The organism is Pseudomonas sp. C2.3V (genome assembly GCF_058536325.1).
The window spans coordinates 114,528-345,213 of the sequence record NZ_JBZUBN010000002.1 but is presented as its reverse complement, the minus strand read 5'-3'; the positions used below and the strand labels follow the sequence as shown (position 1 = coordinate 345,213).

At 54.2% G+C, this 230,686-nt stretch carries 197 protein-coding genes and 8 pseudogenes (2 of these 205 only partly in view); 99 read left to right on the top strand and 106 right to left on the bottom strand.

The genetic code is table 11. The features are described 5' to 3' along the window. The 7 genes and pseudogenes from AC4LF3_RS21385 to AC4LF3_RS21355 all read right to left on the bottom strand — a co-directional run. Window positions 1–357, bottom strand: a pseudogene (locus AC4LF3_RS21385) (RHS repeat domain-containing protein) (its annotated part extends 91 nt beyond the left edge of the window); the annotation flags it as partial. A 204-nt stretch (window positions 358–561) separates the two neighbouring features. After that, window positions 562–1,068, bottom strand: coding sequence for an SMI1/KNR4 family protein (locus AC4LF3_RS21380; RefSeq protein WP_491836685.1), 507 nt, complete (start codon window positions 1,066–1,068; stop codon window positions 562–564). Next, complete coding sequence (locus AC4LF3_RS21375) at window positions 1,065–1,223, bottom strand: HNH endonuclease (RefSeq protein ID WP_491836851.1); 159 nt, start codon at window positions 1,221–1,223, stop codon at window positions 1,065–1,067. Before AC4LF3_RS21375 ends, AC4LF3_RS21380 begins: the two co-directional genes overlap by 4 nt. 231 nt (window positions 1,224–1,454) lie before the next feature. Then, a pseudogene (locus AC4LF3_RS21370) lies at window positions 1,455–1,679 on the bottom strand (RHS repeat-associated core domain-containing protein); the annotation flags it as partial. 473 nt (window positions 1,680–2,152) lie between these two features. Beyond that, window positions 2,153–3,310: an RHS repeat domain-containing protein gene (locus AC4LF3_RS21365; protein ID WP_491836850.1), complete on the bottom strand. Its 1,158-nt coding sequence runs from the start codon at window positions 3,308–3,310 to the stop codon at window positions 2,153–2,155. A 186-nt stretch (window positions 3,311–3,496) separates the two neighbouring features. Beyond that, complete coding sequence (locus AC4LF3_RS21360; protein ID WP_491836684.1) at window positions 3,497–3,973, bottom strand: hypothetical protein; 477 nt, start codon at window positions 3,971–3,973, stop codon at window positions 3,497–3,499. A 14-nt stretch (window positions 3,974–3,987) separates the two neighbouring features. After that, on the bottom strand, window positions 3,988–4,494 hold the full coding sequence (locus AC4LF3_RS21355) for a hypothetical protein (protein ID WP_491836683.1): 507 nt from the start codon (window positions 4,492–4,494) through the stop codon (window positions 3,988–3,990). A gap of 265 nt (window positions 4,495–4,759) precedes the next feature. Here AC4LF3_RS21355 and AC4LF3_RS21350 point away from each other — a divergent pair, with 265 nt between their 5' ends. Beyond that, window positions 4,760–5,842: an IS630 family transposase gene (locus tag AC4LF3_RS21350; protein WP_447110440.1), complete on the top strand. Its 1,083-nt coding sequence runs from the start codon at window positions 4,760–4,762 to the stop codon at window positions 5,840–5,842. Window positions 5,843–5,867: 25 nt separating this feature from the next. Here AC4LF3_RS21350 and AC4LF3_RS21345 read toward each other — a convergent pair. The 5 genes and pseudogenes from AC4LF3_RS21345 to AC4LF3_RS21325 all read right to left on the bottom strand — a co-directional run. Continuing rightward, window positions 5,868–6,385 (bottom strand): annotated as a pseudogene (locus AC4LF3_RS21345) (IS5 family transposase); the annotation flags it as partial. A 57-nt stretch (window positions 6,386–6,442) separates the two neighbouring features. Beyond that, a complete protein-coding gene (locus tag AC4LF3_RS21340; protein WP_491836682.1) occupies window positions 6,443–6,850 on the bottom strand; it encodes an immunity 22 family protein in 408 nt (135 codons plus the stop codon). Then, on the bottom strand, window positions 6,844–11,055 hold the full coding sequence (locus AC4LF3_RS21335) for an RHS repeat-associated core domain-containing protein (RefSeq protein WP_491836681.1): 4,212 nt from the start codon (window positions 11,053–11,055) through the stop codon (window positions 6,844–6,846). The genes AC4LF3_RS21340 and AC4LF3_RS21335 overlap by 7 nt, the downstream gene beginning before the upstream one ends. A 62-nt stretch (window positions 11,056–11,117) precedes the next feature. After that, a complete protein-coding gene (locus AC4LF3_RS21330; RefSeq protein ID WP_019366212.1) occupies window positions 11,118–11,558 on the bottom strand; it encodes a DcrB-related protein in 441 nt (146 codons plus the stop codon). A 20-nt stretch (window positions 11,559–11,578) separates the two neighbouring features. Further along, window positions 11,579–13,525, bottom strand: a complete 1,947-nt coding sequence (locus tag AC4LF3_RS21325; RefSeq protein WP_491836680.1) for a type VI secretion system Vgr family protein — start codon at window positions 13,523–13,525, stop codon at window positions 11,579–11,581. Window positions 13,526–13,923: 398 nt separating this feature from the next. Between AC4LF3_RS21325 and AC4LF3_RS21320 the strand changes: the two genes are divergently transcribed. Then, window positions 13,924–15,012 (top strand): NAD(P)-dependent alcohol dehydrogenase, encoded by a 1,089-nt coding sequence (locus AC4LF3_RS21320; protein WP_491836679.1) that lies wholly within the window; start codon window positions 13,924–13,926, stop codon window positions 15,010–15,012. A 107-nt stretch (window positions 15,013–15,119) separates the two neighbouring features. On the opposite strand, the gene mapR is transcribed toward AC4LF3_RS21320, so the two are convergent. Together mapR and AC4LF3_RS21310 are read right to left on the bottom strand one after the other, a co-directional pair. Beyond that, window positions 15,120–16,529, bottom strand: coding sequence for a GntR family transcriptional regulator MpaR (gene mapR / locus AC4LF3_RS21315; protein WP_491836678.1), 1,410 nt, complete (start codon window positions 16,527–16,529; stop codon window positions 15,120–15,122). Between the two features lie 121 nt (window positions 16,530–16,650). Then, the gene (locus tag AC4LF3_RS21310) at window positions 16,651–16,773 is read right to left on the bottom strand and encodes a hypothetical protein (protein ID WP_491836677.1); all 123 of its coding nucleotides are present in this window, start codon (window positions 16,771–16,773) and stop codon (window positions 16,651–16,653) included. A gap of 759 nt (window positions 16,774–17,532) precedes the next feature. On the opposite strand from AC4LF3_RS21310, the gene AC4LF3_RS21305 reads away from it, so the two are divergent. The 3 genes from AC4LF3_RS21305 to AC4LF3_RS21295 all read left to right on the top strand — a co-directional run bounded on the left by AC4LF3_RS21305 (window position 17,533) and on the right by AC4LF3_RS21295 (window position 22,110). After that, window positions 17,533–19,827 (top strand): glycoside hydrolase family 5 protein, encoded by a 2,295-nt coding sequence (locus AC4LF3_RS21305; protein WP_491836676.1) that lies wholly within the window; start codon window positions 17,533–17,535, stop codon window positions 19,825–19,827. A gap of 269 nt (window positions 19,828–20,096) precedes the next feature. After that, window positions 20,097–20,954 carry an RNA ligase family protein gene (locus tag AC4LF3_RS21300; protein WP_491836675.1) on the top strand — a complete coding sequence of 286 codons (858 nt, stop codon included), beginning with the start codon at window positions 20,097–20,099 and terminating at the stop codon, window positions 20,952–20,954. Between the two features lie 16 nt (window positions 20,955–20,970). Continuing rightward, complete coding sequence (locus AC4LF3_RS21295; protein WP_491836674.1) at window positions 20,971–22,110, top strand: AAA family ATPase; 1,140 nt, start codon at window positions 20,971–20,973, stop codon at window positions 22,108–22,110. Window positions 22,111–22,113: 3 nt separating this feature from the next. Here AC4LF3_RS21295 and AC4LF3_RS21290 read toward each other — a convergent pair whose 3' ends face one another. After that, window positions 22,114–22,899 (bottom strand): hypothetical protein, encoded by a 786-nt coding sequence (locus AC4LF3_RS21290; protein ID WP_491836673.1) that lies wholly within the window; start codon window positions 22,897–22,899, stop codon window positions 22,114–22,116. 527 nt (window positions 22,900–23,426) lie between these two features. Further along, the gene (locus tag AC4LF3_RS21285; protein ID WP_491836672.1) at window positions 23,427–24,200 is read right to left on the bottom strand and encodes a helix-turn-helix transcriptional regulator; all 774 of its coding nucleotides are present in this window, start codon (window positions 24,198–24,200) and stop codon (window positions 23,427–23,429) included. Window positions 24,201–24,307: 107 nt separating this feature from the next. Here AC4LF3_RS21285 and AC4LF3_RS21280 point away from each other — a divergent pair, with 107 nt between their 5' ends. After that, a complete protein-coding gene (locus tag AC4LF3_RS21280; RefSeq protein WP_491836671.1) occupies window positions 24,308–25,120 on the top strand; it encodes a carbon-nitrogen hydrolase family protein in 813 nt (270 codons plus the stop codon). Between the two features lie 102 nt (window positions 25,121–25,222). Further along, window positions 25,223–26,546 (top strand): annotated as a pseudogene (locus AC4LF3_RS21275) (APC family permease). A 90-nt stretch (window positions 26,547–26,636) separates the two neighbouring features. Here AC4LF3_RS21275 and AC4LF3_RS21270 read toward each other — a convergent pair. From AC4LF3_RS21270 to AC4LF3_RS21240, 7 genes are all read right to left on the bottom strand, one after another. Beyond that, on the bottom strand, window positions 26,637–27,056 hold the full coding sequence (locus tag AC4LF3_RS21270; RefSeq protein ID WP_407363712.1) for an SRPBCC family protein: 420 nt from the start codon (window positions 27,054–27,056) through the stop codon (window positions 26,637–26,639). Window positions 27,057–27,158: 102 nt separating this feature from the next. Next, window positions 27,159–27,962 (bottom strand): 2,5-didehydrogluconate reductase DkgB, encoded by an 804-nt coding sequence (gene dkgB, locus AC4LF3_RS21265; RefSeq protein ID WP_491836670.1) that lies wholly within the window; start codon window positions 27,960–27,962, stop codon window positions 27,159–27,161. 209 nt (window positions 27,963–28,171) lie between these two features. Continuing rightward, the gene (locus AC4LF3_RS21260; RefSeq protein WP_491836669.1) at window positions 28,172–29,584 is read right to left on the bottom strand and encodes an MFS transporter; all 1,413 of its coding nucleotides are present in this window, start codon (window positions 29,582–29,584) and stop codon (window positions 28,172–28,174) included. A gap of 373 nt (window positions 29,585–29,957) precedes the next feature. Continuing rightward, window positions 29,958–30,284, bottom strand: a complete 327-nt coding sequence (locus tag AC4LF3_RS21255) for a DUF2790 domain-containing protein (RefSeq protein WP_491836668.1) — start codon at window positions 30,282–30,284, stop codon at window positions 29,958–29,960. A 208-nt stretch (window positions 30,285–30,492) separates the two neighbouring features. Beyond that, window positions 30,493–31,293: a sulfite exporter TauE/SafE family protein gene (locus tag AC4LF3_RS21250; RefSeq protein WP_491836667.1), complete on the bottom strand. Its 801-nt coding sequence runs from the start codon at window positions 31,291–31,293 to the stop codon at window positions 30,493–30,495. Window positions 31,294–31,306: 13 nt separating this feature from the next. After that, complete coding sequence (locus AC4LF3_RS21245; RefSeq protein WP_491836666.1) at window positions 31,307–32,872, bottom strand: bifunctional protein tyrosine phosphatase family protein/NAD(P)/FAD-dependent oxidoreductase; 1,566 nt, start codon at window positions 32,870–32,872, stop codon at window positions 31,307–31,309. A gap of 78 nt (window positions 32,873–32,950) precedes the next feature. Continuing rightward, on the bottom strand, window positions 32,951–33,286 hold the full coding sequence (locus AC4LF3_RS21240) for an ArsR/SmtB family transcription factor (protein ID WP_010799015.1): 336 nt from the start codon (window positions 33,284–33,286) through the stop codon (window positions 32,951–32,953). 96 nt (window positions 33,287–33,382) lie between these two features. Between AC4LF3_RS21240 and AC4LF3_RS21235 the strand changes: the two genes are divergently transcribed. After that, window positions 33,383–34,246, top strand: coding sequence for an MBL fold metallo-hydrolase (locus tag AC4LF3_RS21235; RefSeq protein ID WP_491836665.1), 864 nt, complete (start codon window positions 33,383–33,385; stop codon window positions 34,244–34,246). Between the two features lie 8 nt (window positions 34,247–34,254). Here the strand turns inward: AC4LF3_RS21235 and AC4LF3_RS21230 are convergent, their stop codons facing one another. Together AC4LF3_RS21230 and AC4LF3_RS21225 are read right to left on the bottom strand one after the other, a co-directional pair. Further along, window positions 34,255–34,563, bottom strand: coding sequence for a hypothetical protein (locus tag AC4LF3_RS21230; protein WP_475258236.1), 309 nt, complete (start codon window positions 34,561–34,563; stop codon window positions 34,255–34,257). Between the two features lie 142 nt (window positions 34,564–34,705). Further along, window positions 34,706–35,023 carry a hypothetical protein gene (locus AC4LF3_RS21225; protein WP_491836664.1) on the bottom strand — a complete coding sequence of 106 codons (318 nt, stop codon included), beginning with the start codon at window positions 35,021–35,023 and terminating at the stop codon, window positions 34,706–34,708. Between the two features lie 370 nt (window positions 35,024–35,393). On the opposite strand from AC4LF3_RS21225, the gene feaR reads away from it, so the two are divergent. Then, complete coding sequence (gene feaR, locus AC4LF3_RS21220; protein WP_491836663.1) at window positions 35,394–36,335, top strand: transcriptional regulator FeaR; 942 nt, start codon at window positions 35,394–35,396, stop codon at window positions 36,333–36,335. Between the two features lie 26 nt (window positions 36,336–36,361). Here the strand turns inward: feaR and AC4LF3_RS21215 are convergent, their stop codons facing one another. Continuing rightward, window positions 36,362–37,864 (bottom strand): aldehyde dehydrogenase family protein, encoded by a 1,503-nt coding sequence (locus AC4LF3_RS21215; RefSeq protein ID WP_491836662.1) that lies wholly within the window; start codon window positions 37,862–37,864, stop codon window positions 36,362–36,364. A gap of 357 nt (window positions 37,865–38,221) precedes the next feature. Between AC4LF3_RS21215 and hpaR the strand changes: the two genes are divergently transcribed. After that, complete coding sequence (hpaR, locus tag AC4LF3_RS21210; RefSeq protein WP_010799021.1) at window positions 38,222–38,698, top strand: homoprotocatechuate degradation operon regulator HpaR; 477 nt, start codon at window positions 38,222–38,224, stop codon at window positions 38,696–38,698. A 63-nt stretch (window positions 38,699–38,761) separates the two neighbouring features. Here hpaR and hpaI read toward each other — a convergent pair whose 3' ends face one another. The 8 genes from hpaI to AC4LF3_RS21170 all read right to left on the bottom strand — a co-directional run bounded on the left by hpaI (window position 38,762) and on the right by AC4LF3_RS21170 (window position 46,144). After that, complete coding sequence (gene hpaI / locus AC4LF3_RS21205) at window positions 38,762–39,565, bottom strand: 4-hydroxy-2-oxoheptanedioate aldolase (protein ID WP_312271683.1); 804 nt, start codon at window positions 39,563–39,565, stop codon at window positions 38,762–38,764. A gap of 63 nt (window positions 39,566–39,628) precedes the next feature. Further along, window positions 39,629–40,432, bottom strand: a complete 804-nt coding sequence (hpaH, locus tag AC4LF3_RS21200; protein ID WP_407363726.1) for a 2-oxo-hept-4-ene-1,7-dioate hydratase — start codon at window positions 40,430–40,432, stop codon at window positions 39,629–39,631. Window positions 40,433–40,434: 2 nt separating this feature from the next. Then, window positions 40,435–41,742 (bottom strand): MFS transporter, encoded by a 1,308-nt coding sequence (locus AC4LF3_RS21195; protein WP_491836661.1) that lies wholly within the window; start codon window positions 41,740–41,742, stop codon window positions 40,435–40,437. A gap of 47 nt (window positions 41,743–41,789) precedes the next feature. Further along, the gene (locus AC4LF3_RS21190) at window positions 41,790–42,182 is read right to left on the bottom strand and encodes a 5-carboxymethyl-2-hydroxymuconate Delta-isomerase (RefSeq protein ID WP_150346135.1); all 393 of its coding nucleotides are present in this window, start codon (window positions 42,180–42,182) and stop codon (window positions 41,790–41,792) included. 67 nt (window positions 42,183–42,249) lie between these two features. After that, complete coding sequence (gene hpaD / locus AC4LF3_RS21185; RefSeq protein ID WP_491836660.1) at window positions 42,250–43,107, bottom strand: 3,4-dihydroxyphenylacetate 2,3-dioxygenase; 858 nt, start codon at window positions 43,105–43,107, stop codon at window positions 42,250–42,252. A gap of 134 nt (window positions 43,108–43,241) precedes the next feature. Then, window positions 43,242–44,702 carry a 5-carboxymethyl-2-hydroxymuconate semialdehyde dehydrogenase gene (hpaE, locus tag AC4LF3_RS21180; protein WP_491836659.1) on the bottom strand — a complete coding sequence of 487 codons (1,461 nt, stop codon included), beginning with the start codon at window positions 44,700–44,702 and terminating at the stop codon, window positions 43,242–43,244. A gap of 1 nt (window position 44,703) precedes the next feature. After that, a complete protein-coding gene (locus tag AC4LF3_RS21175) occupies window positions 44,704–45,477 on the bottom strand; it encodes a fumarylacetoacetate hydrolase family protein (RefSeq protein WP_491836658.1) in 774 nt (257 codons plus the stop codon). A 10-nt stretch (window positions 45,478–45,487) separates the two neighbouring features. Next, complete coding sequence (locus AC4LF3_RS21170) at window positions 45,488–46,144, bottom strand: fumarylacetoacetate hydrolase family protein (RefSeq protein WP_197871687.1); 657 nt, start codon at window positions 46,142–46,144, stop codon at window positions 45,488–45,490. A gap of 151 nt (window positions 46,145–46,295) precedes the next feature. Between AC4LF3_RS21170 and hpaA the strand changes: the two genes are divergently transcribed. Further along, window positions 46,296–47,228: a 4-hydroxyphenylacetate catabolism regulatory protein HpaA gene (gene hpaA / locus AC4LF3_RS21165; protein WP_122043769.1), complete on the top strand. Its 933-nt coding sequence runs from the start codon at window positions 46,296–46,298 to the stop codon at window positions 47,226–47,228. Between the two features lie 47 nt (window positions 47,229–47,275). Here hpaA and hpaC read toward each other — a convergent pair whose 3' ends face one another. Beyond that, on the bottom strand, window positions 47,276–47,788 hold the full coding sequence (hpaC, locus tag AC4LF3_RS21160) for a 4-hydroxyphenylacetate 3-monooxygenase, reductase component (protein ID WP_010799031.1): 513 nt from the start codon (window positions 47,786–47,788) through the stop codon (window positions 47,276–47,278). 54 nt (window positions 47,789–47,842) lie between these two features. Then, window positions 47,843–49,405, bottom strand: a complete 1,563-nt coding sequence (gene hpaB / locus AC4LF3_RS21155) for a 4-hydroxyphenylacetate 3-monooxygenase, oxygenase component (protein ID WP_010799032.1) — start codon at window positions 49,403–49,405, stop codon at window positions 47,843–47,845. Window positions 49,406–49,581: 176 nt separating this feature from the next. On the opposite strand from hpaB, the gene AC4LF3_RS21150 reads away from it, so the two are divergent. Continuing rightward, complete coding sequence (locus AC4LF3_RS21150; RefSeq protein WP_434155467.1) at window positions 49,582–50,265, top strand: SDR family oxidoreductase; 684 nt, start codon at window positions 49,582–49,584, stop codon at window positions 50,263–50,265. 61 nt (window positions 50,266–50,326) lie between these two features. Here the strand turns inward: AC4LF3_RS21150 and AC4LF3_RS21145 are convergent, their stop codons facing one another. The 11 genes from AC4LF3_RS21145 to AC4LF3_RS21095 all read right to left on the bottom strand — a co-directional run bounded on the left by AC4LF3_RS21145 (window position 50,327) and on the right by AC4LF3_RS21095 (window position 61,008). Continuing rightward, window positions 50,327–51,769, bottom strand: a complete 1,443-nt coding sequence (locus AC4LF3_RS21145) for an amidase (RefSeq protein ID WP_491836657.1) — start codon at window positions 51,767–51,769, stop codon at window positions 50,327–50,329. Between the two features lie 24 nt (window positions 51,770–51,793). Next, window positions 51,794–53,014: an MFS transporter gene (locus AC4LF3_RS21140; RefSeq protein ID WP_491836656.1), complete on the bottom strand. Its 1,221-nt coding sequence runs from the start codon at window positions 53,012–53,014 to the stop codon at window positions 51,794–51,796. Between the two features lie 9 nt (window positions 53,015–53,023). Further along, window positions 53,024–53,953 (bottom strand): SphA family protein, encoded by a 930-nt coding sequence (locus AC4LF3_RS21135; RefSeq protein WP_019366249.1) that lies wholly within the window; start codon window positions 53,951–53,953, stop codon window positions 53,024–53,026. A gap of 51 nt (window positions 53,954–54,004) precedes the next feature. Next, complete coding sequence (locus tag AC4LF3_RS21130) at window positions 54,005–55,009, bottom strand: helix-turn-helix domain-containing protein (RefSeq protein ID WP_491836655.1); 1,005 nt, start codon at window positions 55,007–55,009, stop codon at window positions 54,005–54,007. Between the two features lie 112 nt (window positions 55,010–55,121). Then, window positions 55,122–55,922: an SDR family oxidoreductase gene (locus AC4LF3_RS21125; RefSeq protein WP_491836653.1), complete on the bottom strand. Its 801-nt coding sequence runs from the start codon at window positions 55,920–55,922 to the stop codon at window positions 55,122–55,124. Window positions 55,923–56,009: 87 nt separating this feature from the next. Further along, on the bottom strand, window positions 56,010–56,795 hold the full coding sequence (locus AC4LF3_RS21120; RefSeq protein WP_491836651.1) for an SDR family NAD(P)-dependent oxidoreductase: 786 nt from the start codon (window positions 56,793–56,795) through the stop codon (window positions 56,010–56,012). Then, complete coding sequence (locus AC4LF3_RS21115; RefSeq protein WP_491836649.1) at window positions 56,788–57,627, bottom strand: MoaF C-terminal domain-containing protein; 840 nt, start codon at window positions 57,625–57,627, stop codon at window positions 56,788–56,790. Before AC4LF3_RS21115 ends, AC4LF3_RS21120 begins: the two co-directional genes overlap by 8 nt. 91 nt (window positions 57,628–57,718) lie before the next feature. Further along, window positions 57,719–58,384 carry a helix-turn-helix transcriptional regulator gene (locus AC4LF3_RS21110; RefSeq protein WP_491836647.1) on the bottom strand — a complete coding sequence of 222 codons (666 nt, stop codon included), beginning with the start codon at window positions 58,382–58,384 and terminating at the stop codon, window positions 57,719–57,721. A gap of 25 nt (window positions 58,385–58,409) precedes the next feature. Then, window positions 58,410–58,775, bottom strand: coding sequence for a cupin domain-containing protein (locus AC4LF3_RS21105; protein ID WP_074826021.1), 366 nt, complete (start codon window positions 58,773–58,775; stop codon window positions 58,410–58,412). A gap of 29 nt (window positions 58,776–58,804) precedes the next feature. Further along, a complete protein-coding gene (locus AC4LF3_RS21100) occupies window positions 58,805–60,103 on the bottom strand; it encodes an NAD(P)/FAD-dependent oxidoreductase (protein ID WP_019366256.1) in 1,299 nt (432 codons plus the stop codon). A gap of 656 nt (window positions 60,104–60,759) precedes the next feature. After that, on the bottom strand, window positions 60,760–61,008 hold the full coding sequence (locus tag AC4LF3_RS21095) for a hypothetical protein (RefSeq protein WP_010799045.1): 249 nt from the start codon (window positions 61,006–61,008) through the stop codon (window positions 60,760–60,762). Window positions 61,009–61,281: 273 nt separating this feature from the next. On the opposite strand from AC4LF3_RS21095, the gene AC4LF3_RS21090 reads away from it, so the two are divergent. Then, complete coding sequence (locus AC4LF3_RS21090) at window positions 61,282–61,695, top strand: hypothetical protein (RefSeq protein ID WP_407363756.1); 414 nt, start codon at window positions 61,282–61,284, stop codon at window positions 61,693–61,695. A 17-nt stretch (window positions 61,696–61,712) separates the two neighbouring features. On the opposite strand, the gene AC4LF3_RS21085 is transcribed toward AC4LF3_RS21090, so the two are convergent. Beyond that, on the bottom strand, window positions 61,713–61,862 hold the full coding sequence (locus tag AC4LF3_RS21085) for a hypothetical protein (protein ID WP_010799047.1): 150 nt from the start codon (window positions 61,860–61,862) through the stop codon (window positions 61,713–61,715). A 291-nt stretch (window positions 61,863–62,153) separates the two neighbouring features. Here AC4LF3_RS21085 and AC4LF3_RS21080 point away from each other — a divergent pair, with 291 nt between their 5' ends. From AC4LF3_RS21080 to AC4LF3_RS21045, 8 genes are all read left to right on the top strand, one after another. Continuing rightward, window positions 62,154–62,345 carry a hypothetical protein gene (locus tag AC4LF3_RS21080; protein ID WP_010799048.1) on the top strand — a complete coding sequence of 64 codons (192 nt, stop codon included), beginning with the start codon at window positions 62,154–62,156 and terminating at the stop codon, window positions 62,343–62,345. Window positions 62,346–63,565: 1,220 nt separating this feature from the next. Continuing rightward, window positions 63,566–66,364 (top strand): monovalent cation/H+ antiporter subunit A, encoded by a 2,799-nt coding sequence (locus AC4LF3_RS21075; protein WP_491836644.1) that lies wholly within the window; start codon window positions 63,566–63,568, stop codon window positions 66,362–66,364. Then, window positions 66,364–66,687 carry a Na+/H+ antiporter subunit C gene (locus AC4LF3_RS21070; RefSeq protein WP_122043745.1) on the top strand — a complete coding sequence of 108 codons (324 nt, stop codon included), beginning with the start codon at window positions 66,364–66,366 and terminating at the stop codon, window positions 66,685–66,687. Before AC4LF3_RS21075 ends, AC4LF3_RS21070 begins: the two co-directional genes overlap by 1 nt. Next, window positions 66,684–68,186 (top strand): monovalent cation/H+ antiporter subunit D, encoded by a 1,503-nt coding sequence (locus tag AC4LF3_RS21065; protein WP_491836642.1) that lies wholly within the window; start codon window positions 66,684–66,686, stop codon window positions 68,184–68,186. Before AC4LF3_RS21070 ends, AC4LF3_RS21065 begins: the two co-directional genes overlap by 4 nt. After that, window positions 68,183–68,671 (top strand): Na+/H+ antiporter subunit E, encoded by a 489-nt coding sequence (locus AC4LF3_RS21060; RefSeq protein ID WP_122043742.1) that lies wholly within the window; start codon window positions 68,183–68,185, stop codon window positions 68,669–68,671. Before AC4LF3_RS21065 ends, AC4LF3_RS21060 begins: the two co-directional genes overlap by 4 nt. Then, entirely contained in the window at window positions 68,665–68,934 is a 270-nt protein-coding gene (locus AC4LF3_RS21055) for a K+/H+ antiporter subunit F (RefSeq protein ID WP_010799055.1), read from the top strand. The genes AC4LF3_RS21060 and AC4LF3_RS21055 overlap by 7 nt, the downstream gene beginning before the upstream one ends. Window positions 68,935–68,942: 8 nt before the next feature. Beyond that, on the top strand, window positions 68,943–69,275 hold the full coding sequence (locus AC4LF3_RS21050; RefSeq protein ID WP_010799056.1) for a Na+/H+ antiporter subunit G: 333 nt from the start codon (window positions 68,943–68,945) through the stop codon (window positions 69,273–69,275). A 302-nt stretch (window positions 69,276–69,577) separates the two neighbouring features. Continuing rightward, complete coding sequence (locus AC4LF3_RS21045; RefSeq protein WP_219652163.1) at window positions 69,578–70,060, top strand: DUF421 domain-containing protein; 483 nt, start codon at window positions 69,578–69,580, stop codon at window positions 70,058–70,060. A gap of 25 nt (window positions 70,061–70,085) precedes the next feature. Here AC4LF3_RS21045 and AC4LF3_RS21040 read toward each other — a convergent pair whose 3' ends face one another. After that, window positions 70,086–71,348: a DUF2254 domain-containing protein gene (locus AC4LF3_RS21040; RefSeq protein ID WP_491836639.1), complete on the bottom strand. Its 1,263-nt coding sequence runs from the start codon at window positions 71,346–71,348 to the stop codon at window positions 70,086–70,088. 277 nt (window positions 71,349–71,625) lie between these two features. Between AC4LF3_RS21040 and AC4LF3_RS21035 the strand changes: the two genes are divergently transcribed. Then, entirely contained in the window at window positions 71,626–72,390 is a 765-nt protein-coding gene (locus tag AC4LF3_RS21035; protein WP_491836637.1) for an OBAP family protein, read from the top strand. 50 nt (window positions 72,391–72,440) lie between these two features. Here AC4LF3_RS21035 and cfa read toward each other — a convergent pair whose 3' ends face one another. Further along, window positions 72,441–73,604 carry a cyclopropane fatty acyl phospholipid synthase gene (gene cfa / locus AC4LF3_RS21030; RefSeq protein ID WP_491836635.1) on the bottom strand — a complete coding sequence of 388 codons (1,164 nt, stop codon included), beginning with the start codon at window positions 73,602–73,604 and terminating at the stop codon, window positions 72,441–72,443. A gap of 392 nt (window positions 73,605–73,996) precedes the next feature. On the opposite strand from cfa, the gene AC4LF3_RS21025 reads away from it, so the two are divergent. Then, window positions 73,997–74,713 (top strand): amidotransferase, encoded by a 717-nt coding sequence (locus AC4LF3_RS21025; protein WP_074825991.1) that lies wholly within the window; start codon window positions 73,997–73,999, stop codon window positions 74,711–74,713. A 58-nt stretch (window positions 74,714–74,771) separates the two neighbouring features. Here AC4LF3_RS21025 and AC4LF3_RS21020 read toward each other — a convergent pair whose 3' ends face one another. The 8 genes from AC4LF3_RS21020 to AC4LF3_RS20985 form a co-directional block, all read right to left on the bottom strand. Further along, entirely contained in the window at window positions 74,772–75,977 is a 1,206-nt protein-coding gene (locus AC4LF3_RS21020; protein ID WP_407363776.1) for an MFS transporter, read from the bottom strand. Window positions 75,978–76,443: 466 nt separating this feature from the next. After that, complete coding sequence (locus AC4LF3_RS21015) at window positions 76,444–77,355, bottom strand: LysR family transcriptional regulator (protein WP_074825988.1); 912 nt, start codon at window positions 77,353–77,355, stop codon at window positions 76,444–76,446. Between the two features lie 81 nt (window positions 77,356–77,436). Beyond that, on the bottom strand, window positions 77,437–78,240 hold the full coding sequence (gene dkgB / locus AC4LF3_RS21010) for a 2,5-didehydrogluconate reductase DkgB (protein WP_491836632.1): 804 nt from the start codon (window positions 78,238–78,240) through the stop codon (window positions 77,437–77,439). After that, on the bottom strand, window positions 78,237–79,100 hold the full coding sequence (locus AC4LF3_RS21005) for a DedA family protein (RefSeq protein ID WP_312271660.1): 864 nt from the start codon (window positions 79,098–79,100) through the stop codon (window positions 78,237–78,239). Before AC4LF3_RS21005 ends, dkgB (AC4LF3_RS21010) begins: the two co-directional genes overlap by 4 nt. Window positions 79,101–79,168: 68 nt before the next feature. Next, window positions 79,169–79,588, bottom strand: coding sequence for a DoxX family protein (locus AC4LF3_RS21000; protein WP_491836630.1), 420 nt, complete (start codon window positions 79,586–79,588; stop codon window positions 79,169–79,171). A gap of 806 nt (window positions 79,589–80,394) precedes the next feature. Then, window positions 80,395–80,787, bottom strand: a complete 393-nt coding sequence (locus tag AC4LF3_RS20995) for a hypothetical protein (protein WP_219652181.1) — start codon at window positions 80,785–80,787, stop codon at window positions 80,395–80,397. Between the two features lie 15 nt (window positions 80,788–80,802). After that, window positions 80,803–82,107 carry an ATP-binding protein gene (locus AC4LF3_RS20990; protein WP_491836628.1) on the bottom strand — a complete coding sequence of 435 codons (1,305 nt, stop codon included), beginning with the start codon at window positions 82,105–82,107 and terminating at the stop codon, window positions 80,803–80,805. 12 nt (window positions 82,108–82,119) lie between these two features. Continuing rightward, a complete protein-coding gene (locus tag AC4LF3_RS20985; RefSeq protein ID WP_122043728.1) occupies window positions 82,120–82,821 on the bottom strand; it encodes a response regulator in 702 nt (233 codons plus the stop codon). Between the two features lie 142 nt (window positions 82,822–82,963). Here AC4LF3_RS20985 and AC4LF3_RS20980 point away from each other — a divergent pair, with 142 nt between their 5' ends. The 7 genes from AC4LF3_RS20980 to AC4LF3_RS20950 all read left to right on the top strand — a co-directional run bounded on the left by AC4LF3_RS20980 (window position 82,964) and on the right by AC4LF3_RS20950 (window position 96,914). Then, window positions 82,964–84,145: an efflux RND transporter periplasmic adaptor subunit gene (locus AC4LF3_RS20980; RefSeq protein WP_491836627.1), complete on the top strand. Its 1,182-nt coding sequence runs from the start codon at window positions 82,964–82,966 to the stop codon at window positions 84,143–84,145. Further along, the gene (locus tag AC4LF3_RS20975; RefSeq protein WP_491836625.1) at window positions 84,145–87,267 is read left to right on the top strand and encodes a multidrug efflux RND transporter permease subunit; all 3,123 of its coding nucleotides are present in this window, start codon (window positions 84,145–84,147) and stop codon (window positions 87,265–87,267) included. Before AC4LF3_RS20980 ends, AC4LF3_RS20975 begins: the two co-directional genes overlap by 1 nt. Further along, on the top strand, window positions 87,260–88,687 hold the full coding sequence (locus tag AC4LF3_RS20970) for an efflux transporter outer membrane subunit (protein WP_491836624.1): 1,428 nt from the start codon (window positions 87,260–87,262) through the stop codon (window positions 88,685–88,687). Before AC4LF3_RS20975 ends, AC4LF3_RS20970 begins: the two co-directional genes overlap by 8 nt. A 265-nt stretch (window positions 88,688–88,952) precedes the next feature. Further along, the gene (locus AC4LF3_RS20965; protein WP_491836622.1) at window positions 88,953–90,323 is read left to right on the top strand and encodes an ATP-binding protein; all 1,371 of its coding nucleotides are present in this window, start codon (window positions 88,953–88,955) and stop codon (window positions 90,321–90,323) included. 56 nt (window positions 90,324–90,379) lie between these two features. Next, window positions 90,380–91,033 carry a response regulator transcription factor gene (locus tag AC4LF3_RS20960; RefSeq protein WP_312271645.1) on the top strand — a complete coding sequence of 218 codons (654 nt, stop codon included), beginning with the start codon at window positions 90,380–90,382 and terminating at the stop codon, window positions 91,031–91,033. A gap of 52 nt (window positions 91,034–91,085) precedes the next feature. After that, window positions 91,086–91,454, top strand: coding sequence for a response regulator transcription factor (locus AC4LF3_RS20955; protein WP_491836849.1), 369 nt, complete (start codon window positions 91,086–91,088; stop codon window positions 91,452–91,454). A gap of 12 nt (window positions 91,455–91,466) precedes the next feature. After that, entirely contained in the window at window positions 91,467–96,914 is a 5,448-nt protein-coding gene (locus AC4LF3_RS20950; protein ID WP_491836620.1) for a trifunctional serine/threonine-protein kinase/ATP-binding protein/sensor histidine kinase, read from the top strand. A 36-nt stretch (window positions 96,915–96,950) separates the two neighbouring features. On the opposite strand, the gene AC4LF3_RS20945 is transcribed toward AC4LF3_RS20950, so the two are convergent. Further along, window positions 96,951–97,673, bottom strand: a complete 723-nt coding sequence (locus AC4LF3_RS20945; RefSeq protein WP_491836618.1) for a pirin family protein — start codon at window positions 97,671–97,673, stop codon at window positions 96,951–96,953. Between the two features lie 280 nt (window positions 97,674–97,953). Between AC4LF3_RS20945 and fusA the strand changes: the two genes are divergently transcribed. Together fusA and AC4LF3_RS20935 are read left to right on the top strand one after the other, a co-directional pair. Then, a complete protein-coding gene (fusA, locus tag AC4LF3_RS20940) occupies window positions 97,954–100,053 on the top strand; it encodes an elongation factor G (protein WP_010799072.1) in 2,100 nt (699 codons plus the stop codon). Window positions 100,054–100,279: 226 nt separating this feature from the next. Beyond that, window positions 100,280–100,855, top strand: coding sequence for a helix-turn-helix domain-containing protein (locus tag AC4LF3_RS20935; RefSeq protein WP_491836616.1), 576 nt, complete (start codon window positions 100,280–100,282; stop codon window positions 100,853–100,855). 24 nt (window positions 100,856–100,879) lie between these two features. Here the strand turns inward: AC4LF3_RS20935 and AC4LF3_RS20930 are convergent, their stop codons facing one another. Then, window positions 100,880–101,788, bottom strand: a complete 909-nt coding sequence (locus tag AC4LF3_RS20930) for a LysR family transcriptional regulator (protein WP_407363822.1) — start codon at window positions 101,786–101,788, stop codon at window positions 100,880–100,882. Between the two features lie 254 nt (window positions 101,789–102,042). Between AC4LF3_RS20930 and AC4LF3_RS20925 the strand changes: the two genes are divergently transcribed. Further along, window positions 102,043–102,282 carry a TIGR02647 family protein gene (locus AC4LF3_RS20925; RefSeq protein ID WP_019366276.1) on the top strand — a complete coding sequence of 80 codons (240 nt, stop codon included), beginning with the start codon at window positions 102,043–102,045 and terminating at the stop codon, window positions 102,280–102,282. 127 nt (window positions 102,283–102,409) lie between these two features. Here the strand turns inward: AC4LF3_RS20925 and AC4LF3_RS20920 are convergent, their stop codons facing one another. The 4 genes from AC4LF3_RS20920 to AC4LF3_RS20905 all read right to left on the bottom strand — a co-directional run bounded on the left by AC4LF3_RS20920 (window position 102,410) and on the right by AC4LF3_RS20905 (window position 106,943). Then, window positions 102,410–103,186, bottom strand: coding sequence for a WbqC family protein (locus tag AC4LF3_RS20920; RefSeq protein ID WP_491836613.1), 777 nt, complete (start codon window positions 103,184–103,186; stop codon window positions 102,410–102,412). Window positions 103,187–103,297: 111 nt separating this feature from the next. After that, the gene (locus AC4LF3_RS20915; protein WP_010799077.1) at window positions 103,298–104,230 is read right to left on the bottom strand and encodes a glycosyltransferase; all 933 of its coding nucleotides are present in this window, start codon (window positions 104,228–104,230) and stop codon (window positions 103,298–103,300) included. A gap of 2 nt (window positions 104,231–104,232) precedes the next feature. After that, entirely contained in the window at window positions 104,233–105,756 is a 1,524-nt protein-coding gene (locus AC4LF3_RS20910) for a lipopolysaccharide biosynthesis protein (RefSeq protein ID WP_491836611.1), read from the bottom strand. Continuing rightward, the gene (locus AC4LF3_RS20905) at window positions 105,753–106,943 is read right to left on the bottom strand and encodes a DegT/DnrJ/EryC1/StrS family aminotransferase (RefSeq protein WP_122043716.1); all 1,191 of its coding nucleotides are present in this window, start codon (window positions 106,941–106,943) and stop codon (window positions 105,753–105,755) included. The genes AC4LF3_RS20910 and AC4LF3_RS20905 overlap by 4 nt, the downstream gene beginning before the upstream one ends. Window positions 106,944–107,548: 605 nt before the next feature. Here AC4LF3_RS20905 and AC4LF3_RS20900 point away from each other — a divergent pair. Next, window positions 107,549–108,379 carry a formyltransferase family protein gene (locus AC4LF3_RS20900; RefSeq protein ID WP_491836608.1) on the top strand — a complete coding sequence of 277 codons (831 nt, stop codon included), beginning with the start codon at window positions 107,549–107,551 and terminating at the stop codon, window positions 108,377–108,379. A gap of 92 nt (window positions 108,380–108,471) precedes the next feature. Here the strand turns inward: AC4LF3_RS20900 and AC4LF3_RS20895 are convergent, their stop codons facing one another. Next, window positions 108,472–109,389: a LysR substrate-binding domain-containing protein gene (locus AC4LF3_RS20895; RefSeq protein WP_026003744.1), complete on the bottom strand. Its 918-nt coding sequence runs from the start codon at window positions 109,387–109,389 to the stop codon at window positions 108,472–108,474. A 167-nt stretch (window positions 109,390–109,556) separates the two neighbouring features. Here AC4LF3_RS20895 and AC4LF3_RS20890 point away from each other — a divergent pair, with 167 nt between their 5' ends. The 8 genes and pseudogenes from AC4LF3_RS20890 to AC4LF3_RS20855 all read left to right on the top strand — a co-directional run bounded on the left by AC4LF3_RS20890 (window position 109,557) and on the right by AC4LF3_RS20855 (window position 116,709). Beyond that, a complete protein-coding gene (locus AC4LF3_RS20890; protein WP_010799082.1) occupies window positions 109,557–110,306 on the top strand; it encodes an SDR family NAD(P)-dependent oxidoreductase in 750 nt (249 codons plus the stop codon). Between the two features lie 108 nt (window positions 110,307–110,414). Next, complete coding sequence (locus AC4LF3_RS20885; protein ID WP_491836606.1) at window positions 110,415–111,713, top strand: MFS transporter; 1,299 nt, start codon at window positions 110,415–110,417, stop codon at window positions 111,711–111,713. Between the two features lie 21 nt (window positions 111,714–111,734). Then, on the top strand, window positions 111,735–112,580 hold the full coding sequence (locus tag AC4LF3_RS20880) for a transketolase (RefSeq protein WP_491836604.1): 846 nt from the start codon (window positions 111,735–111,737) through the stop codon (window positions 112,578–112,580). After that, the gene (locus AC4LF3_RS20875; protein ID WP_491836602.1) at window positions 112,580–113,599 is read left to right on the top strand and encodes a transketolase family protein; all 1,020 of its coding nucleotides are present in this window, start codon (window positions 112,580–112,582) and stop codon (window positions 113,597–113,599) included. Before AC4LF3_RS20880 ends, AC4LF3_RS20875 begins: the two co-directional genes overlap by 1 nt. A gap of 79 nt (window positions 113,600–113,678) precedes the next feature. Further along, on the top strand, window positions 113,679–114,626 hold the full coding sequence (locus AC4LF3_RS20870; RefSeq protein ID WP_404628524.1) for an alpha/beta hydrolase: 948 nt from the start codon (window positions 113,679–113,681) through the stop codon (window positions 114,624–114,626). A gap of 254 nt (window positions 114,627–114,880) precedes the next feature. Beyond that, window positions 114,881–115,177: pseudogene (locus tag AC4LF3_RS20865) on the top strand (methyl-accepting chemotaxis protein); the annotation flags it as partial. 27 nt (window positions 115,178–115,204) lie between these two features. Then, on the top strand, window positions 115,205–115,543 hold the full coding sequence (locus AC4LF3_RS20860) for a methyl-accepting chemotaxis protein (RefSeq protein ID WP_286788440.1): 339 nt from the start codon (window positions 115,205–115,207) through the stop codon (window positions 115,541–115,543). A 101-nt stretch (window positions 115,544–115,644) separates the two neighbouring features. Further along, window positions 115,645–116,709 (top strand): serine hydrolase domain-containing protein, encoded by a 1,065-nt coding sequence (locus AC4LF3_RS20855; protein WP_491836600.1) that lies wholly within the window; start codon window positions 115,645–115,647, stop codon window positions 116,707–116,709. 68 nt (window positions 116,710–116,777) lie between these two features. Here AC4LF3_RS20855 and AC4LF3_RS20850 read toward each other — a convergent pair whose 3' ends face one another. The 3 genes from AC4LF3_RS20850 to AC4LF3_RS20840 form a co-directional block, all read right to left on the bottom strand. Continuing rightward, on the bottom strand, window positions 116,778–118,151 hold the full coding sequence (locus AC4LF3_RS20850; RefSeq protein ID WP_074825918.1) for a GntP family permease: 1,374 nt from the start codon (window positions 118,149–118,151) through the stop codon (window positions 116,778–116,780). A 197-nt stretch (window positions 118,152–118,348) separates the two neighbouring features. Continuing rightward, window positions 118,349–118,882: a gluconokinase gene (locus tag AC4LF3_RS20845; RefSeq protein ID WP_434136352.1), complete on the bottom strand. Its 534-nt coding sequence runs from the start codon at window positions 118,880–118,882 to the stop codon at window positions 118,349–118,351. Window positions 118,883–119,128: 246 nt separating this feature from the next. Next, complete coding sequence (locus AC4LF3_RS20840; RefSeq protein ID WP_491836598.1) at window positions 119,129–119,863, bottom strand: SDR family NAD(P)-dependent oxidoreductase; 735 nt, start codon at window positions 119,861–119,863, stop codon at window positions 119,129–119,131. Between the two features lie 175 nt (window positions 119,864–120,038). Between AC4LF3_RS20840 and AC4LF3_RS20835 the strand changes: the two genes are divergently transcribed. Further along, on the top strand, window positions 120,039–123,314 hold the full coding sequence (locus tag AC4LF3_RS20835) for a bifunctional diguanylate cyclase/phosphodiesterase (protein ID WP_491836596.1): 3,276 nt from the start codon (window positions 120,039–120,041) through the stop codon (window positions 123,312–123,314). Between the two features lie 185 nt (window positions 123,315–123,499). Here the strand turns inward: AC4LF3_RS20835 and AC4LF3_RS20830 are convergent, their stop codons facing one another. The 3 genes from AC4LF3_RS20830 to AC4LF3_RS20820 all read right to left on the bottom strand — a co-directional run bounded on the left by AC4LF3_RS20830 (window position 123,500) and on the right by AC4LF3_RS20820 (window position 128,394). Beyond that, window positions 123,500–124,579: a nucleoside hydrolase gene (locus AC4LF3_RS20830; protein ID WP_491836594.1), complete on the bottom strand. Its 1,080-nt coding sequence runs from the start codon at window positions 124,577–124,579 to the stop codon at window positions 123,500–123,502. Between the two features lie 210 nt (window positions 124,580–124,789). Further along, window positions 124,790–127,192, bottom strand: coding sequence for a glucose/quinate/shikimate family membrane-bound PQQ-dependent dehydrogenase (locus tag AC4LF3_RS20825; RefSeq protein ID WP_219652198.1), 2,403 nt, complete (start codon window positions 127,190–127,192; stop codon window positions 124,790–124,792). A gap of 56 nt (window positions 127,193–127,248) precedes the next feature. Next, a complete protein-coding gene (locus tag AC4LF3_RS20820; RefSeq protein ID WP_491836592.1) occupies window positions 127,249–128,394 on the bottom strand; it encodes an aldose epimerase family protein in 1,146 nt (381 codons plus the stop codon). A gap of 688 nt (window positions 128,395–129,082) precedes the next feature. Between AC4LF3_RS20820 and budC the strand changes: the two genes are divergently transcribed. From budC to AC4LF3_RS20800, 4 genes are all read left to right on the top strand, one after another. Then, complete coding sequence (budC, locus tag AC4LF3_RS20815) at window positions 129,083–129,847, top strand: meso-2,3-butanediol dehydrogenase (protein WP_434155408.1); 765 nt, start codon at window positions 129,083–129,085, stop codon at window positions 129,845–129,847. A 131-nt stretch (window positions 129,848–129,978) separates the two neighbouring features. Further along, window positions 129,979–130,398: a hypothetical protein gene (locus AC4LF3_RS20810; protein WP_434136346.1), complete on the top strand. Its 420-nt coding sequence runs from the start codon at window positions 129,979–129,981 to the stop codon at window positions 130,396–130,398. Window positions 130,399–130,480: 82 nt separating this feature from the next. After that, complete coding sequence (locus tag AC4LF3_RS20805; protein WP_491836590.1) at window positions 130,481–131,866, top strand: PepSY-associated TM helix domain-containing protein; 1,386 nt, start codon at window positions 130,481–130,483, stop codon at window positions 131,864–131,866. A gap of 376 nt (window positions 131,867–132,242) precedes the next feature. Further along, a complete protein-coding gene (locus AC4LF3_RS20800; protein ID WP_491836588.1) occupies window positions 132,243–133,034 on the top strand; it encodes a hypothetical protein in 792 nt (263 codons plus the stop codon). Window positions 133,035–133,122: 88 nt separating this feature from the next. On the opposite strand, the gene AC4LF3_RS20795 is transcribed toward AC4LF3_RS20800, so the two are convergent. Continuing rightward, window positions 133,123–133,359, bottom strand: coding sequence for a hypothetical protein (locus tag AC4LF3_RS20795; RefSeq protein WP_010799101.1), 237 nt, complete (start codon window positions 133,357–133,359; stop codon window positions 133,123–133,125). A gap of 1,403 nt (window positions 133,360–134,762) precedes the next feature. Here AC4LF3_RS20795 and AC4LF3_RS20790 point away from each other — a divergent pair. The 3 genes from AC4LF3_RS20790 (at window position 134,763) to AC4LF3_RS20780 (ending at window position 138,752) form a co-directional block, all read left to right on the top strand. Beyond that, entirely contained in the window at window positions 134,763–135,986 is a 1,224-nt protein-coding gene (locus tag AC4LF3_RS20790; protein WP_407363858.1) for an MFS transporter, read from the top strand. A gap of 409 nt (window positions 135,987–136,395) precedes the next feature. Next, the gene (locus AC4LF3_RS20785; RefSeq protein WP_150346085.1) at window positions 136,396–138,105 is read left to right on the top strand and encodes a cation:proton antiporter domain-containing protein; all 1,710 of its coding nucleotides are present in this window, start codon (window positions 136,396–136,398) and stop codon (window positions 138,103–138,105) included. Between the two features lie 383 nt (window positions 138,106–138,488). Continuing rightward, window positions 138,489–138,752 carry a PapB/FocB family fimbrial expression transcriptional regulator gene (locus AC4LF3_RS20780; protein WP_010799106.1) on the top strand — a complete coding sequence of 88 codons (264 nt, stop codon included), beginning with the start codon at window positions 138,489–138,491 and terminating at the stop codon, window positions 138,750–138,752. A 157-nt stretch (window positions 138,753–138,909) separates the two neighbouring features. Here AC4LF3_RS20780 and AC4LF3_RS20775 read toward each other — a convergent pair whose 3' ends face one another. After that, window positions 138,910–139,359, bottom strand: coding sequence for a PA2169 family four-helix-bundle protein (locus AC4LF3_RS20775; protein WP_491836585.1), 450 nt, complete (start codon window positions 139,357–139,359; stop codon window positions 138,910–138,912). A 358-nt stretch (window positions 139,360–139,717) separates the two neighbouring features. Continuing rightward, window positions 139,718–140,704, bottom strand: coding sequence for an SDR family oxidoreductase (locus AC4LF3_RS20770; protein WP_491836583.1), 987 nt, complete (start codon window positions 140,702–140,704; stop codon window positions 139,718–139,720). Between the two features lie 789 nt (window positions 140,705–141,493). Between AC4LF3_RS20770 and AC4LF3_RS20765 the strand changes: the two genes are divergently transcribed. Further along, entirely contained in the window at window positions 141,494–141,634 is a 141-nt protein-coding gene (locus AC4LF3_RS20765) for a hypothetical protein (RefSeq protein WP_010799109.1), read from the top strand. Window positions 141,635–142,093: 459 nt separating this feature from the next. Then, window positions 142,094–142,363, top strand: a complete 270-nt coding sequence (locus tag AC4LF3_RS20760) for a hypothetical protein (RefSeq protein WP_491836580.1) — start codon at window positions 142,094–142,096, stop codon at window positions 142,361–142,363. Between the two features lie 535 nt (window positions 142,364–142,898). Here AC4LF3_RS20760 and AC4LF3_RS20755 read toward each other — a convergent pair. After that, the gene (locus AC4LF3_RS20755) at window positions 142,899–143,942 is read right to left on the bottom strand and encodes an IS110 family RNA-guided transposase (protein WP_491836578.1); all 1,044 of its coding nucleotides are present in this window, start codon (window positions 143,940–143,942) and stop codon (window positions 142,899–142,901) included. Window positions 143,943–144,496: 554 nt separating this feature from the next. Between AC4LF3_RS20755 and vapB the strand changes: the two genes are divergently transcribed. The 3 genes from vapB (at window position 144,497) to AC4LF3_RS20740 (ending at window position 146,330) form a co-directional block, all read left to right on the top strand. Next, on the top strand, window positions 144,497–144,727 hold the full coding sequence (vapB, locus tag AC4LF3_RS20750; RefSeq protein WP_074825764.1) for a type II toxin-antitoxin system VapB family antitoxin: 231 nt from the start codon (window positions 144,497–144,499) through the stop codon (window positions 144,725–144,727). Next, a complete protein-coding gene (vapC, locus tag AC4LF3_RS20745; RefSeq protein WP_074825762.1) occupies window positions 144,727–145,137 on the top strand; it encodes a type II toxin-antitoxin system tRNA(fMet)-specific endonuclease VapC in 411 nt (136 codons plus the stop codon). Before vapB ends, vapC begins: the two co-directional genes overlap by 1 nt. Window positions 145,138–145,295: 158 nt before the next feature. After that, window positions 145,296–146,330, top strand: coding sequence for a GlxA family transcriptional regulator (locus AC4LF3_RS20740; protein WP_074825760.1), 1,035 nt, complete (start codon window positions 145,296–145,298; stop codon window positions 146,328–146,330). A gap of 218 nt (window positions 146,331–146,548) precedes the next feature. Here AC4LF3_RS20740 and AC4LF3_RS20735 read toward each other — a convergent pair whose 3' ends face one another. Together AC4LF3_RS20735 and AC4LF3_RS20730 are read right to left on the bottom strand one after the other, a co-directional pair. Beyond that, a complete protein-coding gene (locus tag AC4LF3_RS20735) occupies window positions 146,549–148,006 on the bottom strand; it encodes a J domain-containing protein (RefSeq protein WP_404628622.1) in 1,458 nt (485 codons plus the stop codon). A 243-nt stretch (window positions 148,007–148,249) separates the two neighbouring features. After that, window positions 148,250–148,864, bottom strand: coding sequence for a TetR/AcrR family transcriptional regulator (locus tag AC4LF3_RS20730; protein WP_404628623.1), 615 nt, complete (start codon window positions 148,862–148,864; stop codon window positions 148,250–148,252). 111 nt (window positions 148,865–148,975) lie between these two features. Here AC4LF3_RS20730 and AC4LF3_RS20725 point away from each other — a divergent pair, with 111 nt between their 5' ends. After that, a complete protein-coding gene (locus AC4LF3_RS20725; protein ID WP_491836576.1) occupies window positions 148,976–149,980 on the top strand; it encodes an NAD(P)-dependent oxidoreductase in 1,005 nt (334 codons plus the stop codon). 635 nt (window positions 149,981–150,615) lie between these two features. On the opposite strand, the gene AC4LF3_RS20720 is transcribed toward AC4LF3_RS20725, so the two are convergent. Beyond that, complete coding sequence (locus AC4LF3_RS20720; protein WP_404628625.1) at window positions 150,616–150,972, bottom strand: DUF1090 domain-containing protein; 357 nt, start codon at window positions 150,970–150,972, stop codon at window positions 150,616–150,618. A gap of 610 nt (window positions 150,973–151,582) precedes the next feature. Beyond that, window positions 151,583–152,479, bottom strand: coding sequence for a LysR substrate-binding domain-containing protein (locus tag AC4LF3_RS20715; protein WP_491836574.1), 897 nt, complete (start codon window positions 152,477–152,479; stop codon window positions 151,583–151,585). 140 nt (window positions 152,480–152,619) lie between these two features. Here AC4LF3_RS20715 and AC4LF3_RS20710 point away from each other — a divergent pair, with 140 nt between their 5' ends. From AC4LF3_RS20710 to AC4LF3_RS20700, 3 genes are all read left to right on the top strand, one after another. Beyond that, a complete protein-coding gene (locus AC4LF3_RS20710; RefSeq protein WP_404628627.1) occupies window positions 152,620–153,024 on the top strand; it encodes a RidA family protein in 405 nt (134 codons plus the stop codon). 373 nt (window positions 153,025–153,397) lie between these two features. Continuing rightward, the gene (locus AC4LF3_RS20705; RefSeq protein WP_491836573.1) at window positions 153,398–153,598 is read left to right on the top strand and encodes a hypothetical protein; all 201 of its coding nucleotides are present in this window, start codon (window positions 153,398–153,400) and stop codon (window positions 153,596–153,598) included. Between the two features lie 952 nt (window positions 153,599–154,550). Beyond that, a complete protein-coding gene (locus tag AC4LF3_RS20700; RefSeq protein ID WP_491836571.1) occupies window positions 154,551–155,870 on the top strand; it encodes a nucleotide disphospho-sugar-binding domain-containing protein in 1,320 nt (439 codons plus the stop codon). A 491-nt stretch (window positions 155,871–156,361) separates the two neighbouring features. Here AC4LF3_RS20700 and AC4LF3_RS20695 read toward each other — a convergent pair whose 3' ends face one another. Together AC4LF3_RS20695 and AC4LF3_RS20690 are read right to left on the bottom strand one after the other, a co-directional pair. Then, complete coding sequence (locus AC4LF3_RS20695; protein ID WP_491836569.1) at window positions 156,362–157,903, bottom strand: sensor domain-containing diguanylate cyclase; 1,542 nt, start codon at window positions 157,901–157,903, stop codon at window positions 156,362–156,364. A gap of 142 nt (window positions 157,904–158,045) precedes the next feature. After that, window positions 158,046–159,671, bottom strand: coding sequence for a methyl-accepting chemotaxis protein (locus AC4LF3_RS20690; protein WP_312271863.1), 1,626 nt, complete (start codon window positions 159,669–159,671; stop codon window positions 158,046–158,048). Between the two features lie 217 nt (window positions 159,672–159,888). Between AC4LF3_RS20690 and AC4LF3_RS20685 the strand changes: the two genes are divergently transcribed. Beyond that, on the top strand, window positions 159,889–162,474 hold the full coding sequence (locus tag AC4LF3_RS20685) for a bifunctional diguanylate cyclase/phosphodiesterase (RefSeq protein ID WP_491836567.1): 2,586 nt from the start codon (window positions 159,889–159,891) through the stop codon (window positions 162,472–162,474). On the opposite strand, the gene AC4LF3_RS20680 is transcribed toward AC4LF3_RS20685, so the two are convergent. Then, a complete protein-coding gene (locus tag AC4LF3_RS20680; protein ID WP_491836565.1) occupies window positions 162,465–163,298 on the bottom strand; it encodes a hypothetical protein in 834 nt (277 codons plus the stop codon). The two genes, AC4LF3_RS20685 and AC4LF3_RS20680, sit on opposite strands and share 10 nt — an antisense overlap. A gap of 202 nt (window positions 163,299–163,500) precedes the next feature. On the opposite strand from AC4LF3_RS20680, the gene AC4LF3_RS20675 reads away from it, so the two are divergent. Further along, window positions 163,501–163,926 carry a hypothetical protein gene (locus AC4LF3_RS20675; RefSeq protein WP_010798481.1) on the top strand — a complete coding sequence of 142 codons (426 nt, stop codon included), beginning with the start codon at window positions 163,501–163,503 and terminating at the stop codon, window positions 163,924–163,926. 263 nt (window positions 163,927–164,189) lie between these two features. Then, the gene (locus tag AC4LF3_RS20670) at window positions 164,190–164,798 is read left to right on the top strand and encodes an ERF family protein (protein WP_010798482.1); all 609 of its coding nucleotides are present in this window, start codon (window positions 164,190–164,192) and stop codon (window positions 164,796–164,798) included. A gap of 128 nt (window positions 164,799–164,926) precedes the next feature. Here AC4LF3_RS20670 and AC4LF3_RS20665 read toward each other — a convergent pair whose 3' ends face one another. The 3 genes from AC4LF3_RS20665 to AC4LF3_RS20655 all read right to left on the bottom strand — a co-directional run bounded on the left by AC4LF3_RS20665 (window position 164,927) and on the right by AC4LF3_RS20655 (window position 168,392). Continuing rightward, the gene (locus AC4LF3_RS20665; protein WP_491836563.1) at window positions 164,927–166,870 is read right to left on the bottom strand and encodes an AAA family ATPase; all 1,944 of its coding nucleotides are present in this window, start codon (window positions 166,868–166,870) and stop codon (window positions 164,927–164,929) included. Then, window positions 166,867–167,946, bottom strand: coding sequence for a metallophosphoesterase (locus AC4LF3_RS20660; protein WP_491836562.1), 1,080 nt, complete (start codon window positions 167,944–167,946; stop codon window positions 166,867–166,869). The genes AC4LF3_RS20665 and AC4LF3_RS20660 overlap by 4 nt, the downstream gene beginning before the upstream one ends. A 170-nt stretch (window positions 167,947–168,116) precedes the next feature. Next, window positions 168,117–168,392 (bottom strand): hypothetical protein, encoded by a 276-nt coding sequence (locus AC4LF3_RS20655; RefSeq protein ID WP_010798485.1) that lies wholly within the window; start codon window positions 168,390–168,392, stop codon window positions 168,117–168,119. A 439-nt stretch (window positions 168,393–168,831) separates the two neighbouring features. Between AC4LF3_RS20655 and AC4LF3_RS20650 the strand changes: the two genes are divergently transcribed. Both AC4LF3_RS20650 and AC4LF3_RS20645 read left to right on the top strand, forming a co-directional pair. Continuing rightward, window positions 168,832–169,056, top strand: a complete 225-nt coding sequence (locus AC4LF3_RS20650) for a hypothetical protein (RefSeq protein ID WP_010798486.1) — start codon at window positions 168,832–168,834, stop codon at window positions 169,054–169,056. Window positions 169,057–169,246: 190 nt separating this feature from the next. After that, complete coding sequence (locus AC4LF3_RS20645; protein ID WP_491836560.1) at window positions 169,247–171,415, top strand: phosphocholine-specific phospholipase C; 2,169 nt, start codon at window positions 169,247–169,249, stop codon at window positions 171,413–171,415. A 56-nt stretch (window positions 171,416–171,471) separates the two neighbouring features. Here the strand turns inward: AC4LF3_RS20645 and AC4LF3_RS20640 are convergent, their stop codons facing one another. Beyond that, complete coding sequence (locus tag AC4LF3_RS20640) at window positions 171,472–171,930, bottom strand: DUF3597 domain-containing protein (RefSeq protein WP_019367102.1); 459 nt, start codon at window positions 171,928–171,930, stop codon at window positions 171,472–171,474. An 801-nt stretch (window positions 171,931–172,731) separates the two neighbouring features. Here AC4LF3_RS20640 and AC4LF3_RS20635 point away from each other — a divergent pair. From AC4LF3_RS20635 to AC4LF3_RS20620, 4 genes and pseudogenes are all read left to right on the top strand, one after another. Continuing rightward, window positions 172,732–172,977: an ATP-binding protein gene (locus AC4LF3_RS20635; RefSeq protein WP_491836558.1), complete on the top strand. Its 246-nt coding sequence runs from the start codon at window positions 172,732–172,734 to the stop codon at window positions 172,975–172,977. Between the two features lie 131 nt (window positions 172,978–173,108). After that, window positions 173,109–174,278 carry a hypothetical protein gene (locus tag AC4LF3_RS20630; RefSeq protein ID WP_491836556.1) on the top strand — a complete coding sequence of 390 codons (1,170 nt, stop codon included), beginning with the start codon at window positions 173,109–173,111 and terminating at the stop codon, window positions 174,276–174,278. Window positions 174,279–174,372: 94 nt separating this feature from the next. Further along, window positions 174,373–174,996, top strand: coding sequence for a class I SAM-dependent methyltransferase (locus AC4LF3_RS20625; RefSeq protein WP_491836554.1), 624 nt, complete (start codon window positions 174,373–174,375; stop codon window positions 174,994–174,996). A 15-nt stretch (window positions 174,997–175,011) separates the two neighbouring features. Continuing rightward, window positions 175,012–175,191 (top strand): annotated as a pseudogene (locus AC4LF3_RS20620) (methyl-accepting chemotaxis protein); the annotation flags it as partial. A gap of 51 nt (window positions 175,192–175,242) precedes the next feature. On the opposite strand, the gene tyrS reads toward AC4LF3_RS20620, so the two are convergent. Beyond that, window positions 175,243–176,487 (bottom strand): tyrosine--tRNA ligase, encoded by a 1,245-nt coding sequence (gene tyrS / locus AC4LF3_RS20615; protein WP_491836552.1) that lies wholly within the window; start codon window positions 176,485–176,487, stop codon window positions 175,243–175,245. Window positions 176,488–176,795: 308 nt separating this feature from the next. Here tyrS and AC4LF3_RS20610 point away from each other — a divergent pair, with 308 nt between their 5' ends. Further along, on the top strand, window positions 176,796–178,004 hold the full coding sequence (locus AC4LF3_RS20610; protein WP_491836550.1) for an aminotransferase-like domain-containing protein: 1,209 nt from the start codon (window positions 176,796–176,798) through the stop codon (window positions 178,002–178,004). On the opposite strand, the gene AC4LF3_RS20605 is transcribed toward AC4LF3_RS20610, so the two are convergent. Together AC4LF3_RS20605 and AC4LF3_RS20600 are read right to left on the bottom strand one after the other, a co-directional pair. Further along, window positions 178,001–179,227: a CaiB/BaiF CoA transferase family protein gene (locus AC4LF3_RS20605; protein ID WP_491836548.1), complete on the bottom strand. Its 1,227-nt coding sequence runs from the start codon at window positions 179,225–179,227 to the stop codon at window positions 178,001–178,003. The two genes, AC4LF3_RS20610 and AC4LF3_RS20605, sit on opposite strands and share 4 nt — an antisense overlap. Before the next feature lie 22 nt (window positions 179,228–179,249). Next, window positions 179,250–180,431 (bottom strand): acyl-CoA dehydrogenase, encoded by a 1,182-nt coding sequence (locus AC4LF3_RS20600; protein ID WP_074825723.1) that lies wholly within the window; start codon window positions 180,429–180,431, stop codon window positions 179,250–179,252. Between the two features lie 155 nt (window positions 180,432–180,586). Between AC4LF3_RS20600 and AC4LF3_RS20595 the strand changes: the two genes are divergently transcribed. Beyond that, window positions 180,587–181,528 carry a LysR family transcriptional regulator gene (locus tag AC4LF3_RS20595; protein WP_491836546.1) on the top strand — a complete coding sequence of 314 codons (942 nt, stop codon included), beginning with the start codon at window positions 180,587–180,589 and terminating at the stop codon, window positions 181,526–181,528. Here the strand turns inward: AC4LF3_RS20595 and AC4LF3_RS20590 are convergent. Then, the gene (locus tag AC4LF3_RS20590; protein WP_404628642.1) at window positions 181,490–183,097 is read right to left on the bottom strand and encodes an inorganic phosphate transporter; all 1,608 of its coding nucleotides are present in this window, start codon (window positions 183,095–183,097) and stop codon (window positions 181,490–181,492) included. The two genes, AC4LF3_RS20595 and AC4LF3_RS20590, sit on opposite strands and share 39 nt — an antisense overlap. Window positions 183,098–183,401: 304 nt before the next feature. Beyond that, window positions 183,402–184,682 carry an OprD family porin gene (locus tag AC4LF3_RS20585; RefSeq protein ID WP_491836544.1) on the bottom strand — a complete coding sequence of 427 codons (1,281 nt, stop codon included), beginning with the start codon at window positions 184,680–184,682 and terminating at the stop codon, window positions 183,402–183,404. A gap of 540 nt (window positions 184,683–185,222) precedes the next feature. Between AC4LF3_RS20585 and AC4LF3_RS20580 the strand changes: the two genes are divergently transcribed. Together AC4LF3_RS20580 and ggt are read left to right on the top strand one after the other, a co-directional pair. Further along, complete coding sequence (locus AC4LF3_RS20580) at window positions 185,223–187,865, top strand: MGH1-like glycoside hydrolase domain-containing protein (protein WP_491836542.1); 2,643 nt, start codon at window positions 185,223–185,225, stop codon at window positions 187,863–187,865. A 153-nt stretch (window positions 187,866–188,018) separates the two neighbouring features. Continuing rightward, entirely contained in the window at window positions 188,019–189,797 is a 1,779-nt protein-coding gene (gene ggt / locus AC4LF3_RS20575; protein ID WP_491836540.1) for a gamma-glutamyltransferase, read from the top strand. A gap of 15 nt (window positions 189,798–189,812) precedes the next feature. Here ggt and AC4LF3_RS20570 read toward each other — a convergent pair whose 3' ends face one another. Then, window positions 189,813–190,811: a LysR family transcriptional regulator gene (locus tag AC4LF3_RS20570; RefSeq protein WP_208825502.1), complete on the bottom strand. Its 999-nt coding sequence runs from the start codon at window positions 190,809–190,811 to the stop codon at window positions 189,813–189,815. 93 nt (window positions 190,812–190,904) lie between these two features. Here AC4LF3_RS20570 and AC4LF3_RS20565 point away from each other — a divergent pair, with 93 nt between their 5' ends. The 5 genes from AC4LF3_RS20565 to AC4LF3_RS20545 all read left to right on the top strand — a co-directional run bounded on the left by AC4LF3_RS20565 (window position 190,905) and on the right by AC4LF3_RS20545 (window position 194,395). Beyond that, the gene (locus tag AC4LF3_RS20565) at window positions 190,905–191,540 is read left to right on the top strand and encodes an alanyl-tRNA editing protein (RefSeq protein WP_491836538.1); all 636 of its coding nucleotides are present in this window, start codon (window positions 190,905–190,907) and stop codon (window positions 191,538–191,540) included. An 87-nt stretch (window positions 191,541–191,627) separates the two neighbouring features. Beyond that, on the top strand, window positions 191,628–192,398 hold the full coding sequence (locus AC4LF3_RS20560) for a 2OG-Fe(II)-dependent halogenase WelO5 family protein (RefSeq protein WP_491836536.1): 771 nt from the start codon (window positions 191,628–191,630) through the stop codon (window positions 192,396–192,398). A gap of 2 nt (window positions 192,399–192,400) precedes the next feature. After that, window positions 192,401–193,042, top strand: coding sequence for a LysE family translocator (locus tag AC4LF3_RS20555; protein WP_125889331.1), 642 nt, complete (start codon window positions 192,401–192,403; stop codon window positions 193,040–193,042). A gap of 109 nt (window positions 193,043–193,151) precedes the next feature. Next, window positions 193,152–193,472, top strand: a complete 321-nt coding sequence (locus AC4LF3_RS20550; RefSeq protein ID WP_010798506.1) for an Arc family DNA-binding protein — start codon at window positions 193,152–193,154, stop codon at window positions 193,470–193,472. A 434-nt stretch (window positions 193,473–193,906) separates the two neighbouring features. After that, window positions 193,907–194,395 (top strand): CopD family protein, encoded by a 489-nt coding sequence (locus AC4LF3_RS20545; RefSeq protein ID WP_491836534.1) that lies wholly within the window; start codon window positions 193,907–193,909, stop codon window positions 194,393–194,395. Between the two features lie 8 nt (window positions 194,396–194,403). Here the strand turns inward: AC4LF3_RS20545 and AC4LF3_RS20540 are convergent, their stop codons facing one another. Then, window positions 194,404–194,859 carry a DUF2231 domain-containing protein gene (locus AC4LF3_RS20540; RefSeq protein WP_074825705.1) on the bottom strand — a complete coding sequence of 152 codons (456 nt, stop codon included), beginning with the start codon at window positions 194,857–194,859 and terminating at the stop codon, window positions 194,404–194,406. Between the two features lie 90 nt (window positions 194,860–194,949). Between AC4LF3_RS20540 and coxB the strand changes: the two genes are divergently transcribed. From coxB to AC4LF3_RS20465, 15 genes and pseudogenes are all read left to right on the top strand, one after another. Continuing rightward, window positions 194,950–195,888 carry a cytochrome c oxidase subunit II gene (gene coxB, locus AC4LF3_RS20535; protein ID WP_491836532.1) on the top strand — a complete coding sequence of 313 codons (939 nt, stop codon included), beginning with the start codon at window positions 194,950–194,952 and terminating at the stop codon, window positions 195,886–195,888. Window positions 195,889–195,893: 5 nt separating this feature from the next. Continuing rightward, window positions 195,894–198,419: a cytochrome c oxidase subunit I gene (ctaD, locus tag AC4LF3_RS20530; RefSeq protein ID WP_491836848.1), complete on the top strand. Its 2,526-nt coding sequence runs from the start codon at window positions 195,894–195,896 to the stop codon at window positions 198,417–198,419. Then, window positions 198,419–198,766: a hypothetical protein gene (locus tag AC4LF3_RS20525; RefSeq protein WP_074825703.1), complete on the top strand. Its 348-nt coding sequence runs from the start codon at window positions 198,419–198,421 to the stop codon at window positions 198,764–198,766. Before ctaD ends, AC4LF3_RS20525 begins: the two co-directional genes overlap by 1 nt. Further along, window positions 198,757–199,560, top strand: a complete 804-nt coding sequence (locus AC4LF3_RS20520; protein ID WP_150345927.1) for a cytochrome c oxidase assembly protein — start codon at window positions 198,757–198,759, stop codon at window positions 199,558–199,560. Before AC4LF3_RS20525 ends, AC4LF3_RS20520 begins: the two co-directional genes overlap by 10 nt. Window positions 199,561–199,640: 80 nt before the next feature. Then, window positions 199,641–199,826, top strand: a pseudogene (locus AC4LF3_RS20515) (GntT/GntP/DsdX family permease); the annotation flags it as partial. Window positions 199,827–199,844: 18 nt separating this feature from the next. Continuing rightward, window positions 199,845–200,624 (top strand): 2-oxo-tetronate isomerase, encoded by a 780-nt coding sequence (otnI, locus tag AC4LF3_RS20510; protein WP_491836529.1) that lies wholly within the window; start codon window positions 199,845–199,847, stop codon window positions 200,622–200,624. Window positions 200,625–200,888: 264 nt separating this feature from the next. Continuing rightward, window positions 200,889–201,317 carry a YsnF/AvaK domain-containing protein gene (locus AC4LF3_RS20505; protein WP_491836528.1) on the top strand — a complete coding sequence of 143 codons (429 nt, stop codon included), beginning with the start codon at window positions 200,889–200,891 and terminating at the stop codon, window positions 201,315–201,317. A gap of 63 nt (window positions 201,318–201,380) precedes the next feature. Beyond that, window positions 201,381–202,358, top strand: a complete 978-nt coding sequence (locus tag AC4LF3_RS20500) for a YsnF/AvaK domain-containing protein (protein ID WP_286788528.1) — start codon at window positions 201,381–201,383, stop codon at window positions 202,356–202,358. A 557-nt stretch (window positions 202,359–202,915) separates the two neighbouring features. Continuing rightward, window positions 202,916–204,454 carry an MBOAT family O-acyltransferase gene (locus tag AC4LF3_RS20495; RefSeq protein ID WP_197871858.1) on the top strand — a complete coding sequence of 513 codons (1,539 nt, stop codon included), beginning with the start codon at window positions 202,916–202,918 and terminating at the stop codon, window positions 204,452–204,454. Window positions 204,455–204,478: 24 nt separating this feature from the next. Next, window positions 204,479–206,404, top strand: coding sequence for an HAD-IIIC family phosphatase (locus AC4LF3_RS20490; RefSeq protein WP_491836847.1), 1,926 nt, complete (start codon window positions 204,479–204,481; stop codon window positions 206,402–206,404). Next, window positions 206,401–206,658 (top strand): acyl carrier protein, encoded by a 258-nt coding sequence (locus AC4LF3_RS20485; protein ID WP_019363858.1) that lies wholly within the window; start codon window positions 206,401–206,403, stop codon window positions 206,656–206,658. Before AC4LF3_RS20490 ends, AC4LF3_RS20485 begins: the two co-directional genes overlap by 4 nt. Beyond that, entirely contained in the window at window positions 206,655–207,668 is a 1,014-nt protein-coding gene (locus AC4LF3_RS20480) for a hypothetical protein (protein WP_122044137.1), read from the top strand. The genes AC4LF3_RS20485 and AC4LF3_RS20480 overlap by 4 nt, the downstream gene beginning before the upstream one ends. Window positions 207,669–207,784: 116 nt before the next feature. Then, a complete protein-coding gene (locus tag AC4LF3_RS20475; protein ID WP_491836525.1) occupies window positions 207,785–208,747 on the top strand; it encodes a ribonuclease Z in 963 nt (320 codons plus the stop codon). A gap of 618 nt (window positions 208,748–209,365) precedes the next feature. Continuing rightward, window positions 209,366–209,818, top strand: coding sequence for a chemotaxis protein CheB (locus AC4LF3_RS20470; RefSeq protein WP_491836524.1), 453 nt, complete (start codon window positions 209,366–209,368; stop codon window positions 209,816–209,818). A gap of 200 nt (window positions 209,819–210,018) precedes the next feature. Beyond that, a complete protein-coding gene (locus AC4LF3_RS20465; protein ID WP_019363862.1) occupies window positions 210,019–210,303 on the top strand; it encodes a hypothetical protein in 285 nt (94 codons plus the stop codon). A 43-nt stretch (window positions 210,304–210,346) separates the two neighbouring features. Here AC4LF3_RS20465 and AC4LF3_RS20460 read toward each other — a convergent pair whose 3' ends face one another. Next, window positions 210,347–210,952 carry a LysE family translocator gene (locus AC4LF3_RS20460; protein WP_019363863.1) on the bottom strand — a complete coding sequence of 202 codons (606 nt, stop codon included), beginning with the start codon at window positions 210,950–210,952 and terminating at the stop codon, window positions 210,347–210,349. 39 nt (window positions 210,953–210,991) lie between these two features. After that, entirely contained in the window at window positions 210,992–211,846 is an 855-nt protein-coding gene (locus AC4LF3_RS20455; RefSeq protein WP_010798525.1) for an AraC family transcriptional regulator, read from the bottom strand. A 481-nt stretch (window positions 211,847–212,327) separates the two neighbouring features. On the opposite strand from AC4LF3_RS20455, the gene AC4LF3_RS20450 reads away from it, so the two are divergent. Then, complete coding sequence (locus tag AC4LF3_RS20450; RefSeq protein ID WP_181123504.1) at window positions 212,328–212,834, top strand: MgtC/SapB family protein; 507 nt, start codon at window positions 212,328–212,330, stop codon at window positions 212,832–212,834. Window positions 212,835–213,080: 246 nt separating this feature from the next. After that, window positions 213,081–213,752, top strand: coding sequence for a DUF2238 domain-containing protein (locus AC4LF3_RS20445; RefSeq protein ID WP_491836521.1), 672 nt, complete (start codon window positions 213,081–213,083; stop codon window positions 213,750–213,752). Between the two features lie 149 nt (window positions 213,753–213,901). On the opposite strand, the gene AC4LF3_RS20440 is transcribed toward AC4LF3_RS20445, so the two are convergent. Both AC4LF3_RS20440 and AC4LF3_RS20435 read right to left on the bottom strand, forming a co-directional pair. Continuing rightward, window positions 213,902–214,687: an alpha/beta hydrolase family protein gene (locus AC4LF3_RS20440; RefSeq protein WP_286788536.1), complete on the bottom strand. Its 786-nt coding sequence runs from the start codon at window positions 214,685–214,687 to the stop codon at window positions 213,902–213,904. Next, complete coding sequence (locus tag AC4LF3_RS20435) at window positions 214,674–215,801, bottom strand: DUF3182 family protein (protein WP_286788537.1); 1,128 nt, start codon at window positions 215,799–215,801, stop codon at window positions 214,674–214,676. The genes AC4LF3_RS20440 and AC4LF3_RS20435 overlap by 14 nt, the downstream gene beginning before the upstream one ends. A 387-nt stretch (window positions 215,802–216,188) precedes the next feature. Here AC4LF3_RS20435 and AC4LF3_RS20430 point away from each other — a divergent pair, with 387 nt between their 5' ends. Then, window positions 216,189–216,563: an NUDIX hydrolase gene (locus AC4LF3_RS20430; RefSeq protein WP_286788538.1), complete on the top strand. Its 375-nt coding sequence runs from the start codon at window positions 216,189–216,191 to the stop codon at window positions 216,561–216,563. Window positions 216,564–217,326: 763 nt separating this feature from the next. Here the strand turns inward: AC4LF3_RS20430 and AC4LF3_RS20425 are convergent. The 6 genes from AC4LF3_RS20425 to AC4LF3_RS20400 form a co-directional block, all read right to left on the bottom strand. After that, window positions 217,327–217,752, bottom strand: coding sequence for a cytochrome d ubiquinol oxidase subunit II (locus AC4LF3_RS20425; RefSeq protein WP_491836846.1), 426 nt, complete (start codon window positions 217,750–217,752; stop codon window positions 217,327–217,329). Window positions 217,753–217,809: 57 nt separating this feature from the next. Beyond that, window positions 217,810–219,015, bottom strand: coding sequence for a zinc-dependent alcohol dehydrogenase (locus AC4LF3_RS20420; RefSeq protein WP_491836518.1), 1,206 nt, complete (start codon window positions 219,013–219,015; stop codon window positions 217,810–217,812). A 318-nt stretch (window positions 219,016–219,333) separates the two neighbouring features. Beyond that, window positions 219,334–219,939 (bottom strand): exopolysaccharide biosynthesis protein, encoded by a 606-nt coding sequence (locus tag AC4LF3_RS20415; RefSeq protein ID WP_074830042.1) that lies wholly within the window; start codon window positions 219,937–219,939, stop codon window positions 219,334–219,336. A gap of 280 nt (window positions 219,940–220,219) precedes the next feature. Then, window positions 220,220–220,360 carry a hypothetical protein gene (locus tag AC4LF3_RS20410; RefSeq protein WP_313552442.1) on the bottom strand — a complete coding sequence of 47 codons (141 nt, stop codon included), beginning with the start codon at window positions 220,358–220,360 and terminating at the stop codon, window positions 220,220–220,222. A 325-nt stretch (window positions 220,361–220,685) separates the two neighbouring features. Beyond that, on the bottom strand, window positions 220,686–221,471 hold the full coding sequence (locus AC4LF3_RS20405; protein WP_491836515.1) for a dioxygenase family protein: 786 nt from the start codon (window positions 221,469–221,471) through the stop codon (window positions 220,686–220,688). Between the two features lie 36 nt (window positions 221,472–221,507). After that, on the bottom strand, window positions 221,508–221,909 hold the full coding sequence (locus AC4LF3_RS20400) for a DoxX family protein (protein WP_019363867.1): 402 nt from the start codon (window positions 221,907–221,909) through the stop codon (window positions 221,508–221,510). A 113-nt stretch (window positions 221,910–222,022) separates the two neighbouring features. Here AC4LF3_RS20400 and AC4LF3_RS20395 point away from each other — a divergent pair, with 113 nt between their 5' ends. Then, window positions 222,023–222,925, top strand: a complete 903-nt coding sequence (locus tag AC4LF3_RS20395; RefSeq protein WP_150346422.1) for a LysR family transcriptional regulator — start codon at window positions 222,023–222,025, stop codon at window positions 222,923–222,925. Here the strand turns inward: AC4LF3_RS20395 and AC4LF3_RS20390 are convergent. The 3 genes and pseudogenes from AC4LF3_RS20390 to AC4LF3_RS20380 all read right to left on the bottom strand — a co-directional run bounded on the left by AC4LF3_RS20390 (window position 222,915) and on the right by AC4LF3_RS20380 (window position 225,927). Then, on the bottom strand, window positions 222,915–223,889 hold the full coding sequence (locus AC4LF3_RS20390) for a bestrophin family protein (protein ID WP_491836512.1): 975 nt from the start codon (window positions 223,887–223,889) through the stop codon (window positions 222,915–222,917). The genes AC4LF3_RS20395 and AC4LF3_RS20390 overlap by 11 nt on opposite strands. A 221-nt stretch (window positions 223,890–224,110) precedes the next feature. Then, a pseudogene (locus AC4LF3_RS20385) lies at window positions 224,111–225,135 on the bottom strand (PDDEXK nuclease domain-containing protein). A 54-nt stretch (window positions 225,136–225,189) separates the two neighbouring features. Further along, entirely contained in the window at window positions 225,190–225,927 is a 738-nt protein-coding gene (locus AC4LF3_RS20380; protein WP_491836510.1) for a GntR family transcriptional regulator, read from the bottom strand. Between the two features lie 170 nt (window positions 225,928–226,097). On the opposite strand from AC4LF3_RS20380, the gene AC4LF3_RS20375 reads away from it, so the two are divergent. From AC4LF3_RS20375 to AC4LF3_RS20365, 3 genes are all read left to right on the top strand, one after another. After that, window positions 226,098–226,922 carry an amidohydrolase family protein gene (locus tag AC4LF3_RS20375; RefSeq protein WP_491836508.1) on the top strand — a complete coding sequence of 275 codons (825 nt, stop codon included), beginning with the start codon at window positions 226,098–226,100 and terminating at the stop codon, window positions 226,920–226,922. A 32-nt stretch (window positions 226,923–226,954) separates the two neighbouring features. Continuing rightward, a complete protein-coding gene (locus tag AC4LF3_RS20370) occupies window positions 226,955–228,256 on the top strand; it encodes an SLC13 family permease (protein ID WP_491836506.1) in 1,302 nt (433 codons plus the stop codon). Between the two features lie 198 nt (window positions 228,257–228,454). After that, window positions 228,455–230,686 carry the 5' portion of an intermembrane phospholipid transport YdbH family protein gene (locus AC4LF3_RS20365; RefSeq protein ID WP_491836504.1) on the top strand. It continues 375 nt past the right edge of the window, so only the first 2,232 of its 2,607 coding nucleotides appear in the window; its start codon is at window positions 228,455–228,457; its stop codon lies off the right edge, out of view.

Here is a 230,686-nt window from a genome sequence, read left to right as displayed (position 1 = left end):
TACTGCCCCTGAAACCTCAGGTTCTGCTCGATCTCTCTCGGCGTTAGGGCCTCCAATGCTCCCCAGGCCCTGTAGTAGGCGCGCCATACCATTCGTCCGCTATCGTCCGTGACCTCAAGCGGCGTACCGATCTGGCCAGTATGAAAATAGTAGCGCTTAGGCTTTTGATCAGGCTGGCTCGGATCAGTATCTAACCGAGCGAGTGGGGCGTAGCTGCCTTGCTCGTAGATATACAGGCTGTACAGATCCGCTTTTTTGCTCCTGCAGCATGCGCAGGCCTTGCCAGAGGAAGCGGGTCGTTTCGGTTTTGTCCTCTGTTAAGACGTACTTAGTAACGCGGTGGCCCAAGCAGTCGTAAATGAAGCGCTAATAGCTGTGCCGCCCGCTGACTGCTCTATTTCTTTCGGCGCGAGGAAGTCCGCTCAGGAGAGAGTTTGTACTATTAATGACCAGTTAATATTAATTTTATTATACGGATATAATAAAGCATGAGGGAAAAATCTCTAATCGATTTTTTCAAATAAAATACCTTTTGTAGCATATAATTCATTTTGTTGGTCTTTAACTATTTTTTGTTTTATTAATGTAGGGGGCTAAAATCGTGAGGAACTCATTGAAGCTAGTCGCTATTTGGTAAAGATCACCGCTTTCTCCTACTTCTTTTATGTCGGCTTCAGTACTGTTTTCTGCATGTAAATGCGTCCTATCCCAGTAATATACTCCTGCAATATCTTTCTTAATCAATAACACGTAAGGGTTTCCGCCCCCGTCTTCGCCAATGGCAATTTTGTCTGATTCAATAAAGTCCAATTCATCAATAAATTCATGATTGAAAGATTCGATATCGTATACTTCTGATCGGTCATTAGTAGGAAATAAGCTACCAAACGCTATATATCCACAGTCAATTTTTTTAAAAGGAATATCAAAATAATCAGGGTCAGTGACGCTAAGTCCATTGGTCGTTTTTAAAAAATCCTTATAATCGGAAGGCAATGAGATCTTAAGGTCTTTCTCTAAGGCACTGATTTCAATATCTGTCACGCCTTTTCTGTAATTTATACTCATTTTTGACCTGCGCACCCTTTAAGAGTTTTAGAGACGCCACCTCGATGGGTGAATCTATTGTGTACGCTTTTAGGAACTTCCTGCATGGTGGTACCATTTTCATGATGATGCCATGTGTTCAAGGCATAGTTAGCTTTTCCCTGTGGTGCTGCCATATCAGCTCTACCAAAATCTCCTGAAAGCCCCTTACCGTGATTGCCTTTTAAACCCTCTATATTAACACTCTGAATCTCATAAGGTTTGAAATCTGGATATCCGTTTGAATAGCGCACTGTATTATCCTCCCAGTCGCTAAACACCCAGGTTCTTGTTTCTATTTCTGTATGTGCAGTTCCCCCCTTTTTTTCTATCCACTTTTCGAGTGAGGGTGAGTTTGCTGGCTTACCGCTCCAACCCCATGGATCAGACCATAGAATTGGGTTGATGCCATATTGGTATAGGCTTTTTCCTCCAAGCAAGCCTATCGGATCCTGAGTTGTAAATCTGCCTACAACCGGATCGTAATAGCGAAACGTATTGTAGTGCAGACCCGTTTCGGCATCGTAGTACTGTCCCTGAAACTGCAGGTTCTGCTCGAACTCTCTTGGTGCCAGAGCTTCCAGTGCACCAAACTTTTATGCTAAATGAGCTATAAATACATCTATTTTATCTGTAAAGAATAGCTAGTTTTTATATTGACTGTCTTTACTCATGTGAAAAGCTCATATGCCAGTTCCTGCAGTTCTATACCTAACAATTAATATGGTATTTCCCTATAACTTCGAAAACATGATCATAAGTGCTAAGCACTACATGCTCGACTCCATCCTTATAGGCGCCTTCTATTGAGTCAAAGCTTGATTGTGAGTGCTTTTCAAATGGAGATTCATCTAGTTTGTATATAGATAACTTTTCAATAGCGGTAAACAAAAACTCAATGTCAATATCTTGAATGTCTGTAGCCTTTGGTTTGCAAGAAGATAGAGATAACGATGCTTTAACTATAAGTTTAAATGGATAGAGTTTTAGTTCGGTACTTGATAGAATCAAGGAGTCTCGACCATAGATTATACCATATTTGGTTTCTACTGGCTTCATCTTCATATTAGCTACAACCTCTTAGTCTTATTGATTTACCACCATCCAGAGTTGAAAATCTTCGGTCAAGATTAATTTTAGACAATTCTTCTGGAGTTGCCCATCTAGATGGAATCTTAGATATTCCTGCTGCCTTTGCTGCATAGAGACGTCTATTATCTAGACTAAATACTGAGTCTTTATGAGCCCCTTGGGATAACAGCCTATTTTGGACATCCGCCGGTAGGTCCTGCATTCGAACTTTTCGAATTGACTCTACTTCATTTATATACGCCGGATCATTTACAAGCCTATGTGTTAGGCCATTAACATTTCTCCCATCTTCAAAAACAACATTGATACTATCCTGTGAAAATAGAATTGTCTTAGGACTTACAGGAGATAATCCTAAGGGATCGACCCATACAAGCGGGTTATAGGCGTATTGATAGAAATTATCCCCACCCAACAACCCGATCGGATCCTGCGTCGTAAACCGTCCCACAACCGGATCGTAATAACGAAACGTATTGTAATGCAGGCCCGTTTCAGCGTCGTAGTACTGCCCCTGAAACCGCAAGTTCTGCTCAATCTCTCTCGGGACCAGGGCTTCCAGCGCACCCCATGTCTTGTAGTAAGCGCGCCATACCATACCGCCGGTATCGTCCGTGACCTCAAGCGGAGTGCCGATCTGGTCGGTATGGAAGTAATAGCGCTTAGGCTTTTGATCAGGCTGGCTCGGATCAGTATCTAACCGAGCGAGCGGGGCGTAGCTGCCGGTTTCGTAGATATACAGGCTGTGCAGATCCGCTTTTTGCTCCTGCAGCATGCGCAGGCCTTGCCAGAGGAAGTGGGTCGTTTCGGTTTTGTCCTCTGTTAGAACATGCTTGGCGATACGGCGGCCCAGGCAGTCATATTCGTAACCGGCTTGGCTGAGCGAGTCATGGCCGCGATAGGTTTCGGCTTTAACCAGGCGGTTTTTGCAGTCGTAGGTAAAACGCTGATAACCATTTGAACTGTGCCGCTCACTCACGTTACCCCAGGCGTCGTGGGTGAGGCGCAGGTTTTTCCAGGCCTTGAGACGGTTGTCTGGGCTCAAGGCCTGGAGGCTGGTCAGGTTGCCGGCAGGGTCGTAGCCAAAGTCCTCATTACCGAGCTGGGAGTGCTGCGGTTCGCGGCTGCGCAGTTGGCCAATGGCATCGTACTCGTAATCCGTAGCGCCACGGTGTTTATCGATCTGCCGCAGGAGTTCGCCCGCCTTGCTGTATTCATAGCGACAATGAATCAGCGTGGCGGGGTGTTTAGGATGGCCGATCGGGCAGAATAAAAGCTTGAATATTTAATCGCTATGCTCATCTGGAGGCACAAACTCCTAATTAAATTCTTCAAGATTTACGTTCAATAATGGCGAAACTTCTAGTAAATTGTTGTTCCGATATACATTAAACATCGCTAAAACTGGGCCAGCGCTGCCACCTATCGGATTAAACCTACGGACATGCAGATCAAGATTGAGGGTCTCACCTGTACCTGCAACTTCCACTGTGGGCCACCTCTTGTCAACAGCACTAGGCCAGTTCATCAGTTCGTGTCCTGGTACAATGCTCATCTGCATAATGTCATTTGCAAGTCGATATGAGCCTGATGCTACACGGCAATCGCGTAGGGGAAGCGCTTCTATTTCGTTTTGGCTCGCTACACTATAAACGTAATAGGTCCAAGGCGATATACCCCAGGTAAGACACAATACACCTGCATCAAATAGAGTATTAGCTAACTCCGTTTCGCTAAATAAGTCGACTAGATTATGCGGCCCGTCACCGACCTCTTTCTTAATAATTTTATCCATAAGATGTAAATCGGCTAGAAAAAACCTAAGTTACCGTAGGACTCATAGAAGGGACATATTATTCTCTTTTTATTTTTATTATTTAAGAACTCATTGCTCGATAGCAAAATTTGAACACTTAATACTTGAGAGTATTGGATAGACTCAATTTTATCGGCTGGCAAATCGCCTATACAAAGCAGAGGAGTATCCAGTTTTATAATAACTTGGAAGAAATAATTTCCTTTTGGAAGCTCTATCTCATCAAAAGCTATCTGATGATTGTTGCTTTTAAAATATGGCTTGGCGCAGGTTGTGATATTAATTTTACCAGTGTAAACTGAAATTGTTTCCGCTGCCGAAGAAACCGGCTTGATTAGATAAGGAGCAGCATCAACGAGGCCTACCCCAATCATGACTTTGCGCTGGTTACGGCTGTAAAGTCCAAAGTCATAGTCTTGTAGAGATAATGCCTCGCCACCGAAGAAAAGCATCGCCTGGCTGGCATCAATTGAATTGTTTAGCGTGATGTACGAGATCATCTTTTTCTCTATGAGCAGCCGCTGAAACTGAACCCTTTTAGTCTTTTTAATCTTTTTGACGTTGATTTTATTTAAAGCTGCTAAGAAAAACTCATTAAGAGAGCCATGCAGCAGGCCAAGGATAAGAAATCTCAGCGAGTATTAAACTCGATCAGCTAACTCAAAATGGGTTTTGTTAGTGGCTCTTAGTGTGGTGAATCACAACTACCAAGCATAAGTATGGTCTGAAGAATGAGTACTCAAAACTGACTCAAGGAGGCATGCGATGAGAACAGGCCGTCCTGCTGTACAGATCACCCTGACCAGGCAAGAACATGCCGAGCTCAGCCGTCGAAGGGCTCAGCGTAAAGGTCCTGCGGATTCAAAACTACGCGCTGAAATCATCCTTTCTTGCGCTAGCGGTGAACCCGGCTCATCGATTGCCAGGCGCCTGGGTATTACAGCTCAGACCGTATCGCGGTGGCGTCTTCGCTTCTCACAATGGGGACTTGAGGGGCTTAATGATGAGCCCAGATCTGGGCGACCCCGCAGTATCAGTGACGAGAAGGTTCAGGAGGTTGTTGATCGGGTCCGGCAAACCAAGCCTGAGGATGCCAGCCACTGGAGTTCGCGCCGCATGAGCAAGGCTACCGATATTTCCATGGCCAGTGTGCAACGTATCTGGCGAGCCTTTGGCCTTAAGCCTCACCTTGAGCAGACGTTCAAACTCTCAACCGATCCGGCCTTCGTCGATAAAGTTCATGACATCGTTGGGCTATACCTGAACCCACCGGATAAGGCTCTGGTGCTGTGTATTGATGAGAAAAGCCAGATCCAGGCCCTGGATCGAACCCAGCCAGGTCTGCCTTTGGCACCAGGCCATCCGGTCACTCGAACACATGACTATCAGCGCTTTGGCACAACGTCATTGTTTGCTGCGCTGGATGTTGCCACAGGCGAAGTGATTGGGCGTCTCAAGCGTCGTCATCGTAGCGCTGAGTTTGTGGAGTTTTTGAAGGCTATTGATGAAGAAATCTGTACGGACCTACCGGTTCACTTGATCATGGACAACTATGCGGTACATAAGACCGATCAGGTAAAGGCCTGGCTAGCCGCACACCCTCGTTATCAGGTGCATTTCACCCCAACCTCGGCTTCCTGGCTAAACCTGGTAGAACGTTTCTTCTCGACCCTTAGCCAGAGATGGATCAAGCGGCAATCACATACCAGCGTAAGCGATCTTGAGCAGTCTATTAACCATTACCTGGCTACTTACAACCAGAACCCGAGGCCCTTCCGCTGGAGTAGAAGCGCTGGTGAAATCCTGGCTTCAGTAGGTAGAGCAGCACGAGCTTTTCGTAGAAACTAATTAAACGTACTTGTGATTCATCACATTAGGGTTTGTCTGAAAAGTCGGCACGCATGCATCGCTCGATACAGGCCAGCGTCACCATAGCCTTGAAGCTGCTAGCCAGCTTGTCAAAGCAAGTACAGAGCCGACGCTTCTCCTTTAACCAACCGAACAGCTGCTCGATCACGTTACGTTGTTGATACTTGGGCTTATCAAACAGGCGAGGCAGACCGACCTGGCCGGGGCTTGCGGTGCATTGTGCGCTGGGCAATCACCGGCTGCATACCGAAGCGGTCGCAATAGCGACGCAACCCTTTACTATCTTAGCCCTTGCCCGCGATCACCGCCCGGCAACGCTTGCGTAGTCTGCCCTGAGAACCTGGAAGACGCACCTGATCCAGTAACGGGATAAAGTTGCGCGAATCGGCCTGCTGACTAGGCGAGAAGGTAAAGCCTAGCGGATAACCATTGGCATCACAGAGCAGATGAATCTTGGCACCTAACCCACCTCCGGCTGCGTCCCAGGCAATGATCTACAGGTTCGTCCGGGCCCCTTTTTTTCTGCCTCCGCTTGCAACAACAGCATTAGGCTAACAAACGCGACTTTTCAGACAAACCCTAGTCTTCAAAATATTTGCCAATATATTTTAGGCCGTTATAGCTATCTTTATAAGGTGTAGGTAAAATTAAATCTTCGTCCTGATACCAAATTAGAGCATTAGCCTCAGTTATACCTAGTTTCAAGCATTTATCTATAATGGCTGGATATTCTTTTGGGTCTACAGCGGCCTCAATCAAAAGATCAGGGACGGGAATATTTCCTTCTTGACGAGGAATGATTCCTATGAAGTCTTCGTCGTACCATACTTCACCAATATCTCTACAAAAGCCACATATTTTATAGCTAGGATTATCAAAATCGCCTTCGGTTGAATGATCTATCTCGAAATATTGCAAATATTCATTTTCAGGAAGGAAATTGCTACCGATCCACAAATGAATTCTCTTTTTTAACATAACTAACATGCTCCTAATCTCATGTGCGTGCGATGGTGATGAGCTATTATTAATTTTGCCTGTTTTTTGCTACTAGCAGTTTTAAGGTCCTCAATTAGCTTGTTATGAAAATGGCGACCAGCCCGGCTTCCATGATGCCCACCATCTGGAACTGGCCGACCTTGCGAGTCTGTAACATTGATAAAGGTGATACGACTCGTATCTACGGTGTATTTCTTAATTTCTTCGGCAGTAAAACCTAACTCTTTTGCTTTCCAGGCAAGAGATACAGGGAACATTTCGTGCTTTCCAGCACCACCACGTAATGCTTCTGAAACATAATTTTTGTTACTTACAATATCATCTACTGTCGCATTATTGAACCACTCATTGAATTTACCAAACTCCCAAGGTGCCCAGCCTAATGGGTCAATCCAAGTTATTGAATTGGTTGTGTAATTATATAAATTATTACTACCTAGAAGGCCTATCGGGTCATGCGTCGTAAACCGTCCTATCAGCGGATCGTAATAACGAAACGTGTTGTAGTGCAGGCCCGTTTCGGCATCGTAGTACTGCCCCTGAAACCTTAGGTTCTGCTCAATCTCTCTCGGGACCAGCGCTTCCAACGCACCCCATGTCTTGTAGTAAGCGCGCCATACCATACCGCCGGTATCGTCCGTAACCTCAAGTGGCGTACCAATCTGGTCGGTATGGAAGTAGTAGCGCTTAGGCTCATCTGCTTGGTTTGGCTTTGTATCTACACGAGCGAGCGGGGCGTAGCTGCCGGTTTCGTAGATATACAGGCTGTACAAATCCGCTTTTTGCTCCTGCAGCATGCGCAGGCCTTGCCAGAGGAAGTGGGTCGTTTCGGTTTTGTCCTCTGTTAGAACATGCTTGGCGATACGGCGGCCCAGGCAGTCATATTCGTAGCTGGCTTGACTCAGTGATTTATGGCCTCGATAGGTTTCGGCTCTAACCAGGCGGTTTTCGCAGTCGTAGGTAAAACGCTGATAACCATTAGGACTGTGCCGCTCGCTTACGTTACCCCAGGCATCGTAGGTGAGGCGCAGGTCTTTCCAGGCCTTGAGACGGTTGTCTGGACTCAAGGCTTGGGAGGCGCTCAGGTTGCCGGCAGGGTCGTAGCCAAAGTCCTCATTACCGAGCTGGGGGTGGTGCGGTTCGCGGCTGCGCAGTTGGCCAATAGCATCGTATTTGTAGTCCGTAGCGCCACGGTGCTTATCGATCTGCCGCAATAGTTCGCCGGCCTTGCTGTACTCATAGCGGCGATGGATGAGCGTGGCGGGATGTTCAGGATGGCCGAGCAGGCTGTTCTTTTGCGCGTTGAGTTGCGAGAGCTGTTCATGCGGCAACTCAATGGCCGCTTGCCAGCGCTTACGGCCAAAGCTGTCGTATCCAAAGCGGCTGGTTAGGCTGCCTTGGGTACGCAAGGTCTCCCTGTGTAGGGCGTCACGCTCGAAATCGCTGATCAGCAAGCCGTCGAGGTTTAGTTGGTGCAGATGGCCGCTGCCATAATAAAGGTGATTGAGTGTGCGGCCATCCGGCAGGCTGAGCTGAGTAAGGTTGCCTAGCGCATCGTAGGTGTAACCTAGTGCGCCCAAGGCTGACTGCTCTTCTACCAAGCGGCCAGCCTTGTCGTAGCTGAAGCTAAGAAGGTCCGGCCGTATGCCCAGCGTTTTACCGTGCTCGCTGGGCTGCCGTTCAATGGCTACGACCCGATCCATTTCGTCATAGGTGTAATCCAGGCGAGCATCCTGGGTCATTTTGCTAAGTAAACGACCTATGGCGTCGCGCTCAAATTCGCTTGAGCGTGTCTGGCCTAGTCCCGCCTGGTCAGCGGTATGCTCATCCATGCGGACCAGTGCGCCGGATACGTTGTAGTGGAAACGGCGGCGCAGGCCGTCTATACGAACTTCTTCAATCAGGCGGTCAGCTGAGTCATAGGCGAAGCGATAGGCCGCCCCGTTCTCGTTTACCAGGGCAGCCAGACGCAGCGCCTGATCATAGTGGTAACGAACCCGCTGGCCTTTGGCGTCCTTGCGCTCTACCGGCAAGCCCCGAATGTTTCGGCTTAGGTAAGTTGTATGGCCGTCAGCATCCGCATGGCTGAGTAGATGGCCTAGTGCGTTATAGCTGTAGTGATCTGTCGTGGCATCTGGATGCTCCACCCGCAGGATTTCGCCATCGGGTTTACGGTGCAGGCGGGTGGTCTGCCCTAGGGCATTGGTGATGGCACACAGGTGCTGGTGTTCGTCATAAGTATAGTGGGTGCGGTTGCCTGAACAGTCCTGGGACTGAAGCACCTGCCCTAGCTCGTTCCACCACATGTGGGTCTGGTTGCCCAAAGGGTCACGTATGGTATGGATTCGGCCGTCTTCATCGCTTATGTAATGGGTTTGGTTACCAAGCGTGTCGGTTTCTTTTAGAAGTATGCCGTTACGGTCGTACTGCCATTCATGAGTGCTGCCATCTGCGTGCTCAAGGCGAACGAGTTGTTCGGTATAGCGATTGTACTCATAGCGGGTTGTACGGCCGAGGAGGTCGGTTTCAGCAACCAATCGGCTGAACTCGTCGTATTCAAACTGCATGCTGCTGCCGTTTGGCAGGGTAATGCCCGTTGTGTTGCCTGCATCGTCTATATCAAAGGCATACAATTCGCCACCGAAGTACTGGCAGGCCACGACTCGTTTGGCTTCGTTATAGCGGACCTTGGCACTACGACCTAGACCATCTGATACATAAGTAACCTGTTGCTTCAGGTCATAGTTGAACTGATAGTGCTCACCATCGTTTGTCCAATGTTCGATGACGCGGTAAGTGCTGTCTGGAAACTCTGCATAGCGGTAGTGGCAGTGCAGCCCTAGTGCACTTTCGTGCAGGCTCATACGCCCTTGATCATAGGCGAAGCGCCGAATGATATCGCCGTTCCGGTTGGTTACAGATACCAACTGGCCCAAGGTGTCGTAGCCATAACGAACCAGGGTTTCGACGGGGCGCTTGTTTACGATACGCTCAATGCGGACCAGACGATCACGTGCCTCGTTATAGCCCAAGTGCAGGTGTAATTCACCTGAGGCATAGAGATCGGTCAGCAGGCTATCTCGGTAGAGCAGGGCGATGTAATGACCTAATGCATCTTCAATACGCTGTAAGCGGGCCGGCTCAGCATTCCTATGAAGTTCACCGAAATATAGGTAAACATCGTCCAGTGTTTTTAATAAGTAGTGGCCGCCTTCCGTACAGACCAAGGTGATTTTTTCATCAGGGTAGTAGATGCTCTCGCCGGGCTTCAAAGCATCGAGCCTGACGTCTCGCCCCTGACTGTCTTTTAGTAGGACAGCATCACCTTCGAGTTGCAGTGTTTGTTCCCAAGGCAACACCCAACCGCGACCCAGTAGACCTATTTGCTCAATGTCGCTCGCATAGAAGCGCGACCATTTAATAGGTAAAAGGCCGGGTAAGGTGAAATCTGTTTCAGACTCATCGAGTAGAACCTTACGCCCATTAATAGCGTCTACCGGGTTACCAAATAAGCCGCTTGCAGCATGAAAAAGAGAGTTGGCACCAGCGCTCAAGGCCATGTTAAGCGCATAGCCTCCAGCAAAGACAGCAGCAAACTTCATGAGGCAGGGCTTAAGTGCCCTTACGTTTTTAAGCGATGCAAAGCTTAGGCCTCCGCGACCCAGTCCAGCCAGGAACATCCCAACGCCAACGCCGATTCTGAGCGCTGTGGATACTTCCTCCTCAACTTCCAGGTAGGCGCGACTTTCTGCCCCGATAAACACGTTGTGTGAGCCACTTTCAATAGTGGCCCCACACGTCGTACGGTCCCCCTTGCGCGCAGCGCCCAAGCCATTGAGCAAGACTTTTTCAGAGCCCTCCGCTACAAGCGGCTCATCGCTATGCTTGTCGCAAATGACTTCACTTTGTTCGGCATACGCGGCATTGCGCCCATTGATGAATACATTGGGAGACCCACTAAGGATGCTGCCTGTTACTGTCTGGTCTTTCTGCTTTATCTCTTCGCCCCACTCGGGCAGAAGCGTACCTATTGTGCTCAAGGCCAAACCTAATACAATGCCGCCCAAGCCAAATGTGCATGCTGCAAAGGCGCCGCCTATTACAAAAGCGGTACCAATGGCTGCGCCTATCAGAAAGCCTGTCAACGCCTCGGTATGGACAATGCTGTCGTGCAGCCTGGCTGCTTCGTACATCAACTATTCCCTGTCTGTTTAGCAACGGAACGCTTGCCTGCGTTAATGCATCAACGATGCGATTAGGAAAGATCGTCTGACGCTAATTCAAACGTCGAAAGGATCGAGCTCCAGGTATTATTGTGATAGGCGTCAAACGGGGACTGGGTGGTGGCAGAAATCACAAGAATTCGCTCGTCTTTCATCAAAAAAGCTGCCTGCCGCTGATAGATAAGGCGACCATCGCTCTGATGATGTGAGTCGATTTGTATACCGTTCACGGGTTGGGTCTCTGACAGTACGGCCTCTTGCCTATGCACAAGCTTGAACTTGCGTAGCCGTGCCGACAGCATTCCTATTTGCCGGTCAATGTATTCAGACAGCGTCTCGCCGGGGTGGAGGGCATCTCGGGAGATGCTAAACGTGAAGGAGCTTGGTACTCCTCCCAAAGCAAATATATTGACTGTCCGGTCTGCGAAGCCATCGGGCAAAAGGAAGCGGCCTTCCTGAATCTGATATTTCATGTATTGAATCCTTTCTACCTTTAAGAGGGCTGGCCAGAGGTGTTGAACACGGCGTCAACATTGGCATCTATGGTTTTCTTGACGCCTTCGCCAAAAGGCTCGGTTGCTGATTTGCCGTCTGGCATGTTGATGTCGAGCTTTCCGCCTGTAGTGTTGATTTGCCCGTTGCCGCTGGCAGTAATATTGAACTCAACGCAGGACAGGTTGACCTGACCGTCTGCACGAAGCTCAATGACGCTTTCGCCACAAACAAGGCGAATACCTTCACCTGCCTCAATGAGATACGTTGAGCTGACGCTATCCACCTTCGAGCCGCCTACCAGCAGCTGGTCATCCACCTTGACGATACGCATGCGGTTCTGACCAATGACTACCGTTTCGTCCTGACCAATGGTTTTGGTTCGGTCAACCCCTACGGAGTGGGTTTCACAATTGCCCACTTCAATGTCCATGTCGCGCTGACCATGTACGTAGATCTGCTCCGCACCGGCTTTATCTTCGATTCGCAGTTCATTGAAGCCATTGCCGCCAGGCGTGCTTCTGGTCTTGAAGACTGTCCGGGTCTTGTTGGCGGGCAGGTTGTACGGCACCAGGTTTGCAGCGTGGTGCAGGCAGCCTGTAATGAGCGGCTGGTCCGGATCACCTTCTAGAAAGGTTACCAGCACTTCCATGCCGATTCGGGGAATCGTGACGGCCCCATAGCCTTCATGGGCCCAGTTGCTGGCAACACGCAGCCAGCAACTGCTGTGCTCGTTCATCTGGTCCAATCGATCCCAATGGAATTCCACGCGGACGCGACCGTATTGATCGCAGTAGATTTCTTCTCCAGCCGGGCCGGTGACAATTGCGGTCTGGCTACCCAGGATTTTTGACTTAGGGTGCTTCAGGGCTGGTCTGAAGATCGTGTCCCAGGGCACTGCCGTAAAGAAGTTGCGATAGCCCTGCTGGAAGCCATCCTTGTCATCTACATGCGAGGATATGGATTCTTCTAATACTTGGGGTTGTTTGCCTTCGTGTGTCAGCTCAGTGAGTAGCCACAAGTCATTCCACTCACTGCGTGGGTGCTCGGTCAAGGGCATGAAGTGGCCGGAAACAAGTGTTGGCAGGTCACTTTTACCGCGAGCGATCTGGTAATCCGAGCGATGACGTTCCAGGGTGCGCTGACTTAGCTGCTTGCCACGGGCGCGGTCCATGAAGGCGCCAGGGTAGTCATAATCTTCCAGCTCTAGCACAGCCTCGCCGGTGTGAGACGCTTCCATGGTGAGCTTGGGCTTTTCAAAGTTGTAGTCCCGGCGGCTAACCTTGGTTGTTCGTGTTTCAACCTGGACTGCAAACTTTCGTATGACCTGATGATCTGCAACCAGTCCGGTATCTTGCTGGAAAAGAGCAGGGCTCAGTTTGGGGAAGCAGGTCTGATCATCACCAAAGACCATGATGTGTTCGGCCTGGGTATGCTCAAAGTGATAATGAATGCCTTCCTCTTCACAAAGCCGATTGATGAAGTGAAGATCGGTCTCATCATACTGAACACAGTATTCACGTTCTGGGTAAGCCGAGCCCAATTGGAAACGAAAGGCATTGGATAGGATGCCATGCTCTTTCAGAACGGTAGCGATGATGTCCGGCACGTTAAGGTGCTGGAAGATACGCTGGTTATGCCGATGGCAAAGATAGTGGACACGCGGCACGAGCGTGACACGGTAGCGCGTCATACGCTTGCCGGACTCGCCTTGTTCGGCACTGTGAATCAAGCCATTGAAGCCTGTACCCGTCTGGTCCAGTGTCAGGAAGGCAGGCTGGTTGAGTAAGGATTCAAGATCGAAGTCGGGTCTTTCGCTGATCAATTCAATATCGAAACGGAAGGCGGTATTCAATGCTTCCCGCCCTGCAAATTCCAGCACCTGAAAATCATGAGAGACGCCGGGAATCTCAAGTATGAACTGGGTTTCGTTGGCTGGGGAGAACATCCTGGTTCCTCTGCTTCCTGCTCGGTATACAAGTCATGTCCAGGCGGGCGGCGTGTCGCTTTTCTGGAGATGCGTAAATTAATCCCATGCGCGGGATTGGCGGTTAGAGATATGGCCGCAGGCTAAACGAAAGCCAGTGGCAGAATCTTGCGCAGTAGCCAGAGATGAGGTGGGTGTTACTCAAAAACACGAACCAGTTCTTACAGGTTTTTAGGCAGGCTTAAGTCGCTTTGGCATTTGGTGGGTCAAGCGGCCTAAGTCAGTGAGGCTCCCTGTGAGAGGTCTGATGGTTATGCTTGTTAAGTTTATGCGTAAATGCCATGTTGAATGGAGGTTTTGCGCCACTTTTATTCTTTGAGCGAGCCGTCTCTGCTCAGACATTTGCCAGGAGCCCCACAATGAAAATAATGGCCGCGGTTACGCACTCCAAAGGACAGCCTTTTAGTCTTGAGGAGGTTACGCTATCAGGCCCTGCCACTAACGAAGTGCTGATTCGGATCGTTGCGACAGGGGTTTGCCACACCGACGCCGTCGCGCGTGATCTTGGGCTGTCGCCTTATCCTGTAGTCCTTGGTCATGAGGGCGCGGGCATTGTCGAGCAGGTAGGCCGTAATGTTCGTGATCTGGAGATAGGCGATCATGTGGTCCTGTCGTTTGCGCACTGCGGTAAATGCGAAAATTGCCTGACCGGGCATCCTACGGTGTGCAGGGTCTTTAACGATCTCAATTTTGGCGGCCGCATGGAGGACCATACCTGTCGGCTTCGCCAGGGAGATACCGAGCTCTCTTCCTTTTTTGGTCAATCATCCTTTGGCACCTACGTGGTTGCCAGTGCACATAATGTCGTCAAGGTCGATAAGGACGTGGACTTGGCGTTATTAGGGCCGCTGGGCTGTGGTATCCAGACGGGTAGTGGAACAGTCCTCAACCGCCTTCGCCCAGGGTTTGGCGATAGCCTTGCTGTATATGGCTGCGGTGCTGTGGGTTTGAGCGCGATCATGGCGGCAAAGATTGCAGGGTGTGCTCAGATTTTTGCAGTTGATGTGCATGAGAGCCGACTTCAGCTGGCCAAGGAGCTGGGCGCTACGCATGTGTTCAACGGTAGTCAGGTTGATGTGGTCAGGGAAATCAAGGCTGTCTCTTTGGGCGGTACGCACCACGCGGTTGAAACTACAGGGGTTCCGCCGGTTGTTCGCCAATGCCTGCAGGCGCTGCGGCCATTAGGGCAGGCGGCGATTGTAGGCGTAACCCCCGAGATGACCATTGATGTTCATAACGAGATCATGGCGGAAGGAAAGACCATGATGGGTGTGATTGAAGGTGATGCCGTGCCACGCCTCTTTATTCCCAAGCTGATCGAGTACTACAAGGCGGGGCGCTTTCCGTTCGACAAGCTTGTCAGGTTTTATGATTTCAAGGACATCAATCAGGCATTTGAAGATTCCAAGCAGGGAATCACCGTTAAAGCCGTCCTGAAATGGAATTAATGCCCGGCCAGTTACATTGCTAACGCCTGGCCTGATTGGCCTGTTGCAGTTGAACTTTCAGTTGCAGCAGGCAGAGGCTAAGAGTGGGATAAAGGACGCTGGGTTGTTCAGAACGTATCGATCATGCGGCCTAGCGTTTCCATTGCCTTCTCACTCTCAGCCGTCCAGGGATGGCCATAATTCAGCCTTGCACAGTTTCCAAAGCGTTGGCTGGCCGAGAAGATAGGGCCGGGAGCAAGGCTGATACCCTGAGCGATGGCCATACGGAGCAACTGAAGCGTATCAACCCGCTCTGGAAATTCAAACCATAGAAAATAACCGCCGGTTGGGCGGGTTACACGGGTTTCGCTCGGAAAGTGCCGTGCGGCTGAGGTCAGCATGGCGCTCTGCTGGGTTTCCAATGCATGGCGCAGTTTTCGTAGGTGTCGGTCATAGCCACCATGTTGTAGATAGTCTGCAATGGCCGCTACAGCAGGAACCGAAGGAGAAATGGTCGTCATGAGCTTGAGGCGATCAATGGCCTCGGTGAAGCGTCCGCCAGCAACCCAGCCCACTCGATAACCCGGTGCCAGACATTTCGAAAACGAACCGCAATGCATGACCAGCCCATCATCATCAAAGCTTTTCACGGCTCGTAACGGTTGGTTGGAGAAATTCAACTCGGCATAGACATCGTCTTCAATCAATGGAACCTGATGCTGCTTCAAGAGTGTGTACAGCGCCTGCTTCTTCTCGAAACTCATGCTCGCGCCCAAAGGATTTTGCAGGCTGCTCATGAGCCAGCAAACTTTGATAGGAAGATGAGAGAGACTGTGCTCCAGCACATCAAGATCAACACCTTCCCGGGGATGAACGGGGATCTCGACGGCCTTCAATTTTAAACGCTCCAATACCTGAAGCGTCGCATAGAAAGCAGGTGCCTCTATTGCAACCAAGTCGCCGGGGCTCGTTGTACTTTGCAGGCATAGGTTCAAGGCTTCCATCGCTCCGTTGGTAATAACCAACTCCTCAAGCGGGAGACGAGTACCGTTGACCCTATAACGAAGGGCTATTTGACGGCGCAACTCATTGCTGCCTGCCGTCATGTCTGCAATAGCGGCCTGGGTTGAAAGGTGTCTTAATGCGTGGGTCATGCTGCGGGCAAGGCGAGGAAGCGGAAACAATTGTGGACAGGGAAAGGCAGACCCAAATGGAGTGGTCGCAGGGTCCTTGATAGAGTTCAGGATGGAGAAGACCAGTTCGCTGACATCCACCTCAGTGGTTTCAGCCTTGTGACCAGTAATTTCAGGCTCATGCAGCGGGCGCTTGGCATGCTCACGTACGTAATAGCCTGAGCGGGCGCGGGCAATGATCAGCCCTTTATCTTCCAGCAGATAATAAGCCTGAAATACAGTCGAAGGGCTGACCGTGTAGGTACGACTGGCATGACGTACCGATGGGACTTTTTCACCCGCCTTAAGTACACCGGTTCGAATCAGGTTCGCAATTTCGTCAGCAAGTCGCTCGTAACGTTTCATGCTTTTCGCTGCAGCGCTGGTGGTTGATGCCTATACCGTATTGGTGTCTATACGAGCGCTTACGACTTAAAACAGAAGATTGAAAGCGGTTGCGTCGAGACACTGATGGCCTTTCTATGCATTAGCGGTTGTTCTTCTGAACGTCCTTTCTATCTTTGTTTAGCTGTACGCCAGCGTAAAACCCCCATCCCAGTAGAACGAAGGCCAGAAAGCCAAACAGTGACATGAAGAATACGTCGCTCATGATTGAAACCTCTTGCGATAGCAGGGAAGGGTAAGCATTGAGACAGGCATCGTAGCGAATGGATGTGTTTGCTAGAGCAGCTCTCTACCGGCATTACCCATGTGGCTACAGTAGGGCTCTAGGCGTGCGCAAAACAGATTCAGACTCTTAATAAAAAACCGTATCAGATGTTGAGTCACCCTTTTTTGGCATTGTTGCACGCCGCTAGCTGAGTAGTCTCAATACGCGTTGACTCTGGTAGACCGCCTTCAGCTTGGGCTGATTTGTCTTCAAGGCACGACCCTTGTGACAAAAAATGTCACTGCTGGTCCCAAACCGTTACGCTTGGCCAACAGCATTTTGTCAACTCTTTCTCATGCTTGGTAAGCGTGTAAATTTTATGAATTTTTAAAACTGCTTTCTCTACCCCTAAATTTTGTGAACGTTGTCGAAAGTAATTCGTGTTTCTTTGGAAAAACCTAAAACAACTGTTTCACAAATAGCTGTTTAATACAGAGAAAAGTTTTTATAAGTTATTGATTTTAAATATATTTTATATGTATTGACGAAAAACAATAGTGTCATATTGATATTGATTTCACTGCTTTTTGAGTGGCACGCTTTTCTCAATCCCCCGGTAGTACAGCCACGCTCGGCCACCAAGCAAGGTAGTTAGTTCTGCCTGAAGACCAAAACGATAACAGTCTTGATACGAGCCTTTTAGGTTCGGCCGTTAAGTGCGCACTTCAGAAATGACACTTTAGGTTTATTGGGGAATTCATGAAAAGCTCAAGCAGGCGTTCCCGTAGTCTGGCTTTCAAAGTAATGAGGCAATGCGCGCTACCATTGGCGGCGTTACTGGTTTCGTCTTCGGCTGTGGCATCGGTCGACCTGGTGGGGCTGAACTTGTCTGGGGCTGGCTTCGCATCACACGTGCTGCCCGGCATCAACGGAACCAATTATATATTTCCGACAGAATCGTACTTCAAGCAGTGGAGTGAGAAGGGCATAAAACTGGTGCGCTTCCCAATTATCTGGGAGCGGCTGCAGCCTACGCTTGGCGGTGCGCTGGACGCTAAGTATGTGCAATTGATCGATAGCACGTTCAGCTATGCAGAAAAGCATAACGTAAAGATCATTCTGGACCTTCATAACTATGCTCGATATCGCGGCCAGATCATTGGAACAAGCGGTGTGCCTTATGCGCGATATCAGGAGATCATGACAAAGATCGCGCAGCGTTGGAGCAGCCAGAAGTCGCTTTATGCCTACGACATCATGAATGAGCCTAATGGTGCGCTGAACTATTGGAACACGGCAGCTCAATACGGCATCAATGGTGTACGTGCGGTTGATACCGTTCGCCCCATTATTGTCGAAGGCAACGGGTGGGCCGAGGCTACGCGCTGGGAGCAGTGGAATAATACGTTGCTCGATCTCAAGGATCCTTCAAATAACCTTATCTTTTCTGCGCACACCTACTTTGATAACAATGCGGGCGGCAATTACGAGTCCGTTGACGTCAGCAAGCTTGACCCCATGTATGGCGTTGAGCGAGTCAAGCCCTTTATCGAATGGCTAAAGAAGCACGGCAAGAAAGGCTACATCGGTGAGTTTGGCATCCCGGACAATGACTCTCGCTGGAATACCATCATGGATAACATGCTGGCATATCTGGCGCAGAATTGTATTCCGGCCACCTATTGGGCGGCAGGTCCGGGCTGGGGTAACTATTTCATGTCTGTGGAGCCTATAAATGGTGTTGAGCGTCCTCAATGGCCAACTCTCAAAAAGTACGTCAATAACACCAGATGTACTGCGTTTGGACCTATAAACGATACTGACGCAACAGCACCAAGCCAACCCGCTAAACCGGCTCAGCCGGCAGTACCTACGCAGCCTGCTACTCCATCAAAGCCTGCCACTCCTGCGCCGAGTAAGCCTGTTACGACAACACCTGCTACACCGAGTCAACCCGTGACTGCGCCTGCTACACCAGCCGTGCCTGCCATGCCAGCAAAACCAGCGACTCCTGCACCTGCACCTGCACAGCCCGCTACGCCTAGCCAACCGGCAAAACCTGTCGTGCAACCGGTAACGCCTGTCACCCGCAGCGGGATAGATCTGGTCGGCTTGAATTTGTCAGGCGCAGCGTTTGCTCCACACGTCGTACCCGGCAAAAACGGTGTTGACTACCTGTATCCCACAGAGGCGGATTTCAAGCAGTGGAATCAGAAAGGGATCCGTCTGATCCGCTTTCCTATTCTATGGGAGCGCATACAGCCTAAGCTCAGCACAATGCTTGATCCCAACCAGGTTGGCTTGATCCAGACCACTATGAACCTGGCCCAGAAATACAACATCAAGGTTATCCTGGATGTGCATAACAATGGGCGCTACAACGGCAATATCATTGGGGCGGGGCAGGTTACCTACACCCATTTCTGGGACCTGATGTACCGAATTGCTTACCGCTGGGCCAGCCATCCTGCCCTGTATGGGTATGACATCATGGCCAAGCCACATGACATGGATAGTTACTGGCTCAAGGCTGCCCAGTCTGGAATCGATGGCGTACGAACGGTGGATCATACTCACCCGGTGATTGTGGAAGGTAATGCCTGGTCCAATGCATCGCTATGGCCCTATTACAATGACAGTCTGCTCAGCCTCAAGGACTCGGCCAATAACATCATCTTTGCAGCGCACGTCTATCTGGACAAGGACGGCAGCGGTACTTATAGCCCGGAAGATACCAGCCAGCTCAACGCGATGCTGGGCGTCAATCGTGCAAAGCCTTTCGTGGATTGGCTGAAAAAGAACGGGAAGAAGGGCTATATCGCTGAATTTGGCGTGCCAGGTGACGATGCTCGCTGGCTGCCACTGATGGATAATCTGCTCTCATACCTCCAGCAGAACTGTATTCCTGCCACGTACTGGGCGGCTGGTCCGGGCTGGGGTAGCTACAAGCTTTCAGTAGAACCCTTGAATGGCCAGGATCGTCCTCAGTGGGCCACGCTGCAAAAGTATGTACAGCGTTCTAACAGCTGTACGGCAGTAGGCCCCGCTAAGTAACGCCATGACGGAAAAGCCGCCTTCGGGCGGCTTTTTATGAGGTTTGATGTACGTCGCGAATGATCGATTCCGGTTTGACAGCACGGGCGGGAGTAAGGCTTAATTCGCGCCCTTCGTTTAACCCTCCTTTCTAAAGTGGTGAAGCCAGTGCCCTGCATCAACCTTTACATCTGATCCGACAACGGTCCCGGTAAGCGGTTGGTCTGCGCGTAGCTGTCATCTATCGTTCCTGAGCGTTGTCGGTTTTCCCTGTTTGATTGGAGAAGACCATGACTCTCGACTCGCGCGTCTATGCGCAATTACATGAATTATTTAAATACCCGCGAACGCCTCACCTGGAGTCGTCGCGCCTGCAACCTGGTGACTGCGACCATGACCAGGTAAAGCTGAGCACGCTGAAAGAACAATTCATCGTGGTGGAGGAAAAGCTTGATGGCGCTAATGCAGCAATCAGCTTTTCCGCTAATGCTGAACTCCTGCTTCAGTCACGTGGGCACTACCTTATCGGGGGCTCACGGGAGAAGCAGTTCAACCTGTTCAAGCAATGGGCACGCGTCCATGAACTGTTTCTGCTTGAGAGACTTGAAGATCGCTACGTGATGTTTGGCGAGGTCATGAGCAAGAAGCATTCGGTTTTCTACGATCAGTTGCCGGGTGTCTTTTTCGAGTTCGACATCTGGGATCGTCGTAGGCAGATCTTTCTGTCAACCGCTGAGCGCCGCGTGTTGTTAGCCGGCGGGCCTGTCCTGTCTGTACCTGTGTTGTATGAGGGTCCTGCGCCTGTAAGGCTCAAAGACCTGCTGGCACTGGTTGGCAAGTCCTGGGCCCGAACCGATCGGTGGAGAGAGCGGTTCGAAGATACAGTGCGGCGTGAAGAGCTAGACCTGAGTAAGGCATGGTCTCAATGCGATACCTCTGATCTGATGGAAGGGCTTTACCTGAAAGTCGAGACAGCCTGCGAAACAGTCGCACGGATGAAGTGGGTCAGGCCAGACTTCGTGCAGACCATTCTGGACGCCAATGAGCATCACTTGCGTCAGCCCTACATTCCCAATGAGCTTGCGCCCGATGTTGATCTCTATGCACCAGTACCTATCGTGACGTGGGAATGTTTGAACAAACAATAACAAGGAGAAATGGAATATGGATTTTCAAACACTTGAGCGCCTGGTTGCTGCACCAGGCCAGCAGCCCGACTTCAAGGGGTGCGTAGAAGCAATACCGGCACTGACTCGGTTGGCAGGTACGCCGCAGGAGCCTGCCTATCATGGCGAAGGCGATGTCTGGACCCATACCTGTATGGTGGTTGAAGCCATGGTAGGTGGAAGTGCCTATGAACGCGCAAGTGCTGAAGAGCGTTTCGTACTGTTCTACTCGGCACTTTTGCACGACATTGCCAAGCCGGACACTACTGTTATAGATGAGGTCACTGGGCGTATCGGCCAACCGGGACACTCTCGTCGTGGTTCAATTGATGCCCGCATATTGCTCTGGAAGGCAGGCGTGCCATTCTCGTTGCGAGAAACCATTTGCCGAATCATCAGTGTGCATCAGGTGCCGTTCTGGGCGTTGAGCGGTGATCGCTCAGGACATTCTCCAGAGTTTCTGGCGCATCGCCTGTCCTGGGAGCTACCACTCTGGATGTTGATCGCTATGGCCATCGCGGATATGGAAGGGCGTATCTACCCGAACAAGCAGCACGTACTGGATGATATCGTGTTGTTTCAACAGTTGGCGGAGGAAGAAAGCTGCCTGTATTCAGCCAAGGCTTTTCCTGATGATTACACGCGGATGAGCTATTTTCGCGGTGCCCGTATTCATCCGGCGTTCAGTCATTATCGGGAGCAGGAGGGCTCCGATGTGGTAGTCATGGCGGGTCTGCCTGCCAGTGGCAAGAACACATGGGTCGCAGAAAACCTGCCAGGGCTGCCGGTCGTTTCTTACGATGATGCACGGGACGCACTGGGGCTTGCTCATGGCAAGAACGAAGGGGCCGTCGCTCATTATGCGGTGGATACCGCTAAGTCGTTGTTACGGAGCAGGGAGGCCTTTGTCTGGAACGCAACGCATCTGTCCGGCCAAATGCGCAAGAAGACCCTGGATTTGCTCTACCAATACAACGCCTCAATACGAATCGTTTATCTTGAGCAGCCGGAGCGGGTCATTCTTCAGCGTAACGCCAGGCGAAACACGTCATTGCGAAATCAGGATATCCAGCGGATGCTCTACCGGTGGGAAGTACCGCTGCCGAGCGAGGCGGACTGTGTCGAGTATCTGGCCTAACGCTCACACCTCGCTCTTGTCGTAGAGTGGCTTCTTTTTCCATTCGCTGCCCTCTTCAGGCTCAGGTGCCTTTTCTTCAACAGGAGGCGCCTTGAGTTGCTGTTCGGCCTGGGTCTGTTTCTCGATGGCATTCTCAGCGGTCTCCATACCGCTCTCAAAAGCTTCGCGCTGGGCTTGAAACGCCATTTGATCAGATTGGTTGCGGATATATTGAAGGCCACGTTCATAAGCGCGCTTTGCCAGGCGGGGCTGGTCTGACTCAAGCGCTTGGGTGGCCATGTTATCGAACATTTCGATATTGCTGAGCGCAAGCCAATATCTGACTGACTTGAACCAGCCGGAAGCATCCGCCTTGGTAAGCAGGCCATCCTGTACGGCGCGGTGAACCTGACTATTAAGGGTTTCCAGCTGAAAGCTCACCTCTTTGAAGGCCGCCTCGCTTGACAGAGGGCATGGTTGATTCTCGATCGAAATGTCCAGACCGAGTTTTTCCTGCTCCTGCAGGAGGGACTCGCGCTCCGTCAGGGCTTCGGTAGGTTTTTCCAGGCGGCCGATGCGCTGAATAAGGTTGAGTTCTAGTCTGACTAGAAGCTGTTTGAGTTCAGGTGTCATGAACTGGGCTGGAAAGGTTTCCGACAAGGTGCCGATACGGTAAATCCGGTCATTCAGGTCTGCTCGCAGACGAGCCTTATCCAGTTGATAACGGTCTGCAACCTGGTCCACATAGGCCATGAATAAAAATAAAAGGATGCAGCTGACAAACATCAGCGCCAGTGCTGAGGTGGACATGTGTCGTTATACCTTCTGTTCGAGCAGGCCTTTCCAAGACCTGAATGCCTCTAATGAGAATGTGCGCCCGGAAACTTCAACCCGAGTGCAGTGCCTTCCTGGCGTCTCATGGTTTGCCAGTTGGAGGCTTTCATTAGAAGGCTATCGGTATAGCGTTGGTTTTCTTGAGGAAAATAACTAGAAAAAAGAGTGAGCTGTCTGAGGCATGCCAGAGCCCTTTGGCACACCGTTGATTGAAGCAGACCGGAGCAGGGCGAAACGAGCCGGTCACGTGCTCGGCTGAGTACAATCAATCCTCCTGCTTACGTTTATTTACCCCTAATACCCTCTGCAAAAACTCTATTCAGGCTGATACGACTTCGGCGGTTAAAAGCGCCGAGGGCACATATCAATGGCAATTCTGCCTGGGAGTAACCTTGGGTGGAGAATACGTACAGGTCTCCAGAATTACGACGTCTGTCGTAATTCCTGTCGGTTGTTGATGAGGCTCAGCATTACCAGCACGGTAGCTACCCAGCCGGTATATATCAGTTGATTTGAAAGAACACCGCGAACAGCTCGGATTGGGATTTGATGTTGAGCTTGGTATAGATGTGTTTTCGATGGACCTTGACGGTCTCGACAGAGATGTCCAGCTTCCGCGCAATTTCCTTGCCTGAGCAGCCACTCAGTACCAGACGTGCAACGTCCATCTCACGGGTGGTCAACGGCATTTCGCTGCGTTGGCTGGTTGTCTCCAGCCGGTGTTGCCAAGCGGGAACGGCGGGCGCAGTGGAACCTTGCTCGAAGCGTAGGCGCTGACGCATGAGACCCATTATCCAGGGTTGAATCAGACCGAGCAGGGCTATCTGGTCAGGTTTGAAACGCTGGCGCGAGCCAAGGGACAGGCAAAGCGTCTGATCAGCATCGATCTGGCAGTTGATCTGGATTTCGTCAGCGACCACGTTCAACCGAAAGTACAGACGATAATAATCGGTTTGCTCAAAACATTCTGGTGCGACGTCGTCAAGCCGAACCAGGCCATTGTGGGCTTGCTCACGAGAGGCGATGTAGAACGGGTCCAGAAGATACAGGCCGTTGATGTAGTCCTGAAACAGCGGATCAGGCCCACCATCACTGGTCGGACTTTCTGCCAGTACAATGGGCCTGCCGGCACTGAAAAGCAGCGCTACCCAGCTGTCGAAGGGCAGATAGCGCGCCAGTAATCGTACCAGCCTGATCCAGAAGTTGGGCGCATCGAGCGCATCAATCAGTTGACCAACCGACTGATGCCAGGCGATATCCTTTAGTTCCATACCCATGCCTACCTCAAAAGGGTTAACCCACCGGCGTGATTATCATGCCAAACCGCGGGCACCATACTGCCAAACCAATGTGTTCGATACGGCTGATGTATCAAGGAGCATTCATGAAGATTGAACTGGCCCAGGTGGCTGGCCGTGATGACGATAAGGCTTACAACCTGCAAACGGCATTGGCGGCTATCGAAGCCTGTGCACCGGATACACAGCTTATTGTGTTTCCAGAAACGCACCTCAGCGGTTTTCCAACCCATGAAAACGTGGCAGATGTCGCCGAGCCCATTGATGGCCCGACGATCAGTCGGGTTCGTCAGGCTGCGCATGCCAGACAGGTCTCGGTCGCCATCGGCTTTGCTGAAGCGGATGGCGAGCGTTATTACAACACCACGCTTCTGATTACCCCGGATGAAATTGCGCTGCGTTACCGGAAGACGCACTTGTGGTCGTCGGATCAGGGAGTGCTATCGCCTGGTGACCGCTTTGCGACCTGTCTGTGGAACGGTGTTTGGGTCGGTCTGCTGATCTGCTATGACATCGAGTTTCCCGAAACCGCCCGCGCGCTGGCGCAACTGGGTGCACAGCTCATTATCGTAACCAACGGCAACATGGACCCTTATGGGCCTGTACACCGAGCCGCGATCATGGCTCGCGCAATCGAAAACCAGGCGTTTGCCGTGATGGTGAACCGCGTGGGTGAAGGCGATGGTGACCTCACTTTTGCAGGAGGCAGTGCGGTAGTCGATCCCTTTGGAAACATGCTGGTCGAGGCCGGTCGGGAAGAGGCGCACTTGAGCGCATCGCTGGACCTGAGCCAGCTTCAGGCGGTGCGCAAGGATTATCGGTATCTCGATGACCGTCGCCTGAGTTTGCCGGGGGAGCTGATCGAGCAACCGGGAGGGATTCGCGAACTTATTATTTAGGCCAATAAACGTATAACAACAATTATCTTTTTGCTGATTCAGCACTGCCACAACACCCGACCGCGTAAGCGCGGTATCAACAATCACTATACGGAGTTGTTCATGGCCCATCTGCAACGCACCCTTTCGTTAGGGGCGGTGATGCTGTTCGGCATCGCTTACATGACGCCCATCATTGTGCTCGGCACGTTTGGAATTCTTGCCCAGAATACAGGTGGGCATGTGCCTTCCGCCTACCTGGTAGCGCTGGTTGCCATGTTGTTTACCGCCATCAGTTATGGTCGCATGGCGGCGGCGTTTCCGGTTTCAGGTTCCGCGTATACCTATGTACGCAAGGCTATAAGCCCCAAGCTGGGCTTTATCGCCGGCTGGGCGGTTCTTCTGGACTACCTGTTTCTGCCTATGGCGATCTGGCTGATTGGAGCTGCCTACCTGAGTTCCGCATTTCCCGCTATCCCTCAAGCGGTTTGGGTATTGGGCTTTCATCGCACTTACTACGGTGATCAACGTAGTGGGGCTCAAGCTCGCCAGTACGATTAATACAGCCTTGATGCTGGTTCAATTCCTGGTACTGGCTGCCTTTGTAGTACTGTGCGTCCATTATGTACAGGGCTCTGGCGAGCCGTTGTTCACGCTGGCACCGTTTACGGACGGTCATTTGCAGTGGCCGCTGGTCATGAGCGGCGCGGCAATAGCCTGCTATTCGTTTCTTGGATTCGATGCCGTAAGTACCCTGACGGAGGAAACCCGGAATGCGGAGCGTACGATACCCAAGGCAATCCTGCTGGTTACTCTAGTCGGTGGACTGGTGTTTATCCTGGCATCTTACTGGGTCCAGCGGGTACACCCAGGCATGGCGTTCGCCAATGTCGACTCTGCAGCTTATGAGATTGCCCGTAACATTGGCGGCGATATCTTTGTTTCGCTGTTTCTGATGGGGCTGATTGTAGGGCAGTTCACGTCTGGTATGGCTGCGCAGGCCAGCGTCTCACGGCTACTGTTTGCCATGGGGCGGGACGGTGTGCTTCCCCAGTCGTTTTTCGGGCAGCTTTCAAGGCGCTTCGGTACGCCGGTCAACAATCTGTTCCTGTGTGGCGTTGTTGCGTTACTGGCATTGAAGCTGGATGTAGCGACATCGACCTCGTTCATCAACTTCGGCGCATTTCTTGCGTTCAGCCTGGTGAACCTTGCGGTAATCTTTCACTTTTATCTCGGTGCGACTCAGCGCGGTATACGTGAAATCCTGTTGTTTCTCATCTGCCCGTTGCTGGGGCTCAGCGCAGATCTCTACCTCATGATCAGCCTGGACTCGATGGCCATTCTCTTAGGGTTGAGCTGGCTCACACTCGGAGTTATCTACCTGGGCAAACTCACGCACGGGTTTCGTACTCAGCCGCCGGAAATGCAGTTCAGCGAAGCGGAGTAGCGGGCCGTTCAGGTTTATCACGGCAGGCCTCGAAGGGCCGCCGTGAGGTTGCAAAAGCAGGCGTATCGTTGCTTTTATGTTTTCAAGCGGCTACCGAGCCTCGACTGCCTGCTTGAGCGCCGTCAGCCCATCTTGGTAGAACTGCGTGAATAGACTTTCAGCCTCCGCCTGACTGATATGGGTCGCTGTAAAGGTACAGAACCATTCAACCTTGGCGCTTTTTCCCGATACATTCGTGAGTACACGCAGCGTAGAGTCGTAATCCTTGATCGGAGCAGGTCCTTCAATGATGGTGTAACGGTAGCTTTTTTCAGCCTCGTTAAAGCTTAACAGCCGCTCAATGATGACGTTACCTTCGATATCCTTCAGATGCCGGACCCGACCCCCTTCACTCAGCTGACTTTCGACTACAAACGGCAGCCAGTCAGGCAGGGAGCCGAAGCCTCCCATAAGTTGCCATATCTGCTCAGCATCCACATTGATCTCGATCGAAGCATAGGCGTTGGTCACAGCGATTCTCCTAGCATGAAAGAAACAGGGCAGGCCAGCATTCGGCCTGAAGACAATAGAACGGCATTCGAAGAGTACCGTACGTTACGGTCATGCAGGTGATTAATCCCAAGCGGGTGCGAGCCCTTCAGGGCTGACCTCACGAGCGTTTCGCTCAAGTAAGGCGATTTTTGCCATGTCCTCCTGATCCAGACGCAGCTCTTGGGCTAACAGATTGCTGGCCAGATTCTCTAACTTGGTCGAGGAAGGGATGACTGCATATCCCAGCTGTAACGCCCAAGAGAGCGTAACCTGCGCTGGCGTTGCCTGATGCTTATGGGCAATGGCATTAATGACAGGGTCCTTGAGTACCTTCCCGTAGGCCAGAGTCATATAGGAGGTCACTGGAATATTCTGCTCCTGCAAATATTGAACAAGCTTACGGTTCTGCAGGTAAGGGCTAAGCTCAATCTGGTTGGTGGCAATGGCATCTGTACCAACAATGTCGATGGCTTGTCGGGTCAGTTCGATGTTGAAGTTGGAGATACCGATCTGGCGTGTCAGGCCCTGGTGCTGCGCCTGGGCCAATGCTTCCATAAATTCGGGTAGCCCCACACCATTACCCGGTGCGGGCCAGTGGATCAACGTCAGATCCACGAAGTCGGTCCGGAGTTTTTTCAGGCTTTCCTGCAGGCTGGGAGTCAGTTTGTCTTTGGCGTAGTGGTCTACCCAGATTTTCGTCGTGATAAAGAGTTGTTCGCGTGCGATACCGCTTTCGGCAATCGCTTGCCCAATGTCTGCTTCGTTGTTGTAGATCTGTGCGGTATCGATTGCACGATAGCCCAAGTCAAGAGCGTGGCGTACCGAGTTGATGACGGTCTGTCCTGTGAGGCGGAAGGTGCCAAGGCCAAAGGAAGGAATACTCATAACGGGCTCTCCGAAAGGATTGGAGGGACACGGCTGCGTCCCAAGCAAAGGGTTCGGAGCTCAGTGTGATCGGTTGATATCATCTGAATAAGCCCTTAATCCTCAGAATACTTTTGATTTTTACTCAAGGATTAAGGGGAGAAGGCCTTTCTGAAGTCAGGCGGGGCAGGACGTTGGTCGTCTGCCCCAGCGGAACTTGAGGTGATCGATTACAGAGGCGCCTCACCTTTGAGCGTCGGCGGTTGATCACTGGAGCGCTGGATGGGCCCGTGTGAGGAACCATGGTCATGTTGCCTAATGGGCGTCGCGTTATGTGAGGGGGTTTTAACGTTGAGAATCAGCAAGGCGGCCAGGATAGCCGGAATAGCAGCCAGCACAATGATGGTTTGGGCTGGCAAATGCAGGCCGAGCAGCAGACTACCCAGGAGAGGCCCGAGAATCGAGCCAAAGCGGCCAATGCCCAGCGCCCAACCTGCGCCAGTTGCACGTACCTGCGCGGGGTAGAAATTGCTTGCGAAGGCATTCAAGGTCAGTTGACCGCCTATGGTGCAAAAGCCTGCGGCAAATACGAATACCAACAGCAGGGCCTGATACTGATGGGTCAGCCCAAGCAACACGGTAAATGCGGCTGCGCCCGCCAGGATACAGCTCAGCAAGCGAACCTTGCTGGCCACCCGGTCCATGAAGTATGCCAGGAGCATGGCACCCAATGTACCGGCAAACAAAAACATCGACGTGGCAAGGTTTGCCGAGTTTCGCTGCATACCGCTTTCCTGAAGGAGAGAGGGCAACCAGCTGATCATGAAATACAGCAGGATCAGGCTGACAAAAAACGTCGCCCAGAGAAACAAGGTAGGTCTCGCGTATCCGTTGCGAAAGAGATCCACCACGGCTATGGCAGAGGCAGGCTCCTGTTGACTGTCAACGGTTGGTGCTGGCGGCTGCCAGCCGGCAACCATGCGGGACGTGACAGCGGTCAGCCGGGCGTAGGGCGGGGCATCCCTTAGCAGACGTGGCAGAGACTCAGGTAGCAGCATGAGCAGGAAAGGTAAGAGCAGCAGCGGGGCTACACTTCCTATGACGAATACGGCATGCCAGCCGAAACGATCCATGAACGCCACTGCTACGAAGCCGCCCGCTGCGCCGCCAAACGAGAACCCACAGGCGGCCAATGTGACCATTAGGGTACGCAACCTGGGTGGTGAGTAGTCCGACATCAGTGCCATTGCGCTGGGCATAGCGCCGCCCATCCCCAGGCCACAAAAAAAGCGCAGTATCGCCAGTCCCTGCAACGAGTCGATATAGACGGTGACGAAGGTAAGGCAGGCATACAGCAGAACGCAGCTCATGAGCACTCGCCGGATACCTACGCGGTCCGCAAGTGGTGTAACGAGCAGAGAGCCAACGGTTAGGCCGATCAGGTTTGCACTGAAGACCGGTCCAAAGGCCGATTTCTCCAGTCCCCATTCCTGGGCGATAGATGGCACCACGTAGCCCAGTAGCTGAGCGTCATAACCGTCACTGATGAGCAAGAGCGCCAGCAACGCCAGTATCTGCCATTGATAGCGTGATACGGGATGTGAATCGAGAGCATCGCGAAAGCTGGTTATTTGGTTCTGCATTGCCAATACCTTTTGTTTTTATTTGTGCAGGCAAAATGGGCGCGTAAATCAACTAGCGGTCAGAGAAAGGCAGTTCTGGAGATCAATCAAAATATCAGTCGAAATCGTAAATCGATTACGCGCTGTGTAATCTTTGGTGTGGTGGAGAGGTCTGTCAAGTTGATCGTGCTGCGGTGTGTACTCGCAAGGGGCGCAGCGCTATGCCATGCGGATGAGCATCGGATGTCCGATGGCCGGATCGAGAGGTCAGAGCCGCCTGAAAATCTGCTCTGGAGGTGTGATAGGGACGTTGCGCTTAGTCGGGAGCGGGGAGTGCTGCTGGTGCAGGCCAAGTCTCAAAGCCCCGCGTGGCCGGGGCTTTGTACTAGTCGTATCAACCATTCGTATTTTGCCGTTCAACGCTTTCCAGGTACTGCAATTTATGCACGTTGCCTTGATGATCCTGGTACACCATGGTGGCAGGTTCGGCATTGTTGAGGTCGTTCGTGTCGGCCTTTTCGATCGAAATGACTTTGGCGACATCAATCTTCATGCCGTAGTGATACTGTTCCACCGGAAGGTTGTCTTGTGCCGAACGGGAATCTGCAGCAAACGCGCCGGTAGCGAAGGCTGAGGCAAGCAGGGCAGTAGCAATGGCGTATTTCATAATAATGACCTCTTCGATGGGGTGGTTGGTTTCGATGAGGTCATTGAATCGCACGCACCTACTATGCGTGAAATCGATCCTACTGGTGCCAACTATTGCTATTAATGATGGGTGAAGCGTGGAAGTGTGCTGGCTAAGATAGTCGTCTGCTGTACTCAGCGCTCCCGTGGTCTTACGGTAGTAAGGTCTGTCTGAAATCCCAGATCAGCTTGATCGATTGAATCCTCTGTTGCGGCTACAGGACCAGATTAATCGGAGCTGATTAGAAAACAGTCATGAGCAGGTAAGCGCAGACACCCAGGCAAAGCACCGCAAACGACCGCTGCAGGAGGTAAGCCGGTAAATGCTTGCACAGCAGGCGCCCGGCAAGCATGCCTACAAGCGTGGCACCTATGAAAAACTCCGCTTGCAAGCCAAGCGTGACGCCGCGATAAAGCGCACCGGCTGCGGTACCCAGGGAAATCAGCGCCACCATCATCAGCGAAGTGGCCACGATGCCTTGCATGCGGATATCGCTGCATTGGCGCAAGGCCGGGACGATCAGAAAGCCGCCCCCCACACCGAGCATACCGGTCAACAGGCCCGACAGGCTTCCGATGATCGAAAGCGTAGCCAGGCATCGGCCATTCCAATGCAGGCGTCCGGTCGTTGGATCCAGCATGCAATTTTTTTGAAGCGGGCCGTGAGTCGTACAGGCTTGATCTACCGTAGCCCGACTCTGAAGCAGCATGCGGATGGCAACAAACAACATGATCAGACAGAAGCAAAGCATGAGGGTACGATTGGGCAAGTGATGCGCCAGCTGACTTCCAAGTGGCGAAAAGCAAAGTCCCAACGCGGCCATGAGTAGCGCTGCCCGATATCGCACCAGACCTTTTCGCAGCCCGTCCACCGCACCCAGGGTCGCCGCGATGCCGATTGCAAGCAGCGCAACGGGAGCAGCCTGAGAGAGGGCCCAGCCCAGACCAAGCGTCAATGCCGGGATCGCCAGGATACCTCCACCTGCGCCTGTCAGGCCTAACACAAGGCCAATACCGATTCCGAGAAGAGAGGCCAGCAGCACGAAGCGGGTTCCCTTAATTCTGGGCGCAGCGGGTAAGCCACTCACGGCCCTTGAGCATGCCGTTCCAGTAGAAGCGGGGCAGTACGCTGGCCTTCAGCAACCAGGCGGATTTACGCGGCACCTTGGGATCAAAGGGAAAGGTCGGCAAAAGCTTTCCACCATAACCAAACTCGGCCAGGATCACCTTGCCTTTTTCGACGGTAAGTGGGCAGGAGCCGTAACCATCATATCGGCTTGGCAGCGGGAGCCCCTTGCGCAAGGCCAGCAGATTTTCTGCTACGACTACGATCTGCTTGCGTGCCGCTGCCGCCGTCTTGGCGTTGCTGGTACCGCACACATCACCCAAGGCAAATATGTCTGGATGACGAGGATGCTGAAGGGTGGCCGGATCGACCTCAAGCCAGCCCGCCGCATCGGCCAGCGTACTACGCCGAACTACATCAGGTGCCTGTTGCGGTGGCACCACATGCAGGAGGTCGAACGCTTTGGCTTGACGGCTCACGCTACCGTCAGCGGCGGTAACTTCGAACCAGGCGGTTTTGCCAGGGCCGTCGACAGCAACCAGATTGGACTGAAAAGCCAGTGATGCCTGATATTTCTCTACATACGCCATCAGAGGTGGGACAAAGGCCGGTACGCCAAACAGCGCTGCGCCTGCCAGGTTGAATTCGACCTGGATGTTCTTCAGCACCCCTTGTCGCAGCCAGTGATCGCAGGACAGGTACATGGCTTTTTGGGGCGCACCGGCACATTTGATCGGCATCCCCGGTTGAGTGAATAGCGCCTTCCCATGCCTCAGGTTTCGGACCAGCTCCCAAGTGTAAGGGGCCAGGTCATACCGGTAATTGGACGTCACACCCTGTTGGCCCAGCGTGTCTTCCAGCCCAGTGATGCGCTCCCACGCCAGTTGCAGACCGGGACAGATGATCAGTTGCTGATAACCCAGTTGCTTACCGTTGCTGAGCAGCACGCTCTGGCGCTCCGGGGCGAACGCGCTGACCGATGCCTGAATCCAAGTGACACCGTGCGGCATGACGCTGGCCATCGGGCGAACCGTGTCCGCTGCGTCGTAGGCTCCACCCCCTACAAGCGTCCAGGCGGGTTGATAGTAATGATGATCGCTGGGCTCGACCACGGCGAGTTTCAACTCAGGGGCGCGGCGCAGCAGGCTGGCAGCGACGCCGATGCCAGCTGACCCACCGCCCATGATGACGACGTCGTATTGGCTACTTGCCGCTTCGTTCTCGCACGCCATTCGGTACAGCTGAGTAGAGCGGTTACCTGTGCGACAGAACGCCAGAATCGGATGGGGGAGCGTGCTGAGTAACGCCTGTAACTGCTGGGCCTGTCCCTCATGAAGGGTGCTGGGTATGACAGGGAGATAGACAAAGCTCAAGCCCAATGCTTCGGCATGGCGCCGAAGTTGTTCGCTAAGAGGCTGTTCTGGTCCACCTTCATGATCCGGTCGATTGCAGATGATGCTGCGGTAGCCTTGCTGAGCGATGCCAGGCAAGTCATCGAGCTTTAGCTGTCCGCACGTAGCGAACGTTTCATCGAGTCGGTTGATGGGGTGGTCCATGGGCAACTCCAGACAGCGTAGGAAACAACAAAACGTCTATGGCGCTAGCGCAGACAGGTTGAACGTAGAGATGACTCTTTACTGCACGCTTTTCAGGGCCTGACCGCAGTACAGGCTGGACAGTGTCTGCATGACGGAGACGACCTCGAAACTGGCAAGGGCATAATAGATGTACTTGCCTTCGCGACGCGTATTGACCAGTCCTTCTTCCCGAAGGACGCTCAGCTGTTGAGAAAGCGTCGGTTGGCGGATACCCGTCAGGTCTTCCAGCTCGCCCACATTGCGCTCACCCTGAGTCAGCTGACAGAGCAGCAGGAGGCGGTCTTCGTTGGCCAGCGCTTTCAGCAGCGTGCAGGCTTTTGAAGCAGAGGCCCTGAGCAGAGCGACTTCGGTGGTAGAAAGCTGAGTTGCCATTGGTCCCTTCCTCGTCATGCGTCCAATCAGTCTATTTTCATACAATATATAATTCAATATATTGTAAAAAGGTAGATCGATGGAGAGGTAATAGACATGACTCCTTTAGTACAGGCATTTTTCGATGCCGACACGGCTACCATCAGCTATGTGGTATTCGAGGCGGATGGTTCGGAATGCGCCATCATCGATTCTGTATTGAATTACGATGCCAAGGCCGGGCGAACCAGCACACATGGGGCTGACCGGATCATTGCATTTATTCAGGAGCATAGTCTCAAGGTGCAATGGTTGCTTGAGACCCATGCCCACGCCGATCATCTTTCTGCATCGGCTTACCTGAAACGTATGCTGGGAGGCAAGATTGCCATTGGCGCTCCCATCCGCCAGGTTCAGGGCGTTTTCCGTGATGTTTTCAACCTGGAGCCTGAGTTCCGGTTGGACGGCTCACAATTCGATTATCTTTTCGAACCGGACGAGCTGTTTCACATTGGCCGTTTAGGGGCGCGTGCGCTGCATGTTCCAGGGCATACACCCGCGGATATGGCCTATCAGGTAGCGGAGCATTCGGTATTCGTAGGCGACACATTATTCATGCCTGACGTAGGAACCGCACGGTGCGATTTTCCCGGTGGCAGTGCCCGTCAACTGTACCGTTCCATCAAGCGGATACTGGCGCTACCGGCCGAGACGACATTGTACCTGTGCCACGACTATCCACCCGCTGGACGAGAGGTATGCTGGAAGACGACGGTGGCTGAGCAAAGGTCCAGCAATATCCATGTGCACGACGGTATTGCCGAAGAGGCCTTTGTCGAGATGCGCAGCCGTCGGGACGCAACGCTATCGATGCCGACGCTTATTCTGCCGTCGATCCAGATCAATATCCGGGCGGGTGAAATGCCACCTGCAGATGAGTCCGGGGCGACCTTCCTGAAAATTCCGATCAATCGCCTTTAGGCAGGGCGTCAGTCTTCTTCCCAGAACGTCGGGCAGTTTAGTTTCAATGCGCGGGCTTTGGCAGCGTGCATGGCCGCTTCGAGTTCCTCCGGGGTGGCCTTCTGCTCGGTCTTGGCGTATGTCCAGGTTGCCAGGGCGACGTAGCAACTGGAGTAGAGCTCGGCAATGGAGCGGCATTCCGACTGGCGGCTGACCTGGTCAAGCGGGAGGGGACGCGCCTGCAAGGTGGTTTCAACGGGTGTCAGCGAGCGGCTCTGGCATCCACTTAGTAGCAGGACTGCCATGAGCATAAAACCAGTGAAGAGGCGATGGGTCATGTGTTCTGTTCGTAACGGATAGGACGGCAAGTGTAACGACCCAGGCAGGCTTGGCCTATCGGCGGCAGTAGTTATCCAGGATCGGCCACCTGATACAGGCGCCAGGGCAAGGTCATGCCTTACGCTGGCACCCTGCAACGTATTAGAACGCGGCTTTCTTTTGTGGCCCCTTGAAATGCCGACCGCGAGGCAGGCGGCTGCCATCGGCCAGCTTGTTTTGCCACTCGGCAAACGCAACGCTACGGGTACGGTAGGTTACGGACTGCTCAACAGGCTGTGCCTTGGCAGCCGGTACGGGAGCAGCAATCTCCTGAACCTGAGTGTCGGTTACTGTTGCCGCTGCATAAGCCGCCGAGCGCAGGCATGTCTTGCAGGTAACCTGATCAGGCTGGGTAGAGACATTAGGACTGCTGCGGCCGCAAGCAACTTGATCAGTGCCGGTGGAGTAGTGCATTACCATGGTATTACTTCCTTTCAGTACAAGCTAAAACAGTCGCCGCTTTGCAATGCGACGAGGTATTGCAGCGGATTGAGGACGGCCTCGGGGCAGCGTGTGCTCATTGGCGTGAGTAGTACCTCGCCTTCGAAATCACCCCTCGACTTTCAAAATCCAAACAAAAAAAGGCGTAGTTTAACGGGTTATCGCCATTTAGTCTTTTTTGGCGGGCGCAAACTGCCGCAGTGGCAGGGAACATGGCATAGTGAAATGAGAGGTCGGTCATCAGCTCATATGGAATCAGGGCTTGAACCTCTGTAGTTTCGTAGTAAATTGATAACATGTTAACTATCTACAAGAACAACAGGCTGAATGACAGCCGAGGTGAAATGCCATGCAAGTCCAACGTCTCGATGCGTTTTCGATCTGGCTAGAAACGATTCGCGCTTTTTGTGGCCGCCGGTTTACCGCGCAGCCCTCGTTGACCGGTTCGCTGTTTATCGGCGAGCTTACCCAGCGGCGTATAGCCGGACTTGAAATGGCCATGGTCAAGACCAACGCGGCCTGTCTGGCTCGCAAACGAGGGCATGATCAAGATGGTGATCGATACTGCTTTCTGGTCATGCAGCGATCCGGGCGAGCACAGATCACGCAGCATGGGCATACCATCGATCTGGTGCCCGGTGAGATGGCGCTGGTTGATTCTGCAGGCACCTGCGAAATCACTCCGCTTGGTTTGATGGAGCATTGCTCGATTCATCTTCCCCGCGAGGCGGTGTCCAGGCATCTGGCCGATCAACAGCATATTTTTGGCAAGCTTAATTCAGGCAGTGCCAGCGGCCGGTTGCTTCGGCTGATCTGTACCCAGCTGGCCGAGGGTATGCCGGCACAGGAATGGCAGGATGATGAAGGGGAGGCGCTCCAGGATTCGCTGATCAGCCTGTTGAAACCCGCCTTGACAGCCAGTGCGCCCACAATGGCCGTTGAGCTCCAGGCCAAGGGCGGCGTACTGCGAAGCGGAGTAGAACAGCTGATCCACGACCAGCTGGCCGATGCGTCCTTGAGCCCTGCCAAACTGGCGGCGCAGCTAGGCATTTCCATCCGCCAGCTGTATCGGCTATTCGAAGAAGAGGGCGATAGCGTCTGCCGTTATATCCAGCGTGCCCGACTTGCACGTAGCGCTGCCGATCTGCTCGATCAGCGTCTGGTCAACGAGTCGATCACAGACATTGCTTTCAAATGGGGTTTTACCGACTCGGCTCACTTCAGCCGGACGTTCAAGAAGCACTTCGAAAGGTCCCCGCGGGACTACCGTAGCCAGTCGATGACGGCCTGAGCATGCTCAGGCCGCGTTCATCAGGCTCAGTAGGCAATACACACGGATTTGAGTTCGGTAAAGGCTTCGACAGCGCCGCGGCCGAACTCCCGCCCAATACCGGATTGCTTGTAGCCCCCAAAAGGCAGGTTCGGGTCGACCGGTACGTGGCTGTTGACCCAGACCGTGCCCGCCTCGATGCGGGGAATGAGGTCCATGGCACGGGTCAGATCATTGGTCCAGAGACTGGCCGTGAGGCCGTATTGGCTGTCGTTGACCATATGGATGGCTTCATCCAGTGCGTCGTAAGCGATAACGGACAATACCGGTCCGAAGATCTCCTCGCGCGCCGCCGCCATGTGGTGCTCAACGTTGGCCAGCACAGTAGGCTGGACGTAATAGCCGGGCAGGTCGGGTGCATTGCCTCCCGTCGTGACAGTAGCCCCTTGCTGGCGTGCCAGCTCTAGATGCTGAAGAACACTGCCTTGGTGCCGGCGTGAAACGACCGGGTTGATTTGTGTGGTTGGGTCCAGTCCCGGCCCGATCTTCATGCCGTTTACCGCGGCGCTAAGCGCTTCGACATAGTCTGCTTTTAGCGCATGCGGCACGTAGATGCGCGAAGCGGCGGCGCACACCTGACCCTGATTGAGCAGGCCGCCCATGAGCGCGCCTGCAACTGCTTTTTCAAGGTCGGCGTCTTGTAGCAGCACCATAGGGTTCTTGCCACCGAGCTCCAGGGAGAATCGTGTCATGTTTTGCAGGGCGGCAGTCCCGATCTGCTTGCCGATGGCCGTAGATCCGGTAAAGGACACCTTGCTGACGTTGGGGTGCGCCACCAGTGCGGCACCCGCTACCGAGCCGCGGCCGATCAGTACGTTGAACACACCGGGCGGAACGCCGGCCTCTATGGCCAGCTCGGCTACCCGCAGCACGGTAAGAGGTGTTTCTTCCGAGGGCTTGATGATGATGGAGCAGCCACAGGCCAGGGCCGGCATGATTTTCCACAGGGCGATCATGAGCGGGAAATTCCAGGGGACGATGCCTGCCACTACGCCAACTGCCTCACGGCGCGTATAGGCATTGTAACGGGCGCCGGTTGGAACAGGTATCGAGACGTCGAGCGTCTGCCCTTCGAGCTTGGTGGCCCACCCGGCCATGTAACGCATGTATTCAACTGCGCCGCCGACTTCAATCGCGCGGGCAATATGGATCGATTTACCTTGTTCCAGCGTTTCCAGTTGCGCCAGTTCCTCGCCATGGGCTTCGACGAGATCAGCAAAGCGCAGGAGGATGCGCTCACGATCAGCCGGTCGAGCCCTGCTCCAGGTGCCCGCGACAAACGCAGCGCGGGCGGACTCGACGATACGGTCTACTTCCTCCCGCTCGGCCAGCCTTACCTGTGAAATGGCCTGGGCCGAAGCGGGATCGTTTACCGCAATGACATCGCCGCGAGAAGCGGTGCTGGGCTGGCCATCCACGAAGCTGGAATGCGTAAGCGACAGAAAACGGGTAACAGTCTCGAGGGGCGTAATGAGTTCGGCATTAGACATAAGGGATTCCTGGCTATTCTCAAGGCTCTAAGGCAAGCGGTGAGGCTTCATGTCCAGAGCTTAGGAGTCGTCAATCAAGAGAGCTTGCATGTCGCTGCCGCAGGGTTTGATCTTCTCTGCCACCCGCAAGGCATCACCCGGTGTGATGAGGCAAGGCGGCTTGCGCTGCCGTGAACGCACCAATCGATTTGAATGGGGTGAGGGACGAAGATGAATTCAGAATGGTTCATTAATATGTTAATTATATGCGATGGTCCCGCTCCGTTGGTAAATGGCGGTATATCTGCCAATCTATTCATTGGGCTGGCGTCCGGCCCGTGCAACGATATCTTTCTTGGCTCCTGGTGACTAATTGTCATGCTGAAACCGCGTCCTTCTCTTACGCTTACCTTATTGCAGGCCCGCGAAGCGGCCATGGGGTTTTTCCGTCCGTTGTTGAATGAGCACGGCCTTACCGAACAGCAATGGCGCATCATTCGGATACTCTGGCAGCGGGGTGAAATGGAGAGCCATCAGCTGGCAAAGCAGGCCTGCATTCTCAAGCCCAGCATGACCGGTGTATTGTCTCGCATGGAGCGTGACGGGTACGTGCAGCGCTGGAAAACACCCAAGGATCAGCGGCGTGTTTACGTGAGCCTGACGGATCGTGGCCGGGCGTGCTTCGAATCCATGGCCACGGGTATGGAGACCAACTACCAGCGCATCCAGGAGCAATTTGGTGAGGAAAAGCTCAAGACGCTAATCGCCTTGCTGGAAGAACTCAAACAGGTGCGGCCTGGCTCGGAGGATGACGACGAAGAGCGCCTTGTCTATCCCGATCGGGATGACAGCTGATCAGCTGGGCAGGTAAAGCGGCCCAAGGGCCGCTGGTTCAGTTCAGGCTCGGTGCCTCATACCTTAATAGACCCCGCCACCATGTGTGGGCTTTGGAGTGTTGTGCTTGAAATGGCCTAGCAGCGTTTGAAGGCCTTTCATCAGCACCGTTGTGTCGACCCCCACCGCTACAAAGACTGCGCCCAGCTCGATATAACGCTGGGCGAGCGTCTGATCGGCTGAAAGAATACCTGCCGCCTTGCCGGCTTTAGCAATACGAACAATCGCCTCTTCAATTACGGCTTGAACGTCTGGGTGGCCTGGATTGCCACGATGCCCCAGTGCGGCAGACAGGTCAGCAGGACCGATGAACACTCCGTCCACTCCATTGACCTCCAGAATGGCATCTAGATTATCCAGGCCGGTTCGGTTCTCGATCTGGACTAGAAGACACATCTGTTCATCAGCGTGATCCAGGTAGCCGGGGATCGTGTTCCACCGTGACGCCCTTGCCAGGGCGCTGCCTACCCCGCGGATGCCTTCGGGTGGATAGCGCATGGCCTTTACTAATTCCCGGGCCTGATCAGCGGATTCGACCATCGGCACAAGCAGTGTCTGGGCGCCAATATCCAGAAGCTGTTTGATAAGCACAGGATCGCCAATGGGCGGCCGTATAATCGGGTGGGTGGCATACGGCGCAACGGCCTGTAGTTGAGCGAGCAGGCTGCGGACATCATTGGGCGCATGCTCGCCATCAAGCAGCAGCCAGTCGAAACCGGCGTTGGCGGCTAATTCAGCGCTGTAGGCATTGGCGAGGCCAATCCAGAGGCCAATCAGCGGGTCACCGCCTTTGAGGCGCTGTTTGAAGGTGTTGATAGGAAGCTGCATGGTAAATCCTCACGGCGGGAGGTTGGCCTGGGCATGAGCGCGCTGCCGCAGGCCAAACCGGTCTTAGACGAAGCGGCAGGCGATGCTGCCGAGCTGGTCGTAATCCACATGAAAAGTATCGCCCGGGCTTGCGTGCACGGGTCGTGTAAATGAGCCGCCCAGGATGATCTGGCCCGCCTCCAGCGTGACGTCATAGGCGGCCAGTTTATTGGCCAGCCAGGCAACGCCCTTGGCCGGGTGATTAAGCACCGCTGCGGAGACACCCGATTCCTCGATCACCCCGTTGCGGTAAAGAATGGCCGGTACGCGCCGCAGATCGATAGCGTGAGGGCGAATCGGCTTGCCGCCCATGACGACGCCGGCATTGGCGGCATTGTCGGAGATGGTGTCGAAGACCTTGCGTGTAGCCTTGGTATGGGGGTCGATCTGTTGGATACGCGCATCGATGATCTCAAGCGCCGGAATGACATACTCGGTGGCATCGAGCACATCGAAAATCGAGCAGTTCGGACCCTTCAGTGGCTTGCCCAGGACGAAGGCCAGCTCGACTTCCACGCGTGGCACGATAAATCGATTAAAGGGAATGTCGGTTCCTTCTTCGAAAAACATGTCGTCGAGCAGAGCGCCATAGTCCGGCTCTGTGATATTGGATGACACCTGCATGGCGCGGGAGGTGAGGCCTATCTTGTGGCCAACCACTTTGCGACCATCCGCGATCTTTTTTTCGACCCAGGCGCGCTGGATGGCATAGGCATCTTCAATAGTGATCCCTGGCTGCTCCAGGGACAGTTGACCGATCTGTTCCCGGGAGCGCTCGGCCTGGTCAAGACGTTCAGCGGCCGCGCGGATAAAGGCGTTGTCGAGCATGGCTAGTTTCCTTGTGGATTGACAGTGGCGGCAGGGGTGCGCAGTACCAAAAAGGCACCGACAGCAATGAGCGCCGCTAGAACATAGAGCGCCAGGCTGGCGCTTTGCGTGGTATCGCGCATCCAGCCAATGAAGTAGGGAGCGAGGAATGACGCCACGCTACCAAAGGAGCTGATCATGGCAATGCCGGCCGCCTGTGTGCCTGACGATAGAAACGCCGGGGGCAACTGCCAGAACATGGGCAGCGCGGAGCTTGCGCCCATGCCTGCAATGACCAGGCCCAGCATGACAAGGGTTGTGTTTTGAGGTGCCAGCCCGGCGATGGCGATACCGGCCGCACCCATGAGGAGGGGGACGCAAAGGTGCCAGCGGCGTTCGCGGTGGCGATCGGAAGAGCGGCCTGCAGCGATCATGAAGAAGCAGCCTGCCAGATAAGGGATGGCACTGAGCATGCCGACGTTGCTGTCTTGACCGATGCCAGCGCCGTGAATGAGAGCTGGCATCCAGAAGGCAAGGGTATTGACGGCCAACATGACGGCAAAATAAATCGCCACGAGCAACCACACCTGTCCGTTGCGAACAATGCCTGAAAAGGAGGTAATCGTTTTGCGCTGCTCCTCTCCCGCCAGGGCATCACGGAGTTGACGCTTTTGGGTAGGCTCAAGCCAGCTGACGCTCTCGAATCTGTCCGGCAGGGCCTTGAGGACGACCAACCCAAGCAACACCACTGGCAGACCTTCCAACATGAACATCCACTGCCACCCCCGCAGACCGCCGCTGTCCTTGAACAGCTCCAGAATCCAGCCGGACAAGGGGCCGCCGATGACCCCCGCCATAGGGACGGCAATGGCAAACAGTGCAGTGACCGACGCCCGCCGATGGGCCGGAAACCAGCGGTTGAGATAAACCAGGATGCCAGGGAAAAAGCCCGCTTCCGCCACGCCCAACAGAAAGCGCAGGGTATAAAAGCCGGTGGCGGACTCGATGAACATCATGCCGGTGGACAGGACGCCCCAGACCACCATTAGCGTGGCAATCCAGCGGCGCGGCCCCACACGGTCCAGCATCAGGTTGCTGGGTACGCCAAACAGCGCATAGGCAATAAAGAACAGGCCTGCGCCAAATCCATAAACGGTATCGCTGAAGTGCAGGTCGCTGCTCATTTGCAGCTTGGCGAAGCCGATATTGATGCGATCGAGATGAGCGAAGATATAGCAGACCAGCAGCAGTGGCATCAGTCGCCAGGTGATGTGCCGGTAAGTTGCATCATTTTTTTCCGAAACCGAAAGCGTATCGATTGCCTGTGCCATGGTGGGTGCCTTTTATTGTTGTTGTCAGGACGCAAACAGAACGCTGCCTAACCGGCCTGCTCGCTCAGGAAGGCATGGATATTGTTGTGCTTGTAGTTGAGTTCGGCCGAGAGTTCGGTCATCTCGAACGACAGTGCTAGCAGGCGTCTGCTCTGAAGCTCGGCGAAGTGATGCTTGATCACCTCGAACAATGCATCAGCTACTTGACTCCTTGTCTCCAGGTCGCGGCCAGCACCTACCTTCAGCGTCATATGAACGAACGCATAGTCATGTTTTCCATCAGCCATGCGGAACGTATCCATGCGGATCGCGCGGCTACGAATACCGCCTAGGGGGAAAACACCACTGTTGCCGAGACAGGCGTGGACTTTTTCAAACAAACCCGGCAGGTCTGCGTCATGTTCAAGATTGGCTGAATATTCGGCAATGAAGTGGGGCATGGTTTTTACTCCAGCGGACGTGCATCCTCCAGGAGCCTGTACGGACCCTGGAGGCTGCTAACACCAGTCAAACAGGAAAGATGGCGTTGATCTGACCGGTGCCCGAGCTTCCGAACGGCTCGGTCACGATTTCGACGGGCTTGCTGTATTCAGGGCCGCCCAGCAGGCCCAGCAACATGGCCGTATCGTGCATCTTGCCTTCGCCATAGCAGTGCTCGGCGTAGTCTGGAAGCATGGCGCAGAACTCTTTGAAGCGACCTTGCCGCCACAACTCCACCACATGCAAGTCGACCTGCTTGTCGAATTCGCGGGTCCACTTATGGATATTCGCCTCGGCGACCCGATCGTCCGAGAACCGGTGGGAGAGTGATCCGGATGCCAGTACCAGTACCTTGCGGTCGCTTTTTTCAATGGCGCGACGAACCGCAGCACCAAAGGCAAAGCTGTCTTCCAGCCGATGCCAGGCGCACCAGGCGGCAATGGAAATGACCTTGAGCTTTTGGCTGTCCGGTACGCCAATGTGCATGTAGCGCATGGGAACGAGTGTTCCGTATTCAAGCTCCAGGCTAGGGATGTTATGGGCCATGGTGCGGATCCCTGCGGCATTGGCTTCCCCACCGATCAGCGCTCCCAGCTCGGGATCGCCCGGATATTGATACGCCATGTCCTTGATGAAGTGCGGCAGCTCGTTACTGGTGTAGATCCCTTCGAACTGCTGCCCGCAATTGATGTGGTAACCACTGTTGACCATCCAGTGAACATCGAACACGACGGCCGTGTCGGCGCTCAGGTCGCGGGCGCGCTGACCGATGAGCTTGTGACCGGCGATGGCTGCCTCGCGGCAACCCTGGTGCTTTCCGGGCAGTTCAGACAGATACATGGATGGAACATGTGTAATCTTGGCTGCAAGGACGACTTCGCCCATGACAGTTCTCCTTGTTAGCCCCGAACAAAAGATCAGGGCGCTGTGTTGTAACTGCTTGGCCGTGATAAGCCCGAAAACCCGGGTGCTTGCCTGCCGATACCGCTAGCAGGCGCTGGCCCTGGGGACGGGAGTGGTTACACACCCCAGCGCGGGATGTGGTGACTGCCCATGGAGATGCACACGTTCTTCACCTCCGTGAACACCTCGAAGCTGTACTCGCCCCCTTCACGGCCGGTACCAGAGCCTTTCACGCCGCCGAATGGCTGGCGCAGGTCCCGTACGTTCTGGCTGTTAATGAACACCATGCCGGCCTCGATGCCACGGGCCAGACGGTGCGCCTTGCCGATGTCCTGGGTCCAGATATAGGACGCAAGGCCGTATTCGGTATCATTGGCCAGGCGCAGGGCTTCGGCCTCATCCTTGAATTTGATGAGGCAGACGACAGGACCGAAAATCTCTTCCTGAGCGATACGCATCCTGTTGTCGACGTTGGCAAATACGGTGGGCTGGATGAACTGCCCCTTTGTCAGATGGGCGGGCAGGTTCGCTGGACGCTCCAGACCACCTGCCATGAGCGTGGCGCCTTCTTCCAGACCAATCTTGATGTAGCCTGTGACCTTGTTGTAATGAGCCTGGGTAATCATCGAGCCGACCTGGGTCTTTGGATCTTGCGGATCACCCACGATCAGGCGCTTGGCGCGTGCAGCGAACTCCTCGACAAACTGGTCGTAAAACGTTTCCTGGATGAAGATACGGCTGCCCGCCGTGCAACGCTCACCGTTGAGCGAGAAGATGGTGAAGAGAGCGGCGTCCAGCGCGCGGCCTAGATCGGCATCATCAAAGATGAGCACAGGCGATTTGCCGCCCAACTCCATGGAGTACTTCTTGAGCCCTGCCGTTTCCATGATTTTTCGGCCGGTAGCGGTGCCGCCAGTGAATGAGATGGCCCGCACGTCCGGGTGACGAACCAGGGCGTCTCCAGCTGTGGCGCCATAGCCCTGCACGACGTTCAATACGCCTGGCGGAATGCCTGCTTCCAAGGCCAGACGGCCTAGTTCGTTGGCCGTAAGGGGCGACAGCTCGGACATTTTCAATACGGCGGTATTGCCCAGTGCCAGACACGGCGCCGTTTTCCATGTCGCTGTCATGAGCGGTACGTTCCAGGGTGAAACCAGGCCGCAGACCCCTACCGGCTGGTGCAGGGTATAGTTCAGCATCTGGTCATCGACCGGATAGGTATGCCCATCCATCCGTGTGCAGACTTCAGCAAAGAAGTCGAAGTTATGGGAGGCTCGGGGTATGAGTACGTTCTTGGTCTGATGAATTGGAAGCCCCGTATCCAGGGTTTCCAGCTCGGCCAGATTGGGCACGTTCTTGTCGATCAGCTCGCCTAGCCTGCGCATCAGCTTGGCCCGTTCCTTGGCCGGGGTGTTGGCCCACTTGGGGAAAGCTTCCTTGGCAGCCGCCACGGCTTGGGCGACTTCCTCGGCGCCGCCGCTGGCCACTTCGCCCAGTGCCTCGCCGGTCGCCGGGTTGTAATTGGTGAACGTTTCCTTGCTCTCGACCTCACGGCCGTTGATCCAGTGCTTGATCATTTCAGACCTCTTTGGCAGCTGCGGCGAAGAAAGCTTCTTCGCTGACGATGGTATTGACGAGGCGACCGACGCCTTCCACTTCCACGACGACTTCATCTCCAGGCACTACATCGGCAAGGCCTTCCGGCGTGCCGGTGGCGATCATGTCGCCGGGCTGCAGGGTCATGAAACTGGAAAAGTATTCGATCAGGTAGGGGATATCGAAGATCATGTCCGCCGTGGTGCCTTCCTGCTTCAGCTCACCATTGATCCAGGTGCGCAGGCGCAGGTTGGATGGGTCTGGCACATCGGCGGTGTCGACGATCCAGGGACCGATCGGTGTAGTGCAGTCGCGGTTTTTCACCCGCAGGTTGGGGCGGTAGTAGTTCTCGAGGTAGTCGCGGATCGCATAGTCATTGCACACGGTATAGCCAGCCAGATAGTCCAACGCGTCCGCGCGCTTTACATGACGTGCCGGTTTGCCAATGACAGCCACCAGCTCACACTCGTAGTGCATGTACTTGACGTTGTCAGGCCGCCAGGTGATCTGCCTGTGTCCGGTATAGGTGTTGGGCGATTTGATAAAGGCCAGTGGCTCGGTGGGTGCTTTGAAAGCCAGCTCTGCCGCGTGGTCCGCATAATTGAGGCCCAGGGCAAACATGCTGCCTGTGGCGGGCGGCAGCCATTCCACCTGGTCTTCCAATAGCCGTTCGCCACTGGGCAGACTTACTGCATGGTCATCGTCGACAGTAACGGTATGGATCTCACCCTGATAGCGAATACGTGCATGTTTCATGGGGTGCTCCTTATTCCGCAACTACGGTATTGATGAGGCGGCCGATGCGGTCGATCTCGACCTCTACGCGATCACCCGGCGTGACATCGACGCGGCCCTCAGGCGTACCGGTGATCAGCACGTCGCCTTCGTTCAACGTCATGAACTCGCTCAGCTCGGCGATCAGCTGAGGGAGGGTGCGTACCCAGTTAGCCGTCGTGTTTTCCTGGCGCAGCGTGCCGTTTACATAGAGCTTGAGGGTGAGCAGATTCGGGTCGCTCACGGCCTCTGCCGGCACCAGCTCAGGACCTATGGAACAGAATCCGTCCCGGCATTTGGCCTTCACCGCAGGCCGGTAGTAGCTCTCTTCCGGCAGGCTGAATTCGTTGACGACGGTATACCCCGCCACGTAGCCCATGGCCTGGTCTTCAGTTACCCGGCTGGCCCGTTTGCCAATCACTACTCCCAGGGCTGGGCCTGCCTGCAGACGCTCCCCCTGGGGCATGATGACGGGCTGCTGGTGCCCGTTACGGGTGTTGGGCGTCTTGATGAACAGGACCGGTTTCAGTGGGGGCTGTTGGTAAGGCGGTTCGTGAAACTCTTCAAGTCGGCTGCGCAAAAGGCCTTGGAAATTCAGGGCAACGCCGAACAGTGTTCCATTGGCAGATTCGCTAAGTGATCGCGACATGGCGCTCTCCCTTGTTATTGGTGTGGAAACAGGGCATACCTGTTTGGGAGTAAATAGTTAATGTGTTAACTTTATATTTAATATGTTAACTAAGGTCAAGTGTTACCTGAGTTCGCGTATGCTTGGTTCAACAACAAAAAGAATGATGTTCATGAAAAGTCCTGCGTCCGTGTCTATCCAGCCGATCCCCAACATCAACATCGGTCAGGTCTACGACCAGCGTTATGCCGATGCCGAGGTGCATTACGATGCGCTAGGCAGACTGGCGGAGTTCTTCGGGCGCAACATGCGTGCCCACCGGCATGACCGGTTCTTTCAGGTGCATTACGTGAAGACCGGCAAGGTTCGGGTGTACCTGGATGACCGGCAGTACCAGGAGCAAGGCCCCATGTTCTTCATCACCCCGCCTCCGGTCCCCCATGCCTTTGTGACGGAGGAGGGCAGCGACGGGCATGTCCTGACGGTTCGCCAACAGCTGGTATGGTCGCTATTGCAGGAGGTGCCTGATCTCTGGACCGCATCGGGATTCCTGCCGATCTGTGTAGGCCTGGCCAGCCTGGAGGCTGAGTTTCGCGAGGAGGCCGAGCGGCTGGCCTCGTTGTTTGAGTTGCTAAGGCTGGAGGCGGGTACACCTCGTCCTGGCCAGGCCTGTGGCCTGATAGCCCTGACTCGCCTGATCTTTATCAGCATGCTTCGTCTCTCTCCAAAATCAATCGCGGCACAGCCTGCGCGGCAGGATGACCTGCAGTTGTTTCGGCGCTTCAATGAACTCATCGAAGCGCACTACACCGAGCATTGGCCGTTGTCCCGATACGCTGATCAGTTGGGCCTAACGGAATCGCGGCTGAACGACATCTGCCGACGTACCGCAGACATTCCCTCGAAACGGCTCGTCCATGACCGCCTTATGCAAGAGGCCAAGCGGCTGTTGGTGTTTACAGGGAGCTCAGCCAACGAAATATGCTTTCGCCTGGGCTTCAAGGATCCGGCCTACTTCAGTCGCTTCTTTACGCGCCAGGCAGGCATTACGCCCAGCGACTATCGGCTCAGCCGTCGCGCCAGCACTCTGGCAACCGAGTCGTAATCCCTAAAAAAGCCGCGCCACATATGACGCGGCAAGGGGGCGACCGGTCAGGCAGCGCTGTGCTCGCGTTGCAGTCGATGAAAATTACGGCTGAAATACACCAGGCTGTCGCATCGCTCGCGGGTACAGATTTCATCGAGCTCTACGAGAAGCACCGAGTGGGTGCCGACTTCCTGGGTATCGGTAATCCTTCCCTGCAGGCTGGCCAGGGCATCGTCAAGAATCGGAACGCCCTCGCGGCCCTCCTTCCAGGCGTGACGCTTGAAGCGCTCATCCATGTCGATACCGGTCATCCCGGCAAAATGACGGGCCACTTCTTCATGTTCGCCCGCCAGGACATTCACGCACAGCCGCCCGTTCTGCTTGAAGACACCATTCATGGCACTGTTGCGGTTGATGCACACCATAACGGTGGGCGGCGTGTCCGTGACCGAGCAGACGGCAGTGGCCGTAATGCCACAGCGTCCACCAGGACCATTGGTGGTCAGGACATTCACGGCGGCGGACAGCGACGCCATGGCATTGCGAAAGGCTTGTTGGGTTGGGCTGAGTTGGGTCATGACCTTTACCTCCACGGGGCGCCGGATCAGCGATCCGGCGACAGCATTGCAGGATTACTGGCGAATACGGTCCAGCATGTTGATATCGTCCGGGTTGGTCAGGTGCGGAACGGTCCAACCGTTTAGGTCGTAGTCCGACAGGCACTTCTCTACCATATCAGTCATGCTCTTCATCGCACCGGTTCCTTGTGCATGGCGCAGCGCCTGCATGCGGATCTCGTCCTGGCTCCCGGCATAGTTGATTTCGTACAGCTCATGGCGTCCGCCAAATTCCGTGCCGATGGCATCCCAAAGCAGCTTCAGGATCTTGATACGTTCCTCATGGCCCATACCGCCGGACCCGCGACAATAGGTACTCAGGTATTTGTTCAGCGTCGGGTCCTTGAGATCGCGCGATCCGGTCGGCAGGTAGATCAAGCCGCTGGCCACGACCTGCTCAATGATCTTCTTGATCTCCGGATAGGCTTGTGGCGCCAGCACACGATAGGCTTGCAAGGCTTGAGCGCTGGGTAGCCAGGCGCCGTTTTTCCACTCGGAAGCATTACCGTACATGGCGTCAGTAAGTGACCAGAAAAGGTTACGCCATGCAACCACTTCGCCCATTTGTGCCTGCACGCCACGGAACTCCAGCGAGCCGGTGCATTGCAGTGCCTTGAACAGTGCACCGGTGATGAAGTCCAGTTTGACGGCCAGACGGGTACAGCCTTGCATGGGGAACAGTCGACCAAAGCCGCCTTGTGGAAACCATTGCTTGCAGCGATCGAAATCTCGATAGATCAGAATGTTCTCCCATGGGATGAACACCCGATCCATGATGAGGATGGCGTCGTTCTCGTCGAAGCGGCTCGACAGCGGATAGTCAAATGGAGAACCCGTCATCCCGGCCACCAACTCATAGGAGGGACGGCAGATCAGCTTCATGCCCTTGGTATTCATCGGGGCGATAAACATCAAGGCGAAATCTGTGTTGTCTCCGAGCAGCTGCGCAGAGCCTTGCCCCACGAAGTTATAGTGTGTCAGGGCCGAGTTGGTCGCCACGACTTTCGCGCCGCTGACGATGATGCCACCGTCAACTTCTTCATCCACGGAGATGAATACGTCCTTTACCTGATCGACCGGCTTGTCGCGATCGATGGGCGGATTGACGATAGCATGGTTGAGGTAGAGGCACGCTTCCTGGATACGCTTGTACCAGGTGCGGGCATTCTGCTCGAATTTGCCATAGAACTCGGCGTTCGCGCCCAGTGCGCTGCCAAAGGCGGCCTTATAGTCCGGTGTGCGGCCCATCCAGCCATAGGTCAGACGCGACCACTCGGCGATGGCATCACGCTGTTCGCGCAGTTCATCCGCGTTACGGGCGAAGCGAAAGAACTTGTGTGTATAGCCGCCGTTGCCCGTGTCGGTTTCCCAGCAGAGCGTTTCTCTGGTTTCGGGATCATGGAGGGCGTCGTACAGCTTGGCCATGGAGGCCGCGGCGTTACGGAAGGCCGGATGGGTAGTGACATCCTTGACGCGATCGCCATAGATGTAGATTTCACGATCATCACGCAGGCTGGCCAAGTATTCTTCGCCCGTCAGTGGACGGTTTTTCTCGGCACGATAATCTTCGGGCATCATGAGGGCATGTCTCCGTATCATTGTTCTTATGCAGGTAATGCGTAACGCTTGGAAGAGATCATGAGCCTGCCGCCGCGGCGGAAGAATGGCTTTTCCAGACAACCGCTTGTACTTTTCATGGAGCGATTTCATCTGCCACTTCGGGCTGATGAATCTCGCCAGGGGAGCTGAACGAAATGAATGTATTGATCGTGGGTGCGTCACGGGGTATCGGATTGGCGCTGGTTACGCAGTACCTGGAACGCGGTGCGCAAGTCTTTGCGCTGGTTCGTCGGTCTGATAACGAAGCCTTGCAACAATTGAGCGCGACTTACGGCGATCGGCTGGTGCTGCTGTCCGGCGATATGACGGACCCGGCACTGATTCCTTCTCTCAAGAAGCAATTGCAGAACACAACGCTGGATCGTCTGATCGTCAACGCAGGGATTTATGGGCCTGATCACCAGGATGTCATGGCAATCAATACCGAAGAGATTGCAGAGTTGTTCTCGACTAATACGGTTGCGCCGCTGCGTATTGTCGAAGGGTTAAGCCATTGCATCGCAGACGGCGGTGTGGTGGCGTGTATGAGCTCCCAGATGGGAAGTGTCACGCTTGATCGTGCCGCAGATATGCCGTTGTATGGAGCCAGCAAGGCGGCCCTAAACAGCCTGCTCAGGAGCTGGGCATCCTCGCATATCCCGTTGTCGTTCAGTGTGTTGGCGTTACACCCGGGGTGGGTTCAGACCGACATGGGCGGCCACTCGGCACCACTGACCACAACCGAAAGCGCCAAGGGTCTGATTGCCGTCATCGAGCAGCAGGCAGGTCGCTGCCAGTGTGATTTTGTCAGTTACCAGGGCGAGTCGCTGCCCTGGTAGGTTGAGGCACGTTAGTACGGAAATAAGGCACACAGTCTGCTCCGTCCTGTGCCTCGTACCTTTATGCACAGACCAGCGGCTTGCGGTTCGCCCAAGGTTGGGCGCGTTCGAGTTGTGCCGCCAGCGCAAGCAGGGTGTGCTCCTCACCAAAGCGTGCCGCAAAATGCGAGCCGAGTGGCAGCCCATTCTCTGTCCAGTAGAGCGGAACGGACATGGCCGGTTGGCCGGACGCATTGAACAGCGCCGTGAAGGGTGAATAGCTATGGAAGGCTTCGATTACTTCGGCCAGGCTGAGGCTGGGGTCAAAGGCGTCCAGGTCACCGATCAGGGGTGGCTCTCGAGTCAGGGTTGGCGTCAGGATCAGATCATGGTCAATCAGGAAGTAGGCCAGCTGCCTTCCCAGCGCATGGATGCTTTCTACCGCGGCGGCATAACGTGCGGCCGGAATATTACCCCGCTCGCGTAGAATGATGCGCGTACGGGGGTCCAACTCTTCGTCTCCTACGGACTGCCCTCTCAGCTGGCCGACCATATCCAGAAAGTTTCGAGTGCTTGGGCCAATGATATTGAAGAGATGGTCCAGAAGTCCCGGCAGATTGACGGGTAGCGTGGCAAGCTCCACATGATGGCCGAGCTGCTCGCACAGCCGTGCAGTATGACGTACCGCCGTCAACGCTTCCGGACTTGTTGGCCACGGCCCCAGTTGCTCGATCACCGCGATACGAAGCGGTGCGAGATCAGCCGAGACGGCCTGGACGAACGGCATCGCTTGAGCCGGCGCTGCGTAGGGCGCACCCAGGTCCGCCCCAGCGGTGGCGTCCAGCAGAAGGGCGCTGTCGCGTACGGATAACGTAATGGCATGGGGCGTCCCCATTCCGGCCCACCCTTCGCCTACCAGCGGACCGGAAGGCAACCGACCTCGGGTGGGTTTCAGACCGAAGACCCCGCAACAGGATGCCGGGACACGCAGTGAGCCGCCCCCATCGTTACCATGAGCAAACGGGATGGCACGGGCAGCGACCAGGGCGGCAGCACCACCGCTGGACCCGCCGGCACTGCGTTCCGTATTCCAGGGATTTCGGGTGGCGCCGAAACGGGTCGACTCGGTGGTGTAGGAGGTTCCGAATTCCGGTGACGTGGTGGTGCCTGCAAACACACAGCCCGCGCGACGCAGACGGGCAACCACTTCACAATCAAGATCAGCGCGTGCCTCACCCATGACGCGCGAGCCCTGTGTCATGCGGGCGCCCTGGACAGGGGAGAAGAGGTCCTTGATGAGGGTCGGAACACCGGCCAGTACGCCTTGTCGGGCTTCCGGTCGTTGTGCCATCTGCCGGGCCACGTCATAGCACCGCTCGCTGATGGCGTTGAGTTGCGGGTTCACCCGGTCGAGCCGCTGGATCGCCGCGTCGAGCAATTCGATTGGCGTCACTTCACCTTGCCGTACGAGCAGGCTCAGGGCTGTGGCATCCAGGGTGTCCAGCAGGTAGTCGATGTCATTCATAAGCGGAGCTCCTTGTAACTGAATTCAGGGATGGGTGGAGCGGGCCGGGTTGTTGATTCCACGGCGCAGGAAGCTGAGCAGCGCCCACACCAGGGCGGTGATGACGCTGGCGACGGCAAGCAGGCCAATGGCATGGTGCAGATCACCGGTTTGGCCAAGCAGAGCAATGACGATCAGTGGGCTTGAGAACTGGCCCAGGTACAGGCAGGCGGTGAAGATACCGAGTCCCCGGCCGCGGGCGGTCGCGCTCAAGGCATTCATCACCGGTGCCGTGGAATTGGGAACCAGCATGCCGGCGCCCAGACCGTGAATCGTCACGGCGAGCAGAACCTGGTAATAGGTGTGGGCGGTAATGAGTAGCCACAGTCCGCTGGCCATGAGCAGTAGCAGCAGCACATTGCACCCCGCGAGCCCTACACGTCGACGAACGAAGGGCCAGAGCAGCGAGCCTCCCAGTGAAGTGAGAAGCCCCAGCCCTGCGCACAGCCCGATCAGCGTACTGGACGTAACCCCCAGCCCGACCAGCAGGGTGGGGCTTTGGACTGGGACGATGAAACTCAGCACCATGCCAAAGAACACCAATAGATAGTTGATGATTAGCGGCGGAAGGGAGGACTGCCCAGGCTCGGTTGAATGCATTGCCCGGGCATGATGAACCTCGGGCTCCCAGAGCAGCTTGAGCATGGCCGGGACAAGCAGGAGGGGAAGCAGGTACAGCAGAAACGGTGTTCGCCAGGAGTGTTCCCCCAGTGCGCCACCGATGGCAAAGAAGATCGAGCCTACCAGACCAATCGTGATGACTTGCCCGTTTACGTAGCGCATGCGTTGTTCGCCATGCCAGTAATCGGCGATGAGCGTGACGCAGCAAGTCATGACTGCCGCCTCGGCACAGCCAAAGAGCAGTCGCAGACCAACAATTCCTTTCAGGCTGTCCAAAAATGCAGGTGCGGCGCCGCAAAGTGCATAGACCAGTGTCGCCAGAATCAGCAGACGTTTGCGTCCGAGCCGGTCGGCCAGCCAACCAGCCAGCGGTGCGCAAAGCGCAATGGCCAGCGCCGGCCCCGTAATGGCCAAAGGGATGAGAACACCCGTCTGGGGCTCTACCGGCCCGAATTCTGCGGCAATCTTGGGTAGAACCGGCGCGACCATCACGGAGCCCATGATTGTCAGGCTGCTACCAAGCATGAGGACAGCGCCCTGCGCGCGACCAGCGGTATGCCGGCCTTCTAGATAGGACTGGGACATGGTAATTCCTCAGAAACTGTGGGAAAAACGTACGGCGACGGCATAACCCTCGGTACGGTTACGGGCGTCGAATTCCTTGTAAGCATGCACCCAGACAGGTGGCAGCCCCGGCTGGAAAAAGCTCACTGCAGGTCCGATGGCCAGTACCCGGGCGCGGTTGCCGTAGGTAAGGTTGGGTGCGTCATCGTCGCTGAGCTGGCGGTAGTAGTAACCGCCAATACCGGCTGTCCAAGGCCCGAAATGCTGGCCCACTGCGAACTCGTGGCGGTACTCAGTTCCGCTTTTGTAATCCGTAGAATGGTTACGGGTGTTCACGTCCAGCTCGAAGCTGGATGACACCTCGAACCCTGAATCACTGATATAGGTGGCGTTGACGATAGGTGAAAACGTCCAGTGGTTGAGGCCGGGGCTGACCAGACGGTTCTTGTCGTAATCGCCGGTGGGTGCCTGAATCTGGAACTGCGCGTTGATACCAAGGTTACGTGAGGGCGTCCATTGTAGAATCAGTGGCAACACCTGCAGGTCCGCCTGCCGGAATACGTGAGTGCTGTCCGAAAAGACGGTGGTGCCGCCCACCTTGACCTTGAGATCAGCGTCCATGTCGAAAAAAGGCGCGATCACACCAAACCCGTATTTTGCACCCAGCAGTTCGGTATCGGTCATGCGGATATAAGCCAGGCCGAGTGAGAGGACGCCAAGGGAAAAATCAGTCCCGTTGTCTCGGCCGTGGCGGTCTTTGACAGTATTGGCCCAGTAGTAGTTGGTACGCAGGCCAACGGTGCCTGTTGGTGACGGTGGCGGTGTGAACCCGGCGCCAAAATCATAGACACCAAAGGCTGTTGTAGGGGCTCCGCCCTCAGTCGCCTGGGCGGGATGAGTCAGGAATAAAGTGGCTAACAATACGGAGCTAATTGTTGTGATCTTGTATGCTTCGTACATCGAAACCTCCCTTTGTTTTTTCTTAGGGTGGGGGAGGTCAAGCGAGGGTTGTTATCCGGATTTGGCAAAACTGGTCATATAGTCTTCACGAACACGGCGTAAAGTGGCGGATGGTTTTTCGCCAAACAATTTGGCGTAGTCGTTGGCAAAGCGGCTCAAGTGCCAAAAACCCCATTGGGCTGCTACGTCCTGCACCGAAACCGTGCCGTCACTGTGACAAAGCGCACGGTGCGCCGCATTCAGGCGCAGCGTACGCAGATAAGTGGTCGGGTTGACGCCCAACGCCTCCTGAAAACAGTACTGTAGTTTGCGTCGGCTGGCGCCGATGCGGTTACAGAGTTCCAAAATCGAAGGCGGCGTTTCCTGACACGAAAGCGCATACTCGCGGGCTCGGTCTACCATCCGCTTGCGGGCTGTGGGAGTCAGTGCCGGAACCTCTTCGCCAGCATCGAGCAGATCCAGAAGGTGCAACAGAACGGTTTCCCGGATACCGTTTCGGATAGCCTCGTGCCTCAAGAGGCCTTGACTCTGGCTTTGCGTATTTGCGATGTCGTCAAGCAACCTGACGAACTCGCTGTGACGCTGATGGGGGCGGAGACGGTAACACTTCGGCAAGTCGTCAAGTGTGAACGGGCTCTGTTGCTGCTCTAGTATGGGAAGCAGCTCGGCCTCTGCGATGGTGATGCATAGCAGGTCGAGATTGGCAGGCGTCTGCAACTCTGGCAGGTGAGCGCCGCGGGCGACCAACAGGCTGGCTTCTCTCAACGAGTGTCCGGCGCAATGAAGCTCGCACGCTTCGTTGAGGGGCAGGCTGAATGCAATCGCACCTGGCCATGTCGAGCCGTTCTTGCGCAATGCCTGATTGCACCGATCGCGGGTCAGATGCATCCAGTCCAGCTGGATATCGATCAGTTCGCCCTCGAAGCGTCCAGACGAGACCTGGTCATAATGCAATGCCCAGCCTGTCATGGCGTGGGAGTGCTCCGATACGTCCTGAGTATGGGTGTGGTGCATTCGAGCCTTTACCGGTAACGCAGCCTTGATGTCTTGGTGCATTTTGGAAACCTTTCTGCTCGTTAAAGGCCTTTCCTGCGTACTGAGGCAAGTTCTGTTCCTCAACGTACCGTTCAGACCTATCTGTGCCAAAAATGGCTATTTGGTAGTGCGTTCACGCCAGGGCCATCTTGGATTCAGGCAGCGTCATGCCACCGTCAACGACTAGGGTCTGCCCTGTAATGAACGAGGCGGCTTCCGAGGCCAGAAACAGCATGGCACTGGCAATGTCGGACGGCTGACCAAGACGCCCGAGCGGGATACTGGCCCTGATCTGTCGGGTGACGTCGCTGTCGCCCAAGTTGTCCATGGCAGGTGTCTGGATCATCCCCGGCTCGACGCCATTCATCCGAACGTTATGAGGTGCCAGTTCCAGGGCGGCATTACGAATGAATCCGTTCACGCCAGCCTTGGCCGCCGCGTAATGACAGAGTCCGGGATAAGCCACTCGAGGGCCTGTCACAGAAGACGTAACCAGTACACATCCCTTGCCCTGTAGCCGGAACAGTGGCAATGCTTGCTGCGTCAGCCAGAACAGGGATGACAGATTGACGGCCAGGGTACGTTCCAGCACTTCAGGTGTAATATCGGCGAACGGAGTTAGTGGAAAGTAGCCGGCGTTATGTACCAGGACATCCAGCCGGCCGCAGGTCTGTTTGACGGTTTCCATGAGTGTCCTGATCTGATCGCGCTCGGCCAGGTCTACCGGATGGGCGGTCACGTGTCTTCCCTCCTTTTGCAATCCCCGCGCGACCGCTGCTGCGTTCTCCGCATTGAGGTCGGCAATGACGACCTGTGCGCCAGCTCCGGCAAAGTGCTCGACAATTCCTCGCCCGATGCCTTGGCCGCCCCCGGTGACTAGAACGACCTTGCCGGTAAGGTCGTGTATCGATCCTGCTGATGTCTGATCCTGCATCATCCTGCTCCTGCGGTTATGTCGAATGAAAGTAGGCCCGCCACTGGGCCTGTGTTTACGTTGGCTGTTGCGCTGGCGTGGCTGGCCTTACAGGTGCTCGTAGGCAAGCGTGGGCACATCGACGATGCTGGAGCCGCCGTCCGCCACGATTGAAGCGCCTGTAATAATCGAGGCTTCAGAAGAAAGCAGAAACCGGCACACTTCAGCGATTTCCGCTGATGTGGCGGGGCGGCGAAGAGGGACATCGCGGGTTACCCGGCTATACGCCGCCTCAAGACTTTCGCCGTAATGCTGCATCAGCGGCTGCATCTCTTCGTCGGCCATCGGCGTTTTCACCCAACCTGGGCAGACCGCATTGACGCGGACGCCGGCAGGGCCATAATCCTTGGCGAGTGAGCGGGTCAAGCCGATCAAGGCATGTTTGGCGGTGGTATAGCTGCAAACTCCCCCTCCTGCGGCCAGCGAGGCGATAGAGCCCAGCAGCACGACAGCGCCCCGTCGCTCGATCAGTGAGGGCAGGCACGCCCTGACGCTGTAGAAAGCGGTGTCCAGATGGCTTTGCATTGCTTGCTGCCATCGGGTATCGCTGGTCTCGAGTGCAGTGCCCTGGCCCAGACCGCCCGCTGACGCCACAAGGCCATCGATTCTGCCGAAGCGCTCGATGATCCGAGGGATGAACGTCTCCCAATCCGCACTGCTGGCCGCATTACCCGTCAGTACCAGCCCACCTGTACGAGCGGCTACCTCCTCCAGCGGTTCCCGACGGCGACCAATGAGTACAAGCTGGGCGCCTTCATCGGCAAGGCGATAGGCGCATGCCTCACCGATACCGCTACCGGCCCCGGTGATTACGTAGGTTTTCACCTCATTCATGGCCTGGGTACTCGGTTGTGTTGAGGATTCTGCTGAATGAGCCAACCGGGAAGTTCGACCACTGCCCTAGATCATCACCCGTATGGCCGCAAATCTTTCCGTCGCTGCGGTGTTGCTTCAGGTCGATCAGCACCAGCCCGAGCGTAGGAATGATCTTTTCCCGCCATACGAACAGATAGAGCTCGTTCTCCAGCTTGAAATAATGGCAGCGGTCCGTATCGGCCAGCCCACGTTCAACGCCACTCAGGCAATGCCAGCTGTAGAGGTTTTCGTTGAGATAGATGTGTTCATAAACCTCATGAGGACTGTAGGCGTAGCAGTTGCGGATGCCGACCAGTTCGTGGGTCGGCTGATGTGGGTGATTCGCTTCCGACGGTGATGTACCCGAATAAAGGCCCTGTATCGTCCCATGAGTGAACTGCGCCGAGACTGGCGTCAGATCCTGGCCCGACAAGGCACAGCTGAACAGATCGCTGCGCTGATCATCCTGCGTTGGGAGCTGCCCGTAGACCCGCGTGAAAACGCCTTGCTTCACGTCCAGCACGAGGCTGATCGAGGCAGTGGAGGTGTCGGTCTGCTGAAGGAAGTCGATCAGGTAGATCCCTTCCCGGATGGAAGTGACACGAGAGGCCGCCTCGTGAGATGTCGAATGGTCTGCAGAGGACCAGCCAACCGCATTTTGGCTGAAGCGGTAGGTAATGGATTCGCCGGACGGGCCGTCGAGCACTAGCGTCCTGCCGTTGAGGTCGTTCGAGACAGGCAACGTGTAGTTGTCGAGGTTGAAGCCATCGGCCAGTGCGCCTACGGTGATCCAGTCCTGTTGTTGGGTCATGTCATACACTCCGTTTGATAGGTGAGGCCATCATCCACCAGCGGCCTGGCGCCCGGTATCAACCAGATGGTTGAGGTCGGCAGGAGAACGCTCACAGAAACAGGTGCCGGATCAATTCAGTGCGGTTCGTGACGTTGAACTTGCGATACAGGTTATTCAGGTGCGTTTTAACGGTCGGCAGTCCCATATCCAGATGCCGCGCAAGCGCCTTGTTGCTCAGGCCGTCTTTGAGTGCCAACGCAATGTCCTGCTCTCGAGGCGTAAGGCCGGTCAGGCGGGCTGTCTCGCCAGGTTCATGGATGAAGGCCAACGGCAGCGTAAACTCCAGCAGACTTTGCAGGCCTGTCAGCCGCTCTATCTCTTCGGCTGTAAATGCGCCTAGTGCCCGTGTGCGCAGAAGCGAGATACCAAATGCCGGCCGTCCGGCCTGATAGGTCAGGATTTCGATGACATCGCAAATGGAGTAGGTATCGAGAAAGGTGGCGTATCGGCGCGAGCGATGTGCTTCTTGCCGAGTCGCTGCCACGCTGAGGGGAACGACTGCCAATCCCAGTTCGTGACAGCAGATGGGCCGCAGCGGATCAAATTCGCGATAGACGTCCAGGTAGCACTGATGTACCTGAGGCGTCATAGTCAGCAGCTCGTAGTGGTGAGCCTCAAGCTGCTGATTTACCTGATAGAGCACGGCAGAGGAAGCCGGTACGATTCGCGTTACCGCCTGTAGGCATCGCTGTTTGCCTTCAGTGGCCGGCATCATGACGAAGGTCTGCCAAAGCTCTGATTTATGCAGCCGCGAGGTAGTGTTTGACAAACCCATCACTGACGACTTCCCACAAGACAGGTGTGCCCTTGGTGACAGACCAGCTGTCTCCGGTCTTGTAATGGGTACTTTTGCCCGTGGATTCGTCAGTCAGGATGACCTCACCATAGACAACCGTTGCCTGCTCATTGAACGGGTACACCATTCGGAACTTGCTTTTAGTAGTACCAAAATAAGCAGAGCTGACCGGATCGGTCGGCGCACCAAAGGTCATCTTGCCAAAGCACTTGCCGTCGCCTTCTAGGATTTCCGAACCCAGATCCGCCACGGTGCCCCAGGCTTCAAGATCGGTCAGTGCGGTGCCTTGTTTAACAGTGAATAACGACATGAAATGGTCCTTTTCGTTAAGGGGAAATATCAGCGGCGGCCTGTCATGTAGCCGGCGCTCTGATGCATGATCTTGCCCAGGCTGCAGATAACCGGGCGGAAATGGTCCTTGCCTATGATGTTGCTATGGCGAACCGAGCTGATCAGGTCGTAGCGGGCAGAGCCCTCGCTCATGCCCTCAGCCAGAACCTTGCAGATAATGTGGCTTGGCGTTACGCCGAAGCCTGAATAGCCCTGTACGTAGAACGCATTGGGCCGGCCGGACAAGGTGCCGATCTGGGGGAATAGATTGGCACCGCATGCCATCGGGCCACCCCAGGCCAGATCGATCTTCACGTCCTTGAGGTACGGGAAGATCTTGAGCATCAGATTGCGGTTCCAGGCCTTCAGGTCTTTGGGGATATAGTCGAGATAAGGCGTAGCAGCGCCAAATAGCAACCGGTTCTCGGCCGTAACGCGGTAATAGTCAATGACCGGGCGGATATCGCTGTAGGCCCCACGGATTGGGCTGATGCGTTCGATCAATTCATCCGAGAGCGGCTCGGTCATGATCTGGAACGCATAGGTGTTGATCGTTTTGGTATGGAGCTCCGGCTCCAGCTTGTTGAGGAAGCTGTCGCATGCCCAAAGCAGCTTGCTTGCCCTGACAGAGCCCTGCCCGGTGCGCACAGTGATCCGCTCACCATACTCAACGGCAAGGGCAGGGCTGTGCTCGAAGATCTTGACGCCATAGCTGGCTAGCGCCTTGGCCTCGCCCAATAGCAGGTTAAGTGAATGAACATGACCGCCGCCCATGTGCAACAGGGCGCTGGTATAGGCTTCCGATCCAATGATGCGGCGGACTTCCGAGCCTGTCAGCAAGGCAATCTCGTGGCCGGAGTTCAGTGATTTGAACTCTTTCTCCCAGGTGCGTAGTGTCTTTTCCTGGCGTGCGTTAAAGCCCATATAGCCGTAGCCATGATGGAAGTCCGCATCGATATTGTATTTCTGAATCCGGCCCTTGATGATGTCAGCGCCTTTGTCACTGATCTCGAAAATAGTCTTGAGGCCGTCTTCACCTACTTGGTTCTTGATCTTGTCCAGGTCATGACCAATACCCGCCATGATCTGTCCGCCATTACGGCCCGTGCCGCCAAAGCCCAGGTAACGACCTTCGAGCACCACGATATTGGTGATGCCTTTCTCGGCTAGCTCAAGAGCGGTATTGATTCCTGAAAAGCCGCCTCCGATCACAACGACGTCGGCTTCGATGTCCGCATCGAGCGTTGGGAAGCTCAGATTGTATTTCTTGGTAGCGGTGTAATAGGTAGGCGTTTCTATTGTAATCATGGGACTGCCTGGACGAACGAAAATAAAAGTGACCGTTTGAGCCACGCTAGCAAGCTCATGCCTCTATTAATGCAGCGTTCGGGTGGCAAGAATTGTTCCTGGCTGCCATGGGACTTGATCCTCGCTGCCGACCCGCGTTGACAGCATCCAAATCGTCCGCAACGACGTGATGTTGTGCAGCGGGCTCATCTACTAATGTGTAGCGTGACGTACCGTTTTGCGTCTTACTGCCGAGCCGCCATACCAAGCAGGTATCACTTATGTGGAGGTTACGGGTTTGATCGGGCAAAAGGGGGAGGGGTAGCATTTGCAGGTACATTATGCGTACGAGGCTGGAGCGCAGCAGACGGATCGTCCTGATGAATCGATACGCATCGGTGAGGCTTACGGCCCGCTCCCTCAAAAGGCGCTGGGAGTACCGCTCAGACGCTAGGCACCCCCTAGTTAGCTGCAAGCCGTTTAAGAAACGTCGTCGTTAGAGGCCTCCTGCACAAACACATCTCCAAGCCTTATTGTAATTTGTTTGATAATACCAGCCCATAAAAGAGCTTTCCTTTTCAGCCACCTATTGGGTAATAAACAGGGCAAGACAGGCGCCCAAAAGCGTGGTACGCGTCGCGTATCAGAGAATTGGCCTGCGTTCGGGCAAAATAGCGTTAAAAGAGCTGGTAGCTAACCGTCCAGTCGCATGTCGGGGTCTCCACGGCAACGACCATCAACCGATCACGGCCTTGGCCGTCTGGTTTGCTTGCAGAAAACAGGGTCGACAGGCGATTTCCATACACCGAGCCTTTATCGAGGCGCCAGGAGCGACCATAGCTTTCAACGCTTTGCAGGCACTCCAGTATCAGCCGGCCGGCCGGCTCCTTTAAAAGCTCGTACGTATTGCTAATAAAGTGACTCATACCTTGTTTGCTCCCTTTCAGTTCACTTCACCACCCGAACCCAAACTGCTCCCTGATACAACAGGCAGACCTTATCGCTAGACATGATCGCATCGTGAAAATTTCGTGAAAAAAATGTAAATAGATTATTGGCTGGCTGCAAAGCACGGCGTACAGTCTGGATACGGAAATGCCAGAGTTCGTTGATATGGATCAGCCTTTTCCACGCGGCTACCCAGGTGCGCTTGATCAAAGTGCTGCAATGACATGCCTATCCCTTATATGAGCCCACCCATGAGTATCCAGCCTGCGCCATTGAAGCCCGAGAATCCGGACCAGCCGACCCTTTACAGTCGCACCGCTCAGTCGGACATCGAAGTCTTCAGGTTTGAGCAAGACGCAATTATGGTTGTGCGCAGTTCCGGCTCAGAAGCGTCTGAATCCACAGGTGAGGTTGATACTGCCGCGCTGCAGGCTCTGCTGGTTTCGCAGGAGATAAATGTCTCGCGAGCTTTTCTGCTTTGTCAGAAACACCCAGGCAGCTGGGCCTGTTATGACTATCGATGCGGTGAACTCTCAGCGGTCCGATTGCTGGAACAGGATGGTCTCAGCGTATTGGCTTACATTTGTGATGAGTTGGAACTCAACGAGTATCCACGGGAGCTGGTGGATCAGATGTGCCGGAGCGAGGCGGGCAAGGTATCGTGACAACTACAGGCGATACCTCAGTTAAGTTCGAGTATGCCCTCACGAACAATCAATAGCGCCAATCCTATCAACGCTAATCCTTCAAGCTGAAGCATAGGGTCCAGCGGGTCGAATGCCAGGCAGCCTGCACCGCTCAGGCAGAGTAATGTACCCAGAGCAAACAGCATTGCGGTTATCCTCCGTGATCATTATCAGGATCTGCTTTTACATTACGTAGTCATTTTACCCTAAGCCGTACGCCCTTTCAGTGGGTCGTCAAGTGATTCCCAAGTAAGGACGAAACGGCGCTGCAAGGATTGACAGGCATTAAATTAAAAATGGTTACCTGAATGTGTGGGTAGCGTGCTCTGGCTGGGACTGGGTGACAGGCCAGCCACTGCTTTCAACGCTCGTGTACTGTATGGGGTCTGATGAAAACTTTATAGTCACGGTGTTCAGAGATTTTTAAGGAGCCAGTCATGACGTTTGCGCGGCTTTGTCGTAGCGCGGTTGTCGTTGCGTTGATTCTCTATGGGGTTCAAGGTGTACGAGAAGGTTTCAATCCCCTTCACTGGTCCTCTCGAGACGTATTCGTCCTGCTAAGTGCATGGGCAATTTATCTGGTCATCCTGGTGGGTGAATCATGGCGTCGGGGACGGCATCAGCGATAAGCCTGTTCAACAAAAGAGAAGTCCGTCACAGGTGTGTGCGCTTAACTGCAATCAGGTCGACAAGCGGTCTGTGACTTGGTGAACTTGTGGAGGCAATTTGACACTTATATGCCAGCATTGCGTGCCATCTCGCAATGCTCCTTAATGGTCAAATAGCAAAACGCAGGTGATGTGATGCTGGCGCGAGTAGTTGCTCTTTTGGTGTGCATGGCCACAGGATTGATAGTAGCAGACTGGCTGGGACTGATAAGCAGGGTTTCGGCGCTTACACTGTCTGGCACCCTCAGCGTTGTAACGATGCTTTTTGCGTTAACAATCTCCGCACTCTACATCTATACCCGCCTGGATTGATTTCGTTCCATCAGGTTGCCTAGCGCTGGATAACCGGCAACGTGCTCAGAACTATTCATTGACTGAACGATACTGCAAATAGCACAAAGGGAGCCTAAGCTCCCTCTCAACCATGCTGCACGATGCCTTTTGTTTTTCTTGTATGGCCCTAAGCAACCTCTGGATGCTTCGGATGCATTATGTTGTCTTTAAGTGAACGGATTACTTTAGACACTTCACAAGTTCTAAAATGATCAGTTCGCTTCGCCACTTTCAATCTTGTTTTTGTTGTTTTGAAGTGATCTGTTTTATTTGTTGTTCTTGTTATACCAGGAATAAAGCAGGTGCCGTGCCAACTTTAAAAAATCGTTATTAATCAGTGGCTTGAAGGTTTGGCCTGTTTTGGTGTTCCGATGCTGTTCCTGATTTCGTTACGCATTGACCCAGCACTGTCACCATGGCGTAACAGGATTGTTACGAAGGGCTTATGAGGCAGTTACCGGCAGGCTCAAACACATTGGGTCTTCAACAGCTCAAGCCCGAACGCCTTCTTCTCTTAGCCACTGATTGATCATTGCATGCGTTTTCGGCGCAGGCGTGATTAAGCATAGAGGGCTTCCGCTGGAGCCTGGACGATGTTGATGCAGGCACACAACTCCATCGTAACGAACGATCCCCCGGGAGCGGATAAGGGTATCAATCGCCTGATGGCTATTGTTAACGTCTTGTCATCAATCATGTGCCTGTCTGAATGCCATTATGCAGCGCACTAACGCGACGGTCGCTTGTCCCACCCCCTAATGAGCTCGTTGGAGTCGAGCCTGTATCTGGAATAGGGGAGTCGGAAGGCATTCCATGATTGTTTACATTGTGATGAGTAGGCGCGCCGTATGATGCTGGTGCTGATTGTCGTACTGCCGCTGCTTGGCAGCCTGTTACCTGTAGTGTTTGATCGGGGCGGTCGACGCCTGGCTGCCATTGCGGCCTCGATACCCGCGGCGATTGCCTTCTTCATCCTGTTGAATTTGCGCTCCAGGTTGGCAGAGGGAGCCGCCATCACTGTTTCGTACACATGGCTGGAAAACCTGGGCTTCAACCTGAGCCTTCGTCTGGACGGGCTGAGTTTTCTTTTTGCCTTGCTGATTCTGGGGATCGGCCTTCTGGTCATTCTCTATGCGCGATACTACCTATCGTCTGAGGAGGCCATTGGACGATTCTACAGCTATCTGCTGGTATTCATGGCAGCCATGCTGGGGGTCGTTCTTTCCGAAAACGTGCTGCTGATGCTCGTCTTCTGGGAAATCACCAGTCTTTCCTCGTTTCTGCTAATCGGTTTCTGGTCCCATCGCTCCGACTCGCGACGCGGGGCGCGAATGGCCCTGACGATTACTTCAGGCGGGGGGCTTGCCCTGTTGGCAGGCATACTGTTGCTGGGGCACATTGCAGGCAGCTTCGAGCTGAGCCAGATCCTGGTTTCCGGCTCACGTATCGTCGAACATCCTCTCTATCCGCTGATGCTGGTGCTGATTCTGCTAGGTGCCTTTACCAAGTCTGCCCAGTTTCCGTTCCACTTCTGGCTTCCTCACGCGATGGCAGCGCCCACGCCTGTTTCAGCCTATCTGCACTCAGCCACCATGGTTAAGGCTGGCATTTATCTCATGGCACGCCTGTATCCGGCTATTTCGGGTACAGATGAGTGGTTCTATATCGTCAGCCTTACCGGGTTGGTTACCCTGGTGCTTGGGTCAGCCATGGCCTTCTTTCAGCAAGACCTTAAAGGGCTGTTGGCCTATTCCACCATCAGCCATCTGGGCCTTATCACCTTGCTGTTCGGGCTGGATACCGACATGAGTTCGGTAGCTGCCATCTTCCACACCATCAACCATGCGACGTTCAAGGCCTCACTGTTCATGGCAGCCGGGATCATCGACCATGAGACCGGTACGCGTGATCTGCGTCGGCTGGGAGGGCTCTACCGGTACATGCCGCATACGGCACTGCTTGCAATCGTCGCGTCGTTGTCGATGGCAGGAGTGCCGTTACTCAATGGTTTCCTGAGCAAGGAAATGTTTTTGAGTGAGACCCTGGAGCAAGGGTTGCTGGGCCCGTTCAACTGGGTCATTCCCGTCGTCTCCACTATTGCCAATCTGCTCACCATGGCATATTCCGTACGCTTCATTCATCAGGCGTTTCTAGACAAGACGCCTGATCCCTCGGCAATGCCTCACTTTCCACCCCATGAGCCGCCGTTCTGGATGCGCGCGCCGGTCAATATCCTCGTCTTGCTGTGTGTTCTGGTAGGTCTGATGCCTGAGCAGACCGTAGGCGATCTACTTGCGCTGGCGGCACGGGTTTCATTAGGCGGACCGTTACCCGAATACAGTCTGACCCTCTGGCATGGGTTCAATCTGCCTCTTGTCATGAGCCTTATTGCGCTGGGCGGTGGCGTACTGCTGTACTTTGGAATGCGGCGTCCGCTGTTTCGCCTGTATAACCAACTTCCTGATGCCGAAGCGCGGGATGTGTTCGAGGGCGCAATCCAGTGTCTGGTCCGGCTGACCGTTCTGTTTACCGAACGTGTAGAGAACGGCTCGCTACAACGATACATGACGCTTATGCTGATAGGCGTACTGCTCGTAACCGGGAGTGCCTTGTGGGATCTCGAGGTAGTGACGGGGCCGGTGGCGATGACTCCACTCGACCCGGTTACCTCGGCAGGGCTGGTGATTCTTATGGCCGCCTCGATTTCAGTCGTCTTGTTCCACCGTCGGCGGTTGCAAGCCATTGTCTTTAGCAGTGTAGCCGGATTGATGGTGTCTCTGCTGTTTGCCCGGTTCTCGGCGCCTGATCTGGCATTGACTCAGTTGTCGGTTGAAGTTGTCACCACGGTCCTGCTGGTACTGGCACTGTTCTTCCTGCCCTGGCATACACCGCGTGAGTCCTCCGCACTGCGAAGAGGACGGGACGGCCTACTGGCGGTGGGATGCGGTGGGTTGGTTTCTTTGCTGGCCTATGCGGTACTGACGCGACCCTACGAGAGCATTGCGCAGTTCTTCCTGGACCGGAGCGTACCGGAAGGCGGCGGCAGCAACGTCGTCAATGTGATTCTGGTGGACTTTCGGGGGTTCGATACGCTGGGCGAAATCAGCGTACTGGCGATTACCGGCATCGCCGTCTACGCCATGCTAGACGGGCTAAACCCCAAACTTCCCGAGCGGGGGCTGGGTGGGTACCCCTGGATACGTGATCGGCACCCTCTGATGCTCAAGGTTATGGCCAAGCTCCTACTACCGCTGGCCCTGCTGGTTTCCGTCTTTATATTTCTGCGTGGCCATCAGCTGCCCGGTGGCGGCTTTATAGCTGGCCTGATCACAACGGCAGCATTGATCCTGCAGTACATTGCCAGTGGGCTTCGTTGGACGACTGCACGCTTGCCTCTCGATTATCGCCGCCTGGCAGGCAGCGGCATTCTGCTGGCCGGGGCGACAGGGCTGGTCGCATGGTTGTTTGGCAAGCCCTTCCTGACCTCTGGGTTCACGCACCTGCATATTCCAGTGATCGGTGACGTCGAACTGGCCAGCGCGACGCTGTTTGATCTGGGCGTATACCTAACCGTTGTAGGCTCCTCGTTGCTGACACTGGCGCATTTGGCCTCAAGCGGCCGACCGCAAGAGGAGGGCGTGTCCTGATGGAACTGTTTTTTGCCATCACCTTGGGTGTGCTGACAGCGAGCGGTGTTTACCTGATGCTACGTGGACGTACGTTCCCGGTCGTACTGGGAATGACCCTGATCACTTATTCCGTGAATCTTTTTCTTTTTGCCATGGGGCGCTTGTCGACCGGTGCTGCTCCCATCATTGGTCAAAGCCAGACCTATGCTGACCCCTTGCCCCAGGCGCTGGTGCTGACTGCCATCGTCATCAGCTTTGCGATGACAGCATTCGTGCTGGTGCTGTCCATCCGTGCGGTTTGCGAACTTGGAAACGATCACGTGGACGGAGAGGAACAATGAGCCATGTGATCATCCTGCCGATTCTACTGCCGCTTTTCAGCGGGGCGGCCCTGTTACTGTTCAATAGCATGACATCGCGAAACAAACGGTACTTTTCAGCGTTGGCTACCTTTCTGCTGATCCCGCTGTCAGCGTGGATGGTCACTGTTGCTGCCCGCGATGAAATCGTAACCTACACCCTCGGTAACTGGTCGGCTCCCTTTGGCATTCTGCTGGTGCTGGATCGGCTGAGTGCGATTATGGTGCTGATTACATCGGTTCTGGCGAGTGGTGCCATACTCTATGCCTGCCAGGGCGACGATGCTCGCGGCCCTAATTTTCATGCGTTATTCCAGTTTCAGGTAGCTGGCCTGAATGGTGCCTTTCTTACCGGCGACCTGTTCAATCTGTATGTCTTCTTCGAAATCCTGCTGATCGCCTCCTACGCGCTGCTGTTGCACGGCGGTGGCAAGGAGCGCACAAGTGCGGGCCTGCACTACATACTGCTTAATCTCCTGGGCTCGTCGTTGTTTCTGGTGGCCGTAGGCGTGCTGTATGGGCTGCTAGGCACCCTGAATATGGCACATCTGTCTGAACGCATCGCACAGGTAGGGCCGGACGATGCCCCCCTGATTGCAGCCGCTGGGCTCCTGCTACTGTTAGTCTTTGCACTCAAGGCGGCCCTGCTGCCTCTTTACTTCTGGCTACCACGTGCCTACGCAGGGGCAACGGCTCCGGTCGCTGCATTGTTCGCCGTTATGACAAAGGTCGGTGTATATTCGATTTTGCGTATCTATGCGCTGCTGTTCGGCCCTGACGCCGGAGCATTATCCCATCTGGCGCAACCCTTGCTGTGGCCTCTGGCCTTGCTGACCCTTGCCCTGGGGTCCATTGGTGCCCTGGCGGCGCGCCAACTTCAGGAACTGGTGGCTTATTTGGTGCTGGTATCGGTGGGGCTGCTGTTGGCTGGTATGTCGCTTGGACGTGTGGAATCGATCTCGGCTTGTCTGTTCTACTTGATTCATACTACATGGATTACCGGAGGGCTCTTCCTGCTCAGTGATATGGTCGCCAGGCAGCGAGGGGAAACCGGGGCCCGACTGGAGAAAGGGCCTACCCTGCGACAGCCCATGCTTCTGGGCAGCCTGTTTTTCATTGGGGCGGTGTCCATAGCGGGCCTGCCGCCGTTTTCAGGATTTTTTGGAAAACTGCTGATCCTGAAGTCTGCACCACTTTCGGAGGCGCGCTGGCTCTGGCCGGTATTGCTGATCTCCAGTCTCGGCCTCGTCATTGCATTAAGCCGGGCGGGCAGTACGGTGTTCTGGCGAGGCGGTGAGGACATCGCCGGGCAGGAGAGGGCAAATGGCTGGCGCCTGTTAGCCGCGATAACGCTGATGTCCGCCAGTGTCCTGCTGGTAGTCGTCGCAAAACCGCTGACGCTTTACCTTGACCAGGCTGCGCAACAAATCATGTCTCCAGCGGCTTACGCCAGTGCTGTATTACAGGAGGGTAGCCGATGAGCCGATTGTTTCCGCATCCATGGTTAAGCGCAGTTCTGGTAGTGCTCTGGTTGCTATTGGTCAACAGTATCAGTCTGGGAAGCTGGATTATGGGTCTTTTCCTGGGCTGGGCTATTCCACGGTTATGTACTCGAATGTGGTTCGAGAACGCGCGGCCCCAACACGGCTGGCTGACGATTAAGTTGCTTCTTAGAGTTACCAGGGACGCACTCGTCGCTAACATTCAGGTAGCTGTACTGGTCTTGGGGCCGACACGGCGGCTCAATCCCATCTTTGTCGAGGTGCCTGTGGATATTCGGGATGACCTTGGCCTTACCCTGCTCATGAGTATCATCTCGCTGACGCCTGGAACCGTATCGGCTGAACTCAATGAAGATCATTCTCTCATTCTGGTTCATGCACTCAACGAAGAAGATCCCGAGCAGCTGATTCGAAGTATCAAAACGCGTTACGAGCAGCCGCTGATGGAGATATTTCCATGCTGACCATTGTGATTCCCATTTGCCTGGCTCTATGTACGATTGCCGTGCTGCTGGCGTTTATCCGGCTGGTACGGGGGCCACATCAGTCCGATCGTATCCTGGCGCTGGACACCCTCAACATCAACGCGATCGCATTGATTGTACTGTTTGGCCTGTGGCTGGACTCAAACCTGTTTTTCGAAGCGGCGCTGATCATTGCGTTGATGGGGTTTATCAGCACGGTCGTACTGGCCAAATTCATTACCCGTGGTGACATCATCGAGTAAGGAGACATATGAACCCATGGCTTGAAGGTATTGTTTGTGTATTACTCCTGGTGGGTAGCGTATTTACGTTGATTGGCTCGATTGGGCTGTTACGGCTGCCTGATTTCTTTACCCGGCTGCATGGCCCAACCAAGGCCACGACGTTGGGCGTAGGCAGTACCGTCATTGCATCCATGCTGTATTTCACGACCCAGCACGATGGCCTGAGCCTGCATGAATTGCTGATTCCCCTGTTTTTGTTCATTACCGCGCCCGTCAGCGCTCAAATCCTGTGCAAAAGCGCAATGCAACAGCGATTGAAACGCACCGAAAAGACCAAAGGCGAACCCTGGCAGCCTTGAGCCTATGTAAGGTGCGGCGTCTGCAGACCGATTGAACGTGCGCCTGTCTTCCGTTGAATTCTACCGATAGCCTTGCAAGGCGTGGGAAGCGCAGCAGAGCGGGTCATGACTCCGCAGCTGGCCGCCGCGCTCATGCTTTGCCCGTCGCGCTATAGACCTGCCGTTGTCACGAAGAGCCAGAACGTCGCAGGGCTGGACCGTATATCGTCGATGGTTTAGTGAACGACTCCGGCCCGTTGCCCCTCACATCTGTAGGTTTTGAATACCTCATACACCGGCCAATGCACCAGACAGGGGGCGTTATGTTTTTCGATAGTTGGAGTGGGTTGATCCGGGTCATCGTAGTCGGAACGGCGGCCTATGTCTGTTTGATTGCGCTTTTGCGTATCTCGGGCAAACGGACATTGGCCCAGCTCAATGCCTTTGATTTTGTCGTGACGGTAGCATTGGGCTCAACCCTGGCTACCGTGCTGTTGTCGTCCAGCGTGGCGCTGGCAGAAGGGTTGACTGCGTTCGCGCTGCTTATTGGTCTGCAGTATGTGGTTACCTGGAGCAGCGTTCGCTGGCCAGCTGTGCGTAAGCTGGCCCGATCGTCGCCGTCCCTGTTGGTTTACCAAGGGAAATGGATGCATGACAACCTACGGAGCAACCGTGTCACGGAAGATGAAGTCATGCAGGCCCTGCGGACTCAGGGAAAAAGTGCATTGAATGAAGTCGGTGCGGTGGTGCTTGAAACAGACGGCAGTTTTTCCATCCTCCAAAATGCACCTGAGCAGGCGCTTTGAGAAAGGCGATAGCAGCGGCACTCAATCAGTACTCCCGCTCCAGTTCGGCCCGTAGCTGCTCAAGTCGCCGCCGGTCTTCGTCCATTGCCAACGCCTGGCTGGCACGCGTGTAGGCCAGCTCGCTTTGCCTGACAGCAGCGACGCGCATTGCATCATTATCCAGGTGGCTAAGGGAAAAGAGTGCTTTTTGCAGGCGTATGTTTACCTCGATCATGGCTGCGCCATCCCGTGCGATTGGGGTAAACAGATCGTCGAACAGGTCATTCACGTCAAGGGGCCTTATGTAAATGCGGCTTAAGACCTGTTCGACTGGAGGTGAACATTCAGGCCGATTTGCCACACAGGCGAGTACTCTCACCGCGCGTCCAATGACATCAATGGCTGTACCCTGATCATTGAAACCTGGGGACAGCGCTCGTGAGGCGATCTCGGCCATTACCGAAAGGCCGAAGCGAGGATCATGTTCAAAAGTACGTTGCTCACCCATGACAAAGGCATTCCGGAACTCGTCGTCACATTGCTCATTGAGTCCGTCTACCCATGCTAAAGGGCAACCAGGATCAACGAAACTGCCAGGCAAGACATTCACGTATACGCGACTTCGCTCATGTTTGGTCAGCTCCGCCAGAGCCGGCATGTCCAGATGCTGTATATACCCAATCCGGTTTGCGTATACAGGGCGGCCTAGGGTTTTATAGAAGGCGTTCTCCGGTAATGGATTGCCGCCCAAGTAGGGTTGCTCCAGGCGGTGCTGTAGCGCCTTATGGGTGACACGTTCAACTTGGGCTGTGGTTTCGCCTACCCGACCCAGGCTGCTTAAGCGATCAATCCAGCGTAGCAGGGCATAGATAATCAGGACGATGACCGAAAGCGTTACCGCAAACAGAATAACGCGCCCCTTGGCGCCATAGAGCCCAGTACTTAGCGCAACGATTCCGACAAGACTGAAAATAAACGACCCAATAAAGGTCGAAAGAGCATTTTGTGTAGTAGGGTCCTCTACCAGTAAAGAGGTTGCCCGTGGGGTAACGTTATTGGTGGCTGAACTGTAGGCTGATACTGTGGTGCTTAGAGAAAAGGTAGTAACGGCCAGCATACTTGACGCAATGATGCCCAAAATATTGTCAACGGCATCGGCGCCGATCTTGGTAGGAAGCTCATCTGGAATGTACGGGGCAAACACTAAGGCCAGTAGAGCGGTCACAACGCCCAATACCGAAAAAAGCGTTGCCCTAAACCAGGGGCGCTTGCTCTTCCTAAGTAAAAACCATTTCCATCGTTCGACCATTGCTCCGCTCCATCAACTACCCAAGTTTCTATAGCGACCCGGCGCTCATGGGTGGGTTCGGTTGATGTCCTCTTTTCCTGTGACTGGAGGAGCGGTGTCATGCCGTGACCAAACGAAAAGTTGATCTGCTCTATTACTTGCGGCGTCCCTTGTTGCATGACCCAGTCGCTCGTTTAATGCATAGGTTGCGCAACCTATCTTCAGCTCTTGCCTCGTTGCGCTCCTGGAGATCTCTATTACGCTGAAAATGATTTCGCGTAATCATTACAGGTGTTTCATGAGCGTCAATGCAAGAGCGATTCCCCTTTCCCTGGTGTGCCTATTGGCCGCCTGCTCCAGCGGCGGTAATACGGACTCCTATGTCACCGCGCCCGGTGCGCCCAAGCAGGCGATGACCAAGACCCTGGAAACCGGTGCCGACGTGTTGCAGAGCAAGCCGCCTATCGAAGCCCTCAATGCCTACCTGGACGGTTTCCACTTCTACAACGGACACCCACATGGGCAGATGGAGGCTCATCACTACTGCTCGGTCCTTAACGAACAGGTCATCCAGTGTGTCATTTATGACGGCAATACCAGGGATGCCAAGATCATGGGCGTGGAGTACATCATCGATGAGGCGCTCTTCAAGCAGCTGCCTGCCGCGGAGAAAGCCTTGTGGCACAGCCATGTCCACGAGGTGAAATCGGGGCAGCTGGTAGCACCCGGGATCCCCGAACCGGCGGAGCATAAGCTGATGGAAAAGCTTGTTCATACGTATGGAAAAACCTGGCATACCTGGCACACCGACCAGGACAAGACGCTACCGCTGGGTGTCCCTCAGTTGATGATGGGATTTACTGCCGACGGCCAAGCCAATCCACAGATGGTCGAGGCGCGTGATCGTCGTATGGGCATTGACAGCAAGGCGAAAAAAGCTGCCCGGGCCGATATCGTCGCTCCGGCCATCGATCCCGGTGCCGATGCCTGGCAAAAGGGAAGGATCATCCAAATCAAGGATCCCACTGGGTCTCAAAATCATGGCGCGCATTCGCAGCCCTGAAGGTAAACCGACCCAGGCATGGTTTTGTGCCTGGGTCGATTGCACAAGGCTTAGCTCAGGCGGTTATAGCCGCCCGGTACGCCCCGCTTGGATAACACCCACTGCCACAATTGGATATTCCGGGCGCGAAAGGCGGCAGCGCAAGACTGCAGATAATACGTCCACATGCGATAGAAGCGTGTGCCGAGTTTTTTCTCAAAGCTTGGCCAGGCAGCATCGAAGTGCTTGAACCAGGCCATTAGCGTCTTGTCGTAATCCGCTCCGAAGTTATGCAGATCTTCAGCCACAAATAATTCATCAAGGGCATCGCCTATTTGACCAATCGAGGGGAGGTCTCCGTTAGGGAAAATATATTTGTCGATCCAGGGATCTGGAGCGGAATGCCGCTGATTCTTGCCAATGGTATGAAGCAGAAAGAGCCCGTCATCCTTCAGGCAGCGATGAGCGACCTCCATAAACGCCCTGTGATTCTTGCGCCCGACGTGCTCGAACATACCAATGCTGACAATATGGTCGAAGGTATCGTCCAGGTCACGATAATCCTGCAACCTGAATTCGAGAGGCAGGCCCGCATATTTGCGTTTGGCAAATTCGGCCTGTTCTCTTGAGATCGTTACCCCCACACACATGACACCATAGTGCTCCGCTGCGTAGCCCATGAAACTGCCCCAGCCGCAGCCGATATCCAACACCTTCATGCCGGGACGCAGGCTGAGCTTTCGGCAGATGAGGTCAAGTTTGGCTTCCTGCGCAGAAGCAAGGTCCGTCGCATTTTTCCAGTAACCGCAGGTGTACGTCATCCGCGGATCCAGCATGGCGGCATAAAAGTCATTACCGAGATCGTAATGTGTTTGCCCAACCTGCCAGGCACGGCTTTGGGTCTGAAGGTTGAACAGTTGACTTCTCAGGTAATGAAACACCAGCCGCGACGGCTGTATGCGCGAGGACAAGTCTGCCTTCAGGATGCGGTAGATGAATTCATCCACCCGATCGACATCCCAGTCGCCATTAACGTACGTCTCGCCCAGGCCCAGGTTGCCTCGAGCAAATGCCTGCTCTGGAACGCCCTTGTTATGTAGCCGGATGTCCCAAGGGTTGGAACCGTTGACCTTGATTCCAGCAAGATCGAGCAATTCTTCGAAGTAGTCGAACGTTCGGGTATGGTCGGGACAGTAAAGCTCTTCATCCTGATGCTTGTGCGAAACTATAGCCATGCGCCTTTATCTCCTTGATCCTGTCAAAGTTGCTCATGACTTCCGTGAACGTACTGCTCCTTTTGATTGAATAAAATGTACAGCGGATGTGGTAGGCCAAAAGAGTGCTTTGAGTGAAATAGTGTTTTTCTATTTATATGAAACGTGGAGTGCACCTGGCCTCGAAAGTGCTCTCGCTGAATACACATTTTGTAAAATTTACTGATGGCATTTTGTTTAATAAGTTCGCGACGAGGCGCAGGAAAACGCTTCCATGAACATTAAGTTCGCAGGGAGGAGGAGCGAAAAAATAGCTCCAGGTAGAACCACGCTCCTGAGCTGACGTACCATATTTCTCCTGCCCGCGCTTTTGCGCAGCGGCTTCATACCCCTTGCTATTGCCTCGGAGTCCCATGTCTGTTCGGATCTGTGTTCTCGAAACCGATATTCTTGTCCCTGAACTGGCCGAGCTGTACGACGGCTATGGCGCCATGTTTGTTCGTCTGTTCGAGCAGGTGCCGGAGCAGGTTGAATGTACGGTCTATAACGTCGTTGAAGGCCACTACCCACCGGAAGGCGCCCGTTTTGATGCGTATCTGGTTACCGGCAGCAAGGCGGACTCCTTTGGCGAAGAGCCCTGGATTCAACGCCTCAAAACCTATGTGCAACAACGTTATGAGCACGGTGACAAGCTCCTGGGTATCTGCTTTGGTCATCAGCTCCTGGCCCTGGCGCTAGGAGGGGTGGCCGAACGCGCCAAGGGAGGGTGGGGAATTGGGGTACAGCGTTTCGAGGTCGCGCAGGGCTTTTCCTGGCAGCAGCCTCCGCTGGAGAATGTCACGCTGATCGTCTCGCATCAGGACCAGGTCACGGCGCTGCCTCCCGCTGCGCAGTGCCTGGCCAGTAGCGCCTACTGCCCGAATGCGGCGTTCGTCATGGGCGATCAGGTGTTGTGTTTTCAGGGGCATCCGGAATTTGTGGCCGAGTATGCGAACCGGCTATTGGTAAGGCGCCAGTCAGTCTTTTCCACCGAACAATACGAGACGGCTGTAGCCTCGTTGGAACAGCCTCATCAGGGCGCCCTGATCGCGCAGTGGATGGTGAATTTTGTGGCAGCCCCTCGTAGCTAATAAGCCGACGCGATAAAAAAAGGCGGTCTGAAAAGACCGCCTCGGTGTCAAAGCTTAATCATGTGTTGGCGCCTCGTAAGCGACCAATGCCGAAGAACAACAGGGCCAGCAGCGGCAGGCTACTGCCCACCAGAACGATAGCTGGCCAGCCGCCTCGTTCATAAACAGTGCTGGCTATCGCCGACCCTGTGGCACCTCCAATAAAGATGCTGGTCATGTACAGGCCGTTCAAACGGGCGCGGCTCTTGGCATCGAGCATATAGACGGCACGCTGACCCAGAACCATGTTCATCTGCACGGCAAAGTCGAGCAGGATGCCGGTTATTGCCAAGCTGACGACCCCATAAGGTGAATGAACCAGCGCTGGTAGAAAACTCAGGGCGGCAAGCAGCATGGCAACTGCCGAGGCACGATGGGTATGGCCTGCATCGGCAAGGCGGCCTGCAATCGGTGCAGACACTGCGCCGACAGCACCTACCAGAGCAAAGACGGCAATCTGGGTTTGCGACAGACCGTAATGGCGGATCAACTCAAGGGGCGCGGCCGTCCAGAAGAGGCTGAAGGCGGCAAACATTAACCCCTGATACAGCGAGCGCTGGCGTAGTACGGGTTCACGGGTGAAGAGGTGAACCAGTGACAACAGGAGCTGGCCATAGTGTGCCTGGTGGGACGGTTGACGTGCGGGAACCACTTTCAAGACCACGCCGGCAATCGCCAACATGATCAACGCGCTGATAAAAAACACGGTACGCCAGCCGAAGTGATCGGCTATCAGGCTAGAGGCCGGACGTGCCAGCAGGATACCCAGCAGCAGTCCGCTCATGATGGTGCCCACAATGCGCCCACGTGACTGTTCGGGAGCAAGATGGGCTGCCAGCGGAATCAGTATCTGTACGGCTACCGAGCTGACACCAATTAGCAGCGAGACCACTAGAAAGACGCTGGGCTGGGTCGTAAGGCCCGCCGCCATCAGCATGACAGCCGAGGCGAGAACCGTGATAACCATCAGACGACGATTTTCCAGGAGATCGGCCAGCGGAACCAGCAGAAGCAGCCCCAGGGCATATCCGATTTGGGTCAGCGAGACGATCAGGCTGGCATCGTGCTCGCTAAGCCCGACGGCGGGAGCGATCAGTTCGATGATGGGCTGTGAGTAATAGAGATTGGCAACAATGGCGCCACAGCAAAAGGCAAAAAGTAATACCAGCCCTTTTGAGAGAGTCGTAGGGAAATGCTCATGTTCGATCATCGATGCAGTACTCATTAGGATCTCCTGGCAAGGCAACGGTTATTCAATTCGGTTCAAGGTCTTTTCAAGAAAAGCGACGGGCAGAATGAAGCAGGACCCGCTTATTCGATGCGAGCGGGATATACGATCAAGTTTCTCGGGGGTCAGCCTGTAGGGCTGATGATCTATAAGGTTGCGTTTCAGGTAGTTCCGATGAGCTGTTAAGTCGGAAGTGATAACGCTCTTTTCTTATCTTCGCGTCTGGTGCGGATGTGCGGTTGTTGCAAATGGACTCCACGCAAGGCACTACCCGATTGCCTGTATCCGCACGACTACTACCGGTCCCAAACCTGGAACAGAAAGCAGCCTGGGTGATGTTCTGGTCATTTGAATGCATGACGGGTGCCTCGTTCATCATCTTCAATGAGGCATACGTTAAAGAGTAGGGCAGAGTAAGAGAATCGGACTGCAGAGCAACGCAGCGTTGCGCCAGGGGCAATGGCTAGCTGATACGCAGGCTGGAAAGACGTTCCTCGCAGAATTCGATAAAGGCACTGACCCGCCTTGAGCCGCGCCGATTGGGCAGATACAGCGCCGAAATGGCGGCACTGGCCTGATTCGGATTGACGTCATGATCCGGGAACAGTCGAGTCAGTCGGCCGCTCTCGATATCGGCCTGTACCAGCCAGTCGGCCAGTAGGGTAATGCCACCATCTGCCAGCGCGACCTCATGCAGGACTTCGGCATTATTACTGCGTAGGCGTCCTTTGATAGCTACCCGACGGGTTTCGCCTTGTTTGACGAATGTCCATGTCTGTGGGGTTTTGCTAAAGCTGAAGCGCAGACAGTCATGACGAGTCAGGTCTTCTGGCTGATCGGGACACCCGCGCCGTGAGAGATATACAGGACTGGCAACTACGTAACGCTGAAAGTAACCGAGCGAACGGCATATCAGCTCATCATGGGCGCCAGGTGAACCAAGCCGTATGGCCACATCGACCCGGTCGGCAAAGAGGTCTACAAGCGTGTCCGTCAGCTCCAGTTCCAAATCTACCTTGGGATAGCGTGCCAGAAAGGTAGCCAGGAAAGGGGCAAGATAAGCTCGGCCAAACGCCGTAGGGGCGGTGACCCTGAGCGGCCCGGCAGGCTCAGTACCCTGGTCGTGAACCTGGGCATCGGCTAACTCCAGATCTTCCAGAAGCTGTCTGGCCTTGATGTAATAGAGTGAGCCTGCCTCAGTTACGGTGACTTGACGCGTGGACCGGTTCAGCAATGTCGTTCCCAACTCCTGCTCGAGTGCATCCATTAGGCGTGTAACGGAGGAGGTAGCAACGTTCAGCGATCGCGCTGCGGCCGAAAAGCCTTTCGTATCGACAGTCTCTACGAACCAGCGCAGCGCCAGGAACTTGTCCATTGCAGGTTTCCATAAACGTAACTGAGAGACGGGCATCATAAAGCACCCGCCTTGGAACAGAAGGGGCTCGATAGGCTGATATCAATCCCAGGCCGGTGCAAGGCCTGGCGGGTTGGTCTGACGCAGTCCTCTGTCAAGGCCGGACAAGGCAGCCATATCCTTGGCCGCCAGGATGATGCCGTGAGCGGCAAAATTTTCTACCAGATGCTCCTTGCGCGTCGCGGTAACCACGGCGGAATGACCTTGCTGCAGTGTCCAGGCCAGGGCGACTTGTGCCGGAGTGATGGCCATGCGGTGTGCAATCTCCAGAACAACCGGGTCTGTTAACACCTTGCCTTTTGCTAGCGGAGAATAGGCTGTAACGGCAATTCCGTGTCGCTGCATCAGATCAACAGGCCCACGATTAGCCTGATAGGGGTTCAACTCGATCTGATTGGTAGCAATAGACTCAGCGCCAATCGCCGCTATGGCCTGCCGCATCAGGGCGCGCGTGAAGTTGGCTACCCCAATGGATCGGACTAGCCCTGCGTCCTTCGCCTCGCGAAGAGCCGTCATATACTCGGCGAGAGGAACCAGGCCCTTCGGCGAAGGCCAATGGATCAGCGCCAGGTCTATATAGTCGGTTTTCAAGCGGCTCAGGCTTTCGCGCAAGCCCGGGATCAAGCGATCACGGCTTAAGTTGTCGACCCAGAGCTTGAGCGTTAGAAACAGCTGTTCCCGTATGACGTCGCTTTGGGTAATGGCGCTGGCGATAGCCACCTCATGCCCGTCGACCTGCGCAATATCGATGGCGCGATAACCTACGTCCAATGCCATCCTCACGCATCGCGTGACAGCCGTTGGCGCTAGGTGAGACGTCGCTAGACTCACTGCGGGCAGCGTCATGAGGCCTCCGGCAGGGCGCCGCGGGTAGCAGACCCTTCATTCCAGGCGTCAGCATGAGTGGTGCACGACATCCGCTGAGCCACAGGTAGCTGTGCGCTACGACACGCAGGTGAATAAGGAGACCGATTGAACCGTTGTAAAGACGGCAAGGCTGTAACGCTGGATGGGTGGGCTAAAGACGCCTCGACTGGGTGTTCTGCAAAAAGCTGATTAGCCGGCTGCGAACGATGACTGATTGTTTGCTGATTGAAATGTCTTGTCTGACGCCGGATGGTATGGCGTTTTAGACGATGCGCCGCCAGCAGGGTTGCAGCAAGCAGCAGCCCAGCAGCAGCCAGACCGGTAAACAGGTATTCCTGAACCATGTCCAGCGCCAGAAACACCGAAGTCTGAAAGGTATGCCCCAACAGGAGTGCGGAACCGGCCCACAGTATTGAACCTAGGGTGTCGTACACGAGAAATTGAGCCAGCGACATTCTTTGCGCGCCTGCCATCAATGTGGCGACTGCTCCCATGCCGGGTACGAATTTGGACACCAGCAACCACCGTGCACCCCGTTCGGTGAAGCGAGCCGAGCAGGTACCGGCGTTCTTGCGGTGAGAGAAGGGTAGTTTTGCTAACCATGTGAGAATGCGCTCGCCATGATGGCGCCCTGCCCAGTACCAGGCGAGATCTGCCAGAACACAAGCCAGCGAAGCGAGAAACAGAAACTCGACCAGCCTCATGGGAGCGTCGGCAGAGGCGCCAGAAGCGACCAGAAGTGGATAGGAAGGTAACGGCGCGCCCAACTGCTCGGCGAAGACATTCACGAACAGCAACACGGCATTTCCAGTCAGCAAGGCGTTCATCACGGACGACATGGCAGCGAGTCTCTTTGATCGTGCAGGGCAAGGTAGTACGCCCGCTGGGGGCGTACCGTAGGTTCAGATCAGACGAGGGCGAGGCGGCGCTTGGAGCGAACACCGTCCAGGCTGAGGGCGCCGCCGCCGAATGCAACGATCTGCAACAGGCCACCGGCGATTGCGATGTTCTTGAGGAAGTGGATCAGCTGGTTCTGGTCGGCAAGATTGTTGTGAAAGACCACAGCCGTCAGGATGGTGAAGCCCGCCATGATGGCTGCCACCCAGCGTGTTCTGTACCCCACCAGCAACAGGCTGGCCAAACCTATCTCAACGCCGATTGCACCCAGGTAGGCCAGGAGTGGAAAGGGCATGCCGGAGGCCCCGATGTAGCCCATGGTTGCCGCAGGCGCTGCCAACTTGCCGATACCGCTGAACAGAAACAGAGCACCTAGCAGCAGACGTCCAACAGTGGCGGTAAAGGCTTGAGAGGAGTTTAGGGTAGTCATGTTCAGTTCTTCCATTAAGGGTTCAAGGGCTTCGCCGAGGTGCCGAAGCGGGTATGGAAGAAAGCTTAATGTCGCCCGTTTAAATGAGTAACTAGGTGAAAAACGAAAGATAGTCACATTTTGGTGGACAATAAACCCGAAAGCTGCTTCTTAAATAGAGCTGCCTGACCTCGGTCAATGAAGTAATACAGTGATAGGCGCACTTGAAAGCAGAGGAACGGCCTAAAAAAGCGCAATCAATAGCACATACGTTCCAAACACAGCACAACCGTTCAAGCTCCCGCGGCGCACTTCGACAAAAGTTGTCGTACATTTATTGCAGCTGGAGAGCTACCATGCCAACCGCCATTGCTGCCCCCGGAAACGGCCTGATTGATCCCTTAAACCGTACGTTATTCATGCACATTCCACATCTATGCCACCTTATTTTGAGGTTCGCATATTGGGTGGCTTTATTGGGAGTAACCTGCTGATTACCTTTGCATCGGCGCCTTTCATCATGCCAAGCGTGACGCGTTGGTTCGTGAGTTAGCCTTACATTCGGTAAATGAGCAGGAGTAGCACCATGACCTCTGTCGTTATCGCCACGCTTGGCTCGGTTTCTTACCGTAGGACCCAGGTAACGGTATCCATCGCTGGTTAAGGATCTGGCCTACCCGAGCCGCATATCCGGTTCAGACCTTCCACGGATTTTTACTGTTGTCACTGGGCATGCGCGGTGGGCGAATGTAGTTATCTATCCGCAAGCACAATAAGCCTAATAACCTTTGCATGCCTCCAAAACGCTAGTTGTGGAATTGGCATCATCAGGATCTTGAATGTCGGGCCTCGATTCCGCGAACAATCACAAAGGCAATCAACGCAACGACAAACACGACAAGATACATCCAGGCGATACTTTGTAATGTCTCGATCAACGAGCGATAGATCTCGAGCGTCCAGCGTTCTGAATTAAGCACCAGTACCTGAGCATCCGTAGTCGGCGCGCTGATATAGCGCTCAAGGTCGTAGATTCGCACGCCACCTGAAATACCTACCACAAAGCTGGCGAACGTGATGTATCGATGCCAGGCGCTACTGACGTCATCCTTGATAATTCGGGCCAGGACAGCCTGGGTCGAATGGTTGAACAAGACGACGACTGTGGCGGAAGTGATGAATGCAACGACAAAGGTGGCGGCCAGTAGAGAAAAAAACATAGAGCCTCTCGGTTGCTATGTATGAAAGGGCATGTCCAGGCGGAAGCGTGCGCCGCCCAAGGGTGAGGTGTTTGCAGCTAATGTCCCGTTTTGAGTCTCGATCGCTCTGCGGCTGATGGCAAGGCCAAGCCCGAAGCCGCCTGTTGTACGGTCGCGGCTGCGGTCGAGCCGGTAAAAGGGCTCGAAGATCTTTTCATGCTCTGCCTCCGGGATGCCAATGCCGTCATCTTCAACTGTGATCTGATAACGATCCTGATCCAAAACACTTACGCTCAGGCGGATGCGGTGGTTACAGTAACGAATGGCATTTCGGATCAGGTTCTGTAATGCTCTGGCTGTCAGACGAGGCTCCAGACTTACTCGCTGTTTCTCTATCGCCATGTCCACCTCCAAGAGGATTCCACGCTGCTCCAGTTCTTCAGCGAACCCTCCAACGATGCTATCGATAAACTCACCCAGATCGAGTTCGACCCGCTCCAACTGAGCGGCCACGCTGTGCAGCCGACTGTAAGACAACAGCTCCAGTACCAGTTCGTCCAGCTCGCGAACGTGACGGGTCATGTCCAGTAGGCGGGTACGAGAGGCTTCTGGAATATCTTCGGACAACGCCAGGGCCAGGCCGAAGTCGAGCCGGGAAAGCGGAGTACGAAGTTCATGGGATACCGCATTAAGCAGCTCCTGCTGCTGGTTGAGCAGGCGCTCGATATCGGTGGCCATCGAGTCGAATACATGGCCCAGCTCGGCAATGTTGGACCGTGAGGAGAGGTGAGTTCGGGCAGACAGGTTTCCCCTGCCCAATGCCGAGGCGGTACGCCTCAGCGATTCCAGGTCCCGCCAATGAGGACGTAGCCAGAGCAGCAGGCAGGCCAGAAGCGCTGCGCCTGTCAGGACGTTCATGGCCCAGAACAGCAGATTGATATCCAGCGGAAGGGGGGGACTGGACTCTTCTATGAAATGCTCATTGTCCAGCGGAGCCAGGACTGTATCAGGCAGGCCATACTCACCGAGGTGTATGACCATGAGCCCCTGTTCAAGTTGTTCGCGTTCATCCGGGCTCAACTGAGCGTTTGCCATTTCTCGAAGACTGACCTCAAGCGGTGCAAAAGAGGTCTTGAGTTCCCTTTCCAACTGATCCCATTCTGTTTTGGGGCGCTCCAGGAATTGTTGCTGGATCAAGGCCATCTGACCTCTGAACTGATCCAGATTCCACGCAACGTAACGATCTTTGGATAATGAAACGACAAGTTCGGGCACTACATAGTTGGCGAGGCTGAAGGTAATCAGCACCACCAGGTATAAACGGATCAGAACCTTCAGCATGACCGGTGCATCCTAGTCTTCCCACTCGGAGCGGCTGAAGAGATAGCCCTTGCCCCAAACTGTTTTGATCTTGCGTGCTTCGCCAGAGGTATCTTCGAATTTGCGGCGCAACTTCGAGATGGCGACATCAATGGAGCGATCGATACCGTTAAACTCGATACCGCGTACCTGTTGCAAGAGCTGATCTCGACTCTGTACTTCACCGGCATGACGAGCCAGGGCCACCAGAAGATCGAATTCGCCTGATGACAGCTCGATCGGCTGGTCCCGCCACTGAACAACCCGTTCGGTTAAGTCGATTTCCAGACGACCAAAGGTGACACGCGAAGCGTCCTTGCGAACTGTTTCCGGCTGGCTGCGCCGGAGCAGCGTACGAATCCTGGCCAATAGCACCCGCGGTTCACAGGGTTTGGTGACGTAGTCATCCGCCCCCAACTCGAGACCGACCACTTGATCATGACTATCATCGCGAGCGGTGAGCATGAGAATAGGAAGGCCGGCATGATCTGCGCGGAGCTGGCGGCACACCTGCAAGCCATCAAGCCCCGGCAGCATAAGATCCAGGATGACCAGATCCGGGTATCTTTTTCGGACATGCGCTTGAACCTCGTCGCCCCGGGACAGTATGGAAACCGCGAAGGCATGACGTGTCAGGTAGGTGGCAATCAGTTCAGCCAGGGCGGTATCGTCTTCGACCAGCAGGATGGTAGGCATAGCAGGACACGCTGAAGGGTTTGAAAGAGCATAAACAAACCCGACAGCTTCTGTAGCGGTCATTACACTTTTTCACAAATGCCCTACAAGCTTTTACAAAGCCGACAGGGCAGGGCTTTTAGCATGGCGCTCTTCCTGAAGGATGCACACCATGATGCCGCCCGTTAAGTTTTCCCTACGTCCCCTTTGCCTACTGATGTTACTAGCGCTGACAGGATGTGACCGCCCAGCGCCCTCTGCACAGCAAGCACCCGATACGTCTGTCACCGTCGAGACGATCAAACCTCAGCCGCTCAGCTTGGTGACTGAACTCAATGGCCGTTTGGTAGCGCCCCGTGTGGCGGAAGTCAGAGCCCGCGTAGCAGGCGTTCTGCTGCAACGGGTTTACCGTGAGGGAAGGCAAGTCAAGCAAGGCGACGTATTGTTTCGGATTGACCCCGCGCCGCTGCAGGCGGACGTCGACAGCGCCGTGGCAGGCCTGAAAAAAGCCCAGGCCAATCGCTATCAGGCCCATTTGCAGGCCGAGCGTTATTCTGCATTGATCAAGACTCACGCCGTCAGCCAGCAGGACTTCGAAAATGCGCATGCTGCCTTTTTGCAGGCAGAAGCCGAAGTGTCCGCTGCACAGGCCACGCTCAAACGTGCCCGGCTCAATCTGGGGTATGCCACCGTCACAGCACCCATTTCCGGGCGCATCGGCAAGGCATTGGTCACGGAAGGCGCGTTGGTAGGGCAGGATAGCGCCACGCCTCTGGCTATTATTCAGCAGCTCGAGCCTATTTATGCCGATGTGACTCAATCCACCCGACAGATCAACGCGTTGCGCCGTGCGCTGCGGGAAGGGCAGTTACAAACCGTAGGGGAGGATCAGGCCGCCGTAACGCTCGTACAGGATGACGGTACAGCGTACCCAATAGCCGGAAAACTCTTGTTCTCGGACCTTACAGTGGATCAAAGCACAGGGCAGATCACCCTGCGTAGCCAGTTTCCCAATCCGCAGGCTGACTTGCTGCCCGGCAGCTTTGTTCGAGTGCGTCTTGAGCAGGCCAGGAACGAGCGAGGTATCAGTGTTCCGCAGCGGGCCGTTCAGCGCGACTCGGCAGGGCAGGCTAATGTTTTGCTGGTCAACGCTCAGAATCAGGTTGAGGAACGGACGGTCCGTCTTGGCGGTGCCCAGAATGATCGCTGGATCATCGACGAAGGACTGCATGAAGGTGACCGCGTAATCGTTGCAGGCCTGCAATACGTCAGGCCGGGGATGTCTGTCCAGGCAGAAGAGGCAGGAATTACAACCGATGCACCTGCCGACAAGGAAGCCCGATAATGCCAGACTTCTTTATCAGGCGCCCGGTATTTGCCTGGGTCGTCGCCCTGTTCATTCTGCTGGCAGGTGTGCTGGCCATTCCCAATCTTCCGGTGGCGCAGTATCCCAATGTTGCGCCCCCCCAGATCGAGATTACCGCAACCTACCCGGGCGCCACGCCGCAGACCCTGGATGAGAGTGTTGTCAGTCTGATCGAGCAGGAGCTTAACGGGGTCAATCACCTGCTCTATTTCTCCTCCAGCAGCAGCCAGGGAATGGCGACGCTTACGGTCACGTTTAAACCAGGTACTGATCCGGAGCTGGGCAAGGTCGATATACAGAACCGCTTGAAAACGATCGAGTCCAGACTGCCTCGAGCGGTTACGCAGCAAGGTCTGGAGATCGAAGAGGTCTCGGCCGGGTTTCTAATGCTGATCACATTGACGTCTACCGATGGACGCCTGGATGAAACTGGTCTGAGCGACTACATGGCGCGTAACGTCGTTAATGAGCTCAAGCGTATCGAAGGGGTAGGCAAGGCCCAGCTGTTTGGTGCCGAGCGCGCCATGCGAATATGGATTGATCCGCAAAAACTGGTAGCTTTCAACCTGACACCGGCCGATGTTAGCCAGGCGATCAGCGATCAAAATGTGCAAGTGCCCGCCGGTAGTATCGGCGACTTGCCTACCCGCAGCACGCAGGAAATTACCGCAGCCGTACAGGTGAAAGGGCAGCTGTCTACACCTGAGGAATTCTCGGCCATCGTACTCAAAGCCAACGCCGACGGATCGACGGTTACCGTAGGTGATGTCGCACGGGTCGAAGTGGATAGCCAAAGCTATCAGTTCGGGACTCGCCTCAATGGCAAGCCGACCACCGCTGTGGCTATCCAGCTAGCGCCAGGCGGTAATGCGATGAGCACGGCTACCTTGGTCAAAGCCAAGATGGAAGAGCTGTCACACTACTTCCCGGCCGGTGTGAACTACGACATTCCTTACGATACGTCGCCGTTCGTCAAGGTCTCGATCGAAAAGGTGGTTCATACCTTGATCGAAGCCATGGTGCTGGTCTTTGCCGTCATGTTTCTGTTTCTGCAAAACCTCCGTTATACCCTGATACCCGCACTGGTGGTTCCTGTGGCCTTGATGGGGACATTTGCCTGCATGTTGGCCCTAGGATTTTCCATCAACGTGCTCACCATGTTTGGCATGGTATTGGCGATCGGTATCCTGGTGGACGACGCTATCGTTGTCGTTGAGAACGTCGAACGAATCATGGCGAGCGAAGGCCTGACGCCTCGGGATGCCACGCGAAAAGCCATGACAGAAATTACCGGTGCGATTATCGGAATCACGCTGGTGCTGACGGCGGTGTTCATCCCGATGGCATTCATGCCGGGCTCGGTCGGAATCATTTACCAGCAGTTTTCTGTCTCGATGGCGGTTTCGATTCTATTGTCGGCGTTTCTGGCGCTGAGCTTGACACCTGCGCTGTGCGCAACGCTACTCAAGCCGATACCGCACGGTGTGCATCACGAGAAGAAAGGATTTTTTGGATGGTTCAACCAGCGGTTTGATCATGCCGCGGACGGCTACCAGCGTTGGGTCGCCAATGCCATACGCCGTACAGGTCGTTACATGCTGGTCTACGGTGTGCTGCTTGCAGGGCTCATGCTGCTCTTTACTCGCCTGCCGTCTTCGTTTCTGCCTATCGAGGATCAGGGCTTTACCATTACCGATATCCAGCTGCCGCCCGGAGCCAGCCAGAACCGCACGATTGAAATCGCACGGCAGATCGAAGCGCACAATGCTACGGAACCCGGCGTAGCCAATACCACCATGGTGCTGGGCTTCAGCTTTTCCGGCAGCGGGCAGAATGCAGCTCTGGCATTTACCACATTAAAGGATTGGGCCGAACGCCGTGTCGAAGATTCGGCCGACGCCATTGCCGAGCGTGCCAATATGGCATTTGCCGGACTGCAGGATGCCATTGCCTATTCGCTCAGCCCACCGCCAATCGAAGGGCTTGGGACTTCCAGCGGCTTTGAGCTACGTCTACAGGACAGAAGCGGAAAAGGATACGAGGCTTTGCAGAAGGCGCGGGATACATTGCTGTCTGCCGCTGCAAAAAGCGCCCTACTGGCAAACGTACGAGAGACCGCGCTGGCCGAAGCGCCACAGGTAGAGGTCAAAGTCGATCGGCTCCAGGCGAGCGCTCTGGGTGTCTCGTTCGCCGATATCAGCAACCTGCTTTCGACTGCCATGGGTTCGGCCTACGTGAATGATTTCCCCAACCTGGGCCGCATGCAGCAGGTCATTGTTCAGGCCGAGGCCGATTCCCGCCTTCAGGCAGAGGATATCCTCAAGCTTGAGGTGCGTAACGCGTCCGGCAAGATGGTGCCTCTGGCTGCCTTTTGCGAAGTAACGTGGACCACGGGACCGGCGCAGCTGACCCGCTACAACGGCTATCCCGCGGTCAGCCTTTCGGGTGAGCCTTCGGCGGGGCACAGTACAGGCGAAGCCATGGATGAAATCCAGCGTATGGTCGATCAGCTGCCTCAGGGGTTTGGTCTGGAATGGACAGGGCTTTCGCTTCAGGAAAAGACCTCCGGCGCACAAGCTCCCTTGTTGCTGGGACTGTCCTTTTTGATTGTCTTTTTGGTTCTGGCCGCGCTTTACGAGAGTTGGTCGATTCCAACAGCCGTTCTGCTGGTCGTCCCACTGGGCATCCTGGGTGCCGTAGTGGCAGTCGTCCTGCGGGGCATGCCAAACGATGTGTTCTTCAAGGTTGGGCTCATCACCATCATTGGACTGTCGGCAAAAAATGCGATTCTGATCATCGAGTTTGCCAAGAGTCTTCATGACCAGGGCCATAGCCTATTCCAGGCCACCGTCGAGGCAGCACGTCTGCGTCTGCGTCCGATCGTAATGACCTCGCTTGCATTTATCCTAGGTGTGGTTCCCCTGGCTATTGCGACGGGTGCCAGCTCCGCCAGTCAACAGGCCATTGGCACAAGCGTGATCGGTGGCATGCTGACTGCTACCTTCGCGGTTGTCTTTGTTCCGGTATTTTTTGTGAGCGTCATGCATTGGGTCTCTCGCCTTACCCGCTCGCAAGCCAGAGGAGGGCAGCGCCATGAGTAAGTTGTCTGTTCTTCTACTGGCCGGCCTGCTGGGTGCCTGCTCTTTGGCGCCTACCTACGAGCGGCCCCCTGCACCCATACCAGCGGACTATCCGGGAATATCAGCCCCGGTGAACCCAGCTGAAACGGTTCCGGACTGGCAGGCATTGTTTACAGATCCGCGCCTGCGTCGGCTTATCGAGATTGGGCTGAATCAGAACCGTGACCTGCGTATGGCAGTGCTTCGCGTTGAAGAGGCGCGGGCGCAATACAGAATCCAGCGGGCGGACCTGTTGCCGAATGTGAGCGTAAGCGGCTCGGCAACCCGTCAGCGCTCCCCAGCGCTCGGGCTGGAAAACACCGGTGGGCTACCGGCTCAGGCCGTAAGCAGTGGAAGCCAAGTCACCAACTTGTATACCGTAGGGGTAGGGCTGAGCACGTACGAAGTGGACCTCTTTGGCCGTGTCCGCAATCTTCGAGATGCAGCCTTGGGTGAATATCTGGCGTTGCAGCAGACGCGACGTTCGGTTGAGCTATCACTGATCTCTGAAATCGCTACGGCTTATACCAACCAGCGTGCCCTTAGCGAAAGAATGGCCGTAACCCGGCAGGCCTATGAGAGCCGTCAGCAGAGTCTGGAATTGATTCATCAACGTTTCGACTATGGGATTGGTTCTGAACTGGATATCGCTCAGGCTCAGACACTGCTAGAGACAACTACCAGTGATCTTGCCGCATTGGAGCGTAGTATAGGACAGGCGGATAATGCGATGGCCCTCCTGCTCGGTCAGCCATTGCCTCATGATCTGCCGCCCGCCCTTTCGCTGGAAAGGCAAGGGTTGGACAAGCCCTTACCCGCCGGGCTTCCGGCAGAACTGCTGACCCGCCGACCGGATATACAGGCTGCCGAAGCCCGGCTGAAAGCCAATTACGCCACTATCGGAGCTGCGCGCGCTGCGTTCTTTCCAAGCATCAGTCTCACGGGCAATACCGGTTTTAGCAGCGCAGAACTTTCAGACCTGTTCAACGGCGGTAATCGCTCATGGAGTTTTACGCCTCAGATCAACCTGCCAATTTTCACCGGCGGTCGTAACCGCGCACAGCTTGAGGTCGCGACGCTGCGCAAAGAGATCAGTGTGGCGGAATATGAAAAATCCATACAGACCGCTTTCAAAGAGGTGTCCGATGAGCTGGTCGCGCGTCAGCCACTTCAGCGTCAGCTCGACGCCCAGGAGCGGCTTCGTGACAGTGCTGCCAGAAGCCTTGTCCTTGCACAGCAACGGTATCAGCAGGGGCTCGATGAGTACCTGACGCAACTGGATAGTCAGCGCACGCTGTATCAGGCTGAAAATACCCTGATAGACGCCAGGCTTCAGCTGGCCTTGTCACAGATCAATCTATTCAAGAGCCTTGGCGGAGGTTGGAGCCGAGACCGGCCTTAATCAAAGTAATGCATGTCTTCTGATGCTCCTTTGGATGGAAGACATGCCCTCAGGCGCCTACGTGGCGCCTTTTTTATAGATCAGACCATCGGCTGAATTGATCATGATCCCAACCATGCAGTTCGCCCCTGCGGTCAGCCGGTGCGCCCTTATTATCTCAAGAGATAATATCCGTCCTGATGTGCGCCGTTATAGCATCCATCCTGCCAGAGCCTTCCGCTCAGGAAGGCAGCCTGCCAACAATAAAAAGGATTGGGTGACGCTCATGATCACACTAGGTCAAGCCCAGGTATTTCTTCAACAGAGAAGGGTCTTGAGGAATGACGTAGTTCAACCCTTGGGGGCACGTGCATTCGACATATTGGAGCTGTTGCTGGAAGCAAGAGGGCAGGTGGTCAGCAAGGACGAGATCCTGCAACGCGTATGGCCCTCAACAGTTGTTGAAGAGAACAACCTCCAGGTGCACATCTCCGCCTTGCGCAAATCCCTTGGTTGCAACAAGGACCTGATACGAACAATACCAGGCAGGGGATATTTGCTCATTGAGCAGGATGAGAAAATTTCTGCTTCCCAGACTCTGGCAGTGCCGATGAAGGTTGAAACAGGCAACCTCCTGGTAGGGCGCGACGAGCTTCTGCTACAGATCTACGATGCGCTGACACGCAACATGCTGGTAACGCTCATAGGGTGTGGCGGTATTGGCAAGACGGCTGTGGCATTAGCTCTTGCGGCCTCCATTCGAGACGAGCACACCAGAACGGTTTTTCAAGTTATGTTTGGCGATGAACAATCGCCTGATGGACTCTTGGAAAAGCTGGCCAAGGTCATGGAGATCGAGCCGGGTTCCATCGAACAGGTCATGAACCGGCTCAAGCAACGGTATGCAAACGATGAGCTGTTGATTGTGCTCGATAACTGCGAGCATCTGATAGAAGCCGTGGCCTCGCTGTGTGAGCTTTTATTCGAGACAGGGCTTGCCTTGAAGATTCTGGTGACCAGCCGCGAACCATTGAGAATACGCAACGAGCATACGATCCGTATCCCACCGCTTGAAACGGCCGATGCCCAGTCCAGTCCTGAAACCATACTGGCCTGCAGCTCAACCCAACTACTGCTCCTTCGACTGTCAGGGCTTGATCCCTCATTCGTTACTGATGAGGCCAGTCTGGACTTGTTGGGCGAAGTGGGCCGTCTGGTTGATGGGGTGCCGCTGGCGCTGGAAATGGCTGCAATTCGCGCCTCAGCATTGGGATTGCAAATTTTGATCGACGAGCTCATCGACAGACCACACATGCTCGATGCCAGTCTGAGGACGGCACCTGGTCGTCAACAAAGCCTGACGGCCTGTATCGAATGGAGCTACCGGCTGCTGGGGGTAGAAGAGCGTACCGTATTACTCATGATCAGTCGCCTGGAAGGGCAGTTTTCACTTGATGCGGTCTGTGAAGTTGCCAGCGGCCTGGGGTTTTCTCATCGACAGCTGATGAACAGCATGATGGGGCTCATTACCAAATCCCTGTTACTCACTGTTCCCTGCGGACCTTTCCACCATTATCGGCTGATGAGGGCGACCCGCAGTTATCTGCAGCATCAGGGGCATCCCGGTCATGACGCTTCGCTCAGACTGTGCTCATGAACAGGATGGTTCATGCTATGAAGGGAGGTGTTCATACCTGTGAAGAGAGTTACTGCATGACCGAGTCGTTCTGCCTTGAAGCCATCGCCTCATTAAAGGCACAGGGCTATGAGCCAGTGGTATATATCATTGATGACGAGGCCAGTATCTGTCAGGCGTTGTCACGTCTGCTCCGCTCGTACGACATTCGTTGCGAAACCTATTCAGAGCCCGAGCCGTTTCTAAATCAGCCTCGCCCTCCACAACCGTGTTGCCTGTTGCTGGATGTCAACCTGACGCAGGGAGATGGGTTTTCGCTACAGGATGAAATGAACCAGCGAGGGCTCACGTTGCCGATTATTTTCATTACTGGCTTCGGCACGATTCCGATGTCCGTACGGGCGATGAAGGCTGGCGCGCATGAATTTCTCACCAAGCCATTCAATGATGACGATTTGCTACGGGTCGTTGCTCAGGCCCTCACACTGGATGCCCAGCATTTGGCCTACCGATTGGAGACGGAAACCCTGCGGCAGCGCTACCAGAGCCTTACACCGCGGGAAAAAGAGGTCCTCGAGCTGATTTTGAGCAGCCACATGGTCAAGCAGATTGCGCTGACACTGAACATCAGTGAAATCACGGCGAAGGTTCACAAGCGACACGTACTCACCAAAATGAAGGCAAGGACGCCCCTCGAACTGTTGAAAATCTATGAACGGCTCCAGCAGTGAGCCTGCCGGTGCGGCGAGACTTGCCACTCATGAGAACGCTATTATGACTGTCATCTGCATCGTCGATGATGATGCTTCGGTACGCAAGAGCCTGGGAAACCTCCTCAAGTCAGCAGGCTATCGCCCAGCCAGCTTCGCATCGGGCGAGGCCTTTCTCGAATCAGACGCGGCGGATACGGCAGGGTGCGTGCTGCTGGATATGTGCTTGCAAGGCCTGCATGGTCTGGAGGTTCAGCAAAAGCTATTGGTAACAGGCAAAAAGATTAGTGTGGTATGTATGTCGGCGCATGCCGATGACCAGATCAAGCAATGCGCTTACGCTGCAGGCGCTATCAGTTTTCTTGACAAGCCATTCGATGACTTGACGCTTCTGGAACGGATCAGCGTTGCGTTGGCCCGGTATGACCAAACAAAAATATGACGGATTATGGGTATGAGTGGTCAAGTACAGCAGGCGCCATTGGATAAGGCCTGGTTGCAGCGGCTTTCCTGGCAGCCGTTCGATGCCGGGAGGACTCACCGCTTCAGTGTCCGCGATCCGCTGACAGGTGAAACCTGGCTTGCCTGCACTGCTGCGCTACGGAGCGACAGGGGCGCCTGTCAGAGGCTTGAGCGGGAGTTCGCCCTACGCCATGTGTTGCAACCCGAGTGGGCACTGGTACCTGTTGCCTATATCTCAACGCAGCAGGGGCCGGCCCTCCTGCTCGATCATCAGCACGGGCAACCGGTCGGGCCACTTGCACCCGACGGCAATCGCATTGAATGCTTTATCGTCAGGGCCCTTGCCGCAACTCACGCCCTGGTTTGCCTGCATGCACAAGGTTTGCTGCATCAGGACATCAAGCCAGACCACTTTGTCCAGGTTTCTGACAGCGGAATACGCCTGACCGGATTTGGCAACGCGATATCGCTGTCGCAGGCCGAGGCTCCACGCAGCAGTGCCTTGCAGGGTACGATTGACTACATGTCGCCCGAGCAGCTCCACGGGGCGCAGGGTTGCGTAGACGTTCGCAGCGACCTGTATGCGCTTGGAATGACATTTTATGAGTGGTTGACAGGCAGGTTACCGTTTTCGGGAAGCGATGCGGTTGAGTGGTTCCACAGCCATCTGGCCCGCCAACCTGCACCACCCAGTCATTTCGACACGACCATTCCGCCTGTACTGGATCAGATCATCCTGACCCTGATCGCGAAGAATCCCGCCGAACGTTATCAAACAGCCAAGGCGTTATCGCTGGAACTGGAGTGCTGCCTTAAGATGTTGAGGCAACCCGGACGCTCTACTTTTTCGCCCTCTATCACTCCTATTCTCAACATGCGCGATACCTTTGTTGGGCGGGAGCAGGAAATCGGCCATATGGCCGCAGCGCTTGATCGTATCAGGCGTTCGCAAGGATGCGAATTCATTCTGATAGAGGGTACTTCAGGCACTGGCAAGTCGGCGCTGGTCAGGCAGTTCGCCTCTGGTTTGCGCAGCCACGATGCCTGTTTTATCGAAGGTAAGTTCGACCAGTTGAAGCAGACGCCGTTTTCACCTCTGGTTCAGGCACTGAACAGCCTGGTGATAAGGGCAATGGGAGAGGGTAACGAGCAATTGTCCCTTTGGCGGCATTGCATTGACCAGGCGCTTGGCAAACAGGTCGGGCTGTTGATGAGTATTATCCCGGATCTTTACCTGATCACCGGCCCGGTCACCTATACACCCAGCTTGCCTTCCTACGAGCTACACGCTCGGCTAAACGAGGCACTGGTGGCATTGCTAGCGGTATTTGCCTCACCGAAACGCCCGCTCATTCTGTTTCTGGACGATCTGCAGTGGCTCGATACGGCAACGCTTACGTTTATCCTGCACGTGGTCAGGGCAAATATTCCTAACCTGCTGTTCGTTGGCGCATACCGCGAGAACGATGCGCGTCTGCAGAGTGAGTTTCAAACATTCCTGCAGCAGTTGACGCATTCTTTATCCAGCCTCACCACGCTGCCGCTAAGGCCTCTGTCTCTGGACGAAACCGGCAAGTTGATTGAGCACTATCTCAAGAGCGGTGCTGTTTCCATCAACTTACTGGCTGGCGCGGTGCAGGACAAAACCGGTGGCAATCCGTTCTTTACGCAGCAGCTTATTCGCCATCTACTTGAGGAAAAGCGCCTTGAGCAGAAAGAGGGGCACTGGCAGTGGAATCTGGGATACCTCGAACAGCATCACTACGCCGATAACGTTATCGATCTGATGCTTAGCCGTCTTGAGCGGTTGCCTTCCAACTGTCTCTCGTTGTTACAGACATTGGCCCTGATGGGTAACGATACGCCGCTTGCCACGTTGGCAGGCTTGAATGGCTTGTCTGCAAATGATGCACAGCATCAGCTACAACCTGCGCTGAATGCTTCGCTGGTCAATCAGCAGGACGGCCGCTATCGGCTTTCCCATGATCGAATACAGGAAGCGGTTTATTGCTCGATACCTGAAGCACAGCGTCTGAAGCAACATGCCCGGGTCGCCTGTTATCTGATCGACCTTATCGATACTGCAGGCCAACCCGAATCACGTTACGCCATTGCCTCACAGATTCTGCGGGCCGGTATTGCCGCATTTCGGGCTGCTGATTATTCGCTGATTATTACCGCACTGCTGAATGCGGCGCGGTGTGCCAAGGCTGCGGCTGCTACTCACGCGGCGCTGGAGTATCTGCAGCAGGCCGAAGCCTTGATGGATGCAATGCATCGGCCCATGGACGAGCAGCGGCGCGCCCTGAATCTGCTATACCTGCAATGCCTGTTACTGTCCATGCAGCTGGAGGTAGTGCCCCACCGGTTGGAGCTGGTCCTCGCTCAGCTGACATCGCCTGTCGAGCGAGCCGAGTTTCATCAGATCGGTGTAGAGCTGCGCGGCCTGCAATCCGACTACCAGGGTGCTGTGGACGTCGCCGTTATTGCATTAAAGGAGCTGGGTATCGACCTGGCCAGCCTGAGTGCCCCATGGGACGAGATTGATCGCTGGCTCGACACTCATGGCATTGAGTCAGTCCTGCACTTGCCGCTGATGGCCAACGACGCGATGAGGCCTGTTGTAGGGTTGCTTTCCAGCATGATCATACCTGCAACGGTCGTCGATTCTGAGTTATCGTTTCGGCAGCAGTGCCACCTGATGCTTTTTACACTCAAACATGGCATGACTGGCGCCGGTGCAGAAGGCATGGCTTGGTTAGGGGTATTGATTGCGCAGCGCCATGGCTCATATGCCAAAGGCTATGAGCTGGCTAGAACCGCGTTGCGTGTCGTGGAGCAACATGGCTTTCATGACGCGCGTGCAGCTGTGTTGGTGCCGCTGGATCAGGTCAGTGTCTGGACGCAGCCCATAGAATACGCACTGGACTATGCGCGACAAGCATGTTCTGTAAGCTATACCGAAGGTAACCTGACGATATCGAGCTATGCCTGTATGCATATCGTGTTCGATCTCATGGTTGCCGGCAAGCCGCTATCCGAGGTTCAGGAGCACCTTGAGCTTGCCCGCTCCTTTACCGATCGTATCGGTTTTCGGGATGTTCAGCTGGCCATACAGTACTTTGAGCAATATATACGGCAGCTCGGCATAGCATACGACCCTTGTGCACCGGCTCGTGACGGTATTCAGAGTGAGACGACAATAATCTTGTTCTGGGGGGGCCTGCTGCAGGGTATCAGTGCCTATCACTTTGGGTACTATGCTGACGCCCAGTCGGCGCTCGCACAGGCCGCTCAGTTGTCCTGGTCTGTACCGGCGCATATTCATCTGATTGATCTGCATGTGTTCCAGGCGCTGACCTACGCAGCACTTGCCGGGGCATGTCCGCTTGAGCAAACCTTGGCTGCTATAGAGCCCCATCGACAGCAGCTCAAAGTATGGGCCGATATCAATCCCAACGTCTTCAAGGACAAGGCAACGCTGATTGACGCCGAATGCGCTCGAATTGCGGGCGACGGACTCAACGCTCTGACCTTGTACGAAAAAGCTGCCATGCTGGCGGGGCGTTATGGGTTTACGCCCATTCAGGCCCTGGCTCATGAGCTGGCAGCCAGGCATTGTCTGGTTCATGACCTGCATGTCGCCAGCCAAGGCCATCTGGACAGTGCGAAACGGTGTTATCAGGCATGGGGCGCACATGCAAAGGCCGCCCTCCTGGAAAAGTGTTATCCGTGGTCAGAGTCACTGCTACCTGGCAAATCGGCCACCCCAATCGAGGGCCAGGAAAGCCTGGATCTCATCTCGGTACTCAAGGCTTCCCAAGCGTTGTCACAAGAGCTTGAGCTGGACAACCTGATTGCCCGGCTAATGACGAATACCCTGATCCACGCAGGCGCCCAGCGTGGTGTTCTGCTCTTTGTGGAGCACGAGCAGGCAATGGTTGCGGCCAGCAGCTGGGTTGAGCCGAATCAGGAAGTAGCCATCGATTTGATACACGAACCTGCAAAGCCCGAGTGGTTGCCTCTCTCGATTCTCAATACTGCAATAAAGAGCAAGCAACCGGTTGTGCTAACCGATACACGTCAACCGTCGCGCTTTTCGGGGGACCCGTATTTCGCAGACCATGAGGTACGTTCACTGTTATGCCTTCCGCTGCTCAAGCAGGGCGAGGTGGTAGGTGCCCTGTATCTCGAAAACAGCCTGATGCCGGGTGTTTTCACTCAGGAACGAACCCAGGTCCTGGAGTTGCTGGCGGCCCAGGCCGCCATTTCGTTGCAAACCGCTCGTCTTTACGAAGAGTTGGTAGCCGAAAACCAGCGTCGGCAAGCCGTTGAAATGGCGCTTCGAGAAAGCGAAAGCTTTCTTAAACTCGGACAGCAGATCAGTAACATTGGTATTTATCGCTGGAATCCCATTACAGACGAGGCGGTATGGACTTCAGAAATGTATGCTCTGTTTGGTGTTATAGAGGGCGATGTGCCTCCCGGCTATGTAGGGCTGTGGAACCTCATTCATCCCGATGACCTGGCTGGGTTTCAAGCCCACGTAGACATGGCGGTGCGCGCTAAGAGGCCGTATCGCTATGAGATCAGGATCACTACACCCCAAGGACTGGAAAAGCGCCTGGAAACCATGGGACATCTGGATGGCGAAACCTATATTGGGGCCGTTATCGATCTTACGGAAGTCAGAGCGACCGAATCGGAGCTGCGTAACGCTCGCGCCGAACTGACGCGAGCGGCGCAGGCAACCATCCTGGGTGAGCTGGCAGCCTCTATTGCGCACGAAATCAACCAGCCACTGGCATCCATCGTATCCAATGCCAGTGCTGGCATTCGCTGGCTGGACAGACCTCTGCCTGAGCTTTCGGAAACCCGGGAAAGCCTGGAAGAAATCGCCAAGGAGGGTAAACGGGCTGGTGACATCGTGCATGCATTGAGGTCTTTGACCAAGCAGACCACTCCCGATCTGCAACCCTTGCCTATCGACGAGGTGATCGCCACGGTGCTTCGGCTGATATCCAGTGAAATCGAACATCGGCACGTCATGCTTACCTCCCGCCTGACTGCGCGTAGTGTTAGGGTTCTCGGCGACCGCATCCTGTTGCAGCAAGTGGTACTCAACCTAGTCAACAATGCACTCGAGGCCATGCTGCAGGCTAGTCAGCCTCCCTGTCGGCTGGAGGTGTGTTCAAACGTGGTGGGATCGGAATATGTAGTGGTGTCGATCGAAGATACCGGCGTAGGCATCCCTGACACGAACCTCGGGCAGCTGTTCGACGCGTTCTTTTCCACCAAGAACAGCGGCATGGGAATGGGGCTGGCGATCTGTCGCTCCGTTATTCAGTCCCATGGCGGAAGTATCCATGCCTATGCGGCCCGTAAGCGCGGCAGCGTGTTTGTGTTTACATTGCCGTTAGCGGCAGTGGGACAGGCATAGCCTGAAAGGGCCTCGAGTAGTCGAGGCCCTTATCGGTCATGGCATCATGGGTAATTCGTTGGGACGCAGATCGAAAATGATGACCTCGGCCTGTTTACCGTTGGCCAGCGTAAGCACCTGTTCGTTGCGTACACGCACGCCGTCGCCTTCCACCAGCGGTTGGCCATTGAGCTCGATCTGCCCCTGGGCGACATGCACATAGGCGTAGCGATCTGATCCCAATGTTAGAGTCGCTTGCTCTTCACCGTCGAACAAACCGGCGTAGACACGAGCATCCTGACGAATTTCCAGTGAGCCCTGCTCACCTGTAGGTGAAAGAATCAGGCGCAACTGGCCACGTTTGCTATCCGCACTGAAGTGCGTTTGCTGGTAGCGAGGCTCAGCACCTCGAGCGTTGGGCACGATCCAGATCTGCAAAAAGTGTACGGGATCATTCTGGGAGTGGTTGTATTCACTGTGGGCGACTCCCGTTCCGGCGCTCATGAGCTGCACGTCGCCCGGACGAATGACGGAACCTGTACCCAGGGTATCCTTGTGCTCAAGCGCACCTTCCAGTACATAGGAGAAAATCTCCATGTCCCGATGGGGATGAGTGCCAAACCCTTGCCCCTGAGCGACACGGTCATCATTGATGACCAACAGATCCGAAAACCCTTGTTCTTGTGGGTTGCGGTAATTGGCAAAGGAAAAGGTGTGGAAAGACTTGAGCCAGCCATGGTTGGCAAATCCACGTTCGGTTGCTTTGCGAAGGGCTAACATATTCGGTCTCCTGGTCAATCAACAGTATGTTGTTACCTGTATCGGTATGCGACCAAGAGTAAAGCGATCAAGCGGGGTGATAAATCACTTGAAATGCGTAAAAAAGTCTCCATCTGGTTGACAGTAAGACGAGTCTGCTCGATCAGACAGGCTCCCTTTAGCGATACGCACAAACGTTCAATACAAGCCTCGTAAGTCAGTCTATTGTTATTGCAACCCGGGCGGATATCCGTATCGCCTGTCTGCCGGCTGACCCTGCTGGTTTCTAGGAGAATCTTCTATGGCCCGAACGACCTCTATCGACCGCTATCGCAACATCGGCATCGTCGCTCACGTGGATGCTGGTAAAACCACCACAACCGAGCGAATCCTTTTCTATACTGGCGTGAACCATAAAATGGGCGAGGTGCATGACGGCGCCGCGACCATGGACTGGATGGTGCAGGAGCAGGAGCGCGGCATCACCATTACGTCCGCGGCGACTACTGCATTCTGGTCTGGCTCGACCAAGCAGTTCGACAAATACCGGATCAACATCATCGATACGCCTGGGCACGTGGACTTCACCATTGAGGTGGAGCGCTCGCTGCGGGTACTCGATGGTGCGGTCGTGGTGTTCAGCGGCGCGGATGGTGTGGAACCTCAATCCGAGACGGTCTGGCGTCAGGCAGACAAATACCATGTGCCTCGTATTGCGTATGTGAACAAGATGGACCGTGCGGGAGCGGACTTCCTGCGCGTCGTTGACCAGATCAAGAAACGCCTGGGTCATACTCCGGTTCCGATTCAGCTGCCGATTGGCCGTGAAGAGAACTTTGTCGGCCAGATCGATCTGCTGAAGATGAAGGCCATCTACTGGAATGATGATGATCAGGGGATGACCTATCGTGAAGAGGATATTCCTGCCGAGCTGCAGGCTGAGGCCGAGGAGTGGCGCGAGCGCATGGTCGAAGCTGCTGCCGAAGCCAATGAAGACTTCATGAGCAAATACCTGGAAGGGGAGCCCTTGACCAACGATGAAATCCGCACGGGTCTGCGGCTGAGGACACTGGCGGGTGAAGTCGTTCCGGCTGTATGTGGCTCATCCTTCAAGAACAAGGGTGTACCCTTGGTACTCGACGCGGTCATCGACTACCTACCGTCACCTACCGAGATTCCCGCCATCAAAGGCGTGCATCCTGACGACGCCGAGCGGACTGACGAGCGCCATGCCGACGATAACGAGCCTTTTTCGGCGCTGGCGTTCAAGATCGCTACGGATCCCTTCGTGGGCACCCTGACTTTTGCGCGGGTGTATTCGGGCGTGCTTTCATCAGGTGACTCGGTACTCAACTCGGTAAAAGGCAAGAAGGAGCGCGTCGGCCGTATGGTGCAGATGCATGCCAACACGCGGGAAGAAATCAAAGAAGTTCGCGCAGGCGACATCGCAGCCTTGATCGGCATGAAGGACGTGACGACCGGCGACACTCTGTGTTCGGTTGAAAAGCCGATCATCCTGGAGCGTATGGATTTCCCCGAGCCGGTTATCTCCGTAGCGGTTGAGCCTAAGACCAAGGCTGACCAGGAAAAGATGGGGATTGCCCTAGGCAAACTGGCCCAGGAAGACCCTTCTTTCCGCGTCAAGACCGACGAGGAAACCGGACAGACCATCATCTCAGGCATGGGCGAGCTGCACCTCGATATCCTTATCGACCGGATGCGGCGTGAGTTTAACGTTGAGGCGAATATTGGTAAGCCTCAGGTGGCCTATCGCGAGACCATACGCAATACCTGCGAAATCGAAGGCAAGTTTGTTCGCCAGTCGGGTGGTCGTGGGCAGTTCGGTCATTGCTGGATTCGATTTGCACCCATTGATGAAGGCGAGGAGGGTCTGGTGTTTACCAGTGAGGTCGTGGGTGGCGTGATTCCCAAGGAATATATCCCGGCTATTCAAAAGGGTATCGAAGAGCAGATGAAGAATGGTGTGCTCGCCGGGTATCCCTTGCTAGGTCTCAAGGCCACGGTCTTCGACGGCTCTTACCATGATGTGGACTCCAACGAGATGGCATTCAAGATCGCCGCCTCGATGGCAACCAAGCAGCTATCCCAGAAAGGGGGCGCGGTACTGCTCGAGCCAATCATGAAGGTCGAGGTGGTGACACCTGAAGACTACATGGGTGATGTAATGGGAGACCTCAACCGTCGGCGGGGCCTGATTCAAGGCATGGAAGATACCCTTTCCGGCAAGGTGGTTCGGGCCGAGGTTCCGTTGGGCGAAATGTTTGGCTATGCGACTGATGTACGTTCGATGTCACAAGGTCGTGCCAGCTACTCGATGGAGTTCTCACGCTATGCAGAGGCACCCAGAAATATTGTCGACGCGTTGATTAAGAAATCTTAAGGATCGGTTCAGATCTTTTCCAAGCAACGCTAGTACTTTTAGGCCGACTCCCTCTGGGGAGCCGGCCTTTTTCGTTTCGCCTGAGATAAAGGCGTTGCGATCACATGTTAATCATTGATGACAAGCAGGTATTTTCGTTTAAGAACGCTTCAACTTCAGACAAGGACCTTAAGGGTGCCTAAGGCCAATACTGGACTCCAACCTTACTGTTTCAAGGAGCGTTGGAATGGCCTCGCTGGATTTCATCTCATCGAACCACTTATCTGCAGCTACGGCTGAAGAACCTGAGTCAAGCGTTACCAACGCTGCACAGGTATTTGTACGACGCCTGCTCGAAACGCTGGATAACGTTCAAGACATGGCGGGTCCGATCAGTCGTACCTTGATAGATGAACTACAGGCTCACCTTTTGCCAGAGACTGTACAGGTGACCTTACCGAGTGAGGATCGGATTGCCTTGTCTCGCTGGCAGGAGCAACTGGCCAAGCGTCTGATGATGGAGCAGTTGGACGATGGCCTATCGGTATCCGAAATCGCCAGTGCCTGCTCGTTGTCAAGAAGCCATTTTTCCCGAGCCTTCAAGAAAAATACAGGCGTTTCGCCACGTGACTGGTATCAGCAATTACGAATTGCCAAGACCAAGCGGATGCTTCTGAACACGTGTTTGCCGATAAGCCAGATCGGTGCGGAATGTGGTTTTTCAGATCAATCCCATTTCACCCGCGTATTCACGAAGACAGTAGGGTGCACACCGCTTAGCTGGCGCCGCTCGGGAGATCAGCAGGCCATACGTCAGGCCTGAGGGTTGCGCGGAGTATAGGTACATCTATACCGTCAGATGGTCCTTGAGGAAGTTGGCGAATGTCTGCACAGCTCGGGATGACTGACGATGCTGAGGGTAGACCGCATAGAAGGCTGAAGTGGGTGGCTGGTGCGCTTGTAAGACCGGCTGCAAACGCCCATCGTTGAGCGCGTCACTGACAATGAAAACCGGCAGATAGGCAATGCCAAGACCGGCCACCGCCGCGTCCCGGACAACTTCCCCGTTGTTGGTCCGCAGCTTGCCTTTCACGGGTACGCATACGAGCTGGCCCTGGGTTTGAAATTTCCACTCTACGCTTTTCACATGGCCGTAAAGCAAGCACTCATGGTGACGCAAATCATCCGGTGTTTCGGGGGTTGAGTGGCGCTCCAGGTACGCCGGGCTTGCGCAGGCCGTCATTGGAATGTCCATCAGACGCTTGGCGATAAGTGTAGAATCCTCCAGCATCCCGCCGCGGATCGCCATGTCATACCCCTCGGCCACCAGGTCTACTGCTCGATCATTAAGGTCCAGTTCCAGACTGATCAATGGATTCTCTTGCATGAACCTGGGCAACAGCGGGCTGACATGCAACGTACCAAACGTCATCGGGGCCGAAACACGTAAAGTCCCGCGAACGTTCACCCCCTGGCTGGATACCAACTCCTGCGTCTCGTTGACTTCATCCAGAATCCGAACGGCACGCTCATAAAGGGTCATGCCCAGGTCAGTAGGTTTCAGGCTGCGTGTCGTCCGGTTGAGCAGGCGTACACCCAGTTCCTCTTCCAGCGCCATGGTTCTTCGGCTGACGTACTGTTTGGAAAGCCCCAGCTTTTCTGCCGCAGCGGTAAAGCTCTGCTCGTTGATCGTAGTTACAAACAGCCTTAAATCCTCGAATTGCATGGCCTGAGTCTCTTCCTGGTTGACAGTCATTCCTAGTGTACTGGCTTTTTCCAGACCTGGATGACTATTAGGCTCCTTCCTGTCATCAAACGTGAGGGAAGCGCATCATGAACACCTTTTTGCATAGTGCGGTTTACGTTATGGCTTCAGCACTGGTGTTGTATATGGCCGTAAGCGGATAACGGCATACCGCATGTGATTTAAAGTGAAACATTTTCTCAGGCAGGCTTTTTGAAGCAGGGCAGCTAGACTCAGAAAGAGGGTCACTTAAATAAGGACACGCCATGCCGTATACCCAAGAACTCATCGAAGAAATGAACCTTCTGGCTCGATATGACCTCAGCAACAGTCTGGCCGGTTTAAAGGTGCACCACGACGCCACGCAAGAAGTCCTGGCCGCTATCAAGCGACTTCATGAAAAGGGCCTGATCAGTCAAGTCGACGGTGGTTATCTGACAGGCTTGGGAAGGGATGCAGCAGAACATGCTCAGGTGTTGTTGACGATCTTGAACCCAACGGCGTAAGGACTGCAAAAAAGTCCTTCGTTGCGGGGTTAGTCTGAGTAAATCGTTATGATGGCAGGCTGCGGTACCGTACTGAAAACCCAGTAGCCTGCCTGTTGATGCTGATACACCCGTCAAGTGATCGCGTCTATATGACGGCACACTCAGGCTGGATTGTATCAACCTCCACCTGTGAGTCCGAGTGTGCCACGCCCTCTATCAACGTATAGCGAGTAAGCAGTTCTTGTACAGACTCCGCTGAATTGAACATCAGCACGTCGATAATGGAAAGGGAAGGGACGAACTCAGCAGAAAGCTGCGGATAGGTCACTTCATCCATCTTGATGAAGCGCAATTGCAGCCCATGATCGGCGAAACAGTCAGGATAGTAGAGTGGGACACCGCCGATTGAGTTGAGGTAGCGGGTGCCTTCCAGCTGCTGAACGATCCGAATGATGCGGTCCTGCTTATCCATCGCCCGGGTATCCGCCAGCTCTGAAAGAATCAGGATGGGCGTCCCGATTTTCATATACTGGCACAGGGCTCGAATCGAGTTTTCGGTGAACCGCGCAAGGTTACGATCCGGATTGGCAAAGATGCTTTTGAGCAGCGCCAGGACTTCTGTTTTATAGGGAGCTTTCTTGTAGGTGTGCTCAAGCATGGTAAGCAGTGCGTCTGCTTCCTGGTCGAACGTCTCTGACAGCCAGCGCTCATTGATAGCGGCCCGGCGACTGCCCTTACGCAGCGGAAAGGTAATCAGCTTGGGCTGACCATCGTGAGTTAATACCCGGTTGCGGTTCATCCAGGAGCCTTTGACGAACTGCAGGTCATCGACCAGCACAAAGACGTCACTGGCGGCGATCAGCTGAAAGTAGCCCAGGTAAGGAAACAGGTAGGGCTGCATCATCGAAATCGTTTTAAGCATGGTGCTTCTCCTTGCACGGCATGACGGGAATCGGGTAGGCGTGCGTTCGCGTGAGCGTTCTTGGGCCAGAAGCTGCACCGCAGGGCAGCAATACTGCTGAGGAAAGCCTGATCATTTTCGAATGACCGAAGGAATGATGTTGGTGAAGGGTTTGAATAGAACCTTGCGGGCCAATTGCAGGAAGGCCTGAATGCGGTTGCGGTGGGTCATTACAATCAGGGACTGGCTGAATACCTGAGTCATGAAATATTCATATAGGTCTTGCTGGCCGATGCGCTGGTAGTAGCGGGCTAGGCTGTAGTAGGCGTGCAGGCTCATGGCGGTGCGGTGCTTTTGCGGACGCATCGACAAGACGCCATTCTTGTGCACACGGTAGGCAGCCGGACGGATTTCTTTCATGTACTTGCCTTTGCCGTGAGCGCCCAGCAATGACCACCAGCACATGTCCTCCATACGCACACCGTGCAGCTCGGGCGGAAGGGCCTTGATCACATTGCGAAAGCAGACGGTGAGCGTAGAAAAGTACCGAGCCCGCAGCAGTTCCTGCTGACTTGCATCGCGCCGATGCAGTCCGGCCAGTTGAACGTTTCGGATAATGCCCTGCTCGTTGAACATATAGGCGTCGTGGAACGCCATCACATAGTCTTCGTGGCGCTCAAGAAAGTCGACCTGCAGCTGTAGCTTGTGCGGGTCCGTCCAAAAATCATCACCTTCGCAAATGGCAATATAAGGGGTGTCCAGCGAGGCAAAGATTTTAGTAATGAACGGAACACCCAGGCTGTATTGGTTCTGCTGCTGGTAGATAGGCTTGATGATGGAGGGATAGCGTGCGGCATATTCCTGGATGATGGCTTGTGTTCCATCCGTCGAAGCGTCGTCATGCACGATGACCTCGAAGGGAAACCGCGTCTCCTGAATCAGAAAGCCCTCCAGCGTTTCTCGGATGAACGCCGCTTGGTTGAAGGTCAGGCAGACAACACTGACCAGCGGCTTCTCATCAGCACCCCAGTGCTCCCTAATGACCTGTTCGGTTCTTGCTTCCATGATTAAACGCTCGGGGTTTGATCCAAGAGATACGGTTTTGAAAATACGGCTTTGGCAGACACAAACACCAGCAGCAGACAGAGCAGCCCTCGTCCCGCCAGACCTATAAAGGTCTCGATCCGTTGGCTGCCATCCAGGGCTGGCAGCAGCCAGTCGCCTACCGCCAGGCCGAGGGCTGTCATGGCGGCTATACGCAAGAGGTCCGACAACCAAAGGAAGCTAAGGCCCGGTGAATACCGCTCATGAACGATATGAGGCCAGATGACCAGGGAGGCAAGGCTGACCGCAAACCAGACGCCGGCAGCCCCTAGCGCGCTATGGGTCAGAATCCCATAAGCCATAAGCGGCACGCTGATAACCGTTGAGCAGATACCAAACCAGACATGCATCCGCAATTGGCCATGGGCATATTGCAGATAGAATTGAAACCCGCTCATGGCCAGTAACGCGCTGCCAAGGACGTACCAGACCAGGACTGGACCGCTCCAGAGCGCTGCCTCGGCGTTGCCTGTCCAGGCATGGAGAAGCGCTTGTCCATGAAAGGCGATCACACCCGCCATGGGAAACAGCACACTGCAAAACAGACGTGATACGTTCAGGTATAACGCCCGCATCTCAGTTATTCGGCCTTCCGCTGTCAGCATGGTCAGGCGTGGCAACAGCGTTTGTACAAGGGGGTTGGTCAGCGACAGAATGCCGGTCGCGATCAGGGCAACCAACGAGAAATAGCCGTATTCCTGCAACGTAAGCGCTTTGGAAAGCAGCACCTTATCCAGCTGGGTTTGCAGCATCCACAGTACGGTACTGGACGACATACCTAGGGCAAACGGTAAAACAGGCTTGACCAGTCGCCAGTGAAATCCGGTCAGGCGACGAGGACGGGGCATCAGATCATAGGCTCGGTGAGCAAAGGACAACGTTTCCAGCAGCCCTACGAGTGTTTGATAGAGAAAGAAGTGCAGGGGCTGTGCGCTGACATAGGTAATAAACAGCAGCGCGCCAAAATACCGGAGCGTTGCAAAAAAGACATTGATGCCGTTGAGCCAATGATGCTGCTCCATGCCTTGAATACCGCTCTTGTAGAGCGTGGCGTAAAGCTTCAGCACTATCATCAGCCCCATCAGGCTAATGCACTGCCCAATCATCACGGGATCGAGCTGGTTCGCCTGCAGCCACCCATGGGCTATGGCATTACTGCCCATATGAATAGCCAGGCCGGTCAGCACGGCTATCGGCAGGATAAGCAGTTCGAACGAGCGCAGCAGACGGCCGGAGGTGTATCGGCTGTGTTGCTGAGTGCCCCGAAAATGAGCGATCTGACGGGCAAGCGCGGGCGACAGTCCCGCATCCAACAGATAAAGCCACGCCTGCATGGCCGTAAAAAAACCGATCAGGCCATAGGCTTCGGCACCCATATGCCTGAGGTAGAACGGCATGATCAGGATGCCGGCCAGCATTACATAGATCTGACCCAGGTAACTGAGCCCGGTGTTCTTGAGCATAAAACGTTTTAGGGAAGTGCTCACAGGGTGAACTTCTTGCACATGTTGGACAGAGGCAGGGCACTCATAGTGTTGAAAGTAAAGGCGTCCTGGTAAGGCCCGGACGTCTCGCGCTGCGAGCGTACAAGTTGTCTGGCCTCGACTTCTCTGAGCACCGTTTCGATAACCGTGCGCTGCGACTCCCAAGTAAGTCCGGGAAAGATCGGCAGACAGAGCACGCGTTTACTCAAGCCTCTGGAAATCCATTGAGGCTGCTGCGGCTGAAGGTATTCAACGGTATCGAGAGAAGGGTAGAAGTAGCGGCGTGGATTGATCTGCCTTTCGTTAAGCTGACCTGTCACTCTGAGCAGCTCGCTTTCTTCCTGCAGAGCGATTGGAAAATAGCTGTAGTTACGTTCGCTACCCGGCTGCTGATGCTGAAGATCTAGATAGCCTGCCAAGGCTAATTCATACCGATGACCGATTTCAGCCCGCTCCTCTAGGATCAGATCAATATCGTCAAGAACACAGAGGCCCATTGCGGCAGAGAATTCGTTGAGCTTGGCGTTGATACCCGGACCACTCAATCGATTGCCTTCGGAGAAACCAAAGTTGGCAAGTTCACGGGCACGTTGAGCCAAATCATCATCATTGGTGACGATGGCGCCCCCTTCGATGGTATGGAAAACCTTGGTAGCGTGAAAACTCAAGGTACAGATATCGCCCCAATTGGCAATCGATTCTCCCTTATAGCGAACGCCAAAGGCATGGGCGCCGTCATAGATGGTTTTCAGACCGTTACGGTCAGCGATTGCTTGGATGCGCTCCACATCGCACGGATTACCAAATACATGGGTTGCGACAATGGCTGAGGTGTCCTTTTGTAGCCTGGCTTCGATCTGGCCGGGATCAAGGTTCCAGGTGACAGGATCGATATCTGAGAAAACCGGACGAATATGCTCCCACTGCAGTGTGCTACTGGTTGCAATGAAGCTGAACGGTGTTGTGATTGCGCTACCTTGAATACCCAAAGCACGGTAAGCGATCTGAAGAGCCAGGGTACCGTTGCTTGTAAGCACGATATTCCGTACGCCTAGATACTCTTTCAGACGCTGCTCAAGCTGACGAGTAAGAGGACCATGATTGGTAAAACAGCCTGAAGCATATATCTGATCTATATAAGACTGGAGTTTGACTTTGTTGCCAGGGAAAGGCTGCGTAACATTGATCATTTTGTTCCTCGTCCAATGAGCAGTTAAACCTTTAAAACGGGATTGATTACTATTTATAGATTTCTCAATGTCGCCTATCTATACGGATGGTCCCAAGCAAAAGCAGCATCCCAATACAGCGGTAGCCTGAATCGTGTCTTTTTGTGAAACACGTAATAGGAATAGCCTGAGATTAATTAAGTTCAAATGGCTGGTAAGAATATTTGGTTATTGTTTTGCGTAAGTGGCTCAGGGACGGTTATATAAAGCTTTTTACATACAGGCTCATTAACAGGCTTGCATTCAGGCTTACGTTCGCCTGTAGGCCCGTGTTGGCGGCTTCTGTAAGATGCGGCGCTGGGAACAAGTAGAGTGTTGAAGCAGAGCGGTATTGAGCTTTTGATGCTTCGAGCATAGGAGGAAAACAAAAAAAGATACATTCTTTAATTATGAGAAATGGCTTGAAAATATTCCGGGTGAAAAAAGTTAAACGTCCGTTTTAATATATAAATAATTAATCCTTTTATTATCCAGGTATTAATGCCTTTACAGCGCTTGTTGTATATCGGTACAGTCACTTGTTTTTAAACTGCCAGCATATGGGCATGGCGATCAGGCAAGTACTTATGACGTATAAGATGGTTTTTTTGGGCAGTAATGCCGCTGTTCTAGATTATTTTTGTTGCAGTCAAGATTTTGAGGTTGTGGGTGTCATTTGCGAAAGTCAGCTTTTGAATGACGACCTTCTAACCTGTACCGTTCTAAGAAATATTCCACTCAGCGTAGCTTCTTCCCATAAGGACATCGAAACGGCCCTGGCAGGTGTTAATGATATTGATTTCTGCGTCATTTGTTATTTCAGTCGGATCATCAAGCCCAATCTGTTAAGCAGGTTCACCTTCTTCAATATTCACACGAGCTACCTGCCAACCTATAAGGGAAAGCACCCACTCTTTCATGCCATCGCGGCGGGAGAGAAGGAGATCGGTATATCGCTGCACAAGGTTACGGTGGCCATTGATGAAGGCGCGATCATCTCCAGAGAAAAGGTCGCTTTTTATTATTGGATGAGCGAAAAGGATCTGTTACAGGCACTCTTTGCGAAGACGCCTGTGCTTATGGGTGACCTTGTCCGTTATCTGAACGGTGAGTTGGAGCCCGTTCAAAACAGCAAGGGCTCTTACTATCCGCCCTTCGCGGCAGCCTCCATCATCATCAACGAAAGCATGTCTGCATCAGACATCCTTAATCTCTCAAGAAGCCAGGCATGCTACGCCGGTGTCCGTCTGGCGTACGGCAGTCAGTGGTTCAGGATTCGAACAATTACGGTTTCCCAGATGAGCTCCCTGGGTGATCATGAGGTTTTAGGGCGTCTGCTTATAAACGGGCAGCAACCTATCGGCATGCAGATTGATCACACCTACTGTCTTAAATTTGCAGATGTCACTGCCGAATAGCAGTTGTTGCACATGCCTGCATTGGGCCGCCTATAGTGGCTGCCGGCGGCCCGTTCTCCAGTGGTGTAGGTGGATTTCATAACCCTGCTCATCTAGTAGCTGAAGTCATGACCAAGCTCCTGCTGCAGCCAGGCGAGAAAGCGCCTAACACGAGGAAAGTCCGAGTGGCTGCGGGGAAATACCAGATGGTGTGCGCTGACCGGGCTACAGAATTCAGCACCAAATACCGAGACGAGCTTGCCCTGTTCTAGATATTCACGTGCCAGCAGGGTGCTTTCCAGTGCGAAACCCAATCCATGGCTGGCCGCTTCGAGTGTCATGTAGGAACGGTCAAAGCTTAGTGAAAACGGAGCCTCGGGAAGTGAAAGACCTTGTTGGGCAAACCATTGAGGCCATTGGACCAGGGTTGCCTCAGACAGAATCAGATTGCATGTCAGCAAATCGTGAGGAGCCGCTATCGGCTGTTTCTGCAGCAGTGCTGGAGAAGCCATGACGGCTACATGCTCATGGCGAATCGTTCGTACTTCGAGCGTATTCCAGTTGGGTACGCCGTGGCGGATATCCAGATCGACCTTGTCCCGGCTGAAATGTAGCGCCTCGTAGGAGCATGACAGGTTGATCTGTATGTCAGGATGGCTGGCTTGAAAGGCTTCGAGGCGAGGCAGTAACCAAAGCAGGCCGAAGCTGGGTGAGGAGTGCAGGCGCAGGCAATCCTGACTGAGATCACTGCTGGCCCGTTGGGTGGCTGTTGCAAGCGTATCGAGGACTCCAGATACGTCCCTCAGGTATTGCTCGCCACAGGGCGTTAGCGTCACGCCTTTGGCTGTCCGCCGAAACAACGGACGGCCAATTAACGTTTCCAGATTGGCGATCTGATGACTGACCGCGGAAGGCGTTAGATCCAGTTGTTCGGCCGCCCTAGCAACGTTACCCAGGCGCGCTGCCATTTCAAAGGCTTGGATGGCCTTAAAGGGCGGAAGCGATAATAGGCGGTTTCCTTCGCTGGGCATTATGTCTGTTCCCTCCTGTGAATACTAAAGCGTGCCAACGCTCTATGCTGAATTTTTTTCAGCATAGAGTGACTTTTTCAGGATTGCCAGCGCACTGCGAACCAAGGAATCTGCACATAACGGCCCGCCTTGAGCCGAATCCATAAAAATAATTCAGGAGCAGTCCTATGCTACTCGAAGGCAAGATCGCCATTATCACCGGTGCAGCTTCAGAGCGCGGTATCGGTAGAGCCACTGCCAGAACCTTTGCTGAGCATGGTGCCCGCGTCGTTATTCTCGATCTGGATGAGGCCGCCTCGGCTGCTGCTGCGGCGTCCCTGGGTACCGAACACTTGGGGCTTGCCGCTAACGTAGCGAATGAAGCTCAGGTCAAGAATGCGGTAGCCAAAGTGCTGGAGCAGTATGGTCGTATCGATATTCTGATAAACAATGCCGGTATTACTCAGCCTCTCAAGACATTGGATATCCAGCGTCAGGACTACGACAAGGTGCTGGACGTTAGCCTGCGCGGTACGCTCCTGATGTCCCAGGCGGTTATTCCTGCCATGCGCCAACAAAAGTCTGGCAGTATCGTGTGCCTGTCATCCGTCTCGGCCCAGCGCGGCGGCGGTATTTTTGGCGGTCCGCATTACAGCGCTGCCAAGGCAGGGGTGCTGGGTCTGGCCAAGGCGATGGCACGTGAACTAGGACCAGACAACGTACGCGTCAACTCCATTACGCCCGGGCTTATCCAAACCGACATTACGGGTGGTCTGATGCATGACGAGCGCCGTCACGCCATCATCGAAGGCATTCCGCTGGGTCGTTTGGGCGAAGCCAAGGATGTCGCCAATGCTGCGTTGTTCCTGGCCAGCGATCTCTCCGGTTACCTGACCGGCACCACACTGGATGTGAATGGCGGGATGCTGATTCACTGACGTTTCAAGGACGAGCCTGCGGGTTGCTCGTCCCTCGTGCTGCCTCTGACGTTCCGGCGAGTCTCTGAAAACTCGTCCGGCCACTATAAGAACAAGAGATCAGACACCATGACGACACTTACCCTCGACGCGGTTGCGACCGCGCGTTCAAACGCCTATCGCAAGACAGCCTGGCGGCTGATGCCTTTTCTAATGCTCTGCTATCTTTGCGCCTATCTGGATCGGGTGAACGTCGGGTTTGCCAAGCTCCAGATGATGAATGACCTGGCCTTGAGCGAGGCGGTCTATGGGCTGGGCGCTGGGATGTTTTTCATCGGTTACTTCCTGTGCGAAGTCCCAAGCAACATCATTCTGCACAGGGTGGGTGCCCGGCGCTGGATCGCCCGGATCATGATTACCTGGGGCATCATCTCAGCCCTGTTTGCCTTTGTCGAAACGGCATGGCAGTTCTATGTGCTTCGCTTCTTGCTGGGCATTGCCGAGGCAGGGCTAGCTCCAGGCCTGCTGCTTTACCTCACGTATTGGTTCCCGTCCTACCGCCGCGCCAAGATGACGGTACTGTGGTTTATCGCCATTCCATTGTCCGGCATGGTAGGCGGCCCGCTGTCCGGCTGGATCATGGAGCGTTTCGCTGGCGTGCACGGTTGGGCCGGTTGGCAGTGGATGTTTCTGATCGAAGCCGTTCCTACCGTTGTGGTCGGTTTGCTGGTACTGAGTTACCTGAAGGATGGCGTCAAGGATGCCCATTGGCTGGATGACGACGAAAAGAAACTGATCAGCAGCGAACTGGCTAAAGATGAGCAGCACAAGGTCACCCATGCCTCGGCAGGTGCGTTTATCCGTGATCGTCGGCTTTGGCTGTTGGCATCCATCTACTTTTGTGTGGTGATGGGCCAGTATGCAATCACGTTCTGGCTACCCACCCTGGTGCGCAACGCCGGTATCGCTGACCCCCTGCATATCGGCCTGCTGACGAGTTTGCCGTACTGCTGCGCCATTGTGGCGATGCTGCTGGCCGGCCGAAGCGGGGATCGACATCGTGAGCGTCGTTGGCATCTGGCTGTTCCCATGGTGGCCGGTGCGACAGGTCTGACACTCGCCGCGCTGCTGGGTGGTCATATCAGCGCCTCTATCCTGAGCCTTTGCCTCGCTGCTGCCGGTATTCTCTCTGCCTCCTCACTGTTCTGGATGCTGCCTACCAATCTGCTGGGTGGTGTTTCGGCTGCTGCAGGCATTGCCGCCGTCAATAGCTTCGCCAACCTGGCGGGCTTCTGCTCACCTTATCTGATCGGCTGGATCACCACGTCCACAGGCTCCAGTGCGATTGGCATGTACCTCATTACCGGTGTGCTGGCATTCGGGGCCCTGTTGGTCTTCCGTATCCCTGCTGCCCTGGTCAATCGTTGAGTTCAAGCAAGGAGTCATACCATGCAAACACAATCTGTTCCGACAGGCGCGCCCGATCTCGCGGAGCGCGCCTACAACATTCGCCGCCATGCCTTACGCATGGGGCAGGTGCAGGGTCAGGGCTATATCGGTCAGGCATTGGGGGCAGCCGATCTGCTCGCCGCGTCTTACTTCCATGCAATGCGTTATCAGCCGGAAAACCCCGAGTGGGAAGGGCGTGACCGTTTCTACCTGTCTATTGGTCATTATGCTATTGCGCTTTACGCCGCACTGATCGAGGCGGGCATCGTTCCCCTTGATGAACTGGAAACCTATGGTACCGATGACAGCCGTCTGCCGATGTCCGGCATGGCTGCCTACACCCCCGGTATGGAAATCACAGGCGGCTCTCTGGGACATGGTTTAGGGATTGCCGTAGGGGCATGCCTGGGCCTCAAGCGCAAGCACTCCGAGGCGTTTGTTTACAACCTGCTTTCTGATGGCGAACTAAATGAGGGCTCCACCTGGGAGGCAGCAATGTCGGCGTCCCACTGGAAGCTCGATAACCTGATTGCCGTGATCGATGTAAACAACCAACAAGCCGACGGGCGTTCCAGTGAAATCCTGGCGTTCGAGCCGATTGTCGATCGCTGGCAGGCCTTCGGCTGGTACACGCAACGGATCGACGGTAACGATCTCGGTGCGTTGGTAAAAGCATTCGATAATGCCAGGCAAAACACCGGCCCCCAGCCTCGCGTCATCATTTGCGACACACGCATGGGTAAGGGCGTGCCGTTCCTGGAAACACGTGACAAGACCCATTTCATTCGGGTGGACGAGAATGAATGGGAAAAAGCCCTGGAAGCCCTTGAAGTCGGGAGAGTCTGATGAATACGCCAACCTCTGCAACTGTAACGGCCGCACCGGCCAAGAAGCGCCTGACTACATCGGCGATGATCGCATCCATTGCCAGCGAGGGCCAACCCACACGCCCAGCCCCCTTTGGTCATGCATTGTCGGCGTTGGCAGAGCAACGCAAGGACATCGTCGGGCTCTCGGCTGACCTTGCCAAGTACACGGATCTGCATATCTTTGCCAAGGCGCATCCAGATCGTTTCTATCAAATGGGTATGGCCGAGCAGCTTCTGATGAGCGCCGCTGCAGGAATGGCCCGTGAGGGGTTCACGCCATTCGCGACCACCTATGCCGTATTCGCCTCACGCCGCGCGTATGATTTCATCTGCATGGCCATCGCCGAGGAAAATCTTAACGTCAAGATCGTATGTGCCTTGCCGGGGCTCACTACAGGTTATGGCCCGAGCCATCAGGCCACCGATGACCTAGCGATCTTCCGCGCCATGCCCAACCTGATGGTTATCGACCCGTGTGACGCATTGGAGATTGAGCAGGCTGTACCCGCTATCGCAGCCCATAATGGCCCGGTATATATGCGTTTGCTGCGTGGCAATGTACCGATCGTGCTGGATCGATTCGACTATAAGTTCGAAATCGGCAAGGCCAAGACGCTCTGTCCAGGCAAGGATGTGTTGATCATCTCGACAGGACTCATGACCATGCGTGCAGTGGAGGCGGCTGATCAGCTCCTTGCAGACGGTATCGACGCGTCCATCCTTCATGTACCAACTATCAAGCCACTCGATGAAAAAACCATCCTGGCGGAGGCCCGAAAGCCGGGGCGGCTTGTGGTAACAGTGGAAAACCATTCCATCATGGGTGGTCTGGGGGAGGCGGTCGCCAGCCTGCTCCTGCGCAACGGTGTGACGCCGACGTTCAGGCAGATCGCGCTGCCGGATGCGTTTCTCGATGCTGGCGCGCTGCCCACTCTGCATGATCGCTACGGGATTTCCACCCAGGCGGTCGCAGCGCAGATCAAGGGTTGGCTGTAGTCGAAGCGACAAGGTGCGGATCACTGATCCTTACCTTGTCATTCTGTCTTCCTGCAATCCCTGACCGATATGCTCCCTTATGAAGACTCATGCTTTAGTTGATCCTGACTATCTGGCCTATGCCCAGCCACCCGGTGAGCCGTGGACCCAAGAAGCGCTACCCGCGATTCGCGATCGCCTGCGAGCCGGTTACCCGAGCGCGACATTTCCCGGTTATGACCCAGTTGCCATTCCAGGTCCGAGTTTAGGCATCAGTCTTCAGCTATGTGTTTATCGACTTGAATCCAAGCTGCACACTAACCGACCGGCCATTTTGTACCTGCATGGAGGTGGTTTCGTCGTTGGCGACACGGCCATGGTTGACGATTACCTGACTGAGCTTGCCCAAACATTGGGTGCAGTAGTCGTTGGCGTTGATTATCGCCTTGCGCCTGAAACGCCGTTTCCTGGGCCGCTGGAGGACTGTTATGCCGGTCTGGAATGGCTTTTCAAGCAAGCCGATACACTCCAGATCGACAGGCATCGAGTATTAGTGATGGGGCATAGTGCTGGCGGAGGACTTGCCGCTGCACTGGCGCTCCTGGCACGCGACAGAGGCCGTTATCCTCTCGCTGGGCAGGTGCTGATCTATCCCATGTTGGACTACCGAACCGGTACGGCTGAGGCACCTCTGTTGAATTCGAGTACGGGAAAATTCTACTGGACGCCAGAAGATAACCAGTTTGCCTGGAAATGCATGCAAGGCGCATATGAGCTAAGCGCCAGCCAGATGGGTTACTTCTCGCCCGCATTGGCTGATGACCTGTCCGGTCTGCCGACTACGTTCATGGCAGTAGGCGCGCTGGATCTTTTCCTCGAAGAAGACGTGCAGTACGGTATGCGGCTTTCGCGTGCAGGTGTGCCACTGGAGCTTCATGTTTACCCGGGCGTATTCCACGGGTTTGACCGTCTTCCTGGCCAGCGTTCCGACACCTGCCGTGCCGACATAAGTGCCGCGCTCAAACGCATGCTGAAGGTATCTCTTTAACTACAGTCACACCACAGCCGACCCTGTCGGCTGTGGTAATCAAGAAGCTGCATCTGAATCTAGGACCGGCTTCCGAAGGAGAATAACAATGAGCGACTTGCCGATCATTGATGCACACCATCATCTGTAAGATCTGGATAAGCATTACTATCCCTGGCTCCACGAGGGCGTAAAACCAAGCACGCAATCGACTCAGGCTGAACAGATGACCGCTGCGGTCAACGAAATGACGAAGGTGGGTGAGGTTGCAGACTATGGAGCCTCCGCAGCCCAAGCAACAGGCACAGGTAGAGCAGGGTAATACGCTGATCGTCAATGCAGGCAAGGCGGTTCAGGCATTGGTTAGGACTATGGAGCAAGCCACCAATACGGTACAGATGGTATCTACCAACAATGCAGATATCGAGAAAATCGTGGCCGTCATTAAGTCAGTGGCTGAGCAGACCAACTTGCTGGCACTCAATGCGGCAATCGAGGCAGCACGGGCGGGAGAACATGGACGAGGCTTTGCAGTGGTAGCCGATGAGGTACGTTCACTCGCCCCGCGTACTTAGGAATCCACCCGCGAAATTGAAAGCATGATTGCAACCCTACAGGAAGGCACGGCTACCGCTGCCAAGGAAATGCAGTTAAGCCGAAGCATGGCGCGTGACACCGAGGTGCTGACAACGGATGCTGTTGCCGCGCTTCAAGGTATAAGCCGTGAGGTAGGCGCAATCAACAGCATGAACACTCAGATAGCCTCAGCGTCTGCACAGCAGAGCGTGGTGGCAGAAGAGGTAAGCACCAATATCAACCGTATTCATGGGGCAAGCCTGGAAACCTCAAAAGGCTCACAACATATCGCAGATGCCAGTCGTCAGCTTGCTGGCCTGGCAAGTCAGCTAGCGGATCGAGTCGGCGTCTTCCAAGTGTAATTTAGGTGACTGGATGGTTCAGGCTTCACAAGATTTTCTACTTTCATATAACGTCTGAATGAAATGCTACGTAACGAGTTGAAGGGCATGTTTGTCCGTCAATGACGGTCGGATTTGTCATTCAGGTCAGTGTGGTTCTGGTCATGCCTCCGATCCTTCCGCTTGTTCGGCGTTTGGCACGTTTCAGGTCTATGGGGCTTATTGTCTTGTGCTGGATGTCTATCAGCGCCTCTGCCAATCCCAACTTGTCCCAAGTGCTGGATGATGCTCAAGCACTTGGGCCGCTGGAAACGGTGATTGTCAGTCACGATGGGCAGGTGATGGCTGAGCGCGGCTATCGAGGGCACCGCACAACTACACCCACCAATATCAAATCTGCCTCCAAGCTGGTGGTATCAGCGTTGATCGGTATCGCCATTGACAAGGGGATTCTCAAAGGGACTGATCAAACAATCGCTCCGCTGCTGTCAGAAGACCTTCCGGCAAAACCGGACCCGCGGCTGAAGGACATTACGATTGGCAATCTCCTGTCCATGCAGGCGGGACTGGCGTCTACCTCAGGGCCGAACTATGGCGCCTGGGTTGCTAGCAGAAACTGGGTGAAAGCTGCCCTGGCGCGTCCTTTTGAAAACGACCCTGGTGGTCCCATGATCTACTCCACCGGCTCAACTCACCTGCTTTCAGTTATTTTGACCCGGCAAACCGGGCGCTCGACCTTGCAACTGGCCCAACTCTGGCTGAAACCTCTTGATGGTTTTGCCATTACCAGCTGGAGTCGCGATCCGCAGGGTATCCATATCGGCGGTAATGAAATGGCGATGAGCCCGCGGTCATTGCTGGCATTTGGCGAACTTTACCGGAGGCGGGGGATAACCCAGGACGGTAGTCGTCTGATCTCTTCGCGTTGGATAGACGAGTCCTGGCGGGTTCGTACCTATTCGCGCTATACCGGTGATGGTTATGGATATGGCTGGTTTATCACCCGGATCGCGAACCAGGAGGTGTATTACGGCTGGGGATTCGGTGGGCAGATGCTGTATATCGTGCCCCGCCAGAAGCTGACGGTCGTCATGACCTCAGATGGTAGCGCCTCGGCTGCGCGCTCGGGGCATCGGGACGACTTGCACCGCTTGTTGGGCAGCATTATCGAGGTTTACGCGCAGTAAGGCTTTGCGATAAGAGTGAGGCAGTCTTCCGGACAGGTGGTTGCTCACCTGTCCGGTTTTACGTTCTGTCAGAGTATCAGGCTGCCTATCCAGGCCAGCACGAAAGCGATAGTACCAATGAGCGTTTCCATCACGGTCCAGGTCTTGAGCGTGGTTTTTTCGTCCATATCAAGGAAGCGGCCTACCAGCCAGAATCCGGAATCGTTTACATGGGAGAGCACAGTAGCGCCCCCGGCAATCGCCACGACGATAAAGCACAGGTCGAACTGGCTCAGTCCGCCGGTTGCGGCTACGGTCGGTGCCATGAGCGCGGCTGCGGTTGTGAGGGCAACGGTTGCCGAACCTTGGGCTACCCGTAGCGCCGCCGAGATCACAAAGGCCGCAACGATTACCGGAAGTCCGGTATCTGCCAGCATTTGAGACAGTGCGTCGCCAATGCCACTTGTACGCAGCACACCACCAAACATGCCACCTGCGCCCGTCACCAGTACGATGGAGCAGATAGGGCCGAGTGCGCCGTCACATACTTTTTCCAGATGCTTACGGCTGTGTCTACCGCTAAAGACGATCAACGCAAAAAATACCGTGATCAGCAAGGCCACTGGTGTCTTGCCCAGCATCCGCAGGAACTGGACCCATGTACTTTTGCCATCGACTGTACCCATAACGCTCAAGGTATTCAGGCCGGTATCCAAAAAGATCAGGATCAAGGGCAACAACAGGATAGCAAGTACGGTAGAGAAGCGGGGCGGGGTAACTGTCGTATCACGGTCAGCATCGGTCAAAAAGCTTGCCGGAATACCAACATGAAATTTCTTGCCCGACCACAGGCCGAACAGATAAGCACCAAAATACCAGGTAGGCAGCGCGATGATGGCTCCAACGATAACCAGCAAACCGATGTTCGCACCCAGAAGTTCTGCCGCAGCAACCGGGCCTGGGTGCGGCGGAACCAGCGCGTGCATGGCGGCGAATGCACCGGCCGCCGGTAACGCATAGCTCAGCGTAGAGCCGCCCAGACGCTTGGCCACACTGAAGATGATCGGCAGCATCACGATCAGCCCCGCATCAAAGAAGATGGGAAAGCCGAAAAGCAGCGATGCTACGCCAAGTGCGAAGGGCGCACGGTGTTCACCGAAGCGATTGATCAGGGTGTCGGATAGAACCTGGGCACCGCCTGTAATCTCCAGAAGACGTCCAATCATGGCGCCCAAGCCAACCAGCAATGCCACCGAGGCAAGGGTATTACCAAAGCCGGTCAATAGTGTCGGGACTACCTTGTCAAAAGGGATCTGCGTCGCGAGTGCCGTCAGGATACTTACCAGCACAAGCGCCAGAAAAGCATGGACCTTGAATCGCATAATCAGGAGGAGCAACAGAATTACAGCGCCTGCTGCTATGAGGAGCAATATACTGGCGCTGAGCGCAGTAGGTTCAGTCATGGTGGGCCACTTTCTATTGTTGTTGGTCGTTAGCGAAAGCCATACATGTGTGCGCCTGACGCCTGAGGACTACCAGAACGTCAACACCCTCGCTGCAACATGCAGTGAGGGTGAGGTAAGGAGCAAAGCCATACATGCCGGACATGTCGCCTCACATGTTATTGTTATAGATGAAGCGTTAATGGGAGTCCGGCCGGTCAGGCGCTTTTAACAGCCGCAAACGTATCGTTCCACCAGTCGGACGCCTGCTGGCTGATCACCTCGATGGGCAGTGTCGCGTCCACAACAAGGGTCGCGTCTTCCTCAAGAGGCGGCTCCAGCGCTGCAAACTGGCTATCCACCAGGCTTGCAGGCATGAAATGCCCAGGCCGGTTGGCAACACGCACGGCTGCGTCTTCACGGGTAAGATTCAGAAATACAAAGCCCAAGCCTGGAACGGCGGAACGGAGCTTGTCACGGTACTTCTGTTTGAGGGCGGAACAGGTGAGAACGGGCTTGATACCTGCGTTTACGGCATCAGCCATTTCCTGACCCAGGCGAGTCAGCCAGTCGGCGCGGTCTTCATCGGTGAGCGGAATGCCAGCACTCATCTTGGCGATGTTTGCAGCAGGATGAAACTGGTCACCTTCGATCAGGACGCCACCGCTGCGTTGAGCAATGGCCTCACCAATGCAGCTCTTGCCGCAACCAGCCACGCCCATCACAACCAGGGCAGGGATATACGTATTCATAGGATTCTCCAGCCGAAGATAGCGCTATCTTTAATTAAGAAATCTGAACAGATAGCGGCTTCGTATGTTGTAGCTCTTGTTTGCCAGATGATGCATCTCGAAAACAATGACGATTGACTGCTTTAATTTTCGAGACAGCGCTAACTTAAGCATACCGCCCGGACTTGGCAAGCGCTTTTAGTGCCTAGGCCCCGCCAAAAACGTGACGGGGTATAGGCTGACGCCTGCTGAAGGATGAGTTGTTCGTTACCGTTTTGGGCTCATAAGGCCAGCGGTCTCAGCACCGTCAACGGTGAGCGTAGCGCCATTGATATAGCTTGATGCAGGCGACAGCAGCCAGTAGATCGCTTCGGCTACCTCTTGGGGCGAGCCCAGGCGGCTTGCGGGTATCCGTGAGGTAAGCGCAGCAAGATGAGCGGCGTCCTGAATAACCTTGTCCATCATGCGCGTAGCGATCTGCCCAGGGCACACCGCGTTGAAGCGCACCTCTGAGCCATATTCCAACGCCAGCGCCTGGGTGAGTCCCAGCAGAGCGGCCTTGGTTGCACAGTATGCTGCAAGTCCTTGTTCACCCGTCTTGCCTGCAATGGAAGACACTGTAACGACCGCGCCATGTGCTGCCCGCAGGCCCGGAAGCGCATGCTTGATGTAGAAAAACACCGAGCGCGTGTTTACCGCGAAAAGATGATCCCAGGTGTCCTGAGTCATCGTGCCGAACTCACCACGGCTGGACATGCCGGCACTGTTGACCAGGCCGGACAGTCGGCCCTCTCCCAATGTCATTGCATGCGATACGACCTTTTGGCAGTCCTGCTCACTCAAGACATCGCCTGCCACGAAAACTGCTGTCTTCAGCCGTGTCTGTAGGGCTTGCCCTGCACTTTCGTCCCGGCCGGTAAAAACGACCTGATGCCCTTCAGCAACCAGTTTTTCAACCACCGCCGCGCCAATGCCCTGGGTGCCACCCGTTACGATAAACATGGTTTGCTCTCTACGTGGTTTCAGGGCGTGCCTGTTCTTAATCAAGTAAAGCGGGGAATCTCTAACGAACCAATGGCGGTGTATTGGCTCAGACCTATAACAAGCCAAGCCGTAGCCTATCGTGGAGCGGTTGTTGCTCTACCCGCATACTGACCTTCAGGCGTACCTTTTAATTATGGATCAAACGACCCAGCCTCTTGATCTTGCGCAGTGTGACAGGGAACCGATTCATATTCCCGGATCGATTCAGCCACACGGCATCTTGCTTGCTATCGACCCTGATACCCAGACTATTCAACAAGTTGCCGGTGATACTGTGCGGTTTTTAACACAAAATCCTACTGACTTGCTGGGGCAGCCAGTCGATACGGTTTTTGGGGCCGAGGCCGCGACATCTCTTCTGACGCTCGAGCCTGATATGACTGAACCTTTGTATTTAGGCTCGTTATCGCCAGCAGGCAACCTTGGTATGCCCGTAGATCTGACAGCACATATTTACAATGGTGTGCTGTTTCTAGAGCTGGAGCCTTCCTCAGAGCATCAAATCACTGCGGCGCAGAGGGTCGGCGAGATCCATCGGGTTCTTACAATTTGGAGTGCCACAACCAGTCTGCACGCTCTGCTTAAGAGTGCGAGTGAGGAGTTTCGCCGACTGACCGGGTTTGATCGGGTAATGATTTATCGGTTTCTAGAGGATGGGACAGGGCTTGTCGTGTCTGAAGACAAGATCGATAGTCTTGATGCGCTCCTCAACCATCACTATCCCGCCTCCGACATTCCGAGGCAGGCGCGAGCGCTTTATCTTCGGAATCCCATCAGAACAATAGCGGATGCTGGGTATATACCTGCTCCGCTCGTTCCGGTATTGAACCCCATCACAGGTCAGCCATTGGACATGAGCGGATGCAGCTTGCGCAGCGTTTCGCCCATTCATATTCAATATCTTAAAAACCTGAACGTTACAGCCTCTATGTCCGTCTCGATAGTCGTGGATGGGCAACTATGGGGACTTGTCTCCTGCCATCATACCTCTCCCAAACGGGTCTCTTATGATATGCGCGAGACCTGTAAACTATTAGGGCAGACGCTGGGCCAATCGATTAAGGCGCATTTAGAAAAAGCGATTAACAATCAGGCGCAGCAATTGGCCTTTGCTCGTGAGGAGTTACTGAAAAGGCTGACAGGGTTTTCTGCTGTTGAAGAAAGCATTCGGCGCTATTTGAAGGATGTTCAGCACCTTGTTCACGCAGAGGGTGCAGCACTGCTTCTTCACGGCAAGCTTACCCTGCTGGGCAGTACGCCATCTGAGGAGCAGACCCGAGCGTTGATAGAGTGGCTTCTGGAGCCATCCATGCCGACTACCTTTGCGACCAAAAGTCTTGTAGATCATTATGAGCCTGCAAAGGTGTATGCCACCCAGGCCAGCGGCTTACTGGCCGTTATAATCTCGCACACCCCTCCGTTTGTATTGCTATGGTTCAGGGCCGAATATCTTGAAACCATTAATTGGGCAGGTAATCCCCATAAGCCAATTGAGCCAGGTTCTACTCCTGGGCAGTTGACGCCGCGAAAGTCATTTGAAGACTGGAAAGAAACGGTTCGCTATCAGGCTAAGCCCTGGTCAGAGGCTGAAATAGATTCAGCCCGAAAGTTTGGCCGGGCGCTTCTTGATATGCGCATGAAAGATATGCTCCAAGGGCTGAACGGGCAGCTACAGAAAATGCTGGTCGATAAAGAGGTTCTCCTTGCCAGGAAAGACTCGCTAACCAAAGAGGCGCAAGAGCACATTCAAACGCTGCATAAGCGTGAGGCCGAACTAAGTGCCATCTTGGAAAATACCAGTGACGGGTACATCTGTACGGATGAAAGGGGGGCTGTTACCGCCTGGAATCGCAAAGCCGAAGAGATCTTTCTCTGGAGTCGAGAAGAAGCAATAGGCGCGTCTATAGAGGATCTGATTATTCCGCCGATGATGCGTCAGGCTTATCGTGACGATTTGAAAGGCTTCCTCGCCACAGGAGAAAGCAACAATGTGGGCAAGGTTGTCGAACATTCGGCGTTGCGTAAGGATGGGATGCTGATTCCCGTCGAGACACGCATCACGGCGATCCAGATTGACAGCCGTACGATCTTCAGCGCCTTTGTACAGGATATTACGCCGCGCAAACTCCAGGAAAAAGCGCGATTAAGAGATGCTCAGGAGGACGCTCTGACGGGCCTGGCCAACCGGCGTATGATGTATCGCTTTCTCAAGGCGAGGTTGGAGGCCAAGCCTACCGCGGAGAATCCGCTTTGGCTCCTGTACCTTGATCTGGATGGTTTCAAACCCATAAACGATACCCTTGGGCACGCGGCTGGTGATCAGATGTTGGTTGAGGTTTCTCACCGGCTGAAACAATGTATGCGTGAGGATGATCTTGTCTCCCGTATTGGGGGCGATGAGTTCGTCATTGTAGCCAGCGGTCTGCCAAACCGGGCTTTTATTGAAAAACTCTGCAAGCGACTCCTTAATAGCCTGCGAAAGCCTGTGTTGATCAATAAGCATGAGGTGAGTGTAGGATGCAGCATAGGTATCGTTTCGGCGCCGGAGGATAGCTGTCAGGCTGACGATCTCTTGCGTTTTGCCGATATAGCGCTTTACGAAGCTAAAGCGTCAGGCCGGAACACGTGGCAGTTTTACACCTCACGGATGAGTAGTCGTCTTCTGGTTCGGCGGCAACTCGAGACGGATCTTAGACTGGCCTTACGTCGAGACGAATTGCGCTTGGAGTTTCAGCCCCGTTATAAGATACGAGGCGGTCATCTAACAGGGGCCGAAGCCTTGGTACGGTGGCAGCATCCTCTACGCGGCTACTTAAGCCCTGACCATTTTATTTCCATTGCGGAAGAAACTGGCCTAATCGTGCCGTTGAGTGACTGGGTATTACGCAGAGCGTGCCTAGAGGCTACGCAGTGGAAGGACTCGGCCTTTGTCTCGGTCAATCTTTCACCGATAGAATTCAAGCGCAGCGACTTGGTAGCTCGCATACAAGCGGTTCTAGAGGAAACCGGGCTTGCGCCTGAGCGCCTGGAGCTTGAGATTACCGAAAGCGTTATGCTTGATAACACCAACGATGCTTTGGCTATTATGCGAGCACTCAAGGAGTTGGGCGTTAGGCTAGCCATGGATGATTTTGGCACCGGCTACTCGTCATTAAGCTATGTCCATACTTATCCCTTCGACGGCATCAAGATCGACCGTAGCTTTATTGCCGCGTTGGATGGCTCGTCTAGTGGCGAGGCGATCATCGAAGCCATTATTGGTTTGGGTCGTGCTTTATCGCTCACTGTTACGGCTGAAGGCGTTGAAACCCAGGAACAACTTGAATTATTGACTCGGCTTAATTGCCATCAGGCACAAGGGTTTTATTTAGGCCGCCCCGCGCAGGGTGATCTGCTTATGACTCACTAGCATGATTTGTAGATACGCAACTTCCCTGGTACCACGGGGGCTTGGTTAAAGCAGCAAGGGATTTAACACTATCCGCTAAGTTTTTATTTAGAACTTCTGGCAGCGGAGGATGCGCCAGCAGCGCAGACCTGTGTGGAGGCAAGGACAGGGTTGCAACAATACAGCTGGCAACCCTAGGCACCGCTTCATGGTCGTTTGACTGGGGCAGGCAACGTAACCAGGTTTACATAATCATTCCAAAAGGCTTGTTGATCGATACCAAACACCACCTTGGCTTTCTGGGTGCCTAATGGGGGGTTCTTGCGGTAGCCCAGTGACCTGCCGTAGTTCGGGCCAAAGTGGGTATCAACGTCAACCCAAAGGTCTTTCGATTCGGTTACCAGTTCCGGGTGCACCAGGAAGAGCGCCGGCAGACTGTCCCAGGTAAAACTCTGGTAGGCAGGGTCCTTGTCGAACTCAGGGCCCAGGACTGTCTTGTAAAGGTCAGGGATAATCCCTTCAGCGGCCACGATGCGCTTGTAGACGCCTGCGTTGAAGATGACCTTTTCGCAGACGTCGTTGGGGAAGATCACATGCTCTATCGGCGAGCGTAAAACGATCCGTGCAGCCTCCGGGTCGAACCACCAGTTGAATTCTGCTGCGGGCGTGGTATTGCCTGGAATCTCGATGGCGCCGCCCATGTACACGATCCGCTTGATCAGCGGCACGATCTCAGGTGCGCTGCGGATGGCCAGGGCAAGGTTAGTCAGCGGGCCGACAGCCAGAATTGTGACTTCATGGGGGTGCTGCTTGATGCTGTCGATAATGAACTGGGTCGCTGATTCAGGGCGTACTGTCGTATGGGTGGCGCGGCCATCTGGAGGCGAGATGAGCGCATCGGCTGAGGTCGGTCGTGGACCTTTAAAGGCGCCAGGCCAGCCCACGCCAAACAGTGCCTGTTCTTGCGGGTACGTCGAGAGGTCATGTAGAAGCGGGTAGGCTGCGCCAGAATAAACGCCGACCTCCTTTTCCACGCCCATACGCTCGACGGCCTTGAGGGCGTCTACCTGCTCTTGATCCACCCAGGCATTGCCGCTCACCAACGTCATGCCCAACAGTTCGATCCGTTTTTGCGCATGCAGTTGCGCCAGCATGATGAACGCCTGACCGTCATCATTGAGTACATTGAAGTCGGTATCGAAAATAACCTTGTCTGCAGCCTGTATAGGGCCTGCCAGAACGCCAAAGGCCAGGACGGCGGCGCAGTATTTGAAGAGTGCTCGCATCGGTTGGGGGCTCTTGTTTTATAGTGATGCAGCAAGTGAGACAGGTCTCATCTGCCCGAAAGCTGTATTGCCAAGCATAACGCAGCGGCAATGAACTCTGCCAACAATGACGTTCATTTTGGCAGGCCAATTCCTAGGCATAATGCAGAAACAGCGAAGCCCGGATGAGATTTCCGGGCTTCGCGTAGGGGTCAGCTCTGATTACGAATTTTACTTCGTATCGGGGAGGGCGTATGCAATCAGATAATCACCCATTTTGGTGCCAAAGGAGCCGTGCCCGCCCGCCATGATGACAACGTACTGCTTGCCATTGGCTTCGTAGGTCATGGGTGTTGCCTGGCCACCTGCCGGCAGACGTGCCTCCCATACCTTGTCGCCATTGGTCACGTTATAGGCGCGGATATAGTTGTCCTGAGTACCGGCAATAAACATCAGGTTACCTGCTGTCGAGATCGGGCCTCCCAGCATAGGGACACCAATTTTCAACGGTGGCAATTGAAGCCCCTGAAGACTGTCCCGAATCGTACCGATTCGCTTACGCCAAACTACTTCGTGGGTTTTCATATCGACCCCGGCGACATAGCCCCAGGCCGGCTGCTTGCACGGAAGGCCCAGCGGTGACAGGAACGCATTGATCTCTACACCAAACGGCACACCATATTGGGGCTGAATGCCCGTTTCGGTGCCGGTCCCTTTGGCGCCTTCTTCCGGCCACATGGGATTACCCGGGCCGCGCGGAATCAGCTTTGACACAAAGGGCAGCGCCATCGGGTTCATTAACGCTATTTGGCGATCGGAGTTGACGGAGATCCCACCCCATTCAAAGACGCCAAGGTTACCGGGGAAAACAATCGTGCCCTGTTCGGACGGTGGCGTGTATTGACCCTTATAGCTCAGGCGCTTGAAGATCACGCGGCACATCAGCTGATCGAACATGGTGGCGCCCCACATGTTCTTGTCAGTCAGTGTCTGAATGGGCGTCAGATTCAGGGCGGAGCGAGGTTGCGTCGGGCTTACCCAATCGCCTTCTGCGGCGCCCTGTGGCACCGGCACTTCCGTAATGGGCACAATGGGCTTGCCGTCACGACGATCCAGTACGAACAGATTACCCGCCTTGGTCGGTACGTAAACAGCAGGAACCGTGTCGCCAGATTCTGTCTTTACATCAGCAAGAGTAGGCTGGGAAGGTACATCCATGTCCCAGAGGTCATGGTGGGTAGTCTGATAAGACCAGACCAGTTTACCGGTCGAGCCGTTCAGCGCAACGATAGCACTGGCATAGCGCTCCATAAGCGGCGTACGGTGGCCGCCCCAGATATCAGGCGTGGCGTTACCTGTCGGTACATAGACTACATCTGCAGCGGCATCATAGGCCAAGGGTGCCCAGGCGTTGGGTGAGTTGTTAACCAGGGTCTTGCCGTCAGTCGGGATCGCATTGGGATCTTCTGCACCCGTATCGAATATCCACTGCAACGCGCCGGTATTGACGTCATAACCCCGGATAGCGCCTGATGGCTCATGGATAGAGAAGTTGTCAGTAACTGAGCCACCAATGATTACTGTAGTGCCCGTTACAACCGGCGGTGAGGTGGGCTGTAAACCACCTGGATAGGTATAAGGATGCATCTCCTTAAGATCCAGCTCGCCATTATTGGCAAATTCGCTACATGGTTGGCCATTGTCTGCGTTGATGGCAAAGAGACGGCCATCATTGACGGGCAGGAAGACCTTGCGTGGGCAGCTGGTTTGAGCCTGGGGTTTACCGGCGAGGCTGGCTGCAAACTCCGTGGTGTTGGCTTGATCGTAATAGGATACCCCACGGCAGGTCAGGTGCTGGTAGGAGGGTTCCGATTTAAGCTTGGGATCGAACCTCCATTTTTCCTTGCCTGTAGCCGGGTCCAGCGCTACCAATATCTGGTGCGTGGTGCAGATATACATGTTATCGCCAATCTTGATTGGGGTCAGTTCGTTAGTGGTTTCCCCCGAATCATTCTCGGTTCTGGACTCGCCACTACGAAATGTCCAAGCGACCTGCAGGTCTTTGACGTTGTTCTCGTTGATCTGATTCAGCGGCGAGTAGCGCGTACCGCTTTGGGTCCTGCCGTAGGCAGGCCAGTCCGCCGGGCTGATACCCTCTACCGGCTGAGCCTGGGCAGGCTGGGTAGACGCCAGGCTGCCATTGATCTCCTGCGGATCATTGAAGATCGAATACACCAGTACGGCAATGGACAGCACCAGCGTTGCAGATAAAAAGGTTTTGCTGGCTCTAAGACCTGCGCCAATGCCACGCGTTACTCCAGGAATCAACAGCCAGATGCCCAATAGCCCGAGAATATTCAGGCGTGGTACGAGAGCCCAGAAATCGGTGCCTGCTTCCCAGAGGCCCCATACGAGCGTCACGAGCATCAGTACCGCATAAAGCCAGATCGCGGCGGTAGAGCGACGCGCGAGCAGAATAGCGCTGATCAGCAGAGCAATACCGCTGATCACGTAATAATACGAGCCGCCTAATACTGCAAGCCAGGCCCCTCCAATCACTAAAATTACCGCGAATATAACGGCGATAACCGCAGTGAAAGTTCTCAATCCAGACCTTGTCGATAAAGTGCTCATCAACTGTTTCTCTCTTTGTAAAAACGCGCGGATCCTTTAGTGAACTATCAAAGGCGTTATTGAATACCGAAACGGAATACGGTCGTGCTATTAAATACCTCCCCAGGCTTTAATACCGTACTAGGAAAGTCCGGTTGGTTCGGGCTGTTTGGATAATGCTGGGTTTCAAAGGCAAACGCTTCAGTCTGCCGATATACCTTGCCGCCTGCGCCCGTTACGTTCCCCTTGAGAGCGTTACTGGTATAAAACTGCAAGCCGGGTTCTGTAGTCAGGCACTCAAGTGTGCGACCCGTTCCATGATCAACGACCTTGGCCGCATCTTGTAACGCCTTTGGATCAGCGCCTTTGTTCAATACCCAGTTGTGGTCAAAGCCATGGGCATAAAGGAGCTGTGGGTCGTTGGCGCGAATGTCTTTGCCAATGGCTTTAGGCCTTCGGAAGTCAAAAACACTGTTTTCCACCGGTTGCAGGGTACCGGTAGGGATCGACTGAGCATCGGTGGGAAGATAATGATCGGCATTTATCTGCACCACCTGATCCAGGACTCCATGAGTACTGTCAGGTCCGGCCAGATTGAAGTAACTGTGGTTGGTCAGGTTGATGACCGTGCTCTTATCCGTCTGGGCCTGATAGTCAATACGAAATGTGTTGTCGTCAGAAAGGCTGTAGGTAACGGTTAGCTGGAGGTTGCCTGGAAACCCCTGATCGCCTTCTGGGCTGTTTAGCTTCAGGGCAGCCTTGACCACAGGGCCTTCAGTTACCAATGGCGTGACCTGCCAGATGCGCTTGTCATAGCCCTTGCTACCGCTGTGCAGCGTATTAGGACCATCATTTTGTTCGAGCTGATAGTTTTTTCCGTCAAGTGTGAACTGCCCTTTGGCGATGCGATTGGCGTAGCGGCCAATCAGAGCGCCAAAGTGGATGCCTTCACGAGCATCCACGACTTCGTAACCATGCAGATCATCGTACCCCAGCACAATGTTGGCGCGTTTGCCGTGTCGGTCAGGCGTAATGATCTCCGTAATAACACCACCAAAACTTAAAAAAGAGACGCTTACGCCTTTGTCGTTAGTCATTGTGTAGCGTGTTACAGAATGGCCATCTCGCGTGGTGCCGTAAGATTCCTGAGACAGCGTCGAAGCAGCGCTGTATTGGCTGGCGAATATGCCTAAAGCAGCTACGAACAAACCTGAAGCCCGCATTGTTATAAGTCCACCTAATTGAGCAATACAGGTCAGAGTCAAAATGTTACAACTCGTTCGTTGTCAAAGTGCGATAAACACTGGATTAGATCTTTCACGTACAAAGTGTCAGGAAATTAGGCGGTTTGGACTTCTATTCGTCTCTGCGTTAATAACTGAACGTAGCCTGATATGGCCGATTTGCCCGAGGTTTTCTGCAGTCGTGCGATATGCAGACAAGGCTGTACCTAATGAAAGTTTTAAGGGTCGTGAGCAAGCGGAACGAATAGTAATCCTTGAATTCTGTGAAAAATTTAAATGCTTTTAAAACGATTCAAAATTTGTTTTCGTTGTGTAATTTATTGCATGCCGTTTCGAGTAGAGGCGTTATCGGCGCGACATGTAATCGCGGCATTGAACCTGCCCAAGCGATCAAGTGAACGACATAGCATTGAGAAACCAATATTCAGTCAAATTAATGAAGGTTTGCATAGACGACGTCTAAGTGACTCTCGAAGCACTAGCGGGCCGCTTGTGTCTCATTCGTTGTGTTCTCGATAAGCATCGCTTGTAAAGTGGTATGCGTGCCCTCGCCAGAATGTACTTTCTAACTAGCGATCGCTTGGCTCTGCAATGCACCTCCTGATGAACTTGGGTTTGCTGCTGCGGTTCTACTGGTGCATACCTTCCATGATCCAGAGAGGCTGACATGACTCGTTTTACTAACAAGGTGGTGCTCGTGACAGGAGCAGGATCGGGCATTGGTGAAGCAACTGCCAAACGCTTTGCGGAGGAGGGCGCTAAGGTCGTGCTGGTGGGCAGAACGACCGAAAAGCTTGAGCACGTGGCGCGTACGCTTCCGGCGGATAGCAGCTACATCAAGACCGCTGATGTCTCGGACCGGATTCAAGTAGAGCAGCTGATCGCGGATGTCATCCAGAAGTATGGCCGCCTGGATGTGCTGGTGAACAATGCGGGTACGGTGGCCCAGGGCAAGATTACCGAGGCTGATGTCGGCGACTGGCGCAAGGTCATGTCCACCGATCTCGACGGTGTGTTTTATTGTAGCCGAAGCGCCTTGCCTGAGTTGATCAAGCAGAAGGGCTGCATCGTCAATGTCTCCTCGGTCTCAGGCCTGGGCGGTGACTGGGGGATGAGTGTTTACAACGCGGCCAAAGGGGCAGTGACCAACTTTACCCGTGCCTTGGCAATGGACTTTGGTGAAGAAGGCGTCAGGGTCAATGCCGTATGCCCCAGCCTCACTAAAAGCGAGCTGACGGAAGATATGCTTGGCAATGAATCGCTTATGGCCAGCTTCAGGGAGCGGATTCCGCTGGGAAGGCCAGCCGAGGCCGAAGAGGTCGCCGATGTCATTGCGTTCCTGGCCAGTCATGATGCCCGTTTCGTAAACGGCGTGAATCTTCCTGTCGATGGTGGGCTCTCAGCCTCCAACGGGCAGCCCAGACAGGCTTGAGTTCTTCAAAACCCGGGGTTGCGGCATGTGGCCGCAGCCCGGCGTTTACGTACGGTATTGCTGTATATCCACCGTTCGACAACAAATCCCGCATCTGGTCTGTGTTTGTCATCAGTGCTAAATTGGTTGGTATGAAGTCAGTTCGAGCCCATTTTACTTCTCTTGCCTGGATGCTGGTCGCCGCCGTCCTGCTCAATGGTCTCGCCTGCAGTTTTGGTCACGGCATCATGCATGGCCAGACATACCGTCTCCCGTCGCCCCACGAAACAACGGTGGAGATGGACCATCACGTACATCACCATGCTATGACCGCCGCGCCTGATACGCACCAGGGCAGTATGCCCATGGTTGACTCATCTCATGATTCAGCTATCAAGCAGCTTGCCATGAGCGATTGCGCCTTCGCTGGTACGCTTCCACTGGCGCTCATGGTTTTCACGGCGCTGAGCTGGCTGCTGCGTCATAAACGGCAACGCCTGTATTATCTGGACGCCGGTTGTCGACGACCTCCCCGTGACGCATTTCCCTGCCTCAATCCCCGCGCGCCCTGACAACCACTGGCGGCATTTACTTCCTAACCCTTAGTTGGCGGCAGCCATGTGTTGTCGTTGTGCTTAGCCGTGGTGAATTCTCATGTCAGGTTCTTCGCCAGCGTCGGTCCATAATAGACCGGGCGCCTATATCCAGTTACTCAAACGACTGCACTTCTATATCGGGCTTTTTGTTGGTCCTTTTCTTCTCGTGGCGGCGCTGAGCGGTATTGTCTACGCGTTGACCCCTCAGCTTGAGGACTACCTTTATGCCGATGCCCTGCATACGGATAGCCAGGGCGCTCCTCTCAGCCTTGCCGCCCAAGTGCGTGCGGCCCAGGCAGCGGTAGATCCGTCCTCTCGCATCACTGCCGTACGCCCTGCGCCTGCAGCCGGTGATACTACCCGGGTGATGTTCAACGCGCCGGGCCTGGGCGCCTCCGAGAGCCGCGCCATCTTTATCGACCCGGTGACCGGTGAGATCAAAGGCGATATGAAAGTATACGGGACGAGTGGTGTCCTGCCATTACGTACCTGGCTGGATCAGTTTCACCGGGGCCTTCTGTTGGGTGATGTAGGCCGAATCTATAGTGAACTGGCGGCATCTTGGCTATGGGTCGCCACCTTGGGCGGCTTGGTGTTATGGGCGTCACGACGGAGTCGTACGCGTGGTAAGACGCCGGCGGGTCTACGCTCTCTGCATGGGTCCACAGGGGTATGGCTGCTGGCAGGGCTGCTGTTCTTTTCGGCCACGGGGCTGACATGGTCACAGTATGCAGGGAGCAATATCGGCATTCTGCGTGCATATTACGGATGGTCGACGCCTGTTGTTTCGACGGAGCTGGGTAGCTCAACCACCATGAAGATGCCCATGGACGAGCATGCCGAACATCATATGCACATGGATAACATGCCGAAGATGGAAGCGGTTGATCCCGACGTGTTTGATCAGGTGATGGCCGCTGCACGTACCCAGCACATTGACGCGGCAAAGGTGGAAATCAAACCTGCCATGCAGCCGGGAAAAGCCTGGACGGTTAATGAAATCGACCGTCGCTGGCCTACTCATGTGGATGCGGTTGCTATCGATCCCGGCTCCTTGGCGGTGGTGGATCATGTCCTGTTTGCTCAGTATTCTCTGCCAGCCAAACTGACCCGGTGGGGTATAGATGCGCATATGGGGGTACTTTTCGGCCTTGCCAATCAGCTGTTGTTGATTGGATTTGCGGGTGGCCTTGTGGTCATGGTGGTTTGGGGATACCTGCTCTGGTGGCGTCGGCGTCCGACCTTTAATGATGTTCCTCAACCGAGTCTTATCGATGCATGGCGTGAACTGGGCCTGGTTCAACGAATCCTGGCGATTGTGATCTCGACGGTACTGGGGATCTGTCTGCCTGTATTAGGCGCCAGCCTGCTTGTGTTTCTAGCGGTGGATTTCATTCTGGGCTTCAAGGCTTCGTTTTCAGATCTCAAGCAAAGGCAGTTGTAGTACAAGGGAGAAAAACGCTGGCTGCACCGTGAGCGGTTAGCGTTTCTCCTCTCCAGTTCGCGTACTGCCAAAGCTGTCAAGATGATTAAGTAGGAACCCGAAACTTAAATTGACCACACAGGCAATACCCTATTTGTTCTGTGGAGGCTGATATGTCAGTAAAAGTGCTTGGGCCCGCTGAGCCAGGTTTTAGCCTTGGCAGCAATGATTATGGCCCAACGCCTGGGCTCACGGTGGCCTGGCTCAGCCATACGGCGGACAGGTTAATTTCGGTTCGCCTTCTGAGCTTGCCAGCCAGGGAAGGGAAATTACGTTCGGCAAGGCTGGGGCTGGTCATTCCCCAGGTGGCGCCAAGGGAGCTAGCGAAGAAGATTTGATGGCATTGGTGCGTGACCTGGTGCAGCAAATCCTTCAGATGATTGCGCAACGGTTACAGCAAAACCAGAACGACACGGGAGCATCCTCTCAGGGCCAAAGTAAGGGTAGGGAGGTAGGAAAAGCCACCGCACCAGCGGCTGGTAGTCCGGAACAACCTTCTGTAGCTTCTGGCCCTGCTGTAACCCCCGAAACTCACCCGCAAAAGGTAACGTCTGCAAGCCCAGCCAGTAGTGACGGGCCCACTGCCGGTAGCGGTCCGCGTGCATTCAAAATAACCAATACTCAGGACCATCCGATCAAAATAGGCCAATTCGATAAGAACGAACAGTTGACCGCTGAGCTAACGCTTGAGCCAAGGCAGACAGGCGTTATGAGATTCGAGAACGATACCACCGGACTGCTCAAGCAGGCGGATGCAGACGGATATTACCGCCCTGATGCCAGCCGGCTGGAATTCTTCAACGGCTTTATCAATACCAGTGACATCGATGGCCGAAACGCTTCGATCCATGCCACGGATAACAAGGGATTCGAGATTGGTGATAACAAGAGTATTGCTGACGCTGCGCCCGGCAATATCGTTACAGTCGATTCTGCTGGTAACAAGACCATTGCTGGCTTTTACGATGGTTCGACAGAAACCATGAATAAAGGCGGCCAGTTCATGACCGAGAAGCTCGGTACAGGCATGACTTACATGCACCCTGATGATGATCGTCTGCCCACTGGACAGAATCCGATGCGCCATACTGATTCGATGACATTGGATGTCACGTTTGGGAAGCCATAAATAAAGTCGGTGACGCATCGTGTGGCGATATACAAGTACAGAAAGCCCGAGGTGCCTAGGGCTTTCGTTAAATCTTTTGCAGACAGTGCTAGCGACGACGATTCAAATCTCTCAGGCCAAACCAGAGCACCGCCTGGGTGCTAAAGCCGATAATCAGGACAAAAAGCCCAACTGCCATGAACGTCCAATGAGATGAAGCGTAGCCCAAGCAAACAACGACCGCCGCTACGATGCCAATGAGCAAAGGGATGCGGCTGAACCAGAGAGCTTCGTGATGAACTCGGGATTCAAGCATGGCAATCATTTCTTCCCTGTTTCTGCGCATTGGTGTCTACCTGTTTTACTAATGCGGAATGTGGCTCCTATGAGTATAGTCAGCATTTGCATTAACGTAGGCTGTCTAGCCGTACGTTTTACCTTTACGACCCACGGTCTGATAGAACTAGTGCCCGGCAGGCACAGTGCGGACACATGATGCTTTAAACACATGCTTTGGAGTGGAAGAAGCAACGCGGCCATATTCCATTACAGCATCGCAGCGGCGTCTTTCCTCGCTAGGGCACCCTAGAGCAAACGCTTTGTTGATTATCCCTCATCCTAAAGAGGACACAACGTTCTGTCTTTAAGGTAGGTCGTTCAATAATGGCATCTGAGAAATTAGGTTCCCGATACAGCAAAGTAATAGTTTGAGGCTCCGCGAGTAATAATTCACTTACGGATGGCGGGTCGCTCCTGATGCGCCTGCTGGATACCAATCTTGTATCCGAGCTGCGCAAGGCCGAACAGGGCGTTCTGGTACGAGGGCCGATTTGAGGTTTACACAAGAGGTCATTTCCCGTTCAGCCGTTGATTAAAGGCGGCGTGTCTTACAAAAATGTTGGAACTACATCCTGACCTAATCCCTTGTATCCATTATTTACTTACCTTTACCGTTTCTGACGAACTTCTCATCCCCCTAATTGAGTATCTTTACCGTGCTAGCGGTCCTGCTAGTAAGTTGAAGCTAGGCCTTTAGCCTGGATGGACGTTGTACTGTCTTATTCCTCTCAGAACAGATATCCGTCCGGGCTATTTTTCAGCTCGCCTCTAATAGCCCGTGCTATTGCAACGCTTCTACTTTGATATCGGCTCAGTATTTCTTGGTTCAGAAAAGGGTTGCAGTCTGACAAACAGCTATACCGTTTAGCCGGTCCTGTAGTGATACAGCGTTTTACGGCTGTCTATTAGAAGTACTTTCAGAAATGGGTAATCGTTCTTTGCAGGAGGTGTGGCATGCGCATACAAAGCAGGTTGTTGCAGAGAATATTGAAGAAGATACAGGCTGGGATGTCGGCCTTGGGTAGTTTTGCCTTACTTGCCCTTTTTACGATAAATCACTGATGTGAGACCTGCTAAAAGAGGCTCAGCGTCTTGTAAAGTGATCCTTCATAAACGGCAGGATGGTAGCCTCAATCGATCCCAACTGATGTGCCTGTGAAGGAGCGGCGTCGGGGCTCTGGTCCTGGTAACGTCTTGAGCACTGAATTGATCCGCCTCGCTGGTGCCAGTGAGGCCTTCCTGCCGGTCGTCTTTCATACTGGATAGCATGTGGCTTCTAAGGTGCCGTATTTGCCTTGCTTATAAGCAAACCGCAACCGGGCCTGCACACTGTTTCGAATTGTATCTAGATACCATGCTTACGAAATGGCACAGTACGGTACCAAACAATGAGTATAACGAGTACCGTTCATGTCCGTGCCTACTGCCCAGGCTGACACTTCCATCCGTTCAGCCTCTGCCGCCAATCCCCTTGTGATGAGCATTGTTTTCTCTTGCGCGCTCGCGCATCTGATCAATGACCTTATCCAGTCGGTTCTTCCGTCCATCTATCCCATGCTGAGGGAAAATTACGGTCTGACCTTTACCCAGGTAGGGCTGATTACGCTGACCTTTCAAGTCACAGCCTCTTTGCTGCAACCATGGATTGGTTTCTATACGGATCGATATCCAAAACCGTTTCTGCTTCCGGCTGGCGCTGTCTGTACATTGATAGGCATCCTGATGCTGGGTTTTGTCGATACCTTTTCGACCATACTGGTAGCCTCGGCGCTGATTGGGGTTGGCTCATCCACCTTTCACCCTGAAACCTCGCGAGTTGCCCGTCTGGCTTCCGGTGGCCGCTTTGGTCTGGCTCAGTCTACTTTCCAGGTAGGAGGCAACGCAGGAACCGCCGTAGGGCCATTGCTCGCTGCAGCGATCATCATCCCTTTTGGTCAATCCCATATCGTGTGGTTCGGCCTGTTCGGACTCTTTGCCATCGGCGTGCAATATCGGCTTAGCCTCTGGTATCGGGGCCACTTAAATACGGCGGGGAAAAAGAAGGGGCGTGAAGCTACGCATGGGCTGTCTCGCCGCCAGATCACGGGAGCCTTGGTCGTCCTGGCCTTGCTGGTTTTCTCCAAGTATATCTATATGGCCAGCATCACCAGCTATTTCACGTTTTATCTAATCGAGAAGTTTGACTTGTCGGTGGCCAGCTCCCAGCTGCATCTGTTCCTGTTTCTGGGCGCGGTGGCAGCAGGTACATTCTTTGGTGGTCCCATTGGCGACAGGATCGGGCGCAAGGCGGTAATCTGGTTTTCCATTTTGGGGGCCGCGCCGTTTACGTTGGCCATGCCGTACGTTGATCTCTTCTGGACCAGCGTGTTGAGCGTGATTATTGGATTTATCCTGGCGTCGGCCTTTTCTGCCATTGTGGTCTATGCCCAGGAGCTGGTGCCCGGCAACGTAGGCATGATCGCCGGTGTATTCTTTGGGCTTATGTTCGGCTTTAGTGGTATTGCAGCCGCAGCGCTGGGCCATCTGGCGGACCTGCGTGGTATCGAGTACGTCTACACGCTGTGCTCATTCATGCCGCTCTTGGGCATTCTTACGATCTTTCTACCCTCCACCCAATCTAAACGCACGCATTGAGCCGACATCTAACGTACTCCAAAGGGCAATTCGCTTGCCTCTTGGAGTCGCTGAGTTTGTTCGCCCCTAACTAGAGGTCTTGGCTAACTTTTTATTGCTTTTCCTTTTGGAAATTCCTGTAGTCAAGATAACCACCAAAAGCAAACATGACAGCGCTCAAAATACCCATCGCAGCGTAGTTTGTTCCAATCTTCATCTTTATAAGGAAGTAAAGGCCGCTCAAGCCTGAACCCGTATGCGGGCACGGAGCCTTGCATTGTCCATCAAACTATTACCCATACCGAAAGGATGCCATTAACATCCTGTAATGAAAGGACATTTTTTTAGCCAATCAGTAAGGGTGAATGACAGTCCGGCCAGTTATGCTCATATCTAGCGGTTGAATACTGGACACGTTAGAAGGAGTTCTATGGAGCACAACATTCCCCTTATTACGACGATTGCTGCGGGACTTGTTGTCGCGTTGATACTGGGCTTTTTGGCCGAAAAGATGCGAATACCCGCACTGATTGGTTATTTGTTGGCAGGCATTTTCATTGGCCCGTCCACACCCGGTTTTGTTGCTGACATGCACATCGCCTCGGAGCTTTCCGAGATTGGTGTGATGCTGCTGATGTTTGGCGTAGGGCTGCACTTTTCCATTGGTGACCTGCTTTCGGTCAAGCGCATCGCCATTCCTGGCGCTATCGTACAAATGAGTCTCGCCACGGTACTGGGCGCTGTACTGGCTCACTGGTGGGGCTGGAGCTGGGGTAACGGCCTTATCTTTGGTCTTTGCCTGTCGTGTGCCAGTACTGTCGTGCTGCTTAAAGCATTGGAGGCGCGCGGAGTGCTAGACAGCATGAACGGCCGTATTGCCGTCGGCTGGCTGGTCGTTGAAGATCTGGCAACCGTACTGGTGCTGGTGCTGCTACCTCCACTGGCAGGCATGCTCGGTAGTACCAGCGAAGCATTGCCCGCGCAGGATGGGCCACTCTGGGTAACGCTTGGGAAAACCCTTCTGCAGATCGTCGCCTTCGTCGCACTAATGCTCATTGCCGGACGCCGAGCGCTGCCATGGCTGCTCTGGCAAGTGGCGCGAACAGGCTCTCGCGAACTCTTCACGCTAGCGGTCGTCGCGATTGCCATCGGTATTGCCTTCGGTGCATCCAAGCTCTTTAATGTGTCTTTTGCGTTGGGTGCTTTCTTTGCCGGTATGGTAATGAGGGAGTCCAAATTCAGCCATCGGGCTGCCGAAGAGTCCTTGCCATTGCGTGACGCCTTCTCGGTATTGTTCTTTGTGTCCGTAGGGATGCTGTTCGACCCAATGATCCTGGTCCAGGAGCCGGTCCACGTGCTGGCCGTTGTGGCTATCATTGTGCTGGGAAAATCGCTGGCAGCGCTGGTTATCACATTGTCGCTACGCTATCCGCTCACTACCGGCATGACGGTAGCTGCGAGCCTTGCCCAGATAGGAGAGTTCTCTTTCATATTAGGCGGTCTCGGTTTGACGCTGGGACTGCTACCGCAGGAGGGGATGAGCTTGGTATTGGCCGGTGCGCTCGTCTCGATTGCGATCAATCCGCTATTGTTTACCCTTATCGAGCCGGTACGCCGGTGGGTGCTGGCGCGCTCGTCGTTTGCACGCGAGCTTGAAAGCAGGCAGGACCCTTATGCTGAACTTCCCATGGATACGGACCGTAAATACCTGGAGCGCCAAATTGTTCTGGTTGGTTATGGACGAGTTGGGCGGCGGATAGCAAAGGTATTGGACGAACAGGGGATTCCTTACGTCATTGCTGAGCAGAACAGGGAAATGGTGGATCAGTTGCGTAAGGAAGGCAAAGCGGCTGTCTCCGGCGATGCTGCGGACCCTGCTGTGCTTATCCAGGCCCATATTGCCAAGGCTGCCATGCTGGTCATCGCAACTCCTGATCCACTCAACGCGCGCCAAATGGTAGAAACCGCCAAAACGTTAAATCCGGAAGTAGAGGTTGTCGTTCGCACTCACAGTGAGGATGAATCACAGCTCCTGCGGCGGGATGGAGTCGGTACGGTGTTCTTCGGGGAAGAGGAACTGGCGAAGGGCATGGCAAGTCATGTTTCAACTCGTTTTGTGGAGTTGATAGCTCATCGGTAACGGAGAGCGTATCCCAGACGAATCAAGTTTGAGGATTATGTACATAGCCATTATGGGCTAGTGAAGCAAGGCGTAGCTAATTACGCCTTGCTTCACTATTGGTGATGAGCGCTCAGATAAATTCCAACTCGGATATTAAGGTATAGATTTCAGTCTGCAAGGCTATAAGCGGTTTACCGGGCCTCTAACCCGCATTGTGGCTTGAACATTCGATACACCAAGTGAACAGAAATTGGAGGTTCCATCTGCTAAAAACGAGCTATACTATTGATAACCTATTAAGGTAACTCAGGTATAGTGGTATCTAGAGGCGACCTGCCTCTATCTCAACGATTACTCGCCTACCTGTTACACATACCTGTCATTAGACTGCTGAGAGAGCCATGCGCGCCCGTACATTGTCCTTCTTGAAACCTGGAGCACTTGAGCGTGAGCACTTTGACCTGTTACTGGAGGGTACTTCCATCCGGGGGGAACGGGTTATTCGCGCCTTGGAAGACTTTCTGATAAAAGGTGTACCCGTAACCGAGGCCTGTGAGAGTAATGGGGTAAACCGCAGCCAGTTCTACCGCAGGCTTTATGCCCTAGAAAGCGAGAGTGAACGAGCGAGACGCTTGAGCAAGTTTTATAACTACGCCAGTGATTGATACCCAGCCTCCCAGGTTACTGTTGAGCTGGCGGAACGTAGATTAATGCTAGCAATTTTTGCTTGATATACGCGTCGTAGGAAAGGTACTCATCACCGCTGAAAGCTGAGCCGAAAGAGAGCCTTTTGCAAGGCATCTCTTTGCGGCGCCTAAGGGCTTAGCTTGCTCGTGCAGCGTTTCTGAGTGCCTTGACCTGGTCATGGTTTCGTTGCACCCCTTGCAGCTGCCGCTCTACGACAGCGCGAACATCCGCAGGCAAATCCTTTTCAAGCGCCTGCTTGTAGCTCTTGAGAGCGACATCTTCGCCGCGCTCGCATTCATTAAGAATCGCTTCGTCACTCTTACCTGTAATTGACGATTTGATATCGACCCACTTGCGGTGGAGGGCGCCCGATACGCTGGCCTTTTGCTCCGGATCACCGCCTAGCTTGGTTACGAGTTGCTGAAGCTCGGTTGCGGCTGTGCTGCAATCCTGGGCGCGGGCTGCCATGGTTGACTTGAGTTTCGGATCCTTCAGGTCATCGGCGCATTCCTGAAACCCTTTGTAGCCATCCAGACAGGTTTCAATCAAGTCGTTCAACTCAGAAATTACCGCTTTGTTATCCATAAAGATTACCTCCAGGCAGTTCAAATAGGTGTAGCCTGGTCTATACGACGAGGCTATTTAGCTGACCCGTTCCGGTGTGGCTTCGTTCAGTTCGTGATGGATGAACAGCGGTTTTGATGCAAAGGGAAGCTCTAAGCGCTTGGTTGTTTGAGCTGTACCAGGAGCGGATCAGCTACGGAGTAGGGCGCGTTTTCAATGGGGTCTAGGTGAGACATGAAGCGCGCTACGTTATTGAATGGATGAGTTTAACGGCGTAGCAATTCTCTATCCGTTGCAGGCCCGATTTCGATCAATATGAAAATAAAATAGGCGAGAGGTTATTACTCAAGTCCTCTCGCCTTAGTTCCGTCAGCCCTGATTACGCGGCCCTGGCAGTTGCCAGTAGGGACAATTCCTTTTTCATCGCTGCAATTATGGCAGTCCATTCCAGCTCTTCGACATCAATAGGAAACTTGGCGAGAGCGTCCTGTGACATCCACTGCAATGGCCGACGTACCTGGGCATCGTTGAAAATGAAGCGGTTCTCCATCGCGAATCCATACGCTTCAACGATGACTCTATTAAGCTTTGCCTGTTTTTCATTCAGGTGAGCCAACGCCTCGTCAAACTCGTACTGATTCTCGAAATAGCTGATATGGCCAGCCATTTCAGCCACCTGACCCAACGTAGGGATATTGCGTGTAGCGGATGAACAATGGACAACCTGAAACATGCTATTTGAAGGGTCTACGGCATTTGCCAGTAGCATATTGACGCAAATATCCACGGGGATCATGTCGTTGATCGCCGTTTTCATGGATACCGGGAAATGTTTAACGCCTCCAAGCGCAATGGATCGGATGAAAGCGGGCAGGGAGATGGAAAAATTGCAATAACCTTGACTTGGATAGGCCCAGGCGCCTGTGACTGAGGTAATGCGCGCGACCATAATAGGGAGGTGAGGGTAGCGCTGGTGTAATAGGCGTTCCATCAGATTCTTTGAATAGGCGTAAGCATTAGGCCATTCACAAAGCCTTGCGCTGCCTCCTTTCGTGACGATCTCTTCCAGTTCAGATTCCGCTGTTGAGTCCTGATAGATTCGTTCCTCGATATGCTCCGTCGCTGAGCGATTACATAGCGCCCAATAGCTGGATGTAACCAAAAATAGTGCACGTTTTTCAAAGGTAGCGACAAGCGTTGCACCCTGTAGAGCAGACAGCGTGTTGGCGTGTACCTGATCCTGTATGTCGGTATCCCAACGGGTATACGCAGCCAGGTGGAAAACAATGTCCACATCCTTCCTGATTTCCTGCAGCCAAGAGGTGGCAATGTCCCAATTTTCCTTCCTGATATCGCCCTTATCCATACGACTCGTTTGTCATGAGCATAAGCTTGGGAAGGAGGCGTTGTATGATAAAGGCAGTAAATCCGGCCGACACCTTCGAGTTTTTCCGACAGGGTCTTGAGCAACATCGAACCAATAAAGCCCGTAGCGCCGGTGATCAGTACATTCTTTCCTTCGTAAGCCTTGTCCACTGATGTTCTCCACATGGGTTTATTACAGGACAAGTGGCCAGGAGTTACCATGTTGCTTTAAGCACATGAACTGCCTGCGCCTGACCGCAAGTCAGCACATCCACACTTTAGACTCTTCGCATGAAGCCTTTATGAAAGGCCTGAGATAGAGCGGCAGGAACTGCTTGTGTAGGTTTTACACCATAGCCTCATTAAGCCTGATAAATACAAAAGCTAGGAATAGCTTTAGCCAGTTAGTTACCTTTTTAGAAAACCCCTGATTTGCTCAATTCTTCGTATCAGCATTTGTGAACCGGCAAACGGATAATGCAAGTGGGGGACAATCAGTCACGGAAGGGACTTAAAAGTGGCGTTAAGCGCTGGCCATAAGCCAAATAGAAAATCTGATAGCAGAGTCATGACCCTATTTGACGACTTTAAAGTCAGTCGCAGGTAAGCCTTAGCTGCTTACTCGTACAGGTTCCGATCAAAGGCTACGTAACTTATTTTTTCAGCAAGGCAACTTTTTAATTTGGCTCTGTCCTACCATTTAGCGGCCAGTCACTAATTACCTATCTATTGAACGTAGGGATAGCAAAAGTCGCCAAGGGAATGGATAACATCAATAGAGGTGAGAATAATGACAACTACCCTCCAGCAGCGCCGTGAACAGTTGAATGCTCTAATGGAAGAGTCGCGGGCCAAGGCAAAAGCCTTGGGAATCCACTTTGACTTCAGGAAAGCGAGGCTCGCGGCGCGTAGCGTTGTGTTGGGTAAGTAAAAGGCAACATGGTTTAAAAGCCTGGCCGCGATGCGGTAAAGACTGTCCGTTTCGTATCGCAAGAAATGCTGGTGCAGGTTATTCAGATAACCTGCACCACGCTTCGACACAAACGTGCGTTAAGGTTAGGGCATTGCGTTGAGTAGGTATGGCTAAGCAGTTCGTTTGAGTAAATCTATTCATCACGAACCAGCCGTGCAGTATGTTCAGGTGCTTCTGCTTTAAACGAACGCCTATCTGCTTGTCGCTATAGACACGTTTCGTTCCGGTTGAGTGAGGTAATTTACTACAGGAGGAGGGCTCCTCTTGCATGATGGATAATCCCCTTATACAGTCTGCGCACCTCGCGAACGTTCTCCCTAGACAGAAATAATGAAGATGACAAGGATGGTTATCCGTCAAACGCGCCTAGCGTGTTATCCCTCACATGACGTCTAGTAATAGTTAGGTGTACGTAGCATGGACCCGATAGATCCCAATGACGAAATTGCAAAAGGCAGAATTGCTCTCTGGCTTTCCCCACAGCAGATCGCCTTTATCGCTAATGAATGGCGAAAAATTCCCAACAATGCGTCGCCGGAAGTAAAGGAATGCTGGAGCGATATCGCCTTTAGATTAATGTCCGCCCTACATAAGGCGGGTGTTGCGTATGAACCGTTGTTTCCTAACGACAGTGATGCGTACCACCTAACTAGTCACTGCAGCGGACCCGCTAAATCGGGCCGCTGAGCTCAAACGTTAGGCAAAAAGATGAAAATGAGCCCATATTTGTTCATTTGCCTATTTGGCGGACTGTTCCTGCTCTTAGGCGCCAAGTTCATTTTTGGTATGCAGGCGCTACCAGCAGATTCTGACTCAAGCTGTAGAAGTGTCTGTGGCTTAGGACTGATATTTTCTCTAGTTTTCGGTCCTCAAACAGGTGCTTATGTCGTTGGAGTTATCTGGTCTGCAATCGGAATTTCTCTATTTGTCTTTGCCTATCGCACACGGCGGTAGTTTAGCCTAACAATGTATATGGACTCTCCCCACAAGCAGTGAGGATAGCTTTTTCGATCCTGTCGTCAGCGCGGTTGCATTCGTATATCCGGCCTTTACTGGGTACTGCCCTGGCCATTCTGTAGTTCGCGCAGCAGGGGCCAAGCGTTCAAGCGATCACAAAGATCATCATTGTTATCGACCTTGCTCTGCTGCAGGACTCGCCTGTTCCGACAGTCTCGCTTCTCACCACAACCACTAGAAACTCACGTCATTGTTAGCCTCGCCGTCAGGCAGGCTTTGTGCTTTGCCAGTTACCGCTGAACCGTCGCTCATGGCACCACACCGCCCAGCAGATCCTTACCAGCTTGTTGGCTAATGCCACGGCGGCCTTGTTATGGCCGATGCGTTCAGCAGTGTCCAAGACCCAACGCTGCAGTTGAGTCAGCCGCTCAGGTGTTCGCGCCTTGCAGCGTTTAGCTGCCAATAGCGCGGCTCGCGCACCATGGATCAGCAAAGTACGAACGTAGACGTTGCCTTTGCAACTGATCCGTCCAAGCCTGCGACGTTCCCCACTGCTGTATTCGTTCGGCGTCATGCCCAGCCAGGCGCTGAGGTGTCGGCCGCTGGCGAAACGTTCAGGCTTGCCAACGGCGGTCTTCAACGCACTGGCTGTCAGCAGGCCAATGCCACTGACCTCGTCGAGCTTATGGACTATTTCGTCATCGGCATGCCAGCGTGCCAGTTGCTCCTCGCACTCGCGCATCGACTGTTCATAGAGATTGATTTCAGCCAGCACTACTTGCAGCGCTCCGCGCAAGGCACGTACTTCGGCCCGCTCGATCAGCTCGCACGCCTGGCGCAGAAAAGGCTTGATGCCGTTCGGTGCGTCAACCCCTGCCTCACGCAGGATGCCGCGCAACAGATTGATGCGTTGAACACGGGATTTCTTCCAGCCCTCGCGCAGCTTGTGGAGTTGCTGCACCTGCTGTTGCTGCATACTCTTGACCGGAACCGGGCGGATTTCCTGGCAGCGCGCTGCTTCCAGAATGGCGTCACAGTCGTTGCGGTCTGTCTTGTTACGTCGCCGATACGGGCGCACGTAACGAGGGTGTAAGAGCACGACACGATGTCCTTTCTCCTGCATCAACCGGCCCCAATGGTGAGCGGTGCCACAGGCTTCCATCACCCACTCGACAGGCTCGAGCTGCTCCTGTAAATATTGCGCAAATGCCCTGGAGTCGAGCCGCTTGCGCCGATCCACCCGACCGACCTGAACACTCTCGGCAACCTGGTAAACGGACTTGGCCAAATCAACCGCTATGCGTTTCATCGCACCTCTCCCAGCGAACAGTCACCACTGTGTTATAGAAGAAATGTGGTGCAGGGAGAGTCCATTACAGCCTTCAAAAGTTCTCTTCGATTCTATAATGTGATTGTTACGATAATAGTATTTCTTACAGATCCAGGAATATTATTTTGGTAGTTATATTTGAATCCTAGGCTAGCCAGGAAATGATCATTTGGAAGATTTCTTTGCCTAACTAATAGGATAATGAACTAAGATTCATATGAATATTTGTTGTCTAATGTTCATATTCAAAAATATCCACTCTTGAAAAGACTGTCTTACGCAAAGCATCTCCACGTCACTGCCTTTTCCTATGAATTTCATTCTTACTCGTTGAGTCAGAGTGAAATAGTGCTCTGGTCGAAAGAACGGCTAACCAGCCTACCATCGAGAATGAGCCACACCTTGTGATCCACTCACTTGGTAGGGTTTGTCTGAAAAGTTATGTTGTACAAGTTCTTACGTATATCCCATTGACATATCCCGTTCTGGTTCTATTATGGGATATACATTAAATATATCCCGCGAGGTGTGCTGTGGAACAAGGCGCAGTTTTTCAGAGCAATCGCAGTCAGGCCGTAAGGCTACCTAAGGCTGTTGCCCTACCAGATGACGTAAAGCGCGTCGATATTGTTGCCCTTGGTCGGGCTCGACTCATCACTCCCGCAGGGGAGTCCTGGGATAGCTGGTTCGATTGTGAGAGGGTTACTGCAGACTTCATGGCGGAGCGTGAGCAGCCGGCAGATCAGGAGCGCGAAACGTTCTGATGCTCAAGTTCATGCTCGACACCAATATTTGCATATTTACTATCAAGAACAGGCCCCAGGAGGTTCGAGAAGCCTTCAAACGGCACCACGGTCAAATGTGCATCAGCACTGTAACGCTGATGGAGTTGATCTATGGAGCGGAGAAGTCTTCTAACCCTGAGCGCAATCTGGCGGACGTAGAAGGCTTTGCGGCTCGCCTGGAGGTGCTCAAGTATGATCAGGAGGCTGCTGCCCACACTGGACAACTTCGTGCTGAGCTTGCCCGCCTGGGTAAGCAGATTGGTCCCTATGACCAAATGATTGCCGGGCATGCACGCTCCCAGGGGCTGATTGTCGTTACCAATAACCGTCGAGAGTTCGACCGCGTACCTGGCTTGAGAATTGAGGACTGGGTTGCCTCACCCGAATAAACGAGGGTCAAAGTGAGTACTTTAGTTGTGCGCTTGGAGCGCTTAAATTTCAGGATCGTTCATACTGCCGAAACAAATCTGTAGTTTGTCCAGACATCGTCATGCTCAGGCCTTTTACTTGCCTGGATGTCATAACAACAACGTAAAACGAGGCAACCATGGTGAAGAAAAGAGCGTTCAGCGAAGCCATGCAGGGACGAAACCTTCGTTATATGGGTAGTACAAGCCAATCCTCCTCAACCTCTCGCGTCGGCTTTGTACTCCTTGAGCACTTTTCCCTTCCTGCCTTTACCCAGGCGCTCGATACACTTGTGACGGGAAACCTGATCCTGGCAGATACCTTTTCCACCGTAACCCTTAGTTTTGATGGCGAGCCGGTCATGAGTGACCTTGGGCTTGCGATCTGTCCTGACGCGGCGCTTTCTTCAGGGCAATGCAATAGTCTGGATCTGCTCGTCGTGTGTGGAGGGCTGCGTACCGTCCTGTACCCGATCCCTGCGCTCAGCCGCGCGCTCAAGGTTGCTGCAGAGAAGGGGGACGCTGTAGCAGGGCTGTGGAATGGCGCGTGGTTCCTCGCTCAGGCAGGTCTACTTGATGGATACAAGTGTGCTGTCCATCCCGAGCACCGAGTGACCGTCGCTGAACTGGCGAAAGACAGCCAGGTGACCAGCGAGAGCTTTATTGTTGATCGTGATCGGCTAACCGCGGCAAGTCCTGCAGGTGCGCTTAATATGGTGCTTGGCTGGATTGGTAGGCGTCATGGACATCAGCTGTCGGATGCCATCGTAGATATACTGGCCTTTGAGGAGTCGCGTTACCGTCGGGTGCGTCCCACCATGCATGAGAAGATGAGCGAGCCTCTGCGCGAGGCTATCAATCTCATGAGCGCAAACATTGAGGAGCCACTGAGCCAGGAGCAAATATCCCAGTGTGTAGGCCGCTCCAAACGGCAGATCGAGCGACTCTTCCAACTGCAACTGGGAACCTCTCCGGTTCGCTATTACCTAGAGCTGCGGATTACGGAAAGCCGTAGGCTGATTCAGCATTCTGACCTTTCTCTGCTTGATGTCGCCATAGCCTGCGGGTTTGTTTCTCCGAGCCACTTCAGTAAATGCTACAAGTCGTTCTATGGATATGGACCATCCAGGGAAACGCGTTATGGCTGCGTTAAGGGTAAGCAGCGAGTCATGTAATTTTTAGCAGCTCAATGGGATAGGAAACTCTAAGAGCCTGTTCACGATCTTTCGAAGAACATGCATGGCCTATGAATGAGAACCAAAACCTATCCCAGCGACATAAGTCGAGAACGATCCGACCGAATAAACGCTCTTCAAATCCGCTCAGCCATATAGAGTGACTTATGGCCCGGTATGATCCTGTCCCAGGATCCAAAGCTTGCGTGGGAAGGCTTCTATGATTGATCAGGGTCCAGATCATATGCGCGCCGCTTTTCAGGATCTTGCAAAATTTCATAGGCTTCTTGGAGCTCTCGAAACTCAGCCGTTGCCTCGGGACTTTTGTTATGGTCAGGATGCTTTTCTAAAGCAAGCCTTCGATAAGCTTTGCGAATTTCTCTTTCTGTTGGCGACGCGGTAAACAATCCTAAGCGTGCATAAAGCGATTTGACCGCGGGCTTGGCTTTGATGTCCTCGGCCACGTTGGCTGCGCCGTTGGTAGTTGTTTCATCCTCTTGCGAGTGCGTGGATGGTTTATCATTGTCGATCCCGGGTTCCCTCGTTTGGCGAGGCGGCGGAGCACTACTCGCACGCGGTTTACCAGCAGATGGCCGCTCGCCATTGAATTCAGGGCCATTGGGCTCAGCGCGAGTTGAGTTCTTTTCAGGCCTGGGTGACTTGGCATTTGCGCCTTCATCCGCTGGGCGCTGACCGTTGAGCTTCGCATGTAACGCCACTTGGCTCAAATGTGACTTCAGATGGGGCTTGGGTGCCTCCTGGCTTGCCTTATTCTCAGCCGCTTGCGCCTCATTGGGGTCCATTTCGTAGTTTTCATAATCTGCATGCGAAAAGCTGCTGGCCGATGCATGCCCGAAGAAAGGCGCTTCCCCAGATGCTTGTTCCGGGTTGATCTTGGGACCCTGACCTGGACGAGGTGGAAGCGGCGGTGGAGTCTCTTTCGGTGTTCGTCCGGTAGATGGCTTGAATTCTGTACTAAAGCCAGCCTGTGCCTCACGGGCTGTACGTGGAAAACTGTTTGCCCGTGGCCTTTGAGGAAGAGGGGGCGGTCCATAGGTACTATTAGGATTACCGTTCTGGCGGCCAGGACGCGGAGGAAGCGGCGGCGGAGCTTCCCCATTACCAGATAATTGAGCTGCTGGGTTATTGATTGCGGAGACGAACCCTCCCGTGATATTTCGGATTACGCTACCTAAACCAATATTACCTGGTAAGGCACTGCGCGCCTTTGCCATCAGGCTGCCGTTACCAGCTTGTTTGGTGCTGGGTGACAGTGTATTTGCCAGCTTTGTACCTAAAGAGAGTAATGCTTTGCCCTTACCATCACTCATACCGAGAAAGCCTAATACCTCAGACATCGGCTTTTCGAACCCAATACTAATGGTGGTAGCCCCATAGGCAGGGCGATCCAAAAGAATTTCTCGGCCCATACCATTGGCTTGAACAGCTCTGGGCTTTTCGTCCCCACTTAACACTTTCAGGGCAACATCAAACATTTTTTGTTGGAGTGGTCCAAGCGATGCTCGCTGCTGATCCAACCATGAGCCAGGGAAATGCATCTTGGCGCCCATAGCGATGTTTTCTGCGACATGAAGATCCAGATGCACCGAAGGCTTGTCAGCTTTGCCCAGCTCGACCTGCAGTGATGTTAACGATGCATTGGATATATGGATCATCGGGCGCCTCCTAGAGCGGATACCCGACTGAGTGGCTCAGGAGCAGGCTTTGTTCCAATATACGCGACGATAGTTTTTGAGGTGACTTTACCCCTGCGAATATCGCCCAGCCGTGGACATATTCTCTATTACTATCCATAAATGTTGGAGCAGGAGTTAAAGGGTTGGCTGGAAAATCCAACCGGCTGGCCTATATTTTGTGAAAGCATAAGAACACGGTTCTGCCGCATTCATGTTTCAGCCTCAATTAGTGCCCGGCAAAGCGTTCCGGATCAAGGAGGCGAATGCGTTAATCACCTCATCCTTGCTATAGCGCCCTCGTACTAATGCGCCTGAGAGTGCTTCTCCCGCGCCAACAAGGCCCGTACAGCATCGCTCCAATTCGCCAGACGAAAAAGCTGCGTGGGGTTTGAGCACGGCTATGAACATTTGCACGCAGTTATCCAACAGCTCCTGAAAGACTGCTGCTTTCTCTTCGCTGCCTGCCAGAGCTGCGCCTATTGCATAGAATTCGTCGGTTGTGTCTCCTGCGCACTGAATGTAGGCGCTTGCCAGGAGTTGGGCAGTTTCTTCAAGGCTCCGCGGGGTTAAGGACATTGCGTCACGGAAAGCGTTAACCCGCTCGATATCAATGCCTCTGTAGAGCTCGATCAACAGGCTCGAGCGGGTATCGAAATGATCATAGACCACCGGTTTGGAGACGCCTGCGCGGACGGAGAGATACCCCAAGGTCAACCGGTCTGCTCCTTCCTCCCGCACGATCAGCAATGCGGTATCCAGCAGTTGTCTACGCCGCTCGGCTTTTGGAAGCCGGCGTGTAGAGGAACGTATAGCGGAGGGCACTGTTTCTTTTTGCACTTGATCATTCCCGAACCAAAAAAACCTACCAATGGTAGGTTCAGATAAGTGATAGTCGTGATAGTTTACCTACCAGTAGTAGGTTAAAGCTTAGAATTAGGAGATCATGTAATGTCACTTAATCCTATCCTGTTAATGGGCGGTTCTGGCGCAGTTGGTCATCAAACTGCCCGGGCGCTGCGCGCAGCCTATCCTGATGTACCACTGCTGATTGGCGGCCGCGATGCTGCCAAGGCCCAACAGGCCGCAGAACAGATTGGCGGAGCGCAAGGCGTGGTCATTGACGCTGGCGCCGACGATCTGGGCCTTGGGGATCGCACCGTCAGCGGCGTCGTAGTCTTCTACATGGACCATGCTATTGCCGGGCTACGCTACGCCCAAAAGCACGGTGTGCCTCATCTCAGTATTTCATCTGGCATTTTCGAGATCGCACCGGAAATCGCAACCTACATGCACATGCCTAATGCTGCACCCATTGTCCTCGGTTACGAATGGATGGTGGGCGCTACAACGGTATCCACACTGAGCATTGCCAGTGCGTTTAGCCGCGTGCACGACATACGCATCAATGCGCTGATCGATGAACAGGATACCGGAGGCCCGACTGTTGCAAGCGACTTTGAGCGTCTGAACAGGATGCTGCCAGCCGCGCTGACCCGGCGTGACGGTGTATATGTTTGGCGGGAAGGAGAGGATGCCAAGGTCAGCTTTCGTGCAGTTGATGGTACTGAAATCGAAGCGTCCGGGTTTTCATCCATTGACGTCGTTGGCCTAGGGGCCGCAACAGGCGCAGCCAATATCCAGTTCAATATGGGCATCGGGGTTAGCTCAACCCGACGTCAGGGTAAACCTATGTCGACGGAGATCATCATTGAGCTTGAGGGCGAGGACCTAAATGGCGAACCACTGCACACACGTCATGCCGTCATCCATCCAGAAGGCGCGGCACCGCTAACAGGCCTTAGCGTAGCAATGGTCCTTGAAAGGCTGCTCGGGCTGGACGGTCAACCGCCCACCTCACCGGGCCTTTACTTCCCTTACCAGTTACTGAGTACCACCGCGTACTTGAATCGCTTAAGGGAGGAGGGGGGTGAGCTACGTAAACTTCAGGTGTAATGAGGATACCAGGTCAACGCCCAAAGGTTGTCCCGACGGCTTCGATACGGGCTTGTTTCTAATACGTAGATGCCTTGAGTGAAACGATTCGTGATGTTTTATAAAGAGTGGCTTCATGAGCACTTGCATCGGGGCAAGCAGATGATTTCATCGTTTATGGCCGAGTCGCCATTTTCTGTTTAGGCATTTAACTCGGCCATACACTGGCAATTTTAACTTGGAGGTACCCTCGATAGAAAAAGCTCATTCGTGTCAGTTCGGTGATTGCCATGCACCATTACTGCATCAGTAGACTTGCCGAGGCTTGCTGGAAGCTCTCGCTTAACGTGATTAACAGCAATAGGCTAATAGCTTTGAACTTTAGCCCTGCTGCGGCAAACTTTTAGACTCAACGGAACAGGTTCGAGATGCTGAATGATGAAGCTTTGAAAACATGTTTCAACGGGCTGCCAGTCTTTTGCCCCAGTATCCCATCATCAAGGTTCCGATAATGGGTTCGTTGATATTGCCGCGGATCGATTTGACCCTGGTGTCAGGTTAGACGAGGCCGTAGCGCAAGACATGATCGCTGTGCACATTAGCCCTGATGTTCATTTTATAGTGTTGGCACCCGCCGCCATTTAGCATTTAAAGCATCACTCTCTTAATGCATCACGTAATTCTTCTTGGGCCTCCGCCAGTTTATGTTGGCGTATCTTGATTTTCTCGGCCGAACCGCTATCTATCGCTTCCTGAAGGTCCGCTTTACGCTCGACAACCTCGTTACGAGCATCATTGATGGCATGCTGCCGCTTGGCGCGCAGATCTGAGTTGGTACAGTTCTCCTGTACTGATTTGAGTGCGGCTTCCAATCCACGAATACGACCGGAGTTACGGTGTTCTCTGGCATTCTCAAGTTGACGTTGGATCTCAACTTCTTTTTGAGAGCAGTCTTGTGCCTGCGCCAGACCAGAAGTCAGTAGTAAAGATAAAAGAACCATTGCATATCTCATCCGTGTCCTCCTTCCGGTGAATCTTCGCAGTAAGGTTAGCAAAGGAAAATGGCATCACGGGCACATTACTGTTTTACATAGTTTGTGGTCATCATGACATCCAAAGAGTTGGGTAAAAGCGTGCCGTAGCGGTACAGCTAAATGGCTTTTGAACTTGCCAGCAAAGGATGGAGTATCGTTTTTGATGATAGAAGACTCGGTATAACCGTCTAGGCGGTCGATGCCTTTGCAGTCTGCTACTAGCGGATAAGAGGCGCAGCCTGGTCAGTCAGAGGTGATCGTTTCTACGGCAATATCCGCAAGTGCGCATAGCCTGTCCGTTTTCCTCATGTCCTGATGATAGCCCATCCATATGTCATGGCTAGGCGGTGCCTCGCCGACATCAAGCAGGCTAGTGTGAGAACCTTAAGCGAGCGACTCAACACGCAGCGCCTGCCCACAATAATCAAGATGCTAAATTACCTGGCCTGGAACAGTTTTCCGTGCGGGGCTTTGTGTCATGTAGGTGTATGCCGGTCGGCAGCAGAGCCGTGAGTAGGGAAACCGCTGGACCTTGAGGGAAAAGAGAAGGTACTGCTGGTAAACACGGTTCAGGTGGGTGGATCCTATGTCAACTGGCAGGGTTCGTAGCGCCTGTTCCCTTGTCCGATGCTGCTTCGTTGGGTGTCATCAGTTCGACGATCCATTCGATAAACACACGTAGCTTGGCGCTAACATGCCGATTTGGGGGGAACGCCAGGTACATTGGCATCGGATCGAGGCGCCAGTTCTCAAACACCGGAACCAGCTCGCCTCGAGTCAGATAGTCTCTAGATATATAATCGGGTAGCCAGAGAAGGCCTAGCCCTGCCAGCCCAGCGGCCAGGTAGGCGTTACCATCATCAACGGCAAGCGCATAACGACCCATGACATTGACGCTCTCGTTACCGGAATGCATGGCATAGGGAAAGACCTTGCCGGTGCGTGCCCAGTGAAAGCCTACGATACGATGGTCAGTGCCTTCCAATTCCCTAGGGTGTAGCGGCATCCCTGCGCGTCTCAGATAGCTCGGCGCTGCGTACACCCTAAGTCGTAAATCGCCTATATGACGAGCGACCAACGACTGATCAGTAATCTGGCCACCACGCACAACGCAATCAAGTTGGATATCGGGGTACTTTTCGTAAAACGCTGGAAGTGAAGGAATCAAAACCAGACGGGCAAAAGGGCTGGGAACATCCACCCGTAGCCTGCCCCTGGGAGCCAAGGAGGCGCTGGATAAGCTCGTTTCGGCATCATCCATATCTGCCAGCAGTTTTACCACACGCTCATAATAAGCGGCCCCATCGACCGTCACATTGACACGGCGTGTGGTCCGGTTGAGCAGCTTGACGCGTAACCGGGCTTCCAGCTGCTGCACCAGTTGGGTAACACTTGTCTTGCTCATATGAAGTGTTTCGGCTGCTTTAGTAAAGCTGCCTGCCTCCACGACGCGAGCAAACGCCTGCATTGCATCAAAACGATCCATCGCTGTTCCTGCTGTCTCGGAGATTATTTGGATTTTACAAATAGTGATGACTGCGCTTGCTAGTTTATTCAACAGGTAAGCGTTCCCTAAAGTCTCTCTACATCGGCATAACGGGTCGATCCGGCCACAGGAGAGTAACCATGAGCACACGCAACGTCGTTTTTCCAGCTGGGCGTCAGGCATTATATGAGCGTAATCGATATTCACCCGCGATTCGCTCCAACGGTTTCTTGTTTGTTTCAGGACAGGTTGGTAGTCGTGAGGATGGCTCACCCGAGCCGGACCTAGACGCCCAGGTACGGCTTGCTTTTGAAAATCTGAACGCGATTCTGGCTGCAGCAGGCTGCTCGTTCAAAGATGTCATTGACGTAACGGTTTTCATCGTTGATCCCGAAACACACTTCGATATGATCTGGAAAGTACTGCCCGAATACTGGGGAGAAGCACCTTATCCGACGTTAACCGGCATTGGCGTTACATGGCTCTACGGCTTTCAATTTGAGATAAAGGTCATCGCCAAACTTCCAGAGGCTATTGCTAGCTGAACTGTGTAGCGAAAAATTACTGCAAGCTCGGCAATTGAGCTGACTTTCTACTGCAGCCCAGCCTACATATTGCCGAGCTTGTCAAAAAGCTGTTTTATCATTAAACAAATGGGGAAGGCTGTGCTTTAACGGCCTGCAACATAGCGGTAGGCTTAATTTAAGATCAGTTGAGTGATAGCCCTGATTTACGTTGCTTGAGAATCGGCCAACCATAAGGCTCGCTTTATGGTTATTGTAAGCAAAACACGCTTTACTATCTTGTCGTTACAGGCTCACACCCTGTTATGCAGAGAGTGCCCGGCTAATGTCTTTTGGCCCTGACCTGTTTGCTCACACGCTATCTACTGCGTTATAGCAAAGTCAGGAGCTCTTTATGTCTACTATCAAACCTTGTTTCATGGTTGCTCTGCTCTCATTCAGCATTTCTTGTCTTGCAGACAGCAACACGGCTGATTTAATACAGGACGGTAGCACTGCGATGATAGACAGCTTGAAACAACGCGTTATTAGTCAAGCGGCTACCAGACCAAAATTGCCTTTGGAAAATCGCGTTATTCAAATAATTTTTGGGTAGGCAGCAAGAAACCATAACTCCATTGAGGTACAGGGAGGTAACGAAGCATATGGAGCGATCAACCAAAAGGGCGATAGAAGTATGTCCTGCTCAGCTTGTCAGGCTCGGCAGGTATTGACCAAACGGGTAATTACAACTACGCCTCATTTAGACCTCAAAACAGGAAGGCTCAACCAATGAGCTATTTATATCGCAAATAGCCTATAGCGGCGGGGGAGTTGATAGGTACTACCGCTGGTAACGGTAATGTGGTCAGGATCGACCAGCGTGGCGAGTATCAAGTGAGTCTTAAATACCTTCAACAGGATGACGGGATTCAGCTTGCTATTCAGTAAGGCAGTTGGCTGAGTGGTCGCGTTGATGTAACACAAAATGGCAACAAAGATTGTTGTCGACTAATCAGAGTAGCGCAGTAGGGCGGTGGCGGCTCGATTGACATTGATCAGTGCGGAGACCTGACTATCGCTCGGATCGAAAAAGTCTCCCCTATGACTATTCGCATAGCGCAACGTTGACTCAGACGGGACTTGGGAATGAGGCCGTTGTTCAACAATTGGAAAGTTACGAACACAGTAGCATCGCCGTGCTAAGTCATACAGGTAATGGCAACAAGGCCAGCTATTTGGATTAATTGATGTCAGGCAGCGCGACCACCTGGTCGGCTCTGTGACTCAACGGCTGGGTTTAAGGCTAATTGAAGAAGAGGGTGGTCTTGTCGAGTAATCACTGTACGCGTTGCGTTTTCTAAGCATCATTACCAAGCAATTCAGTAACAGCGTTGAATACAGATTTAACCGTAGCCCATAACATGAATTTCCGTGGCGCCACGTGTTGGTGAGCATTCCGTCATACCTATCCTTTCCAGATACAGAATATCTTTACCTATTCTTAGTAAGAATGTCATGGATGATCGGTAAACCTTGACTCATACACCGTTGATTAAGGTTATTTGATGCCTCGCATTATCGTTGCAACCACACCCCAGGTAGGTCATGTACTTCCCGTTTTGTCATTATTGCCGTGCCTGAAAGAGCAGGGTTATGACATCACTTTCATCACGGGGTCTGCGTCCAAAGAACGTGTTGAGCAGGAAGGTATCCGGCATGTTACGTTACAAGGTACAGCAGATTATGATGCGCGGGATGTCAACCAAACCTTTCCTGACCGTAAAAAGCTGCGGCCTGGTCCTCAGCTGCTTGACTTCGATTTTCGCGTCCTATTTATCCAGCCATTGGTCGACCAGACCAAGACAGTTCAAAGTGTACTAGACGAAAGTGATGAGCCCGCTGTGCTCATAACCAATCATATGTTTGCGGGAGGATGGCCATTCCAGCTGCGATTCTCTGGCACACGACCTGCCGGCTTGATCTCACTCGGGATAACGCCCCTAATGCTCAGTGCAGACCATCTGGCACCCTTTGGTAAAGGACTTCCTCCTGCTGCTACGGAACACGAAAGACAACGGTATATACAGTTAAGTCGTGATTTTGGCAGGGAGATGGGGGGCTCAAAAGCAGCCCTTGATGCCGCCCTGGGCACATTCGGTACAAGGCCTATGCCTTATTCCTTTATGGATGCCACCACGCTACTTCCGGACATATTTCTGCAGATGACTGTTCCAGGACTGGAATATGCCGGAGCCTGTCTTCCTCCCTCTGTAAAATTGATAGGTACTGCGCCAAGCCAAGTACAAGCCTATTCTTTGCCAGCTTGGTGGGGTGAAGTCGATGCAGCGAAAGCAGAGGGTCGGCCTGTTATTTTTGTCACTCAAGGCACCGTAGCTCGTAACCTGGGGAACCTGGTATATCCAACGCTTGATGCTCTTGCAGCTAGTAACGCGCTGGTAATTGCTACAGCCGGTAAACCAGGGGAGCACACCAAGCCATTTGTTACCCAAAATGCCTACATGGCTGACTATTTGCCTTATGAGCAGATGCTTCCGTACGTCGATGTCATGGTTACCAACGGCGGGTACGGTGGCGTACAACAGGCATTGCGACATGGCGTTCCGCTTGTGATTGCAGGCACCTCGGAAGACAAAGCAGAAGTTGCAGCGCGGGTAGCGTGGGCAGGTGCAGGTATCAACCTCAAAACAGATCGTCCCGCCACGCAGGATTTATCAGAGGCCGTCGCAACGGTTTTGAGGGAGGCGCGATTCAAAAGGGCCGCGATGACATTGAGTCAACAGTATAGCGAACTCGATCCGGCCTTGGCACTTAAACAGGCGGTTGATTCTTTTTTCCAGTCTGAGTTATCACTTTCAAGCCCATGACTGATCGAGATCTTTAAACCTAAAAGCTTATCGAAAGAGATAAGGTGGTCAGAGCACTAACAGGGAACGTTACCAACCTTATGTCTGCAGTTGTACGAGGCTCAATCAGCTAATCTGTAACGCAGACATTATCAAAAAACCGTTTACTGTACAGAGATATCAGGTAGAGACCATGGCGAAGTAAAGGCTGTCGAGTTATTAGCGAGGCACCATCAGGCTCATCCTAAAAACGTCAGTCATCCATCTTTATGAAGCGGAAATTGATCGTAAGAGTAAGACCTGAATAGTTTGTACTGCAGGTCATGAATTTCCGATTAGTGCTTTAATCGGAAATGAAATACTGGGGAAATGTGTCGATCATGTTCCTATGAGACTTATCCTTACATTCGCATAATATATCTTATGTTAAATAGAGTATTAGAATTACTATTAGTCCCGGACCTGCGTATAGAGCCCATGTCCGGGAACCCCTCTCACGTCTCCTCTGCTAATCACGTATGACTACTCTCAGTCACCACCATCCGGTTTCGCCCATTACGTTTGGCTTCATATAAAGCACTGTCTGCACACTCAATCAATGTTTGTCCAGTCAGGACGCCGTCCTCGCCGGGCATATATGTATGAATGCCACCGCTGACAGTGACCATGCCGAATGGACTGTTGTGATGCTCAAGCCTTAGCTTACGTATCTGGTCCTGGATACGCTTAGCGACTATCCGGGCGCCTTGGCTGTCGCAGGCTGGCAAGATGGCTGCCATTTCCTCACCACCATACCTTGCCGCAAAATCACCCGATCGTGGGAGACTATGCTTTAGCGCCTGTGCGACCTGTTTCAGGCAATAGTCGCCTGCAGGGTGTCCGTAATAGTCGTTGTAGCCCTTGAAAAAGTCGATATCCAGCATGATCAGGCTTAGCGGTTGCCCCGAGCGTTCTGCCCGCTTGAGTTCCTGATGCAATGCCATATCGAAATAGCGACGATTGGCCAATTCAGTCAGTCCGTCAGACAAGGCCTGCCTTTCCAGCGCACGGTGCGCCTCGATCAGTTCAGCCTTGACTGTATTGGCATGCCCGATCTGGCGCATCAACACCAAGCCGAACAGCGACATCACGATAATGAGGCTGGCGACAATGATGGCTGAGCGTTGCGTATCACCGGTCCAGTCCGACAAGAGCTCTTTCTTGCTCATTGCCACCATTACCAACAAGGAATATTTATCTATCAGCTGGTAGCCATACAGGCGCTCAACCCCATCAATTACCGCTTTGATAGTCACGATGCCGGAAGGCGCCTGAGCCAATGCTGTGGTAATGACGTAGCTCTGGGCAAGGTGTTTGCCCACTAGATATTCGTCTTTGAAGGGGCGTCGACTCAGAATCGTGCCGTCCGGCATCGCCAGCACAATGGCACCTGAAGGCCCTAGCTCGATGTGCCTGTAGAAATCGAGAAAATACTCCATCCTGACTGTAGCCAGCACTACACCCGCAAAACGCCCTTGTTTGTCGGTAACACGCCGGGATATCGGAATAATCCAGTTACCTGTAGAGCGGGAGTGAATGGCACGGCTAATGAAGGGGTCTTCAGTTGTGTTCTGATTGTGAAATCTAAAGTAGCCTCGGTCTGAGTTCTGGCCTTTCCATGGCGTTTCACCTAAAGAGGTTGCCCTCCAATTGCCCTGCTCGTCAAAAACGAACAGGCCCTCGACCTGCTCTAGGGAGCCCGCATATTTCTCAAGCAGCGTATGCAGCGCTTCTGGTTTAAACGATATCTCATTACCCTGCTCCAGCAAGTGCTGAAGGCTCATGAGCGCTACATCCACTTCCTGGAACGAGTCCTCAGCATGTTGGGCCAACGCGCGAGTCAGGTTGAGCGTTGTGCTCTCGGATTGCTGCAGTTGAACGTCTCGCGCATGCCAGCTTTGCCAGAAATCAAACCCTACCAAGGACACAAACACCAGGCCCAGAAAGGCCATCGTTAACGTTTCCAGAGGTAGGCGTTTGAGTTTCTTCGAAACCATTGAATCAGGATGAGACATAAACCTACCTTAGGGCATGGACTGCAACGAGGGCTTACAAACGCCCTTCCATAAAGGGCGCATTTATTACATTCCGTTGCGTTACCTAGCCGAAACGTAGGGCAGAACGATGTCTGTTAATCAGCATCATCCTGCCGGTCGGTCAGACTCTGAACCGGCGAACCATGCCGCTTAGGTCTCCAGCCAGGCGAGAAAGCTCCTGGCTGGCTGTATGGGTCTGTTCTGCACCCGCGGACGTCTGGATAGACAGATCACGAATACGAACCAGGTTACGATCCACCTCTCGGGCCACCTGTGCCTGCTCCTCAGCAGCGCTGGCAATGACCAGGTTACGCTCATCGATACCGTTAACCGCATCGTTGATTGTGCCTAGTGCATGACTTGCCGCCTCAGCCTGCTCCTGGGTTTGCCTGGCCTGATCCGCACTGGTCAGCAAGGCGTCTACGGTATGAGTAGTCCCCTGCTGAATGCTACCAATCATGGCCTCGATTTCGCGGGTAGAATCACTGGTCCGGTGTGCCAGTGAGCGTACCTCGTCTGCTACAACAGCAAACCCGCGACCCGCGTCCCCTGCTCTGGCCGCCTCGATTGCAGCGTTCAGCGCCAGCAGGTTGGTCTGCTCCGCTACGGACCGGATGACATCCAGCACCTGGCTAATGTTGCGTGTCTGTTCGGCCAGCTGACGTGCCTGCTCAGAAGCGCTCAGAACGTTGTCCGTCAGGACACCAATAGCACTGAGGGTATCGTTAAGCTGACGCTGCCCTTGGCGCGCGGTTTCGGCTGCTGCTTTGGAGGCGACTGAGGTCGACGTCGCGTTACCCGCTACTTCTTCAACGGCCTGGCTCATCTCGGTGACTGCAGTAGCTGCCATCTCAATTTCGCTGTTCTGCTGTTGCAGTCCCTGCGTACTTTCGCTCATGACTGCGCTCATTTCTTCAGTCGCAGCAGCCAGCTGTTCAGCCGACCGGTTGATCTGCTCAAGCGTATCGCGCAGATTGCCCTGCATTTTTCCCATAGCCTTGAGCAGCTGAGCGGCCTCATCTGTACCGGTTGTTTCCAGCCGGTGGGTCAGGTCACCCGACGCGATGGTCTCCGCAGCCTGCACAGCTTCGCGAATAGGCTTGGACAGACTCAAGGTTAGACGCCAGGCGAGCAGGATCGTAAGGCCCAGGGCGCAGCCGATAACCGTCAGGGTAATGGATACGGAGTTGCTATACACTGCCTGTGCATCTTCGCCAAAGGCTTTGGCTGCTTGCTGGTTCAGGGTACGCAATTTCTCGGTCTGTTCGTTCATGCTCAAGCCAAGGCTGGCCATGCCACCCATGACCTGTTTACGGGCATCATCGATCCGGCCGTTGACCATTAACGCTACGAGCTGATCGGTATTAGTCATATAGTCGCGGTAGATAGCCTGCAACTGCTGTAGCGCCTTGCCCTCCTCCGGCGTGCTGATTAAAGGCTCATAGCGTTTGAAGCCAGCTTCAACAAGCTGTCCCAAGTCTTTGATCTTCTGCTGAGTTTTCCGAAGTGTTTCAGCATCTGGCAAGGCAATCAGGCGCAACGCCTCTATACGAATGCGTGCCATTTGCAGGGCCAGATTGTCACTTTCAACAATACTGGGCAATGAGTTCAGTTCCACTTTCCGAGACTGATCCTGGATATGAGACATCTGTGCCAGGCTGAACACCCCCAGCCCGGTCAGGATGACCGCGATAACGCCAAAGCAAAACAGGCTTCGGTATGCAATTTTCAGGGAGCGAAGGCTCATAGACATAACCTTGATAAGGGGGCCAGAGAGGACATGCAAAGTGATACGTATTGAAGCGGCATCAGTGCGGAATTCTTGAGTCAAAAGTTGCCGGATGGTCTGTTGATCCGCCCGGTTGTGCCTCACATCGCCTGAACCGGATTATTTGCTACAGCGGCGAGAACGGAAGCCGATATAAAACAACCTGATAGCAGATTATCGAATCGCCTCCCTGACCATGCCTATTTCTCCGCCCCCGCCAGCCATGAAAAAGGACGAGCCGTTTCGTTCACAAAGCCACACTGAGCTGACCCGTCGCTCTGTGTTGATGTTTACCGTCCTGATGTTGAGCCTGTTCGCCCTGGCAGGCGCCGTCACGAGCTATATTGCCTGGTCGTTAGATAATAAGGCCATTACCAGTGGTGAGCAGGCCTTGCGCAATGCTATCGATACTCGTAAGAAGTCCACGGTGGCGACACTCATGGACTATGCCCGCTGGGAGGAGAATTTCATGCACCTCTATCCTGCGGTCGATACGAAATGGGCGCGTGAAGAAGATAAGCTGGCCGGCTCGCTGCTGTCGCAATATGGGCTTGACGCCGTCCTGGTTGTCGACGGCTCGCAAAATACCCGTTATGCCTTTTTAAAGGATACGGTCGACCCCAAGGATGCACTCCAGTGGATCGAGGGCGACTTGCCGGCAATGCTGGAGCGACTCCGAGGCGAGCCTCCGCTTACGCATGTTCAGGGCTTTTTTCAGGTGGAGGGTGCACCGGCGATTGTTTCGGCAGCTCTGGTCCAGCCCGCCCAGACGACGTATCTACCCAGGCGAGACCAGCTTCCCATCCTGCTCTTTGTTGAACGGCTGGATCAGCCGAAGCTGGCGTCGATGGGTGCGGCCTCTAGCATTGTCAATCTGAAGGCCGGGCCGGCAGAAAAGGATAGCGCCAGCCTTATCGTAAGCGAGAACCATGGCGTTCCTTTTCTGCTCAGCTGGCAGGCAGAGCGTCCTGGCGGTGTACTGCTAAGCGTAATGCTGCCTCTGCTGGTACTTACGGCATTTGCCCTGTATCTGGTTTTAATCAAACTCAAGCGCCGATCACTGCGTGCGGCTGCATTGATCGATAGCAGCCATGAAGCCCTGGAGCATAGCGAGGCTCGTTTTCGGGATGTCGCCGAGGCTTCTTCAAACTGGATCTGGGAAACGAATGCCCGACGTGAGTTGACCTATCTTTCTGACCGGTTCGCAATCAGCACCGGCTTTGGTGTTCACGAGTGGCTGGGAAAGCCGCTGCAGGAGCTTATTGATTTCAGCGAAACGGACTTCCAGGCAAGCGCCCAACAAGATCAGGAACCAGCAGGTGCCCCAAAAGCCCTGGAATGCTTTTACATGGACCGCGAAGGACATAAACGTGTGGGGCACCTTTATCTTCGGTCTGTTTGGACGGAGGGCGTCTTATCCGGATATCGCGGGACTCTCAGCGACATTACAGACGAAATGGAAGCTCAGGCCCATTACGAGCATCTGTCCAAGTATGATCCGCTGACGCAGCTTCCCAATCGGACGTACATGTACCGGTATCTCAAGGAGCAATTGGGAAACGGACCTACGCCAGAGAGTCCTTTGACCATCTTTTATCTGGACCTGGATGACTTCAAGCACGTTAACGATACTCAAGGGCACGGCTTTGGTGACAAGGTCCTGATCGAAGTGGCCAACCGGCTCAAACGGTGTATGGATAGCAGCGTATTCATTGCCCGTCAGGGTGGCGATGAGTTTGTCCTTGTGCTTACCGGGCAAAAGCAGCCAAACACTTCTGTATTGGCAGAATGTCTGCTGGCCTGCCTTTCTGCTCCGATCATGATTGACGAACTTGAAGTTCGTATCAGCGCCAGCATTGGTATTGTGCAGGCGCCTGCCCATGGGGTTATCAAGAGCGAGCTACTTCGGTTTGCGGACATTGCACTTTATGAGGCCAAGGGGGCGGGACGTGATACGTGGCGGCTGTACGACAGCGCGATGAACGAGCGGCTGCTTCAACGCCAGCAGATCGAGGAAGACCTGCGGGCCGCCCTGCAGCGCGATGAGTTACGACTCGTCTTCCAGCCGCGCTTTAGTATCCAGAACGGGAATATCATTGGCGCAGAGGCGTTGGTACGCTGGAGCCACCCTACCCGCGGTTTGCTGAGTCCTGCTGTATTCATACCGGTGGCCGAGCAGAGCGGGCTTGTAGTGCCTTTGAGCGACTGGGTTTTGCGCAAGGCATGTCGCGAGGCGCTCGAATGGAAAGATCCTATCTTCGTCTCGGTCAATCTTTCCTGTATCGAATTTCAGCGTAATGACCTAGTAGAGCGTATCCGGCAGGTATTGGAAGAAACGCAACTTGAGCCTGCGCGGCTTGAGTTGGAAATTACCGAAAGCGTGATGTTGGATAATGCTGAAAGCGCACTGGCCCTGATGCATGAACTCAAGGCGCTGGGTGTGAAGCTTTCCATGGATGACTTTGGAACAGGCTACTCCTCGCTTAGCTACTTGAGCCAGTATCCATTCGATGGCATCAAGATTGATCGCAGCTTCGTCATGAGCTTAAGCGAGGGTGACGACAGCAATCAGGCCATCATCAAGGCCATTGTTGCACTGGGCAAGGCGCTCTCGATGTCCGTGACCGCAGAAGGTGTCGAAACAGCCGAGCAGCTTAATGCACTAGGTATCCTGAGCTGTGATCAGGCGCAGGGGTTTCTGTTGGGCAGACCGGTTCCGGTGGAACGCCTGGTTGAGCAGTTGAATGAGCAGCTTACCCCGGAGGGCAAATCTCAAAGCTGATGCGATTCCAATCGCGCCTCCAGACGGGCGATCTGCCTGATCAGGTCCTTGCCGGTGGCGCGCTCCAGATCGAGTTGACGGGCCAGGTCATCCAGATGCCGGGCCTGTGTGGTATGCAAGGCCTGGAGTCGCTCATTATCCCGAATCAGTTGGATGTTCTGCTCCCGCAAAGAGGCATTCTCGGCCAGAACCGCTTGATGCTGGTTGCGCAAGTCACTGACGGCGGAATCCGACTGCACCTGATCCTGCAGCCGCTGGCGCTGCATCACTTCCTGATAACCTTCCAACGCATCCCGTGCCGTCTTGAGTTCAGCGCTTAGCGTTTCGATACGCTGGGCACGGGCAGCCGACTCTCGCTGGCTATGAGTCAGGTCTACCGCCTGCCTGGCCAGCTCATTATTGGCTGCGTTGTATCGGTTTGCGTAATCTCCTGCGAGCGCTTCGGCTTTCGCTAGTCTGGCTTCCAGGTCCTTGATACGCTCTTGCTGGGCGTTCGCACGCTCATCGGCAAGTTGGAGCTTTTCATTTATCGACTTCGCCTGAACCGCGAGCGTCTGCTCAGCCTCGTCTATTTCCAGCTGGGCCCTCTCCAGCAACTTGCGTTCGAGTTGTTCGATTAGTGCCAGCATGTCCGCCCTGATCCGTCCGCTCGGTCCTGAAAGGCTTTGCTCGTCAGCTTCGATTTCTTTTTTATAACGTTGAATAGTTGTAAACGAGCCTCCTGTCAGCGCCCGGATTTCAGGTACAGAGGCAGACCGGCCCGCTTCCTTTAGCTGCCGAATGGCAGTGGCCACCTTCTCCTTGTCTATACCGTTACGGCTCATGGCTACTCGCTTTACGTAAAGAATAAAAATCGTAAGGCTAATCGTAGCGCAACTCTGTGCTCATCCCAAGTAGGGGATGGCGTAGCCAGAAAAAGGCAGGACTATATTTAACACCTTGATTTACAGCGCTTTTCGCCAGACGGTGCTCTCCTGCGCATTACGATGTCAGCTATGATGGAATGAAATCAACTCAGGAGCGCCCATGGCTACCAACATTGAACGGTTCGATAATCTGGTCGGTCGGCTTTTTGGTGAGTTGTACGAGGCCTTCCCTATTCCGCGTAATCTCTTTTGTACCGATATGCAAAAGCACATCGAGGCGGCGGGCCTGAATGAAATAGATGACTTTAATCCCTGTGCGGATGAGGCTCGATTCTTTACCGCCTCGGTCAGATGGCTTGGCAATGCAGGCTTGATCGAACATGGCGATGTAGTGGCTGGAACCGCTCATGATTGTGTCCTCACTGCCAAGGGGCTCGAGATTTTGAAGGCAACGCCTGCATGCCTTGAAGGTGCTCTGGGTGATCGCCTTGTTCAGGCAGCGAAACACGACGCTGACGAGGAGCTTCGCCAACTGACCGGGCAGGCTTTGAGCTATGGGATATCCCTCGCGCTTCATAAATTCTGAGCCATTACAAACCTTTGCACGCTTGCAGATAAACCGCTTTCGCTGTGGTCCAAGTAGTAGCGCGTTTGATAACTGAGAAGCTTTTCAAAGGCAGTGTTCAGCCGACGAAAGGTCAGGCAGCTCGGGGCTTTCAGCTTGGTTTTAGCCCGCTTGCCCCCATATAGGATGGACTGCCTGGAAAACCTCTTTAAACCCTTCTCATCAGTTCTCGACGTTCACCCCTGTCCCGTCGGTAAGGGGTATGTTGCCTTGGAGATATCTGTATGAAAATGTCAGAAAACATCGACGCCCTTGCCAAGGCCCTGGCCGCCGCACAGGCTGAGATTGAAAACGCCACAAAGGGAAGCATCAATCCGCACTTCAGAAGCAAGTATGCGGATCTGGCCGAAGTATTGAATACAACCCGACCGATTCTGAGTAAGTTCGGCCTTTCGATCGTCCAAATGCCGGGCTTTGAAGATGGCAAAGTCAGTGTCGAAACGGTACTGATGCACGAATCGGGTCAGTGGATCAGCAATACCCTGCTGGGCCCCTGCATGAAAATGGACCCTCAAGGGGTTGGTAGCGCGATTACGTACTATCGCCGTTATTCCCTGGCAGCCTTTGCAGGTATTGCCCAAGAGGATGACGATGCCAATGATGCTTCTCAGACCAATGCCAACCGCCAGCCTGCTGTTTACATTAACAAGAGTCAGCTCAAGCGTATCGAAAATGCGGTAAGCGAGTGCAGCCCGGCCGTTCAGAAGAAGTTTGAAACGGATTACCCGGACGCCAGCAAGATGACCGTTGACGTCTATGACAGCATTGTCAGCAGTCTCGAGTCAGCCGCCAAGAAGTACCAGGAACGCAAGAGTCAGGACAACGCGGCATGATTTCCCTCACCTATCCATTGGCAAGCCTGCAGGGACGCTTGGCTTAGCTCTAACACTCAAAAATAGCAGACTGATTTTTACTAGCCCGCATCAAATGCCCTTTTGGCTATCCAATGAGCCAGCACCGCTTAGACGGTATATGCAGCTTCTACGGTAGCCTGTCCGTTTTCCTTGGTTATAGTGATGCTGTTACGAATCCAATCGCGTAGATCCGTATGGCTGATAACCAGGACCGTTCCCTTGTCATGGGACTTTTCCTCCAGCAAAAACATTAATCGCTCAAGACCGGCCTCATCAAGGGCCTGATCAATCTCGTCTGCCATAAACAACCTGATGGGTTTACTGGCTCGCGATGCGACCAGATCTTGCAGTGCCATGGCGGTTGCTAACCTGACTTTACGCTTTTCTCCTCCTGAGAGACTTTTAAAGGTCTCACCCCCGGTTGCGCTGACCACATCGATAGAGAACTTCTCGCGTAACTCTCCCTTGGCCGTCAATGCAATGGTAGACCACACTGCGGTCACGTTTCCGTCCGTCAATGTAGACAAATAGTGAGCCGTCCGAGCATTCAGGTAGGGGGTTACGTTATCCAGAATATGCGCACGAACGCCTGACGGGCTGAATACCCGGGCGGCTTCTTCCGCCAGTGCAAGCCGTTGCTGCGCTGCGCTCAATGTAGCCGTCAAGGCTTCTTGTCTCACCCTTGTCTGTACCAACTGCTCACGTGCACGCTGTATGGCTGAATCGTGCGGATTCTTTGCTGATTCGAGCTGCGCGATGCGCTCCTTCAGCACCTGTAGCTGCCTGGCCTGTTCCTGCCAGGCGTGCTGTTCAGCCTGGGTTTTTCGTCTTTGCTGCTCAAGCGCTTCCAGGGTTGCACTCTGCTCGGAAACATCAGTCATTTGCTGGCGATAATTGCGTAGGCTGTTTTCCAACTGGTCAAGCGCCTCTTTCGCTGTCTTCGCTTGATCTTGTAGCGCAAGTACCTTTTCCTGCTGCGTTTTCACGGATTGCCAGGTCATGTCTCGTGAGGCATCAAGATCCTGTGGTTCGATGACATGACCGCATTGAGAACACGTAGTACCTACTTGATCGTCAATGTGCTCCAACGTGTGAGCGAGCCGCTGGGTCTTGGCTTGTTCACGCTCTAGGGTCTGTTGGATTGCGGCATAAGCAAGCTCCGCCTCCCGAAGCGCCTTGGCATGGATACGCTCCTGCCGGCGTTCCTCATCGGACGCGGTGATCCTGCTACGAACGGCCGCGGCCTGCTCGTCCAGGCTTTTCAAGCGTGCCTGAAGATACTCTCCCAGGCTTGTATCAAACGCATCCCGAACGGCATGGTAGTGCTGGGTAGCGGTCTGGACGGCGGCGCTCTGCTGACGTATCCACGCCTCGCGATCCTGCTCAGCCGCCTCGACATTGGCGGTAAAGGTAGTGATGGCTGTTTCCAAGGCCTTGGCCTGAGTGGTGAGCTCTCCTACCTCGACCTTGCATTGATTAAGTCGGGCCCGAGCGATCTCATAAGCCTGTTGCAACTGATGGATACCTGCGGCCTCCTCTACCAGGAGCTTGAGGTTTCGGTCTGTCATCCCAGGTAGGTCGGGCATAGCCTCCTGACCCAGATAGATCGCGTTAACGAACACTTCGCGCGAACAGCCCATGACCTTATCGACCAGCACCTGGGTCAGCTTATCCGAGCCCTTGGTCAGGTCCTGCCATTCGCCCTCCATGAAATGCTCAAGGCGCAATTGATTCTTGTATTGGCGATGCTTGCGATGACGACTGATGCGATAGCGTGCGCCCGTCTCGTCAAGCAGCTCAAGTCTGACCTCTGTACCCTTTCCTGCGGTACGGTTGATCACCGCATCACCAGACTCCTGACGAGCGGTTTCGCCATACAGGGCCCAGCACAGTGCGTCGGCAATTGACGACTTGCCAGCGCCGTTACTCTTTTGGCTCGTATCATCCAGGTTCTCGCCCTGGATCAGTACCAGACCTTTGTCGTTCAGGGGAAGCGACTCGACATGTCCAATCGCCATGAAGTGAGTAATCGAAAGGCTCTGTATCCTCATGGATCGATCGCCTCGGCTTCGCTGAGTATGTCGTTGCACAGTGCTACCAGCGCGTCACCATGCGTGCTGTTTTCCTCCACCCACCCGCGGATCGATTCGCGTAGTGTCGGTGCGCTGGAGACCGGCGAGCGACGCTGCATAACAGCAGAGCGTGGCAAGGGGATGGCCTGTACCAGGCTTCCCAGCGCACCCCATGTCTTGAGCTGATCACGAAGGTGGGAAATCTCCTTCTCGGTCGCCTCGCCCAGCCGTGCCCGCACATAATTACCTTTGCACTGCTCCCTGGCTTCGTGCTCATCCCAGCGAATATCTAGATCCATGAAGCGGGGCGCAGAAGAGGTACGAAATACCACGTCGGTATCGCTGACCAAGAGATAGCCTGCCCGGGTCCCTATATCGTTCCAAGTCTGATGGGTGGTGGCGCCTACGCTATAGACCTCACCCTTGAAGCGCTTATGGTTATGGTAGTGCCCACTAAAAACGCGCTTGAACCCGTATCGGGCCAACTCTGCTGCGTTAAAGCCATGGTCTGGCAAGCCGGTTAGAACACCATTGACTGGCGCATGAATCATCAGGGTCCATGCGTTGGGGGCTTCCCCTTTTGCATTCAAATCTGTCAGGCAAGCGTCGATATGCCGGCGGACATCATCGAGTCGGTCATACCAAGGCACCATGACAACATGGTCATCCTCGAACAACGTTGGCGTTGAAATCACTTCAATACCAGGAATGGTACGCAAGCTCTCGCAAGCATTGCCCAGCGCGCTACTGTCACGGGACTCAAGGTCATGATTACCTGGTAACACACGAATGTTCAGATCCAGGTCTTTCGTAAGCCGTGTGAACAGGTCGATAGTTGGATTAAGAACCGTGGGCGAAACGGAGCCACGTACATGAAAAAGATCACCTGTAATGTAGAGCGTATGTCCTCCTGCCGCACGAAGGTCATGCGCCGCCACCTGAATCTGATCCAGAATATGACCGAGACGGCTATTGAGCCCATTCTTGTCGACACGGGAAAACGCTGACCAATTATGCAAATGTGCATCCGAGCAGATGCCATAGACGAGGCTCATAGGCTGTCAGATCCTGCTGTAGGCGATAATACGTTTGACGTCGAGAAGAGACAGAGGTTGAACACCTCTACTGTATTACAGCGCCAACGGCGCAACGGCACGCAGCGGTAATGGAATCAAGATGGGGCAACGGCAAAAAAATAAACGGTAGCAGGTGATCTGATGAGCCTTTAGCGAGACACCTGCCCTACGGGCGTTCCTACCAGGTCGTCTATTTGCAACTGCGCCTTCTGCTTGTTGTGTTTGAGCAGCTCATGCTCGATATCGTCCAGCAGCGTCTGGAACAGCGCACCATTTTTCAAATACCGGGCGGAAAAACGCCAAGTATAAGGCTCGCCTCCATCAAGAGGCGCTGCGGTAATCGTCAGGCTACCCTCTTGGTCGATGATGCCTTTAAGAGCAAATGAGTCAGCAAAAATATAGGTAAGGCGAGACAGACACTTCATGATGCAAGCAGAACCAGGCAGTAGTGTTTGTTAGAGGCAGCGTTTTGCTATTTATTCGCCACTACAGCGTGCCGTCTGTCTAAAGGGATAAACGGTTAGCAAAAAAATCATCTTTTTTAAAAAATTGCTCAAGTTATTGATTTGGCAGCCGATGAAATAGGCAGGCAGACAGGATACCCTGCCTAGCTGAGCATGCTGCCCCAGGGACGGGGCCCTTTCTTCCGACCCAGTCCCTTCATTCCCATGAACATCTTCGGGTTTCGATGTTCAATGTCATCGTGGTGCTATCGCTGCCGTTGCAGTCGATACTGCCTTTTCGGAAAGTCTACCAAGCTAACGCAATGATCTTGGCTACACTTGCCACAAGCCGGAATCGCCCGCTGCGCTGAGGGGCGTCATGGTTGTATCACCTTGTCCCACTGCTACAAGGAAGGCTGTTATGGAATTCAAATGGCTACTCCGTGAGCTACAACGAGATCCCAACGACCAGGACTGGGTCAAAGGCTGGGGAGTTTATCGGAACACTCCATGGCATTTGGCTTGCGTTTACAACAGCGAGGCGGTAGCTGTCTCCGAGGCGGTAAGGCTTGGCCAGGGCTACGCCGTTTCCTGGGGAGCACACAAATTGGGCACCAATCAGTTCATTATTACTGAAAAATCCTGATCTCCCTGCCTGGGTGCGATATGGCTCTGCCCAGTCGCACCGATTCATCTGGCAGACACGCGCGTCATAAACCTGCCTATAAATTCCAGATCGTTTCGCGGTGTCATATTTTTGCTACCTGCTACCCGTACAAATATGTAACGAGTTGTTCCGGCTAACCACCTCAGCACGTACAGGGAGCGAACGAGTCATGCCTTCTCTCACCCGCAGAAATCTATTGCAGGCAGCGGCCGTCGGGTCGGCCATCGCCATGCTACCCGCCTCGATCCAACGGGCATTGGCCATTCCCGCCCACAACCGTACCGGTACTATTCAGGACGTCGAGCATGTAGTCATCCTGATGCAGGAGAACCGATCATTCGATCATTATTTTGGCACGCTGCCGGGCGTACGCGGCTTTGCTGACCGGCTGACGATTCCATTGCCGGGCGGACGCACTGTCTGGCAGCAGCAAGGTCAAGAGCGCGTTATCCTGCCTTATCACCTCGACAGCCGAAAAGGTAACGCCCAGCGTGTCCATGACACGCCACATTCATGGGCAGACACCCAGGCGGCCTGGGACAGCGGTCGTTTGAGTGCATGGCCAACCTATAAGACGCTGACTTCGATGGGATACTACGAGCGTAACGAGGTGCCCTTTCAGTTTGCCCTGGCCAATACCTTCACGCTGTGTGACGCCTACCATTGCTCGCTGTTAGGTGGAACAGCACCAAATCGCCTGTTTCTTTGGACCGGTACCAACGGCCCCACTGGCTCTAACGTCGCAGCGGTTGTCAACGAGTGGGATGCTCCGGGGCCGCCCGATGAGGGATATGACTGGACGACCTATGCAGAGAGACTTGAGGATGCGGGCGTCTCGTGGAAGGTCTATCAGTACCTGCCGGACAACTTTGGTGATAATGCCTATGCAGGCTTTCGCCAATACCGTGCCGCAAGCGTCAAGGTTGGCAACCCCGCCCAGCCCTCTGCAGACTTTAACGACTTCGTCGTCTATCGCGAAGCGTTGGAGGCCGTCGCCCCGTTGTACAAAGGCAACGGTAATACGATGCCAGCAGCGAACAGCAACGACCTTGAAACCATGTTCGAGAGCTTTAGACGCGACATCCGACAAGGCAAGCTGCCTCAAGTGAGCTGGCTGATCGCACCGGCAGAGTATTCGGAGCACCCCGGTCCCTCCAGTCCTGTTCAGGGAGGCTGGTATACCCAGGAAGTCCTTAATGCACTGACTGAAAACCCAGAGATCTGGAGCAAGACGGTACTTCTCGTCAACTATGACGAAAACGATGGCTTCTTCGACCATGTGCCGCCACCTGCCGCTCCTTCCCTACGCGCAGATGGAACACTGGCAGGTAAATCAACCATTGCCTTCGATGCCGAAGTGTTCCAGCACAAAGCACCTCCTGGCTCGAAGGAGCAGCCGGCTCCCGATGGACGTGTGTACGGACCAGGGCCCCGTGTCCCGATGTTTGTCATTTCGCCGTGGAGCCGAGGCGGCTGGGTGAATTCGCAGGTCTTCGACCATACTTCGGTACTGCAATTCTTGGAAAAGCGCTTCAACGTAAAAGAGCCCCATATCAGTCCTTGGCGGCGAGCGGTATGCGGAGATCTGACGTCTGCCTTTAACTTTGTCGATCCGAATCAGGAGTTGTTGCCGCCCTTGCAGACTACCTCTCGCCGTGCAGCGGATCAGTTGCGGGAAAAACAGGAGCAGCTACCACAGGTCCCTGTTCCGCCTACTGACCAACAACAAGTCCCTGTGCAGCGACGTCTAGCTCGCCCTTCCCGAGCATTGCCGTATCGGATCGAGGTCGAAGCGGAAGCCAATCCGGAGACGCGCCAGCTAACCCTGACCATGCGCAACACAGGCGAGCAAGGTCTCGTGCTGCATGTATACGATCGGCTGCATCTGGAGGATATCCCTCGCCGTTATACCATCGAGGCAGGGAAGCTGTTGAGTGATGTCTGGGTCCCCACTATTACAGATGATGGCACCTACGACCTGTGGTTGTTGGGGCCTAACGGCTTTCATCGAGCACTGCGTGGCAACCTCAAGGCTCCGCAGCCAGAAGTAAGGCTGCAGCGTGACGGTAAAAGCCACAATCTGGTCATGACAATCACCAATACAAGCCTGCAGGCTATGACCGTTCAGATTGATCGGTGTCCCTATACGTTTGAAAAGCCCCACGAGTTTCAGCTTGGTGCGGGTGCCACACATAAACAGCGTATATCGACGCGCGTGAGTGGTGGATGGTACGACATTACGGTTCGGGCTGATCAGGGCAGCTGGGAACGGCGTCTGGCTGGCAGACTTGAAACTGGCCGCCATTCGATTAGCGATCCCTTGATGGGCAATACCTGACCGTCGGAGGTGTCTCACAGGCATCCCTGAGCTGGATGCCTGCCTTCCAAAACCGGTTACGCCTTAAGCTCGGGAGGAACCGTCCCGTCGTGCTCGGCCAGCTTTTGCATAACGGCCTTGTGTAGCCAGTTGTTCATCTGCTCCGAATCTCCAAGCTTATCGGCAGGACACCCAAGCTCGGCGGCCATCTCCTTGCGTGATTCATAACTGCTGTCCAGATTAAGTACCTTGAGCAGGTCGACGATGGAGGAGCGCCAGTTCAGGTGATCACTATGATTAGCAGCCATTGCATCGAGACGCGCCGAAATATCCATCGAATTTTGCACGCCGGTAGCTGCCGGAGCCTGTAGTTGCTCGGCACGAGCGCTGTGGGCAGCGTTGGTTTCTTCAGAATCAGTAACGATACGTGTAGACGTTTTGCTGGCATCAATGACGCCGACATCAGCCTTTCGCTGCTCTTCGTTACTAACGCCGTCCAAGCCAAGCTTGTCAAGAATCGAGCTAAACAGTCCCATGATTGACCCTCGTGATTAAACCTAGATTACTTATGGACCCTCAGAGAGGGCCTGTGATTCAACGCTTTATGCAGCTGTAAGCGAGGCGATCACAAAAAACCATTCTTGCAAAATAATATGTATAAAAATCAATAGCTTGAAAACATAACCTAATGTTGACCACTAATTTTAACGAGAAATCACTTTAACTCTTTGACCTTTTAACGCATTTTCTAAGATGTAGACGGCTTGGCCTCACGATAAATTGAAGGAAGATATCTATGACCTATCAAAATAAATTTTTATCTTATAAATCAATATCCTATAATCATATCCTAAGAGGTTACATTTAATGTAGTGGTTCAGCTGAGGGTATGGCTGCTGTTCAGCAACGCACCATTAATGTACTTTGACATCGTTGAGTAACAGAGCGGCCTGAGAAGCCTTCCGCCATTATTGCCGCGCTCAATCGCCTACTACTCCGTATCCACTCGGGTGCAGAAGCGCAGCGCGCCTTTCTCGATAATATGGCGCACCCGTTGCGCACCCCGCTTGTCGGCTTGCATATCCAACGCTAATGGTTATGCGAACGATATGCAGGCGCTCCTGATAGCAGTCGCATCTTGAGTTTTATCAATCAGACAAGCGAGCGGATGATTCACCAGGCTAATCAACTACTGACCTTGGCCCGAGCCTCAACCTCCCACTTGCATACGTTCGCCCTCACCCCGCTGCGCCTGGACTAACAGGTTGAATACTGGGCGGCAGATGCTAGACACCTCGATCTGGAGCTTGAGCTGCAGGCTGCCTTAACACAAGGCAATGCCTTTCTGCTGCGTCAATCTTGTCGACAATGCCATCCGCCGTATCCCGCCTGAAGGTTGCACCACAATGCGAGTCAAGCTGTCGGACCAGGCGGTCATCCTAGAAGTAGAAAACAGTGGGCCAGGTATTCCATCGGATGAACGTGAGCGTATCTTCGAGCGATTCTATTGGCTTGAGTGGGGTATGGTACGGGCGTTGGAATTGCCATCATGCGAGACATCGCCCATGCCCGTATTCAGCTGAGGATGGAAAAGGGCTTATGGTTCATCTGATGTTTTCCTTCGCTACATATTTCGGATTTCCGTCTACGCTCATAAGGCCAGATAACACCGGCCCTGTAATAGCAAAGCGCGTACAGGTCATTACTAGATGTCATGTTCAGGTTGAAACCACTCGCACTGCTTATCGGACTACTCGGCACCACCCATAGTTACGCCGCGTCAAATACGGCCGACTTGACTCAGAGCGGTGTGCAGAATACGGCCGCGCTGACACAAACCGGGCAAGGCAACCACAGCGTTCAGGTCCAGCTGGGCACCGACACCCGTCAAACGGTGCTGCAAACGGGCGAACTCAATGCGGCATCGATCTACCAGGGAGAAAGAACTCGCGGGACTATTGATATCGATCAGAGTGGTGAAAGCCACCTGGTGGAGATTTATCAGGACACTCGAGGATGGTCTACCGTGGCGGTTACACAGCGAGGCAGCGTGAACGAGGCGCGTATCGATCAGGGCAGCAATAACGCCGGGCGTGTCACGAGCTACCAGGAGGGTACTCACAACCTGCACGACTTCCGGTTGGAAAACATGAGTGGGACGCCCAGCCTCAGTGCCCGCACCCTGGGCAATGGCAATACCATGAGGGTTGTGCAGGGCGAGGATGCTCAATACTTCATGGATGCAGACCTTGTGCAAAACGGTGACAACAACCTGATCGACCTGCAACAGCAATGGCGTCGTCAGGAGGCCGAGGTCAATCAGCAGGGTAATGGCAATATCGTTCAGGTGCAGCAGAGCGGCTTGGGGCCTATCGAGGGCGAGCTGAGCGGGTCTCTGACGCAGGCCTCCCAGAATGGGAACGACAACGTTATGAACATCCGTCAGGGAAGTGACGGCAATACTCTCATCTCCAGCCAGAACGGTGACCGTAATACTCTGGATGTGCAGCAATGGGGGTGGTCTGGCTACCTGACCACCAAGATGACCAACCGCCTGGAAGCTACGGTAAACGGCAACGATAACCGCATGACCGTGGTGCAAATGGGGGGTGCGGGTGCCCATGAGATTACGGCCGAGCAGACCGGTAACAACAATGAGATGAACTTAAGTCAACGAAACACGACTGACAGCTCCCTGGATATGGCGCAGCGCGGGGATGGGCTGGTCATGACAGTGACTCAAATGAATACTCAGAATGACCATTTCGCGCTGGTGCAGGAAGGCACCAACCACACCCTAAGCCTTGAGCGCTCAGGCATAGGTAATGAAGCGATCGTTTCTCAACTGGGTACAGCCAATATGGCCTCGATGATTCAGCGATGATCGCCTGAGCCAGGCGGGGTATTCTCCCCGCCTTTTGTTTTACAGACCGGATACAGTAGTACCGTCTTTCAACGGATCACGTGGCCTGTTCAACATGAGTTCCTGGTACGAGCGTCGTGTTTTGCCTTATCTGCTCGATATTGCCTGCGGGATTAAACCCGTACGCCTGCAGCGGCAGTCTCTTATCCCTTTGGCGTATGGTCAGGTGCTGGAAATTGGCATCGGGACCGGGCTCAACCTTGAGCACTATGACAGGTCTCGGGTAGAGCGTATCGTTGGGCTGGACCCCTCCCTGGATATGCACCGGCTGGCTCGGTCTCGTGCTCAACGCGCAGGCCTTGACGTCGAGCTGGTTGATCTGTCGGCCGAGCGGATTCCCTTTGAGAATCGCTCCTTCGACACGGTTGTGGTGACCTATTCGCTGTGCACGATTCCAGATCCGGCCGCTGCACTTAAAGAGATGCATCGCGTACTCAAGCCGGAAGGACAGCTCCTGTTCTGCGAGCATGGACAAGCCCCCGATGAAGCGGTGCGTGTATGGCAAGATCGGATGACGCCGCTCTGGCCCCAAGTAGTGGGCGGCTGCCACCTGAACCGGGAAATAAGCAAACTTATCCATGACGCCAAATTCGAAATGATTGAATTCAAAACGTTTTATTTAACGGGCTTACGCCCATTAACGTACCATTATTGGGGCGTTGCCCGTCCCTTAGCCTGAGTCTTACAACGAGAAAACCTGCTGATCGCTACGGCGTTTGAAGAACAGGCCCAAGTAGCCCGGGCCGTTGACTACAATCTGCTCAGCATCCGTGAATTGTCGATACAGACGTCCGCAGGTGCCAACCAGACCACTATGGCCAGCGCGGAACTGCCTCGCCTAGCTGTGGATATGAACCGACTTGTGATGCGGTTTGCGACGCAAAGCCAGATAGAGAAAGCCCCGGAACACCGGGACTTTTCTTTTTCAGTCCACCAGCACAACCTGAAAATGACGTTTCTTGCCCAGGCTCAATCGGCTGCCCTCCAAAGCGGCAGAGAGAGGCTCGTCCGGATTTTGGACCTGCACGTCGTCCAGGCGTAGCCCACCGCCGTCCGCGAGTCGGCGCACGGCACTGCGCGAACCCTGTAGTCCGCTGGCCACCAGAAGATCGGTCAGGGTCAAGCCCTTTTGCAGCGCGGCGCGGCTGGCTTCCACTTTGGGGAGTGTGTCGCTCTGGCTGCCCTCACTGAACAACGCCCGTGCCGCTGCCTCCGCGTCACGCTGGGCCGCTTCGCCATGGCACAAACGGGTCGCCTCGTTGGCCAGAACGATTTTCGCCTCGTTAAGCTCTGCACCCTGCAATGCGCCTAGGCGACGTACTTCGTCCATAGGCAGTTCGGTAAACAGTGCCAGGAAACGCTGTACGTCCCGATCATCGCAGTTGCGCCAGAATTGCCAGAAATCATAGGCAGATAGCTTATCGCTGTTGAGCCATACAGCGCCTTGTGCCGACTTGCCCATCTTCTTGCCGTCACTCGTGGTCAACAGCGGCATCGTAAGCCCGTAGAGCTGCAGGCCATTCTGGCGACGTGACAGCTCAACGCCATTGATAATGTTGGCCCACTGGTCAGCGCCACCCAACTGCAGAGTGCAGCCATACCGATGGGCCAACTCGACGAAATCGTAAGCCTGAAGCAGCGTGTAGCCAAATTCCTCGAAGGACAGAGAGTGCTCACGATCCAGGCGATTGCGGATGGCATCGAACGTGAGCAGGCGGTTGATCGAGAAATGCCGTCCTACGGTATTGAGGAAATTCAGGTAACCCAGCCCATCAAGCCACTCGGCATTGTCTACTACCCGGGCTTGCCCGTCCGTATCGCCCACTTCCAGGTAGGTCGTAAATGCCTTGGCAATACCGGACATATTCTGAGCGATCTGGGCGTCGTTCAGCACCGGGCGGCTGCTGTCCCGAAAGCTGGGATCGCCAATGCGCGTCGTGGCGCCACCGATCAAAAGCAGGATCGGATGCCCTGCACGCTGCATCCAGCGCATGAGCATGAGACCTTGCAGATGCCCGACGTGTAGGCTATCAGCCGTTGCGTCAAAGCCTAGGTACGCGGTCACTGGTCCGTTATTGAGCGCTTGGCCAAGACCGTCACGGTCGGTGATCTGATGGACGAAACCACGTTCTTCCAACAGGTGAAGCAGGTCTTGCTGGGGCTTGTTCATTGAGTACGTCTCCTTGGCTTTCTGGCCTGCGGAGACTGGGAGAGGTTGCATTCACCGAGCCGCCACAGGCGGTTCGGAATGCAGCGCAGCACCTACCACCCGAAAGAGTTCAGGTAGTAATAATACGCAGCGATGGGTGTAATAAAGGTATTCATGGGTGACAAAGCTAACCGGTTCAGCAGGAAAGTCAAGCGAAACGGCAAATCACTAGAATTCCTTTCTTTCAACAGCCTATGACTTTTTCTCGTTTGTAGTGAGGGAAGCGGCAGACGCATAGTCTTCGCATCGTGATTAACGGCGAATCCCTCATGCGTATCTTCAACCCTGTCTTCGAGTCGCCACAAGGTTCTCCCATACGTGAGCTGTTCAAGTATCTCTCCGTCCCTGGCATGATTTCACTGGCGGGCGGCTACCCTGCCTCCGATCTGTTTGATGAGGCAGGGCTGGCAGAGGCGATGACAGTGGCCTTTCGCAATCCCGTCGGCTGCCTGCAATATTCCGGCAGTGAAGGTCTGCCGGGACTACGCGAGGCACTGGCCCAGTTGAGCCGCCAGCGCGGTATTCCCTGTAAGGCGGAGGATCTGATCGTCACGTCTGGCTCGCAACAAGGGTTTGATTTGCTGGTTCGTGTCCTGCTGTCGCCGGGCGATGTCGTTCTGGTAGAACAACCTACCTACCCCGCTACGCTTCAAGCCTTACGGTTGGCTCAGGCCAGAATAGAAACCGTCGCCTCGGATCTGGACGGTATCGATCCTGCGCAACTGGATAGTCAGCTGGCCCGCTGTACGCAGGAGCAACGACCGAAGTTTCTCTATCTCTCCCCCACATTTGCCAACCCTACCGGACTTACGCTTGGTCTGGAACGCCGCCGCGCCTTGCTGGAGGTGGCGATGCGTCATGACCTGCTGATTATCGAAGATGATCCGTATGGTGATCTACGCTTTACCGGTGTTGCCATTCCCACACTGGCAGAGCTGGCTCGCACGCAGCCGGAAACCCGAGATCAGGTAGTCTATTTGTCCAGCCTTTCAAAAATCGTGGCGCCTGGGGTTCGTATTGGCTGGATGATAGGGCCTGCCGAGGTACTCAAACGCTGTACGATCGCCAAGCAAACCGCTGACTTGTGTACCTCCGGCTGGATGCAATCCATTGCCGAAGCCTACTTGAAGCAGGGTTTACTGGAGCGGCATCTACCGGTGCTTACCGCGGCCTATCATGAGAAGTGCCTGGCGCTAGTGAGTGGTCTACAGACACACCTTGGCCAACGATTCGAATGCCGGATGCCGGCAGGCGGGCTGTTTGTCTGGGGACGATGGTCGGATGGGCTGGATGCCAAAGCGGTTCTTGAGCAGGCTCTTGAGCATAAGGTCATGTACGTTCCAGGCAGCGCCTTCTACGCCGAAGCCCCTGACCACTCTACGGTACGGCTGTCGTTTGCTGCGCCATCGCTCGAGCAGATCGGCCACGCGGTAGAGCGGTTGGCCTTGGCCGTTCAGGCATTCGAGCATGCGGGCTAACCTACTATCCCGCCTTGCTTCCAAGCATTGATTCTGGCGTCGCCATAGCCCAGAAGATGCCGCAACACCTGCTCAGTATGCTCACCAAGTAGCGGTGGAGGACGTCGGTACTCTACGGGCGTTCTGGAAAGACGCATCGGGCTTGCCACCTGCGGAACGGTTTGTCCCAGCGGATGCGTCATCGTAAAGGCCAGACTGCGTGCCGCTACCTGCTTATCGGCAAAAACTTGGGCCAATGAATTGATCGGACCACAGGGCACCCCCACCGCTTCGAGCAGGGCGATCCATTCTTCAGTACGCTTGAAAACGGTAACCTGCCGAATCAGCGGAACCAGTTCCATACGATGGACGACCCTCGCCTGGTTGGTGGCAAAACGAGGATCATTCACCCAATCCAGCCGGTCTGCCACCTCGCAGAACCGGCGGAACTGAGCATCATTGCCAATCGTGAGGATCATATCGCCATCGGCTGTTGGAAAGGCTTGATACGGCACGATGTTGGGATGGGCATTGCCAAGGCGCGTTGGCGACTCACCGGAGACCAGATAATTCATGGCCTGGTTGGCTAGGCAGGCGACTTCTACATCGAGTAGCGCCATATCGATATGCTGCCCTTCACCGGTCTGAGTCCGATGGTTCAGCGCAGCCAGAACAGCAACCGTGGCATACAGCCCCGTCAGGATATCCACCAGCGCAACCCCTGTCTTGACCGGGCCACCGCCCTCGTCATCATCCGGATGGCCTGTCAGACTCATAAGGCCGCCAAGACCCTGTATCAAGAAGTCATAGCCTGCCCGCTGTGCATAAGGGCCGCTCTGACCAAAACCGGTAATCGAGCAGTAGATCATTTCCGGGTTAAGAGCACTGAGCGAGGCGTAGTCCAGGCCATAGGCTGACAAGCCTCCAACCTTGAAATTTTCTAGCACCACATCGGATTTAACAGCCAGATCCCGAAGGATCTGCTGACCGTCGGGCTGGGTGAAGTCCACGGCTATCGACTGCTTGTTGCGGTTGGCTGATAGAAAGTAGGCCGACTCGCCCGTGTTCGCCCCTAGCGGGTCTTTTAAAAAGGGCGGCCCCCAATGACGTGTATCATCTCCTCGCCCGAGGCGCTCGACTTTGATGACTTCTGCCCCCAGGTCCGCCAGGATTTGTCCTGCCCAAGGCCCGGCAAGAACCCGTGACAGGTCCAGGACCCGTATACCTGCAAGTGCTCCAGCCATGAGCCAGCCTCCCTGAGAGCGATCAAAAGAAGGCCTGGATACCGGTCTGAGCCCGTCCCAGGATAAGCGCGTGCACGTCATGGGTTCCTTCGTAGGTATTGACCACCTCAAGATTGACCAGATGCCGCGCAATGCCAAATTCGTCAGAGATACCGTTGCCTCCAAGCATGTCCCGGGCCATACGGGCAACGTCCAGTGCCTTGCCACAACTGTTGCGTTTCATGATTGAAGTGATCTCCACGGCGGCCGTTCCCTCGTCTTTCATTCGTCCCAGACGCAGGCAGCCTTGCAGGGCCAACGTGATATCGGTTTGCATGTCGGCCAGCTTCTTTTGAATGAGCTGATTTGCAGCAAGAGGTCGACCAAACTGCTTGCGATCAAGGGTGTATTGCCGAGCGGTGTGCCAGCAGAACTCGGCCGCACCCAATGCGCCCCAGCTGATCCCGTACCGGGCGGAATTGAGGCAGGTAAAGGGACCTTTCAGGCCGCGTATTTCTGGAAATCGGTTTTCCTCAGGGACAAAGACGTTATCCATTACGATTTCACCCGTTACTGAGGCACGCAGTCCCACCTTGCCGTGAATGGCAGGTGCGGTGAGACCTTTCCAGCCTTTTTCCAGAATGAATCCGCGGATATCACCGGCCTCATCCTTGGCCCATACAACAAACACATCGGCAATCGGACTGTTGGTAATCCAGGTCTTGCTACCGGTGAGGCGATAGCCGCCCTCCACCTTTTTTGCGCGGCTGGCCATTGATCCTGGGTCGGAGCCATGATCCGGCTCTGTCAGCCCAAAACAACCAATCCATTCGCCTGAGGCCAACCTTGGCAGGTATTTCTGGCGTTGTGCCTGAGTACCAAATTCATAAATAGGCACCATGACCAGAGACGACTGGACGCTCATCATGGAACGGTACCCTGAGTCGATCCGTTCTACCTCACGGGCGATCAAGCCGTAACACACATAATTAAGTCCACTGCCTCCGTATTCACTAGGGATTGTGGCGCCAAGCAAGCCTGCCTCCCCCATTTCGCGGAAAATCGAAGGGTCGGTCTGCTCATGCCGGAACGCCTCCAGGACACGAGGTGCCAGTTGGGCCTGTGCAAATTGCGCGGCGCTGTTGCGTACCATCCGCTCTTCATCGCTGAGCTGTTGCTCAAGCAGGAGAGGATCTTCCCAATTGAACGGTGCATTGGCTGCCATTGCAGGTCACTCCGGTGATCTTGTTGTGAAGCAAGCCTAGAAGACGCCCAACTGTGCTGCAATCGAGCAATATGCACAGGGTTGTGCGTAAAACTCACTTCACGCCATGATGATTACCGCTGCTGTAGGCATCTGTCTGTGAGCAAGAGGTACATGTGAGAAGAAAAATACCCAGTACGGCTGCGCTGATTGCCTTTGAGGCTGCTGCCAGACACCAGAGTTTTACCCGGGCCGCAGATGAGTTGGCTCTGACACAAAGTGCGGTATGCCGGCAGATTGCAGGTTTGGAAAGCTTTCTGGGCATTGAGCTGTTTCGCCGTACTCGCCGGGGTGTTCTACTTACTGAAGCGGGATTATCCTATAGCCGGCAGGTAGCCCAGCACCTGGATGCAGCCGAGCGGGATGCGCTGGCTGTTATGGGTAAGCATGGCTCAGGCCGGCTCGAACTCGCGGTAGTACCCACCTTTGGTACACAATGGCTCCTGCCACGCCTTAAGCGGTTTCAAGTACTTCATCCAGACATAACGGTCAATCTGACCAACCGTACCCGCCCTTTTCTCTTTGCCGACACTGACTTCGATGCCGCGCTTTATTGTGGAGACGGTGAGTGGTCAGGCACACAAACCCATTTTCTCATGCACGAATACCCAGTGCCGGTGTGCAGTCCGGCACTGGTCGATCACAAGGATGGCATTACCGCTCAGGCTGTTGCAGCGCTTCCGCTACTGCAACAGACCACACGGCCTTATGCCTGGCGACAATGGTTTAATGCGCAGGGCCTGTCATTCCCCTATGACCTGCATGGTCCGCGTTACGAGCTGTTTTCCATGCTGGCTCAGGCCGCCATCCATGAAATGGGGGTTGCGCTGATTCCGCCGTTCCTTATCCAGAACGAGCTGGAGCAGGAGCGGCTTATTATCTTGAATACCTCTAGCTACCGCAGTGACCGTGCGTATTATCTTGCTATCCCCGAGCGTACGACCACATCTCAAGCATTACAGTCCTTTCGCGACTGGCTGCTTGGCGAGGCACAGGAGTACCGCACAGGCAGCTTATTATCAGAACACGGCATGGAAGAGCCAGTACAGCAACCCTGAAAGCATCATCGCGGCGGGTAAGGTAAATACCCAGGCCAGGGCCAGGTTGCGTACCGTAGACATCTGCAGGCCACTGCCATTGGCTGCCATGGTTCCCGCTACACCCGAGGACAAGACATGCGTGGTCGAGACAGGCAGGCCATACAGGTCGGCTGCGCCAATAGTAGCCATAGCGACCAGCTCGGCACTGGCGCCTTGAGCATAGGTCAGGTGCGTCTTACCAATGCGCTCGCCCACGGTAATGACGATCCGTCGCCACCCAACCAGGGTGCCCATACCCAGCGCAATGGCCACTGCCACCTTTACCCAAAGCGGAATGAACCGTGTCGCCTCATCGATCTGGCGCTTGAATTCATTGAGATTGTTGCGCGTGTCGTCGGAAAAGGTATCGAGCTTTTGTTTCTTGAGCAGGCTGATGCTTTCTGAAGTCAGGTACATGTCGTTACGCACGTTCATCATGGCCTGGGCAGGTACGTTGGCCAGCGTGCCGTAACTTTTCACCTCATCGGCGATCAACCCGGTCACTGCACCCAACGCCGGAATGACCTCCTCCGTGGACTTGCGGGTACGTACATATTCCAGAAGTACGCCACGTGGATCGGCCGGTGCAGCGCCAGGTACATCCTTTACAATTCCTTGTTGAGTCACCTGAGCTACAGCAACGAACTGCGGCGTTTGCGTGGCGGGCACTGCACGGTTCAGCGCATAGGCCATTGGCAAGGTACCTACCAGGATCAGCATGATAAGCCCCATTCCCTTCTGACCGTCATTGGAGCCGTGGGCAAACGACACGCCGGTGCAGGTAAGGATCAACATTCCCCGAATCCAGAACGGGGGCGGATGAGTGCCTTTGGGCTCCTGATAGAGTGCCTTTTGCTTGACCAGCATGCGCAATGTCAGCAGCAGGAGCGCTGCACAGATAAATCCTACCAGGGGTGAGAAAAGAAGCGCATATCCCACCTTCAGCGCCTGACTCCAATCTACCCCGCTGCTGCCGTCTCGCCCTTCCAGCCAGGCATTGGTCAGCCCGACGCCCAGAATCGAACCAATCAAGGTATGGGATGACGACGCTGGCAACCCAAGCCACCACGTTCCCAAATTCCAGACAATGGCGGCAATCAGCAAAGCAAAGATCATTGCAAAGCCATTGCTGGAACCGACCTGCAGGATCAGGTCAACCGGCAACAGTGCAATGATGCCGAACGCCACGGCGCCGCTGGAAAGCATCACACCCATGAAATTCCAAAAACCGGACCACACGACAGCGACCTGGGCAGGCAGTGAATGCGTATAGATAACGGTAGCAACTGCATTGGCCGTATCGTGGAACCCATTGACGAATTCGAATCCAAGCGCAATGACTAGAGCCAGGCCCAGCAATGCGAACGGCAACCAGGTGGTAGCCACTGATCCGGCTTCACGGACGTCGCTGACGATACCGTAGGAGCTGATGAGAATGCCGGCAAAAAGCAATGAGAAAAATAGGAAAACACTTCGGCGACTGAACGTCTGGTCCAGCCGGGGACGCGTGGCTGCGGGGGCCGCATCATGAGCCTGGATCGTCGACATACGAGGGAACCTTATAGGACTGTTCACCTCACGCTATGCCCTCTTTGTGACATTTTGTATGCAAATATCGACCGTTTGTCCTTAAAGCGTCATCTTGTCATGAATGTTTCTTCTAGACATTTTGGGTACTGCTCAGACCCGCCGCCAATGATCGAAACCTAGTGTCAGGTCTTCAGACGCCATTTACTGCAAAAGACGCTAGCCACTTATAAGTCAGGCCTTTCATCAGTAGTGCGTCTGGTAAACCAGGCGGGTCGCTGATCTCAAGCGACCCGCCTTGCCGGCTTATCCAGCCGGCATCTGTTTAGAAGATACTGATTGGGTAGTCGATGAAGATACGCACTTCGTTACCGTCATCGTTGTAGGAGCGGACATTGTTTGACGTGCGCAGGATGGAGTTACGCAGACGTACCGAAAGGTCCTTGGCCGGACCGTTCTGGACAACGTACTTCACCTGATTGAACAGCTCGCGCTCCTTGCCACGCCCATCTCCGGCATCGATATGATCACCGCGAACATAAGCCAGCTGATAGCTCAGGCCCGGAACCCCATAGGTGGAGAAATCCAGCCCATAGCCCAACTGCCAGGAACGCTCGTCCTTGGCGTTGAAGTCCGACCAGTAGGAGTTGGCAAGAAAGATCGTCATGCCGCCGTCACCTATGCCGCCCGCGTTCTGATACCAGCCGTAGGGATAGCCAATATCACCCGTGCTGCGCTGGTGCGCCAGAGTGAAGGAGTGAGGCCCTGCCGAGTAGGTAGCCGCCAGACTCCAGATCTTGTTGTCGCGGGCATCGGCATCACCTGAATAAGTCTGGGCAAAGCTCTTGTCCAGCCGCGTCTTGTAGCCATTGAAGTCAAACGTCAGAGACTGGTCCTTATCGATGGGCAGGACGTAGTTCAGGTTGATGTACTGCTTTTTCAGGACGTCTTTGACATCGGACGCATAAAGCGATGCCATGAACTGATCTGTGAACTTGTAGCTGCCACCGATGACATCGATCTTTTTCAGCCCACCGCTATCATGCCCTTCGGCACTCTTGCGGGACTCCTCGGTGAAACGCCCTACGTTGAAGACAAGCCCATCGATTTCCTTCGAGGTAATCAGCGTACCGGTATAACTTTCCGGCAGTAGGCGTGAGGTGTCCGAGTTCAAGACCGGCAGCGCCGGCATCTGATCACCGTAGGTGATGGTCGTGTTGGAAAAACGTGCCTTGATCGAGGCGCCGCCCTTGGCGATATCGCTGGCCGCCTCACCGCTGTCGCCCTGTTTGAAGAAATCGATACCGCCAGCACCCGAGCGGCCTTTGCCACCGTCCAGGCGCAGACCGTACAAAGCAAATGCGTCGACGCCAAACCCTACGGTACCTTGTGTAAATCCAGATGCAAAATTGGCTGTTACGCCCTGCCCCCACTCCGCCTTGTCTTGATTACCGTGCTTATAGTCACGGTTCATGTAGGCGTTGCGCAGGAACAGTTTGAGGCTGCTGTCCTCAATAAACCCGTTGGAGGTCTGGGTTTCAGCCGCCAATGCCTGGGTAGCACTCAATACGCCACAAGCAATCAAGGTAATCCGTTTGTTTAACATCTACTGCCGTTCCTTTCTGACTAATACGGTGTGACGATCAGGCTTGTTTCTATAGGTCTTTCCTGACGGACTGGAAGGATTCCCGCACACGTGAGTGACAGGAATGCTCATGGCTTACCGGTTGGGTGTCGCCTCGGCGGGTAAGCCTACGCGAGCGCTCCAAAAGCCTTATAAGGCCTGGCAAATCATGAGTTCTCTCGTGAAAGGGTATGTACGAGAGCAGCCACCTCGCACCCGCAAGAAAACAGGTGCCTGTTCTTCTCTACTGGTGATCGCAAAGCGATAGGCCATTGTACTGCCATATCAGGGGGTTATGTAACTGTAAGAAAAGGTTGCCGAACATGAATAGGTTTCAGGTTAACGCCGACGCCAAACGTGCTTGCGGGCGCGTTTGGCCCGGCCATATCAAGCCGTATAAACGGCTCGGTTAGTGCAGCAAGCGTAGAATGTGAATCCTCCTGTGCCAAAAGATGTCTATACCTCATCAAGGGCGCCTGTTCGCGCTTGGAGTTTGGCAATCTGATTATCACGGGAGATACGATGACGGCACATCCAGCACCGGGCATCCTCAATACAATAGAAGGTCAGCGGCTTTCCGGCGTCGATGCCGAGCACTGGCGGAAATGGGGTCCCTACCTGAGTGAACGCCAATGGGCAACGGTGCGTGAGGACTATAGTGCCGATGGCAACGCCTGGAGCTATTTCCCGCACGAACATGCACGCAGCCGTGCCTATCGCTGGGGCGAGGACGGGCTGGCCGGTTTCTCCGATGTAGCCCAGCAGTGGTGCCTGGCGCTAGGGCTCTGGAATGAGCGCGACCCTTTTATCAAGGAACGTCTGTTCGGCCTGACGAACGCCGAAGGCAACCATGGCGAAGACGTCAAGGAACTGTACTTCTATCTGGATGGCGTTCCAAGCCACTCCTACATGCGCATGCTCTACAAGTATCCTCACGCCGAGTTTCCTTACGCCGACCTCGTAGAAGAAAACGGTCGCCGTGGGCTGGGAGATGCAGAGTACGAAATTCTCGATACGGGTGTCTTCAACGACAACCGCTATTTCGATGTAACCGTTGAATACGCCAAGAACACGCCGGACGATGTGCTGATGCGTGTCACGGTGGTAAACCGCTCTACCGAGGCGGCACGCCTACATGTCATGCCCCACCTGTGGACACGCAACACCTGGGTATGGACCGGAGCGCCGCAGCGACCGCTGCTATCCATGATGGACGATGGGAAGGTCAAGGCAACCAACTATAACTGGGCGGATTACGTCGCTACCGCATGGGGTGACGTTACACCCGAGTGGATCTTCTGCAACAACGAAACCAACAAACCAAAGCTGGAGGGCGTCGAGGCGGCCGGTCCGTTCAAGGATGGTATCAACGATTATGTGGTGAGTGGTGACGAGCAGGCGATTCGCCGAGACTCCGGCAGCAAGGTGGCTGCACGGTTCGTCCTGGATATGCAGGGAAATGGCCGGTCGGTCATCTATCTGCGATTCGCACCAGAAACCGCTGACCCTCATCTCGATGTAAAAGCGGTCTTCGCCAAACGCCGTGCTGAAGCAGACGCGTTTTACACAGAGTTGCAACACAACATCATTGATGAGGACGCCCGCAACGTACAGCGGCAGGCCATTGCCGGCCTGCTCTGGTCCAAACAGCTCTACTATTTTGAAGTCAACCGCTGGATTGATGGTGATCCCAATCGTCCTGCCCCGCCCCAGGAACGCAAGAGCGGTCGCAATACTCAGTGGCGGCATCTCGTCAATTTCGACATCGTATCGATGCCAGACAAGTGGGAATACCCTTGGTATGCGTCATGGGACCTTGCGTTCCAGGCGGTGGCCTATGCCATGATCGATCCGGGTTTTGCCAAACAGCAACTTCTTCTGTTAGTCAAAGACCGCTTCATGCACCCCAACGGGCAGCTACCGGCCTACGAATGGAACTTCGAGGATGCCAATCCTCCCGTACACGCCTGGGCCTGCTGGCATGTTTATCAGCAAGAAAAGGCACTGACAGGACACGGTGATCGCGAGTTTCTGGAGCGCGTTTTCCATAAGCTGTTGCTCAACTTTTCCTGGTGGGTCAATCGCAAGGATGCCGAAGGCCGCAATCTCTTCCAGGGGGGCTTCCTGGGCCTGGATAACATCGGCATTTTCGACCGTTCCGCCGTCTTGCCGCCCGGCTCTCACTTGGATCAGGCCGATGGAACTGCGTGGATGGCTGCCTACGCGCTTGACCTGATGCGCATTGCACTGGAGCTGGCCAAGGAAAACCCGGTATACGTCGACATTGGTGTGAAGTTCTTCGAGCACTTCCTGCATATCGCCGGCGCGATCAACGCGGGTGAAGAGCGCCATGATGGACTCTGGGATGAGCAGGACGAATTCTTCTATGATGTGCTGCACCGTGGCGATGGCACCTGTGAGCCGATGCGGCTGCGCTCGATCGTAGGACTCATCCCGCTGTTCGCCGTACAGGTTTTAGAGTCCAAGGAATATGAAGGCCTACCTGGGGTGCGGGATCGTCTGAAGGAGTTCGTACGGCAACGTCCTGATTTGGCACGACTGGTTTCCCGTTGGACCGAGCCCGGTCAGGGCAACCGATTCCTGCTGGCGCTGCTGCGTGGCCAGCGGACCAAGAGTCTCCTGGCGCGAATGCTGGATGAGAAGGAGTTTCTGTCACCATTCGGCATCCGCTCACTGTCCAAGGTACATGCCGAGGCCCCCTTCGAGATGCGGCAGGAAGACGGCTCCATGCTTAGTGCACGTTATCAACCCGCCGAATCTGACTCCCGGCTGTATGGTGGTAACTCCAATTGGCGGGGGCCGCTGTGGATGCCGATCAACTATATGTTGATCGAATCGCTGCACGAGTTCTATCTGTATTACTCGGACAACTTCTCGGTGGAGTATCCGACTGGATCCGGCTACCTCGCCTCCCTGGAAGAGGTCGCCAGCGGCCTGAGCGAACGTCTGACGCGGATGTTCCTCAAGGATGAAAACGGCCACCGTCCCAGCATGATGGCCTATCCACAGCTTCAGAATGATCCGGACTGTGCAGACCTTGTGCTTTTCCATGAGTACTTCCATGGTGAGAACGGGCGCGGTCTTGGAGCTTCCCACCAGACCGGCTGGAGCGCATTGGTCGCGCTGCTGCTTCAGCCTCGTTGATAGCGGTGCATGAAAGGCCGGACCTCGTCCGGCCTTTTTACAACCGGCATTTCAATGCAACCCAGCAGCCTTTAGTATCCATAGCGATGTGCACACGCGGTTCCACCGGTTCAATGTGCTACGCCTTATAACAATCCCAACAAGGAGACCTTGATGTTCGCCCGATGGACATTGCCATTTGCTGCAGCGGTATCACTTTCCATCTCCATGCTTCTGTCACCGGCACTTACGTTTGCGGCCTCAAGCCCTGCCGTGGAGGCCAGGCATGGAATGGTCGTCTCGTCGCAACAGCTGGCTTCACAGGTAGGCGTGGATATTCTCAAGAAAGGGGGTAACGCCATCGACGCCGCCGTTGCTGTCGGTTATGCGCAGGCCGTGGTCAATCCCTGTTGCGGCAATATCGGTGGCGGTGGCTTCATGACAATCCACTTGGCGGATGGCAAAGATACCTTTATCGACTTTCGCGAAAAGGCGCCTGCTGCCGCCAGTGCAGATATGTATCTCGATAGCAACGGCAAGGTCCGTAAAGACGCCAGCCTATATGGCTATCTGGCCGCTGGCGTGCCCGGTACGGTATTGGGCCTGGACACCGCTCACCAGCGGTACGGCAAGCTGACCCGAGAGCAGGTCATGGCGCCGGCGATCCGGCTGGCACGGGAAGGCTTTGTATTGACCCGGGCGGATACCGATATCCTCGACACTACCGTTGAACGCTTCAAGCATGATCCGGAAGCCGCACGACTTTTCCTGCGCAAGGACGGCTCTCCACTTCAGCCGGGTGACCGTCTGATACAGACCGACCTTGCCAACACCCTCGCTGCCATCGCCAAAGAGGGACCGAACGCCTTCTACCAGGGACGCATTCCCCAGGCTATCGAAAAAGCGGCCAAGGCAGGGGGCGGCATCCTGACGGCAGAGGACTTTGCGCGTTACACCATCAACGAAACCGCACCGCTTACCTGTACCTACCGAGGCTACACCTTTGTGTCTGCCCCACCGCCCAGCTCAGGAGGTGTGACCTTGTGCGAAACCCTCAATATTCTTGAAGGTTATGACCTGAAAAGCATGGGCTTCAATTCGGCGGATTATATCCATACCCTGACCGAAGCCATGCGGCAGGCCTATCTGGACCGCAACACGTCCCTGGGCGATCCGGCCTTTGTCGATAACCCCATCGAGCAGCTCACCAGCAAGGACTACGCCGCCCAGGTACGCAACCGGATTATTCCCAACAAGGCCACCCCGTCGGCGCAGGTCATTCCAGGCATGGAAACACGAGAAAAGCCAGAGACCACGCACTATTCCATCATGGATGAAGACGGAAATGCCGTTTCCACGACCTATACCATCAATGGCCGATTCGGATCAGTCGTTATTGCGCCCGGAACTGGGTTCTTTTTGAATAATGAGATGGATGATTTTACCGTGAAGGTGGGTGAGCAGAACCTGTATGGTCTTGTTCAAGGCACAGCCAATGCGATAGCTCCTGGCAAGCGGCCGCTGTCGTCGATGACGCCCACCCTGATCAACAAAGATGGCAAAACCTTCATGGTCCTGGGCTCACCCGGTGGTTCGCGCATCATCTCTATCACGTTGCAGACCGCCCTTAACGTCATTGATCATGGAATGCCGCCTCAGGAAGCAGTCGATGCGCCACGAATTCATCATCAATGGATGCCGGATGAGGTGTATTACGAGCAACGCGGTGTATCAGCCGACAGCCTCAAGCTCTTGCAGGACATGGGCTATACCATGGTGCAGCAGACACCATGGGGCGCAGCCGAGCTGATCATGGTGGGCCTGCCGGGTGCGCCTGGCGTCACGGCAGATGACTCCGGCAACGACTCGGCAGTATCCGGGCGGGTGCGGGAAGGCTTTCTTTACGGCTCCAACGATGTACGCCGTCCCGCAGGCGCCGCAATCGGCTATTGAGCCCTCCAGGCGGCGCTACCAGTCGCCGCCTGCCTCTGGCATCTCGTATTCCCGGTACTGGGTTACTGCCATGCCGATCTCCGGATCGTCATGGAGGGTTGGCTCCTGACTCAGTCGTTCGACCAGAAAGTCGATAAACACCTTGAGCTTGGGTTGCAGGTGCCTGGTTGCTGGATAGAGCAGCCAGGCTCCTCCGCAGTATTGCGTCTGGAATGACCACTCAGGCAGCACTTGAACAATCAGACCCTTGCGTAAGGCGTAGCGCGCGGTGAAATAGGGAAGACTGCCGATACCGATATGGTGCAGCACAGCGTCCAGTCGCGCACCAGTATGATTGGCGGCATAACGGCCGCGAACGTTGACGCTCACGCTCTTGTTGCCTTTTCTGAACCGCCAACGTGAATCGGCCGGCTCCTGCCCAAGGTAAATGCAGCTGTGCGTTGTCAGCTCCCGAGGATGCTCCGGCGTGCCATGCTCTGCCAGATAATGGGGCGTCGCCGCCAGTAGATGGTCGATCTGCACCAGTTCTCGTCCCATCAGGCCGGGCGGTGGCTGATCCGTAATGCGGATAGCCAGGTCCACATCACCATCGATGAGATCGACATAGTGGTCGCTCAGATTCATCTGCACATCCACTTGCGGGTAAAGCCGCAAAAATTCGGGCAGGTGCGGATGAATCAGAAATCGCCCGACTGCCTTCGGCACACTCAGGCGGATAACACCCTCCGGCGTCTGACTGAACTGCCCGCTGACCTCCATGACGGCGCGCGCAGCGTTCACCATGTCGACACAGCGCCGATAGACCTCTTCGCCGCTTTCGCTCAGACGAAGCTTGCGTGTCGTCCGGTTGAGCAGGCGTGTCGCCAGGGCCTTTTCAAGCCGGGCCACGCTTCGGCTGGTGGAAGACGGTGTCGTGCCCAGCTGACGGGCGGCCTCGGAAAAGCTTCCGGTTTCGACGACCTTGACGAAAACAACCATTTCGCCCATTAGCATGATTGATAGATTTGTGCTCACCGCGCAAAAGTCCTTTGGAATGCAGGCGGATTATCACAATATCACCCCTTCCCTAGAATGGGGCAGGCATCTGCTTTGCAAAGGGCTTTAGACATGACTCAGCGTCTGTATTATTCGAGTGACATTCTGGTCATGGAGGTTGAAGTTACCGCCTGTGCCCCTTGGGAAGATCTCTATGCGGTGGAGTTGGCCGCCACGCCCTTCCATCCCCAGGGCGGCGGACAACCCAGCGATACCGGCTGGCTGGGCGACACAGAGGTCGTCATGGTCAAACAGGACGGCGAGCGTATCGTCCACTACACACGAGAGCCTGTAACACCGGGCTCCGTGCAAGCCCGTGTCGATGAGAACCGACGTCGACTGCATACACACTTGCACTCGGCCGGTCATCTGATCGGTCATATCGGAGAGGCGTTTGGCTGGCGACCCGTCAAGGCACACCATTGGCCAGGAGAAGGCCGTATTGAGTTCATGCCCGGTCAGGAGGCTCGGCCTCTGGATGCGGAGCAACTGGAATCCTATTTCGACCAGTACGTGCGGCAGGATCTGCCGGTCAGCATCACCCTCGATGACGAAGGCCAGCGTAGGGTTGGCTTTGGCGATTTTACGCCTTACGGCTGTGGCGGCACGCATGTTCGCTCCTCGCGGGAGCTTAACGGACTGAAGGATCTCCTGCTCAAGGAAAAGAAAGGAAAACTCTCCGTTCATTACGATGTGACTTCCCCATGACGTGATCACACGATGGTCAGGGTCTGCGACGTGTAACAACCATACGAGCACACCAGGAAGTCACCCTATCACCCAAGGAACCTGCTCATGATGCTTGAAAAGCAGCGTCTCGAGACGTCGTCCATCAACGCTCTCGCTAACGAAGAGGTCATGGCGATCCACGTCAGGCAGTTCATTCTTCAGGAACTGGCGTCGAAGATAGCTCAGCAAATTCTCGGACAGGGTTTCGAAAGCTACCTTAACGCACCCAGTATCGGCCGTATCGGCATGGCCTTTTACGAGGCTGAAAATCAGCCGCCCCGGCTGGCGGACTATTTTGAAAGCGTCTACGAAAACATCGAAGAACTGCGACGGCGTTGCCAGCCGTATCTGTCCCCTATCGATCTGCTGCGCTGCACGCTCGATGAAGTCTGGCCTGCGGGCGCCCGGCTGCAAACCCTGTATGGACGCAAGATGTATGTAGGGCTTTCCCGCGTCGTCAAACCGGGCGTTCGCTTCCTTGCCCATCACGACATCTTTGCCAAGGATGCTCCGCAGAGCACCGAGGCCATGAGCCTTGAGGCCCAGATGGCCTGCAACGTTTACCTGAACATGCCAAGCGAGGGCGGCGCCCTGCAGCTCTGGCGAACCGAGCTTACGCCCGATCAGTTCGACGCCCTGCGTGGCACAAGCTATGGGATAGACCCCACCCTGCTGGGACCACCCGATGTTGAAATCCGACCGGAGCCGGGTGACCTCATTCTCTTCAACTCAAGAAAGATGCATGCGGTCACTCCCGGTTCGGACCATTTACGCCTCAGCCTGTCGTGTTTTGTTGGATACCGAGGCGCTGGCAGTCCGTTGACCTTCTGGAGTTGAAATTGACGTCCTCTTACTTCACCGAATTTTTAAGCCTTGCCATCATCCATTTTCTGGCGGTGGTCGCACCAGGGCCCGATTTTGCCATCACGGTACGCCAGAGCGTTCGCTACGGACGTCTGGTCGGGCTGTTTACGGCGTTGGGCATCGGAGCAGGCATTTCGGTACATGTGCTCTATACGCTGCTGGGCATCGGTGCCCTGATGCACGCCACTCCCTGGCTGCTCAGTGTTGCAAAAGTCATTGGGGGCGCCTACATCCTTTATCTAGGCATCAGCCTGCTCAAAAGCAAGCCGACCCAGGCATTGGATGAAGTGCAAGGCGGCACGGTGGCTGTCGATGAGCAAACCATCGGCAAGGCATTCCGTATTGGGTTCCTCACCAATGCTACCAACCCCAAGGCAACCCTGTTTTTTCTGGCGATCTTTACTACCGTGGTGAGCGCACAAACCCCAATGAAAATCCAGGCGCTGTATGGCTTGTGGATGTGTTGTGTGAACGCAGCCTGGTTCATGATCGTCAGCTTTCTGTTTTCTAGCCCTCGTGTGCGACAACTGTTCCTGCGCATGGGGCACTGGTTCGAACGTACGATGGGGCTAGTGCTGGTGTTCTTCGCCGGCCGGTTGTTGCTGTCGATCATCTAAGTGTTTCACGGCTCGATAGTCACAAGCTGCCGGGCCGTGTCGAAACCTGGCTGGAGCGGTTCACTGCACAGCTGTTTGTCCCTACCCCAGCACGGAGCTGAATAGACTCATGCCACAAGCCATTCGATCCTACTCGACCCGTACCGCCGAAAAATTCGTCCTCCGGCTGCCTGAAGGCATGCGTGAGCGTATTGCAGAGGTTGCTCGCAACCACCACCGCAGCATGAACTCCGAAATCATCTCGTACCTGGAGCATAGTCTGGTGCAGGACGGCCTTCTGGAAGCTGATCCCGACATGCGCATGGACAGCCCGACCCTGAGCCTGCACGAACGGGAACTGCTCCAGCGCTTCCGCCAGCTGTCCGGTCGACAGCAGAATGCCCTTATCTCGCTGATTGCCGATGACCTTGAACGCGTAGGCGAGCACTGAACCAAGGTTCTCCCTCCAGGGCTCCCAACTGCTTTACCAGGCTGCCCAGCACCACCGGGCCAGCCAGGGGCACGCGACTATCCGGCCACCCAATCGTGCTCCAGAGGATATAGAGATGCGCCTGGCGATAGCGTAAAAAGCTGTCGCTTTCTTTAACGTAAGGCCCGCACTGGCGGGCTTTGCTCTACGCTCAGAAGCCTTTGCCTGAAAAGCCAGAAACCCATTCCGGCGAAGTCCATGCCCTCATGATGGATTCTCTTTTCCTCCCCGGACAGCCTGGGTACTGTAGCCATGGGCGAGGAATCGCCTGAACCGATCCATACAATTCATGTTACAACCCGCTACGCCCTGATCCGAACATCTGCAAACCTCATGGGGTCGGACCCCAAGGACCGGCCGTAGGCCAGCATGTATCTGGATCATTAGGACGACTTATGCCGTTGTTGAAGCTGCTGCATTTTCTGGGATTGATTGGGTGGTGCGGCAGCCTGCTCTATCTACCGGGCCTGTTGATGGCCCAGGTTCATGACATACGCAAGGCCGACAGACCTTATCGGTCTGGTACAGGCGACATTACTTCAGAGCTAGACACTCCCGTTCCGGCCCTACAGCTGCTAAGGCCTGAGCTGCTGCGCTATGTATTCACGCTCATTGCCACCCCTTGTGCGTTGGTGGCGATTATCAGCGGAACACTTCTGTTCATCCGTCACAGCCTTTTCGATCCCTGGTTGATCCTGAAGCTCAGCCTGGTAGCCGTCATGGTAGTAGGACACGCCTTATGTGGTGCGCTGATTCTGAAAAGCGATAACCTGGCGCCCAGGACCATACGGGCATGGAGCATAGGCCTGGCGGTTGCGCTCAGTCTGGCTATCGGGGGCACGCTGTATCTTGTCCTGGCCAAGCCAGGTTGGAGCGGCGCATGACTAACCGATCAGCTTTCCACGTCCACCCCAACCGCATGTTCGTAGACCAGACGGCCTCCCAGATAGCTGGCAAGGGAAATCAGTACAGCGGTAACGCCGGTCAGGTAAAAGCTCCAGAGCACGAGCTCTTCACCCCCCTGATACCGCACCATCCAGTTGAGCGAAGCCAGGGACAACATCATTACGGCCAGAATGGCATGACACCATGCTGTAATACGTCGGCGTATATCCGCCACGGTAGTAATGTCGATCAGTCCGGCGATACTGGCTACCCAACCACCCGTAGCCCCTACACCTGCCAACCACAGTCCGGCTCGTGCCCAGAACTCATCACCCGTCCACCAGAAGCCGAAATCGGCACCCACCAGTGCGATCAGTGCCGCGACGGGAAAGTGAATCAGCATGGGATGAATCGGGTGGCCCGCTACGGCGGCGCGGCTTTCGATGTTGTCGGTCGCAGGCATGCAGGACTCTCCAGTCGATGGCAGACCTTTAAATGGACCGCATGGGGACTGACAGTTCCCTTGGTAAGCGGCTGTAGCGGTACACAGTCCATGCTCGACCCCTATGGCCCAGCAGCCCGGGCCGTCGCCTGGACCTGGTGGGCCATGTTTGGTTTCTCCGCCGTCGTCCTGATAGGTGTAGTAGCGCTCTGGTTGATCGGAATGCGTCGCCCGCCGGCAGCTGTACCGGAGGAAAAGGTTGCGCGCTACAACCGCCGCTGGATTGTCTGGGGAGGCATTGTGCTGCCTTGCGTCAGTATCGTGCTATTGCTCAGCTTTGGCATTCCTCAGGGTAAACGCATGCTGCCGCTGCCAGTGGAAGGCGTACAGCCGCTCAAAGTTGAGGTGATCGGTCATCAGTGGTGGTGGGAAGTGCGCTATCCCGAAAGCGGCGTGGTAACGGCCAACCAGATGAACCTTCCGGCCGGTCGCCCGCTGGATATTCATGTCAGCAGCGCAGACGTGATCCACTCCTTCTGGATTCCGCGCCTGGGCGGCAAGATCGACATGATTCCCGGCCGCACAAACGTCATCCGTCTGGAAGCGGACCGACCAGCGACACACCGCGGGCAATGCAGCGAATTCTGCGGCATGCAGCACACCCACATGATTCTCTACAGCGAGGTCCAGACAACTGAGGATTTCGAAACCTGGATCCAGGCGCGACAGCAATGGCAGGCGCCTGCGCCAAAGCCCGAAGCCAGAGGCCTCTTTGAGCGCGAGTGTGCCGCCTGTCATCAGGTCAGCGGACTTGAGTCGCCGCTTGGAGGGATCACAGACGAAACGCTGCTGATAGGTCCGGATCTGGGCGACGTAGGTAGCCGCAGCCACCTGGGCGCCGGAGTGCTCAAAAATGAACCAGGCGCCATTCGCCGCTGGCTTTCAGAGCATCAGACCCTCAAGCCGGAAAACCGTATGCCGCCGCTGGATCACCTGGGGAATACGGAACTCGATGTACTTGCCGACTGGCTGGAGACTCTCACCCCATGAGCGACATGACCACCCATACCCACGGTGAGCAGGCCGAACAGGATCGTCTTCACCAGGATCTTGATCAGGTCTGGGGTAATCCCCGTGGCTGGCGCGCACTCAGTATCGTCAACCACACCACCATTGGGGTGCGTTTTTTGGTGACGGGCCTGTTTTTCTTTCTGGTTGGACTGCTTCTGGCCATGCTGATTCGCACCCAGCTGGCCATCCCGGGCAATACATTTCTGGGACCGGACGAATACAACCAGGTCTTCACCATGCACGGCACGGTCATGATGTTTCTGTTTGCCGTACCGATTCTGGAAGGTCTCGCCATCTACCTGCTACCCAAGATGCTGGGCGCACGCGATATGCTATTCCCACGCCTTTCATCCCTTGGCTACTGGTGCTACCTGTTCGGTGGATTGATCCTGCTGTCGAGCCTGCTATTGGATGTAGCTCCCAATGCCGGCTGGTTCATGTACACGCCCCTGTCGGACCGGGTGTACTCACCGGGACTCAACTCGGACTTCTGGCTGATCGGAATTACCTTTGTAGAAATCTCCGCTATCTCGGCAGGCGTCGAGATCGTCGTATCCATTCTTCGAGCGCGCGCCCCTGGCATGGGACTACACCAGATGCCGATCTTCGCCTGGTACATGCTCGTAGTAGCCATGATGATCCTGATCGGCTTTCCACCCATGATACTGGCAAGCCTGATGCTGGAGATTTCTCGTGCCGCCGATCTGCCCTTTTTCGATGTGGCCCGCGGGGGCGACCCTGTGCTGTGGCAGCATCTGTTCTGGCTGTTCGGCCACCCTGAGGTTTACATCATCTTTTTACCGGCCGCCGGTATCGTTTCGACCATTCTCCCGGTGTTCTGCGGGCGTCCGCTGGTGGGTTACCGCTGGGTTGTACTGGGTGTGCTGACGACAGGCTTTATCAGCTTTGGTCTATGGGTACACCATATGTTTACCATCGGCATTCCCCAACTGGCGCAGCTGTTCTTTTCGGCGGCCAGCATGCTGGTGGCGGTGCCAACGGGGATTCAGGTGTTTTCCTGGATTGCGACCCTATGGCTGGGTAAGCCTCGATTCGAGCTGCCCATGCTCTGGCTGGTAGGGTTTATCGTCATCTTTGTTGCAGGTGGGCTAACAGGCGTGATGCTCTCTCTCGTGCCGTTCGACTGGCAGGTGCACGACACCTACTTTGTCGTCGCCCATTTTCATTATGTGCTGGTAGGCGGCATGTTCTTCCCGCTGATGGCCGGCATCTACTACTGGCTACCGCATTTCTCAGGCCGGATGCCCTCCATGACGCTTGGGCGGTGGGGCTTCTGGCTGACTTTCATCGGCTTCAACATGACCTTTCTGATCATGCACTGGACGGGCCTTATGGGCATGCCACGGCGGGTCTATACCTATGAAAGCGGCCTGGGCTGGGATTTGCCCAACCTGATCTCCTCAATTGGCGGCTTCATCATGGCCTTTGGCGTTGCGACGTTTCTGCTCGACCTGTTCCTGCATTTTCGCTTTGGCGAGAAGGCCGGTAAGAATCCGTGGAAGGCGGATACGCTGGAATGGGCAACGCAATTGCCACCTACTGCCTATAACTTCGTCAGCCTGCCGGAAGTGAAGACCCGCCATCCCTTGTGGGACCAGCCGCATCTGCCGGAAGCGATCGCCAATGGCGAATATGGCCTTTCGGTCAGTAGTCATGGTCGCCGCGAAACCTGGGGTGTCGATCCGGTTACCGGACGGGTACGCCATGTGATTCACCTACCCGGCAATTCGATGTGGCCCTTTGTGCTTTCGGCTGTACTGGCTGTGATGTGCATCTGCCTGTTAGTCAGTGCCTATACGTTAGCGGGTCTGGGTGCGCTGGCGGCGCTGATCATCTGTCTGCGCTGGAGCTGGGAAAACGGCGCTCATCCCAAGGCAGCGCCTGATGCGCATACCCAGCCGGATGAGCCTCCCTTGCACTCCCGTACGTTTGACGGTCCGGGCCTCTGGGGCATGGGAACCACATTGATTTCCAACGGCTCCCTTTACCTCTCGCTATTGTTCGGCTGGTTCTACCTGTGGAGCGTGTCGCCCAATTGGCAGATTCCTTCGCAGAACCCGCTCAACCATGGACTTATGTTGGCCGCGTTGCTGCCGGCATTCATCGTCACCGGCTGGCTGCGCCGTGTCGTGAGTCAGCTCAGGGAGAAGCACATTACGCACCTAGGGTCTCAACTGGCAGGTATCACTGTGCTTGGCCTGGTGCATACGCTGCTGCTGGTCTTGGTAATCATTGAAGCGCCTTTGAAGCCTACCGAAACAACCCACGATGCCGTGCTGCTGACCATGCTGGGTTACAGCCTGCTCCACGCCGTGGTAGGTGTCCTGGCTACTGCGCTTCAGGCCTTGCGGGTGTATTGGGTGTATGTAGGGATCAATGCACCTTATGAGCCCAAGATCGTGCTGCAGTGGTGGGTTTACACCACAACGGTAGTTGCCATCAGCTACATCGCCACGGTGCTGTTTCCTCTGACCTGGAATCCTTACTGATGCGTCCAGCCCATCCCTTGCAGTTGGTTGCAGGCCTTGTTGTCTGGAGCGTGTGGTTTATCTCTATCTATGGGGGGCTTACAGTAGCCTGCCAGATCACGCCGCCTGCTGCAGAAGCTGGTGCCCTCAATCGTATAAACCTCATGCTGGGTTTGCTTACGCTCGCCACACTGGTTTTTTTGCTATGGAATGCGCGGCGCTGCTGGCAGGCTATTGGCCTCGGCGATTCCGAGGAGGCGCGTCGGCAACGCTTCCTGGCAACGCTGGGCGCTGGACTGCACCTGGTCAGCGCAATCGCCACGCTGTTTGTGGGTATTCCCATTCTGTTGATGCCGCCATGCCTCTAGCCCTGATAATCCTGCTGGGTATTGCACCTTCGGCCTATGGTCATGGGTTACTAGAGGGTCATCTGACCGAACGTCTACCTATATGGGGCTGCGCTGTACTGCTGGCTGCCATGTGGGGGCTCTATTACATAGGGCAGCGCCGGGTTCCGCCTCATCGAGGCGAGGCGCTCTGGTTTCATGCCGGCATGGTCGTCGCAGCCCTGGCAACGTTTGGCCCGTTCGATGGCTGGGCGGAAACCAGTACAGCCATGCATATGGTCCAGCATATGCTCTATATGATTATCGTTGCGCCCCTGTGGGCGCTTGCCAGACCACTGCCCCAGTGGCAGGCTGCGTTACGTGGACGCGGCCGACGCGTCTGGCATCCTATCCTGAAGGCCGGTCGCTATCCAACGGCTGCAGCCCTGCTCCATGCGCTGGCGATCTGGGGCTGGCATGCCCCTAAACCTTACCAGCTCGCCCTGGATAACCTCTGGTGGCATGTCACCGAACACATCTGCTTTCTATTTACCGGTTGGTTATTGTGGTGGTCGTGCCTGCATGCCAGTCATGCGCGTGTTCCTCAGGCGTTGCTTGCGCTTCTGCTCACACTCATGCATACCGGATTACTGGGCGCGCTTCTCACCTTCAGTACCCAAACGCTTTACCACGAATCAGGCGACCTGCCTGACCAACAGTTGGCAGGCCTCATCATGTGGGTTCCTGGCAGCCTCGCCTATATGCTGGGTCTGGGCTGGATTGCCTGGCGATGGCTGAGCCGTCAATGGCGACGGACGTCGGAGCGGGCCACCTGAGAGCCTGCCGTCAAGATTGACAGGCTTTCAGGTGCTCACGGCAAGGCGAGCCGTACGGAATGCCGCTTGTTTCCTGAGTGGTGTTGACAATAGCCATGGGCGGAGGCGGGCTCGCCATGTCTCACATCAACGATGCAGGCTACTGGATCTTCACTAAACTGGCTGGGCTGAACGTGGGCGACGGCCTGCGAACCTGGACCGTACTGACCACACTGCTGGGCTCCCTGGGGTTTATCTTGACCCTGTTGCTCTGGCCCTTTGTCTGAACACTCGAAGGAGAGACCATGCCCCGCTTCGCTGCAAACCTGAGCATGCTATATCCCGAACACGACTTTCTCGACCGCTTTGCTGCGGCCGCGGCCGATGGCTTCAAGGCAGTCGAGTACCTGTTTCCTTACGACTACCCAGCTGCCGAGCTCAAGGCACGGCTCGACGACTACGGACTTGTCCAGGTGCTGTTCAACGCACCGCCTGGGAATTGGGCGACCGGGGAGCGCGGTCTCGCCTCCCTCCCCGGTCGCGAAGCTGAATTTCGGGATAGCATCGCCCGTGCGCTGGACTATGCTGCCGCTCTGGGTAATGACCGCTTTCATGTTATGGCCGGGCTGCTGCCGTCAGGCGCAGATCGCGCAGCACACCGTGAGGTATACCTGCAAAACCTCACCTATGCGACGCAGGAAGCGGCCAAGAGTGGCCTGACGGTAGTCATTGAGCCTATCAATACGCGTGATATGCCCGGTTTCTTCCTGAACCGGCAGGATGAGGCTCAGGCCATCTGTTCAGAAGTGGGTGCTGCCAACCTCAAGGTCCAATTTGACTGCTACCACTGCCAAATCGTAGAAGGAGATATCTCTGCAAAACTACGTCGTGACATAGCAGGTATTGGGCATATCCAGATTGCTGGCGTACCGGACCGCCACGAACCAGACAGCGGCGAAATCAATTATCCCTATCTGTTCCAGCTGATTGATGAATTGGGATACACCGGTTGGATCGGCTGTGAATACCGTCCCCGTGGAAATACATCTAAAGGCTTGGCATGGATGCGTCATCTAAGCGCTTAGGTCCTTTCTTCATGTCGGCGGGCGTTTCTGCGTCCGCCTCCTCTCATCACCTCCTTTAACAGCGTTACGCTTGCTCGGTTGCATTGGGCCGACTCCTACAGACCGCTTACGTTCCTGTAAATCTTCTGGTTTTAGACACAGCTCTCAAGCAGTCTAGAACCGGCCCTACCGCTCGTAAGTTTCTCTGAACGAACCGTTCGTGACTCACTCCATTTTCACGAAGGGCATGAAAACACCCAGTTAAATCAACAGCAGGATAGACGGATGAACAACGACCAGTCTGATAGGCAAGCAACCGAAACGATACCTATCGTTGAAGAGCGTGCCGAGCTTCATAAAGAGACTGTCGAATCCGGCTGCGTCCGGATCAACAAGACCGTCGAGTCCAAGGAATACACCGTTTCTGACGCCTTGCGGTATGAGGAAACGGTTATCGAACGGGTTAAATTCGACACGCCAGTCGACCCCGCTCACCTTCCACAGGTGCGACAGGACGGTGATGTCACCATCATCCCTGTTTTCGAAGAAGTTCTGGTTGTTGAAAAACGCTTGATGTTGAAGGAAGAACTTCATGTCCAACGCGTCACTCGTGAAGCACAACGTACCGTGCCGGTCACATTGAAACGCGAAAACGTGACTGTGGAACGCAGCCACTCTCATCCGGAGTCAGATCACTCCGGTTCCGCGCGGTAATCGCAGTCTGCACCGCCCAATCGAATCGCAGCACAGCTGCCGAAGAGAACGAAAGGTGACTTTATGAAACAGCACATTCTAGTTGCAGCATTTGACCACGTTAACGAAGCAGAACAGGTTAAGCGTGAGCTTTTGTCCAAAGGCGTATCCCAAACGAACATCCGCATGGCCGCCTCTAACGAATCCCCCGTGCTCGACGGCACGACAGATACTTCCATGCGGTCCGACACCCGTACTCACGACGATGAATCGATGACCGACAAGATCGGCGGCTTCTTCCGCTCAATCTTCAGCGACAGCGACACCCATAATAGCCGCTACGCCGATACCTATCCTGAAGCGGTACGCCGTGGATCCACTGTAGTGACTGTTACCGTCAATGACGACGCACAAGTAGGTGTCGTTGAAGAAATCATGGAGCGCAATGGCGCAATTGATATCGACGAGCGCAGCGCCAATTGGAGCAACCAGGGTGCGATCGGCTCTTCAGCGACCACCATGGGCACCAGCGCCGCTACCGGGCCGGTATCGAGTGACTACCCCAACACAGCTTCTACACTGGGTGCAGGGTCCACTACCCTCGCTGACCAGACGCCTACTGAAGCGACTGACCGCACGGCCATTCCAGTCATGGAAGAAGAGCTGAAGGTCGGCAAACGTGAAAACAGCCTGGGCCGCGTACGAGTGGTATCACGTATGAGTGAGCGTCCCGTTGAAGAAACGGTCAACCTCAGCGAACAGCATGCCGTTATCGAACGTCGCCCTGTCGACCGCCCAGTCTCCACTGACGATCTTTCTGCCTTCAAATCTGGAACGGTAGAGATCCAGGAAACGGCAGAAGAAGCCGTTGTTGAGAAAACCGCTCGAGTTGTGGAAGAAGTCGTGGTAGGTAAGGAAACGACTCATCATAACGAAACGGTTCGTGACACAGTACGCCGTACCGATGTAGACATCGAAAATGACAATGTCGCAACCCGGGCTGGCATGCGTGGCACCGATCATATGGACGATGTTGATCCTACCACCCGCACCAAACGCTAATCGTCTGTTTAGCGAAAAGGCCACCTAATGGTGGCCTTTTTGTTTTTACGTTTCTGATTACTTGTTATGTGCTTGGGTTTGGTAGTTTTCTTAAATCATTTATAGGGCTGGTATTATTTTGTAATTCCGTTATTTGTTTTAAGGGGCAACAACAACCGCGTCCCATTTATGAGTGATAGCCGTCACAATTTATGGGCAATCTGGTAAAGACTCATTAACAGAACATTAATAAATAGCGCTTTTCTTTCCATACAAAGCAAACTAGATCACATAAATAAGCAAATCTGCCGCTTGAAGCGGCGAGCTTTTTTGGCAGGCGCTAAGCATAGGTGCTACACGGAGATATAGGATTTTTCTGTGGCCGAGCGCACAAACGTTTTGGATCAAAATCCCCGTACGCGACGGTGAAAGGCACTTATGCGCGGTCGGTAGTAGATGGCCGCGGTGGATATCAGTGATAGCCATTCATGATGCAGTGCCAAGGAAACCACCCCGCTCTGGCTTGTCGCCGGGCGAGCCCTTGGCCATGGAACGGCGTTGTTAAGAGGATCAGGACGATGCTTTTTAACTCGTTTGCGTTTATAGCCGGATTTCTTCCAGTCGTACTATTAGGCTTTTTTGTATTGGGTGGGACGGGTCGACAACGCCTGGCGATCGTCTGGCTGACACTCGCCTCCCTGGTATTTTATGGTTGGTGGAACCCAGCCAACGTTCCGCTGTTGGCCGCAAGCATGATCTTTAATTACCTGCTGGGTGGCTATCTACTTCGCAACCCTTCCCGCTGGGCCCTGACACTAGGTATTGCCGCCAACCTGGCACTGCTGGGGTACTACAAATACACCGGTTTTCTGCTCGGTACGCTTGATGATGTGCTCGATACAGGCTGGACGGTCAGTGACATCATTCTACCCCTGGCCATTTCGTTCTTCACGTTCCAGCAAATTGCCTATTTGGTCGATGCACACGACGGTGAAGTTGTTGAACATGATTTTCTCAACTACTGCCTTTTCATTACCTTCTTTCCGCACCTGATCGCCGGACCGATTACCCATCACCGTGAGATGCTGGAGCAGTTTCGCGAACGCAACAACTTCAAACCCCGCCTGGATAATCTCACTATTGGCACCACTATCTTCCTGCTGGGGCTATTCAAGAAGGTTGTTATCGCCGACCCGCTGGGTGAAAAAGCTTCGCCGGTGTTTGCATTGGCAGCCGACGGCGTGACGCCGTCTTTCTTCGACGCATGGACCGGCGCGCTTACCTACACCCTCCAGATCTATTTTGATTTTTCCGGCTATAGCGACATGGCGATCGGCCTGGGGCTTCTTTTTGGAATAAGCCTACCGGCCAACTTCAACAGCCCGTTCAAGGCACGCAACGTGATCGACTACTGGTCTCGCTGGCACATGACGCTGACACGCTTTCTGACCGCCTATATCTACAATCCCATCGTCATGCGGATTACCCGTGCACGGCTGGCTGCCGGTAAGCCCCTGCCCAAGCGCGGAAAAATGTCGCTTGGTACCTTTGTAGCGCTGGTGGCCTACCCTACCCTTTTCACCATGTTCATTTCCGGCGTCTGGCATGGGGCCGGCTGGCAATTCGTAGCGTTCGGGCTACTCCACGGTTTTTACCTTGTGGTCGCCCATGGCTGGCGCGCCTATAAGGTCAGTAAAGGCTGGAAGCTCGACAGTGACAACCGAATCCATCAGGTCGCTGCATTGCTGCTCACCTTCACCTGTGTGGTGGTGGCCATGGTGTTCTTCCGAGCCGAAAGCGTGTCCGCTGCCATGGCAATCCTTACCGGCATGGTGGGCCTGAGCGACGTCTCGACCAAGCTCGACAAGTCCGATTTTCTGGCCATCGCTATGTTGCTGGCCTTTGTCTGGACCATGCCCAATATCGGCCAGTGGATGCATCACTTCCGCACTGCCCTGAACTTTCGGCCAAAGGAAAACTGGATCGAACACTGGTTCCCCTTCGTGGCGTGGCGGCCTACGCCAGTGCTAGGCGCTGCCTTGGGTGTACTGGGCTTTTTTGCCTTGGCCTCTGCGTTCTCTGCGGCCCCGACCGAGTTTCTTTACTTCCAGTTCTAAGTGTCGAAACAGGAGCATTCCATGATGGACCTATTACCCTGGCTTCCCCCTCATCCAGATCTCGGCGCAGCGATCAGCGAGGCCAAGCGAGAGGCAGACCCTGCCAAGCGGCTTAGTCAGGCGGCTTACTTATCTGGATTTCGACGCGACTTCACCCTTACCGCCCGACTGGATAAACTTGCCGCAGAAGGACTGAGTGATCTCACCACAGCAGGAGATCTGGTAGCCCTAGGTTTGCGTCCCTTGCGCATCGCCCTGCTTTCCTCCCATACCGTGGACCATCTCGTTCCTGCCATTCGGGTCGCAGGTCTCTCCCGGCGTCTGGCCTTGTCCGTGTATGTTGCCCCGTATGGCATGTATCGACAGGCCTTACTAATGGACGACCCTGCGCTATCGTCCTTTGCCCCTCAGGTGATTCTGTTGGCCGTGGATGCAAAAGACACTGCCCTGCAGCTGCCCCTGGATGCATCAGAGGCGCAGGTTTCAAGCGCCGTTGAGACGCGTATTGAGGAGTTACGCCACCTCTGGCGCCTCGCCCGGGAACGTTACGCAGTGCAGGTTATTCAGCAAACGCTTGTCACTACAGAACCCTTGCTGTTCGGCTCATTCGAAGCCCATGTTCCAGCCGCGCCCTTTGCCGTAATCGAGCGGCTCAATACCGCCATCCGGGCAGCGGCAAGGGAAGAAGGTGTACTGCTGATGGACCTGGCGTGGCAAGCTGCACAAGGGATGTATGGCACCGGTCTGGCTGAGCCTGTGCGGTGGCATCAAGCCAAACAGCTGGTCAGCCCAACGCTGGCCCCCCTTTATGGCGATCAGCTGGCAAGGGTTGCTGCTGCCGGGGTCGGTCTCTCACGCAAGTGCCTGGTCCTGGACCTTGATAACACTCTGTGGGGCGGCGTGATTGGCGACGATGGTGTTCATGGCATCCAGATAGGCCAGGGATCACCGGCCGGTGAAGCGTTTCTGGCATTCCAGCATTACGCAGGGAATCTGGCCAAACGAGGCATCATTCTCGCGGTCTGTAGCAAGAACGATCTGGCAGTAGCTGAAGCGGCGTTCGACCACCCGGAAATGGGTCTCAAGCGCTCCGATATCGCCGCCTTTGTCGCCAACTGGGAAGACAAGGCCGGCAACCTGCGGCGTATCGCCTCCCTGCTCAATATCGGCCTCGACAGCCTGGTCTTTGTCGACGACAACCCGGCTGAGCGTGACATTGTTCGCCGTGAGCTACCCGAGGTGGCGGTGCCGGAACTTCCCGAGGATGTAGCCGACTACCCTGCTCGCGTAGCGGCTGCCGGTTATTTCGAGACAGTCTCGTTCACCACAGACGACACTGCACGCAGCCGTCACTATGCCCTTAACGCCGAACGCAAGGTTGCCATGAGCCAGGCAACCGACATGGAAGGTTACCTGCGCGGTCTGCAGATGGTTCTTACCGCTACCACCATCGGTCCGGCAGAGTTGATCCGTACCACGCAGCTGATTAACAAGACCAATCAGTTCAACCTTACGACGCGCCGCTACAGCGAAGCGGAGGTCGAACGCCTTGCAGCAGATAATCGTGCAGTTGCCCTTGCGGTGCGCCTGAGCGACAAATTCGGTGATAACGGCCTGATCAGCGTAGTTCTTGCACGCGCAGATACCGCATGGGCTCAGGATGAACTTCTTATCGATACCTGGCTGATGAGCTGCCGCGTCCTGGGCCGTCAGGTAGAAGAGGCCGTCCTCGACGTACTGATCAAACGCGCAACGGCAGCTGGCTGGGCAGCGCTCATCGGCGAATATCGCCCTACCGACCGGAACGGCATGGTTGCCGAACATTATGCAGCGCTGGGCTTCGATCATTGCCCAGTACCTGAAGGCGCTATCCCCAACGCCAGCTTCTGGCGTTATGACCTGCTCTCACCCCGTACTTCCCGCCACTTCATCGAGGTTACTGACGTATGAACGATAAGGACATTCTCAACGCACTGACCCAGGTCTTCCGCGACGTGTTCGATGACGACGACATTGTGCTTGCACCAGACATGACCGCTGACAACATCGACGGCTGGGACAGCCAGACGCATGTCATCCTGATCGTGGCGGCAGAGCAGCGTTTTGGTATCAAGTTCAGGACCGCAGAGCTTGAGTCACTCAAGAATGTGGGCCATTTCGCTCAGCTGATCCAATCCAAACTCGAAGGAGCGGCGGTGTCATGAAGACTTCAGCAGCAGATGACAAGCCCACCTCCAGTTCCGGCAGCAGGATTTCTGCCGGCTACCTGCTGGCACTGTTTGGCGGAATGGCGGGAGCCCTCGCGGCGTTCTGGATGCTGCTGCTCGGCCTGCGCGGCACAGATAACCTGCCCCCACCGGCATTTTCCAATAGCCTGTGCGTTGACGAAAAACTCAGCTTTCTACGTGAAAATCCCATCGAATCGCCAGACCTGCTGGTGATAGGGTCATCTGTAGCCTGGAGGCATATCGATGGTGATGCCATCGTCAGGCATTCCCCAGGTACGCGCCCGCTGAACGGCGCCTTCTGTGGTCTGCATGCCAATCAATCGGTATACGTTGCCAACTGGCTACTTGACCGGGAACCTACCGTCAGGCATGTCCTGATGGTAGTCGACCCCCAGGACTTTGCGGGTTGCTGGCGTGTTTCGGCTGCCGTATTCAATCGCAACGATGTTGATCAGTACGTGTATGAGAAAACGTCACCCTGGCTTTATTACATGCACTATTTCTCACCCGGCTCGCTGATGCGCAATGCCTTGAAGGTAAAAGATCAGCGCGCCAACCGTATCGAGTTCGATCCCTTGGTGTTCAATCGCCATGGGGACGGCCCGCTCAATACGGTGAACAGTCGTGAATTGCTTTATGGCCGCCCGGAAGCGCTGGATTCAACCTGTTTCAATGCCCTGCAAACTCTGGCTACCCGTTTGTACCAGGAGGGACGGCAATTAACGGTCGTATCCACGCCATTACATCCTGACTGGAAAGCCCAGCAAGATCCAACAGGTGTATTTCTGGCTAATTTCGACCAGCAGCTTGCTACCGCCCTGGCGCCAACCAAGGCCCAGTATTGGAATGGCGACAAGGAATGGATTACCGCCAAAACATCCTTCATAGATGCAATCCACCTGCGCTGGTCGGCCGCCCAGAAGTTTTCCGAGGCCATGGTGCAAGAGATCCGAATCGCCAGAAATGACGTCGCGCCTGGAACCTGAGCGTTCTGAAATACGCCGACACGGAGGTCGGCAAGTCTCATGCTCACCACCTTGCAGCTATCTGCGATATACACTATGTCTTGATACTGGTGCGGCACCGATAAATAGAGGCATTGGTGGATTTACTATTTCTGGGCACGTCCGCCGGCGTACCGACCAAGAAACGCAACGTGACCGGGCTTGCCCTACAGGAAGAGATAGGCAGTGACTGGTTTCTGATTGATTGCGGCGAGGCAACTCAGCACCGGCTACTGCGTACACGTCTGTCGCTGCATGATCTGCAGGCCATCTTCATTACACATGTCCATGGTGACCACTGTTATGGCTTGCCAGGCCTCCTGGCCAGCGCAGGCATGTCAGGCCGAAAGAAGCCACTTCCCATCATTGCCCCGGCGGGCATTGCCGAATGGTTTAACGCGACTCGACAATTCACCCAGCTGTACCTGCCCTTTGACGTAGAGTTTCTGCCGGCTGAGGCGCTGGGGCACTGGGCATTTCCACGGTGGACGGTCGATGCTACGCCCCTCTCCCATCGCGTGCCCTCTTTCGGCTATCGGTTTACCGAAACAGCCCGTGAACCTCATCTAAACACTGAAAAATTGAATGCCGAAGGTATTGCACGCGGCCCAATCTGGGGACAGCTGCGTAAAGGCATTGATGTGGTACATGAAGGCCAAACGTTTAAAAGCGCCGATTATGTGTACTACCCCCATGCGGCTCGCTGCCTGGTCGTCTGCGGTGACAACGATCAGCCCGAGCTGTTGCGGACCTTTTGCCAGCCAGCTCAGGTGCTTGTTCATGAGTCGACATATACACAAGATATTGCAGACAGGGCTGGCGATACATTCGGACATAGCTCAGCGGCCGGGATTGCGAGCTTTGCCCAATCCAGCGGGCTGCCCAATCTTGTCCTGACGCACTTTAGCGCCCGCTATCAAGCCAATCCGGAGCAGTCTCCCTCCATTGAGGATATCCGTAGTGAGGCTGAACACCATTACCAGGGCTCGCTGTTTCTGGCAGAAGACCTTGCTCGATATCGGCTAGCCAAAACAGGGGTACTAAGCCTTGTTTCTGTGTGATTACTAGGTAGATGAGACCGGTAGCATCGTATGTCCTTGAACGCTCACGCCATTGGCTCACTGCTTACGTCCAGCGTCGGCAGAAAGTAGCAGCCGTAATCCGGAATTAAAGCTTATCTGTTTCAGCTACGTAGTCGTATATAAAGATTGATGAATGTTTCAAGATATTACAGGATTAAGACCTAACAGATAGGTCCATAGTTATACACGTACAATTTTCATGTAGAAGATTAAAAAGCAAATCTGCACAATTGCGCCGTTCCAACGAAGCGCTATCTTAATCAGCGTCTGGTATCTACTTAGCAAAACTTGTATTTGAATAAAGTTCAAAGAATTTAATAACTTAGCAATTCTGCAACTTATCTTTTACCCAGCTTTCCATTGAATACAGGTTGTATTTGAACCTGTTCTGTAGTGATGTCATAGCTCATGAAGTGTGCTCCTCTGTATCGCCGCGTTTAGTGTGTTGGCGAAGTTGTTGTACTCGCGGCGATACAGTTTTTTATTCCCGTTGTTTTTCCGTCTGTACGCAGCCGCATACGGAGCGTGAGGGCAGTAAGCCGGAGTTACCTTTTCATCAGGACATGCTTTCACAGCGTTTTGCATGAGAAGTTTAAGATGAGCTCAATCAACAACATTGTAGTTATTACCTCCTCCCTTCCTGGTCTTAGAGCCTTATGCCAGCTCGCCAGCACGTTTCCTTCCCGCCTGGAAACCTGTGTCGTTGTGATGCTTCGTGTAGCAACCGACAGCCCTGTAGAGGCGCTCGTAACGCTTATGGGACGCTATACCTTCCTTCCCGTAAAAGTATGCACACCCGGCGAGTTACTCGTGGCGGACTGCGTCTATCTCACTCCGCCTGGGTATCAAGTCACTATAGAGCCCAAGGGCATGATCAGGCTTAAACGGCTTGACTGTGCAAGGCATGAGCATGCCTCAGCAGATGAACTGTTCACGTCTGCAGCCAAGGTATTTGGGCCGCGTACAATAGGCGCGGTGTTATCAGCATCGGGACGAGACGGCGTCGAGGGCTTGCGCGCCATCAAAGGCGCCGGGGGATCTGCATCGTAGAGGATCAAAGACAGGCTATTAGCTCGACCACGGCTATTCATGAACTTAGCGCCTGTAACCCGAACTACTGCGTGCCGGTAAAAGAAATGGGGCTTTTGCTTGCCCAACTAACGACTCAGCACTAACCCGCTTCATGTGACATCGCGACGGATCGTATTTAACCGTTTTTGCTTAATGATCAATGCTGCAAGAGGTATCTTATGTCCGTGCCTGAGTTTTCTGACAAGGAAATCCTCACCTACACACTGGATGTCTTGAGAGAGCAGATTTGCCTGTATCGCGAACAGGTACCTGCCCCACTGCTTAACAATATCGAACAGGTTTTGGGTGGGCCGGTATGCAAGCCAGCCGAAGAACTCGAACAGCTGCGTTTCAACCAGTGGCTAGCATTGCACGCGTTCGATGCTCCTCTGGATGTTCATGAGAGAAAATGGTTATGGAAGGGCTGGCTGGCTCGAGCCAAATATCCTGAAAGTACTACATGAAGACAGCCATAGTTAGGCCAGACAGTTAACTATGGGACAAACATCAAAGCAGGCTCAGCCAAGCCGATCCCAATAACAGCAGGCCCATGAGACGGTTGAAGTATCTGACACGGGTGGCAGAATCGAGCCAGCGCGAAACGCTTGCGCCCAGCACTGCCCATGCCGTCAGACACGGAATCGATATCGCAAAGAATACAGATGTCAGCTGTACCACCTGTGCGGCCTTGTCTGACCCTGCTTGCGTAAACACGCTGATAACGGCGATGGCCATCATCCAGGTCTTTGGATTTATCAGCTGCAACCCGGCCGCGCCGCCAAACCCGACGCGCTTGTCATTGGCCATGGACTCACTCATCTCATTCAATGGCGTGGCTGGGCTGCTAAAGATCTGCCAGGCCAGATAACTCAACCACAGCACGCCGGCAGTGCTCATCACGAGCTGGATCAACGGGTAGCTCGTCAGGCTTTCGCCAATCCCCACGCCTGTTACCAGCACGATACCGGCCGCGCCCGCACACCCACCCAGCACAATAGGTAATGCCTTCCAGAATCCATAGCGGGCACTGTGACTTAGCACCAGGATGTTGGTAGGCCCTGGAGTGATGGAGGCTACCAGAGAGAACAGAATGAACGGCACAGAAATCATCATATTGACTCCACAGTTATACGGCTGAAGTCGATTGTGGTGTTAGCTGCGTGAGGCGTCTGGAAGATTTGAGCAGCGCTTGCGGTAGCTGGCTGGAGTCAGCCCATAGGCGCGGCGGAACCAACGGCCCATGTGGCTCTGATCCGCAAAACCGAGTCTCATGGCAACCTCGGCCGGTTGATCGCCTTTCGCCAACATAAAACGAGCCTTGGCGAGTCGCAGCTGGATGAGGTAAGCATGCGGTGCCAAACCAAAGGCGGCCTTGAAGGCTCGGGTCAAGCGAAATCGATCCACACCTACGGTATTAGCAAGCTCATCCAGGCCTACATCGTCCTGCATGTGAGCGTGAAGATAATCTCGAACGCGATAAGCCACCAACGGAAGTCTGGGATCATAAGCTCCCCGCATTCGCCATTTCACATGGTCGGTCAGCTTGATCAGCAATTGATCCAGCGCGGTCTGCCTTACTATTCTCAACTCATTGTATTCGAGCGCCTTGAACGCATCGGCAATAGCGATCATGAGTTCGGTCTGATCGGTCAGTGTCGCGCCAAAACTGGGAAGGCATTGTACAGGCGCATCCTCATGCAACATCCTCAGCTCACGCTCGATCCACTGCGGCTCCAGATAAAGCATGGAGTAGGTAAACCCACCCTCTGCCGGCGCATGGCCGTCGTGAATCTCACCCGGCTCAAGCATGAAGACCTTACCAGGGGTGCTGACGTGCAGCGCATTCCGGCAGCTGAACTGCTGCACGCCTTGCTCGGTAAACCCTACAAGATAGCTGTCATGCCAATGGGGATCATAGGCATGACCCTCAAAATGAGCACGAATGGTCTCGATACCGGTTTCGGCGTCCTGGTTCAGGTGAACCCAGCTTTTCCTGTCGTCTGTCATAGTTAGGACTTTCGCCTTGATATCATGGACGGCAACAAACAGATCGTCTTGGGATCGTATCAGCCTCTTTCCGATTGAATCTGGAACATTTGTGCAGTCATATTGAGCGTTGGCTTAATTGGCGCGGCCAGGACCAACCCAGGAATCTGTTCAAACGACATGCGTGCAGACCAACATCCCGCTTGTTTCTTGGAACAGTAGCGGTCAGATCTCGAAGCGATTTAACCCGGTTTCTAGAACCAGTCTTTCCGCCTGAAAAGAGTACCATCGAAAAACACGGGACGTATTGGTGCTTACGCCTAATAGCCGTAGTGTGCGATTTCTTGCTCTCCGTGAATAAACAGTAAAGTAAATTCTATGTTTGACAAACGATCGTTAACGGCGGTTAAAAGCGAAAAGTGCATGCGTCTGCAGCTAAATTTCCTTTGCAGACTCAGCGCCGCTTGTTGGGGCCGGAACAGCCCTTATATAGGAATGTGTAATGAGCGATGCTTGGGAAATTATCAAGGCCACTCTATGTGAGGAGTTCGCCGACTTTCTTGATCCTGCGCAGACAACACGTCTTGTGCTTCGCCTAACGCTGGCAGCCTTTTTAGGAGGGCTACTGGGTTTAGAGCGTGAACAATCTGGCAAGGCGGCAGGTATTCGTACCCATATGCTAGTTGCCTTGGGTTCAGCCCTCTTTGTCCTCATTCCTTCGATGATGGGAGTTGGTAGTACCGACCTTAGTCGTGTCATACAGGGACTGGTTACAGGAATAGGCTTCCTTGGCGCAGGCACAATAATAAAAGGCCACGACTTGAATCATGTGAAGGGCCTGACGACCGCTGCCGGGATCTGGTTGACCGCTGCGATCGGCATGGCGGCGGGTTCGGGCCGGGAAATGGCAGCTATCTTTTGTACCCTCCTAGCACTAAGCATTTTTTTCCTGCTACCGCGGATACTCCCACTAAATGACCAACCCTCCACCAAGTCAGACGATATCTAATCCTATGGGCTTAAAGCCTGCCTGAGGTGATAAACCCCGCGGGATGGCTTACTGCTTCCGGCTTGCCAAAACCTGCATGCATGAGCATTAGGGACGGGTTATCAGCCGCTTATGGAAAGGCGCCTCTCAAGGAATCTTCACGCGTCTAAGCACGTCAGTATAGAAGTAGGTAAGCACTCGGAGCGCTGAGTGGACAGCATTATCCAGTTTCCGACTGTTTTGATTTAGGCGTTGTCAGGAGTTTTCATGAGAGAGGATTCGTATCGTCGGTACGTCCTGACGCTAACGGTTGTATTTGGAGCGATCTGGGTTTTACTGGCGATTTCTCCCGTTAAACGGGGGGATTGGCTGATGGAAAATCTGCTTGTCGTGCTGTTTGTGTTGGTTCTAGCGATTAGCCACCGGAAATTCATGTTTTCACGTACCTCATTCAGCCTGGTTTTTCTGTTTCTCTGCATTCATGAGGTAGGTGCTCACTATACATATGCTCAGGTGCCATACAATGCCTGGTGGCAGGCATTAACCGGCCAGACGCTTGATGAGGCCATGGGGTTTCAACGTAATCAATTCGACCGCTTGGTGCACTTTAGTTATGGCTTGCTGCTGGCTTACCCTATCCGCGAGGGTTTACTGCGACTAGTCCCGGTGCGTGGTCTTCTAAGCTACTTCCTGACGCTCAATCTCATACTCTCGTCGTCGGCCGTGTACGAGCTTATCGAATGGATCGGAGGTGCCTATCTGGGTGGCGATGCCGCTAAGGCATTTGTAGGCGCCCAGCAGGACCCATGGGACTCGCAAAAAGACATGGCAATGGCGACGGTAGGAGCGATTGTCATGCTCTTAGGTGCTGCGACAGTCAATGCATTTCACCGACAAGATTTTGCCCTGCAGTGGGCAAACCGCTTCAAGCAACGGTAGAGCTGCTTGATATAGGGGCTCTCTTTGTGCCACCGGTAGCCGAAGAATACCGGTGACGGGCAGTACAAAGCCCTTATATCCCCTCTTATACTCTGCGCTTAAGGCTACGGACATTGGCAAATATCCCCGGCCATACCATGCTGCCTCCCTTACAGACTAGTTGTGCTTGCTACAGACAATTCTCCGGGCATTCCACCACCGACACGAGCTCCAACAATCATCTCGGTTGCCCAGCTAACGAGAATAGCGGTATAGGCTTGCTGATAGGTCTCTCCATTTAGACCATGATCTGCACCCTCTATAATCCGGTGTGTCAGAGAGCGGGTATGCTGAAAGGCCGCACGGTAATTCATGATGGTCGTATGGGGGACAAAGTCATCATGCTCAGACTCGACAACCAGAACATCACCCTTGAATTGAGCGCAGGCAGCCAACGCCCGATTTTCAGAGGAATGAATACGGCTGTTTCGATAGTGGCTTAAATCCTCTTTGTTGAGCTGCCGCTTAGGGACCGTCCAGTCCTCGTCACGGTATAAGGCCGGAACTCTTAAGGCTAGCCATTTAACAGGCCGCATTGAGGTCAAGATGGCGGATAGGTACCCCCCATAACTCGTACCGACCACAGCGATAGCCTCAGCGTCCACCTGAGGGTGTTTAGCCAGACGATCATAAGCTGCAAGTACATCACGTAAACTGTCCTCACGCGTGATGTGCTGCTGCTTGTCTTGAGTCAAACCGTGACCACGCATATCGAAAGTCATGCATACACAGCCGAGGCCGGCTATTCCTTTGGCCCTGCCTAGGTCACGTTGCTGACTGCCTCCCCAACCGTGCACGAAAAGAACACCGGGAACCTTGGCATCGGGCGTCAGGAAGGTTCCAGCAATGTGTTCATCATCCACTTGGAGCTCCAGCTGTTCACTACGGGTTGCCATACGGTTCTAGCCTCGCACTTTTCGTTATAAAACCGATCTCGGGATCGTGGCCTTGATAAAAGACTACGGCTTGTGCAAAAGGCTTTTCATGGTAGTCATAGGACTCTCGAGACGTGGCCTTGAGGATATGAAGTGAGTCGTCGGCTGCAAATGCTTCAAGAGCGAGGATCTCCGCACTCGTTGCGCCACCCATTCGCCAGGATTGTTCAAGAACGCCAGAAACCCATTGGTTAGAGATATTGTGCCCTTGGACAACATCATAGTTGCGGCGCGATGAAAAAAAGCCTGGATAACACATGGCAGCCGCTGCGTCATATCGCCTAGCCTGCTCTATCGCAAGCTTTATCGAGGCGTCGGGCGAGTGCACGCAGAGTTCATCAAAACCACCCCTGACTACTATTAACTCAGACCCACCATAGACCCAGCAGCCGTTGTGGTCCTGAACCAGACGTTGAGTACCGTAGTAAGAAGCTAGGTGATCACCAATTTTTATCTGACCAACGCTTAGGGTCGTGACATCCTCAAGCGCTTCTTCCAGTACCAGACCGAAATGGGACAATTCATCGTTATCCTGTTCTGCAAGAGCAGACTCCGCCTGGGCACGTGTGGAAACTACGATTTGCCCACGTCCTGCCGTTGCCCTGACAGGTTTGATCCGAAACGGCCCCTTTTCCAATAATCGCCTGGCTGCTTTTCGCGCATCCTCTTGGCTAAAGACTGAAAAGCCGTTCAGGCATACGCCCTCTAGATGATTGCAAAGATCATAGGACCATCCTTTTGGGGCATATGCACCTGGGCTGACAAGGGGATGAGTAATCGCTTTTGTACCCATAAAGGCTTCAGGAACAACGCCACCCAGGAGATCTCTTTCAGTCTTTATGCTCAACGCGTTGGCAGCTTCCACACCTACTATCGTCTGCGAAGGAACGTAGTAGAGGGGTCTATCAGCGGCTAACTGAGGGGCGTATTCGCCTTCAAATACACTGTGCCTGAGAATAGCGACCCGTCTTGCTATTTCGGTATGCGATTGCTTTTCATGCTCCGGGGCGTGCTCACGATTAGACAAAGTGACAACGGCTTCCTGAGCGCTGCCAGATGAGTTTACTGCCAACATGAGCATGGCTCCTCTTTCAGCTCAGGAAACCTTCCTGAGACTAGGTATCAGTGTCCCTAAAATCCTCTATTCATTCCTAACTGCTACCAGGTTGTCTTAAATGAGTCATAAGAGCAGCGCTAATAACATTAGCTTACTTACATAGACAGACAGCCTATCCGGATATATCCATGATCTGAACGAAGCAGCAGCATTTATTTACAATATCCTTATCAGAAGCTGATGTCAGGTTTTAATGAGGCTGGTACTCGAGCGCTTGGCTAACCATGTTAGATCTGACAACCAGACTAACGGCAGATAAGTTGTGGAACCATTAACTATTTATCAGTTCATTGCTTTAGTAACTGAAAAAATCATATGCCTTAGTAACGCAGAAGTAGTGCTCTGATGGATAAATCAATACCGGCTCGAGCCACCATAATCTGCAAGCGAGATGACAAGGTTTTGCTCGTTCGTAAGGCGGACTCAAAATGGAACCTACCTGGCGGCAAAATAGAAATTAATGAGACACCTGATACAGCAGCCATACGTGAGTTAAGCGAGGAAACGGGGTTACAGAAATGTGAATTTACCTATTTAGCCAGGATGGAGCTTACCCGGACTTGCCATTATATATTCAAGACTTTCATAGAGGATAAAGAAGTACCTGAGCCGCTTAATGAAATAGCCGCCTGTCGCTGGTTCTCAATGAGCGAGATGAAAAAAAGCAAGGTTCGTAAAACGGCTAGGCGGGTTATTAAGAGCTTTGATGAAAACGTGTAAAGTTTGTCAAAACCGCTCTCTTTAATAGTATCCGCTGGTTTACCTAGAATAGATTTACGTGCTTCTCTACCTAGCACTACGCTACAGTTACTTTAGGCTTTATAAGCATTCCGTTATTAGTTAACGTTGATTTTCTCTGTATGCGTTGCCTTTGTGTGCTATACGACTGCACTCTGACTCTAAGAGAAGACTGCTTTTCAACAGTCGCCGTCTTGTCTAGCCTACTTAAGACCAAGCCATGTAAGTTTACAATACTCGATCGAAAAACATGCCTCTCTTACAGCGCAGCGCCATACCCTCCACATAATCTCCAACAATCTGCGGCCACTTAGAACTGCTAACAAAACCCATTTTTATAGGCAAGCATAAGCTTGATACTCGCTGAAATTTTTTATCCTTGGCCTGCTGCAGGGCTCTCTTAATAAGGTTTTGTTAGCGGCTCTTACTAGGATTAATGATGACCCTTGTTTAGGCACTGTACATTTAAAGGGTGCGATAGTTTTCCCGAATTCAGACCAATGGTGCCTGTATGGTTGAGCATCAAGACCCGCGGCCTTTCCAATTAATACAACTTATCTACTCGCCATGTGAGGTAGTCATGACCAAGGAACGTAATCAGCCAGTACACCAAAGCCCACGCGGAACGCCTGATACACCGGCTGGAGATAAGGCTGATACCGATGATGATCGGGTTGGGCCGGCACCTATTCCAGGAGGCTGCGACATGACTGAAAAAAACAGTTAGCGCTTATAGGCGCACATCTTAGCTATCGCCTGTAGGCACCTGGTTCTTTGGCCTGATCTTTCCACGAAAAACCCAGAAGCCAAAGGTGCTATACACCAGCGTAACGGGTATCAGAATAGCAAAGCCTCCTAGCACAAGCAGTTGGCTCAAAGGGGCCGAGGAGGCCTGCGAAATTGTGAGAGTGGGCGGTATAACCAAAGGGTACAACGCAACGATCATTGCCCCATAAGTCACTATGAACCAACCGAGTACAGCAAATAGGGGTAGAAAATGATGCGTCCAAGAGAAAGCGCGCCAAAAGACGATCATCAGCCCTACCAGCAACAGCGTAATTGGTCCTCCAATTGACGGCTCCAGCCAGCGCTCCTCATTTACGTATTCAAGCCAAACGTCCAGGTGACAATACCGGCAAGCAAAACCAATGTGATCGGGGCAAGGATCCATCTTATTTAACGGCTGGCCACTGCCCTGAAACAATGACCAGCTCATAATGAAAGTAACCTATTGTGGCAACAACTCCACCTTGATCCATCCCTCTTTGCGCTTGTCGAAGGTTTTGAAAGCGCTCAAGGCATCCGTCAGGTGCTGGTGTTGGGTAATGATCTTGGACGGATCGATTCGGCCTGACAACGTGAGATCAATCAGCTTGGGAATATATTTGCGGTGATGGCAATTACCCATGTTGATCGTCAGGTTCTTGTTCATCGCCGCGCCAATGGGGAATCCACGAAACTCGGGCGGATATACTCCGATGATCGAAAGCGTACCGGCCTTGGCCAATCCTTCCACAGCCCATTGCAGTGCCTGGCTAGGTGCATTACCAGGAACCCAATTACCGTTCTGCGGGTTCTGCTCAGGTGCATTAGCTTTAGCCTCCTGCTCCTGCCCTTTTATATCGCTACTTTCGACGGCTTTTCCACTGTGTGCATGGACGGCATCGATGCCAACTGCATCAATTGCGCGATCGGCACCGATCCCTCCGGTTAGCCGCACCAGGGTCTGTACTGGATCTTCCTTGTCGAAATTGATGCATTCAGCACCCAACTCGCGCGCCTTTTCCAAACGGTCCTCAAGACAATCGATTGCAAAGACACGTCCAGCGCCCAGCAGCTTGGCGCTGGCAACGGCAAAAAGGCCTACGGGACCACAGCCGTACACCGCCACGGTGTCACCATCCTTGATTTCAGCCATCTCGGCTCCAAAGTAGCCGGTCGGGAAGATATCCGACATGGCAATCGCCTGCTCATCGTTAATTTCGTCCGGAATCTTGATCAAGCCAATGTTGGCGTAGGGAATACGGGCCTTTTCTGCCTGCAATCCATTGAAAGGACCAGTAGCTGCCGGACCGCCAAAAAATGACGTACCAGCCTGGTTGCCATTTGGATTGGCCACATCACACTGAGCAAAATAGCCAGCCCTGCAATAGGAACAGCTTCCACAGGCTATAGTGGAAGGAATGATCACCCGATCACCGACCTTCAGGTTCCGTACATCGCTGCCCAGCGCTTCAACAACGCCAACGCCTTCATGTCCAAGAATGGTGCCCTCTTTCATGCCGGAAAAGCTGCCGCGTATGAAGTGCAGATCAGTGCCACAGATGGCTGAAGCCGTCAGCCTGACAATGGCATCCGTCGGCTCCTGAATGTTGGGTTCGGGCACATCATCAACCCGGATATCACCGATACCATGAAATACGACAGCTTTCATTTTGCCTCCTGATCTAAGGGGGATGGAATGCCAAGGCCAACGATCCACGAGGCACACGGCGCCATCATGATCGAAACCGGTTCATATGCCAGCAGCTATGCCGTGGATACTGTAGAACTTGCGACTCCCAGGGTTTCAGAGGCGTTCCCTGATTACATATATTTCAGACCTGCGTAGACGTTCGTTACGTTTGAGAATTAACGTCTGGTACACCAGAAAGGTGGTTTGCAAAAAAGCCGGAAATTTTGCGGGCTGACACGTCCTTAACGAATCCGTTGAAGAACCTCGTGTTCCTCTACAGCGGCGTTAAATGGGCCTTTATCCTCCTGCTACACCTGTAATCGCTAAATAGAACGCTATCAGCGAAACAGCCATACCTAACAGGACGACCACACCATCCTTTGCTGTCAACCCAAGACCAAAAAGACAAATAGCCGAGAATGGAGCCAAACTAGCAAATGGTATGAACTCCAGGGGAGGTACAGAGGTTGTCAATATCAGGCATATTGCCGCAATAAGACGAACAAAGGTTTTCTGCGTAGCCCAGCCGAGGCGCGGCCTGATGACCTTGTCCAGCCCTCGTATGACTTTACGAACCTTGTTCAGGCCTGACTCGATCTTCTGACTTTTAACAGAACGTTTAGCCAGGAACTGAGGCATCCAGAAATGATTACGTCCAAACAGCATCTGAAGTGCGAAGACCGCAACGATCAGCGCAAAGAAAGTAGATGCGCCCGGTACGCCGCCTACCGGACTGATTTCGATGATAGACGGGACGAATAAAAAAGGACCATAACTACGCTGCCCTATCTCACGTTTGATATCACCAACCGATACCTTATCTTTCTCTTTACCCAGCTCAATAACACCATCGATTACGTCTTCCAGGCATTCCGATTTTGCAGTGTTGTTTCCGTTTGACATCTATCCCCCATAGCTCTCTGGCACAGGCTCACTTTTTTTGAATATTAGTGTCTTGGGACAGCAGTACGGGTCAGCATTGATCACGCACAGTGTCTTCAGCTAGATCAGGGTCAAGGGTAGAAGCATGTATCGGCAGGGCACGGGTCATGAAAGTCTCCAGATTCAAGTGTTGAAAGGCGTGGCTTGAGGTGCTGTTCATACCGTTGTGGCAGCAACATCAGCATCCATTGCTAAATGGCCCAGCTGCGGCTAGGCCATTTAGTATCCCATCAACAACTCATCAGCGTTTTGTACCTTCCTCATGAGGTGGTGCTGAGAAGTCATCATTGGCAATAGCGTCACCGTCTGGATCCACCTCGTCTCCAGGTGCCAACGGATCCGAACCCTGTGCTTTCGAAATGTCTTGGCCGTCGGTATTCATATGCCTGTCTCCACTATTCATTGTTTATGCCTAAGGTTAGAGACCATGACCCTAGGGCTGTTCAACTTCTGCGATACCGGCGGTCTTACTGTTCGAACTCAATATCAAGCCATGGGTTATCCGACCAAGAGGTACTCAAGCGCTGATCTAAGCGAATGCGCCGAGCTGATCCTCACTAACCTGGACGTTAGTGAATGATAAGGTTTGGCAATTGCCTAAACGCTCAAAGAGTCGTTTTGACTTTTCCTACCTTATTAGCGAGAAAATAAAAAGGCTGCACCAGATCAGGCAAAGCCTGCAGCCGGAGGGCTCTTTTACCTGTGTCTCAAGCGGATCGCTCAAACCGGTACACATCCATCGCCAGTATTTGATGGTTTATCTCGCTGAACCATACGCGTGCCTCGCTTTGCTCACCCGCTGCACCCAATGCAACGAAAAGAGGTAACAAGTGCTCATCACTCGGGTGAGCCTGGACGCCCTCCAGTGACTGCTCACGGTAGCCCAGCAGAGCGGCTATATCTCGAGCCTTCAAGCGGTCTTGCATCCATGCCTGAAAGTCTGTGACGTAGCGGGGAACGGACCGGTGCGGCCTGCGAAAATCGCCCAAGTTATGTGTCAGACTGCCTGACGCGATAAGAAGTACGTCGTCAGCCAATGATGACGCTAATGCCTGACCGAGCTGGTAGTGATAGGCAGGGCCCTTGTTTTCATCAATGGACAGGTTGACGACTGGAACATCGGCATCAGGATACATGTAACGCAGTGGCACCCACGCGCCATGATCCAGCCCGCGATTAGGATCAGTACGTACCGGTAACCCTTGAGCCTGCAACGCCTCTGCCAGCTGAAAAGCCAGGTCAGGTTCACCCGGCGCGTTGTAGCGCAGCGCATAAAGCGCCTGAGGAAACCCATAAAAGTCATGGATAGTGTCATGCTGCGCGGTCGTTCCGAGCACTGGATATGGCGCCGAAAAATGAGCGGATACCATCACAATGGCTCGCGGACGTGGTAACGCCGCGGCAAGCTCCGTCCAGGCCTGCCCTGCCCGCCCTGCATCCAATGCCTCCATTGGCGAACCGTGGGATATGAAAATCGTAGGAAGTCGGCTCATGGTGTTCTCTTCAAGGGTGCAGCGCGGTTTAGAACCTTAATCCTTACGAAGCGATGGCTTCAGAGCCAAGGCACCAGGCCCCAGGAGTGCCAACGCAGCGGCCGTGACCGCCAGAAAAACAGGATATTCCCAGCCGCCATCAGCTGCGGTAAATGACCAGCCATTTCCAAAGTGTACGGAAGAGGCTGCCAGTAATTGTACCGCCGCAACGGCTGCAACCCAGCGAGGCAGGATGCCCAGTATCAGCATTGCACCCGCCAGAATTTCGAAGAACGTAACCGGATAGGCCAGCACGCCTGGGAAACCAACCGATTCAAAGAACTGTGCGGTACCCGACAAGGTAAAAACGAACAGCTTTGTAAGGCCGTGGGCCAGAAACATGATACCTAGCGCTAAGCGCAACAGGAGCGCGGCATAGGGAGCGGTACGAGTATCCATCGTTAAATCCTTAGAAAAAAGTGCGGTCGGTCAGATACCGCTATTCTTTGTATTTCCCTTTTAGAGATAAATAGGGTAAATAAAAATGAATTATTTACATTTTGGAAATTGATATGGATACGCTTTCTGCGCTATCTGCCTTCGTCAAAGTAGTGGAACTAGGGTCATTCGCTGCGGCCGCTGATCGACTTGAACTGTCCCGCTCGGGACTTACGAAACTGATCGCCTTTCTTGAGCGTAAATACGATTCGAGACTGCTTAACCGGACGACACGCAAGCTAAGCCTTACCGATGCGGGTCGTGCACTCTATGAGCGCATTCTTCCGTTACTGGCCGAGTTTGATGACCTGGAAACAGCCCTGCAGTCTGATGTCCAGCATCCGCGGGGGCGGCTACGGGTCAATGCCCCGTTCTCCTTTGGCATCCTGCAGCTGGCCCCGGTAATTGCCCGATACATGGAGCAATACCCAGAGGTATATGTTGATCTTGAACTAAATGACCGAGTCGTTGACCTTGTAGAGGAAGGTTTCGATCTGGCAGTACGTATTGGCCAGCTCGACGACTCCAGCTTGGTCGCACGTCAACTGGCCGTACTCGACGTAGTGGTGTGTGCCTCACCGCTCTACCTGAAACAGCATGGAACGCCAGCGCATCCACTGGAACTCAGACAACACCGCTGCCTCAACTATACGTACGCGCGCCAGGGTAATGAATGGCTCTTTCAACGCGACGAAGAAGAAGTACGAGTCAAGGTATCCGGGATGTTTCGGGCCAATAACGGCGATGTTTTGCGAACTGCAGCCTTGGCAGGTCATGGAATTATTCTGCAGCCAAGCTTCATCATTGGCGATGACATAAAAGCTGGCCGCCTGGTACCGCTACTGCAAGCGTGGAAGACCAGCTACACCCCCATTCTCTATGCTGTTTACCCTCACCGCCGCTTCCTTTCAGCCAAAGTGAGGACATTTATCGAGCATCTGCAACATAGTCTAGGAGGCGGTTTGCCTACAGGTTAGCGATAGATTTCACGATACTGGTCTCTGCAGATGCAGCGGGTTCTACACGCACTGTTCGGATAGCCTCTACCAGATCCTCCTCCGCTACATGCGCCGCCGTTTCCTGGAGCAAAGAACGCAGATTCTTTTCAATCGTTGTGCACAGACTATCCATGGCGATCTGGTGCTGGCTGTCGGCAAAAGGTGCCTGAAGCTCGGTTCCTATTCGCTCTAATGCGAGCAGCATGAAACCTACCACAGAGGAAACAACAGGGGTGTACCAGCCTAATGTACTGACTAGCCCCATGGGCATGATGATGCAAAAGAGCGTTGTAAAAAGTCTTGGAAAATAGACATAGGGATAAGGTAATGGCGTGTTGTTAATGCGTTCCATGCCGCCCTGGCAGTTGGACATATCCACGAGAGTCGATTCAATTCGTGCCAACCGGATACTATCGAGGCGACCCTGGTTTAGCTCTCTGACCAATAGTTGTGCGGTGCTGTTGAGTATGTCATTGGGGAAATTGCTACTGCCTTCAGCCATTGATAACTCGTGCCGGGCCAGGTAGGGTCCCGCAGCCTCTGCGCATGAGGTACCCTTCAGATGTGCGCGCAGTGCATTGATATAGGCCATATGACGTAGCAGAAGAACCATCTTTACTCGATTACGCCCTACGCCCACATCATCAATAAGTGTCATCACCTGCCGGCCGAAACTGCGAGAGCTATTGACCATTGCGCCCCACAAGGTACGCGCTTCCCACCAGCGGTTATAGGCACTGCTATTACGAAAGCTGATCAGCACTACCAATGCTGAACAAAGCAATGTCAGGGGCGTGAGTGGCAAGTCAATCGGGTCTTTTACGTACAGCATGGCCTCTGCTGTGACAGCTATGTCCCACACAAGCAGCCAGAACAAAGACCAACCTACATAAAAGAAGGTCTTGCGTAACAAGGCGACTTTCTTATGGATCGACCTGGACATCGGAACACCTTTAGCAGCGCAATGAATGGTTGCCTATCTCTACTGGCTCGCCGCGGACTTGCCGTAAAAGAGTTTTCGAATCAGCAACCTGTTCTATTCAGAACGTGTCGGCCATCTGATTCATAACCTTTGGCAAGGCTCGACAGGTGGTTAGGCTAACTAGCGCGCTAAAAGCGTTTTATAAGGTCTAGCCAGGGCAACGGACCGCCTATCGATATCTCTCAGCTTCCTGATTCACCAGTAATATTCAACCGATAAAACTCATGCAGCTTTTCCTGCAACAGCTTCTTGTCGGGCAAATGGGTCTGGTATTCCGCTACAAGCGCAGGCGACAAAGATCGATTCAACGCGTACTCAACGACTTCATCATCCTTGCTGGCACAGAGCAGAACACCAATTGCCGGATTTTCATGCGCCTTGCGTACGGTGCGGTCCAGCGCCTCAAGGTAGAACTCGAGTTTACCCAGATATTCCGGCTCGAATCGGCCTACCTTGAGCTCATGGCCACCAAGCAGTTCAGGCCCCGATGGAAGAACAGCAGGTCCAACGCGAAATCCCGTCCACCCACCTGTAAGGGATACTCGGAGCCGACGAAGCAGAAATCCCGCCCGAGTTCGATCAGAAAATCCCTGAGTCGCTGCAGCAGTCCGTGGTGCAAATCAGCCTCTGCATGTCCCTCCGGAAGCCCAAGAAATTCGACCATATAGGCATCCCTGAACACACTCATCGCCTCAGGATGACTTTGTCTCAGCACTGCCGAGACTTTTGCAGGCTGCGTAACGGAGCGCTCAAACAGTGCAGACTTGAACTGCCGCTCCAACTCACGGCTGGACCACCGTTCCTGCATGGCCAGCCGTAAATAGAACTCACGCTCTTCGGGGCGCTTGCTCTGACTGAGAACAATGAGGTTGTGGGTCCATGGTAACTGCCGTACCAGAGCGGCTAGTGATGGTTCGTTACGGTACGCTTCATAGAACTGGCGCATTCTGAACAGATTGGCGCGAGTGAAACCCCGCAAGCCGGGTTGAGTCTGTGCAAGATAGCGCGCCAACTGATCGACGACCCCATCTCCCCACTCCGCGGTTTCAAGCTTGGCGCTGATATACGCCCCTACCCGCCAATACAAATCGATCAACTCGATGTTGACGGCCTGAACCGCTCGCTGGCGAGCGGTTGAAATAAGACTGGCTACCTCAGCAAAACGCTTGTCATCCAGAGGCAGATTAGGCGTGGTCTGATCAGACATACCGTGGAGAACGTCCAGGATAATTATTGGAAACGGCCGATTTAAAGTGACTCTTTAGGTTATCTTGACTTGGTAACGAAAGCCTTCTGCCGTACCTCGAGACACTCTGTACTCAATGGGAAGCCGGTCATAGCCCAGCGCGATACGCTCGATCACGACAACCGGTTTGCCCTCCTCGATTTCCAGAATCCGAGCCGTTTCAGCCGAAGCCGATTCCACCGTCAGCGTTTCCTGCGCTGATGCGACATGCTGGCCGCATTGCTGCTCGTAAAAGGGATAAAGCAGATTGCCGAACCTGCCCGGGTCTACGTCTAGAAGCCTGGAAAACTTCGAGCCGGGAAGCCAGATATCCTCATAGAACTTCCGCTGCCCCTCGATAACACGGACGCGCTCCAGATGTACTACCTGCTCATGCTTCTTGAGAATTAGTGCATGGATCACGGCCTGAGGAGGCTGCTCGAGCGTGCGGCTGAGTACCTGACTGGTCGGCACAGCCTGGCTACCGGACGAATCTATCTGGCGAAAAAAACGAAAGAATGAGGCATTGAAGCTTGGCCGACGAACAAACGTCCCCCTGCCCTGGCTTCGTTCGAGCAAGCCCTCGCTCACCAGCGTATCCACTGCCTTTCTCACCGTCCCGATGGCAACGCCATAGAGCTTGGTCAATTCAGCCTCGGTGGGGATCGACTGGCCTGGCAACCATTCACCTGACGCAATCCTGGCCAGTATTTCATCACTCAACCGTTGATAGAGCGGTAAACGCTCATCCTGTCCCAGCTTTGCGTTGTTCATATCGTCATCCAAACGACTGGTAGACCTACTTTACCACGAGCACCGTCGGGTGATGCATTGACAGCCAACACGCATCGCTATACGGTCCTCTATTCATATAGATGAATATATGTTTTATGGGCAAGGGCGGTGGTGACCTTTGCCAAAAACACACAACAAGGGTAGTGCCCATGTCTCAGCCATATATGCCTATCACGGGTATCGATACACATGCACATATTTTTTCCCGTGACCTTCCCCTGACCGAAAACCGGCGCTACAGCCCTGACTACGATGCCCTTGTGGAAAGCTATCTGGCTCATCTGGAGCATTGCGGGCTTTCCCATGGCGTGTTGGTACAGCCCAGCTTCCTGGGGACCAATAATAACTTCATGGTAGGTGCGCTGCGGGTCTATCCGGAACGGTTACGTGGCACAGCGGTAGTCGATCCCGAAGTCAGTGACGACGAACTCAATGAATTGGAAAAGGCAGGAGTAGTGGGTATAAGACTGAACCTGGTCGGACTTCCGCTGGAGGATTACTCACAGCCACGGTGGCAAACCTTTTTCAAGAAGATGGCAAACCGAAACTGGTCGGTCGAAATCCAGCGTGCCATGGAAGACCTCTGCCTTATCGTTCCAACGCTATTGGATGCAGGGGTCAATGTTGTAATCGACCACTTCGGCTTGCCCGCCGGCTGTATAGATCCTGAAACGCCAGAGCATCAGGCCTTCCTGTCGCTCCTGCCTGACTCGGCTATATGGGTCAAGCTGTCCGCCACCTATCGAAGCAAGGCCAGTCTAGAGCAAGCCACCCAAATGATTGATATATTGCGCAACGCCTATGGGCACTCAGATCAGCTGTTATGGGGTAGCGATTGGCCTCATACCCGCTTCGAGGACCGGACCGATTATGATGCCCAGTTTTCAATAATGACCTCCCTCCTCCCGGATGCGCTGGAAAGAAGGAAAGTGCTGGTGGACAACCCGGCCAGACTGTTCAAGTTCAAGCCCTGAAAACCAGACAATAACAACAAGGAAAGACAATTATGATGAGTCTGCTCGTCGTGACGGCGATTGCCGTTGCCATTGTTCTCGGGTACAAGACCCGGATCAATATCGGCCTGTTTGCTATCGCCTTCGCTTACCTGATCGGCTCGTTTGTGATGGGTATGAGTCCGTCGGAGGTCATCAACCTCTGGCCACTCAAAATCTTCTTTATCATTTTCTCGGTATGCCTGTTCTACAGTTTTGCCATCGTTAACGGCACCTTGGAAAAACTGTCGGAGCATTTGCTGTACAGCTGCAGAAAAGTACCCTATCTGCTGCCCTACGCCGTCTTTGTTACTGCCGCCCTGATTGCTGCCTTAGGCGCGGGTTACTATACCGTACTGGCCTTCATGGCGCCGATCACGTTGCTGTTGTGTGAACGTACGGGCATGAGTCTCATCGTGGGCGCGATGGCGGTGAACTACGGAGCCCTCGGAGGGGCCAATTTTGTTTCCAGCCAAAGCGGGATCATTTTCCGCAGCCTGATGGTGAATGCGGGAATTCCGGAAGAAACCGCCTTTATAAACAGCTTTGGTATTTTCGCCAGTACGATCGTGATTCCTTTGCTGGTCATCACCGGGTTTCTCTTGTTCAGCGGGCACAAACAATCCATGCGGGAGGCTGCGTTCAACATCAGTGCACCTACGCCGTTCACGAAAGATCAGAAAACCACGCTGTGGCTGACCCTTCTAATGATGGGGCTTGTCTTGGTGGCTCCTATCGCCCACCTTGTCTTCCCGCAGAATGACACGATCAGCTTTATCAACTCGAAGATGGATATTGGTCTGATCGCCAGTGTTTTCTCCGTGATTGCACTGCTGCTCAAGCTGGGCGATGAGCGCAAGGTCATGGCTACGCTCCCCTGGTCTACCATCATCATGATCTGTGGCGTAGGTATGCTGATCTCGGTTGCGATCAAGGCCGGCACGGTTGATCTCCTGGCGTCTTGGATCAGCGCCAACATACCGGCCGTCCTCGTACCTGTTGCTTTTGGTGTCGTCGCGGCGCTGATGTCCTTGTTCTCAAGTACATTGGGCGTGGTAACACCTGCGCTCTTCCCGATCGTGCCCGCAATTGCCGCTAACCTGTCCATTGATCCGATGATCATTTTCATCTGCATCGTGGCGGGAGCACAGGCAACCTCTATTTCGCCTTTCTCTTCCGGTGGAAGCCTGCTGCTGGGCTCATGCCCCACTGAACAAAGCCGCTCTGCTCTCTTTCCCAAGCTCCTGTTCAAGGCAGCGCCACTCGGCTTCATCGCCGCCCTGGTGTTCAACTTTGTTTTAACATTCTGCTTGTAACATTGGCGTGTTCGCCAAGCTCCGGGTTAAACACCCGGGGCTTTTTCGTCTTGATTACAGAGGTGTTATGGTAATTCGGTAGCTTTATAATGGGCTGGTATTACTGAGAAAAATTAAGCATTTAATGCAAAACGAAGGCACCAGGGTTGATTCAGTGGTTTAGACGCTTCACCCTAACGTCGAGCCTGTATTCGAGCGGTGAGTCCACTGTCTAACGTCAATTCTTCTCGCGCCCTACGCTGGTTTCGGCGTTTAGGCTGGGCCAGTGTAGTTTTCCTGTTATTGCTGGCATCCGGTTCGCTCGGCCTTGCGTTGTTGATTCGCTCGCTGGGTATTACACACTGGAATCTACAAGGGCTGTATCTGAATACTCACTCGATAGGGTTACAGAGCCTATCGCTTGTCCAAGCCGATAAAGATGGTACAGAGCAGTCACTCAACACCGGGCCACTGATGTTTGAGTGGACCGGGCGTCATCTCAGGATCGATCACGTTGAGCTCGCGCTGGCTGCTATTCCAAACGGTACCAGCGGTGAGCCTATTGGCCCTCTGCACCTTGACGCTCCTCTCGCCATACCGACATGGCTACCCGATCGTCTGGATGCACCTGATTTCACGTTGTCTCTGCCCTGCGCACAAGGCCAATGCAGGTTGGAAGGCTCCTTGAGTGCAAGCCAGGCAAGCAACCAGGCCTTGCCCCTCAGCCTGGAGCTCACGCTTCGTCATGAGGGGCGCACATTACAAACCCTGGCCTTGCTTGAGGGCACACCAGAGGCACCGCGCCTGACAGCCAACCTTGCCATTGATGATCAGCCAAGGCTTGTGCTACGGACTGCGCTAACGCCCCACGGCGACGGAGTGGCTTGGAGCGGTGATCTCCTGATTCCTGCCTTTAATGAAGGCCCCTGGGTTCTGGACTGGATCAACCAGTGGTGGCCAATGCCTGCCGTGAACGCTGAATCCCTGCCGGGTGCTCTTCGACTACAAGGTGACTGGCAGTTGTCCCTACCTAACACAATTGACAACCTCCAGTCCCTGCTTAATGCACAAGGCAGTATTCGGCTTGATGCGCATTTACCCCAAGCCTGGCCATTGCCAGGACTGGGATCACTTCAAGGCGATGCCAGCGTGGATGCTACAGTGGATCACGGCTATGTAATGCCTCGAGCCCTGCAAGCCGATCTGCAACTTGCAATAAGGAACCAACCTTGGCAGCTCCAACTCCCGCAGGGTATACGACCCGACCAACTCCATATCCGGGCGCAGACACCTGCATCTATTGATCAGCCGGACGTGCTGCTCCCCCTCGACTTTACCCTAGCCTCTCGTGGCGAAGCAGCTCTGGACCTGAAAGGACGCCTTAAGGTTGCTACTCAGGCCCCTTGGCGCCTCCGGGTGGATGGGCTTGATTTGCATGGAACCGTTCCAAACTTTAAGCAATCCAGCGTTGCCGTTCACACTCTCGACATCAAACTAAAGGCGCAAGGGAAGATGGATCAGCGCAGTGCTGAGCTGACCTTCTCCAATATCATGCTAGGTGCGCGCCAGCTGGACATCGGTAGCGGTACTTCGGGGACACGCCTGGACAACGTATCTGCAACTTCGCCTGAGCTCAACCTGATGGGGCGGCTGGACGATCAGCAGGACGTGCATTTCATATTGAAGGGCAACACTCAGCTCGAGACCAAGCGCATTGCTCACCCGCAGCTCAAAGCTGCCAAATGGAACTGGAATGGACAGCTTGAGTTGACGGATCGGGCGCCAGGTCTAAATGGTACACTCAGGACCGATACAGGCCTCAGCCTCAAGACCCGGCTTCGTCAGTCTCCTGATCAGTCATTCGTCCTGGAAGGCACACTGGACACATTATTCATGCGGGCTGGAAATCCCTTTGCAGCCACATTTACCGCCTGGCCGGCCTTGCTGGAATTCAATACGGGACGTCTTGACGGTCAGCTTGCCCTTCGTATCCCTCAACAAGGCGACATGAACCTGCATATTGATCTGGATGCTCAAGGTCTGGGCGGCATTTACGATCGTCTGGAAATGAATGGCGTTGGTGCAAAGGTTGCGCTTGATTTGAATAAGGATCAGCTGAGCGTAGCATTGCCTGCGTTCAAAGCCGATAGCCTTAACCCAGGGTTTACTCTAGGCCCTCTTGAATTGAGCGGTGCCTATCGCGCTCGGCTGGATGATCCACTGGCCGGCACGCTGTCCTGGCAACAGGCTCAAACGGCCATATTGGGAGGTCGCCTGTGGATACCGCCAGGCCAAGGCAACCTGGGCGACTTCACGCTTGCGCTGCCGGTGCATCTCTCAGGTCTGCAAGTCGCTTCACTATTGGAAGCCTACCCGACCGAGGGGCTCAGCGGCGAAGGTACAATTGACGGGCAGTTACCCCTGCACTGGACGCGCCAGGGTATTCGCGTC

What these genes read in the sequence shown, in the direction of transcription:
- AC4LF3_RS21380 (WP_491836685.1), bottom strand. Translation starts at nt 1,068, where the DNA reads ATGAGTATAAATTACAGAAAAGGCGTGACAGATATTGAAATCAGTGCC.
- AC4LF3_RS21375 (WP_491836851.1), bottom strand. Translation starts at nt 1,223, where the DNA reads ATGGCAGCACCACAGGGAAAAGCTAACTATGCCTTGAACACATGGCAT.
- AC4LF3_RS21360 (WP_491836684.1), bottom strand. Translation starts at nt 3,973, where the DNA reads ATGGATAAAATTATTAAGAAAGAGGTCGGTGACGGGCCGCATAATCTA.
- AC4LF3_RS21355 (WP_491836683.1), bottom strand. Translation starts at nt 4,494, where the DNA reads ATGATCTCGTACATCACGCTAAACAATTCAATTGATGCCAGCCAGGCG.
- AC4LF3_RS21350 (WP_447110440.1), top strand. Translation starts at nt 4,760, where the DNA reads ATGAGAACAGGCCGTCCTGCTGTACAGATCACCCTGACCAGGCAAGAA.
- AC4LF3_RS21340 (WP_491836682.1), bottom strand. Translation starts at nt 6,850, where the DNA reads ATGTTAGTTATGTTAAAAAAGAGAATTCATTTGTGGATCGGTAGCAAT.
- AC4LF3_RS21335 (WP_491836681.1), bottom strand. Translation starts at nt 11,055, where the DNA reads ATGTACGAAGCAGCCAGGCTGCACGACAGCATTGTCCATACCGAGGCG.
- AC4LF3_RS21330 (WP_019366212.1), bottom strand. Translation starts at nt 11,558, where the DNA reads ATGAAATATCAGATTCAGGAAGGCCGCTTCCTTTTGCCCGATGGCTTC.
- AC4LF3_RS21325 (WP_491836680.1), bottom strand. Translation starts at nt 13,525, where the DNA reads ATGTTCTCCCCAGCCAACGAAACCCAGTTCATACTTGAGATTCCCGGC.
- AC4LF3_RS21320 (WP_491836679.1), top strand. Translation starts at nt 13,924, where the DNA reads ATGAAAATAATGGCCGCGGTTACGCACTCCAAAGGACAGCCTTTTAGT.
- mapR (WP_491836678.1), bottom strand. Translation starts at nt 16,529, where the DNA reads ATGAAACGTTACGAGCGACTTGCTGACGAAATTGCGAACCTGATTCGA.
- AC4LF3_RS21310 (WP_491836677.1), bottom strand. Translation starts at nt 16,773, where the DNA reads ATGAGCGACGTATTCTTCATGTCACTGTTTGGCTTTCTGGCCTTCGTT.
- AC4LF3_RS21305 (WP_491836676.1), top strand. Translation starts at nt 17,533, where the DNA reads ATGAAAAGCTCAAGCAGGCGTTCCCGTAGTCTGGCTTTCAAAGTAATG.
- AC4LF3_RS21300 (WP_491836675.1), top strand. Translation starts at nt 20,097, where the DNA reads ATGACTCTCGACTCGCGCGTCTATGCGCAATTACATGAATTATTTAAA.
- AC4LF3_RS21295 (WP_491836674.1), top strand. Translation starts at nt 20,971, where the DNA reads ATGGATTTTCAAACACTTGAGCGCCTGGTTGCTGCACCAGGCCAGCAG.
- AC4LF3_RS21290 (WP_491836673.1), bottom strand. Translation starts at nt 22,899, where the DNA reads ATGTCCACCTCAGCACTGGCGCTGATGTTTGTCAGCTGCATCCTTTTA.
- AC4LF3_RS21285 (WP_491836672.1), bottom strand. Translation starts at nt 24,200, where the DNA reads ATGGGTATGGAACTAAAGGATATCGCCTGGCATCAGTCGGTTGGTCAA.
- AC4LF3_RS21280 (WP_491836671.1), top strand. Translation starts at nt 24,308, where the DNA reads ATGAAGATTGAACTGGCCCAGGTGGCTGGCCGTGATGACGATAAGGCT.
- dkgB (WP_491836670.1), bottom strand. Translation starts at nt 27,962, where the DNA reads ATGAGTATTCCTTCCTTTGGCCTTGGCACCTTCCGCCTCACAGGACAG.
- AC4LF3_RS21260 (WP_491836669.1), bottom strand. Translation starts at nt 29,584, where the DNA reads ATGCAGAACCAAATAACCAGCTTTCGCGATGCTCTCGATTCACATCCC.
- AC4LF3_RS21245 (WP_491836666.1), bottom strand. Translation starts at nt 32,872, where the DNA reads ATGGACCACCCCATCAACCGACTCGATGAAACGTTCGCTACGTGCGGA.
- AC4LF3_RS21240 (WP_010799015.1), bottom strand. Translation starts at nt 33,286, where the DNA reads ATGGCAACTCAGCTTTCTACCACCGAAGTCGCTCTGCTCAGGGCCTCT.
- AC4LF3_RS21235 (WP_491836665.1), top strand. Translation starts at nt 33,383, where the DNA reads ATGACTCCTTTAGTACAGGCATTTTTCGATGCCGACACGGCTACCATC.
- AC4LF3_RS21230 (WP_475258236.1), bottom strand. Translation starts at nt 34,563, where the DNA reads ATGACCCATCGCCTCTTCACTGGTTTTATGCTCATGGCAGTCCTGCTA.
- AC4LF3_RS21225 (WP_491836664.1), bottom strand. Translation starts at nt 35,023, where the DNA reads ATGGTAATGCACTACTCCACCGGCACTGATCAAGTTGCTTGCGGCCGC.
- feaR (WP_491836663.1), top strand. Translation starts at nt 35,394, where the DNA reads ATGCAAGTCCAACGTCTCGATGCGTTTTCGATCTGGCTAGAAACGATT.
- AC4LF3_RS21215 (WP_491836662.1), bottom strand. Translation starts at nt 37,864, where the DNA reads ATGTCTAATGCCGAACTCATTACGCCCCTCGAGACTGTTACCCGTTTT.
- hpaR (WP_010799021.1), top strand. Translation starts at nt 38,222, where the DNA reads ATGCTGAAACCGCGTCCTTCTCTTACGCTTACCTTATTGCAGGCCCGC.
- hpaI (WP_312271683.1), bottom strand. Translation starts at nt 39,565, where the DNA reads ATGCAGCTTCCTATCAACACCTTCAAACAGCGCCTCAAAGGCGGTGAC.
- hpaH (WP_407363726.1), bottom strand. Translation starts at nt 40,432, where the DNA reads ATGCTCGACAACGCCTTTATCCGCGCGGCCGCTGAACGTCTTGACCAG.
- AC4LF3_RS21195 (WP_491836661.1), bottom strand. Translation starts at nt 41,742, where the DNA reads ATGGCACAGGCAATCGATACGCTTTCGGTTTCGGAAAAAAATGATGCA.
- AC4LF3_RS21190 (WP_150346135.1), bottom strand. Translation starts at nt 42,182, where the DNA reads ATGCCCCACTTCATTGCCGAATATTCAGCCAATCTTGAACATGACGCA.
- hpaD (WP_491836660.1), bottom strand. Translation starts at nt 43,107, where the DNA reads ATGGGCGAAGTCGTCCTTGCAGCCAAGATTACACATGTTCCATCCATG.
- hpaE (WP_491836659.1), bottom strand. Translation starts at nt 44,702, where the DNA reads ATGATCAAGCACTGGATCAACGGCCGTGAGGTCGAGAGCAAGGAAACG.
- AC4LF3_RS21175 (WP_491836658.1), bottom strand. Translation starts at nt 45,477, where the DNA reads ATGAAACATGCACGTATTCGCTATCAGGGTGAGATCCATACCGTTACT.
- AC4LF3_RS21170 (WP_197871687.1), bottom strand. Translation starts at nt 46,144, where the DNA reads ATGTCGCGATCACTTAGCGAATCTGCCAATGGAACACTGTTCGGCGTT.
- hpaA (WP_122043769.1), top strand. Translation starts at nt 46,296, where the DNA reads ATGAAAAGTCCTGCGTCCGTGTCTATCCAGCCGATCCCCAACATCAAC.
- hpaC (WP_010799031.1), bottom strand. Translation starts at nt 47,788, where the DNA reads ATGACCCAACTCAGCCCAACCCAACAAGCCTTTCGCAATGCCATGGCG.
- hpaB (WP_010799032.1), bottom strand. Translation starts at nt 49,405, where the DNA reads ATGATGCCCGAAGATTATCGTGCCGAGAAAAACCGTCCACTGACGGGC.
- AC4LF3_RS21150 (WP_434155467.1), top strand. Translation starts at nt 49,582, where the DNA reads ATGAATGTATTGATCGTGGGTGCGTCACGGGGTATCGGATTGGCGCTG.
- AC4LF3_RS21145 (WP_491836657.1), bottom strand. Translation starts at nt 51,769, where the DNA reads ATGAATGACATCGACTACCTGCTGGACACCCTGGATGCCACAGCCCTG.
- AC4LF3_RS21140 (WP_491836656.1), bottom strand. Translation starts at nt 53,014, where the DNA reads ATGTCCCAGTCCTATCTAGAAGGCCGGCATACCGCTGGTCGCGCGCAG.
- AC4LF3_RS21135 (WP_019366249.1), bottom strand. Translation starts at nt 53,953, where the DNA reads ATGTACGAAGCATACAAGATCACAACAATTAGCTCCGTATTGTTAGCC.
- AC4LF3_RS21130 (WP_491836655.1), bottom strand. Translation starts at nt 55,009, where the DNA reads ATGCACCAAGACATCAAGGCTGCGTTACCGGTAAAGGCTCGAATGCAC.
- AC4LF3_RS21125 (WP_491836653.1), bottom strand. Translation starts at nt 55,922, where the DNA reads ATGCAGGATCAGACATCAGCAGGATCGATACACGACCTTACCGGCAAG.
- AC4LF3_RS21120 (WP_491836651.1), bottom strand. Translation starts at nt 56,795, where the DNA reads ATGAATGAGGTGAAAACCTACGTAATCACCGGGGCCGGTAGCGGTATC.
- AC4LF3_RS21115 (WP_491836649.1), bottom strand. Translation starts at nt 57,627, where the DNA reads ATGACCCAACAACAGGACTGGATCACCGTAGGCGCACTGGCCGATGGC.
- AC4LF3_RS21110 (WP_491836647.1), bottom strand. Translation starts at nt 58,384, where the DNA reads ATGATGCCGGCCACTGAAGGCAAACAGCGATGCCTACAGGCGGTAACG.
- AC4LF3_RS21105 (WP_074826021.1), bottom strand. Translation starts at nt 58,775, where the DNA reads ATGTCGTTATTCACTGTTAAACAAGGCACCGCACTGACCGATCTTGAA.
- AC4LF3_RS21100 (WP_019366256.1), bottom strand. Translation starts at nt 60,103, where the DNA reads ATGATTACAATAGAAACGCCTACCTATTACACCGCTACCAAGAAATAC.
- AC4LF3_RS21095 (WP_010799045.1), bottom strand. Translation starts at nt 61,008, where the DNA reads ATGAGTCACTTTATTAGCAATACGTACGAGCTTTTAAAGGAGCCGGCC.
- AC4LF3_RS21090 (WP_407363756.1), top strand. Translation starts at nt 61,282, where the DNA reads ATGAGTATCCAGCCTGCGCCATTGAAGCCCGAGAATCCGGACCAGCCG.
- AC4LF3_RS21085 (WP_010799047.1), bottom strand. Translation starts at nt 61,862, where the DNA reads ATGCTGTTTGCTCTGGGTACATTACTCTGCCTGAGCGGTGCAGGCTGC.
- AC4LF3_RS21080 (WP_010799048.1), top strand. Translation starts at nt 62,154, where the DNA reads ATGACGTTTGCGCGGCTTTGTCGTAGCGCGGTTGTCGTTGCGTTGATT.
- AC4LF3_RS21075 (WP_491836644.1), top strand. Translation starts at nt 63,566, where the DNA reads ATGATGCTGGTGCTGATTGTCGTACTGCCGCTGCTTGGCAGCCTGTTA.
- AC4LF3_RS21070 (WP_122043745.1), top strand. Translation starts at nt 66,364, where the DNA reads ATGGAACTGTTTTTTGCCATCACCTTGGGTGTGCTGACAGCGAGCGGT.
- AC4LF3_RS21065 (WP_491836642.1), top strand. Translation starts at nt 66,684, where the DNA reads ATGAGCCATGTGATCATCCTGCCGATTCTACTGCCGCTTTTCAGCGGG.
- AC4LF3_RS21060 (WP_122043742.1), top strand. Translation starts at nt 68,183, where the DNA reads ATGAGCCGATTGTTTCCGCATCCATGGTTAAGCGCAGTTCTGGTAGTG.
- AC4LF3_RS21055 (WP_010799055.1), top strand. Translation starts at nt 68,665, where the DNA reads ATGCTGACCATTGTGATTCCCATTTGCCTGGCTCTATGTACGATTGCC.
- AC4LF3_RS21050 (WP_010799056.1), top strand. Translation starts at nt 68,943, where the DNA reads ATGAACCCATGGCTTGAAGGTATTGTTTGTGTATTACTCCTGGTGGGT.
- AC4LF3_RS21045 (WP_219652163.1), top strand. Translation starts at nt 69,578, where the DNA reads ATGTTTTTCGATAGTTGGAGTGGGTTGATCCGGGTCATCGTAGTCGGA.
- AC4LF3_RS21040 (WP_491836639.1), bottom strand. Translation starts at nt 71,348, where the DNA reads ATGGTCGAACGATGGAAATGGTTTTTACTTAGGAAGAGCAAGCGCCCC.
- AC4LF3_RS21035 (WP_491836637.1), top strand. Translation starts at nt 71,626, where the DNA reads ATGAGCGTCAATGCAAGAGCGATTCCCCTTTCCCTGGTGTGCCTATTG.
- cfa (WP_491836635.1), bottom strand. Translation starts at nt 73,604, where the DNA reads ATGGCTATAGTTTCGCACAAGCATCAGGATGAAGAGCTTTACTGTCCC.
- AC4LF3_RS21025 (WP_074825991.1), top strand. Translation starts at nt 73,997, where the DNA reads ATGTCTGTTCGGATCTGTGTTCTCGAAACCGATATTCTTGTCCCTGAA.
- AC4LF3_RS21020 (WP_407363776.1), bottom strand. Translation starts at nt 75,977, where the DNA reads ATGAGTACTGCATCGATGATCGAACATGAGCATTTCCCTACGACTCTC.
- AC4LF3_RS21015 (WP_074825988.1), bottom strand. Translation starts at nt 77,355, where the DNA reads ATGGACAAGTTCCTGGCGCTGCGCTGGTTCGTAGAGACTGTCGATACG.
- dkgB (WP_491836632.1), bottom strand. Translation starts at nt 78,240, where the DNA reads ATGACGCTGCCCGCAGTGAGTCTAGCGACGTCTCACCTAGCGCCAACG.
- AC4LF3_RS21005 (WP_312271660.1), bottom strand. Translation starts at nt 79,100, where the DNA reads ATGTCGTCCGTGATGAACGCCTTGCTGACTGGAAATGCCGTGTTGCTG.
- AC4LF3_RS21000 (WP_491836630.1), bottom strand. Translation starts at nt 79,588, where the DNA reads ATGACTACCCTAAACTCCTCTCAAGCCTTTACCGCCACTGTTGGACGT.
- AC4LF3_RS20995 (WP_219652181.1), bottom strand. Translation starts at nt 80,787, where the DNA reads ATGTTTTTTTCTCTACTGGCCGCCACCTTTGTCGTTGCATTCATCACT.
- AC4LF3_RS20990 (WP_491836628.1), bottom strand. Translation starts at nt 82,107, where the DNA reads ATGCTGAAGGTTCTGATCCGTTTATACCTGGTGGTGCTGATTACCTTC.
- AC4LF3_RS20985 (WP_122043728.1), bottom strand. Translation starts at nt 82,821, where the DNA reads ATGCCTACCATCCTGCTGGTCGAAGACGATACCGCCCTGGCTGAACTG.
- AC4LF3_RS20980 (WP_491836627.1), top strand. Translation starts at nt 82,964, where the DNA reads ATGCACACCATGATGCCGCCCGTTAAGTTTTCCCTACGTCCCCTTTGC.
- AC4LF3_RS20975 (WP_491836625.1), top strand. Translation starts at nt 84,145, where the DNA reads ATGCCAGACTTCTTTATCAGGCGCCCGGTATTTGCCTGGGTCGTCGCC.
- AC4LF3_RS20970 (WP_491836624.1), top strand. Translation starts at nt 87,260, where the DNA reads ATGAGTAAGTTGTCTGTTCTTCTACTGGCCGGCCTGCTGGGTGCCTGC.
- AC4LF3_RS20965 (WP_491836622.1), top strand. Translation starts at nt 88,953, where the DNA reads ATGATCACACTAGGTCAAGCCCAGGTATTTCTTCAACAGAGAAGGGTC.
- AC4LF3_RS20960 (WP_312271645.1), top strand. Translation starts at nt 90,380, where the DNA reads ATGACCGAGTCGTTCTGCCTTGAAGCCATCGCCTCATTAAAGGCACAG.
- AC4LF3_RS20950 (WP_491836620.1), top strand. Translation starts at nt 91,467, where the DNA reads ATGAGTGGTCAAGTACAGCAGGCGCCATTGGATAAGGCCTGGTTGCAG.
- AC4LF3_RS20945 (WP_491836618.1), bottom strand. Translation starts at nt 97,673, where the DNA reads ATGTTAGCCCTTCGCAAAGCAACCGAACGTGGATTTGCCAACCATGGC.
- fusA (WP_010799072.1), top strand. Translation starts at nt 97,954, where the DNA reads ATGGCCCGAACGACCTCTATCGACCGCTATCGCAACATCGGCATCGTC.
- AC4LF3_RS20935 (WP_491836616.1), top strand. Translation starts at nt 100,280, where the DNA reads ATGGCCTCGCTGGATTTCATCTCATCGAACCACTTATCTGCAGCTACG.
- AC4LF3_RS20930 (WP_407363822.1), bottom strand. Translation starts at nt 101,788, where the DNA reads ATGACTGTCAACCAGGAAGAGACTCAGGCCATGCAATTCGAGGATTTA.
- AC4LF3_RS20925 (WP_019366276.1), top strand. Translation starts at nt 102,043, where the DNA reads ATGCCGTATACCCAAGAACTCATCGAAGAAATGAACCTTCTGGCTCGA.
- AC4LF3_RS20920 (WP_491836613.1), bottom strand. Translation starts at nt 103,186, where the DNA reads ATGCTTAAAACGATTTCGATGATGCAGCCCTACCTGTTTCCTTACCTG.
- AC4LF3_RS20915 (WP_010799077.1), bottom strand. Translation starts at nt 104,230, where the DNA reads ATGGAAGCAAGAACCGAACAGGTCATTAGGGAGCACTGGGGTGCTGAT.
- AC4LF3_RS20905 (WP_122043716.1), bottom strand. Translation starts at nt 106,943, where the DNA reads ATGATCAATGTTACGCAGCCTTTCCCTGGCAACAAAGTCAAACTCCAG.
- AC4LF3_RS20900 (WP_491836608.1), top strand. Translation starts at nt 107,549, where the DNA reads ATGACGTATAAGATGGTTTTTTTGGGCAGTAATGCCGCTGTTCTAGAT.
- AC4LF3_RS20895 (WP_026003744.1), bottom strand. Translation starts at nt 109,389, where the DNA reads ATGCCCAGCGAAGGAAACCGCCTATTATCGCTTCCGCCCTTTAAGGCC.
- AC4LF3_RS20890 (WP_010799082.1), top strand. Translation starts at nt 109,557, where the DNA reads ATGCTACTCGAAGGCAAGATCGCCATTATCACCGGTGCAGCTTCAGAG.
- AC4LF3_RS20885 (WP_491836606.1), top strand. Translation starts at nt 110,415, where the DNA reads ATGACGACACTTACCCTCGACGCGGTTGCGACCGCGCGTTCAAACGCC.
- AC4LF3_RS20880 (WP_491836604.1), top strand. Translation starts at nt 111,735, where the DNA reads ATGCAAACACAATCTGTTCCGACAGGCGCGCCCGATCTCGCGGAGCGC.
- AC4LF3_RS20875 (WP_491836602.1), top strand. Translation starts at nt 112,580, where the DNA reads ATGAATACGCCAACCTCTGCAACTGTAACGGCCGCACCGGCCAAGAAG.
- AC4LF3_RS20870 (WP_404628524.1), top strand. Translation starts at nt 113,679, where the DNA reads ATGAAGACTCATGCTTTAGTTGATCCTGACTATCTGGCCTATGCCCAG.
- AC4LF3_RS20860 (WP_286788440.1), top strand. Translation starts at nt 115,205, where the DNA reads ATGATTGCAACCCTACAGGAAGGCACGGCTACCGCTGCCAAGGAAATG.
- AC4LF3_RS20855 (WP_491836600.1), top strand. Translation starts at nt 115,645, where the DNA reads ATGACGGTCGGATTTGTCATTCAGGTCAGTGTGGTTCTGGTCATGCCT.
- AC4LF3_RS20850 (WP_074825918.1), bottom strand. Translation starts at nt 118,151, where the DNA reads ATGACTGAACCTACTGCGCTCAGCGCCAGTATATTGCTCCTCATAGCA.
- AC4LF3_RS20845 (WP_434136352.1), bottom strand. Translation starts at nt 118,882, where the DNA reads ATGAATACGTATATCCCTGCCCTGGTTGTGATGGGCGTGGCTGGTTGC.
- AC4LF3_RS20840 (WP_491836598.1), bottom strand. Translation starts at nt 119,863, where the DNA reads ATGTTTATCGTAACGGGTGGCACCCAGGGCATTGGCGCGGCGGTGGTT.
- AC4LF3_RS20835 (WP_491836596.1), top strand. Translation starts at nt 120,039, where the DNA reads ATGGATCAAACGACCCAGCCTCTTGATCTTGCGCAGTGTGACAGGGAA.
- AC4LF3_RS20830 (WP_491836594.1), bottom strand. Translation starts at nt 124,579, where the DNA reads ATGCGAGCACTCTTCAAATACTGCGCCGCCGTCCTGGCCTTTGGCGTT.
- AC4LF3_RS20825 (WP_219652198.1), bottom strand. Translation starts at nt 127,192, where the DNA reads ATGAGCACTTTATCGACAAGGTCTGGATTGAGAACTTTCACTGCGGTT.
- AC4LF3_RS20820 (WP_491836592.1), bottom strand. Translation starts at nt 128,394, where the DNA reads ATGCGGGCTTCAGGTTTGTTCGTAGCTGCTTTAGGCATATTCGCCAGC.
- budC (WP_434155408.1), top strand. Translation starts at nt 129,083, where the DNA reads ATGACTCGTTTTACTAACAAGGTGGTGCTCGTGACAGGAGCAGGATCG.
- AC4LF3_RS20810 (WP_434136346.1), top strand. Translation starts at nt 129,979, where the DNA reads ATGAAGTCAGTTCGAGCCCATTTTACTTCTCTTGCCTGGATGCTGGTC.
- AC4LF3_RS20805 (WP_491836590.1), top strand. Translation starts at nt 130,481, where the DNA reads ATGTCAGGTTCTTCGCCAGCGTCGGTCCATAATAGACCGGGCGCCTAT.
- AC4LF3_RS20800 (WP_491836588.1), top strand. Translation starts at nt 132,243, where the DNA reads ATGGCATTGGTGCGTGACCTGGTGCAGCAAATCCTTCAGATGATTGCG.
- AC4LF3_RS20795 (WP_010799101.1), bottom strand. Translation starts at nt 133,359, where the DNA reads ATGCGCAGAAACAGGGAAGAAATGATTGCCATGCTTGAATCCCGAGTT.
- AC4LF3_RS20790 (WP_407363858.1), top strand. Translation starts at nt 134,763, where the DNA reads ATGTCCGTGCCTACTGCCCAGGCTGACACTTCCATCCGTTCAGCCTCT.
- AC4LF3_RS20785 (WP_150346085.1), top strand. Translation starts at nt 136,396, where the DNA reads ATGGAGCACAACATTCCCCTTATTACGACGATTGCTGCGGGACTTGTT.
- AC4LF3_RS20780 (WP_010799106.1), top strand. Translation starts at nt 138,489, where the DNA reads ATGCGCGCCCGTACATTGTCCTTCTTGAAACCTGGAGCACTTGAGCGT.
- AC4LF3_RS20775 (WP_491836585.1), bottom strand. Translation starts at nt 139,359, where the DNA reads ATGGATAACAAAGCGGTAATTTCTGAGTTGAACGACTTGATTGAAACC.
- AC4LF3_RS20770 (WP_491836583.1), bottom strand. Translation starts at nt 140,704, where the DNA reads ATGGATAAGGGCGATATCAGGAAGGAAAATTGGGACATTGCCACCTCT.
- AC4LF3_RS20765 (WP_010799109.1), top strand. Translation starts at nt 141,494, where the DNA reads ATGACAACTACCCTCCAGCAGCGCCGTGAACAGTTGAATGCTCTAATG.
- AC4LF3_RS20760 (WP_491836580.1), top strand. Translation starts at nt 142,094, where the DNA reads ATGGACCCGATAGATCCCAATGACGAAATTGCAAAAGGCAGAATTGCT.
- AC4LF3_RS20755 (WP_491836578.1), bottom strand. Translation starts at nt 143,942, where the DNA reads ATGAAACGCATAGCGGTTGATTTGGCCAAGTCCGTTTACCAGGTTGCC.
- vapC (WP_074825762.1), top strand. Translation starts at nt 144,727, where the DNA reads ATGCTCAAGTTCATGCTCGACACCAATATTTGCATATTTACTATCAAG.
- AC4LF3_RS20740 (WP_074825760.1), top strand. Translation starts at nt 145,296, where the DNA reads ATGGTGAAGAAAAGAGCGTTCAGCGAAGCCATGCAGGGACGAAACCTT.
- AC4LF3_RS20735 (WP_404628622.1), bottom strand. Translation starts at nt 148,006, where the DNA reads ATGATCCATATATCCAATGCATCGTTAACATCACTGCAGGTCGAGCTG.
- AC4LF3_RS20725 (WP_491836576.1), top strand. Translation starts at nt 148,976, where the DNA reads ATGTCACTTAATCCTATCCTGTTAATGGGCGGTTCTGGCGCAGTTGGT.
- AC4LF3_RS20720 (WP_404628625.1), bottom strand. Translation starts at nt 150,972, where the DNA reads ATGAGATATGCAATGGTTCTTTTATCTTTACTACTGACTTCTGGTCTG.
- AC4LF3_RS20715 (WP_491836574.1), bottom strand. Translation starts at nt 152,479, where the DNA reads ATGGATCGTTTTGATGCAATGCAGGCGTTTGCTCGCGTCGTGGAGGCA.
- AC4LF3_RS20710 (WP_404628627.1), top strand. Translation starts at nt 152,620, where the DNA reads ATGAGCACACGCAACGTCGTTTTTCCAGCTGGGCGTCAGGCATTATAT.
- AC4LF3_RS20705 (WP_491836573.1), top strand. Translation starts at nt 153,398, where the DNA reads ATGTCTACTATCAAACCTTGTTTCATGGTTGCTCTGCTCTCATTCAGC.
- AC4LF3_RS20700 (WP_491836571.1), top strand. Translation starts at nt 154,551, where the DNA reads ATGCCTCGCATTATCGTTGCAACCACACCCCAGGTAGGTCATGTACTT.
- AC4LF3_RS20695 (WP_491836569.1), bottom strand. Translation starts at nt 157,903, where the DNA reads ATGTCTCATCCTGATTCAATGGTTTCGAAGAAACTCAAACGCCTACCT.
- AC4LF3_RS20690 (WP_312271863.1), bottom strand. Translation starts at nt 159,671, where the DNA reads ATGAGCCTTCGCTCCCTGAAAATTGCATACCGAAGCCTGTTTTGCTTT.
- AC4LF3_RS20685 (WP_491836567.1), top strand. Translation starts at nt 159,889, where the DNA reads ATGCCTATTTCTCCGCCCCCGCCAGCCATGAAAAAGGACGAGCCGTTT.
- AC4LF3_RS20680 (WP_491836565.1), bottom strand. Translation starts at nt 163,298, where the DNA reads ATGAGCCGTAACGGTATAGACAAGGAGAAGGTGGCCACTGCCATTCGG.
- AC4LF3_RS20675 (WP_010798481.1), top strand. Translation starts at nt 163,501, where the DNA reads ATGGCTACCAACATTGAACGGTTCGATAATCTGGTCGGTCGGCTTTTT.
- AC4LF3_RS20670 (WP_010798482.1), top strand. Translation starts at nt 164,190, where the DNA reads ATGAAAATGTCAGAAAACATCGACGCCCTTGCCAAGGCCCTGGCCGCC.
- AC4LF3_RS20665 (WP_491836563.1), bottom strand. Translation starts at nt 166,870, where the DNA reads ATGAGGATACAGAGCCTTTCGATTACTCACTTCATGGCGATTGGACAT.
- AC4LF3_RS20660 (WP_491836562.1), bottom strand. Translation starts at nt 167,946, where the DNA reads ATGAGCCTCGTCTATGGCATCTGCTCGGATGCACATTTGCATAATTGG.
- AC4LF3_RS20655 (WP_010798485.1), bottom strand. Translation starts at nt 168,392, where the DNA reads ATGAAGTGTCTGTCTCGCCTTACCTATATTTTTGCTGACTCATTTGCT.
- AC4LF3_RS20650 (WP_010798486.1), top strand. Translation starts at nt 168,832, where the DNA reads ATGGAATTCAAATGGCTACTCCGTGAGCTACAACGAGATCCCAACGAC.
- AC4LF3_RS20645 (WP_491836560.1), top strand. Translation starts at nt 169,247, where the DNA reads ATGCCTTCTCTCACCCGCAGAAATCTATTGCAGGCAGCGGCCGTCGGG.
- AC4LF3_RS20640 (WP_019367102.1), bottom strand. Translation starts at nt 171,930, where the DNA reads ATGGGACTGTTTAGCTCGATTCTTGACAAGCTTGGCTTGGACGGCGTT.
- AC4LF3_RS20635 (WP_491836558.1), top strand. Translation starts at nt 172,732, where the DNA reads ATGCCTTTCTGCTGCGTCAATCTTGTCGACAATGCCATCCGCCGTATC.
- AC4LF3_RS20630 (WP_491836556.1), top strand. Translation starts at nt 173,109, where the DNA reads ATGTTCAGGTTGAAACCACTCGCACTGCTTATCGGACTACTCGGCACC.
- AC4LF3_RS20625 (WP_491836554.1), top strand. Translation starts at nt 174,373, where the DNA reads ATGAGTTCCTGGTACGAGCGTCGTGTTTTGCCTTATCTGCTCGATATT.
- tyrS (WP_491836552.1), bottom strand. Translation starts at nt 176,487, where the DNA reads ATGAACAAGCCCCAGCAAGACCTGCTTCACCTGTTGGAAGAACGTGGT.
- AC4LF3_RS20610 (WP_491836550.1), top strand. Translation starts at nt 176,796, where the DNA reads ATGCGTATCTTCAACCCTGTCTTCGAGTCGCCACAAGGTTCTCCCATA.
- AC4LF3_RS20605 (WP_491836548.1), bottom strand. Translation starts at nt 179,227, where the DNA reads ATGGCTGGAGCACTTGCAGGTATACGGGTCCTGGACCTGTCACGGGTT.
- AC4LF3_RS20600 (WP_074825723.1), bottom strand. Translation starts at nt 180,431, where the DNA reads ATGGCAGCCAATGCACCGTTCAATTGGGAAGATCCTCTCCTGCTTGAG.
- AC4LF3_RS20590 (WP_404628642.1), bottom strand. Translation starts at nt 183,097, where the DNA reads ATGTCGACGATCCAGGCTCATGATGCGGCCCCCGCAGCCACGCGTCCC.
- AC4LF3_RS20585 (WP_491836544.1), bottom strand. Translation starts at nt 184,682, where the DNA reads ATGTTAAACAAACGGATTACCTTGATTGCTTGTGGCGTATTGAGTGCT.
- AC4LF3_RS20580 (WP_491836542.1), top strand. Translation starts at nt 185,223, where the DNA reads ATGACGGCACATCCAGCACCGGGCATCCTCAATACAATAGAAGGTCAG.
- ggt (WP_491836540.1), top strand. Translation starts at nt 188,019, where the DNA reads ATGTTCGCCCGATGGACATTGCCATTTGCTGCAGCGGTATCACTTTCC.
- AC4LF3_RS20565 (WP_491836538.1), top strand. Translation starts at nt 190,905, where the DNA reads ATGACTCAGCGTCTGTATTATTCGAGTGACATTCTGGTCATGGAGGTT.
- AC4LF3_RS20560 (WP_491836536.1), top strand. Translation starts at nt 191,628, where the DNA reads ATGATGCTTGAAAAGCAGCGTCTCGAGACGTCGTCCATCAACGCTCTC.
- AC4LF3_RS20550 (WP_010798506.1), top strand. Translation starts at nt 193,152, where the DNA reads ATGCCACAAGCCATTCGATCCTACTCGACCCGTACCGCCGAAAAATTC.
- AC4LF3_RS20545 (WP_491836534.1), top strand. Translation starts at nt 193,907, where the DNA reads ATGCCGTTGTTGAAGCTGCTGCATTTTCTGGGATTGATTGGGTGGTGC.
- AC4LF3_RS20540 (WP_074825705.1), bottom strand. Translation starts at nt 194,859, where the DNA reads ATGCCTGCGACCGACAACATCGAAAGCCGCGCCGCCGTAGCGGGCCAC.
- coxB (WP_491836532.1), top strand. Translation starts at nt 194,950, where the DNA reads ATGCTCGACCCCTATGGCCCAGCAGCCCGGGCCGTCGCCTGGACCTGG.
- ctaD (WP_491836848.1), top strand. Translation starts at nt 195,894, where the DNA reads ATGACCACCCATACCCACGGTGAGCAGGCCGAACAGGATCGTCTTCAC.
- AC4LF3_RS20525 (WP_074825703.1), top strand. Translation starts at nt 198,419, where the DNA reads ATGCGTCCAGCCCATCCCTTGCAGTTGGTTGCAGGCCTTGTTGTCTGG.
- AC4LF3_RS20520 (WP_150345927.1), top strand. Translation starts at nt 198,757, where the DNA reads ATGCCTCTAGCCCTGATAATCCTGCTGGGTATTGCACCTTCGGCCTAT.
- otnI (WP_491836529.1), top strand. Translation starts at nt 199,845, where the DNA reads ATGCCCCGCTTCGCTGCAAACCTGAGCATGCTATATCCCGAACACGAC.
- AC4LF3_RS20505 (WP_491836528.1), top strand. Translation starts at nt 200,889, where the DNA reads ATGAACAACGACCAGTCTGATAGGCAAGCAACCGAAACGATACCTATC.
- AC4LF3_RS20500 (WP_286788528.1), top strand. Translation starts at nt 201,381, where the DNA reads ATGAAACAGCACATTCTAGTTGCAGCATTTGACCACGTTAACGAAGCA.
- AC4LF3_RS20495 (WP_197871858.1), top strand. Translation starts at nt 202,916, where the DNA reads ATGCTTTTTAACTCGTTTGCGTTTATAGCCGGATTTCTTCCAGTCGTA.
- AC4LF3_RS20490 (WP_491836847.1), top strand. Translation starts at nt 204,479, where the DNA reads ATGGACCTATTACCCTGGCTTCCCCCTCATCCAGATCTCGGCGCAGCG.
- AC4LF3_RS20485 (WP_019363858.1), top strand. Translation starts at nt 206,401, where the DNA reads ATGAACGATAAGGACATTCTCAACGCACTGACCCAGGTCTTCCGCGAC.
- AC4LF3_RS20480 (WP_122044137.1), top strand. Translation starts at nt 206,655, where the DNA reads ATGAAGACTTCAGCAGCAGATGACAAGCCCACCTCCAGTTCCGGCAGC.
- AC4LF3_RS20470 (WP_491836524.1), top strand. Translation starts at nt 209,366, where the DNA reads ATGAGCTCAATCAACAACATTGTAGTTATTACCTCCTCCCTTCCTGGT.
- AC4LF3_RS20465 (WP_019363862.1), top strand. Translation starts at nt 210,019, where the DNA reads ATGTCCGTGCCTGAGTTTTCTGACAAGGAAATCCTCACCTACACACTG.
- AC4LF3_RS20460 (WP_019363863.1), bottom strand. Translation starts at nt 210,952, where the DNA reads ATGATGATTTCTGTGCCGTTCATTCTGTTCTCTCTGGTAGCCTCCATC.
- AC4LF3_RS20455 (WP_010798525.1), bottom strand. Translation starts at nt 211,846, where the DNA reads ATGACAGACGACAGGAAAAGCTGGGTTCACCTGAACCAGGACGCCGAA.
- AC4LF3_RS20450 (WP_181123504.1), top strand. Translation starts at nt 212,328, where the DNA reads ATGAGCGATGCTTGGGAAATTATCAAGGCCACTCTATGTGAGGAGTTC.
- AC4LF3_RS20445 (WP_491836521.1), top strand. Translation starts at nt 213,081, where the DNA reads ATGAGAGAGGATTCGTATCGTCGGTACGTCCTGACGCTAACGGTTGTA.
- AC4LF3_RS20440 (WP_286788536.1), bottom strand. Translation starts at nt 214,687, where the DNA reads ATGGCAACCCGTAGTGAACAGCTGGAGCTCCAAGTGGATGATGAACAC.
- AC4LF3_RS20435 (WP_286788537.1), bottom strand. Translation starts at nt 215,801, where the DNA reads ATGTTGGCAGTAAACTCATCTGGCAGCGCTCAGGAAGCCGTTGTCACT.
- AC4LF3_RS20430 (WP_286788538.1), top strand. Translation starts at nt 216,189, where the DNA reads ATGGATAAATCAATACCGGCTCGAGCCACCATAATCTGCAAGCGAGAT.
- AC4LF3_RS20425 (WP_491836846.1), bottom strand. Translation starts at nt 217,752, where the DNA reads ATGGATCCTTGCCCCGATCACATTGGTTTTGCTTGCCGGTATTGTCAC.
- AC4LF3_RS20420 (WP_491836518.1), bottom strand. Translation starts at nt 219,015, where the DNA reads ATGAAAGCTGTCGTATTTCATGGTATCGGTGATATCCGGGTTGATGAT.
- AC4LF3_RS20415 (WP_074830042.1), bottom strand. Translation starts at nt 219,939, where the DNA reads ATGTCAAACGGAAACAACACTGCAAAATCGGAATGCCTGGAAGACGTA.
- AC4LF3_RS20410 (WP_313552442.1), bottom strand. Translation starts at nt 220,360, where the DNA reads ATGAATACCGACGGCCAAGACATTTCGAAAGCACAGGGTTCGGATCCG.
- AC4LF3_RS20405 (WP_491836515.1), bottom strand. Translation starts at nt 221,471, where the DNA reads ATGAGCCGACTTCCTACGATTTTCATATCCCACGGTTCGCCAATGGAG.
- AC4LF3_RS20400 (WP_019363867.1), bottom strand. Translation starts at nt 221,909, where the DNA reads ATGGATACTCGTACCGCTCCCTATGCCGCGCTCCTGTTGCGCTTAGCG.
- AC4LF3_RS20395 (WP_150346422.1), top strand. Translation starts at nt 222,023, where the DNA reads ATGGATACGCTTTCTGCGCTATCTGCCTTCGTCAAAGTAGTGGAACTA.
- AC4LF3_RS20390 (WP_491836512.1), bottom strand. Translation starts at nt 223,889, where the DNA reads ATGTCCAGGTCGATCCATAAGAAAGTCGCCTTGTTACGCAAGACCTTC.
- AC4LF3_RS20380 (WP_491836510.1), bottom strand. Translation starts at nt 225,927, where the DNA reads ATGAACAACGCAAAGCTGGGACAGGATGAGCGTTTACCGCTCTATCAA.
- AC4LF3_RS20375 (WP_491836508.1), top strand. Translation starts at nt 226,098, where the DNA reads ATGTCTCAGCCATATATGCCTATCACGGGTATCGATACACATGCACAT.
- AC4LF3_RS20370 (WP_491836506.1), top strand. Translation starts at nt 226,955, where the DNA reads ATGATGAGTCTGCTCGTCGTGACGGCGATTGCCGTTGCCATTGTTCTC.